The 230686-nt window shown below is 37.7% G+C and carries 245 protein-coding genes (2 of these 245 only partly in view); 126 read left to right on the top strand and 119 right to left on the bottom strand.

Going from position 1 to position 230686, the window contains the following annotated elements; genetic code table 11:
- Positions 1 to 572 carry the 3' portion of a sensor histidine kinase gene (locus EHQ43_RS09710; RefSeq protein WP_135771098.1) on the top strand. 367 nt of this gene lie to the left of the window's left edge, so 572 of the gene's 939 nt are visible here — the last part of the coding sequence; its start codon lies off the left edge, out of view; its stop codon occupies positions 570 to 572.
- On the opposite strand, the gene EHQ43_RS09705 is transcribed toward EHQ43_RS09710, so the two are convergent.
- From EHQ43_RS09705 to EHQ43_RS19720, 3 genes are read right to left on the bottom strand one after another with little or no spacing between them, the layout of a single operon-like run.
- Positions 569 to 1159, bottom strand: coding sequence for an HAD family hydrolase (locus tag EHQ43_RS09705; RefSeq protein WP_135771052.1), 591 nt, complete (start codon positions 1157 to 1159; stop codon positions 569 to 571). The genes EHQ43_RS09710 and EHQ43_RS09705 overlap by 4 nt on opposite strands.
- Positions 1156 to 1899 (bottom strand): putative sulfate/molybdate transporter, encoded by a 744-nt coding sequence (locus EHQ43_RS19725; protein ID WP_244242737.1) that lies wholly within the window; start codon positions 1897 to 1899, stop codon positions 1156 to 1158. Before EHQ43_RS19725 ends, EHQ43_RS09705 begins: the two co-directional genes overlap by 4 nt.
- A 9-nt stretch (positions 1900 to 1908) precedes the next feature.
- Complete coding sequence (locus EHQ43_RS19720; protein WP_244242736.1) at positions 1909 to 2274, bottom strand: putative sulfate/molybdate transporter; 366 nt, start codon at positions 2272 to 2274, stop codon at positions 1909 to 1911.
- A gap of 154 nt (positions 2275 to 2428) precedes the next feature.
- On the opposite strand from EHQ43_RS19720, the gene EHQ43_RS09695 reads away from it, so the two are divergent.
- The gene (locus EHQ43_RS09695) at positions 2429 to 3514 is read left to right on the top strand and encodes a PepSY-associated TM helix domain-containing protein (protein WP_135771050.1); all 1086 of its coding nucleotides are present in this window, start codon (positions 2429 to 2431) and stop codon (positions 3512 to 3514) included.
- Positions 3515 to 3551: 37 nt separating this feature from the next.
- Here the strand turns inward: EHQ43_RS09695 and EHQ43_RS09690 are convergent, their stop codons facing one another.
- From EHQ43_RS09690 to EHQ43_RS09680, 3 genes are all read right to left on the bottom strand, one after another.
- A complete protein-coding gene (locus EHQ43_RS09690; RefSeq protein WP_135740541.1) occupies positions 3552 to 4115 on the bottom strand; it encodes an LIC_11695 family lipoprotein in 564 nt (187 codons plus the stop codon).
- A 15-nt stretch (positions 4116 to 4130) separates the two neighbouring features.
- On the bottom strand, positions 4131 to 6515 hold the full coding sequence (locus EHQ43_RS09685; RefSeq protein WP_135771048.1) for a TonB-dependent receptor: 2385 nt from the start codon (positions 6513 to 6515) through the stop codon (positions 4131 to 4133).
- A gap of 201 nt (positions 6516 to 6716) precedes the next feature.
- On the bottom strand, positions 6717 to 7127 hold the full coding sequence (locus tag EHQ43_RS09680) for a CoA-binding protein (protein WP_135771046.1): 411 nt from the start codon (positions 7125 to 7127) through the stop codon (positions 6717 to 6719).
- Between the two features lie 245 nt (positions 7128 to 7372).
- Between EHQ43_RS09680 and EHQ43_RS09675 the strand changes: the two genes are divergently transcribed.
- Positions 7373 to 7921, top strand: coding sequence for a DUF4334 domain-containing protein (locus EHQ43_RS09675; RefSeq protein WP_135771044.1), 549 nt, complete (start codon positions 7373 to 7375; stop codon positions 7919 to 7921).
- A 6-nt stretch (positions 7922 to 7927) separates the two neighbouring features.
- Here EHQ43_RS09675 and EHQ43_RS09670 read toward each other — a convergent pair whose 3' ends face one another.
- The 5 genes from EHQ43_RS09670 to EHQ43_RS09650 all read right to left on the bottom strand — a co-directional run bounded on the left by EHQ43_RS09670 (position 7928) and on the right by EHQ43_RS09650 (position 14069).
- Entirely contained in the window at positions 7928 to 9079 is a 1152-nt protein-coding gene (locus EHQ43_RS09670) for a YheT family hydrolase (RefSeq protein WP_135771042.1), read from the bottom strand.
- Between the two features lie 9 nt (positions 9080 to 9088).
- On the bottom strand, positions 9089 to 10777 hold the full coding sequence (locus EHQ43_RS09665) for a glycoside hydrolase family 2 protein (RefSeq protein WP_135740546.1): 1689 nt from the start codon (positions 10775 to 10777) through the stop codon (positions 9089 to 9091).
- Between the two features lies 1 nt (position 10778).
- The gene (locus EHQ43_RS09660; RefSeq protein ID WP_135771040.1) at positions 10779 to 12107 is read right to left on the bottom strand and encodes an MFS transporter; all 1329 of its coding nucleotides are present in this window, start codon (positions 12105 to 12107) and stop codon (positions 10779 to 10781) included.
- A gap of 96 nt (positions 12108 to 12203) precedes the next feature.
- Positions 12204 to 13739 (bottom strand): lipid A deacylase LpxR family protein, encoded by a 1536-nt coding sequence (locus EHQ43_RS09655; protein ID WP_135771038.1) that lies wholly within the window; start codon positions 13737 to 13739, stop codon positions 12204 to 12206.
- Positions 13740 to 13742: 3 nt separating this feature from the next.
- Complete coding sequence (locus EHQ43_RS09650; protein WP_135771036.1) at positions 13743 to 14069, bottom strand: DUF3817 domain-containing protein; 327 nt, start codon at positions 14067 to 14069, stop codon at positions 13743 to 13745.
- Positions 14070 to 14289: 220 nt separating this feature from the next.
- On the opposite strand from EHQ43_RS09650, the gene EHQ43_RS09645 reads away from it, so the two are divergent.
- From EHQ43_RS09645 to EHQ43_RS09625, 5 genes are all read left to right on the top strand, one after another.
- Positions 14290 to 16299, top strand: coding sequence for a neutral/alkaline non-lysosomal ceramidase N-terminal domain-containing protein (locus tag EHQ43_RS09645; RefSeq protein ID WP_135740550.1), 2010 nt, complete (start codon positions 14290 to 14292; stop codon positions 16297 to 16299).
- 166 nt (positions 16300 to 16465) lie between these two features.
- Positions 16466 to 17269: an SDR family NAD(P)-dependent oxidoreductase gene (locus EHQ43_RS09640; protein WP_135740551.1), complete on the top strand. Its 804-nt coding sequence runs from the start codon at positions 16466 to 16468 to the stop codon at positions 17267 to 17269.
- Between the two features lie 28 nt (positions 17270 to 17297).
- Positions 17298 to 17705, top strand: coding sequence for a hypothetical protein (locus tag EHQ43_RS09635; protein ID WP_425269624.1), 408 nt, complete (start codon positions 17298 to 17300; stop codon positions 17703 to 17705).
- Positions 17706 to 17714: 9 nt separating this feature from the next.
- Positions 17715 to 20843 carry an HAD-IC family P-type ATPase gene (locus tag EHQ43_RS09630; RefSeq protein WP_135753181.1) on the top strand — a complete coding sequence of 1043 codons (3129 nt, stop codon included), beginning with the start codon at positions 17715 to 17717 and terminating at the stop codon, positions 20841 to 20843.
- A gap of 388 nt (positions 20844 to 21231) precedes the next feature.
- Positions 21232 to 21450 (top strand): histidine kinase, encoded by a 219-nt coding sequence (locus EHQ43_RS09625; RefSeq protein ID WP_135771032.1) that lies wholly within the window; start codon positions 21232 to 21234, stop codon positions 21448 to 21450.
- A gap of 189 nt (positions 21451 to 21639) precedes the next feature.
- On the opposite strand, the gene EHQ43_RS09620 is transcribed toward EHQ43_RS09625, so the two are convergent.
- Positions 21640 to 21972, bottom strand: coding sequence for an STAS domain-containing protein (locus EHQ43_RS09620; protein WP_135740555.1), 333 nt, complete (start codon positions 21970 to 21972; stop codon positions 21640 to 21642).
- Positions 21973 to 22031: 59 nt separating this feature from the next.
- Here EHQ43_RS09620 and EHQ43_RS09615 point away from each other — a divergent pair, with 59 nt between their 5' ends.
- Positions 22032 to 22337, top strand: coding sequence for a hypothetical protein (locus tag EHQ43_RS09615; protein ID WP_135771030.1), 306 nt, complete (start codon positions 22032 to 22034; stop codon positions 22335 to 22337).
- On the opposite strand, the gene EHQ43_RS09610 is transcribed toward EHQ43_RS09615, so the two are convergent.
- Both EHQ43_RS09610 and EHQ43_RS09605 read right to left on the bottom strand, forming a co-directional pair.
- Positions 22334 to 23254, bottom strand: a complete 921-nt coding sequence (locus EHQ43_RS09610) for an eL43 family ribosomal protein (RefSeq protein ID WP_135771028.1) — start codon at positions 23252 to 23254, stop codon at positions 22334 to 22336. The two genes, EHQ43_RS09615 and EHQ43_RS09610, sit on opposite strands and share 4 nt — an antisense overlap.
- A gap of 45 nt (positions 23255 to 23299) precedes the next feature.
- On the bottom strand, positions 23300 to 24727 hold the full coding sequence (locus EHQ43_RS09605) for an LA_3751/LA_3752 family putative glycosyltransferase (RefSeq protein WP_135771026.1): 1428 nt from the start codon (positions 24725 to 24727) through the stop codon (positions 23300 to 23302).
- Here EHQ43_RS09605 and EHQ43_RS09600 point away from each other — a divergent pair.
- A complete protein-coding gene (locus EHQ43_RS09600; RefSeq protein WP_244242735.1) occupies positions 24726 to 25892 on the top strand; it encodes an SGNH/GDSL hydrolase family protein in 1167 nt (388 codons plus the stop codon). The two genes, EHQ43_RS09605 and EHQ43_RS09600, sit on opposite strands and share 2 nt — an antisense overlap.
- Before the next feature lie 5 nt (positions 25893 to 25897).
- Here the strand turns inward: EHQ43_RS09600 and cueR are convergent, their stop codons facing one another.
- Positions 25898 to 26290 (bottom strand): Cu(I)-responsive transcriptional regulator, encoded by a 393-nt coding sequence (gene cueR, locus EHQ43_RS09595; protein ID WP_135771024.1) that lies wholly within the window; start codon positions 26288 to 26290, stop codon positions 25898 to 25900.
- Between the two features lie 129 nt (positions 26291 to 26419).
- Here cueR and EHQ43_RS09590 point away from each other — a divergent pair, with 129 nt between their 5' ends.
- From EHQ43_RS09590 to purT, 6 genes are read left to right on the top strand one after another with little or no spacing between them, the layout of a single operon-like run.
- Entirely contained in the window at positions 26420 to 26845 is a 426-nt protein-coding gene (locus EHQ43_RS09590; RefSeq protein ID WP_135771022.1) for a hypothetical protein, read from the top strand.
- On the top strand, positions 26838 to 27041 hold the full coding sequence (locus EHQ43_RS09585) for a heavy-metal-associated domain-containing protein (RefSeq protein ID WP_135753173.1): 204 nt from the start codon (positions 26838 to 26840) through the stop codon (positions 27039 to 27041). The genes EHQ43_RS09590 and EHQ43_RS09585 overlap by 8 nt, the downstream gene beginning before the upstream one ends.
- A complete protein-coding gene (locus tag EHQ43_RS09580) occupies positions 27025 to 29229 on the top strand; it encodes a heavy metal translocating P-type ATPase (protein WP_135771020.1) in 2205 nt (734 codons plus the stop codon). Before EHQ43_RS09585 ends, EHQ43_RS09580 begins: the two co-directional genes overlap by 17 nt.
- Positions 29230 to 29266: 37 nt before the next feature.
- Positions 29267 to 30079 (top strand): helix-turn-helix domain-containing protein, encoded by an 813-nt coding sequence (locus EHQ43_RS09575; RefSeq protein WP_135771018.1) that lies wholly within the window; start codon positions 29267 to 29269, stop codon positions 30077 to 30079.
- 12 nt (positions 30080 to 30091) lie between these two features.
- Positions 30092 to 30562, top strand: coding sequence for an ankyrin repeat domain-containing protein (locus EHQ43_RS09570; RefSeq protein ID WP_135740564.1), 471 nt, complete (start codon positions 30092 to 30094; stop codon positions 30560 to 30562).
- A gap of 45 nt (positions 30563 to 30607) precedes the next feature.
- The gene (purT, locus tag EHQ43_RS09565) at positions 30608 to 31786 is read left to right on the top strand and encodes a formate-dependent phosphoribosylglycinamide formyltransferase (protein ID WP_135771016.1); all 1179 of its coding nucleotides are present in this window, start codon (positions 30608 to 30610) and stop codon (positions 31784 to 31786) included.
- A gap of 52 nt (positions 31787 to 31838) precedes the next feature.
- Here purT and EHQ43_RS09560 read toward each other — a convergent pair whose 3' ends face one another.
- On the bottom strand, positions 31839 to 32588 hold the full coding sequence (locus tag EHQ43_RS09560; protein ID WP_135753169.1) for an adhesin OmpL37 family surface protein: 750 nt from the start codon (positions 32586 to 32588) through the stop codon (positions 31839 to 31841).
- A 187-nt stretch (positions 32589 to 32775) separates the two neighbouring features.
- Here EHQ43_RS09560 and EHQ43_RS09555 point away from each other — a divergent pair, with 187 nt between their 5' ends.
- The 3 genes from EHQ43_RS09555 to EHQ43_RS09545 are packed head-to-tail and all read left to right on the top strand — an operon-like array spanning position 32776 to position 35953.
- Complete coding sequence (locus tag EHQ43_RS09555) at positions 32776 to 34272, top strand: ABC-F family ATP-binding cassette domain-containing protein (RefSeq protein ID WP_135771014.1); 1497 nt, start codon at positions 32776 to 32778, stop codon at positions 34270 to 34272.
- A complete protein-coding gene (locus EHQ43_RS09550; protein WP_135771012.1) occupies positions 34269 to 35195 on the top strand; it encodes an ABC transporter ATP-binding protein in 927 nt (308 codons plus the stop codon). Before EHQ43_RS09555 ends, EHQ43_RS09550 begins: the two co-directional genes overlap by 4 nt.
- Complete coding sequence (locus EHQ43_RS09545) at positions 35192 to 35953, top strand: ABC transporter permease (RefSeq protein ID WP_135740569.1); 762 nt, start codon at positions 35192 to 35194, stop codon at positions 35951 to 35953. Before EHQ43_RS09550 ends, EHQ43_RS09545 begins: the two co-directional genes overlap by 4 nt.
- A gap of 57 nt (positions 35954 to 36010) precedes the next feature.
- On the opposite strand, the gene EHQ43_RS09540 is transcribed toward EHQ43_RS09545, so the two are convergent.
- The 4 genes from EHQ43_RS09540 to EHQ43_RS09525 form a co-directional block, all read right to left on the bottom strand.
- Entirely contained in the window at positions 36011 to 36715 is a 705-nt protein-coding gene (locus EHQ43_RS09540; RefSeq protein ID WP_135771010.1) for an SCO family protein, read from the bottom strand.
- A gap of 8 nt (positions 36716 to 36723) precedes the next feature.
- Positions 36724 to 37338, bottom strand: a complete 615-nt coding sequence (locus tag EHQ43_RS09535) for a toxin-antitoxin system YwqK family antitoxin (RefSeq protein WP_135771008.1) — start codon at positions 37336 to 37338, stop codon at positions 36724 to 36726.
- Positions 37339 to 37345: 7 nt separating this feature from the next.
- On the bottom strand, positions 37346 to 38263 hold the full coding sequence (locus EHQ43_RS09530; protein WP_135771006.1) for a YHYH protein: 918 nt from the start codon (positions 38261 to 38263) through the stop codon (positions 37346 to 37348).
- 91 nt (positions 38264 to 38354) lie between these two features.
- Positions 38355 to 38744, bottom strand: a complete 390-nt coding sequence (locus tag EHQ43_RS09525; protein WP_135740573.1) for an FKBP-type peptidyl-prolyl cis-trans isomerase — start codon at positions 38742 to 38744, stop codon at positions 38355 to 38357.
- 83 nt (positions 38745 to 38827) lie between these two features.
- On the opposite strand from EHQ43_RS09525, the gene EHQ43_RS09520 reads away from it, so the two are divergent.
- Positions 38828 to 39142 carry a HepT-like ribonuclease domain-containing protein gene (locus tag EHQ43_RS09520; RefSeq protein WP_135771096.1) on the top strand — a complete coding sequence of 105 codons (315 nt, stop codon included), beginning with the start codon at positions 38828 to 38830 and terminating at the stop codon, positions 39140 to 39142.
- 4 nt (positions 39143 to 39146) lie between these two features.
- Here EHQ43_RS09520 and EHQ43_RS09515 read toward each other — a convergent pair whose 3' ends face one another.
- Positions 39147 to 40280 carry a DUF1577 domain-containing protein gene (locus EHQ43_RS09515; RefSeq protein ID WP_135740574.1) on the bottom strand — a complete coding sequence of 378 codons (1134 nt, stop codon included), beginning with the start codon at positions 40278 to 40280 and terminating at the stop codon, positions 39147 to 39149.
- A gap of 100 nt (positions 40281 to 40380) precedes the next feature.
- The gene (locus EHQ43_RS09510) at positions 40381 to 40941 is read right to left on the bottom strand and encodes a hypothetical protein (RefSeq protein ID WP_135753165.1); all 561 of its coding nucleotides are present in this window, start codon (positions 40939 to 40941) and stop codon (positions 40381 to 40383) included.
- 101 nt (positions 40942 to 41042) lie between these two features.
- Here EHQ43_RS09510 and EHQ43_RS09505 point away from each other — a divergent pair, with 101 nt between their 5' ends.
- Entirely contained in the window at positions 41043 to 41987 is a 945-nt protein-coding gene (locus EHQ43_RS09505) for a patatin-like phospholipase family protein (RefSeq protein WP_135753164.1), read from the top strand.
- A gap of 110 nt (positions 41988 to 42097) precedes the next feature.
- Here the strand turns inward: EHQ43_RS09505 and EHQ43_RS09500 are convergent, their stop codons facing one another.
- Positions 42098 to 44392, bottom strand: a complete 2295-nt coding sequence (locus EHQ43_RS09500) for a delta-60 repeat domain-containing protein (protein ID WP_135771004.1) — start codon at positions 44390 to 44392, stop codon at positions 42098 to 42100.
- 80 nt (positions 44393 to 44472) lie between these two features.
- On the opposite strand from EHQ43_RS09500, the gene EHQ43_RS09495 reads away from it, so the two are divergent.
- Both EHQ43_RS09495 and EHQ43_RS09490 read left to right on the top strand, forming a co-directional pair.
- On the top strand, positions 44473 to 44940 hold the full coding sequence (locus tag EHQ43_RS09495; protein WP_135771002.1) for an OmpA family protein: 468 nt from the start codon (positions 44473 to 44475) through the stop codon (positions 44938 to 44940).
- Positions 44941 to 44979: 39 nt separating this feature from the next.
- Positions 44980 to 45375, top strand: coding sequence for an acyl-CoA thioesterase (locus EHQ43_RS09490; RefSeq protein ID WP_135771000.1), 396 nt, complete (start codon positions 44980 to 44982; stop codon positions 45373 to 45375).
- Positions 45376 to 45377: 2 nt separating this feature from the next.
- Here EHQ43_RS09490 and EHQ43_RS09485 read toward each other — a convergent pair whose 3' ends face one another.
- Positions 45378 to 45764 carry an LIC_11502 family protein gene (locus tag EHQ43_RS09485; RefSeq protein WP_135770998.1) on the bottom strand — a complete coding sequence of 129 codons (387 nt, stop codon included), beginning with the start codon at positions 45762 to 45764 and terminating at the stop codon, positions 45378 to 45380.
- Between EHQ43_RS09485 and queG the strand changes: the two genes are divergently transcribed.
- Entirely contained in the window at positions 45763 to 46734 is a 972-nt protein-coding gene (gene queG / locus EHQ43_RS09480; RefSeq protein ID WP_135770996.1) for a tRNA epoxyqueuosine(34) reductase QueG, read from the top strand. The two genes, EHQ43_RS09485 and queG, sit on opposite strands and share 2 nt — an antisense overlap.
- A gap of 122 nt (positions 46735 to 46856) precedes the next feature.
- On the opposite strand, the gene thiE is transcribed toward queG, so the two are convergent.
- The 10 genes from thiE to EHQ43_RS09435 form a co-directional block, all read right to left on the bottom strand.
- On the bottom strand, positions 46857 to 47489 hold the full coding sequence (thiE, locus tag EHQ43_RS09475) for a thiamine phosphate synthase (RefSeq protein ID WP_135770994.1): 633 nt from the start codon (positions 47487 to 47489) through the stop codon (positions 46857 to 46859).
- A complete protein-coding gene (thiM, locus tag EHQ43_RS09470; RefSeq protein WP_135770992.1) occupies positions 47479 to 48282 on the bottom strand; it encodes a hydroxyethylthiazole kinase in 804 nt (267 codons plus the stop codon). The genes thiE and thiM overlap by 11 nt, the downstream gene beginning before the upstream one ends.
- Before the next feature lie 21 nt (positions 48283 to 48303).
- A complete protein-coding gene (locus EHQ43_RS09465; RefSeq protein WP_135740584.1) occupies positions 48304 to 48699 on the bottom strand; it encodes a response regulator in 396 nt (131 codons plus the stop codon).
- Between the two features lie 4 nt (positions 48700 to 48703).
- The gene (locus EHQ43_RS19825; RefSeq protein WP_279631081.1) at positions 48704 to 48835 is read right to left on the bottom strand and encodes a hypothetical protein; all 132 of its coding nucleotides are present in this window, start codon (positions 48833 to 48835) and stop codon (positions 48704 to 48706) included.
- Between the two features lie 58 nt (positions 48836 to 48893).
- Positions 48894 to 49649, bottom strand: a complete 756-nt coding sequence (map, locus tag EHQ43_RS09460) for a type I methionyl aminopeptidase (RefSeq protein WP_135770991.1) — start codon at positions 49647 to 49649, stop codon at positions 48894 to 48896.
- Between the two features lie 3 nt (positions 49650 to 49652).
- Entirely contained in the window at positions 49653 to 49856 is a 204-nt protein-coding gene (locus EHQ43_RS09455) for a hypothetical protein (protein WP_002978419.1), read from the bottom strand.
- An 11-nt stretch (positions 49857 to 49867) separates the two neighbouring features.
- Positions 49868 to 53098 carry a SpiroCoCo family coiled-coil protein gene (locus tag EHQ43_RS09450; protein WP_135770989.1) on the bottom strand — a complete coding sequence of 1077 codons (3231 nt, stop codon included), beginning with the start codon at positions 53096 to 53098 and terminating at the stop codon, positions 49868 to 49870.
- A gap of 83 nt (positions 53099 to 53181) precedes the next feature.
- A complete protein-coding gene (locus tag EHQ43_RS09445) occupies positions 53182 to 53817 on the bottom strand; it encodes a rubrerythrin (protein WP_135740586.1) in 636 nt (211 codons plus the stop codon).
- A gap of 31 nt (positions 53818 to 53848) precedes the next feature.
- Positions 53849 to 54496, bottom strand: a complete 648-nt coding sequence (locus EHQ43_RS09440; protein WP_135770987.1) for a hypothetical protein — start codon at positions 54494 to 54496, stop codon at positions 53849 to 53851.
- On the bottom strand, positions 54497 to 55753 hold the full coding sequence (locus EHQ43_RS09435; RefSeq protein ID WP_135770985.1) for a 1-acyl-sn-glycerol-3-phosphate acyltransferase: 1257 nt from the start codon (positions 55751 to 55753) through the stop codon (positions 54497 to 54499).
- Between the two features lie 47 nt (positions 55754 to 55800).
- Here EHQ43_RS09435 and lmtA point away from each other — a divergent pair, with 47 nt between their 5' ends.
- From lmtA to EHQ43_RS09420, 3 genes are read left to right on the top strand one after another with little or no spacing between them, the layout of a single operon-like run.
- Positions 55801 to 56562: a lipid A Kdo2 1-phosphate O-methyltransferase gene (gene lmtA, locus EHQ43_RS09430; RefSeq protein WP_135770983.1), complete on the top strand. Its 762-nt coding sequence runs from the start codon at positions 55801 to 55803 to the stop codon at positions 56560 to 56562.
- Between the two features lie 6 nt (positions 56563 to 56568).
- Positions 56569 to 56832, top strand: coding sequence for a hypothetical protein (locus tag EHQ43_RS09425; protein ID WP_135740590.1), 264 nt, complete (start codon positions 56569 to 56571; stop codon positions 56830 to 56832).
- Positions 56833 to 56854: 22 nt separating this feature from the next.
- Positions 56855 to 57709: a hypothetical protein gene (locus EHQ43_RS09420; protein ID WP_135770981.1), complete on the top strand. Its 855-nt coding sequence runs from the start codon at positions 56855 to 56857 to the stop codon at positions 57707 to 57709.
- On the opposite strand, the gene EHQ43_RS09415 is transcribed toward EHQ43_RS09420, so the two are convergent.
- The 7 genes from EHQ43_RS09415 to EHQ43_RS09385 form a co-directional block, all read right to left on the bottom strand.
- The gene (locus tag EHQ43_RS09415) at positions 57672 to 58700 is read right to left on the bottom strand and encodes an AAA family ATPase (RefSeq protein ID WP_135770979.1); all 1029 of its coding nucleotides are present in this window, start codon (positions 58698 to 58700) and stop codon (positions 57672 to 57674) included. The genes EHQ43_RS09420 and EHQ43_RS09415 overlap by 38 nt on opposite strands.
- On the bottom strand, positions 58697 to 60049 hold the full coding sequence (locus tag EHQ43_RS09410; RefSeq protein ID WP_244242733.1) for a phenylacetate--CoA ligase family protein: 1353 nt from the start codon (positions 60047 to 60049) through the stop codon (positions 58697 to 58699). Before EHQ43_RS09410 ends, EHQ43_RS09415 begins: the two co-directional genes overlap by 4 nt.
- Before the next feature lie 61 nt (positions 60050 to 60110).
- Positions 60111 to 60662, bottom strand: coding sequence for a hypothetical protein (locus tag EHQ43_RS09405; protein WP_135753152.1), 552 nt, complete (start codon positions 60660 to 60662; stop codon positions 60111 to 60113).
- Positions 60637 to 62283 carry a vWA domain-containing protein gene (locus tag EHQ43_RS09400; RefSeq protein WP_135770975.1) on the bottom strand — a complete coding sequence of 549 codons (1647 nt, stop codon included), beginning with the start codon at positions 62281 to 62283 and terminating at the stop codon, positions 60637 to 60639. The genes EHQ43_RS09405 and EHQ43_RS09400 overlap by 26 nt, the downstream gene beginning before the upstream one ends.
- Complete coding sequence (locus EHQ43_RS09395; protein WP_135770973.1) at positions 62284 to 63225, bottom strand: hypothetical protein; 942 nt, start codon at positions 63223 to 63225, stop codon at positions 62284 to 62286.
- Positions 63222 to 64799: an AAA family ATPase gene (locus EHQ43_RS09390; RefSeq protein WP_135770971.1), complete on the bottom strand. Its 1578-nt coding sequence runs from the start codon at positions 64797 to 64799 to the stop codon at positions 63222 to 63224. Before EHQ43_RS09390 ends, EHQ43_RS09395 begins: the two co-directional genes overlap by 4 nt.
- Complete coding sequence (locus tag EHQ43_RS09385; protein WP_135770969.1) at positions 64796 to 65377, bottom strand: hypothetical protein; 582 nt, start codon at positions 65375 to 65377, stop codon at positions 64796 to 64798. The genes EHQ43_RS09390 and EHQ43_RS09385 overlap by 4 nt, the downstream gene beginning before the upstream one ends.
- Positions 65378 to 65450: 73 nt before the next feature.
- Between EHQ43_RS09385 and EHQ43_RS09380 the strand changes: the two genes are divergently transcribed.
- The 6 genes from EHQ43_RS09380 (at position 65451) to EHQ43_RS09355 (ending at position 70936) form a co-directional block, all read left to right on the top strand.
- Complete coding sequence (locus EHQ43_RS09380; protein ID WP_135753147.1) at positions 65451 to 66365, top strand: TIGR01777 family oxidoreductase; 915 nt, start codon at positions 65451 to 65453, stop codon at positions 66363 to 66365.
- Between the two features lie 63 nt (positions 66366 to 66428).
- Entirely contained in the window at positions 66429 to 66833 is a 405-nt protein-coding gene (locus EHQ43_RS09375) for a c-type cytochrome (RefSeq protein ID WP_135740600.1), read from the top strand.
- 50 nt (positions 66834 to 66883) lie between these two features.
- On the top strand, positions 66884 to 67105 hold the full coding sequence (locus tag EHQ43_RS09370) for a hypothetical protein (RefSeq protein ID WP_135740601.1): 222 nt from the start codon (positions 66884 to 66886) through the stop codon (positions 67103 to 67105).
- Between the two features lie 42 nt (positions 67106 to 67147).
- Positions 67148 to 67498 carry an STAS domain-containing protein gene (locus EHQ43_RS09365; protein WP_167481775.1) on the top strand — a complete coding sequence of 117 codons (351 nt, stop codon included), beginning with the start codon at positions 67148 to 67150 and terminating at the stop codon, positions 67496 to 67498.
- 56 nt (positions 67499 to 67554) lie between these two features.
- The gene (locus EHQ43_RS09360; protein WP_135740602.1) at positions 67555 to 68835 is read left to right on the top strand and encodes a citrate/2-methylcitrate synthase; all 1281 of its coding nucleotides are present in this window, start codon (positions 67555 to 67557) and stop codon (positions 68833 to 68835) included.
- 55 nt (positions 68836 to 68890) lie between these two features.
- Positions 68891 to 70936, top strand: a complete 2046-nt coding sequence (locus EHQ43_RS09355) for a SpoIIE family protein phosphatase (protein ID WP_135771095.1) — start codon at positions 68891 to 68893, stop codon at positions 70934 to 70936.
- A gap of 228 nt (positions 70937 to 71164) precedes the next feature.
- Here the strand turns inward: EHQ43_RS09355 and EHQ43_RS09350 are convergent, their stop codons facing one another.
- Genes EHQ43_RS09350 through EHQ43_RS09335 form a run of 4 tightly spaced genes read right to left on the bottom strand, consistent with a single transcriptional unit; the run spans position 71165 to position 74540 of the window.
- Positions 71165 to 72091 (bottom strand): TPM domain-containing protein, encoded by a 927-nt coding sequence (locus EHQ43_RS09350; protein ID WP_135770967.1) that lies wholly within the window; start codon positions 72089 to 72091, stop codon positions 71165 to 71167.
- On the bottom strand, positions 72091 to 72756 hold the full coding sequence (locus EHQ43_RS09345) for a TPM domain-containing protein (RefSeq protein ID WP_244242731.1): 666 nt from the start codon (positions 72754 to 72756) through the stop codon (positions 72091 to 72093). The genes EHQ43_RS09350 and EHQ43_RS09345 overlap by 1 nt, the downstream gene beginning before the upstream one ends.
- Positions 72757 to 72801: 45 nt before the next feature.
- On the bottom strand, positions 72802 to 73656 hold the full coding sequence (cyoE, locus tag EHQ43_RS09340; RefSeq protein ID WP_135753144.1) for a heme o synthase: 855 nt from the start codon (positions 73654 to 73656) through the stop codon (positions 72802 to 72804).
- The gene (locus EHQ43_RS09335) at positions 73656 to 74540 is read right to left on the bottom strand and encodes a COX15/CtaA family protein (RefSeq protein WP_135770965.1); all 885 of its coding nucleotides are present in this window, start codon (positions 74538 to 74540) and stop codon (positions 73656 to 73658) included. The genes cyoE and EHQ43_RS09335 overlap by 1 nt, the downstream gene beginning before the upstream one ends.
- Before the next feature lie 294 nt (positions 74541 to 74834).
- On the opposite strand from EHQ43_RS09335, the gene EHQ43_RS09330 reads away from it, so the two are divergent.
- From EHQ43_RS09330 to EHQ43_RS09305, 6 genes are all read left to right on the top strand, one after another.
- Positions 74835 to 75671 carry an SCO family protein gene (locus EHQ43_RS09330; RefSeq protein WP_135770963.1) on the top strand — a complete coding sequence of 279 codons (837 nt, stop codon included), beginning with the start codon at positions 74835 to 74837 and terminating at the stop codon, positions 75669 to 75671.
- Complete coding sequence (gene coxB, locus EHQ43_RS09325) at positions 75672 to 76634, top strand: cytochrome c oxidase subunit II (protein ID WP_135770961.1); 963 nt, start codon at positions 75672 to 75674, stop codon at positions 76632 to 76634.
- 9 nt (positions 76635 to 76643) lie between these two features.
- Complete coding sequence (locus EHQ43_RS09320; protein ID WP_135740609.1) at positions 76644 to 78257, top strand: cytochrome c oxidase subunit I; 1614 nt, start codon at positions 76644 to 76646, stop codon at positions 78255 to 78257.
- Positions 78244 to 79017: a cytochrome c oxidase subunit 3 family protein gene (locus tag EHQ43_RS09315; RefSeq protein WP_135770960.1), complete on the top strand. Its 774-nt coding sequence runs from the start codon at positions 78244 to 78246 to the stop codon at positions 79015 to 79017. The genes EHQ43_RS09320 and EHQ43_RS09315 overlap by 14 nt, the downstream gene beginning before the upstream one ends.
- A 13-nt stretch (positions 79018 to 79030) precedes the next feature.
- Positions 79031 to 79627 carry a cytochrome C oxidase subunit IV family protein gene (locus EHQ43_RS09310; RefSeq protein ID WP_135740611.1) on the top strand — a complete coding sequence of 199 codons (597 nt, stop codon included), beginning with the start codon at positions 79031 to 79033 and terminating at the stop codon, positions 79625 to 79627.
- 67 nt (positions 79628 to 79694) lie between these two features.
- Positions 79695 to 81647: a PP2C family protein-serine/threonine phosphatase gene (locus EHQ43_RS09305; protein ID WP_135740612.1), complete on the top strand. Its 1953-nt coding sequence runs from the start codon at positions 79695 to 79697 to the stop codon at positions 81645 to 81647.
- 6 nt (positions 81648 to 81653) lie between these two features.
- On the opposite strand, the gene EHQ43_RS09300 is transcribed toward EHQ43_RS09305, so the two are convergent.
- Both EHQ43_RS09300 and EHQ43_RS09295 read right to left on the bottom strand, forming a co-directional pair.
- Positions 81654 to 82187 (bottom strand): class I SAM-dependent methyltransferase, encoded by a 534-nt coding sequence (locus tag EHQ43_RS09300; RefSeq protein ID WP_244242730.1) that lies wholly within the window; start codon positions 82185 to 82187, stop codon positions 81654 to 81656.
- Positions 82188 to 82394: 207 nt separating this feature from the next.
- Positions 82395 to 83249, bottom strand: coding sequence for an LEPBI_I2678 family protein (locus EHQ43_RS09295; RefSeq protein WP_244242729.1), 855 nt, complete (start codon positions 83247 to 83249; stop codon positions 82395 to 82397).
- A gap of 209 nt (positions 83250 to 83458) precedes the next feature.
- Between EHQ43_RS09295 and EHQ43_RS09290 the strand changes: the two genes are divergently transcribed.
- The 5 genes from EHQ43_RS09290 (at position 83459) to EHQ43_RS09270 (ending at position 89120) form a co-directional block, all read left to right on the top strand.
- On the top strand, positions 83459 to 84076 hold the full coding sequence (locus EHQ43_RS09290) for a hypothetical protein (protein ID WP_135740615.1): 618 nt from the start codon (positions 83459 to 83461) through the stop codon (positions 84074 to 84076).
- An 83-nt stretch (positions 84077 to 84159) separates the two neighbouring features.
- Positions 84160 to 84741, top strand: a complete 582-nt coding sequence (locus tag EHQ43_RS09285; RefSeq protein WP_135740616.1) for a CarD family transcriptional regulator — start codon at positions 84160 to 84162, stop codon at positions 84739 to 84741.
- 40 nt (positions 84742 to 84781) lie between these two features.
- Positions 84782 to 85819: a PIN/TRAM domain-containing protein gene (locus EHQ43_RS09280; protein ID WP_135770954.1), complete on the top strand. Its 1038-nt coding sequence runs from the start codon at positions 84782 to 84784 to the stop codon at positions 85817 to 85819.
- A 24-nt stretch (positions 85820 to 85843) separates the two neighbouring features.
- Positions 85844 to 87613 carry an apolipoprotein N-acyltransferase gene (locus EHQ43_RS09275; protein WP_135770952.1) on the top strand — a complete coding sequence of 590 codons (1770 nt, stop codon included), beginning with the start codon at positions 85844 to 85846 and terminating at the stop codon, positions 87611 to 87613.
- Positions 87594 to 89120 (top strand): hypothetical protein, encoded by a 1527-nt coding sequence (locus EHQ43_RS09270; RefSeq protein ID WP_135770950.1) that lies wholly within the window; start codon positions 87594 to 87596, stop codon positions 89118 to 89120. Before EHQ43_RS09275 ends, EHQ43_RS09270 begins: the two co-directional genes overlap by 20 nt.
- A 6-nt stretch (positions 89121 to 89126) precedes the next feature.
- On the opposite strand, the gene EHQ43_RS09265 is transcribed toward EHQ43_RS09270, so the two are convergent.
- Together EHQ43_RS09265 and EHQ43_RS09260 are read right to left on the bottom strand one after the other, a co-directional pair.
- Positions 89127 to 89576 carry a hypothetical protein gene (locus EHQ43_RS09265; protein ID WP_244242728.1) on the bottom strand — a complete coding sequence of 150 codons (450 nt, stop codon included), beginning with the start codon at positions 89574 to 89576 and terminating at the stop codon, positions 89127 to 89129.
- A gap of 94 nt (positions 89577 to 89670) precedes the next feature.
- Positions 89671 to 90312 carry a flagellar filament outer layer protein FlaA gene (locus EHQ43_RS09260; RefSeq protein WP_135770948.1) on the bottom strand — a complete coding sequence of 214 codons (642 nt, stop codon included), beginning with the start codon at positions 90310 to 90312 and terminating at the stop codon, positions 89671 to 89673.
- Positions 90313 to 90376: 64 nt separating this feature from the next.
- Here EHQ43_RS09260 and ompL47 point away from each other — a divergent pair, with 64 nt between their 5' ends.
- The 5 genes from ompL47 (at position 90377) to EHQ43_RS09235 (ending at position 94397) form a co-directional block, all read left to right on the top strand.
- Positions 90377 to 91459, top strand: a complete 1083-nt coding sequence (gene ompL47, locus EHQ43_RS09255) for a multi-beta-barrel domain surface protein OmpL47 (protein ID WP_135770946.1) — start codon at positions 90377 to 90379, stop codon at positions 91457 to 91459.
- Positions 91460 to 91508: 49 nt separating this feature from the next.
- Complete coding sequence (locus EHQ43_RS09250; RefSeq protein ID WP_135770944.1) at positions 91509 to 92219, top strand: ComF family protein; 711 nt, start codon at positions 91509 to 91511, stop codon at positions 92217 to 92219.
- Positions 92197 to 92547, top strand: a complete 351-nt coding sequence (locus EHQ43_RS09245) for an STAS domain-containing protein (protein WP_135740624.1) — start codon at positions 92197 to 92199, stop codon at positions 92545 to 92547. The genes EHQ43_RS09250 and EHQ43_RS09245 overlap by 23 nt, the downstream gene beginning before the upstream one ends.
- Positions 92544 to 93140 (top strand): RdgB/HAM1 family non-canonical purine NTP pyrophosphatase, encoded by a 597-nt coding sequence (rdgB, locus tag EHQ43_RS09240; protein WP_135740625.1) that lies wholly within the window; start codon positions 92544 to 92546, stop codon positions 93138 to 93140. Before EHQ43_RS09245 ends, rdgB begins: the two co-directional genes overlap by 4 nt.
- Positions 93141 to 93317: 177 nt before the next feature.
- Positions 93318 to 94397, top strand: coding sequence for an Lsa36 family surface (lipo)protein (locus tag EHQ43_RS09235; protein ID WP_135770942.1), 1080 nt, complete (start codon positions 93318 to 93320; stop codon positions 94395 to 94397).
- On the opposite strand, the gene EHQ43_RS09230 is transcribed toward EHQ43_RS09235, so the two are convergent.
- A complete protein-coding gene (locus tag EHQ43_RS09230; RefSeq protein WP_135770940.1) occupies positions 94394 to 96034 on the bottom strand; it encodes an ATP-binding cassette domain-containing protein in 1641 nt (546 codons plus the stop codon). The two genes, EHQ43_RS09235 and EHQ43_RS09230, sit on opposite strands and share 4 nt — an antisense overlap.
- 50 nt (positions 96035 to 96084) lie before the next feature.
- Here EHQ43_RS09230 and EHQ43_RS09225 point away from each other — a divergent pair, with 50 nt between their 5' ends.
- From EHQ43_RS09225 to EHQ43_RS09215, 3 genes are read left to right on the top strand one after another with little or no spacing between them, the layout of a single operon-like run.
- The gene (locus tag EHQ43_RS09225; RefSeq protein WP_135770938.1) at positions 96085 to 97941 is read left to right on the top strand and encodes an OmpA family protein; all 1857 of its coding nucleotides are present in this window, start codon (positions 96085 to 96087) and stop codon (positions 97939 to 97941) included.
- A gap of 4 nt (positions 97942 to 97945) precedes the next feature.
- Positions 97946 to 98674 (top strand): LIC_11485 family protein, encoded by a 729-nt coding sequence (locus EHQ43_RS09220; RefSeq protein ID WP_135740629.1) that lies wholly within the window; start codon positions 97946 to 97948, stop codon positions 98672 to 98674.
- Between the two features lie 59 nt (positions 98675 to 98733).
- Positions 98734 to 99726 carry a tetratricopeptide repeat protein gene (locus EHQ43_RS09215; protein WP_135770937.1) on the top strand — a complete coding sequence of 331 codons (993 nt, stop codon included), beginning with the start codon at positions 98734 to 98736 and terminating at the stop codon, positions 99724 to 99726.
- An 89-nt stretch (positions 99727 to 99815) separates the two neighbouring features.
- Here EHQ43_RS09215 and EHQ43_RS09210 read toward each other — a convergent pair whose 3' ends face one another.
- Positions 99816 to 100280, bottom strand: a complete 465-nt coding sequence (locus EHQ43_RS09210) for a chemotaxis protein CheX (protein ID WP_135740631.1) — start codon at positions 100278 to 100280, stop codon at positions 99816 to 99818.
- Complete coding sequence (locus EHQ43_RS09205) at positions 100280 to 101656, bottom strand: hypothetical protein (RefSeq protein WP_244242725.1); 1377 nt, start codon at positions 101654 to 101656, stop codon at positions 100280 to 100282. Before EHQ43_RS09205 ends, EHQ43_RS09210 begins: the two co-directional genes overlap by 1 nt.
- Between EHQ43_RS09205 and EHQ43_RS09200 the strand changes: the two genes are divergently transcribed.
- Complete coding sequence (locus EHQ43_RS09200; protein ID WP_135770936.1) at positions 101607 to 102254, top strand: LIC_11490 family protein; 648 nt, start codon at positions 101607 to 101609, stop codon at positions 102252 to 102254. The two genes, EHQ43_RS09205 and EHQ43_RS09200, sit on opposite strands and share 50 nt — an antisense overlap.
- Positions 102255 to 102310: 56 nt before the next feature.
- Here the strand turns inward: EHQ43_RS09200 and EHQ43_RS09195 are convergent, their stop codons facing one another.
- The 4 genes from EHQ43_RS09195 to EHQ43_RS09180 are packed head-to-tail and all read right to left on the bottom strand — an operon-like array spanning position 102311 to position 107864.
- A complete protein-coding gene (locus EHQ43_RS09195; RefSeq protein ID WP_135770934.1) occupies positions 102311 to 103624 on the bottom strand; it encodes a DUF389 domain-containing protein in 1314 nt (437 codons plus the stop codon).
- A 43-nt stretch (positions 103625 to 103667) separates the two neighbouring features.
- Positions 103668 to 105113 carry a gamma-aminobutyraldehyde dehydrogenase gene (locus EHQ43_RS09190; RefSeq protein WP_135740635.1) on the bottom strand — a complete coding sequence of 482 codons (1446 nt, stop codon included), beginning with the start codon at positions 105111 to 105113 and terminating at the stop codon, positions 103668 to 103670.
- Between the two features lie 7 nt (positions 105114 to 105120).
- Positions 105121 to 106410, bottom strand: coding sequence for a 4-aminobutyrate--2-oxoglutarate transaminase (gene gabT, locus EHQ43_RS09185; RefSeq protein ID WP_135770932.1), 1290 nt, complete (start codon positions 106408 to 106410; stop codon positions 105121 to 105123).
- Positions 106407 to 107864: an NAD-dependent succinate-semialdehyde dehydrogenase gene (locus tag EHQ43_RS09180; RefSeq protein WP_135770930.1), complete on the bottom strand. Its 1458-nt coding sequence runs from the start codon at positions 107862 to 107864 to the stop codon at positions 106407 to 106409. Before EHQ43_RS09180 ends, gabT begins: the two co-directional genes overlap by 4 nt.
- Positions 107865 to 108002: 138 nt before the next feature.
- Here EHQ43_RS09180 and EHQ43_RS09175 point away from each other — a divergent pair, with 138 nt between their 5' ends.
- The 17 genes from EHQ43_RS09175 to EHQ43_RS09095 all read left to right on the top strand — a co-directional run bounded on the left by EHQ43_RS09175 (position 108003) and on the right by EHQ43_RS09095 (position 127552).
- Complete coding sequence (locus EHQ43_RS09175; RefSeq protein ID WP_135770928.1) at positions 108003 to 109172, top strand: ABC transporter substrate-binding protein; 1170 nt, start codon at positions 108003 to 108005, stop codon at positions 109170 to 109172.
- Between the two features lie 35 nt (positions 109173 to 109207).
- Positions 109208 to 110233, top strand: a complete 1026-nt coding sequence (locus EHQ43_RS09170) for an ABC transporter ATP-binding protein (RefSeq protein ID WP_135770926.1) — start codon at positions 109208 to 109210, stop codon at positions 110231 to 110233.
- A 10-nt stretch (positions 110234 to 110243) separates the two neighbouring features.
- The gene (locus tag EHQ43_RS09165; protein ID WP_135740640.1) at positions 110244 to 111161 is read left to right on the top strand and encodes an ABC transporter permease; all 918 of its coding nucleotides are present in this window, start codon (positions 110244 to 110246) and stop codon (positions 111159 to 111161) included.
- On the top strand, positions 111151 to 111954 hold the full coding sequence (locus tag EHQ43_RS09160) for an ABC transporter permease (RefSeq protein ID WP_135740641.1): 804 nt from the start codon (positions 111151 to 111153) through the stop codon (positions 111952 to 111954). Before EHQ43_RS09165 ends, EHQ43_RS09160 begins: the two co-directional genes overlap by 11 nt.
- Positions 111955 to 112111: 157 nt before the next feature.
- Positions 112112 to 112543, top strand: a complete 432-nt coding sequence (locus EHQ43_RS09155) for a universal stress protein (RefSeq protein ID WP_135740642.1) — start codon at positions 112112 to 112114, stop codon at positions 112541 to 112543.
- A 102-nt stretch (positions 112544 to 112645) separates the two neighbouring features.
- Positions 112646 to 113905 (top strand): AfsA-related hotdog domain-containing protein, encoded by a 1260-nt coding sequence (locus EHQ43_RS09150; RefSeq protein ID WP_135740643.1) that lies wholly within the window; start codon positions 112646 to 112648, stop codon positions 113903 to 113905.
- Positions 113902 to 114666 carry an SDR family NAD(P)-dependent oxidoreductase gene (locus EHQ43_RS09145; RefSeq protein ID WP_135740644.1) on the top strand — a complete coding sequence of 255 codons (765 nt, stop codon included), beginning with the start codon at positions 113902 to 113904 and terminating at the stop codon, positions 114664 to 114666. The genes EHQ43_RS09150 and EHQ43_RS09145 overlap by 4 nt, the downstream gene beginning before the upstream one ends.
- Positions 114667 to 114675: 9 nt before the next feature.
- Positions 114676 to 120390, top strand: a complete 5715-nt coding sequence (locus EHQ43_RS09140) for a protein kinase domain-containing protein (RefSeq protein ID WP_135753123.1) — start codon at positions 114676 to 114678, stop codon at positions 120388 to 120390.
- 8 nt (positions 120391 to 120398) lie between these two features.
- Positions 120399 to 120782 carry a holo-ACP synthase gene (gene acpS / locus EHQ43_RS09135; protein WP_135740646.1) on the top strand — a complete coding sequence of 128 codons (384 nt, stop codon included), beginning with the start codon at positions 120399 to 120401 and terminating at the stop codon, positions 120780 to 120782.
- A complete protein-coding gene (locus tag EHQ43_RS09130) occupies positions 120782 to 121003 on the top strand; it encodes a tetratricopeptide repeat protein (RefSeq protein ID WP_208731001.1) in 222 nt (73 codons plus the stop codon). Before acpS ends, EHQ43_RS09130 begins: the two co-directional genes overlap by 1 nt.
- A 5-nt stretch (positions 121004 to 121008) precedes the next feature.
- Complete coding sequence (locus EHQ43_RS09125) at positions 121009 to 121377, top strand: bactofilin family protein (RefSeq protein WP_135740648.1); 369 nt, start codon at positions 121009 to 121011, stop codon at positions 121375 to 121377.
- Between the two features lies 1 nt (position 121378).
- On the top strand, positions 121379 to 123160 hold the full coding sequence (locus EHQ43_RS09120; protein ID WP_135770924.1) for a sensor histidine kinase: 1782 nt from the start codon (positions 121379 to 121381) through the stop codon (positions 123158 to 123160).
- Positions 123157 to 124014 (top strand): SDR family NAD(P)-dependent oxidoreductase, encoded by an 858-nt coding sequence (locus EHQ43_RS09115; protein ID WP_135770922.1) that lies wholly within the window; start codon positions 123157 to 123159, stop codon positions 124012 to 124014. The genes EHQ43_RS09120 and EHQ43_RS09115 overlap by 4 nt, the downstream gene beginning before the upstream one ends.
- Position 124015: 1 nt before the next feature.
- Positions 124016 to 124378, top strand: coding sequence for a cupin domain-containing protein (locus EHQ43_RS09110; RefSeq protein WP_135770920.1), 363 nt, complete (start codon positions 124016 to 124018; stop codon positions 124376 to 124378).
- Positions 124379 to 124390: 12 nt separating this feature from the next.
- Complete coding sequence (locus tag EHQ43_RS09105; RefSeq protein WP_135740652.1) at positions 124391 to 125635, top strand: PP2C family protein-serine/threonine phosphatase; 1245 nt, start codon at positions 124391 to 124393, stop codon at positions 125633 to 125635.
- 1 nt (position 125636) lies between these two features.
- On the top strand, positions 125637 to 126515 hold the full coding sequence (locus tag EHQ43_RS09100) for an acyltransferase (protein WP_135740653.1): 879 nt from the start codon (positions 125637 to 125639) through the stop codon (positions 126513 to 126515).
- Complete coding sequence (locus EHQ43_RS09095) at positions 126512 to 127552, top strand: SMP-30/gluconolactonase/LRE family protein (RefSeq protein WP_135770918.1); 1041 nt, start codon at positions 126512 to 126514, stop codon at positions 127550 to 127552. The genes EHQ43_RS09100 and EHQ43_RS09095 overlap by 4 nt, the downstream gene beginning before the upstream one ends.
- Before the next feature lie 17 nt (positions 127553 to 127569).
- On the opposite strand, the gene EHQ43_RS09090 is transcribed toward EHQ43_RS09095, so the two are convergent.
- Positions 127570 to 130572, bottom strand: coding sequence for a hypothetical protein (locus EHQ43_RS09090; RefSeq protein WP_341867041.1), 3003 nt, complete (start codon positions 130570 to 130572; stop codon positions 127570 to 127572).
- Positions 130573 to 130746: 174 nt separating this feature from the next.
- Here EHQ43_RS09090 and EHQ43_RS09085 point away from each other — a divergent pair, with 174 nt between their 5' ends.
- Positions 130747 to 131370: a trimeric intracellular cation channel family protein gene (locus EHQ43_RS09085; RefSeq protein ID WP_135740656.1), complete on the top strand. Its 624-nt coding sequence runs from the start codon at positions 130747 to 130749 to the stop codon at positions 131368 to 131370.
- Between the two features lie 192 nt (positions 131371 to 131562).
- Positions 131563 to 133083, top strand: a complete 1521-nt coding sequence (locus EHQ43_RS09080) for an HDOD domain-containing protein (RefSeq protein ID WP_135740657.1) — start codon at positions 131563 to 131565, stop codon at positions 133081 to 133083.
- A gap of 49 nt (positions 133084 to 133132) precedes the next feature.
- Here the strand turns inward: EHQ43_RS09080 and msrA are convergent, their stop codons facing one another.
- From msrA to EHQ43_RS09060, 4 genes are read right to left on the bottom strand one after another with little or no spacing between them, the layout of a single operon-like run.
- Entirely contained in the window at positions 133133 to 133828 is a 696-nt protein-coding gene (gene msrA, locus EHQ43_RS09075) for a peptide-methionine (S)-S-oxide reductase MsrA (protein ID WP_135770914.1), read from the bottom strand.
- A gap of 48 nt (positions 133829 to 133876) precedes the next feature.
- Positions 133877 to 134401, bottom strand: coding sequence for a hypothetical protein (locus EHQ43_RS09070; RefSeq protein WP_244242723.1), 525 nt, complete (start codon positions 134399 to 134401; stop codon positions 133877 to 133879).
- 51 nt (positions 134402 to 134452) lie between these two features.
- Positions 134453 to 134818: a TSUP family transporter gene (locus tag EHQ43_RS09065; RefSeq protein ID WP_135740660.1), complete on the bottom strand. Its 366-nt coding sequence runs from the start codon at positions 134816 to 134818 to the stop codon at positions 134453 to 134455.
- Entirely contained in the window at positions 134815 to 135561 is a 747-nt protein-coding gene (locus tag EHQ43_RS09060; protein ID WP_244242722.1) for an MBL fold metallo-hydrolase, read from the bottom strand. The genes EHQ43_RS09065 and EHQ43_RS09060 overlap by 4 nt, the downstream gene beginning before the upstream one ends.
- A gap of 206 nt (positions 135562 to 135767) precedes the next feature.
- Between EHQ43_RS09060 and EHQ43_RS09055 the strand changes: the two genes are divergently transcribed.
- Positions 135768 to 136037, top strand: a complete 270-nt coding sequence (locus EHQ43_RS09055; protein ID WP_244242721.1) for a rhodanese-like domain-containing protein — start codon at positions 135768 to 135770, stop codon at positions 136035 to 136037.
- 5 nt (positions 136038 to 136042) lie between these two features.
- On the opposite strand, the gene EHQ43_RS09050 is transcribed toward EHQ43_RS09055, so the two are convergent.
- From EHQ43_RS09050 to EHQ43_RS09000, 11 genes are all read right to left on the bottom strand, one after another.
- On the bottom strand, positions 136043 to 137245 hold the full coding sequence (locus tag EHQ43_RS09050; RefSeq protein ID WP_135740661.1) for a diguanylate cyclase: 1203 nt from the start codon (positions 137243 to 137245) through the stop codon (positions 136043 to 136045).
- 113 nt (positions 137246 to 137358) lie between these two features.
- Entirely contained in the window at positions 137359 to 138939 is a 1581-nt protein-coding gene (locus EHQ43_RS09045; protein WP_135753114.1) for a methyl-accepting chemotaxis protein, read from the bottom strand.
- Between the two features lie 249 nt (positions 138940 to 139188).
- Positions 139189 to 140013: an SGNH/GDSL hydrolase family protein gene (locus tag EHQ43_RS09040; RefSeq protein ID WP_135740663.1), complete on the bottom strand. Its 825-nt coding sequence runs from the start codon at positions 140011 to 140013 to the stop codon at positions 139189 to 139191.
- Positions 140014 to 140165: 152 nt separating this feature from the next.
- On the bottom strand, positions 140166 to 141038 hold the full coding sequence (locus EHQ43_RS09035; RefSeq protein WP_135740664.1) for an AraC family transcriptional regulator: 873 nt from the start codon (positions 141036 to 141038) through the stop codon (positions 140166 to 140168).
- Between the two features lie 41 nt (positions 141039 to 141079).
- Positions 141080 to 141472, bottom strand: a complete 393-nt coding sequence (locus EHQ43_RS09030) for a VOC family protein (RefSeq protein ID WP_135770910.1) — start codon at positions 141470 to 141472, stop codon at positions 141080 to 141082.
- 97 nt (positions 141473 to 141569) lie between these two features.
- Complete coding sequence (locus EHQ43_RS09025) at positions 141570 to 143078, bottom strand: LA_3751/LA_3752 family putative glycosyltransferase (RefSeq protein ID WP_135770908.1); 1509 nt, start codon at positions 143076 to 143078, stop codon at positions 141570 to 141572.
- Positions 143079 to 143245: 167 nt separating this feature from the next.
- A complete protein-coding gene (locus EHQ43_RS09020) occupies positions 143246 to 146275 on the bottom strand; it encodes a PAS domain S-box protein (protein WP_135770906.1) in 3030 nt (1009 codons plus the stop codon).
- Between the two features lie 151 nt (positions 146276 to 146426).
- Positions 146427 to 148205, bottom strand: coding sequence for a glycoside hydrolase family 15 protein (locus EHQ43_RS09015; protein WP_135771093.1), 1779 nt, complete (start codon positions 148203 to 148205; stop codon positions 146427 to 146429).
- Positions 148192 to 150378: a bifunctional alpha,alpha-trehalose-phosphate synthase (UDP-forming)/trehalose-phosphatase gene (locus tag EHQ43_RS09010; protein ID WP_135770904.1), complete on the bottom strand. Its 2187-nt coding sequence runs from the start codon at positions 150376 to 150378 to the stop codon at positions 148192 to 148194. The genes EHQ43_RS09015 and EHQ43_RS09010 overlap by 14 nt, the downstream gene beginning before the upstream one ends.
- A gap of 147 nt (positions 150379 to 150525) precedes the next feature.
- Positions 150526 to 151155 (bottom strand): HD domain-containing protein, encoded by a 630-nt coding sequence (locus EHQ43_RS09005; protein ID WP_135753108.1) that lies wholly within the window; start codon positions 151153 to 151155, stop codon positions 150526 to 150528.
- Positions 151156 to 151158: 3 nt separating this feature from the next.
- Positions 151159 to 151755: a hypothetical protein gene (locus tag EHQ43_RS09000; RefSeq protein WP_135753107.1), complete on the bottom strand. Its 597-nt coding sequence runs from the start codon at positions 151753 to 151755 to the stop codon at positions 151159 to 151161.
- 71 nt (positions 151756 to 151826) lie between these two features.
- On the opposite strand from EHQ43_RS09000, the gene EHQ43_RS08995 reads away from it, so the two are divergent.
- The 4 genes from EHQ43_RS08995 to EHQ43_RS08990 all read left to right on the top strand — a co-directional run bounded on the left by EHQ43_RS08995 (position 151827) and on the right by EHQ43_RS08990 (position 153742).
- Complete coding sequence (locus tag EHQ43_RS08995) at positions 151827 to 152804, top strand: GlxA family transcriptional regulator (protein ID WP_135770901.1); 978 nt, start codon at positions 151827 to 151829, stop codon at positions 152802 to 152804.
- 51 nt (positions 152805 to 152855) lie between these two features.
- Positions 152856 to 152990, top strand: a complete 135-nt coding sequence (locus EHQ43_RS19820) for a hypothetical protein (protein ID WP_279631080.1) — start codon at positions 152856 to 152858, stop codon at positions 152988 to 152990.
- Positions 152975 to 153148 carry a DUF6544 family protein gene (locus tag EHQ43_RS19850; RefSeq protein WP_341867040.1) on the top strand — a complete coding sequence of 58 codons (174 nt, stop codon included), beginning with the start codon at positions 152975 to 152977 and terminating at the stop codon, positions 153146 to 153148. The genes EHQ43_RS19820 and EHQ43_RS19850 overlap by 16 nt, the downstream gene beginning before the upstream one ends.
- Positions 153149 to 153280: 132 nt before the next feature.
- A complete protein-coding gene (locus tag EHQ43_RS08990) occupies positions 153281 to 153742 on the top strand; it encodes a hypothetical protein (protein WP_244242720.1) in 462 nt (153 codons plus the stop codon).
- Here the strand turns inward: EHQ43_RS08990 and EHQ43_RS19560 are convergent.
- Complete coding sequence (locus EHQ43_RS19560) at positions 153739 to 153879, bottom strand: hypothetical protein (RefSeq protein ID WP_167481774.1); 141 nt, start codon at positions 153877 to 153879, stop codon at positions 153739 to 153741. The genes EHQ43_RS08990 and EHQ43_RS19560 overlap by 4 nt on opposite strands.
- A gap of 94 nt (positions 153880 to 153973) precedes the next feature.
- On the opposite strand from EHQ43_RS19560, the gene EHQ43_RS08985 reads away from it, so the two are divergent.
- The 15 genes from EHQ43_RS08985 (at position 153974) to EHQ43_RS08915 (ending at position 170354) form a co-directional block, all read left to right on the top strand.
- Positions 153974 to 154207, top strand: coding sequence for a hypothetical protein (locus EHQ43_RS08985; protein ID WP_135740672.1), 234 nt, complete (start codon positions 153974 to 153976; stop codon positions 154205 to 154207).
- A gap of 2 nt (positions 154208 to 154209) precedes the next feature.
- A complete protein-coding gene (rpsB, locus tag EHQ43_RS08980; protein ID WP_135740673.1) occupies positions 154210 to 155100 on the top strand; it encodes a 30S ribosomal protein S2 in 891 nt (296 codons plus the stop codon).
- Positions 155100 to 155696: a translation elongation factor Ts gene (gene tsf / locus EHQ43_RS08975; protein ID WP_015678950.1), complete on the top strand. Its 597-nt coding sequence runs from the start codon at positions 155100 to 155102 to the stop codon at positions 155694 to 155696. The genes rpsB and tsf overlap by 1 nt, the downstream gene beginning before the upstream one ends.
- A complete protein-coding gene (gene pyrH / locus EHQ43_RS08970; protein WP_135740674.1) occupies positions 155686 to 156432 on the top strand; it encodes a UMP kinase in 747 nt (248 codons plus the stop codon). Before tsf ends, pyrH begins: the two co-directional genes overlap by 11 nt.
- Positions 156422 to 156973, top strand: coding sequence for a ribosome recycling factor (gene frr / locus EHQ43_RS08965; RefSeq protein WP_135740675.1), 552 nt, complete (start codon positions 156422 to 156424; stop codon positions 156971 to 156973). The genes pyrH and frr overlap by 11 nt, the downstream gene beginning before the upstream one ends.
- A 6-nt stretch (positions 156974 to 156979) precedes the next feature.
- Complete coding sequence (locus EHQ43_RS08960; RefSeq protein WP_135740676.1) at positions 156980 to 157693, top strand: isoprenyl transferase; 714 nt, start codon at positions 156980 to 156982, stop codon at positions 157691 to 157693.
- Positions 157690 to 158601, top strand: a complete 912-nt coding sequence (locus EHQ43_RS08955; RefSeq protein ID WP_135740677.1) for a phosphatidate cytidylyltransferase — start codon at positions 157690 to 157692, stop codon at positions 158599 to 158601. Before EHQ43_RS08960 ends, EHQ43_RS08955 begins: the two co-directional genes overlap by 4 nt.
- 31 nt (positions 158602 to 158632) lie before the next feature.
- The gene (gene dxr, locus EHQ43_RS08950) at positions 158633 to 159793 is read left to right on the top strand and encodes a 1-deoxy-D-xylulose-5-phosphate reductoisomerase (RefSeq protein WP_135770899.1); all 1161 of its coding nucleotides are present in this window, start codon (positions 158633 to 158635) and stop codon (positions 159791 to 159793) included.
- Positions 159790 to 161496, top strand: coding sequence for a site-2 protease family protein (locus EHQ43_RS08945; protein ID WP_135770897.1), 1707 nt, complete (start codon positions 159790 to 159792; stop codon positions 161494 to 161496). Before dxr ends, EHQ43_RS08945 begins: the two co-directional genes overlap by 4 nt.
- A gap of 49 nt (positions 161497 to 161545) precedes the next feature.
- The gene (locus tag EHQ43_RS08940; RefSeq protein ID WP_135770895.1) at positions 161546 to 163306 is read left to right on the top strand and encodes a proline--tRNA ligase; all 1761 of its coding nucleotides are present in this window, start codon (positions 161546 to 161548) and stop codon (positions 163304 to 163306) included.
- 195 nt (positions 163307 to 163501) lie between these two features.
- Positions 163502 to 164692 carry a tryptophan synthase subunit beta gene (trpB, locus tag EHQ43_RS08935; RefSeq protein WP_135770893.1) on the top strand — a complete coding sequence of 397 codons (1191 nt, stop codon included), beginning with the start codon at positions 163502 to 163504 and terminating at the stop codon, positions 164690 to 164692.
- The gene (gene trpA, locus EHQ43_RS08930; protein ID WP_135753103.1) at positions 164689 to 165489 is read left to right on the top strand and encodes a tryptophan synthase subunit alpha; all 801 of its coding nucleotides are present in this window, start codon (positions 164689 to 164691) and stop codon (positions 165487 to 165489) included. Before trpB ends, trpA begins: the two co-directional genes overlap by 4 nt.
- Before the next feature lie 90 nt (positions 165490 to 165579).
- Positions 165580 to 167907, top strand: coding sequence for an adenylate/guanylate cyclase domain-containing protein (locus tag EHQ43_RS08925; protein WP_135740683.1), 2328 nt, complete (start codon positions 165580 to 165582; stop codon positions 167905 to 167907).
- A gap of 7 nt (positions 167908 to 167914) precedes the next feature.
- On the top strand, positions 167915 to 169804 hold the full coding sequence (gene dxs, locus EHQ43_RS08920) for a 1-deoxy-D-xylulose-5-phosphate synthase (RefSeq protein ID WP_135770891.1): 1890 nt from the start codon (positions 167915 to 167917) through the stop codon (positions 169802 to 169804).
- A 64-nt stretch (positions 169805 to 169868) separates the two neighbouring features.
- Positions 169869 to 170354 carry a tetratricopeptide repeat protein gene (locus tag EHQ43_RS08915; protein ID WP_135618537.1) on the top strand — a complete coding sequence of 162 codons (486 nt, stop codon included), beginning with the start codon at positions 169869 to 169871 and terminating at the stop codon, positions 170352 to 170354.
- Here the strand turns inward: EHQ43_RS08915 and EHQ43_RS08910 are convergent.
- Together EHQ43_RS08910 and EHQ43_RS08905 are read right to left on the bottom strand one after the other, a co-directional pair.
- On the bottom strand, positions 170351 to 170842 hold the full coding sequence (locus EHQ43_RS08910; protein ID WP_135770890.1) for a hypothetical protein: 492 nt from the start codon (positions 170840 to 170842) through the stop codon (positions 170351 to 170353). The genes EHQ43_RS08915 and EHQ43_RS08910 overlap by 4 nt on opposite strands.
- A 3-nt stretch (positions 170843 to 170845) precedes the next feature.
- Positions 170846 to 171250 carry a hypothetical protein gene (locus tag EHQ43_RS08905; RefSeq protein WP_135740686.1) on the bottom strand — a complete coding sequence of 135 codons (405 nt, stop codon included), beginning with the start codon at positions 171248 to 171250 and terminating at the stop codon, positions 170846 to 170848.
- An 83-nt stretch (positions 171251 to 171333) separates the two neighbouring features.
- Between EHQ43_RS08905 and EHQ43_RS08900 the strand changes: the two genes are divergently transcribed.
- On the top strand, positions 171334 to 172020 hold the full coding sequence (locus EHQ43_RS08900; protein ID WP_135635932.1) for a hypothetical protein: 687 nt from the start codon (positions 171334 to 171336) through the stop codon (positions 172018 to 172020).
- On the opposite strand, the gene EHQ43_RS08895 is transcribed toward EHQ43_RS08900, so the two are convergent.
- Positions 172021 to 172923, bottom strand: coding sequence for an NAD(P)/FAD-dependent oxidoreductase (locus EHQ43_RS08895; protein ID WP_135770888.1), 903 nt, complete (start codon positions 172921 to 172923; stop codon positions 172021 to 172023).
- Positions 172924 to 172961: 38 nt separating this feature from the next.
- Entirely contained in the window at positions 172962 to 175499 is a 2538-nt protein-coding gene (locus EHQ43_RS08890; protein ID WP_135740688.1) for a cyclic nucleotide-binding domain-containing protein, read from the bottom strand.
- A gap of 87 nt (positions 175500 to 175586) precedes the next feature.
- Here EHQ43_RS08890 and aroA point away from each other — a divergent pair, with 87 nt between their 5' ends.
- On the top strand, positions 175587 to 176873 hold the full coding sequence (aroA, locus tag EHQ43_RS08885; protein WP_135753096.1) for a 3-phosphoshikimate 1-carboxyvinyltransferase: 1287 nt from the start codon (positions 175587 to 175589) through the stop codon (positions 176871 to 176873).
- Between the two features lie 60 nt (positions 176874 to 176933).
- On the opposite strand, the gene EHQ43_RS08880 is transcribed toward aroA, so the two are convergent.
- Positions 176934 to 177578 (bottom strand): slr1658 superfamily regulator, encoded by a 645-nt coding sequence (locus tag EHQ43_RS08880; protein WP_208730997.1) that lies wholly within the window; start codon positions 177576 to 177578, stop codon positions 176934 to 176936.
- A 256-nt stretch (positions 177579 to 177834) separates the two neighbouring features.
- Between EHQ43_RS08880 and EHQ43_RS08875 the strand changes: the two genes are divergently transcribed.
- The 3 genes from EHQ43_RS08875 to EHQ43_RS08865 all read left to right on the top strand — a co-directional run bounded on the left by EHQ43_RS08875 (position 177835) and on the right by EHQ43_RS08865 (position 181078).
- The gene (locus EHQ43_RS08875) at positions 177835 to 178968 is read left to right on the top strand and encodes an AraC family transcriptional regulator (RefSeq protein WP_135770886.1); all 1134 of its coding nucleotides are present in this window, start codon (positions 177835 to 177837) and stop codon (positions 178966 to 178968) included.
- Between the two features lie 122 nt (positions 178969 to 179090).
- Complete coding sequence (locus EHQ43_RS08870; RefSeq protein WP_135740765.1) at positions 179091 to 179516, top strand: hypothetical protein; 426 nt, start codon at positions 179091 to 179093, stop codon at positions 179514 to 179516.
- 113 nt (positions 179517 to 179629) lie between these two features.
- Positions 179630 to 181078, top strand: coding sequence for a hypothetical protein (locus EHQ43_RS08865; protein WP_135770884.1), 1449 nt, complete (start codon positions 179630 to 179632; stop codon positions 181076 to 181078).
- Here EHQ43_RS08865 and EHQ43_RS08860 read toward each other — a convergent pair.
- From EHQ43_RS08860 to EHQ43_RS08695, 34 genes are all read right to left on the bottom strand, one after another.
- Complete coding sequence (locus EHQ43_RS08860) at positions 181075 to 181617, bottom strand: DUF4376 domain-containing protein (protein ID WP_135770883.1); 543 nt, start codon at positions 181615 to 181617, stop codon at positions 181075 to 181077. The genes EHQ43_RS08865 and EHQ43_RS08860 overlap by 4 nt on opposite strands.
- A 7-nt stretch (positions 181618 to 181624) precedes the next feature.
- A complete protein-coding gene (locus tag EHQ43_RS08855; RefSeq protein WP_135770881.1) occupies positions 181625 to 182764 on the bottom strand; it encodes a hypothetical protein in 1140 nt (379 codons plus the stop codon).
- Between the two features lie 3 nt (positions 182765 to 182767).
- Positions 182768 to 183052, bottom strand: a complete 285-nt coding sequence (locus EHQ43_RS08850; protein WP_135770879.1) for a hypothetical protein — start codon at positions 183050 to 183052, stop codon at positions 182768 to 182770.
- Positions 183052 to 184017, bottom strand: coding sequence for a phage tail protein (locus tag EHQ43_RS08845; RefSeq protein WP_135770878.1), 966 nt, complete (start codon positions 184015 to 184017; stop codon positions 183052 to 183054). The genes EHQ43_RS08850 and EHQ43_RS08845 overlap by 1 nt, the downstream gene beginning before the upstream one ends.
- On the bottom strand, positions 184014 to 185225 hold the full coding sequence (locus tag EHQ43_RS08840) for a baseplate J/gp47 family protein (protein ID WP_135770876.1): 1212 nt from the start codon (positions 185223 to 185225) through the stop codon (positions 184014 to 184016). Before EHQ43_RS08840 ends, EHQ43_RS08845 begins: the two co-directional genes overlap by 4 nt.
- Positions 185225 to 185575 (bottom strand): DUF2634 domain-containing protein, encoded by a 351-nt coding sequence (locus EHQ43_RS08835; RefSeq protein WP_135770874.1) that lies wholly within the window; start codon positions 185573 to 185575, stop codon positions 185225 to 185227. Before EHQ43_RS08835 ends, EHQ43_RS08840 begins: the two co-directional genes overlap by 1 nt.
- A complete protein-coding gene (locus EHQ43_RS08830; protein ID WP_135770871.1) occupies positions 185572 to 186024 on the bottom strand; it encodes a hypothetical protein in 453 nt (150 codons plus the stop codon). The genes EHQ43_RS08835 and EHQ43_RS08830 overlap by 4 nt, the downstream gene beginning before the upstream one ends.
- On the bottom strand, positions 186024 to 186605 hold the full coding sequence (locus EHQ43_RS08825; RefSeq protein ID WP_135770870.1) for a Gp138 family membrane-puncturing spike protein: 582 nt from the start codon (positions 186603 to 186605) through the stop codon (positions 186024 to 186026). The genes EHQ43_RS08830 and EHQ43_RS08825 overlap by 1 nt, the downstream gene beginning before the upstream one ends.
- A gap of 71 nt (positions 186606 to 186676) precedes the next feature.
- Complete coding sequence (locus EHQ43_RS08820; RefSeq protein WP_135770868.1) at positions 186677 to 187489, bottom strand: phage protein; 813 nt, start codon at positions 187487 to 187489, stop codon at positions 186677 to 186679.
- Positions 187482 to 187820 carry a phage baseplate plug family protein gene (locus EHQ43_RS08815; RefSeq protein WP_135770866.1) on the bottom strand — a complete coding sequence of 113 codons (339 nt, stop codon included), beginning with the start codon at positions 187818 to 187820 and terminating at the stop codon, positions 187482 to 187484. Before EHQ43_RS08815 ends, EHQ43_RS08820 begins: the two co-directional genes overlap by 8 nt.
- On the bottom strand, positions 187820 to 188458 hold the full coding sequence (locus EHQ43_RS08810; RefSeq protein ID WP_135770864.1) for a phage baseplate protein: 639 nt from the start codon (positions 188456 to 188458) through the stop codon (positions 187820 to 187822). The genes EHQ43_RS08815 and EHQ43_RS08810 overlap by 1 nt, the downstream gene beginning before the upstream one ends.
- Positions 188458 to 190347, bottom strand: a complete 1890-nt coding sequence (locus tag EHQ43_RS08805; protein ID WP_135770862.1) for an LIC12611 family phage tail protein — start codon at positions 190345 to 190347, stop codon at positions 188458 to 188460. The genes EHQ43_RS08810 and EHQ43_RS08805 overlap by 1 nt, the downstream gene beginning before the upstream one ends.
- 233 nt (positions 190348 to 190580) lie before the next feature.
- Positions 190581 to 190925, bottom strand: coding sequence for a hypothetical protein (locus tag EHQ43_RS08800; protein ID WP_135770860.1), 345 nt, complete (start codon positions 190923 to 190925; stop codon positions 190581 to 190583).
- Positions 190925 to 191332 (bottom strand): phage structural protein, encoded by a 408-nt coding sequence (locus EHQ43_RS08795; protein WP_244242719.1) that lies wholly within the window; start codon positions 191330 to 191332, stop codon positions 190925 to 190927. The genes EHQ43_RS08800 and EHQ43_RS08795 overlap by 1 nt, the downstream gene beginning before the upstream one ends.
- Positions 191333 to 191342: 10 nt before the next feature.
- Positions 191343 to 192701, bottom strand: coding sequence for a DUF3383 family protein (locus tag EHQ43_RS08790; RefSeq protein ID WP_135770858.1), 1359 nt, complete (start codon positions 192699 to 192701; stop codon positions 191343 to 191345).
- Positions 192701 to 193285, bottom strand: a complete 585-nt coding sequence (locus EHQ43_RS08785; RefSeq protein ID WP_135770856.1) for a phage neck terminator protein — start codon at positions 193283 to 193285, stop codon at positions 192701 to 192703. The genes EHQ43_RS08790 and EHQ43_RS08785 overlap by 1 nt, the downstream gene beginning before the upstream one ends.
- A complete protein-coding gene (locus tag EHQ43_RS08780) occupies positions 193285 to 193665 on the bottom strand; it encodes a hypothetical protein (protein ID WP_135770854.1) in 381 nt (126 codons plus the stop codon). Before EHQ43_RS08780 ends, EHQ43_RS08785 begins: the two co-directional genes overlap by 1 nt.
- The gene (locus EHQ43_RS08775) at positions 193662 to 194324 is read right to left on the bottom strand and encodes a hypothetical protein (protein ID WP_135770852.1); all 663 of its coding nucleotides are present in this window, start codon (positions 194322 to 194324) and stop codon (positions 193662 to 193664) included. The genes EHQ43_RS08780 and EHQ43_RS08775 overlap by 4 nt, the downstream gene beginning before the upstream one ends.
- Positions 194324 to 194629, bottom strand: a complete 306-nt coding sequence (locus EHQ43_RS08770) for a DUF4054 domain-containing protein (RefSeq protein ID WP_167481772.1) — start codon at positions 194627 to 194629, stop codon at positions 194324 to 194326. Before EHQ43_RS08770 ends, EHQ43_RS08775 begins: the two co-directional genes overlap by 1 nt.
- Before the next feature lie 78 nt (positions 194630 to 194707).
- The gene (locus EHQ43_RS08765; protein ID WP_135770848.1) at positions 194708 to 195673 is read right to left on the bottom strand and encodes a major capsid family protein; all 966 of its coding nucleotides are present in this window, start codon (positions 195671 to 195673) and stop codon (positions 194708 to 194710) included.
- An 11-nt stretch (positions 195674 to 195684) separates the two neighbouring features.
- Entirely contained in the window at positions 195685 to 196680 is a 996-nt protein-coding gene (locus EHQ43_RS08760; protein WP_135770846.1) for a hypothetical protein, read from the bottom strand.
- Positions 196680 to 197918 (bottom strand): DUF2213 domain-containing protein, encoded by a 1239-nt coding sequence (locus tag EHQ43_RS08755; protein ID WP_135770844.1) that lies wholly within the window; start codon positions 197916 to 197918, stop codon positions 196680 to 196682. Before EHQ43_RS08755 ends, EHQ43_RS08760 begins: the two co-directional genes overlap by 1 nt.
- A gap of 93 nt (positions 197919 to 198011) precedes the next feature.
- On the bottom strand, positions 198012 to 198257 hold the full coding sequence (locus EHQ43_RS08750; RefSeq protein WP_135770842.1) for a hypothetical protein: 246 nt from the start codon (positions 198255 to 198257) through the stop codon (positions 198012 to 198014).
- Positions 198254 to 199846, bottom strand: coding sequence for a phage minor head protein (locus tag EHQ43_RS08745; RefSeq protein WP_135770840.1), 1593 nt, complete (start codon positions 199844 to 199846; stop codon positions 198254 to 198256). The genes EHQ43_RS08750 and EHQ43_RS08745 overlap by 4 nt, the downstream gene beginning before the upstream one ends.
- A gap of 198 nt (positions 199847 to 200044) precedes the next feature.
- On the bottom strand, positions 200045 to 201439 hold the full coding sequence (locus EHQ43_RS08740; RefSeq protein WP_425269622.1) for an anti-CBASS protein Acb1 family protein: 1395 nt from the start codon (positions 201437 to 201439) through the stop codon (positions 200045 to 200047).
- Positions 201433 to 202167: a hypothetical protein gene (locus EHQ43_RS08735; RefSeq protein WP_135770838.1), complete on the bottom strand. Its 735-nt coding sequence runs from the start codon at positions 202165 to 202167 to the stop codon at positions 201433 to 201435. Before EHQ43_RS08735 ends, EHQ43_RS08740 begins: the two co-directional genes overlap by 7 nt.
- Entirely contained in the window at positions 202164 to 202883 is a 720-nt protein-coding gene (locus EHQ43_RS08730) for a terminase large subunit domain-containing protein (RefSeq protein ID WP_135770836.1), read from the bottom strand. The genes EHQ43_RS08735 and EHQ43_RS08730 overlap by 4 nt, the downstream gene beginning before the upstream one ends.
- Entirely contained in the window at positions 202867 to 203430 is a 564-nt protein-coding gene (locus tag EHQ43_RS08725; protein WP_135770834.1) for a hypothetical protein, read from the bottom strand. Before EHQ43_RS08725 ends, EHQ43_RS08730 begins: the two co-directional genes overlap by 17 nt.
- Entirely contained in the window at positions 203430 to 203780 is a 351-nt protein-coding gene (locus tag EHQ43_RS08720) for a hypothetical protein (RefSeq protein ID WP_135770833.1), read from the bottom strand. Before EHQ43_RS08720 ends, EHQ43_RS08725 begins: the two co-directional genes overlap by 1 nt.
- Complete coding sequence (locus EHQ43_RS08715) at positions 203777 to 204061, bottom strand: hypothetical protein (RefSeq protein WP_135770831.1); 285 nt, start codon at positions 204059 to 204061, stop codon at positions 203777 to 203779. Before EHQ43_RS08715 ends, EHQ43_RS08720 begins: the two co-directional genes overlap by 4 nt.
- Positions 204058 to 204747: a hypothetical protein gene (locus EHQ43_RS08710; protein ID WP_135770828.1), complete on the bottom strand. Its 690-nt coding sequence runs from the start codon at positions 204745 to 204747 to the stop codon at positions 204058 to 204060. Before EHQ43_RS08710 ends, EHQ43_RS08715 begins: the two co-directional genes overlap by 4 nt.
- A 1-nt stretch (position 204748) precedes the next feature.
- Complete coding sequence (locus tag EHQ43_RS08705) at positions 204749 to 204973, bottom strand: hypothetical protein (RefSeq protein ID WP_135770826.1); 225 nt, start codon at positions 204971 to 204973, stop codon at positions 204749 to 204751.
- A complete protein-coding gene (locus EHQ43_RS08700) occupies positions 204973 to 205704 on the bottom strand; it encodes an SGNH/GDSL hydrolase family protein (protein ID WP_135770824.1) in 732 nt (243 codons plus the stop codon). The genes EHQ43_RS08705 and EHQ43_RS08700 overlap by 1 nt, the downstream gene beginning before the upstream one ends.
- A gap of 44 nt (positions 205705 to 205748) precedes the next feature.
- Positions 205749 to 206105 (bottom strand): helix-turn-helix domain-containing protein, encoded by a 357-nt coding sequence (locus EHQ43_RS08695; protein ID WP_244242717.1) that lies wholly within the window; start codon positions 206103 to 206105, stop codon positions 205749 to 205751.
- A gap of 72 nt (positions 206106 to 206177) precedes the next feature.
- Between EHQ43_RS08695 and EHQ43_RS08690 the strand changes: the two genes are divergently transcribed.
- The gene (locus EHQ43_RS08690) at positions 206178 to 206948 is read left to right on the top strand and encodes an MORN repeat-containing protein (RefSeq protein ID WP_167481771.1); all 771 of its coding nucleotides are present in this window, start codon (positions 206178 to 206180) and stop codon (positions 206946 to 206948) included.
- Positions 206949 to 207427: 479 nt separating this feature from the next.
- Here the strand turns inward: EHQ43_RS08690 and EHQ43_RS08685 are convergent, their stop codons facing one another.
- From EHQ43_RS08685 to EHQ43_RS08675, 3 genes are all read right to left on the bottom strand, one after another.
- A complete protein-coding gene (locus EHQ43_RS08685) occupies positions 207428 to 207949 on the bottom strand; it encodes a hypothetical protein (RefSeq protein WP_135770820.1) in 522 nt (173 codons plus the stop codon).
- Positions 207950 to 207957: 8 nt separating this feature from the next.
- Positions 207958 to 208164, bottom strand: coding sequence for a hypothetical protein (locus EHQ43_RS08680; protein ID WP_135770819.1), 207 nt, complete (start codon positions 208162 to 208164; stop codon positions 207958 to 207960).
- 196 nt (positions 208165 to 208360) lie between these two features.
- Positions 208361 to 208786 (bottom strand): helix-turn-helix domain-containing protein, encoded by a 426-nt coding sequence (locus EHQ43_RS08675; RefSeq protein ID WP_135770817.1) that lies wholly within the window; start codon positions 208784 to 208786, stop codon positions 208361 to 208363.
- A 123-nt stretch (positions 208787 to 208909) separates the two neighbouring features.
- On the opposite strand from EHQ43_RS08675, the gene EHQ43_RS08670 reads away from it, so the two are divergent.
- The 20 genes from EHQ43_RS08670 to EHQ43_RS19645 all read left to right on the top strand — a co-directional run bounded on the left by EHQ43_RS08670 (position 208910) and on the right by EHQ43_RS19645 (position 218691).
- Positions 208910 to 209119, top strand: coding sequence for a hypothetical protein (locus EHQ43_RS08670; protein ID WP_135770815.1), 210 nt, complete (start codon positions 208910 to 208912; stop codon positions 209117 to 209119).
- Complete coding sequence (locus EHQ43_RS08665; RefSeq protein WP_135770814.1) at positions 209119 to 209439, top strand: hypothetical protein; 321 nt, start codon at positions 209119 to 209121, stop codon at positions 209437 to 209439. The genes EHQ43_RS08670 and EHQ43_RS08665 overlap by 1 nt, the downstream gene beginning before the upstream one ends.
- Positions 209436 to 209672, top strand: coding sequence for a hypothetical protein (locus EHQ43_RS08660; protein ID WP_135770812.1), 237 nt, complete (start codon positions 209436 to 209438; stop codon positions 209670 to 209672). Before EHQ43_RS08665 ends, EHQ43_RS08660 begins: the two co-directional genes overlap by 4 nt.
- Positions 209672 to 209941, top strand: coding sequence for a hypothetical protein (locus tag EHQ43_RS08655; RefSeq protein WP_135770810.1), 270 nt, complete (start codon positions 209672 to 209674; stop codon positions 209939 to 209941). The genes EHQ43_RS08660 and EHQ43_RS08655 overlap by 1 nt, the downstream gene beginning before the upstream one ends.
- Positions 209938 to 210198, top strand: a complete 261-nt coding sequence (locus EHQ43_RS08650; protein ID WP_135770808.1) for a hypothetical protein — start codon at positions 209938 to 209940, stop codon at positions 210196 to 210198. Before EHQ43_RS08655 ends, EHQ43_RS08650 begins: the two co-directional genes overlap by 4 nt.
- The gene (locus EHQ43_RS08645; protein ID WP_135770807.1) at positions 210195 to 210665 is read left to right on the top strand and encodes a hypothetical protein; all 471 of its coding nucleotides are present in this window, start codon (positions 210195 to 210197) and stop codon (positions 210663 to 210665) included. Before EHQ43_RS08650 ends, EHQ43_RS08645 begins: the two co-directional genes overlap by 4 nt.
- A complete protein-coding gene (locus EHQ43_RS08640) occupies positions 210655 to 211038 on the top strand; it encodes a helix-turn-helix domain-containing protein (protein ID WP_244242716.1) in 384 nt (127 codons plus the stop codon). The genes EHQ43_RS08645 and EHQ43_RS08640 overlap by 11 nt, the downstream gene beginning before the upstream one ends.
- Complete coding sequence (locus EHQ43_RS08635; protein WP_135770805.1) at positions 211016 to 211888, top strand: hypothetical protein; 873 nt, start codon at positions 211016 to 211018, stop codon at positions 211886 to 211888. Before EHQ43_RS08640 ends, EHQ43_RS08635 begins: the two co-directional genes overlap by 23 nt.
- Positions 211889 to 213601 carry a DDE-type integrase/transposase/recombinase gene (locus EHQ43_RS08630; RefSeq protein ID WP_135770803.1) on the top strand — a complete coding sequence of 571 codons (1713 nt, stop codon included), beginning with the start codon at positions 211889 to 211891 and terminating at the stop codon, positions 213599 to 213601.
- A complete protein-coding gene (locus tag EHQ43_RS08625; RefSeq protein ID WP_135770801.1) occupies positions 213598 to 214635 on the top strand; it encodes an ATP-binding protein in 1038 nt (345 codons plus the stop codon). The genes EHQ43_RS08630 and EHQ43_RS08625 overlap by 4 nt, the downstream gene beginning before the upstream one ends.
- 37 nt (positions 214636 to 214672) lie before the next feature.
- Complete coding sequence (locus tag EHQ43_RS08620) at positions 214673 to 214963, top strand: hypothetical protein (RefSeq protein WP_135770799.1); 291 nt, start codon at positions 214673 to 214675, stop codon at positions 214961 to 214963.
- Between the two features lie 10 nt (positions 214964 to 214973).
- A complete protein-coding gene (locus tag EHQ43_RS19555) occupies positions 214974 to 215147 on the top strand; it encodes a hypothetical protein (RefSeq protein WP_167481769.1) in 174 nt (57 codons plus the stop codon).
- An 11-nt stretch (positions 215148 to 215158) separates the two neighbouring features.
- Positions 215159 to 215746: a host-nuclease inhibitor Gam family protein gene (locus EHQ43_RS08615; protein ID WP_135770797.1), complete on the top strand. Its 588-nt coding sequence runs from the start codon at positions 215159 to 215161 to the stop codon at positions 215744 to 215746.
- 148 nt (positions 215747 to 215894) lie between these two features.
- The gene (locus EHQ43_RS08610; RefSeq protein ID WP_135770795.1) at positions 215895 to 216161 is read left to right on the top strand and encodes a hypothetical protein; all 267 of its coding nucleotides are present in this window, start codon (positions 215895 to 215897) and stop codon (positions 216159 to 216161) included.
- Positions 216162 to 216164: 3 nt separating this feature from the next.
- Positions 216165 to 216788 (top strand): hypothetical protein, encoded by a 624-nt coding sequence (locus EHQ43_RS08605; RefSeq protein WP_135770793.1) that lies wholly within the window; start codon positions 216165 to 216167, stop codon positions 216786 to 216788.
- Between the two features lie 15 nt (positions 216789 to 216803).
- Entirely contained in the window at positions 216804 to 217130 is a 327-nt protein-coding gene (locus EHQ43_RS08600) for a MazG-like family protein (protein ID WP_135770791.1), read from the top strand.
- Between the two features lie 22 nt (positions 217131 to 217152).
- Complete coding sequence (locus tag EHQ43_RS08595; RefSeq protein WP_135770790.1) at positions 217153 to 217359, top strand: hypothetical protein; 207 nt, start codon at positions 217153 to 217155, stop codon at positions 217357 to 217359.
- A 187-nt stretch (positions 217360 to 217546) separates the two neighbouring features.
- Positions 217547 to 217699, top strand: a complete 153-nt coding sequence (locus EHQ43_RS19550; protein ID WP_167481770.1) for a hypothetical protein — start codon at positions 217547 to 217549, stop codon at positions 217697 to 217699.
- Complete coding sequence (locus tag EHQ43_RS08590) at positions 217696 to 217935, top strand: hypothetical protein (protein ID WP_135770788.1); 240 nt, start codon at positions 217696 to 217698, stop codon at positions 217933 to 217935. Before EHQ43_RS19550 ends, EHQ43_RS08590 begins: the two co-directional genes overlap by 4 nt.
- Positions 217936 to 218526: 591 nt before the next feature.
- On the top strand, positions 218527 to 218691 hold the full coding sequence (locus tag EHQ43_RS19645; RefSeq protein WP_208730995.1) for a hypothetical protein: 165 nt from the start codon (positions 218527 to 218529) through the stop codon (positions 218689 to 218691).
- Positions 218692 to 218700: 9 nt separating this feature from the next.
- Here the strand turns inward: EHQ43_RS19645 and EHQ43_RS08580 are convergent, their stop codons facing one another.
- The gene (locus EHQ43_RS08580; RefSeq protein WP_135753093.1) at positions 218701 to 220224 is read right to left on the bottom strand and encodes a histidine kinase dimerization/phosphoacceptor domain -containing protein; all 1524 of its coding nucleotides are present in this window, start codon (positions 220222 to 220224) and stop codon (positions 218701 to 218703) included.
- Positions 220225 to 220368: 144 nt separating this feature from the next.
- Here EHQ43_RS08580 and cmk point away from each other — a divergent pair, with 144 nt between their 5' ends.
- From cmk to EHQ43_RS08540, 8 genes are all read left to right on the top strand, one after another.
- Entirely contained in the window at positions 220369 to 221121 is a 753-nt protein-coding gene (cmk, locus tag EHQ43_RS08575) for a (d)CMP kinase (RefSeq protein WP_135753092.1), read from the top strand.
- Positions 221122 to 221141: 20 nt separating this feature from the next.
- A complete protein-coding gene (locus EHQ43_RS08570) occupies positions 221142 to 222842 on the top strand; it encodes a 30S ribosomal protein S1 (RefSeq protein WP_015679004.1) in 1701 nt (566 codons plus the stop codon).
- Between the two features lie 4 nt (positions 222843 to 222846).
- A complete protein-coding gene (locus tag EHQ43_RS08565) occupies positions 222847 to 223593 on the top strand; it encodes a tetratricopeptide repeat protein (RefSeq protein ID WP_135740694.1) in 747 nt (248 codons plus the stop codon).
- Positions 223594 to 223596: 3 nt separating this feature from the next.
- Positions 223597 to 224211 (top strand): ATP phosphoribosyltransferase, encoded by a 615-nt coding sequence (hisG, locus tag EHQ43_RS08560; protein ID WP_135740695.1) that lies wholly within the window; start codon positions 223597 to 223599, stop codon positions 224209 to 224211.
- Positions 224212 to 224278: 67 nt separating this feature from the next.
- On the top strand, positions 224279 to 224479 hold the full coding sequence (rpmF, locus tag EHQ43_RS08555) for a 50S ribosomal protein L32 (RefSeq protein ID WP_015679024.1): 201 nt from the start codon (positions 224279 to 224281) through the stop codon (positions 224477 to 224479).
- A 5-nt stretch (positions 224480 to 224484) separates the two neighbouring features.
- Positions 224485 to 225507 carry a phosphate acyltransferase PlsX gene (gene plsX, locus EHQ43_RS08550; protein ID WP_135740696.1) on the top strand — a complete coding sequence of 341 codons (1023 nt, stop codon included), beginning with the start codon at positions 224485 to 224487 and terminating at the stop codon, positions 225505 to 225507.
- Positions 225508 to 225646: 139 nt separating this feature from the next.
- Positions 225647 to 226408 (top strand): 3-oxoacyl-ACP reductase FabG, encoded by a 762-nt coding sequence (gene fabG / locus EHQ43_RS08545; protein ID WP_135740697.1) that lies wholly within the window; start codon positions 225647 to 225649, stop codon positions 226406 to 226408.
- Between the two features lie 108 nt (positions 226409 to 226516).
- Entirely contained in the window at positions 226517 to 227020 is a 504-nt protein-coding gene (locus tag EHQ43_RS08540) for a hypothetical protein (RefSeq protein ID WP_208730993.1), read from the top strand.
- Between the two features lie 59 nt (positions 227021 to 227079).
- Here the strand turns inward: EHQ43_RS08540 and EHQ43_RS08535 are convergent, their stop codons facing one another.
- The 3 genes from EHQ43_RS08535 to EHQ43_RS08525 all read right to left on the bottom strand — a co-directional run.
- Positions 227080 to 228198, bottom strand: a complete 1119-nt coding sequence (locus EHQ43_RS08535) for a hypothetical protein (RefSeq protein WP_135770784.1) — start codon at positions 228196 to 228198, stop codon at positions 227080 to 227082.
- Positions 228199 to 228202: 4 nt separating this feature from the next.
- Complete coding sequence (locus EHQ43_RS08530) at positions 228203 to 230107, bottom strand: DUF1538 domain-containing protein (RefSeq protein WP_135770782.1); 1905 nt, start codon at positions 230105 to 230107, stop codon at positions 228203 to 228205.
- Between the two features lie 108 nt (positions 230108 to 230215).
- Positions 230216 to 230686, bottom strand: partial view of a sulfurtransferase gene (locus EHQ43_RS08525; protein ID WP_135770780.1) — the 3' end only. The gene runs 1020 nt beyond the window's last position; 471 of the gene's 1491 nt are visible here — the last part of the coding sequence; its start codon lies off the right edge, out of view; its stop codon occupies positions 230216 to 230218.

Here is a 230686-nt window from a genome sequence, read left to right as displayed (position 1 = left end):
ATTTACAAATCATTTCTGGATTAATGGACTTACAAATTAATTCCGAAAATGATGAAAAATTAACTTCCTCTTTGAATTTAATTCAAAATCGAATCAAAGCAATCGCTTCCGTTCATAAATTAATATATGGTTCACCTAACTTACTTTTTGTGAATCTAAATCAGATATTTAATTCAATTTTAAGTAATTTAAAAATAACATATTTAAAAGAAAATTCCGAAATCGAATTTCGTGAACTGATAGAGGATGAATTGGAATTAGATTTGGATCGTGCAATTCCGATAGGTTTAATTTTGAATGAACTGGTTTCTAATTGTTTCCGGCATGCATTTAAAAATGGGCAAAAGGGTATCATAGAAGTCAGTTTTGGCAAATTAAGTAACGAGTTCGTATTAGTTGTTCGAGATAATGGTTCAGGAATGGAAGTAGATCTGGATAATAAAGGGATTGGTTTGATGTTAGTGCGAAACTTGGTCAAACAATTACGTGGAAATCTAATGATTAGTATAAAAGAAGGAGTTATTTTTGAAATCAAATTTCCACAGATCAATGCAAATCCGATAGAAATTTAAAGTGAAAAAATATCTTCAAGTTTCGTTATGTGGAAGTTTGCTTCTTTTTTGAATGGAAACAATCCCGAAGGATCTATATAAACAGTTTCTACATTTGCTTTTTTCCCAGCTTCCAAATCAAATACATAGTCTCCAACCATGATTGTTTCTTTAGGTAAAGCATTCCATTGTTTCATCAAATAGAGTATGCCATCAGGATTTGGTTTCGGTTTTGCTTTTTCGCGACACACGATATCTGTATGAGAGAAAAATTTGGAAATACCGGCCGCTGTTAAAGTTTCTATTGAATTTTTATAACTGTTTCTAGTTAAAATACCTAGTTTTGTAGAAAAACTTTGTAATTCTTGTAGGAAATTATAACAACCATGAGATGCTTTAGCCAGTTTTGCTATCTTAAATTCAATTTCATCAAGTTCTAATTGTTTTTGTTCTCTTAAGGTTTGTGGCAATTGGGATAAAGAAGTCAGGATATCTTTTTCTATCGGAATTCCTAATTCAGTTTTGATCGCGATAAAATCATGTTGGGCAATCGTTAAAGTGCCATCCATATCAAAAATCCAATACTTCTTTCTTTGGTGAAGTTTCATCGTTTAAATATATCAAAGTCTTTTTTTGAATTTATGTTTTTCAAAAAAAATTCTTCTTCCTTTGGTAAATTGATTAAGACTGAAGTTTCTTCTAGTGCTTTTATTCTTTTTTGTGAAGAGAATTCAATCGAGTGGTTATGCTGGAATGATAAAATCCATTCCTCTAATGTTGATTGGTTATAAATTGCACAAAATGGTTCTATTCCATTTCCCAAAAACAATCCAGACAGAAGATAAAACAAACCATATAGTAAAACAGAAACACCAGTTCTACCACCAAATGTATAATGCCCTACCATTCCCCCGGCACCGTGACAACAAGGTATTCCACTAAAAAATGGAGAGATTAAGTTCATAATTGAGTAAGATAAACCAATCTTTTTGATCGTGATTGGTTTTTTGTTCGGGAATAAATCATCTGATATTTGTTTAGTCGCTAGGATTGAGTTACCAATAGACAAGGGGATTTGTGGGAGTGTTAATAAAATAAACCCCTTTAAAATAAATTCAAGATTTGGGACATACAGTTTGGGAATATTTACTTCAAATTTTGAAAATGATGAATATGTATCAAAGTGAGAAATTAATGAATAAAGAAATCCAAAAATGATAACTACTAAAGATGCTGGAATTTTTTTATTATCTATGAGTAGAATGATAAACAAAAACGAAATTGCTGACAAAATATAACCATTCGTACTTTCAGATGGGATATATTCTTTGAATGCAAGTATACTCAAACTAATCCCTTATCCAAGTTGTAACCCTCGTACAACCGATTTGGGAACAAGTTTTGCAATTTTTTCAAGTATTCCTGTTGTAGAAAAAAACAACATTAGGATTCCAATACTGAGTCCTCCACCTAACACAATTGGACCTGCAATTTTTCCAGTAATCACAATGGTTGCCATAGCTTTAAGAGGTTGGATCGGCATTGGCCTCTTGTAGATAATGCCTGTTAGTATTTGCATACAACCAAAGACAATGAAAACACTCGGAGCATGAAGACCCGCTGCTAAAACCATTGCAATGAGAATTGGAAAATCCGTTCCAATATCACCGAAGGCACCTGCGATTTCATTCCGATTGAAGGCAAAATCCTTTTGTTTCCACATAGTTATGTGTAGGCTGCCCTGTTCCTAGCAGATCAGAAAGTGTATTTTATTGGTGTTCTAAAAAATTCAGAATGGTAAGGATCGGATGGGAGAAGATACTTGAAAATGAGACCTATTCTCAATAATATGGAAAAATTGGAGAGTAGGAAAAAAATTGAAAGCAAAACGTTGGTACCAAATCCATTTGGTTCTCGGAATTTTGGGATCTGGTTTTTTATTCGTGATAGGGATCACAGGATCCTTACTAGTTTACGGAAAAGAAATCCAATCCTTGTTAACGCCCATACAAATTCCATTGCAAGAGAATAGAATGACTTTTGATGGTCTGTATCAAAAACTTAATCACCAATTGCCTAAAGGGAGTATCGCCGGTTGGTTGGTATCAGACCTTTTAGACCAACCAGACCAAATATGGTTTCATGACACAAACATTCCAAGTAAGGAAGTCGTGTACTTACTTGACCCTTTCAATGGAACGATTATTGGATCATTGAAAGAAGATCGCAGTGATAGTTTTTACGGATTCCTCTTAGTTTTACATTATAGTTTATTCATGGGTGGCGTTGGATACTTCATCACAGGGTGTTTTGCGCTGGTGTATTTGTTGCTCGTATTGACTGGATTAAAATTATATAAACGATTTTGGACTAATTTGTTTCGTCTTCGTTTACGAGAGAGTCTCCAAATCCTTTTTTCCGACTTACATAAATTTGTTGGGATTAATGCTGTTTGGTTCCATTTAATCTTGGCAATCACTGGTGGTTGGTGGAGTATTCGCGATACAATCATTCGGACATATCCCAAAGAGACAGTCGTTCATGGACTTTGGTCAACCAATAAGTCGATTGACTCTTTGATCGAACAAAGTAAGACAAAAATCGAAGGATTTAACTTGGGTTATATTTCATTTCCACATCATACTAAAGATGAACCAATTGGTTTTTATGGAAATCGATACAATTCGAATCGTTTTGAAAGTCGATACGGTTCTTATGTTTTATATGATACAAATAAAAACCAAATATTGAAACTTGTTGATATGTCCAAAGAATCATTTCAAACTCAATTTTTAGATTCTTTCCGACCTCTTCACTTCGGAACATTTGGAAATCATTTTAGTAAAATAATCTGGATACTTTGTGGTTTAACTCCTGCAATTTTATCTGTGAGTGGGATAATGATCTTTTATCAAAAACGGAAAAATAAAAGAAAGGTTCTAAAACAAAAAACCCAATTTTAATCATTGGGTTTTCGTGCATAATTAATTGGCCTTTTGTTTACTGCCAACATTTGTTCGGATCGTAACAAACATAAGTTCCTTTATAACCTTCACAAGCTTCTTTTGCATTTTTTAAATTAGTGATTCCGTAATATATGTAAGCTGGTATTAAATAGTTGTGTTCACCTTCAGTAGAATAGGCATAAGGAATTAAATCATTGATACCATCTACACCATCATAATGGCATGCACTGATTTTATTATTAATCGCACAGGGACCATTAATTCGTTCTACTACAATATCCAGACCAATTGCGTTTCCGATGGTTGTATAGGTTTGTTCTAGATTCAACTCCCATTCTGCTTTTTTTTCCAAATATGCAGTTGAGTATTCTCTACAAAATAAATGTGGCCCATTTTTAACACTAAAACGGTGGCTATAAGCAATTGTGAGACCTAATTTTTGTCCTTCACTCATACTATTTGCATTTAACTGTTGTAATGTGACGATTTCCACCAACTCGTTGTTTGTAATTTTTGATTTTGGATCAAAAAGGTCACATCGGAATAAACTCATTCCAACTATTAGGATTGTTAGTATAGTTTTTAATTTTGTTTTCATATTGTTCTCCAGAAATTATATTTTATAAGTCAACATAAATCCGTATGTTTTGGGTGCACCGGGTACTGCTTGGAAAGTGCCATCAATATAAGAGCTAAAATAATACCGATCGTTGATATTATTCATATAAAGATAAGCTGAAACTTTATCTGTTTCATATCCTACTCTTGCATTTAATACATAGTAAGGATCACTATAAACAGTGTTATCTGCTGCAAAATACATTTGCCCAACTGCCTGGAATTCGCCTCTGAAAAAAATTCCAAAATCATTTCTGTATTGGAGGTAACTGACAACGTCATATTTTGGAATAAAATGGACCCATTTTCCGTTGAAATTTCGATTTAATACTGTGTCTTGAAATTTATTAAATATACCTTCTGTATATCCCGCAGATAACCCAAGTTTGGTGTCTTTTTGAGGTTTTACAAAAGATTCGAGTTCATAACCTCTGATGGTAACCATTTCTGCATTTAGATTTACATACTGGGAAAGGTTGATGGCTCGGATGACATGAAAATCTTGTGTTTCAGTATAAAATTGAGTATACTTAAGTCCAAATTTCCCTTTAAAAAATTCTGACTTTATACCAGCTTCAATTGTATCATTGATTTCTGGTTTAAAACTTGCTCTGGATGGTACATTGACAACTGTGCTGTAACCTGCATTTTTGTAACCCCTACTGACACCAATAAAAAACATAAGATTTTCGATTGGTTTATAATCAAAAATCATTCTAGATACATTATAATTATAACGGTTGTTGATTGTATATGGATCGGATAAGATGAGAGTTTCACCGATTGGATTAAATGGTGAAACACCAACAGCTTTTTCCGTATGGGACAAACGACTTTCTTGTCGTTCTAAACGTGCACCCAAAGTGATAGTGAATTTTTCAAAGAAGGTATAACTATTATGCGTATATAAACTTATATTTCGATCTTGTAATCTTGATAAATTTTTCTCTTGGGTCGGTGCACTTAATCCCGGAAAGTCGTTTATCACATAAAGTTGAGCTCTATGTTCTCTTGCTTGGTCAATGTTTGTTATTTTGTTTGAGGCATAAATTCCGAGTTTAAACTGAAGGGGATCATGTTTATCCTTCGATTCAAAGTAGATATCGTTTAGAAAGGTTGTAGACTTTTCTACATAAATAGAACGATTTTGATCGACCTTTGAAAAATCAGAATCGGCTGTGATTGGATCAATGTCCATCTTTCGAATTGCAGATGCTGTTTTTAAATTGGTAAAAGGTAATTTAGTAGTGGTAGCAAGTGAGTATGTATTTCCAGTTACGTTACTTTTTCCTTCGTAATCCCAATATACCTTTCTATCACCATTCACACGATTGATGTATGTTCCATATAGTTTGGAGCAATTTGAGGGAGCTGCAACACAACCTTGCAAAAGAGCTTTCTCTCTTTCTGATTTTGCTCCTAAATAGTTGACAAGATTCAGAGCACCATCATCAAAACTTTCAGCACTGACTTGTAAATCCGCCTCAAATATTTCGTTGGGAGTGAAGTACAATCTGAATCTTCCCGCTTTTCCTTTCCGTCCATCGGGATGTGTCTTATAAATTTCGACAGGAAGTTCATAAGGGCGATTATTAGGATAATAAAAACCGGTTATATTTGATAGGTATCCTTCTCGTTCTGTAGTTTTTCCTGCGATTCCAAAAAATAGTTTATCATATATAATTGGAGCATTATAATATACCGATGTTTCTTGTTTCTTATAATTTCCAAAATCTAATGTTATTTTTCCTTCTGCTAAATTCGTAGGTTTTTTTGTTTTAATTTCAACAACGCCACCTTGGAAATTTTTTCCAAATAAAGTTGCTTGGCTCCCTCTATAAACTTCAATATTTTCTAAACCGTATAATTCCGTGTTCAGTGCTACGTTGTCATTCAGTGGGATCCCATCCAAAATTAATCCAACAGCAGGTTCGCTGAAAGCAATACTTCGCATTCCACGAATGTTAAAATATGTGAAGTTTCTAGAGCCTGAATCTATAATGGAAAAATTCGGTACTTGTTTATCTATGTCATTGGTTCTATTGATTCCTGCATCTTGAATCTCTTGTTCATTTAATCGACTGATACTATTGGGAGTTCGAAGGATTTCTCTATCTCTTTGGTCTTTTTTGCCTGTAACTCGAATTCCATTTTCTTGTTTCGAAGTCCCTACATCATTTTTTTCTTCGCCGGTACCATTTGGCTTTGGATTGGGTGAAGTAGTTTGTCCCAAGACACCATCTGAATATAATGCCACCAAACAGAAGAAAACGGTTAGTAAAAACTTTAATTTTTGATTTCGGACTTCCCGAAATCTTTGGGTTGGAGTCGGTTTATCAGATGCAAAAATATGAGAATGAATCTCAAGATCGAAATGCATACGGCCATATTTGTTACCGAGGTTGTTTTTTGCAAGATAAAATGAGATGAAGACTCAGAATCAAGATAAATTCGCTGCAAAATTCGAGTGGTTCAGAGACAAGAAAACCAACTATTTTTGACTCCTGTAGGCGACTATGAAGCGTTTTGAGGTAGATCTAGCGAAAAGAGGGTAGATTTCCTCAATTCGCAGGATGATTTGCTAAAAGTTTCGGTTGTACTCGATGATGAGGCAGCGGTTGGAAATAACTTTGATCCCTGCGTTTTCCGCTTTTTTTTCAGCTTCAGGGTGTGAAATTCCAAGTTGTAACCATAATACTTCTGTGCCACCTAACTCTAAAATCTCGTCTACAACTTCAGGGATTTTGTCTGAACTACGAAAGACATCTATGAACTTTCGATCTTCTTTGGGAACATCCTTTAAACTTTTGAATATTTGAAACTCACCTACATTATGTTCTTTTGGATATGTTCCGAGCACTTGCCATCCTTTTTCTCTAATGAAAACTGGAACATAATGACTTGGTTTTATTGGATCACTGCTTAACCCATATACAGTGATGGTTTTGTAAGATTGTAACAAAGTTTTGAAATCAGAATCTGGAACGTTCATACAGAAAGTTTAACATACTTTTTGAAGTGTTCAACTATTGAAATGAATTTTACTTAAGAATCACATTCGACTAATTAAAAACCAAATTTGATTCAAAAAAAAGCAATTTTTTTTAACAATGTATTTATGATGAACGAAAACGAATTCATTTTGTTCTCAATTCATTTTTCAAAAATTAATTTCCAAATTAGATATATATTTCCTAAAAATAGCGCATTGTCAAAACAGGTATAAGTAATTTATTTATGAAAACTCAATCATTAGAAATCAAATTCCAAGAGATGCGATCTAAAAGGAACAATTCCATTGAAGAGTCGTTTGCACTTTTTGATGCATTAGAAGTTGTCAGTACACAAGAGATGTTTGGACGTTGGCGGGGCTCTGGATTTCATACTGGTCACACAATGGATGGTGCGCTAGAAACTTTTAATTGGTATGGAAAAGAGTTCGTAGATGCAGAAAATGTTCATCCACTTGTTTTTAAATCGTTTGGGAAGTCTTTGTTTAAAGTAAATCCTTCATTGATGCCTGTTCGACTTGCCACTCTAATTTCATCAAAAAATCTTTGGCCGCTCAGATATCCATTTTTACTTTTTAAGTTTTTGTTTCAAACTTCAAAATCAAAAGCACGAGTACGACAAATTGAATTTAGAGGTCAAATCACATCTGCGATGATCTACGATAATCTACCAATTCATGATGTCTTTAAGAAAGTGAATCAAAATACGTTGTTTGGGTGTATGGATTTTAAAGGGATGAAACAACCATTCTTTTTTGTTTTAGAACGTGATTAAGAAAGTTTAGTGATTCCCAGTTTGAGAAATTTTGTATTTTGAAAGTAAATTAAATACGGAGAAAAAATATTCCCCAATCAAACGGTCTGACCAAGATTTTGCAAAGAAACCTTCAAAAAATGCAATATGACTTCCCCTTTTGGTATGCACATGAATTGTATTTTTTAAGGTTTCTAACCAATGTAAGTTTTCTAAAACATTTTGGTTCACACAAATTGGATCATCTGCTGCATTTAAAACAAGTAAAGGTGTTTTGATTTGGTTTGCGACCAAGATAGGATTTGATTTTTGGTAATATGATTCTTTATCTTTAAATCCCGAAATGGTGTGAAGTTTATCTTGGAATTCGCCAAGTGATTTAACTTTTAATAATTCCTCTGTACCTTTTACATTTGCAAAACTTTTATAATGCCTTTTGAGAAAGTAACCAATCATTCTTTGACCCATAATTTTGCTATAAACAGGATGCACTCTATGGAAAGCTTTTTCAATATCATAAGCAGGAGATACAGCTACAGCAGCACTGAACATACTTTTTGATCCTGCTTCACCCAAGTATCTAGCAAGTAACCCAGAGCCAGCAGAGATACCAACTCCAAATAATGGTTTGTTTGGGAGCAATTTCCTGATATGATTTAATTGTTCTTTTAAATCTGAAGTAGAACCCATCGTATTAATGATAGGTTTTGTTAAAGGGATATTCCCGTGCCCTCTTCGGATACAAACAACAACGATCCAATTATAAGTTTTTCGGATATGGGATACAATTGATTTGATGTCTTGTTCATCTCCGCTGATCGTATGAAAAACGACAACGATCGGAGTTTTATCTTTTTGGTTCGCTGTGTCCAATCCTGACCAAGCAAGTCCTGTGGTACCTCCGTCTTTCATTTCTAAATATTCTATTTTGTCATAAGGAAAAAGTTTGGATCTTGATTCCCTAAACATCAATAGGAATAACATTAGATGTTGGTTAAAACACCAAAATGTAGGTTTGTAACGATTTGTGAGTCTTGGGGTGTCTGAAATGATGTTCGATGAAAATTCCGAATCATTAAACCTTAATACAGGAAATTCAATTACATCAACTATGTAATATAGAAAAAATCCTATTATCAATACTCCAATTAGGATAAGGTAAATGTTATCTAAAAACATGAAAGTGGATTAATTGAAATTTAGTTTCGAGTTTAGTTCTTTTAGAAAAGGAATGTCAAATTTGACAACCTTTCTATCAAAAGTAACAAGACCATTTATTTCTTCTTCGACATCACTCACTTGGGTGTAGATGGAAGCACTAAGTCCTTTATTGATTAAAGGTAATAGTTCTTCTTCAATTAATTTTTTATATTCCCATTGTAATGTTGTTTTGTCGGGTAGGATTTTATATCCAAATAACTTTTTTTCATCAAAGACATGGCCTTCCATTTTTAATGAATATCCACCAAATTCAGATAATACGATAACTCTTGGCTCATTTTTGGGAACTTTTAACTTTTGATAGTATAGGTGTAAACTTTTTAGATCACTACTGTTTTTTCCTTGGTCATACCAACCACTTACACTATCGATTGTCCTTGTTGGGTCTAAGTGTTTTAATTTCTTGGTGAGTTGGATGCTATCAAATTGGCCCCAACCTTCATTAAACAAAACCCAAACTGCTAAAGAAACTGTATTGTATAGGAGTTTGACCGTTTGATTCATTTCTTCAATGAATTCTTTTTTTCCTTTTTCGTCCGTGCGATTTAGAAATCTGTATTTAGTGTCATCTGTATTCCATCCGATAAAAGGTAAGTAAGCTACTTTCCAAGTTTCGTAAGGGCCACCTCCACAAACAAAATCTTGCCAAACTAACATTCCAATTCGATCACAATGATAATACCAACGTAATGGTTCAATTTTTATATGTTTGCGTAATGTATTAAAACCCATTTCTTTCATCAGGCTAATTTCTTTGATCATGGACTCATCATCAGGTGGTGTTAATAATCCATCTGACCAATACCCTTGGTCCAAGAGGCCATTGTGAAAATATGGTCTGTTGTTTAAATACAATCGTTTGAATTTTCCATCATACCCGATCGAAAACTTTCTCATTCCAAAATAAGATAAAACTTTATCGTTTTTTGTTTGAATAGATATTTCATAAAGTTTTGGATTTTCCGGGCTCCATAGAATCATATTAGAAATTAATAATGTACAATGTTTTTTGGAACCCTCTGCAATGATTTCTTTCCCATCAAATATCTGGATAGAAATGAAATCACTTTCGGTATCAATTTCAATCTCAATTGATTTAGTTTCTATATTGGGAGTCATTTTGACATTTTTTACATAATCTTTTGGAACACTTTCCATCCAAACAGTTTGCCATATTCCTGATTGAGGAGTGTACCAAATCCCACCCCGATTTAATTTCTGTTTTCCTCTAGATTGGTTCCCCGTATCGGTGGGGTCAGTGACAGTCAGTCTGATTTCATTTTTTCCTGGTCGAATTACCTTTGAAACATCAAATGTAAATGGAAGGAATCCACCTTGATGGTATCCTACTTCTTTTCCATTTACATAACAAATGCACGAATAATCGACGGCACCAAAATGTAAAAATGTGATTTCATTTAGAAAATCTGAATCTATTTCAAATTCTTTTTTATAAAATAAGACTTCATCTGGTTTTAAAATAAAATTACCCAAGCCACTTGCTTTTGTTTCAGGTGAGAAGGGGACAATGATTTTGTGTTGGTATTCAATAGGTTCTCCTTGTTTGGAATGACCTAAGAACCATTCCCCGTTTAAATTTAAATAACTGTCTCTTTTAAGTTGAGGCCTAGGGTATTCAATGTGGGGAACTTTCATCTTAATTTAGATTTCCTTTTCTAATCAATGTTAGTGGATAAAATATTAATAAACAAAATACTGCGCCAGTGATAAAAATTTCTGGTGATGGGACATGTGCAATACTTCCATTTGTTGGATCTATGTAGGTCAAATTTGTCGATTCGTTTATTTTTTGACCAATCATTGGTCCAATGAACATAGGTATTAACACAAAGAAAATCATACGGATCCCTTGTAGTTTGCCCGTGTTTTCAATCGGAGTAAAATCTCGGATTTGTGCACCTAACAGAGCTAGTACTAAAACAAAACCAGTGATTAAGATTAAACTTGTGAAACCAACAAATATCATCACAAGGTTTGTATCGTATCCTTTTAGAAATTTTGAGACAATGTATAACGATATCATTCCCAGAATATAGAGGAATGAATATTGAATTAGCAATTTATCTTTGTTTTTTCCATCGAATTGTTTGCCAAGAAATATGGTGATGAAGCTTGCTCCTAGAATCACACACGCAAGTACAATGGAATACTGTATGGCATTAAAACTTAGATATTCTTGCATAAAAATGATCAAGTAAGGCATATAAATTTGGCTAGCAATTCCATAAATACCCATTGCTAAAAAGTACAAATACAATCGTTTGTGATTTAAAATTACCGATAATTTGAATCCATATAATAAATCTCCGATAAAATTTGAATTTTGTTTTGTAAGGTTTGGGTGATCTTGTATGACCCATAACCCAAGTATCCCCGACAAAGACATTAATGTTCCCACTCCAACAAAAAGGCCAGGGTAACCAAAAGCTGTCACTATCATGCCAAATCCACCAGCGACAATTAACATTGCAATGAGTGGCATTGCCGACAAAACACCTTCTGCTAAACTTCTCGCATTACCAGTGTTATCTGTTACAAATGCATTAAAGGCTGCATCGTTGGATGTTGAACCGAAAGCAGTCATAATACAATCTAAAGTGATAACAATTGCGATTGTTAGTGTTATGATTTGTGATTCATCTGATATTCCGAACCAATTGCTTGTATTTTCTTTTGATACAAAAGCAAAGGACAAAGTAAGTAATCCCCAAAATAAATATCCTAATGAGATGAAATACTTCCTGTTACCAAGTTTGTCTGATAAAATCCCCGCAATTAAAGTTGTAAATGTCGCAACAATTCCACTCAATTGAACCATTAATGTGACAGAGGAGGTACTTTTGGAAATTGTATTATAAATGAATAAATTAAAGTAAATGTTTTCAACAGACCATGCGATTTGACCAACAAGTCCAAATAAAATTAAAACAAACCAGAGGCGGCCACCCAAACTGTGATTCTTCATGATCGCACAGTTTTCCGTTACAAGCATTCGTTTGGCGAGTCTTATTTTTGAATTTGGTTCAAAAGTTTTCTTCTGATTGGGTTTATTTTTTGTTCTTTAAAAGACTTTTCCTAATTGGAAACCAATCCATTGGTGTTGTTGGGGGAGTCCCTTTGCCGATTGGAAATCGATTGTTTGGTAATTGTAATGGATGCCAAATAAAAAACCTGCATTCGATACAGAAACGAAACCTGCCCTAACAAAACCTACAGCACGTTTTAAATCCGCAATATAGGTTTTTTCATCTCGGTATTCAACTTCTTCACGTAACAATTGTAACAACGTCTCTCTTTGTTTTGGGTCCAAGATAAATTGAGACAAAACTTCGTACGAATAATATCGTACAATAGGAGGAAGTTTTCCACCTTCTGGTCTGAATATGGAGTAAACAGCCAATGCCCTTGCATTATCAGGAATTTGGTCCCATTGCGCTGCTAAATTGGATAATAAAAAAAGTCTTGTCGTGCGTTCAATTTCTTCGGCACCGTTAAAAATATTATTAAACAACAGATAATTTAATCCAATGTTATATGGGTTATTTGTTCCATTCACCAAAAACTCATTGAAGAGAATGTATCGTTGTAATGTATTTTTCCCATTATCTTCGGATAAAATTCTATATTGTAATTCTCTTTCGCCCACTTCTGGAGTTGGATTGTTTAAAAAACTGTCCCAATTGCTAAACGACGAACTTCTGTTTTGTGATTTATATGCTTTGTCGGTACCCATTTGGCCTTGGATCGTCGCATTGTATGCTTGTAAAGTTCCACCTGGATTGATATAAAAATACCAATACCCGTTTCCTTCTTCATGAAGGATTGGTGACCCTGGTTGGAGAGCAGAACTCCCTGGTCCAGGTGTTTTGTCCACATTTCCAAATCGAAAGATAAGTCCAAAGGATACATCGGTTTGGATATTTCCTAGATTTACATTGTATTGTGTTCCGAAAAACCGGTGATAAAATTTTCTGATGTCTGTTTTTAAAGCAGCCGAGTATGAATCTGGGATTTGTGTATCCCAACCTTGCGGTGTTGGAGATCCAATAAAGTTATGAAAATTGATTTGTGCTGATTTTCCACCAACAGATGGTCCAATCATACCTAATTCAAGTTCGGTTGTGATACTTGTATCTTCTGTGAATGTAGTAAGAGAATTTGTAAAATACCCTCGGCTTGAATAGGGCCTGTCTCCATAAGAAACATCTGCTTTTGTTATGTTTGTTGGAGTATAAAATTCTTGTCCAATGGCAAATCCTTGCAAGTATCTTGTTTTTTCATTTGGTGTAATAAATAAATCATTCCAATAACTGAATATTTTTCTCGTAGGATTTGATTCCCCTGCACTCATATGAAATTCTAAACGAGAACCGTTTGTGTAATACTGATCTGAAAAACCACCAAAAGCATCATTTTCCATAATCAAACGAAGTTGGTATTGATCTGGAGTTTCTGGTTTTGTTTTTTCTACTTCTTTTGGTGTTTCAACTACTGCTTTTACTTGTGTTTGTTTTTTAATCGGTTTACTTTGGCTCGAAACAGAGCTAACTAACAAAAGATTGGCGATCAGTATTGCAGAGAATAAATTAGTTTTCATATCTTAATTCTGGTTTTTTACATCATCTTCAACTGTTTTTAAGTATAAATATTTTTCTGCCCAAAACGTTCCAAAAGGGATCACGGAAGCTAAGGCAGCAAGGAATGTTTTTTTCAGTTTCCATTCCAACTCCACTTTTACTTGGAACAGTTCTATCAAATACAATAGAAACAATAATCCATGGACAAGTCCTACAATTTTATTAGGTTCCGGATTTTGGTAGAGATACTTGAGTGGCATTGTCACAAATAAAATCGTTAAAAATGAAACACCTTCTAAAAATGCCAAAATGCGAAATCGGCCTAATCTGGACTGTAACAATGTAAACATAAAGCTCCTAACTTTTTTTCTTTTTCCAACTTCGGTGTAAGCCAAGATTTCGTCCCTAATTTCTTTGTCCCAATTCTTGGAAGGATCTCTTTGAAAGCGAATCTTGTCAAATTTTGTTCTTTTTTGTCTGGCTCCCATCGGATATGACAATCCCATCTCCGAAATAGTCGACAATTGTTCGGGATTGACAGTTTCGAAGATCGATGGTAAAACGAGTAGGATGAAAATTCGGATCTTACTTTCTCTTTCACTTTTTTTCACTCTCCCTTTGTTCGCTGATGAGACTAGGGAGTTCTCTGCCGGGATGTCCAAAAAGGACATTACGGGTCCACCAATCGGTGTTATGTTTTGGGGTTATGCAAGGGAAGACCAAACTGGTATTGGAATCCAAACAAGACAATTCGCACGAGCATTGGTTATAGAAGATCGAGCTAGCCAAAAATTATTAGCCTATGTCACTGCGGAAGTAGGAGGGATTCCATTTGAAATCCAAAGAGAGGTTGTATCGAAACTACAAACTGAAGTTGATCCAAATTTTCACCTAGGCAATGTTTTGTTAAATGCATCTCATACACACAGTGGTCCTGCGGGACATTTCCATTATTCAGAAGTATCTTTTTATTCCACTCAATTTTATAAAGACTCTTATAATGTGTTACGTGATGGCATTGTTGAAGCAATAAAGGATGCTTATAAAAAAAGAAAACCGGCAGATTTGAAAATTGGTAAAACGATTGTAAAAGATGCCGGAGTGAATCGAAGTTTGTCGGCATATTTGGCAAATCCAGAATCAGAAAGAAAATTATATTCTGATAATATTGATAAAGAGATGGTGCAACTTAATGTATTTGTTGAAGGGAAACCAATTGGATTTGTGAATTGGTATGGTGTTCATCCTACCAACATAACCTTTGATAATCGATTGATATCATCTGATAATAAAGGGATTGCTTCCATTTTATCTGAAAAATTAGCCGAACAAAATGGTGACAAAGGTTTTGTTGCTATTTTTGCACAAGCCAATGAAGGTGATGTTTCCCCAAATTTAAATTTGAACAATACCGGCCCAGGCAAAGATATTTATGATAGTAGTTTTATTATCGGTAAGCGCCAGTTTATTGCAAGCCAAGAGATTTTAACTACAAAAGGGAAATCTTTGAAGGGTGGACTTAGTTTTTCACATCGATTCATTGATATGAGTCAACACCCGGTTAGGAGCGAATTTTCTGGCACAGGCAAAACAGAATATACGTGCCCCTCTGCTTATGGTTATGCTTTTGCAGCCGGATCAACAGAAGAAGGAGGAGGGCATTGGTTATTTCATGAAGGAATGACAGAGAATAATCGAAGATTTTATATCGATTGGATCGCAAAGTTTATGTTGCAGTCTCCTTCTGAACAATTGAGAGAATGCCAAAAACCAAAAGCAGTATTATTTCCTATGGGGGAAACAAAACCAATTCCTAGTTTACCCCAAACATTGCCATATGGACTCGTGTTAGTTGGTGATTTGTCTATTTTAGTTTTACCACATGAAGTAACAACTATGTCCAGTCGTAGATTAAAAAAGGAAGTGAAGTCAGTATTTAAAGATAAAATTTCAGACATTGTCCTTTCGGGTTTAACGAATGATTTTTCAGGTTACATCACTACTCCGGAAGAATACTCAACTCAGAATTATGAAGGTGGACATACACTTCATGGACAACAAAGTTTGAATGCTTTGAGACAAGAATTTTTTGCAATGGCAACAGATCTCGTACAAGGTATCGAATTTTCAAAATCAACCAAACCAGAAAAAATGCCTTTGGATTTATCGGACAGACTTCATCCGTTGAAACTCCCTGAATCAGAAATCGTTTCTAATGAACCCAAACAAGTATTAAAGCCAAATGTTGGATTGTATAAAAAAGGAAACCAAGTTGTGTGCCAAGTGAATGCAGCAAGTCCCAATGTGGGGTATCCAAAAGTCTCTTCCTACTTATGGGTTGAAAAAAAGGAAGAGTCTGGATGGACCAAAGTTCGCTCGGATGCTGACTATGACACGAAATTCGCATACCAAAGCCCAGGTTACTTTAGCAAAGGACTTGGAAAGATGGATCTGATTTGGGAAACAGAAGAATCAATTCAAAACGGCGAATACCGTTTGGTGCATGAAGGATTTTATTTATCGAATGATTCGAAAAAAAGTCCTTATCGAATTGAGTGCCCAATTTTCCAAATCCAATAAATTCATACAAAGAAATTGGTCTGTTCTCTTTTAAGAGCCAGGCCAATATGTTCCTTCTCTTTTTTCATTCTAAAACCACCTTTTTCTGATCACAAAAACAAGTTGTGGAAAATCCTTGATCCTTAGAATTTTCTCTAGTTTCTTTTTTTGTAAACAAGGGGATTTTATGAATGAGTTTTACCAAGATGAATGGGTTTGGATCACCGGTGCCTCTTCCGGAATTGGGAAAGAATTGGTAAAACAAGCATATGCCCAGAAAGCAAAAATCTTACTTGCTTCGCGTAAAACAAAAGATTTAGAACAAATCGCAAAAGAACTTGGATTGGAAAAAGGCAGATATGCAGTTGAAAAACTAGATTTAGAAAACTATAAACTAGTTTCCGATTTTGCCAAACGATCCTTGAAAAAATACGGAATTCCAAAAGTTGTCATCCACAATGGAGGCATTAGCCAAAGATCTCTTACAAAAGAAACGAGTTTGGCGACCATGGAAAAAATTATGAATACCAATTTTTATGGAGCAGCGGAATTAACACGATCGATGTTACCTGAAATACTAGGTAAAAAACCAGTGCATTTTGCTGTGATTTCGAGTGTTGCCGGTAAAATTGGAAGTCCATTACGATCTGCTTACTCTGCATCGAAATTTGCATTAGTTGGTTTCTTTCATGTATTGCGTGCTGAAGAAGAGAAGTCAGGAATTTTTGTGACAATGGTATATCCAGGATTTATACAAACGAACATTTCTAAAAATGCATTGATGGGTGATGGATCATCTACAGGGAAAATGGATTCTGTGATTGAGTCTGGTTTACCTGTTCAACTCTGTGCACATCGGATCCTACATGCTGTAGCCAACAAACAACGTGAAGTTGTCATAGCAGGGATTAAAGAAAAATTTGGTTTGTTTTTGCAAACTTTTTTACCTTCTATATTCTTTAAAATGATTCAAAAAGTAAAAGTTAGATAAGAGGAATACAAACTTGAGCAGTAAATTTATTTATATTTTTATTTCGATATTTATAACCGTAAGTCTGACTTCCCAACAGACAATTCAGAATTATAAAACAAAATCTAAAACAAATGAAGTGGAAAGAACTTATCTACTCGATCTATTACGTGCAAGAATGTCCAATGAATTCAAGCAGGAATTCATTTTTGTTGTCGAACATTTTAAAGTCGCTGGAGATTATGCTTGGTTTCGGGGAACGGCCAAGAGAAAAGATGGGAAAGATATCGAACTTCCCGAAGATATACCTTATGACTGTTGTCATGTTGAAGCATTGTATAAAAAGGTAAATGGCAAATGGCAAATTTCGGAATCTGCTGCATTTAGTACAGATGTTTGGTGGGATGGAATCCAACAACGTTACCCAAAAGCATCGAAAGATATATTTATAGACTAATCTAATTATATGCTTCTTGAATACCTAAACGTAGGTTCCATTCAAATTCTGCATGACGCAAAAAATTGGGATGATGTATACAGTTCGTTAATTAACAAAATCGGTGAACTAGAGTTTCGAGAAGAGATACAATTTCGATTTCATTCTATTCCAAACCAAACATTTGAATCCATAGGGAAAAGTATTCTTATCCCTCATTTTCGATCAAAAAAAATTAAGACACCTGAACTATTTTTGTTCCTTCTCCCAAACGGAATTTTGATTGGTGGACAAACCATTCGATTGGTTTTGTTTCAGATGATTCCTGAAAACCAACCTTCTCTTCATTTGCGTTTGTTACATGGGCTATCTTCACTTTTACCTCAAATTTTTGATGAACTGATGGTCTGCGAGAAGGAAGTAGAAGTATTAAGTATTGTTCAACGCGGCGAAATCAATATGAAGCCGAGTTATAAAAACTTAAATCAATCACAAATAGCCTTCGAATTACAAACAGATTTGAAAAAAGGGCTAACCGGGCAAGAAGCAAAGGTTAGGTTGCAAACATTTGGAAAAAATTTAATCGAAAAAGAAAAATCGGTCCCAATGATTTGGAAATTTTTAAAAAGTTTTTTTAATCTATTCGCAATTTTGTTATGGGTAGCAACCGGACTCTGTTTTGTCCCTGGGGTAGATATGCCAGAGTTAGGTGTGGCAATTTTTATCGTTGTTTTGATTAACGGAATTTTTTCATTTTTTCAAGAATCCAAATCCGATCATGCAGTAGAAGCATTACGAAAGTTACTCGCCAACGAATGCCCTGTGATTCGAGATGGGAGCATTGTTACTGTACCAGCGGATGAAATTGTACCTGGCGATTTAATTGTATTATCAGAAGGTGATATCGTTCCAGCAGATTGCCGAATTATTGAATCCGAAGATGTAGAAGTTGATAATTCTTCTTTAACTGGTGAGTCAACATCAGCAAGACGGTATAAATCAGAGAACGAAATTGTTTTAGAAGGAAAGTTTTTATGGTTGGAAATGCCCAACATTCTTTTTGCAGGAAGTTCCCTAATCAAGGGCAAAACAAAAGCGGTTGTGTTTGGAACAGGCCAGACAACTGAAATTGGACAAATTGCTGGACTCACTTCCAAAATCCAACGAGTTGAGAGTCCTTTACAAATACAATTAAAACAAACAGTCATTTCAATTTCTTTATTTGCATTTAGTGTCGGAGTGATTTTTTTAATCCTCGGGTATTGGGTGGCTGGGCTCAGTTTTGTACAAGCATTCTTGTTTTTTATAGGGATATTTGTTGCTAACGTTCCTGAGGGTTTGTTACCCACAGTGACTTTGTCACTCGCATTAGGTGTGTCTAGAATGGCAAAACGAAATGCAATATTAAAAGATTTGTCAAGTGTTGAGACATTAGGTTGTACGACTGTTATATGCTCTGATAAAACAGGTACTCTTACACAAAATCAAATGCGAGTAGTTGAATTATTTTTTGATTCTAAAAAACTTTCTCCTGATGAAATCACGAACCTGGAAGGAAGCCAATTATTATTAGAGTGTGGTTATTATTGCAATAATGCATCACTCGAACCACAACCACTAGGGGATCCAACGGAACTTGCATTATTGTATCTTGCATCAGGGAGAATTCGTAATACAACAGGGAAAAGAATCCTTACTAATGGCTTCGATTCCATTCGCAAAAGGATGAGTGTGATTGTAGAAAAAGAAAATTTTACAACGGCCTTTGCAAAAGGTGGCCCGGCAGAAATACTAACAATTTGTACGCATGTCTATGAAAATGGTTCTGTTGTTCCATTGGATGAGAAAAAGAGGCATGAATTAAAAATTGCTTCCGATAGCTCAGCAAGTCTTGGAAATCGAATTTTATCATTCTCTTATAAACTATATCCAAATCAATCGGAAACCTTGGGTCAATTGACTCAAACTGATGTAGAATCAGGGATGATTTATTTGGGACATTGTTGTTTAGCTGATCCTATCCGGCCTAAAGTTCCAGATGCTATTAAAAAATGCCACACGGCAGGGATTCGTATCCTTATGATCACTGGAGATCACCCTCTTACTGCAGAATCAGTTGGTATGAGTATAGGCATTGGTGGAGAAAAACCAATTGTCATTACTGGTGTTCAACTTGACCAAATGAATGATGTTAGTTTACGAGAATGGGTAAGAAAAGGGGAACCAATTTTTGCGAGAGTTTCTCCCTCACAAAAATTGCGAATCGTAACAATATTGCAGGAGTTAGGTGAAATTGTAGCAGTCACAGGCGATGGTGTTAATGATGGACCAGCCTTAAAAAAGGCTGATATTGGAATTGCGATGGGGAAAAGAGGCACTGAGGTCGCAAAGGAAGCAGCAAGAATGATCATAGTAGATGATGATTTTGCAACCATTGTCTCAGCGATTGAGGAAGGTAGGGGAGTTTTCGATAATATACGAAAATTTTCATCTTATGTTTTAAATTCAAATCCACAGGAATTAATTCCTTTTTTACTTTGGGCTATGATCCCTGGATTTCCTTTGCTTATGACTGTGATGGGAGTCCTTGCTGTTGATGTTGGAACAGATTTAATCCCTGCCATGGGTCTAGGTTCCGAACCTCCTGAAAAAGGGATTATGAATCGAAAACCAAGGAACCGAGATGAGAAATTGATTTCATTAGGTTTTATACTTAGATCTTACTTTAAAGAAGGCATGATTTTATTTGCCGCCTGTCTCAGTACTTACTTTTACTTTGTATACACTGAATGTGGTGGAGTGATGCCAAGTTCTCCTGAAGGTCTGAATATGACAAAGGCAAGTCCAGAATACTTACAATCGTTAACAGCTTTCTTTTTCCCAACGATCACTGTACAAATTGCAAATGTTTTGAGTAAAAGGTCTAGGATTGAATCTGTATTTCAGATGGATTTATTTTCGAATCGGATCATTTGGATAGGAATTGGATTTTCGATTCTCTTATGTTATTTGTTTTTTTATACTGAACTTAGTTCCATTTATTATTTTGCTCCTCTCCCGTTTCATGTATACGGATTTGCCTTCCACGGAACACTGGTTTTGTTACTGTATTCAGAAATCTTAAAGTACTTTAGAAGGAAAAAACTTAGGAATTCTTGAATTTTTCTTAAAATTAGTTTTTGCATTTCTACTAAGGAGGATGAAATAATAGATAAATTGAAAAGGATTGCCATTTATCGCTTGTTAGGGATCATTAAAAACTCTTGAACCTTATATTGGAATCACATTTCCAATTGTTAATAGTGTTAATGAAATTATTTTCAGTGAACTCAAATTAAACTGTTCTCATTATTTAGTTTCAATCAGAAGGCCAAGTAATAATCAGTGGATCAAAAAGATTATCATAAAGATTTGCCAATTCTCTGTAACGTAATCTATAATCTCAGTCATCATAAAAATAGAGAATGGAACGTTTATATTTGCGTTCGATAAGGAACCTTCACAGAATTTTGATGGCACAAAAGGAATTCCAATCCAAGATGAAAATTTGATTTTTTCGCCTTTTTATCGATTGCCGAAACATATTTTTGAACCGTATGGGACATTGGATTTTGGGTTAGGGTTACGTGATGTTGATCATTGTATCAAAAAACATGATGGAAAAATTTCAATCTTCAATGTAAAAAACCATTTGGATTGGAATGGAACTCTTAAAACAAAAGTAACATTCCAAATTGTTTTACCATTAAAAAACGAACCAAATTAAATTGGTTTGTTTCATTAGATCAGATTCATGGTCTTTTTTGGCACAACCGAAAATAAGTAAAACAGCCAATATTCCAATCCATAAACTTTGCTTCATACAAGAATGGGACGTATAGAATGGAATTCTTGAAACAAAGGAAGTTTCATAATGAAACTAAGGGATTGGATTTAATGCGTATAGGTACTGAATTTAATCTATTAAGTGGAGGATTGTGTCAAGTTTGTTCAAACGAAAAACCGTTCGGATCAGTTTGTTGACTCCTGAGATTTTTAACTGAAGGTTTTGTGATTCAAGTGCTGCATGGTATTTCATTAATTCGCCGATGGTAGCACTATCTAAAGACATTGTGATCTCCGTGAAATCAAGTTGAACGTCTTCTTTGCTGTTTTGGATCGTAGACATAATCCTATCTCGAAATCCACTCAATCCATCGAAGGAAATGTCTTCGTTTTTGATTTTAATCACAACAGCCAATGTTTTCTCTTTTTGATTCGTATAGATATTTTTGAAAGAATTTTTCATATCAAATTTGAAATTCTGTCTTGTTTTTTAGGATTCTTTTCTATGAAATAGATCTTCCTATGTCTGTTAGTGATCGCCAACTGAAATTAATCAAAGAAGCTGCTGAGTTATTGGTGATGGAGCATCGCCTAACAACGGAGGATGCCGTATTTGTGATCTCTTCAGCTTTGAAAAAGGAACTATCTGCAAGGCAAACTAGTTTTGAAAAACTTGAAAAAGGATCAAAGATTGATCGAACAAGTTTTATCAGAAGTGTTGTCAAACATGTACAAATTTCTCTAGAGAACAATCCGTACTGGCGCTCACACAATTTAGATAAATCGATAGAAAATTTTTATCAGGTTTTGCACAAACAATGGAATTAGTTTGCACTTGATTCTTTATTAATCCCATCGGTTTCACAATAATACAATGATGGAAACTCTCTCGTACGATAAAATTCAAAGGAGAAGGGCTGTGTTTCCTTTGGCAAAAAATCTTCCTTTTCTAAAACAAAAGTAGCATAGTCGATCACCTTATTTTCTGCACCGATGATGAGACATTTGATTCTTGTAAAATTAGCTATGGTTGTACCTTCGTTTATGATTTTTCCTGAGAGGATAGTACCTTTGTTTTTGATTTTTTTAAGTTGGATAGAATTTAAACTAAAATTAGGACGTGATAAATCTCCTTGGTAAGTTGTTGCAGAAGCGGTAATTTCATAATGGTCATATTTAGGAATTGCCGACCATAAAACTTCAAAACTTACTGTTTCATCATTTGCGATTATATTTTTTTCTCCATATCCTTCGCTCGAACCTAATGAAGTTCCATCTTCACTTAGCAAGGTGACAGTGAATTTTGGCATGAGTAAGGATGATCCACTTCTATTTGTAAATGTTCCAACGAAATAAGTATTCCCTATGCTATCAGGGAATCCATTTACGTAATAAAACTCACCTTCAGGGTAAATTTCGACAACGTTTAAGTTTGGATCGATGGCAACGGACTGGTTCTCCTCTTCTTGTATGTTTGAAACATTGAGTAGATTGGATTGAAATAAAGCGGTAATAATACTACCAAAAGCCATCCATCCAACGACGACTGCAATGAGTATATATTTATATTTTGTCAGTGAAAATGAATCCGAATTTTGTTTTGTACCGTAAACTTTTGGTGGTGGTGTGTTGTATATAGCAGCTGACGGCAGTTTGTCGAAACAATCGGAGCACCGATAAATAGATGCTGATTCTCGATAAATATTGGTGCTTCCGCAGCTTGGGCATTGATTGGATTGAGTCATATTTTTACCGCTTAAATTGTATTCAGTCTCTTTTGATAAATCAAGTCAGAAATTTGTTTCCGAGTCATTCGAACGACTGTAACTTGTGGTGACGATCGGTAACATTGCATTTGGTAGTGGATCTGTTTTGATACCATTGTATTGGCAATTTGATTTACAATTGGGAATGATTAATGGATTCGGAATTGGGATGGTAGAAGGAGGTAATTCAACGAAAACAAAGGAATGGATTTGGTTCTTGGATAAAAAACTGCTTAATTGTGACTTGTCGGGATTTTTACGGAGTAAAACCAAGTTTTTGTTTTGTTCCAAGAGAGGGAGTGCAACAAAAGAAAAATCTGAATTATTGAATACTAGTGTATCATTTGGGATTTTAGACAAAGCTAATAGTGTATTGGATTGGAACTTGGAAATTTTAATGAGTTCTTTCATTTGGGAATTGAATTGGTAAAGGGAAAACAATATGATCATCGATAAGACAAAGGTCCAAAGTTTTTCTGAAATGTAATTTTCTTTCAGTATCAATTGGATGGAAAACAAATAGAATGGAACTAAAAAATATAGATACCTTGGAGTATTATGGCCGCCTGTGTTAGGCGATAATATCAATATTAAACATGTGATGAACAACAATAGTAAAGAATGGACCGAAACTCTTTTCTCAAACGACCTGAGCAAACACAATAATATAAATAATGTAAAAATGGGAATTTGTTCCAGTAATAAACGAAACAAATACAAAATCACTTCTGGTTTCCAAACAACGGTAGAATTTTTCACTAACCTAAGTGGGAAAACGGTACCAAAAGAAATATAATTCACACATACAAAAGAAATACCAAACAATGCAGACCATAGGAAAAATTGTTTCCAAATTTGTTTCCACTCGAAATAAAAAGGGAATAAACAAAATACAAATACAACTTCTGGTCGTATCCATACCAAACTCACACTCAAAACTGATGCCAAAGGAATGAGTTTTTTATGAAGACAATAGAATATACAGATTTCCAAGAAAAATATTAGAATCGTATCATGCACTAAACCAATGTAAATTGGAATTGAGGAACCAAACAAAAGTAATACGGTTGATAAATGGTCTCGTTTGATTTGGTAAAACATCCAAATGGAAAGGAAAAAAAGAACAAATTGTGTGATCTGAATTCCAATCTTTCCTAGAAGGACATAAATTGGGGAAAATAAGATTGGATATAAATTTGGAAAAGTAGAAGTAATTTTTGTGCCAGATAGATGAAAAAAAACATTAGGGAGGGGATAAAACTCTAAACTTGGGTCTGATTTTAAAAACTGATAAGGAAGTTCTAAAGAACCTTGGATGATTTGTTTGAGTTGCCATTCGAATAAGGCAAAATCAGAAAATGATACGACATTGATTGTTTTAAACAAAAGAAAGGAGAAGGTTAAAAAACCAACTCCATAAAAGAAACCTATTGCTTTTTTTGATTGGATCATGTCTTATATAAACTATCATAGTTTGGATTCATTCCAAACAACATCAATGAAAAAAGTAAGATTCAATTCAAATTGGAGTGTTTTCCAAAAAGTAAGCATTGTCGTATTTATTTTATTTGGTATTTCATTTGTATTAAGGTGGTTGGATCAAAATTATTTCCAGTACAAACTTCCTTATGGTTATTTCCATTACCCGCCAAATCAGACCATCCCTTTTTTTCGCAGTGGTGAACCAGAACCTGGTAAAATAGGGAAATTTGGAATCCGAGAATCCAGTTTAAAAGAAAATGCCTCATGCCATTTTTTGTTATTAGGTGATTCACAAACTTTTGGTTCCGGAATTTTTTGGCAGGATACATTCTCTGAAATTTTAAACAGGGAAACAATTTGTCAGTGGACCAATGTGAGTATGCCAGGTTTTACCATTGATAACGAAATTGCTATCTTCCAAAAAATCAAAGGTGAAATTCCATTTGATCAGGTGTATCTAGTTGTGTATGGGAATGATATCTATGAAATAGGAGATACGCCTGACTATATTCATTTTGTTGACAAACAAAAATGGTACGTTCGTTTACTCTCTTATATTCTTCCAGAGTATACTAGGTTGGATCTTAAAAAAAAATACTTTGATTCTGTCCAATTGCGAATGGAAGAAGAAATTCAAAAGTATGCGAATATAGAATATAACAAACACTTTCCAAAATCTAAAAAGGACGAAGTAGAAGTTGGGAATGAAAACTTCTTAACTTTTCTTACCTTATTTTCCATTAGTCCAAACTACTTTAAACAATCATTGGATGTAAAATCAGTTTCCATTCAAAACTATCTCCGATGGAAACGTGTGTTTGATCAATTGTATGAAGAAGTCTCCAAAAACCAAAAAAAACTTACAATTGTTTATATCCCACTTGATGTAGAATTTGATCCAGCTCGTTATCAAATCTATGAACGAATTGGATTTCCAATGGAGAAACACTGGTTAGAAGGTGATTCAGAATTTGTTTTGGAATTACAATCGATCACAAAAGAATATAATTTAAAGTTCATTGATTTACGCTCTGTTTTTCGGACAGAAAAACAATTGTTGCAAAAAGAAGACATTCATTATAATGAAAAAGCAAACCGATTGGTGGCAGACAAAATCAAAAAGATGTTGGAATAACTTAGTTACGTTTCCGTTTCAAGTTTTTTAAGAATCGGACAATCTGGTCTATGGTCTCCATGACAATTGTGAACCAAATGTTTTAAAGTATCTGCCATATCTTTGATTTGTTTTAATTTTAAATTGAGTTCCTCTAGGTGTTTTTCGGCGAGTTGTTTTACTTGTTTGCTACTCCTCGATTTATTTTTCCAAAGTCCTATCAAACTTTTAATGTCCTCTAGAGAAAATCCAAGCTCCCTTGATCGTTTGATAAATCGTACAAAGTGAACATCGTCTTCCGAATACATCCGATAACCATTTTCATTTCTCCTGGTTTCTGGAATGAGGCCAATACTTTCATAATGACGAATGAGCTTTGCATTGACTCCAGAAGACTTCGAAAGTTCTCCAATATTCAAATCTTTGCCTCCAAAAATTTTTAAAAAAAAACATAAAAAAAGGTAAAAAAAAGAAATCGCCTATTGACCTTCCAATGATTGGAAGGTTTAGACTGGATTTAAGATTAACAAAGGAGTTAATAGAAAACAATGAAAAATTCAATAGGAATCCTAGTTTTTTCGGTATTGCTAAGCATCCAGCCAATACTGGCGCATGGGGAACACAAACCAGGACCGAATGGAGGAGTGATCCGAATGCCGGGAGCATTTCATACGGAAGTGTTGGCTTACAAAGACCAAGGATTTAAGGTGTATCTTTTGGATATCAATTTTGAAAATCCTACTTCCAAAAATTCCAATGTCAGTGCTACCATTGTGAATGCTGGCAAAGAAGTCAGGTTGAAGTGTTCTGGCCATCCAGATCATTTTTATTGTGAATTGCCGAAAGGAGCATCCTTAGAAACTGGAGATTTACTTTTGAAACCAGTTTGGAAAGGACAAAAAGGCGCAGAAGTAAAATACAAATTACCGTTAGGTGAGATGAAAGAAGAAAAAAAGGAGCATCATCATGGTTAATTATGAAATCGAAGGAATGACTTGTACACATTGCAAAAAAACAGTGGAAAAAATTTTTGCAGAGAATGGCAAACAAGCGATAGCCGATGTTGATGCAGAAATGGTGAGTGTGAACGAAACTTTAACGGAAGAAGAGTTGGAAGCACTCAAAAACCGTTTGAGTGAGGATGGATATACCCTTGGAAACGTCAAATAAACTAACGGAACGCACGTTAGATCTTTTTGGAATGACATGTGCCAATTGTGCCCTTCGGATAGAGAAGGGTCTTTCCAAATTAGCTGGTGTTTCAGATGTCCGAGTCAATTTTGCAAGGGAGTCTGTGTTTTTAAGATCTGATGAATCTGTGACAGTTGATTCCTTATTAAATACAGTTGAGTCTCTTGGTTATAGTGCCACTGAACATGATCCTAACAAACAATCAGAAACCGAAAAAAAACAGAAAGATCACATTCGAGTATTAAAAATTCGATTTATCCTTTCTGCATTGTTTTCTCTCCCTTTGTTTTATGGAATGGTGACACATTTCCAATTTTTATCCTTCCTACCCATGCCACATATTCTGATGGACCGATGGGTTCAGATGATCCTTGCAACACCTGTTCAGTTTATAATCGGATTTCCATTTTACCAATCGGCTTACCGAGCCCTTCGCAATGGAACTGCCAATATGGATGTACTTGTGGTAATTGGAACAACAGCGGCTTATGGATACAGTATCTTTGGTAAGGATTTGTATTTTGAAACATCAGCAGTTCTCATTACCTTCATCTTAGGTGGGAAGTGGATTGAACATATGGCAAAAGGGAAAAGTAGTGATGGTATCAAAGCCCTGCTTACACTTCGTCCTGAAACTGCGACCGTACAATCAAATGGGATATGGACAGAAGTTCCCAATGAATACCTAAAACAAGGAGATTTGGTTCTCGTAAAAGCCTTAGAACGATTTCCAATGGATGGAATTGTCACCGAAGGAGAAAGTTTCGCCGATGAATCTATGTTAACTGGTGAAAGTATGCCCGTTGAAAAAAAGATCGGTGATAAAATTCTCGGTGGAACAGTGAATGGGAATGGATCTCTCATCGTAAAAGCGATGAAAGTGGGAAATGATACAACCTTATCTCATATTATCAAATCTGTTGAAGAATCTCTAGGAACCAAAGCTCCAATCCAAAGGATCGCTGACCAAATTTCAGCTTACTTTGTGCCCGTTGTGATAGCCATTAGTGTTTTGGATTTTCTCGTATGGTATTTTTTGTTAGCACCGGGTGAGTTGAATGCTGCCATCGAAACAAGTATCGCGATCCTTGTGATTGCGTGTCCATGTGCGCTTGGCCTTGCCACACCTATCTCTCTCCTTGTGGGCACGGGTAGGGCAGCAAAACGAGGGGTACTCTTTCGCAGTGCAGAAGCCTTAGAATCTGTTTCAAAAATCAATATGGTTTTCTTTGACAAAACAGGGACATTGACAGAAGGGAAACCGAAAGTAACTGATGTTCTGGCGACTGGTATCTCAGATGAAAAAAGAGCCATTGTGTTTGGTCATGTATTGGCAATGGAAGAAACTTCCGATCACCCTTTGGCCAAAGCTATCCTGTCGTTTGGAAAAGAAAATCATTATCACTCAAGTAGTGTTGGGATGGTCAAAACGATTACTTCTCCAGGTGGTGGAATCCAAACAGAACTTGACGGGAATTTTTACATTGCCGGTAAACAATCGTTTGTTGAAGAGAATGGATTTAATGTCCCTGAAACAATTAGAAGTAGTGTTGAAGGTTGGATACTAGAAGGTGTGAGTTTAGTATTTGTTGGAATACGTGGGAACCTAGAAGGGATGATTGTTTTCCGGATTGAAGACCAAATCCGAGAGACTTCTAAAAATGCGATCCAAGAACTAAAAAATATTGGTGTTGAACCAATTTTACTCACAGGAGATAATTCGGTTGTTGCCAACAAAGTCGCAAAACTAGTGGGTATTAGTTCTGTATATTCGAGTTTACAACCTGAGGAAAAATCAAAGATCATCAAACAACTCAAAGGTGAGAGTAGTCATTCTGCGATGGTGGGTGATGGGATTAACGATGCACCTGCCCTTGCATCCGCCGATGTAGGGATTGCGATGGGTGGTGGATCTGATATTGCTATAAGTACTGCCGATGTGGTACTTGTCAATGGTGAGATCCAAAGGATTGTCGACCTTATCCGAATCGGGAAAGATACAGTGCTAAACATCAGACAAAATTTTGGATGGGCGCTTGGATACAACTTACTTGGAATTCCCATTGCCGCTTCAGGGCTACTTGCGCCATGGGTGAGTGGAGCGGCTATGGCGTTTAGTTCGATCTCTGTAGTATTCAATGCTCTTCGGATGAGTCGATGGAAATAAAAAAATGGAAACCGCTTAGGATATAAGAAAACAATCTGTGGACATCTTATTTATAAAACCTCCTACCCAATTTGAATCATATGTAAAAGAATTTTGGATTTGGCGGGAGGTAAATGCTAATGAATTACCTTGGATTATACCATCTTACGAGTGTGAGATGGTATTTCATTTAGGAGATCCACCAGAAGTAGAAACGGAATCAGGAGAAAAATTTTTTTTACCAAAGTCCCATCTAGTTGGACCACAAACTAGGAGGTGGAGGGTTTTCTCCAAATCCAAGCTCAACTTAGTTTCTATTCGGTTTTATGTTGCAGGAATGTTTGCTTTGTTTTCAAAAAACGGTCTGGAAATTAAAAATCGGTTTGTGGAAATTCCGATGAACGAAAGTTTGGAAGAGCTTTTTTGGCATACTCATTTAGAAGAAGGTAAGTTGACAGATGTCCTTACGTATTATTTAAATTCGTTCGAGGGATCACCATCTGAAATTCCAGCATACTTACGATTTGCTTTGTTTGCCCTCACGAACCCAAAAACAACCATCAATCCTTTGGCACAAAAACTTGGTATCTCACGTAAACAATTGGAACGAAAATTCCAAGAAGTTGTTGGTCTTAATCCTTCCGAATACCGTTCAGTGCACCGTCTTTTGACTCTTGTACGCAATCCAGAACATTACCAAACAAATAATCCAGAATTACGTCTGACGGACCTTGCTCAAATTTTTGAGTACACCGATCAGTCTCATTTTAACCATGATTTTAAACGAAATTCGGGTAGTATTCCAAAAGATTGGTTTGCAGAATATGAAAAAATGTCTCATTTTTACAAGCAGAACTCAGATGAAAAATGATAGGATGGTCTCATGATACAAAACATTATCGATTTCGCTCTGAAATCTAAATCTAATATTAGACTTCGCAGTTTGTGTTCCGCGATCACACGTAATGACAAAGATAGTTTTGATCTTTTGTTATCAGATGAGGAACTTAAAAAAAATTGTTTAACTGAGTCCGCTTTACTTTTGGGTATCGCCGTTTCAGAAACATCAGATCTTTATTTTTTAAAAAGGTTATTAGCGTTGGGTTTAAATCCAAATGCTCCAGATAACATGGGTTTGTTTCCACTTCATAAGGCAACAGAAACTGGAAATATCGAAGCAGTGGAAATTTTATTGTATGCAGGTGCTAATCCCAATGCAGCGGACCCAAATGGAGTGACTGCCTTACATATTGCCAATAGTTTTGATGGATTAGGTGAATTGTCTGACTTACTCATTCGAATGGGTGCCAATATTTACCAACGAGACAAATTGGGGAAACGATATCTGATGTAAGGATTCTTTCTTGTCGTACATTGTGGTGTCTCCATCTTTGCGAATATGATAGGAACACCTTTTACAAAACATGCGACAAAACTCCTGCTTTTAGGGTCGGGAGAATTAGGAAAAGAGGTAGCAATTGAAGCAAACCGATTGGGTGTTCATGTCATCGCAGTGGACAGATATCCCAATGCGCCTGCCATGCTTGTGGCACAAGAATCCCGTGTCATCAACATGCTCGATCCAAAAGAACTAGAAGCCACCATACGCGAGTTAAAGCCTGATTTTGTCGTTCCTGAAATTGAAGCCATCCATACAGAGACTCTTGTAACTTTAGAACAAGATGGGTTTAAAATCATACCCAGTGCGAAAGCGGTGAACCTCACCATGAACCGCGAAGGAATTCGTAACTTTGTGGCAAAAGAATTGGGTCTTAAAACTTCCAAATTCCTTTTTGCCGATACAGAAGAAGATTTTATAAAAGCAGTCCAAACCATTGGTTTTCCTTGTGTGGTGAAACCCATTATGAGTTCTTCTGGAAAAGGACAAAGTTTAGTCAAATCGGAAGCCGATACCAAGAATGCTTGGGAATACGGACAAACAGGTGGGCGCACAGGTAAAGGAAAGATGATCATTGAAGAGTTCATCCCTTTTGATTTTGAAATCACCCTGCTTACCATCCGCCACATTGGTGGTACTAGTTTTTTACCACCTATTGGGCATAGACAAGTGAACGGAGATTATGTGGAATCTTGGATGCCACAACCGATGTCAGAAACTGCATTGGAGAAAGCAAAACAAATCGCAGAAAAAGTGACAACAGGACTTGGCGGGTTTGGTATTTTTGGTGTGGAACTATTTGTGAAAGGGGACGAAGTGTACTTTAGCGAAGTATCTCCAAGGCCACATGATACGGGACTTGTGACTCTTATCTCTCAAAATGTATCTGAGTTTTCATTGCATGTCCGTGCTTTACTTGGACTACCGATCCCCGAACTTATTTTCCAAACACCTGCCGCAAGTTCTGCTATCTTACTGGAAGGGAATACAAAATCTCCTGTTTATGTAGGATTAAAGGAAGCTTTATCGACTCCAGGTGTTGACATTCGAATATTTGGGAAACCGGAAGTCGAAGGGAAGCGACGAATGGGCGTTAGTTTGGCTCTCGGAAAATCAATCGAAGAAGCGAAAGAAAAAGCCAATCGTGGTCGCGATTTGATCCAATTAAAAACTTCTTAATGGATTAATATAATCAAAGTCAAATGATTTCTCAAATCTCAATGTGAAACTTTTATTTGAGGGTTTCGTTTTGGTTGATGGTTTGAATTTTAAAGTTTGTCATTTTGTCTTCGTAAATACTCTCTTCACCAAAAGGTAAAAATGCATTGTCATAATGCATTGCGAGTAGTTTTGAATTTTTACCGAAACCACGGATGAGTTCCGATTCAATCGAATCAAAATTATAAAACTCGATAGAATCCATGAATTGGCCATCATGTAACAAATTGAGAAAAATCACGAATTTCCCTGCATGTTTTAAAATTTTAAGTGCAAATAACATTTCTCTTAGTTTCAAAAGATACAAGTAAGGACGCATATTTCTCGCCATCACTAATTTTTGTTCAGCTTCACTCACATCTCGTAGTGCTAATCGCAAAAATGCTTTGGTTTGAGTTTTTTCTTTGTCCCTTGATTTTCTACCGAGTAACTCGAGTTCGCTACGAACTAACGTTATGTTTTTTGTAAGGATTTTATCATAGAGTTGGATGAGTTTGAATTGTGTGGAACGTACGGCTAAGTAAGCATCTCCATATTTTCCTTGGATATGTAAACTTTTGAATTTTAAGTATTCGTCAATGATGTCTCTATATTCTACTTTTTCTTCTGCCGTTCCAAAATGGATCACACTTGCATCAAGGGAACGAACAAGTAAATAGTTTTCTTCAGCACCAAAAGCGACTTGTAAATTACCATTGGAATGTGTACGACTCCCCCAAAATAAACAAAGGCCTCCTAAAACATAAAAAAGAAAAGTTCGCACAGTACAGTTTCGGTTTCGTAGGGGTCGAAAAAAAGTTCATAATCAATGCACTTCATCTCTTTGCAAATTATGTCAAAATTTTCATTAGAATTCCGTCAAAAACTCACTTAGTTCCAATTCTTTCTACTCGTCCTTTCGGAACCTATTTGCATCTTGGTTGTATCTCGACTTTCCCTTCGGAAATTTTATGATCAAAATATCTGGCTTAAACAAACAATTCAACGGCAAAGTTTTATTCGATGACTTACAATTCAGTGTCAACCGTGGTGAAAGAGTGGGCCTTGTAGGCCGTAACGGTCACGGGAAATCAACACTCGTTCAAATCATTTTAGGAAAAACAGAACCTGACTCTGGTAATATCACCATCCCAAAAGGTTACCGCATTGGCCATTTGGAACAACACTTGGTTTTTACAAAACCTACGGTGCTTGAAGAATGTGCTCTTGGATTACCGGAAGGGGATGAATACGAAACTTGGAAAGTAGAGCGGATTTTATTTGGACTTGGATTTTCAGAAGGGGATATGGAACGAAGCCCCAATGAATTTTCTGGTGGTTACCAAATCCGAATGAACTTGGCAAAACTCCTTGTGTCTGCCCCTGACATGCTCATTTTAGATGAGCCAAACAACTATTTGGATATTGTCACCATACGTTGGTTAGAGGAGTTCCTTCGTGAATGGGAAGGGGAAATCATCCTCATCACTCACGATAGAAGTTTTATGGACAGTGTTGTGACACACACTGTTGCCATCCATCGTACCAAAGCCATCAAAGTACAAGGTGATACAGAAAAGTTATACACCCAAATCAACCAAGCGGAAGAAATTTACGAAAAAACGAGATTAAACGAAGCGAAAAAACGAAAACAAGAAGAAATGTTTATCGCAAAGTTCAAAGCGAAAGCAAGTTTTGCAAGCCGGACTCAATCCCGTGTTAAAAAATTAGAAAAACAGGGTGAAATGAAAGCACTTGATACGATTGAAGATATGGAATTGTATTTTAACAGTGCCCCATTCTCCGCCAATCAGATGTTAAGCATAGAAGACGTTTCTTTTTCGTATGATGGAAAGTCTCCCTTTTTATTTGAAAATTTTTCCATCAGTGTCGGACCAGAAGATCGGATTTGTATCATCGGTAAAAACGGAAAAGGAAAATCTACCTTACTCAAACTCATCGCCGGAGAATTAAGTCCCGTTTCAGGTGAGGTGAAGAAACACCCTATCCTAAAAGAAGGATATTTTGGACAAACAAACAAACTGAACATGACAGAAGCAAATACTGTGGTTCAGGAAATCATGAGCGCCGATCCTAATTGTTCCGAAGGAAAAGCGCGTAATATTGCAGGTGGACTGATGTTTTCGGAAGACCTTGCTTTAAAAAAAATCAAAGTCCTTTCGGGGGGAGAAAAAAGTAGGGTTTTACTCGGTAAAATTTTAGTCACACCTTGCCACTTACTTTACTTAGACGAACCGACAAACCACTTGGATATGCAGTCCTGCGACTCACTCATCGAGGCGATTGATAACTTCGATGGTTCTGTCATTATGGTTACCCACAACGAAATGCACTTGCGTGCTGTGGCAACAAAACTAATTGTATTCGATGATGACCGAGTTTTTGTCTACGATGGTGGTTATGACGACTTCCTCTCAGACATTGGCTGGAAGGATGAAACCGTTTGAAACCAATTCTAACTGTAAAACAAGTATCTAAGTCCTATGAAAATGGATTCCAAGCCTTAAACCAAGTGAATTGGGAAGTGAAAGAAGGGGAAATCCACGCCCTTCTTGGACCGAATGGCGCCGGGAAAACAACTCTTATCAATTTAATTTGTGGGATTGTCTCTCCTAGTTCTGGTGAGGTGAAAGTGGATGGATATGACATCATTCATGATTTCAAAAAAACAAGATCCCTCATAGGACTTGTACCTCAAGAGCTCAGTGTCCATGCATTTGAAACAGTTTGGGCGAGTGTTAGTTTTACAAGAGGTTTGTATGGAAAACCAACAAATCCAAGTTATATTGAAGAAGTCTTAAAATCTCTTTCCCTCTGGGACAAAAAAGACCAACGGATCATGACATTGTCTGGTGGAATGAAACGTAGGGTGTTAATCGCCAAAGCATTGTCACACGAGCCAAGAATTTTGTTTTTGGATGAGCCAAGTGCTGGTGTCGACGTAGAACTCAGAAAAGATATGTGGAAAATTGTGGAGTCTCTTCGTAATAAAGGTGTTACCATCATCTTAACCACACATTACATTGAAGAAGCGGAATCCATTGCGGATCGAATCTCTGTAATTCGAAAAGGAGATATTTTCCTTACCGAAAACAAAGACAAACTCATGAAACAATTGGGAACCAAACAATTGCGAATTGAATTGAAAAAATCAATTAAAACAATTCCTAAGTCTTTATCAAAATATAAATTAGAACTAGGTGATAACAATACTTCCTTTGTTTTTACCTACGATCGTTCTGATGATAGTAGTGTGATCACAAAACTACTTGATGATCTTAAAAAAGAAAAAATCCAATTCAGTGATTTGAGTACAAAACAAAGTAGTTTAGAAGAAATTTTTGTTCAATTATTACAGGAGTCCGTATGAATTTTTATGCAATCCAATCGATTTACCGGTTTGAAATGGCTCGTACATTTCGTACCCTTTTACAAAGTATTGCTTCTCCTGTACTTTCTACATCATTGTATTTCATTGTTTTTGGTTCTGCGATTGGATCTCGTATACAAGAAATCGATGGAATCCACTATGGAAGTTTTATAGTTCCTGGACTTGTGATGTTGTCACTACTAACAGAAAGTATCTCCAATGCATCTTTTGGAATTTATTTTCCTAAATTCAATGGAACCATTTACGAAATTCTCTCGGCCCCTGTGACCATGTGGGAAGTTGTGATTGGGTATGTGGGAGCTGCTGCTACTAAATCTTTGATGCTTGGGATTTTGATGTTAATCACTGCATCTTTTTTTGTTCCCATTCGGATCGACCACCCGTTTTTAATGGTATTTTTCCTTGTCTTAACATGTATTAGTTTTAGTTTGTTTGGATTTGTGATTGGGATTTGGGCGGATAGTTTTGAAAAATTACAAATGATCCCTATGCTTGTGATCACACCTCTTGTTTTCCTAGGTGGTAGTTTTTATTCCATCCAAATGTTACCAAGTTTTTGGCAGAAAATTAGTATGTTCAATCCAGTACTTTATTTAGTGAGTGGGTTTCGATACAGCTTTTTTGAACGAGCGGATGTTGCTTTGTCTGTCAGTATCACAATGATTTTGGTATTTTTGTCACTTTGTTTGTTTGTGACATGGCTTATTTTTCGCACTGGATACAAAATCAAAAACTAAGATCCATCTCTTAACCTTTTCCAATTCTCTGATTTTCCTTAGGAAACAAAGCCAAACCTATTTTTTGGTAAGGATCCTAAGGTCAGAGACTAACCTCTGTATATCGCCAGTTCCTTTGGCCCTATAAATCCCTCGTAAATAACGATTCTCATCAAACAAAAAGATATTTTCCGTATGAACAAATTCATATTTGTTTTTTAATAATGAAAAGCCTTCCACTTCCGCTCCACATGTATCTTTCGCAAATGACTCAATCATTTCCACCTCACCTGTATAAAAAGACCAATTGGGATTTTGGATTTTATAAAGTTTACGATAGTTTGTTAGAACGTTTGGTGTATCTTCTTTTGGATTAATAGAGATGGAATGGATTTCTAACTTGGGAAATTCTGCCAAATCAGGTTGGATTTGGATCATATTTTTTGTGATGAGAGGGCAGATCCCCCTGCAAGTCGCATAAAAGAAGACCACCAAACTAATATTTGATGAATTCTCTCTGAGTGAAATGCTGTTTCCTAAATGGTTTGTGAGTTTTAAAGATTCTGGGATTTGTTTTAAACCAGAGATTTTTTTTAGATCTTTCGGCCAGACTGGATCAAAATCTTTTCCCGAAAAATAAGGTAATACATTGGTTTTTGGAATCGAATTTTCCTGTTGGCAAGATATAAAGACAATCACAATTCCAAGGAAGTAAAGGAGTGTTCGTTTTTTTGTGAATGGGAAAAACAAATTGAATACCGAAGTTTGGATGATTGGAAACATAGTTTGCCTTAACGATTCTCAAATGGTGTTTGTTTGGTGGTTGGATTCAAATTATCAGATTTTGTTTGATTGAAACCATTGTCTGGAATCGGTTCGCAGAGTTTACTGCCTGGTCGGCCAAAACTTTCACCCGATTCTAAAAACACATGGTTTAAATAAATTTGCCCACGTTTGTTCCATTTTTTTGCTACCTTGGGTTTGCCCGAAGGAAAAAAGGTTTGGTAGGAAGAAATCTCCCCGTTGTCGAAGTATTCGATGTGTTCCCCGATGGGGATTCCATTATCATATTCAGAAATTTGTCTAAGTTTTCCATTGGGATAATAGAGTGTATGTTTCCCATGTTTTTGCCCATACCTCACAAAACGAGATTCTAATACCATTCCATCATACGATGTGACCGTATAACTACCATGAGGTGCTCCTTTGTAAAATTCAGTTTCATAGGTTTCTTTCAGGATGGGATTTTCTGCGATCAAAATCCCTGTAAATCGTTCCCCATGATAGAGTAGAAAATGGTTTTGGTCTTTAGATAAGTTTTGGTTGCCCAATTCCACCCTTTGTTTGGCACAAGACAAACAAAGGAGGAGGCTAAAACAAAATACAGGGAAAAGGATTCGAACCAAACGAGTTTTAGTTGGAAATCGTTCCTGGTGTCCCGTGGAAAAAAGAACCGATAAGAGTATTGGTAGTCGCAGTGGAATCATACGCATAATGGTAATGGTAAATTCCACTAGGGAATAAAACCGTCGCTGCTGTATGTCCATGGTTGGAATCTAGAGCAGGTGTTCCAGTTCCTGGAGCAGCATCATCACCTGGGGCAACAGTATTTCGATCACAGAGCAATCCATAAACAGGAAATCCATCCAAAAGTATTCCAATCAAATTAGCATTGTCATTCGAGACGTTTAACGGTTGCGAGTGGTGGTGGTACACACCGGTGTTTTGTGGGTGGCCATTGAACTTGTCAAAGGTGGATACTTCTGATGCTAATACATCCCCTGGGGCCGCAGCATTATTAAAAATCGCAAGACCATTGACAGTGATCCCAACCGATACATAACCACTTTGGGTCCCTGTTTTAGATCCAGATTTCTCCGCTGGGTTACTCGGGATGGAATAAACCAAACACTGCGATGAAATTTGGTTAGTGCCAGCTGGAGTTTTACCAGCAGCTAATGTTTCATACATAGGAGAGTTAGAACCAAAGTAGTAACTTTTGTTATTCGGAATATTTTGGGCACGGAATACATAATTACTGCCAGAGACAGAACCAACTGCACATTTAAAATTATTTCGGATCCAAGCAGGTAGGTCAGCGGACATAGATGATGTCATACCAGTGATACAATCTGTATTGGTATCCAAAGTGGCAGTTGAGTTGACAACGGTTGTTCCTGTAAAAGAAGAATTGGCACAAATTCTAGAAGCTGCAGCAGCTAACAAGAGTAAGGTCTCTTCATCTGAATCTGATTTGGGTTTACAGTTGGTTAGTAATAGTACGAATATTGCGAGGAGAGACGTGGACGCTAAAAATTGTTTCCTTTTCATAAAAAGAATAGGGTAGAATGATTCTATTTTGCGTCAAGGAATTTCCCTAAAGAACCTTATCTCTAGTATGCAATCTTTCGAATCTAGTCGTTTAGTATATTTTCAAAAGTTCGACTTCAAAGATCAATGTGGAATCAGGTGGGATGTTCCCAACTTTTTTACTTCCATACCCTAGTTCTGGTGGGATGATGAGTTTTCGTTTGCCACCCACTCGCATCCCTTTGATGCCTTTATCCCAACCCTTCACGACTTCTCCTGCACCTAAGTTAAATTCAAAAGGGCGGTTACGGTCTCTGGAACTATCAAATTTGGTCCCGTTTTTTAATTTTCCAACATAGTGAACCGTGACATAGGAACCAGAAAACGCTTCGTCTCCTTTGCCCACTACGATGTCTATGATTTGGAAATCTTTTTCTGCCGGCGTAACGGGAACACTTACCAAAATGAATAGAAAGAGAAAAATAGGGAGTAAAAACTTCATTCTAAACGAAAGGGTAACCAAAAGGCAAAACTTTGCCAATGAAAAAAACTAGCCGATGGAACTTCCTAAATTATGGTGAACCCATGTTTCATGAATTGGTTTTTTATTGTAAGGAACTAGAATCTTTTATTTTCCGAAATCAAATCCAAGAATTTAAGGAAGGAGAACACGATAGTTTTTTTGCCGAAGAGATGTTAAAAACCATTCAAACTGAATCTCTCAAAATCCCCCAGTCAGAAAAACAAAAGTATCCAAATCTTCCATGGGAAAAAATGGATACAATGTGGCAAAAGGATTTGGCCCGAGCTTACGATTATATCGACTTAAAGATGTTATACTACGTTTGTGCTTATGAAATTCCCAAGTTTTCAAAAACCATAAAATTGGAAATTAGGTAAAAACTTAAGCCGCAGTCCTACCATTGTTTTTGATGATTTCGATGTTTTCTTCAAAACGTACTTTTTCAGCATAAGTTCGTTTTCCGGAAAACTCAACACCAACAAGTAAATCACCTGAATCTTCTTTATGAGACCATGCGATTTTTCCAAAAAATCGAAAAGGGGTTTGAAGTTTGAATACAAGTTCCAGTAAAATCCCTTTTTGTTTTGGTAATGTTTCTATAAGTGTACTATTACTGATTCGGAGTTTTAGTCCTGTAGCTGAAAGATCGATGACTGGGAACTTTTCAACCGTTGTCATTAGGTTTGCGTCTTTAATCCTTTCAATCATCTCTGTAATTTGTGTTTGGTAAAATTTTAGATCATCTTCTGTGATGAATTTATCTTTTGTTTGTAAAAAATAATAACCTATGGGAATGATTTCTTCCAATTCGTTTTTGTACAAAATTGGCATTATGAGTTCGGATTTGATTTTTTTATCTCGAGCAGCAAACGCAAGTTTATCGACGTTATCTTCAATATCGTCTTCGTAGTTGAGAAAACCTTCTTCGTCCATTTTATAACTTTCAGGATTTGTTGCATCTTTAATGAATAGGATTTTTTGAGTTGATTTCACAACATCAAATTTACGTTCCATTCCAGATTTAAAAATATCCATGGTCCCAGCTTCACCTGACCGAACCATCATACGTTTTCGATAGTCTTCAAAATTAACACGTACTAGAGTTGGGATATTAAACATATTGGCTTCAATGATGGTTTTAGAACTGACAATGTTTGTGACATTGACCATTCCTTCTTCTGTGATTGTAAATCTTGGATTGAGCCTTTCTTTTTTTGCGATGAGCACTTTTTCCACTCGCAATTGGACTTTATGAGGTGCGAGTTGTTTGACAAACGTACAATGTAGTTCTAGATAACGTGCGAGTAACTTGGAAAGAACAATGTTCGAACCTTCTGCGAGTACCCAAACCTCAGACCATTGTACGATGATCTCTTCACCACCAGGTACTTCTTGTAAAACGGTTATGGTTTGTACCTGACCGTTCCAATTGGCTTTCATTTCCTGATTCATTAAATAATGTAAGATCACATGGTTTTTTTGTTCTTTGCCTGTGATTTGGTCCATTGGTCGCATAGCTAATTTCCAAGTTCTATTATGTTTCGACGGAAATAAATTTCCATATCTAATGGAAAGTAAAGACTAAGTGCATCTCTTTGGCAAGAAAAAGGATTTTTTAAAGAAGAAGTAAGTGTTTTTTTTCTGTGAATTCATAACAGAAACGAATCCATGAAAAATGATTTTGTAAGTGAGAAAACTCGGGAAGGTACTGAGATAAAAATGATTCACAACGTTTCTCACGTTCATTTTGTTTTTTTTCCATGACAGATGTTAGATCATAAATTGTTTTTTCGTATATGGCTTTATCCATATAACCTTCGAGCATTGCTTGTTTTAAGTGTTCATTTTTTTCTTTCCACTCACTTGGGGAAAGTACTGAAATCGATTGGATCTCTAACCAAAATTCTTTCAAAGCAGATTCAATCTTAGGGATTTCCTTCTTCATCCCTTCACATTTATAAAACAAAGTTCGAAGATGACTCTTTGCATTTTGTTCAATTTCAGAAAGTTTTTCTTCATGAAAAGGTGGGAAAAGTTTTGGAAAGGAAAAGGAATACGTAGGACCTGAATACGGGGCATACATTTCTAATTGGTAGTGGGACTGTGTGGACCATTGTAAGGTGCCTTTCACAGGGATTCCTTCCACTTCAATTTCAATCGTACGAATTCCGAGCATACAAATCAATTACCTTCGTAGCGAAATTTATTGTCTTGTTCACATTTTTTTTTTAATCCTTTTTGCATCGAAATATGGGGTGGAGGACTCTGACACATAAGATGAGCCGGAAACCATTAGAACCCAATTCCCAATCAAAAATTCCGAAAGCGAAAGGGAGTAAACGTGCCCTACTTGTGGAAGGTGGGGGAATGAAAGGTGCGTTTTCCGGCGGAGTTTTGTATGCTTGGAATCGTTTCCTCCGGCCAAATTACTTTGATTTGGTGGTAGGTGTTTCATCTGGAGCCTGCGCAGCTGCATATTATGTTTCCATGCCCAAAGAAGAACCTGTGAAAAGCGAAAAGGCTTTGGCTGTTTGGTACAGGGATTTGTCAGGAAGAAAACTCATTTCTTTTTTCCATCCCTTCCAAGGAAAAACCTTACTCAACCAGGAATATTTAATCGATTTTATCTTTCGAAAAAAAGTTCGTTTAGAATCTGAAACCCTCGATTCTAAAAAATTACCTCATTTTGTCATTGCAGTCAGTAACTTACATACACATTCCATTGAGTACATCAAAGCCACTTCGAGTAATGTTTTTGATTTATTAAAAGCAGCAACATCCCTTCCCATTGCCACTCGCGGAAAACATAAGTTAGATGGAAAATTATATTCCGATGCTGCCATCCTTAATCCTCTTCCTATCCAAGATATAATAGAAGCTGGGTATAAAGAAATTGTTGTGATTATGAATTCTCCGATTCGGCATATCTCAGGCCCACTCACAAGGTTTACGAGTTTACTTGCTTTCCCAAAGCACAGAACTATCCGCAGGATGATGCGGAAGTTCCACCACTTCCATTTTAATTTGGGTCGTGAAATCGCAGTGAAACCACCAAAAGGTGTGAAGATCATCACTGTGGCACCTGACGAACCACTGCCGGTCAAACTCACAACCACCATCCGCACGAAACTGTATAAAACAGCCTTACTTGGTGTGAAAAAAGGAGAAGAGGCGATTCAGTTCATTTTGAAGCGGAAACCAAAACTAAAATCAAAAAACTAATTCTAAATAAAGAAGGAACGCCTTGTGACAATCATTAGGCGGAGAAAGAAACATCTGTTATCAAAAGCTTTCGATCAGTCACTAGTTTGCTCCTAGATTCGTATTTTTTATCACTCAATCAGTCGAGTACGGACTAAACCACCATTGATACGCCTAAGTGCGACGTTAAAGATTCCTCCAAGATAATAACTTCCATTTTTAAACATGGATGTGTAAACTACGTTGTTGATCCCCGCATTCCATGGGGATAAGGAATTGGTATATGTTTGGTATACTCCAAAGGAATTATATCTAGTATCTCCATTTAAATTCACAAAAGATCCACCATAGAAGACATTTCCATCGGGATAGGCAGCAACATAATTAACCATATTTTCTGCGGATACTGGATTGGGTTGCAGATATGTTCTTGAAGTTAGGTCGTAAACGGCTGCAAAATTCACCGTACCAATACCTGTGATGTTTGTAAAAAAACCACCAATGTAGATTCTGGAATTAGCATAGGCAAGGCTGTACAAAAGGCCACCAGGTAAATTGGAAGTACTTGGAATATCCATTTTTGTGCCACTGAGTTTGTCGACTGCTTGGAAATATTGATATCCTCCCACTCCATTCACTTGGGTAAAACTTCCCCCGATGAAAACAAGGTCGTTGACCACAAGGATACTTTCTCCACTGCTCCCAACACCCAAATCTGGATTCCAATTGTTTAGTGAAAGATCACCTAAGTTTAAAGCAAACACACCATTTCTTGTTTGGCCATTCACAGTACCTAAACTGATACCTCCCGCATATACTTTTGATTCATCACTTGTGATAGTACGAATTTCGGGGGAACCTGATAGTATAACATTTGTGGAACTCACTTGGTAATGAGGTAAATCTAATATGGCAAAGGCATTTCTGGATTGTCCACCAACGTTTGTGAAGGAACCTCCAACGAACAAACGATTACCATTTACATGTAATGCTTTGATCGAAAAATCAAAGTTAGGCGTTCCTTCAATTGGAGCACCTGTATACTCATCGATAACAGCAAAATGATTCCTTGGTACAACATTGATCGTTGAACGATCAAATGTAACAAAGACAACTCCATTCCCTGCTGATAAAAAACTAGAACCAGGATTACTGATTGTACCTTCAGGTGTTGGATTAAATCCATTCACTGTTTCATTCGTTAAATCGAGAGCCGCCATAGAAATTCTAGGGTTTCCTTTGACAGTAGTGAATTGACCACTTAGATACAAAGTATTTTCGATGACTTGTAGGGAAGCTACATAAGCATCTAAACCAAAGTTATTGTTGATAATAGTTCCAGTGTTTTGGTTTACGGAAGCCAAATATGAAGTAGGTGTTCCACCATTTAAGGTTGTGAACGACCCTCCCAAATATATTTTGTTTTGGTATTGTTGAACTGAATTGACTTGTGCATTAGGATCTGGTGCCCAACCTGTTGCTGTACCATCTGGGTAAACCGCAAACGCATAATTCCCGCTAGGTGCAGTGAAATCTCCAACAATAAACAGATTTGGGCTTCCTTGTGAATCAGTTCCTAGATACAAATCTAGACAAGTTCCGGTCGAAATTACTGTATTAAAAGACGTGATGACAGCTCCATTTGCGGAAGATATTCTTGCGATCCCTCGTTTGGTGATTCCACCAATTTGCGAAAATTCACCACAAACAAAAACGGAATCAAAATCCGTATCTAAATCAAAAACTGTATTATCAATGTTTTGGACTGTAAATGATGTATCAATATTACCTGTATATCGATTCAATCGAACGAGGTATCTTTGGGTTGTATCTCCCCATAAAGTAAAATTCCCACCAACGTACAGTTTGTCATCTTTCAGTAATAAAGAATAGACTATGCGTGTATTATCTTTGGGAACATTGAATTGATAATCCAATTGGCAACCAGGTAAGATATGAGCCACTCCAAATCTTTCTTGGCCTTGGACGGCAAAAAATTCGCCACCAATGTAAAACCCACCTCCACCATCAGGAATGGCAATGTATGTGTTCCCTACGATTTTTAAATATGGGCAATACCGGCTAGGTACAACTTTTCCATCTCCTGATTGCAAAAAGGCCGCACTCCCAGTTGAAGGGCCTAACAATTGGAAGTTGCCTCCAATGATAATTTGGTCATTATAACTTGTCATGGCATTGACACCAATATCGCCAGACGGGGCTTGGAACACTCCCCAAAGTTCTTGGAAATCGAAAGAAGGTAGGCAAGAGGGTGATCTGTCACCTGTTACAAAACGAATGAGAGATCCATATATAAAACCATCAGTTCTTACATCACAAGTATTCGACAACTCGGCTGGTTTGCATTGGAAAACCAAAGCGAAAAACAAGATGTAGGTTAAGAAATGAGATCGAAACGCACCCATGGAAGGATTTTACCAAGTAGGAGAAAATTGTCTACTGGTTTGTCATTAATTTGTTTCGGTTCAGTTCGTCTAAGGGGAGGATGTTTTGGATTTCCCTAATATTAGTTAGTTTGTTCTTCGTTTTCTACTGGCTTTGGCCAAAAAACGAACTCGGAAACACAGAAAAATATTCAAATGAGTTCAATCCGTACGAAACGCAAACAATTCGCAAAAAAAACGTTACAGTAGAAAAGGTAGTCTACTTTGAGGCAGGGATGTCTAAATTAGTAGACAATGAAATACTGAATTTAAAACGTTGGTTCACACCCGATTCATTACAATCGTTAGATTCTGTGCTCCTCATCGGCTCGGCGGACAGTTCGGGAAATTTGGCAGCCAATCGAAAATTGGTGAAAGAAAGGATCCAAGCGATACGTAAAATTTTGGTTTCGTTTGGGATCACACCTGAAAAAATATCCACCCTCCCACTAGAACCCGTCCATGGCCGGTCGGCAAAAGAAAGAGAGAAATTTCGGTCCGTACAAATCAAATTGAATTTTTTAGGATAAAGATGACAAATCCAATCGGTGTGGAAATTTGTCAGAGAGATGATCCGAACAGAAATCCAAATTCGATTCAATGATATGGACCCCATGCGTAGAGTGAATAACGCAAGTTATTCGGCATATTTGGAGTTAGCACGACTCGATTTTTGTAATCGGTATTTGTCAGTTCAGGAACTAGAAGACATTCCTTTTGTGATGGCTCGTGTGGAAATGGATTTGATTGCTTCTGTTTTACCAGGGGATTCCATTTACATCCACACTTGGGTTTCCAAAATTGGAACTAGTTCTTGGGAATTTTCTTACGAAATCAAAAACCAAAAAACAGATGTTTTGTATGTCAAAGCCAAAACAGTGCAGGTATATTTTGATTACCGTGCCCAAACCAAATTGCCAATCCCAAACGAATTCAGAATTTGTTTAGAAAAGGAAATGGTATGAAACTAAAACAGTTCTTTGGAATCAAAATGTTTCCATTCCCAATGGTAAGCTGATTTATCCCCGAACTGAATGCATTCGTCTAACCAATTGGATTCGATCTCTGGTTGTAATTTTAAATAAGTATCAGAAATTGTGCGGATGAGTTCTTTGTATTCGGGAACAATTTCTGGTAACATTGGATCTGTTTCTCGGTTGAGGAGTCTTACAACCGATTGAATCAATGCAAAATATATTCCTTTTTTTAAAAGTTCTGGTAGGTCCTTTGGCAATGGAACCAGTGTTTCCAGTTTTCGGAAATGCGGGATAAGTTTTGGCAATTGGACTAACAAATGGCTTGGCAATTGGCTCTGGAGTGTTGTAAGGTAAACTTCATTCTCTTTTTCAGACATGGCCACGCAATCCCAATACCAATCTCAAATCAAATCACTTTGTATGAAAGAAGGATTTTCATTTGTTGGGTTTGCAAAAGCAAGTATCCCCGAAAAAGACCTAACGTTTTTAGAAACTTGGATTTTGGAAAAGAAATTTGGGAATATGGACTGGTTTGCCAAAGACCATGCCATTGCCATCCGCAATCGATTTGAAAATTTGGGATTTGCTCCCAAGTCTGCGATCTGTATGGGGTTTGTTTATCGTTCCAGTGAAGGTGAAACTTTGCTTTCTCAAATGGAACGAAAAGTTTCTAGGTACGCACTCGGAACTGATTACCATATCGTATTAAGAAATAAAGGGGATCTGATCTTAAAAGCACTACGCAAACTTTTTCCAACAAATCAATTCCGCCAATCGGTTGATAGTTTGCCCATTGCTGAAAAAATCCTGACTAGGGAATCGGGTGTTGTTTGGCAAGGGAAACACACCAATCTTATCCATCCAAAACTTGGATCCTATTTTTTTCTCTCCATCATCCTCACCGATTTAGAGTTAGGTGAAACACCAAAAGAAGAGATTACCACAGACCATTGTGGGAGTTGTCGGCGATGTTTGGATGTTTGTCCCACAAATGCTTTGGAACCATACCAATTGGATGCTTCCAAATGTATTTCCTACCTTACCATTGAAGATAGAATGGAAAGTGAAGTGACCGAATCTTTTTTGAAGTGGGACAGAAAGGATTGGGTTTATGGTTGTGACTTATGCCAAGAAGTATGTCCCTGGAATGAAGGGATCGCCAAACGGAACCAAGTCGAAACAAATGAACCCAGTTTTTTACCGAGAGAATTTTGGAATGATCCTTCATTTTTATCCAAAGAGTTTTTATCAGAAGAAGAATTTAAAGGATACTTTGAGAAAACTCCCATCGAACGAATTGGTGTCTCCATTTGGAACCGAAACCAAGTGAACAAAAAAAATTCTTAAGGATAGCTCATTTTTTAACGTATAAAAATATTAAGTATACTTTTTTAAAAACTTGGTTGAAGAACGTTTACGAAGTCGTGGTAAACCTGTTTTCTTCAATCGTTTTCGTTTGGTGAAGGGTTTTAAAACAAATTTCGTAAGGAAAGAGTCGCTTCTTTTGGGTCCTTTGCCGAACAAATCGCACTGACAACGGCAATCATATCAGCCCCTGCTTGGATTACTTCTTTCGCATTGCCAATATTGATACCACCAATGGCCACAACAGGTAGTTTTGTATTTTCTTTTAGCCAGCGAACGCCTGCTAGACCTAATGCCTGTTTTGTATTGGTTTTTGTGGGTGTATTGAATACTGGTGAAACTGCCAAATAATCCAAACTTGGATTTGAGTGTTCTCGATTTAAACTTTCCCAGTCTTCTTTTGTTTCAATGGAAAGTCCAATGATGGCGTTTTTGCCAAGCAGTTTTCTTGCCTCTAACCAAGGTAAGTCGGATTGGCCTAAATGGACCCCATCAGCACCAGATGCCAAACAAAGGTCAACTCGATCATTGATGAGGAGAGGGATCTGGAAAGGTGTGAGAATTTTTTTTAAATGGATCGCGAGTGTTAAGAATTCTCGGGAAGAGGTTTCTTTTTCCCTCAGTTGGACAAGGGAAACTCCACCTGAAGCGGACAATCTTACGACTTCTTCTAACTGGTGGTGGAGGCAAAGGGGTCTATCTGTTACCAGATACACCCCGCGGAATTTACTTTGCATTTAACCTTTGTTTGATGGTATCTGCATTCAGTTCGTAGAGGGCATCAAGGAATGCCACTTGGAAACTTCCTGGGCTAGAAGTTTTGGATTTTGCCAATTCACCAGCAATCCCCATCACCGCCATCGCAGAAGTTGCGGCACGGAACTGGTCTTTTTGGACAGCAGCAAAGGCACCACAGAGGGCAGATGCGGTACAACCAAGGCCCGTGACCTTTGTCATGAGAACATCACCATTGGAGATTTGAGCGGAATCTGTACCTTTTAAGATATAATCAGTGGCGCCACTGATCACAACCACTCCACCAGTGACTTTGGATAATGATTTCCCAGTTTCGACTGCGGATTCAGATGAGTCTGTTGCATCCACACCTTTGGTTTTCCCTGATGATGAGAGAGTTGAGAGAATTTCGGAAGCATTCCCACGGACGATGCTTGGGTTTCCCGCATCTAAGATCCGACGAATCGCCGCATTACGGATGTTACTTGCCCCTGCACCCACTGGGTCAAGAACCAAGGGTTTCCCTAATGAAACTGCTTTTTTGGCCGCTTTTTCCATACTTTGGATCCACGGTTCAGACAAAGTTCCAATGTTGATGACCGTTGCCGAACAGATTGTAACCATTTCTTCCACTTCTTCGATGGCATGTGCCATAATGGGGGAGGCACCGATAGCAAGGAGGGCATTGGCTGTGTTGTTCATCACAACGTAGTTAGTAATATTATGAACTAAAGGGACTTTCGAACGTAAAGATTCTAAATCTTCGATTGTATATTTTAAAATAGTTTGAGACATACGGAGGTTTCCTAGGAAAACCTAGGCAATCTTCGTTATTGCGTCTTCTACTTTTTTGATTAAATCCGATTCAGACCAAGGTTTGTTTAAAAAACTATGTAGGTTTACTTCCCCTTTCAATTGGTTAAGGGAATGTTCATCGATATGTCCGGAAATAATTATTTTTTTAATGTTTGGGTAGGTTTTGTGGACTTCACGTAAGAACTCATCACCACGTTGGTTTGGCATAAGCCAATCAGAAATGATGATGAGGATGTTAATACCTTCTTCGGCTAATTCTTCAATGATCGACCATGCCTCTTCCGTATTTTGGGCGGTTTCATATCGATAATCGTTCCCAAAATGTTTTTTCAACTGAGACTTCAAACTCATCAGAATGATTTGTTCGTCATCTACGAAGAGGATGGCTTTGCCCATTGGATTATTTACCGTCGTGTGGGCACTCGATCAATTTGTCATGACCTGGGCAGGAACGTTTTTCCTTTCCTGGGCAAATGGCAAACATAGATGTTGTGAACAAAAATACGCTAAGGATAGCAACAGTAATCTTCATAAGATAACCTCTCTTAGAATTAGACGATAGATACCTTGCGAATGCAAGAACCTTTTCTTCAAACTTTTGTTAGAATTTCATACCCTTTGTCGGTGACAAGGATGGTGTGTTCGAATTGTGCTGATAATTTCCCATCTTTTGTGCGGACAGTCCATTTGTCAGAGCGGTCAAAATTGACTTCCCAAGTTCCCAAATTGACCATTGGTTCCACAGTAAAGATCATCCCTGTTTCCATTTTCGCTAATTTTCGAGGAGAACGAAAATGTGGCACTTGTGGTTCTTCGTGGAAATTTCGTCCAACTCCATGGCCCATCAGGTCTCGTACGATTCCATACCCAAGTGGCGTTAGAAAATCATCGATAGCATTCCCGATGTCGTCAATGCGGTTCCCTGGTTTGATTTGTTCAATCCCCACCCACATGGCTTTTTCGGTATCTGCGACAAGTTTTTCAGCTTCAGGTGTGGTTTTCCCACCCACGATAAAGGTTTTGGAAGTGTCTCCAATGTAACCATCTACAATCGGGGAGACATCTAAATTCACAATGTCACCATCTGCGAGTACGTCTTCTTTTTTAGGAATTCCGTGGCAAACGACTTGGTTGATGGAAGTACAAATGGATTTTGGGAAACCTTTGTAACCGAGCGGGGCAGAACGGTGCCCATTTTTTTTGGTATAAGTTTCCGCAATGTCATTCAGTTCCAAAGTGGAAACACCTGACTTCACAAAGGGTTCCAAATAAACGAGGAGTTCGGCGGCAAATTTTCCCGCCTTCCTCATCTTTTCAATTTCTGATTTGTTTTTGATATAAATCACGGATTAGAAATCAGTCGACCGAACCGTTGTTCTTTTGTTTGCAGAAGTTCTTTCGAGAGCTTTGTCGATCAAACGGTAAATTTCTTCGTTGATACCATCGATGGCATCCCCGGAAGTCATAAAACCCTTACTTTTGATGTATGCTTTCACTTTGGAAGTGACAATAAGGGATTCTTTCGACGTTGTTTCTGTTTGTTCTTCGGACATGGATACCTCGGTTATTTCTTTCTAACTCCGAGGATGGTATCCACAAGGGATTTTTCAATATTTAATTTTTCGCTAATTGCCTCGGAAGACCACTGGTAGTTGTCATGGAGGCTTTGGATTGTGGCTCTTTTTCGCTCGACCAAGGGATTTCCCGAATTTTTGCGGTCCATTTTGGGTGTGGCACTAGGGTTCTGCATCGCTCCTTGCACAATGTCCAAAAATTGGGAGAGTTTTTCGAAGGTTTCGTCTGCTTCGCCGAGGAGGGATTCCAAATCGTCTTTGGTATCCTTTGTGGATTCCTTGAGGTCTTCCAAACGTTTTTGTAGGGTAAGGATTTGGCGGTGGCGGTCAGAAAGATCCCCGAGCAGTTCTTCGATTTTGTCAAATTTACGTTCGACGGAATCAATCTGCGCTTCTCGTTCTACAAGGAAGGAAGTGCGGTTCTCTGCTTGGCGGATGGTCTCTGTGAGTTCTTTTTCTCGTGCTTCCACCACATCGATTTCTCGGTCAAGGATGTCGAGACGGGCTTGGAGTTCCCGTGCATTGTGTTTTTGGCCTTCTAAATTTTCTACCAAGTGGAAAACAGAATCTTGTGACTCTTGGAGAGAGGACAAAAAGGATTCAATTTTTGCCTGTTCTTTCGAGAGATTTGCTACTCGGGATTCGATAGAACTTACTTCAGTTAGGCTCTCTTCAAACCCTTCCATTGTTTCTGATACATGGACCAAGTTGGAAGCAAGGATTTGGACTTGTTTATCGATATCTTCTGATTGGAACTGCGCTTCTTTTAAGGCTTCCAATTCATTTGCAATTTGAGATCTCATTTCACTGAACTCAGAAATTGCGGATTGGACTAGTTCCAAATCCGGTTTGCCTTTTTCAAGAGAGCGGAGTGCTTCCGATATTTCTTCCACTGCCTTATTTGATTCGTCTGCAATCTGTTTGGCGGAAGCGAATAGGTCAGAATGTTCCTTCACGGTTTCTAATTCACTAGAAAGTGTCAGTATTTCTTCTTTCAGGCTACCGATTTCGTTTTGGAAACTAGACAATGTTTCTTCTTTGGTTTCGGTGAGTGATTCCAAACCATTTTGGATTTCAAATTTGAGATCATGGAATCGGTTCAAACTGTCTTTTAAGAAATCTTGGCTTTCTTTCGCGATTTCTTTGAATGATTTTTCGTAATCCCTTTGGTAGGTCTCAATTTGTTTTTTCGACTCGTCTTTGGAACGTTTGATACTTTCTTCTAAGTTGCGACGAACTGTATTTAGGTGGTTCGAAATTTTTTCTTCCAATTGGCCAAGTTGGATATTGCCTTTATCCAGAAGTTTTGTCAATTGGTGAGAGATTTTGGAATCGATGGTTTCGTTCAATCGATCCATTTTTTCTTCTTGTAGGTTAAAGAAAGATTCACCTGATTCTTCTAAGTGTTTGAGAATTCGTTCGACTTCGCTACGAGCTAGTTTCGCTTCGTCTTCCAAACGAGAAATACTTTCTTTTGTTTTCGATTCGGCGACAGATTCCAAATTGGATTTAGCTTTTTGGAATTGGTTTTGGAATTCACCAAGAAGGTCTGCACCTTCCACATGGATTTCTTTTAATCGGTCTTGGAGTTTTTCGATGCTGTAGTTTTGGTCTTCTCGCATCTTACCAAGTTCGTCTTCCCATTTGCTTACAAACTGTTCTAAGTTGGCATTGGCAATGCGGATCTTCTCAGTGACAATTTCTTCGGATTCTTTGGCTTTTTCTTCTGCAGTTTCTAAAATTTCATGAGCAGATTCACGGAGTGCGGACTTTAATTCTTCTACATATTCATCTACATCTTTTGTTTGTGCAGTGATTGTTTCATTCAATTCCTTTACTTGGGACTGGATGGACCCAAGGTCAGATTCCATTTCCTGTTTTTGGATTTTGAAATCAGAATGCATCCTTTCTTCTAATTCTTTTTTAAGTTCAAAAAGAGAAGTTTTGATAACCATTTCTTGGCCAGATCGAACCGTTTCGAGTTCTCGGTCAAATTCCTTTAACTCTTGTAATGCGCTCTTTTTGAGAGTACTTGCTTCTTCTCTCAGTTCTTCAGATATGCGGTGAAATTCTTCAGAGAAGGCTTCAATTTCACGGATCAGTTCTTGTTTGCGGATGTCTGCTTGGCGCAGAAGTTTATTCTCTGCTTCTAAGTATTTTTCTTGGAATTGAATGATGGTTTGGTTGATTCCATCTGCTTGCCTTCTCGTTTCATTGATGATGTCATCACGTTTGGAAAGTGTTTCCAAAGACAAGTCTTCAATTTCACGTTTGATGGCATCTGTTTCTTGGTTAAGACCTTTCATAAAGGAATCTTTTGTATGGCTTACTTGGTCTACGATGGATTCAAAACGTTCTTGGATTTTTTTCTCAAGTAAAGAAACTTTTTCTTCCACTTTGGAAGATGCTCTTTGGTATTTTTCTTCTAATCTCTCATCAAATTTATCAACCTTATCTGAAAGTAAAGAAGATGTGTCTTCAAATTTTGTTAGGCGAACATCCAAGTCACCTTGCGCATATTTCATGGATTCGAGTAATAAATCCATTTCTTTCCGTGCATGGTCTAGACGACCTGCAGTTTCGTTCACCATCACATCGGCGTGAGTTAATAATTTTTCTCTAGCTGTTTCTGCAATTTTGGAAAGCGAATTATCAAGGAAATCAGATTTGGTTTCGAGTAGGCTTTCAAGTTCCACCATCTTTTGGGCAACAGATTGTAAAATTTCATCACTTCGTAAGTTCAATTTGTTTTGGAAAGTATCGAGCATCGAAATGGATTCGTTATGAAGGGCTTCCATATCTTCTGATACTTCACGTAACTCACGTTTGTGGGAGTTGATTTGAGAGAGTCCTTCTTCCATGTATTGTTTTTCTCGGCGGACTTGGTTACTCAAATCTTGGATTTGTTCCATTTCTCCTGAGAGTGATGATAGGTAATCTTTGCTCGCTCTGATTTTTTCGAAGAGGTCCCTCGATTCGGCACTTAAATGTTGGATGTCTTCTGCGACTTTTCTTGATTGTTTGACAAGGATGTCCAAATCGATCCCGGCATCTTTTACCATTTGGATCTTTTGCAGGGCGACACCTTGCATTTCTTCAGTGAGTTTGGAGGCGTAACGTTTCAATTGGGACAATTTGGTATTGGATTTGTCCAAACGACGGAGTCCGATGGTTACGGCTACACTCGCCAAAAAAGGCAATAAAAAGACTTCTAATCCCATTTTCTCAAAGATCCAATAATAGTATTATGTCGCATGAAGATGGTTGAAGGAAACCAAGTTGAGATTTTTTTCGCAAGCCTTTTTTAATTTAGGGAGAATTCACCGATTTGGCGCCAAAAACGGGTGAAAATTTTAGCTTCTTCGGCCTCCAAATGGGAGAGTCTTTCGGAAGCATTTGGGTCCAGGCGGAACATTTCGGCGCTCATCTCGGATAAATGGCCTTCCTCTTCTAGGATGAGGTTGGTTAGGCGGATAGGAGAGCCCGATGCGTCCAAAATTTCATCGTACGCATTGTAAACGACCATGGCTCTTTTTTCGATGACAGTGGTGGTGTACAAATATGCCAGGTAGGTGAAGGTTTTTTCGTCAGGGAAAGCGGAACGAAGGTTTTTACGGACAAGGGCATCTAGTTTTGCGAAATAAATTCTTGCCGCGGTCCCTCTCACAAGAGAGGAGTTTTGGTATCCAGAACGAAACTCAGGTTGGATGGTCCTTGCGGCCTTTTTAAAAAAGAGAGCATGCCTTGCTTCTTCTGTGGCGTGGCGTAAAATCATTTCTGAGGTTTCTTCATTTGATTGGGTGAGGAGGATTTTTCGCGAACCAATGTGTTCGAGTAGGGAGAGAGTGTTTAGCCAAAGTGCATGGTTGGTTTGGTTGCCAACAATTGCTTTTAATACCTTAGGGATGGAATCATTCGAAGAGAGAGTGACACTGCTCATACATCCAAGTTGGAAAACCTGAGATTCTATGCTAGCCTTTCTTTAAGGGAATTGTGAGTTGGGCGATGGTTTCTCCGTCTTCATGGTAAATGCGAAATTGGTCAGTGGGTAAACCTTCACCCTTCAGTAGGATGATACAGAGGGCAATACCAATGCCTTCTCCTTCTGAGTTGTCACCCTTTTCGATATAATATTCCATAATGTCATTGTAGTTTTGTGCATGTAGCAGGGAGTTTCTAATTTTTTGCATTTCCCCTCGCACTAACATCGAATTGTTGCGAATATCAAATTTGATTTGGGATTCGTTATGTTCGATTTTGATTCGGACATATAAATTTTTTTGACGAGCAAGTGATTCGAAAGTATTCCCTCTTCCTGAAAGGATAAGGCTTTTATACATTCTTACACCTAACTCATAGTCGGCGGGAGATTGGATATCTAATAAGTTTTCCTGGAAAAATAGACGTTTGAAATTAGCTTTAAATCCATTTAGGATCAAATCTTTGACAATCGTGAAAAGAATTGCCGAAAGATTTGGAATATTGTATTTCGCCGCTAAAACATCAAGAATACGGACTAAGTTTTCATCTAAATTTTTGGAAGCACCGAAGACCTTCATTTCTAAGGGACTTTTTTTTGATAGCAAATCCTCAATTTCTGATGTTAGTAAAGGTTCCATTTAAAAAATATATTGGCTCGGAAACAGTGCGTTAGATTTGGATTTTTCGTCCACGAGCATTGTTTGTAATTCATTTCTTAGACGTTCTGTAATTGTATCAAGAGTTTTCTTTTTGTCTTCTTTGTATGAACCAAGATAGTCATTGATCTTAAATGGTTCTCCAAGTCTAACAATCGCTTTGTGAGGTCTCGATTTGGTTTCTCCAAAAATTTCGTTTTCATAACGGTATAAAAATTCGTACAATCGTTCTGCACTTGGCAATTCTTTGATGTAAGCAGTTTGGATAGAGATAAAATCATATGCTTTTGTGGCAGCGGTTCTTGCCCATCTCGCCATTTCCAAACTAGGTAATTCTCCATTAGGATCTGGCATACCCACAGAAACCATTTCGAGAACGCTGAGAATTTTTCGGAGTTTTTCAATGGCGTTGGCATCAATGTCCCACTTTGGGATGTTTGCTTTCCGTGCAATATTATCAAGCATGGCATGACGCATCCGGCCCAATCGGTAATCAAAATCATCTACTCTGTTATCTTCGACTGGGACACCGTATTCTTTTTCCTCTCGTTCCATCATGCGTTTCCCAACAGATAAAAATCGATGTACAATGTCCTTACCTGTCTTTGATATGCCTAACCGATGTTCCATTCTCAAAAGACTTTGATCAATGTCTCTTTGCATGGATTGGATGGAGCTTGTCATTCGGTATTTGATAAATGTTGGTAGAACCCATATTGTGGCTTTTGGATCTTTTTTTAATGCATCTTCCAATCCCCAAATTCCCAATTGGGCAACACCTGGTTGGAAAGGGAGTAATGTATCATTCATGCCACTGGTTGGTTCTCCCTCAGGGAAAAGTGCTAATTTCCCAGAAGGGTTTGCTAAGATTGTACGAGATGCTTTTAAGGATTCTCTATCGGGTGCACCAGCTAATACAGAATAGGCGCCAATAGATTGGATAAAATCACCTACGAACCCATACCCCCATTCAAAAACCTCTCTTGCAGCCATATAATGGAATCTTGCTCCCATTTGATTTGCAATATGGAAGGCAACCCCAGGTTCTTTGGTTGTAGGATGGTTGGAAATATAAAGAAGGCGTTCATTTTGAAAGGTTTTTAATGTTTTTTCGTCTTTTTGTGAGATTTCAATCGAATCGATATTATGGACCAATTTATTGAGGAGAGGCAGTGTCAGATCGGTAAACCATAGAGCAGGGAGATTGAACTTTGCAGGAATAAAGGATTTGATTGACATAGGACGAATGCTGTCAGCTTAATCAAAGGAAGCAAGTACGATTTAACATGGCACTTATAGAAGAACTCAACCAACAAGGCAATTTTCTCTTCCGATGGCGCTCCTACATACCAGGAGTCATTCTATTCCTTTCCTTACTGTATTTACCCTTTGTTCCTTATTTCCAAGGGAACTATATGTCCAATTTATATTGGCTTACTGGTGCATTTGTAGTTAGTTTAGCGGGATTATTTGTAAGATGTTTCACCATCGGTTACACTCCCAAGAATACCTCAGGACGTAATACCAAACAACAAGTAGCTGATGTAGTCAACCAATCGGGGATTTATTCTCTTGTTCGCCATCCACTATATGTTGGAAATTTTTTGATGTATTTAGGACCTGTTTTTATCCTACGCGACTTTGCGTTCGCATTGGTTTACATCATGTTCTTTTATCTATATTATGAAAGGATCATATTTGCTGAAGAATATTTCCTACGTGGAAAATTTAAAGATGCATATTTGCAGTGGGCAGACAAAACCCCAGCATTTATCCCACGTTTGTCGGGGTATAAAAAACCAAATTTAGATTTTTCCTTCAGAAATATTTGGAAACGAGAATACCCAAGTTTATTTGGAATCATTGTTGTGTTTACTGTATTTGATCTTATTCAAATTTACTTCCAAGAGCCAAACCTTCGTGTGGTTGACATCACTGGAATTTGGAAACCTTTTCATACTTGGTTTTTTGGGTTTGGACTTATATTTTATGTTGTGACAAGGATTATCGTAAAGACCACCAAACTTTTGGAAGTCGAAGGACGATAATTTTTTATGAGCCGTTTGTCCAATGGTTGGAAAGTTCCAGAATCATTAGAAGATAAAAAAGAACTTCTGGAATCTTACCAAAACACTGTGAACAGTATGGAAAGTGAAAATCCACTTACCATCTTTCGAGAACATATGGACAACGGCCTTTTGTTTAAAGCTGGATTACAAGATGCTATGAATCAACTCACCACTTTTGCCAATTTGTATATGAGCATCATCGAATTAAAAGAAGAGATCAAAAAACAAACCAAAGGTAATGGAGATTGAGATACAATTGTATGGTTAAGGAATGGATATAAAATCCCTTTACGATGGAAAAACTTATTTTGGTAATCTTTGCAAAGAATCTATATCTTATCTAAACACAATTCTCCAGTACATTCAAGACGAGTTTCAAGCAGGTGATCCTTGTTTAATCACTTCTCAGATACCTTATCTCCAATTACAGAATTCGATGGCAAGGATTCGAAGTAAGATTTATGAAAATCATTCCATTCTAAAATTCTTGTTTCCTATCTTAGAAGAGTGGAACGTCGACCCAAACGATGTATATCTAGATCTATTGCGTCTTCGTTGCGTTCCAAATGGATTCCATCTTATGCAAGGGGCGGAATCAGTTCAGTACATCCATCGTGATTCTTGGTATGCCAATCCCGAGAACCAAATCAATCTTTGGATACCAATCACAAAAGTAGAGTTAGGTTCTGGGTTTTCTTTGTATCCATCTTATTTTAAAAAGTCCATTCAAAATAATTCTTCAATGTTTTTGTATGACCATTGGTTGGAAACAGGTGGATTCCAAACAAGTGCCATCCACCCAAGAATCGGCGAAAAAATATTCCCAAAACCGTTGGAACAAGTTTCTGATCCAAATGTTCTTTCGGTATCGGGTGATTTTAGGGATTATTTTCTTTTCGCATCTCACCACTTACATGGAACCAATGATAACACACAAGGGTATTCTCGTTTTAGTTTGGAAGTCCGACTTGTGATCGGTGACCATATCAAAAATCACATCGGGCCAAAAAATTATGATAATGGTTCCAAAGGTTCCACACTATATGAAATGAAACAATTGTTGGAAGGGAAAGTTTTACCAATTGAAGTTATTCAATCTTACGTAAAATCATCTGCTCTTTTGTGAAAGAAGTGGCATTGATTGGCCATTCTTTGATCTTGTTTACATAGTCGATTGCTAATGTTTCTCTTTCTAAAAAATTGCCCTTTATCAAATAAAAATCTCGATTTGCTTCTTCCATCGACTCCAGAAATCGAGTTTTCATTTCCTCTCTTTCTTCACCTAAGTCTCGTAATTTGTCCTTTTCCCAAGGGATGTCGATGTCAAGAAATAACGAAGCATCATATTGCAAACTAAGCGCTCGTTTGGTGAGCCAAGGAATTTCTGACCTATAGTACCTTTCTAAATACACCTTTGTTGTGAGTAAATCTGTATCTAAGAAGAGTATACCGTTAGAAGTTTTGGCGGCTTCTATTTCTGATAAAAGATGGCCTTTGGCGATCGGCAAAAAATCGGATTCTTCCATAGGTGTTGGTTTTTGTTCTAAATATTCTCTTGCAAACTCTGGGATCCAATTGGTTTTAAAATGCTCGGCTAGTTTTTTGGCGAGTGTGGTTTTCCCAACAGATTCACTCCCAGTGAGGACAATCCGTTTTACAAAGTAATGTCGGATTGTTTCCGGGATATAATTCCAGTGATTCAAAGGTGATTCACGGATCTTCGTTGCTGAGATTGGGAATTCTTTTCTTTCAATATCGATCGGAATGTGTTTGCACCCGAGAACAGAAGCTAGTGGGTCACCATAGAGTTCAGATGTGAAAACAATATCGATCGGGTGAATGGAATAAGATTCGATGGTATGTTTCCAAATATTCCAAAAATTTGGATGTTCTTCTGGGTATTGTGGGTTTTCCTCTTGTACCCATACCAATTTTATATTTGGATCTGTGATTAATTCTATCATCCATTCAAAACGTAGAAAACCAGGAATGATCTCTCGTTCCAAAGAACAAATAAGGACTGTTAAGAAGTCACATTGTTTTTTAGCTTCTCGAATGAGATTCAGATGGCCTTTATGAGGTGGGTAAAATTTACCTAGAACAAGTCCATGGTTCATGGATTTACCCCAATTTTGTCTTGGTATGAATTGATATATGCCAATTGTTTTTTTCCATCTAACGGAAAGTTAGTTGAAATAAACACTTTAGAATTTTCACCGAAAAGTGATTCTAATTCCTTTTGTAATAAATCCTTTTCTATTTCCCAATGGGTTTCATTCTTTATGACTTCCGTTTCCAAGGAAAGGCGACAAACCCATTCATTACTTTTGGTTTGTTCCACTTGGAATTGGAAAATAAATGGTTTTTTTCTTAGAATCCTTCCCACATCAATTGGATTAATTGTGTCTCCATTTGGTTTATGGAAATATACAGATTTTCTACCCGATAACAGACGTAAACGTGGAAAATGGTCTCCGCAAGGGCAAGGTCCATATTCGAGATCCCCAATATCACCTGTTTTGTATCGAAGGAGTGGTAAATAGGGATTCCTTCCACCGGTAACCACAATCTCACCGACATTGCCTGTAGGAACAGGAATTTTAGTATCTTTTGTTAACACTTCCACATACAAATCATGTGGGAGGATGTGCATCCATTCAGGATCGAAGGGACAGGAATAGGCGAGAGGTCCTGTTTCATTTAACGAATAAAAGTTGATCACCGGGCATTGAAAATAGTTACTTATTTTTAATCGTAAAGCGGGCGTTAGCTCTAATGCGGTGGAATGGATTGCTTCTGGTCGATATTGGATCCCCATTTTCATTGCAGATTCAAACGCATAAGGATCTCCCGTTAAGATTTGTGGTGAAGATTCTTTTAAGAAATTTTGTAAATCAGATGGCTTTTTCCAGGAATTGGGGTGGATGTTGATTTTGGCAAATTTGGCTCCTCCCGCCAAACTATGGCAAGTTGCATATTCGATAGTTTTCTCTTGATAACATAGTTGTATGGCAAAAGTAGACTTCGGTGAATGGATGGGTTTTACTCCATGCCTTTCTACACTGAATTCAATCAAAGGCACATAACACCCAATTGCCATAGGGTGATTTGGTGCAAGGATGGGTTTTCCTGTTGTACCAGAAGTAGGGTTGATAACCATTTTTGATAAATCCAAATCAGTAGGTATGATTTCTGTGATCTTTGTTTGTAAGTCTTCTCTTTTTGTTAACGGAATGGATTCAAATTCTTCTTTAATATCGAACCCAAACAAACGAGTGCGAAAAAATTCAGACCGATGGCGGTAATATTCGATAAAAGAAATGATGGTTTGTTTGGTTTGGTAGTTAACATTTTTTTTAGCTAGTAAAAATTCCGTTTGGAAGTTTTTCACAAAGTGGAATTCTCCTTCTCCAATTCGGTCGCCAATTCTTGTATTCCAAATTGGTGCGTACTTTGAATGGATCATTGAATTTAATTCTATTTCCCAATCTTCACATAACAGAGGAGTTGTTTTTGAATCCAAAATTTTATTCACGATTGTATTTTGAAGCGGCCTCTTCCTCTTCTTTAAGTTTCATTTGTCTTAATATTTCTTTGGCTCTTTCTTGTGCTTTTTTTGTTTCGTCTAAAATTCGAATACGTTCACGAGAATCAATAGAACGATACCGATCCGCAAAGTACTCTTTAGTTTCTCCTTCGGGGAGTAAATCAAATTTATGGAATAAACTCCTTACCAGTTCTTCGGCACGTTCCGTATCAGTAATCCAAACGTTATAAGGAGACACAATTTCACATAATTTCGGTAAGGTGATTGTTAGATAATCAAACAATAATTCTTTAGAGAATTCAGGAATTTTTGTTTCCTTACCATACAAAAGATTGGATAGGATTATGTGGGTAGCCTTAAGATTATCATCCGAAATGGTATCAAATGATTTTGGAAACATTGAGGACTTCCCGTCGTTTGTTCGAAAGAATAATACATCAAACCACAAAGCATCAAGAGATACAGATGTTAAATCCACCGCATGGAACGCCGTGTTTAGAACTTGTTTAACGTAGTATCTGATTCCTAACATAATTCCTTTCCACAAAATCCTTACTAAATTGGATTAAGTCAGTCCAAGTTTTGATCGGATAAATCTCCCAACCACTTTTTTGTAGCTCATTGACAACAGAATTATTATTTGGTTCGTAAAGTTGTAAGACCATTGATCCTCCACCATTTGCCTTTTCTAGGGCATTTTTGACAATGGAACGTGCGTTACGTGGATAATTTTGTGTGAACATGGTATCAATTCCATCATCGGAGATTACAAGGATGTGCCGTTTTCGTTTGGGTTCTTCTTTATACTCATCTTCCAAAAGTTCCAAAGGGAAACATGTCCCGCCACCAAAATAACCTGTAAGCACTTTTAAAATCTCTTTTTCATTTTTGATAAAACCATCAGTAACTAAAAATTCTTTTACTCCTGACCATAAAGTTACTCGTACAGAGCTTCCTGTTTTTAATGCGGATAAAGCAATGATAGCTCCAGCTAAAGTTAAGTATGACAAATCGTTTTGTGGATTCGGCATCGATCCTGAACAATCAACAAACAAATCTAAATCGATTGGATTCAATTTGATTTCATTGGAAGTTGTTTCACCATATACATCTTCTACTGTTGTGTACCCTGGAATGATAACTGGACTTTTGATGGTAGATTCGAGCCAATTGATTTTATCTATAGGGGAACCTGGGTCCCATAAATCATTTCCTTCTAAAATTTCTTCTTTTGCACCGGGTGTGATTAAATTTGGGAAAGGAACTAGGTAAGGTAAAGCTTTGTCTTTGTAGTATCGATATGTAATTTCAGAAATATCAGCATCAATTCCCATACTTTTACAAATGGTTGAATACTCGGCAGGTGAGAGCGAACGTTTTGAGCCTGTGATCCCTTCTGTTGGGAAAAGGTCGGATGATATTTCCACATCAGTGATTCCAGAAGGAGGAGTCATCCCTTTCCCTGCATCCAATGTATCTAAAAGAGAATGGATGGGATTGGTTACTGTTTGGTTATTTAATTCAAAAAAATAAGGAAAGCAGATACTTGCAAAATCAAACATTCCCTTTGTCCAATCGTTTGGGTAATTGCGAATCATTCGAGAGACAAGTGAAGCATCTGATTGGATTTGATCACTTAACGCACCTTCTGTGAGTGTGCCTGATGGAAGAGCCCATAATAATTCGTAGGTTCTCATATAAAAATTCCAAAAAGGATCTTCTTGTTTCCCTAATCTTTTATACACCTCATCCATTCTTAAATTGTTTTGTCGTTTGAGATGGTCGTTGATGAATAAATCTTCGTATATGTTGACTATCATTGGAGTGAGATGATTTAACCTAGGCATCGCTAAGTTTGTGATATAAATCAATTTAGCCTGATCAGCCAAATCACCAGGGCAGAACACATGATGACCAATTTCGTGGCCTAAGATTTCCAATGAGAAATCTTCAAGTTTATAATGTTGGATTTGATTCACAGACAATAGGACTCGGTGGTCTTTTAAGCGAATCGCAGCAAAAGATGTTGTTAATCCTTCTGCTTTTTCTTCAGATGCAGTGAACAAAAACTTTGCTGGAGTTAGTTTTACGTAATCACTCCAAAGTTTAAGTGCATCATTCCATTTTGATTCCCAATCTTTTACAAAATCCACCTATGTTCTCCCAGTGTAAAACAAATACAATTGGTAAGAATTTTTTAATGTTAAAACCACAAATGAATCGGTTTCGATGGAAGAAGAAATGGAGTTTGTTTCCAATTTTTGACTGACAATTTGTTTCCAAATAGAAGATTTAATGGAATTGTTAATCTTCACTGGTGATTTTATCGGCTCCATTGTATGGAGGCTCGTACCAAATTCATCGATGAAGAGTTCATACCAACTTTTGCCTGATTGGATGGCTATCGACCCGCCGTTCTGGTATAGAATTGGCAAATGTGAAAAACTTCCGCCAAACAATGTATATCCGGGGATGAAACGAAAGTGGAAAGATGCTTTTGATTTTTGATTTGGATCAAAAGTGATAAAAGCAGTTCGGATTGAATTTTCATCGATTCCAAACAAACGTTTGATCTCTTTTTTTAAACTTTCGTTTAAAGTATGAAACGCTAATTGTAAACTTTCTCTATATTCTGGTTTACCACTTGCCCAGAATAGTAAACTGATTACGAGTTTAAATTCAGATATTGTTTGGATCCAAAGTAAGACTGACTGGAGTCGTTTGAGAAAAATTTCCTTTTTCTCATCTTCCAGTTTTGATATGACATTTACAATATAGGTGATGAGTAGAATGGGGTCTTTTTTAAGATCAGGTTGGATTTCTAAAATGATTTGAAAAAATAAAGAATCCAATGCCTCGATACGTTGGAAAAATTGTTTGGAAATTAAAATAACGAAGGTTTCAAATAATGATAATACGGTTTTCTCTTCAAAAAGGATAGAGTGATTGGAAGTTACGGCATTAAAGAAAGGCTCCATGTGGTTTGCCAATTCTTCTTCTGAAAATTTGGAATTGGTTCGTTTTACGGTGAGGACAAGTTGGTTACAATATTCCTTTTCTTTGAGTAAGATTTCTTTCCAAGGAGAGGAATTCATACATTTGATTCCACCCATTTTAAATAATTAGTATAACGTTGGTGTAAATATTTTAAATTGAGTAAGTCATCAAACATATGGCCATATAACTTACGTTGTTTGGATATAGATTCAATTTCTTTTTCGATCTCAACTAATCTTTGTTTTGTTTCTTTTGCGGATAACCCTTCCAGGCCTGTTTCAAATTTTTCAGAAAGTTTTGCAACAGTATCATTTTTATCAAGTCCTAATCGTTCATATTCGCTTAAGGACAAGGTGAATAGTTTTCGAATCCAACTCACTCGATCGCTACGATAAATTTTGTTTTCTGCTTCTTCAAAAAAAGGGGAATCGATGTTTTGTACTAATTTATCATGTAAAACAAAAGGGAGTATATGGCTTAGGTCTTCCAAACTAACTTCTGTTAATCCGCGAAAGTATGCAAGTGCCTTTGCATAATTAATACAAGTAAAAATGGCGCGGACACTTAATCCATTTTTAGTTTGGGAACCAATGTCCTTAACCTTGTCTTTGCCAGTTTCCAGTGCGGCAAGGGAAGAAAAATCGGTGACACTTAATTTTGCAGTGTCTTTGGTTTTGTATTCTAATTGTTCGCCTGCATATTCCATGAACTCAAACTGAGAAGCAAAAAATTCCATCCGACGGCGAAGACCAGGTGGGAAGTGGATTTGTTTGATTTGTTCACTCATTCGTTTCAACTCATCCTCGGAAAAAATGATTTCTTTTGGAACAAGAGATTCTGGTTTGTATCCTTCTTCGACTCTTTGGATTAAATCTTTGATAAAACGTGTATTAAAGTGTGGTGCTTTGACTACCACATCAATTCGATCGCGAAGTGCTTCGATGACTTGATAAGTTCCTCCGCCTGCATCGTCATTGGCTGTTAAATACCAAGCTGCCTCTGGGCATTCAAAAATTTGGTCATAAATTTCTGCATAATTATCTCCCATAATGGTGAGTAGTGCTGATTGTGTCCGAGTGGGAATCCGATTGTATTCATCGATAATTTTTACTTGCATCCCAAGCCATTTCCGCCATGCAATTTTGATTTCATCCATAGATTTGGCTTGCATCATATCACTTGGCAAAGGATTCCCAAGTAAATCGGTGATAGTCATCTGTGGTTGGCCATGTTGGATGGCTCTTTTGATTTCTTTAATAGAATATCCTGATAAAATTCCCATAAGGATGGCTGATGCTGTTTTGCCACGGCCTGGTCCACCAACTAACAAACATTTTCCTTTGACGATCAATGATAATAGAGGTAATAATACAAAACTTGAATAACTTTGAGCGGTAGGAAGTGTGATGGTTGATTTAGAATCCCCTATCGAAAACTTTAAAGGAGGAGTGTCATTGTATTCAATATCATAAAAAGGATTGATGATTGCAAAATTGGTAATCCAAAAATAAGCTTTCCTTAATTTTTCATCTAGATCTTGAGAGATATCAGATTCTTTTTTTAATGGAAGTGGCCCATCTTCTAGGAGACTAGTGATATCAAATTTTTTCTCCTTACCTTTGTTTTGTGGTAAAGTTGGTGAAGCAGAAAGTTTATTCGGAGTGTTTGTCATAATACTTCCCTTAATTTTACTTCTGCAAGGCACCCTGTTTCTGATTGAATTTTGAATTCAGGAGTTAAAATATAAATATTTTTGGGATATTCCGTTTCTTTTTGGAAATGAGGGAGTTGGTCTAAAGGAATGGAGATTTGTTTTTTTCCCAATTCTTTTGATTGGAACACAAAAGATATTTTATCCTTGGGCATTCTCAGTTCTTTGTCTACATTGATGCTCTCTCGTAGCAAAAATCGTAAGGTAAAAGGAGGGATTGTTTCTCCAGGGCATGCTTCGATGAGAAGGCTTTCGAATTTTCTTGGCTTAAAAAGGTTTCCATCCCAAACATGTGAGAGTTGCATTTCCAAGAAAAAGTCAAAATCCACTTGTGAGTTTCGAATCTTTCTCCAAACTGTGGATGGATTTTTGTCTAATAGATGCGAAAGTCCGGTAGATGCGGTTGCATCTTCAATGCGAAATGGTGGGTTTTCTTTGTATCGTTCGATCTTTTTGTTGGTTCCGGAAAATAGAAAGTAGTTTCCAAATAGTACCAAAACAAGGGCAAAGAAAATCGGCAAAACGATTACAGGTCTCATAGAAAGAAAAACTTATGCTGAATGCGAAAATGGGCTACTTCTTTTTTTATTCACACCATCCTTTGGAGACTTTATGAAAATTGGAATTTTAGGTGGCACAGGCCTTATTGGAAAGTCCTTTATCACAACTGCAGTGGAAAGAGGGCATAGATTTCGAGTATTTTCAAGACAAAAATCCTTACCCAAATCTCTTTCATCCATTTCTGATATCGAATTTGTCTCTTGTATATTGCCCCAATCATCAGATTTAGAAGGTTTAGATGCCATCATGAATTTGGTAGGTGAACCAATTGCAGGTGTTAGGTGGACAGAAGAACGTAAAAAATTAATTAGTACTTCTCGCATTGAATTCACAAGAGGACTTGTCGCACGTATCCAAGATTTAAAACACCCACCAAAAGTTTTTTTGAATGCAAGTGCGGTTGGTTATTACGGCATGTCAGAGAATTTACACCCTTCTTTTACAGAATCCTCCCCTCCGGGTGATGATTTTTTAGCACAACTTTGTGTGGAATGGGAGAACCAAACAAAACCACTCGCACAAAATGGTATCCGTACCATTTTACTCCGTACAGGCATAGTCCTCTCTCCCAATGGAGGGGCTTTAGAAAAAATGATCCCTCCATTTCTAATGGGAGTCGGTGGTGCAATTGCATCAGGGAACCAAGGGATGAGTTGGATTCACATTTTAGATTTTGTGGATGCAACAATTCATTTGATGGAATCAGAAAAGGCAAGTGGAGCCTATAATTTGGTTTCTCCCAATCCAACGAACAATGCGGAATTTTCAAAACAATTGGCAAAGGTCCTAAAACGACCCAATTTATTTAAAGTTCCAAGTTTCGCTATACAAGCGTTATTTGGTGAAGGTAGTGTTGTTGTGACAAAGGGACAATATGTTGTTCCTGAACGTTTATTACAATCAGGATATGAGTTTCAGTTTCAAAATTTAAATGATGCTCTCTCAAATCTTTTGGAAAAAAACTGAATTCTTCTTTTCAAAAGACAAGAAGCATAGGAGACTGGAGTCATCCTTATCTCGGAGTAAGAAATGAACTCAAAAAAAGTATTAGTCTCTCTACTCGCTGTCTCCTTCGCATTTGTGATGGTGGCTTGTGGCGACTCCAAACCAAAAGAAGAAGCACCTGCAGTGCAAGAATCTAGTGCAAGTGCCGACCCTGACTTAGTCAAGGGAGAAGAATTATACCTCCAAAATTGTTCTTCTTGTCATGGTGAAAAAGGAGCTGGTGACGGAGCTGCAGCGGCTGCACTCAACCCAAAACCACGTAACTACAAATCCCCTGCATCTGAGTGGAAAAATGGAAACACAATTGCTGGAATCACTAAAACTTTGAAAGAAGGAATCAAAGGATCTCCAATGGTAGCTTATGGCCATTTAGGTGATGATAACATCAAAATCCTTGCTAAATACGTAGAACACCTTTCTAAAAATTAAATTGCCTAATTTCGGTTCCGTTTTTTTGGCGGAACCGAAACCCTTCCTTTATGAACCAAATCATTAAAAAAGCTGACCGACCCACTTGTGATTGTGGAACCACAAGGGAAGATGAGAACGCCCGTAAGGTTGTCAAATACTCTACTTGGGGGATGATTGCCATGGGGCTTGTCGGGATATCTGCTACACCAATTGATATCTACTATGTCTGCAAAAAATGCAAACAACCCTTTGGCCGATTCACAAAAGAAGAAAGAAAATCGAAATCCTAATTTTTGTTGACCCGCCTTCTTGGTGGAATTCCCTGGAGGCTAATGATGGAAGAGTTTAAGATTCGATTGGGATTTGAGAATGGGGGAAACCTCCCTGTGATCCATATTTCTGGCGAAATCACATCCGAAGCGGAAGAAGAAATAGTACAATCCTACGAATCAATTCCTGGGGACAAACGGTCACGTGTGATCCTCAACTTTTCAGAAACATCGTACATCAACTCAGCAGGCATTGCCACCCTGATCAGCCTCATCACAAAATCATCTGAGAACCAAGGCAAAATTGAATTTGCCGGACTCAACACTCACTTTCGCAAAGTGATGGATATTGTTGGACTGACTGATTTTGTTCTGATTCACGATTCTCTTCATTCTGCACTCGCCCAAGTGTAAATTCTTCTAGATTCCTAACTTACGTTTGCTAAGATAGGAGGTAGAGAGGTCTTTTCATGAGTGAAGTGGAAATCCACATCAAAGGTAAAACATACAAACTTCCTGTCATCACTGGTACGGATGGAAAAGAAGGTATCGACCTTACTGATTTTTACCGCAAAACAGGGCTTGTAACAGTTGACCCTGGTTTATTTAATACTGCCCTAGGTTTATCAAAAGTTTCCAGAAGAGATCCTGAAAAAGGAGAACTTACGTATCGTGGTTATGACCTAAAAGAATTGGCTTACCAATCTACTTTTGTTGAAACATCATTTTTATTAATTTATGGTAATCTTCCCACAAAACAAGAGTTAAGTGATTTCTCGAGTCGCCTCTCAAAACACTCTATGATCCACGAAGATATGTTAAATCTTTTTGATGGTTTCCCTGGTGTGGCAAATCCACTTGCAGTTTTATCAGTGATGGTTACATCACTATCTAGTTATTATTTAGAAGAGTATGAAGAAAAGTTGGATATGGGCGTAGACTTAATTGCAAGATTACTCGCAAAAATTCGCACCATCGCTGCTTTCACTTATAAACATGCAGTAGGCCATCCTTTCGTTTACCCTCTCGACAAAAATCCTTACTGCACGAATTTTTTGTATATGATGCATAAACTTCCTGCGGACAACTATGTTGTCCCTGAAGAGTTTGATCGTATCCTAAACCAAATGTGGATCCTACATGCAGACCACGAACAAAATGTATCCAATACAGCTGTACAAGTTGTAGGTTCTACCCAAGCGAATTTGTTTGCATCCATTTCTGCGGGGATCATGGCACAATGGGGCGCACGAGAAGGTGGTAGACCCACAGCTGCGATTGGCCTCATCGAAGACATCATCAAAACAAAAACACCTGTAAAAGATTATTTCGAACGTTTCAAACGTGGAGGGCTCACCATCCGAACCAACGGATTTGGGCAAAAGGCATATGACGTGGTAAGTCCAAGAGCCCAAGTCGCGCGAGAAATCATCAAAGACTTCTATAAAAATCGAAAGCTCAGTGCCGTGGAAGACATCGCTCTCCAAATTGATGAAGTTGTTTGGAATGATTCTTACTTTATGGAAAATCTATTGTACCCGAATTTAGAGTACTATTCCGGACTTGTTTTCCATACGTTAGGAATTCCCAAAAATATGTTTTCGGTCATGCAAGTGATTGGAAGACTTCCTGGTTGGCTTGCCCATTGGAGAGAACAAAGGATGAAGGGAGATTTCTCAAAAGTTCGTCCAAAACAAATATATGTGGGCGAAAATCAAAGAAAATACATTCCAATCGCTAACCGTCTCTAGAGGAAACGAGGGACTCGTGACACTAAATCTCCGTTGGATTACATTCCTTTGGAGTATGGTACTTTTGTCATGTTCTGTGACAGAAGTACCTCCTGTTGCCGAGAAGGGTCAATTAATCGCCGTTAACTACCTAAAAATATCCAATCATGTGATTCAATTATCTGGTGATTGGGAATATTACCCAGGTCTTTTGTTCACACCCTCAGAATTGCCTGAAATCAAATCCATCCGGGAACCACATTACTTCAAATTTCCAGGAATATGGACAAAATCCTTTTTGGACAAAGGTTTTTTAGCAGGAGATGGATATGCAACCTTTCATTTAGAGTTGAACCATGGATTAAAAGGGATTCCACTTTCAATCAAAGTACCTGAGATGGAATCCGCCTATTCGTTATTTGTTGATGGTGAAAAACTTTCATCCAATGGAGTTGTTTCGGCTTCCTACCAAACGGGAATCCCAGAATACCGACCTCAAATCATCGATTTTATACCAAAGGAAAATCAAACTAACTTTTTATTACAAATATCCAACTACCATCATAGAAAAGGTGGACCTGCTCAATTGATCACCTTGGGTCGAACCTCTGATATCCATAAACAATATGAATTTCAAATCCTCCGAGATATGTTACTTGTTGGAAGTATTCTTTTTATGGGATTGTATCATATATTCCTCTATTGGAATCGTAAAAAAGATCCATTTACCTATTGGTTTGCTCTGACTTGTATTTTTGTCGCATTACGAGTGTTCATTACTGGAAACAAATATCTGGTGCAATTGTATCCAAATCTTCCTTGGGAGCTCCACTTAAAACTCAGTTACCTAAGTTTTTTCTTTATCACACCCATTTTTGCAAGGTATGTGTTTCTGTTATTTAAACCATATTTTTCCAGAAGGGTTTATGAATTACTTAAATATGTCGGGTATGCTTCCTGCTTTATCGTACTTGTGACTAGATCATCGTTTTACACATATTTGATGGTCCCATTCCAGATTTTTACACTTTTTGGTGCTTTATATACACTGGTAGTTTTGATAAGAGCAATTCGTGATGTCCAAGCTGATTCAATAATATTTCTTATCAGTTTTGTTGTTTTTGTGGCAAGTTTTGTAAACGATATCCTAGTCAATAACCTCATCATCAATTCTCCACTGACCATTCATTTCGGAATCTTTATGATGTTTTTTGTGCAATCAATTTACATCGCACGAAATTTCTCGAAAGGGTTTGTGGAAGCAGAAAATCTTGCCATTGAACTCTCTGAAAAAAACCAAACCCTTCAAAAAGTTCAAAATCAAATTACGATTTTAAATGAACGACTCGAAACAAGGGTCAAAGAAAAAACAATCGAACTTCAAAGTAAATTGGATCAAATCACAAAGGATATGAAACTTGCGAAGTCTATTATCCAAAGTGTAACCAAAGTTCCTGAAATGGAACCATATTTAAATGTGGATATTTTATACAAACCAACTGCTGATGTCGGTGGTGATATCTTTTTTGTCAAAAGGATCCAAGACTTTTATTATCGATTCTTTTTGGGAGATGCAACTGGTCACGGTTTGCAAGCAGCTTTGTATTCCATGATGATCCAATCAGAATTTGAAAGGGTTTCTGCAGTGGCAATGCGGCCAAATGATCTTTTGTTTTATATGAACCAACATTTTTATGATAAAAATGCTGATTTACAGATCTATTTTCCTGCACTTGTTATGGATTTTGATTTTCATCAAAATATACTCCGTTATGCGGGTGGTGGTGTGCAAAATCAAATCATAATGAAAAAAAATAGTGAGCCAACTATTTTAGAAAATACAGGGCCAATCATTGGGATACTGGAACACTATCGATATGGGATCTTTGAAACCAAAGTAGAATCGGGTGATCGAATTTTTCTTTTTACTGACGGACTATTCGAAGAATTGAATGAAGAAGATGGAATGCAAGCGTGGGATGAATTATTGTCTGTGATCCGAAGTACAAACGAATTATCGTTTCAAGAAATCATTCCTTCCGTGCAAACGATGTTATTCCAAAAAATGAATAAAATCAGTTGGAAAGACGATTCCACATTAATTGTCATTGAAGTTGTATAAACAAAGGCAATTGATTTAGTGTAAAATCTTTCTTCCTATTTTACTCTGCTCCAAAACAAAAGCCTTCAATTGATTTCGTTATCTCATTTGCATTTCAATTCAAACTAGCGAAATAGTAAAATCGGAAATATTCACACACACATATGAAAGATAGAAATACCTTTTTATCTGAAAGGAAACGAAGATAAGTATCGTTTCCTTTTTCAGTTGGTTTTATTGGGAATCCAATTACCAGTCACCAGATGATCCGCCACCCGCAGAGTCTCCACCACCTCCAGACCAACTATCACTGGAATCACTCGAAGACCAAGAGTCACTTCCAGAAGACCAGCCGCCATAAAACCCACCCCCATCTGATCCACTGCCTCCGCCTCCCTGGCCAAGTCCCAGTTTCCGTTTTAGGAACATGATGATGACAAATAATAGGATGGCTGCAATGAGTCCAAAGGTGCCTCCAAAGAGAAAGGTGAAGAGCGGTAAGATGACAATGAGGCCAATGATGGTAAAGATGACTCCACCAAAGGAGGGTATGAACAAAGAAATAAATGTGAAAATCCCACCTACAATTCCGGAAGGGATCACATCTCCTAAGGTATCTCGGCCTGTGGTTTGTACATCGTCTTCGGAAGGAGCATATTCTCCGCGTATCGTCGCCATGATGGCGTTTACCCCAGCAGTCACTCCTCCATCCATATCACCGGATTTAAAACTAGGACGAAGTTCGTTACGAATAATTTGTTTTGCTTGTATATCGGTCAGTGCACCTTCTAATCCACGTCCAACAGCAATTCTCATCTTTCTTTCGTTAGGTGCAATGATCAGCAAAACGCCATTGTTTTTAGATTTTTGTCCTAATTTCCATTCATCGAAAATTTCTATTGCAACATCTTCAATGGTTTCATCATGCAAACTAGGAGTCGTATACACAGCTATTTGGTTACTTGTTTCTGCTTCAAATTGTTTTAAATTTGCTTCAATTTGTTCGACCGTACTTTGAGATAAAATCCCCGCATGATCCATGACCCTTCTTTCCAATTTAGGAACAGGGTATCCTGAAAGAGAAGATTGTACACTGATCACCGCAACTAGAAGAAAACAGAATATAGATTGAGTGTGAGAGGATTTCGAAACTTGTTTTGATGATTTGATTTCCATCACATCAATTTCCCACCATCTCGAATTTCATTTGAGATCTCGTTTTTATCATCCTTTTCAACATGGATATTGTATTGTTTGAGTAAGTCCCCGCAGAATAGGATGCTTGCTACGATCCCTTCTTTTTTTTTGCCAGACTTCATTCCATCGACAATTAACCTGACTGCTTCATTCCATTCCGATTTAGGCACCACGCGTGCAATTTCTTTATCCGGATAGACTCTGACAAAATGTTCAAAGAGTGAAATATAAATTAAAATACCAGTTCGGTTTTTGGTTCGGAAGACTTCCTCCTCTAAAAACGCTTCTTTCGCCCTAAGTTCGACAAAGTATTGTCTGGCATTTCTCGGAACAAGTTGGATCCTCAGTTTTGGAAATAATGTAAAGATTCCAAGTCCAAAAATGGCTCCAATCCATACGGAGAGAACTGCAAATAAAGATTCATTTCCCCAGACAAGTCCGTACACATTTTGAGCTGTATAAAAACTAATCCCCGTTAGGCCTCCCATTAAAAAAGCACCAAACCATGCCCATTCCCGGTAGTGATGGGAAGATTCTGCAAAAAAAGGGACAATTTCAGCCGACGTTTTGGACTCAGCTTCCCCGACGGCCGATTTGATCTCATCTAAATCAGATTTTGTAAAATAACGCGATAGTACACTCATGGGCAAAAGGAAAACAGATTCCTTAGCCCAAATCAATCAAAAAACCTAAATTTTGGAATCGATGACGATGGCAATGCTCACAAGGAATAAGTGTAAAATACTAAAAAAGAAAAACCGTTTCGCAAGCACTTTGTCCATAGAAAGTTTTAAACGGTAAGCAAAACTGAGGATGAGGATCGTGAGGACGATGGCAGAAAGTAAAAACAAATACCCCATACGATCATCAACAAAATAAAATCCAATCACAGACAAAGAATAAGCAATGGCATATAGAAAAATTTGGTTCACGGTTTTTTTGATCCCGGAAACCACAGGCATCATTGGAATCCCTGCAAATTCATAATCATCTTTTAAAAAGATGGCAAGGGCCCAAAAATGTGCAGGTGTCCAAAGGAAAATCATAAGGAACATGATCCAAGCCTGGACTGGAAGAGCATTCGCCATTGCAGCATAACCGATGAGAGGACCAATACAACCAGAGATTCCACCAATCACAATATTTTGTTCTGTTCTTGGTTTTAACCATATCGTGTATAAAAAAACGTAGAGAAGTAGTGCCGATAAAGCACAAACAGCTGTTAATAAGTTGATATAATAAGTTAAGATAACAAATGCAAGGATAGCAACGATAACTCCAAGTGCCAATGCTTTCGGCGGTGAAATTTCACCGGCGGGGATTGGCCGTTGTTTGGTTCTGTACATCACAGCATCTCTTTCTCTCTCAATGTATTGGTTGAGAATAAAAGAAGCTGAACTCATTAAATACGTTCCAAATAATGTGATGGAGATCGCATACAAACTGGGATACCCACTAGTCCCGAGATACATCCCAGGCATAACTGTCGCGAGTACGAGCACTGTTACCCTAGGTTTTGTGAGTTGGTTCCACAATCGGAACATCAGTGTGCCTCTTGTTTGTTTGTACGGAAATGATAGAAAGCGGCCATATAACAAAATAAAAATACTAAAACTCCGTTCAATGTATGTAGGCCTGTAATGAGTTTTGGTAAATGGTACAAAACATTCATCGCTCCCAAAAAGATTTGGAATGAGATTAAGTATGATGCGATTTTTAAGTATTGTTTTACCTTTTTGTTTCTTAAGGTAAGGATTGCATAGGCAGATAAAGATAAAACAAGTAGGGCAGTGAGGTAACCAAATAGCCTGTGTTCCATATGGAATCGTATCGTTCCAACCATCTGTGGAAACCATTCACCATGGCAAGTTGGGAAATCGGGACAAGCAAGTCCTGCATAGTGGGAACTGACTTTACCACCTAAGAATAATTGGTACAATACGGAAACTAGAACGATTACAAAATAATATTTTCCCGTTTGGTTCCATTGAAATTCGGATAAAGAAGAGTCTTCTGATAATGACAGACGAATTGTGATACACGCCGATAATAATAATACGGCATTGAGTAAATGTAAGTTAACAGTTGTCGGATGGAGAAGTTTTGTAACAGTTAAACCACCGAGAATCACTTGAGAAATGAGAAACAATATGGATAAAGTTGCTGCCACTCCCAAAGATTTTCTTGTTTCAGGATTTTTTATGATCCAAACGAACCCAATCCCTACAAGGATCCCAATTATCCCTGAATAATAACGATGTCCAACCTCCATAAAAATTTGAAAGGTAAACTCAGGCACAAACTTCCCATGACATAATGGCCAATCCGGGCATGCAAGGCCCGAATCTGTGGCCCGTACCAGTGGACCATAGAGAAGATTGATTAGGATCATAACGGAAAGGATGGTGTAAAAACGTTTGAGTGTCATACGTCTGTCTGTTTCCTCCAGGTTTTGTGATCTGGGTTTGGGGAAAATAAAATTAATCTTGCATCTTTTAAAAATTGTTGGATAAAAAGAGCAGTTTTTCGTATAGACTATATCAGGTAAGATTATGCAAAACACAGACCTTTACAACAAGGGTGGCTATTGGACTTTCCTTGTCACACTCGCACTCAACATACTTTTCTTCGCGTACATTTCCTTTGTGCATCCGGGGACTCCGGAAAACCCAGGAATGGAAACTCCTAGCGTTCAGTCCAAATAGGGTAACAACCAAATTACGTGAACATCCGCATTTTCATTTGTTTTTGTTTGATCTTTGTTTTTGAGTCTGTGTCTGCGTATGACCCACACTCCAACTTAACAAGAGAAAACAAACTTCCCAAGGAATTGGAAAACATTGGATTTTCAGATGTCACGGGCAAAACATTGCGACTCGATATTCCCTTTCGAGATGAATCTGGAAAAGAAGTTCTTTTTTCCGATTTCCTTTCCCAAGGGAAACCCATCCTACTTTCTCCTGTTTACTTCAAATGCCCAACCCTTTGTAACTTTCACCTCAATGGTGTTTTTAAAAGTTTGAAAGACCTCGATTGGTCTTTAGGGAAAGAATACCAATATATTGCAGTATCGATTGACCCTAAAGAAAACGAATCGATCTCGTTTCCAAAGAAAGGTGCATACTTGAAGGATTATGGAAGAGTGGGAGGAGAGTTGGGTCTCCATTTACTCACAGGCACACAAGAATCCATTGATGCATTGACTAAACAATTGGATTTTCGTTACGCCTGGGATAAGGAAGCGAAACAATACATCCATGCAAGTGGTGTGTATGTTTTGACTCCTGATGGGAGAGTGTCTCGGATCTTCCAAGGCATCCAACTCGAACCTAGAGATTTAAAATTTGCCTTTCTTGAGGCATCTTCTGGTAAGATTGGGAGTTTTGTGGACAAGTTTGCTTTATTTTGCTTTCAATTTGATCCAAGAAAAAATAAATATACGATATACGCATACAGGATGATGCAATTCGGGGGGGCGGTCACCTTACTCCTTCTCGGTGCGTTTTTATACATAAACTGGCGAAAAATAACAAATAACAACCGTCAAGGAGTCACATAGATGTCTTGGAGCAGTCTCATTCCAGCGACCTCGTTCATGCCTATTCAGGCCACTGAAATCGCAAAAGAAGTCGATCTTCTCTATGCATTTCTGATCATAGCAAGCCTTGTTTCGTTTGTCATCTTGATTGGTGGAATGACATGGTTCCTCATCAAGTTCAAACGTACAAGTTTAGACCAGAAATCCGCATACATTACTCACAATAATTTTGCAGAGTTTCTTTGGTCCTTTATCCCTCTCGTCATCATGATGGGAATTTTTTATTGGGGTATGGTCATTTTTGAAAAACTCAGAACTCCACCAGAAGATGTGGCGGCAGAAATTCATGTCACTGCAGAGCAGTGGGCATGGACATACCGTTATGCAAACGGAAAAGAGTTTTATAGTTCTGCAAATGACCCAATGATCATTCCAGCAGGTAAAGCGACAAAACTCATCCTCACATCCAAAGACGTCATCCATAGTTTTTATGTTCCAGCGTTTAGAACCAAACAAGATGCGGTTCCAGGCAAACTCACTCAACTTTGGTTTGAACCAAAACAACCAGGCGAATACATCGTATTTTGTACGGAATACTGTGGGACCAAACACTCAGGCATGATGATCAAGATCAAAGCGATCCCTTCTGAAGAGTATGCTGCTTGGTACCATGCTGAGAAAAAAGGCGCAGACACTCCTGCTGATTTAGGAAAAACTTTATTTGCTCAAAAAGCTTGTGCTTCTTGCCATTCTATTGATGGATCAAGAGTAGTCGGACCTACGATGAAAGGTCTTTTTGGATCTGAACGTAAGTTCACTGATGGAACGAAAACAAAAGCGGATGAAAACTATCTTCGCGAATCCATCCTTGTTTCTTCTGCAAAAATCGTAGAAACTTACCCTGCTGCGATGCCGTTATTCCAAGGCCAATTGTCTGATGAAGACGTTGCCAACTTAATTGAATATATCAAATCCATTAAATAAGGAAGAGAGATGAGTTCAGCACATACAAAAACCGAACATGGTCACGCAGACCATAATTACCTGAACCACGGATCTGGAATCTGGTCTTGGATGACCACTCTAGACCACAAACGTATTGGACTTATGTACTTTGCAACGGTTGCTACCCTTTTCTTAATTGGTGGTTTCTTTGCATTGGGAATCCGTCTGCACTTAGCAAAATTTGGCGCAGAACCACTCCTTGATCCAGACACTTACAACAAGTTTATGACCTTCCATGGTGCCATTATGGTATTTATGGTGATCATTCCCGGAATTCCAGCTTTCCTTGGCAACTTTGTCCTACCGATCCAATTGGGAGCCAAAGATGTTGCGTTCCCAAGGCTCAACCTTGCGTCCTACTACATTTTCATTGCGGGAGCTGCGATTGCTGCTTCTTCCATGATCTTCAACCAAGTGGATACAGGATGGACTTTTTATACTCCTTACTCGACTGCAAAAACATCCAATGGGGTGATTTTACTCGTTTTGGGTGCCTTCACGATGGGTTTTTCTTCCATCTTAACGGGACTTAACTTCATCGTAACTACCCATAAACTCCGAGCACCGGGAATGACAATGGACAGGATCCCACTGATGATTTGGGCTCTTTATTCCACTTCCATCATCCAAATCCTTGCCACGCCAATCCTTGCGATCACTCTCCTTCTCATTGGAGCTGAAAAAACTCTAGGTGTAGGAATTTTTGATCCAGACCTCGGTGGAGACCCAGTTCTTTTCCAACACTTCTTCTGGTTCTATTCACACCCTGCTGTATACATCATGATCCTCCCTGCAATGGGTGTGATTTCTGAACTCATCACAGCGTTTTCCAAAAAAACAATTTTTGGTTATCGTGCGATTGCTTACTCATCGGTAGCGATTGCGGCTGTATCCTTTCTTGTTTGGGGACACCATATGTTCGTGTCGGGTCAGTCTACAATCGCTGGGATTGTGTTCTCCATTATCACTATGTTTGTTGGGGTACCAACTGCCATCAAACTCTTCAACTGGATCTCCACAATGTACCGCGGAACGGTTACCTTCGAAGCGCCTATGCTTTTTGCACTTGGTTTTATGTTCCTCTTTACCATTGGTGGTTTGACAGGAGTTTTCCTTGCATCCACTGGTATGGACGTTCATTTCCATGATACATACTTTGTTGTCGCCCACTTTCACTACGTGATGGTAGGGGGAACTCTTATGGCACTGATGGGTGGAATCCTTTACTGGTTCCCAAAGATGTTTGGAAGGATGACTTCTGATCTTGGCGGACGAATTTCTTGGGTTCTCATCTTCACTGGATTTAACGTAACTTTTTTCCCTCAATTTGTACTCGGTGCGATGGGAATGCCAAGACGTTATTTTGATTACCTCCCAGAATACACAAACCTCAACCAAATCTCAACAGTGGGTTCTTGGCTGATTGGTCTTGGATTTTTGGTAGGACTCATCACAATCATTCATGGAATTTTTAAAGGTGAAAAAGCAACGGACAACCCTTGGGGTGCAAAAACACTCGAATGGCAAACGTCTTCTCCTCCTCCACACGAAAACTTTATCAATACTCCAACAGTAACTGCAGGGCCATATGACTTCCGTTAGTTCTTCAAGTGAATTTCAACACCAACACCATTTTAAGAGTGCAGAACACCAATATGCCTCTTCCAAACAAGGAATCTGGTTATTCCTTTGCACTGAAATTTTGATGTTCGGTGGCCTCTTCGTAGGTTACCTCATCTACCATTCTTTGTATCCAACTGTTTTTAAAAACGGTTCTGAAACATTGGATTGGAAAATGGGTGCAGTCAACACGGTTGTGCTCCTTGTCAGTTCCTTCACAATGGCTGCTGCCATCAATTATGTGCAACGTGGTCTGCATAAAATCGCAGCCATCATGCTTGCTCTCACGATCGCATGTGCTGGTGCCTTCATGGTCATCAAATACTTCGAATATAGCCACAAGTTCCATGTAGGAACTGTTCCCGGCAAATTCTCGTTAGTTGACCCTACTTGTGGTGCCGGTGGGAAACGAGCAGAGTGTGAATCAAAAATTTCAGCTCTCTTAAAAAACCCTGTTGAACTTGAGAAGAACCATGTGAGTGCAGAAGAAGTCACTCGCTTAAAAGCTGTGATCTCTCAACCAAAATGGGAAATGTTCTATGGATTTTACTTTGTGATGACTGGACTTCACGGGATTCACGTTGTGGCCGGAGCACTCCTCATCTTCTGGATTTTCATCAAAACATTGAGAAGGAAAGTGGGACCTGAATACTACACTCCTGTAGAAGGTGTGGGTTTATTTTGGCACGTTGTGGACTTGGTATGGATTTACCTTTTCCCACTTCTTTACTTGGTAGGATAAAAGGGAATATAAAATGGAATACGTAATCAATTACGGACTATACTTCATTGCACTTGTGGCAGTTTTTACACCTGTTCTTGGGTTTGGAATTTTTGCGCCAGGAATTGCAACTGCTACCATCCTTGGTTTTATTGTAAACTGGTTTGGACAATTTTTCCAAACCAATCGTTTTGCAAATTTCGCATCTGAAAACAAAGACAACAAATTGTTGAAATTTGTTTTAGGGGACGAAGACCACAAAGAGGACCACGCTTCTGCTTCTATGTGGGTGGAAGACGGTGAAGAGGAAGAGGAACACGAGCATCACGTGATTTCGATCAAAACATACGTGTATGTATTGCTCGCACTTTTCTTTGGAACATTTGTGACCGTTTGGGTTGCACAATATGACTTAGGAAAATGGAACATGATTGTAGCGATGGCCGTGGCAACGGGTAAGGCTTTCTTCGTATTAGCTTACTTCATGCACTTAAAGTATGACAATATGTTAAACCGAGTCATTTTCCTTTCGGCATTTGCTTTCCTTGCATTATTATTTGCCTTCTCATTTGGCGATATCATCTCCCGAATCGCACCTACACTTGAGTTCCCGGCAAAACCACATTTCTAAAAAAAAATAGAATGTAGACCTTTGAGAAACCCGCCCTCGTGCGGGTTTTTTCGTCTAATGAAACATCGTGTATAGGCATTTACAAACGATCGTTTCTAATTTTCTAGATTTAATCCCCGAAAGGAAAATTTATAATTTAGAATATTGTAAAGAGTTAGACCGCCAAGCTCGCATCATCCAATTTCCGGGCAGTTTGATTGGAAGTATCGCTTTACTTGGCTTTGCTTTTGATACTGATGCAAAACTCCATCCAGAATTTCCCGATATGTTTTTATTTCGGATTGGTTTTACATCACTCTGTGTTTTTTATACCATTTTTATTTTAATCAATCACTCCAAAAAAATCGAATCTCGTATAGAAGGACTAACTTGGGGTTACGTTGTATACGGTTATGTATTGTTCACAACATCCTATTTTACAGGTAGGATTGCTGATGATGCTCCTTATGTTTCAGGTCTTCAGATGGTGGTGATCATTCTTTCATTTTTACCCCTTCCTAGAAAAACCTTATTTTTTTATTATCCAATTTCCATCTTTTTATTTTTAACAGCAGTCTTCATTTATAAACCAAATCTAAATTCACCTGCTTCTGAATATTCCATGCAGAACCTGGTATTAAGTTATGTGTTAGGTGTTTTTAGTGGACTTATCATAGAGAGGTATCGTTTCCATTCATTTTTAAACCATCTGCGAATCACAAAAAAAAATGAAGAAGTCACAAAAGCAGTACAAGATCTACAGACTCTAAAATCACAACAAGATGGGGACTATTTTCTAACAACACTACTGTTTGACCCATTAATTGGAAAAGAAACAGATGGGACAGCTGTAACGATCAAAACCTTACTCAGCCAATATAAAAAATTCAATTTCCGCAATAAGGAATACCAATTAGGCGGAGATTACCTATCTGTTTATAATTTGATTTTGCAAGGCAAACGTTATAAGGCTTTTATCAATGGCGATGCCATGGGAAAATCAATACAAGGTGCCGGTGGTGCTATTGTACTCGGTGCTGTTTATAATTCGATTGTCATTCGTTCGAAAATGGACCCAACTTCTTCCAATCGGTCTCCAGAAAGGTGGTTGCACGATTGTTATTTGGATCTGCAAAAAATATTTGAAACCTTTGATGGAGCCATGCTCGTTTCTGCTGTTCTTGGTCTCCTTGAGGAATCCACAGGAACTTTATACTTCATCAATTTAGAACATCCATCGATTATCTTATATCGTGATGGTAAAGCTAGTTTTATTGAAGATGAAATTCATTATTACAAGTTAGGAGTGATGGAAGTCCCAACGAATCGTTTTATTTCCGTTTTTCAGATGCAGAAAGGTGATAAAATATTTTGTGGTTCCGATGGAAAAGATGATTTGGTAATTTCTGAATCGGGTCGATTTCGCGAAATCAATGAAAATCATAATTTGATTTTGGATTGTATTGAAGAATCTAAAGGGGATATCGAAACATTAGTTCCTGCCTTACAATCAAAAGGTAAATTTTCGGATGATTTTAGCATCATTTCACTTGAATATAATCTTGGATTGTATTCAAAACCTGGTATATATTGGCAAGATGCGAAAAAACTGATAAAGGAAAAAGAACACAGCAAAGCATTGGATGTACTTTTGTCCTATAATTCTGCCTTAGATATCTCCATTAAAGAATTAAAATATATCACAAAGTTATATGAAAAAGAGGGGGTATTGTTAAAGGCAATGGAATATGCTAGTTTAGCACTAGAAAATTATCCATCCGATACTAGTTGGATGTTCCATACCTCAGTTTTATACAAACGATTGTATTCTATGTATAAATCACAATCGTTCCTTCTAGAATCACAAGAATTAAGTGAAAGGGTGAGGCTTCGCCAACCAAACAATATTCGGAATTTAATCCATTTAGCGGATGTTTGTCGTTTAATTGGGGATAAAGATAGAACCAATTATTTAGTTCAAATTTTAAAACAAATGACCCCTGAAAATAAAAAACTTCAGGAATTGATCAGTTTATTGTAACAAAAATTATTTTTGAAAGATGATGATTCGATTGTTAAATTCCATCGTTTGGAAATTATAAAATTCTTTGATCAAATAAAAAGCTTCTTTTGTATAAAAGAAGGTATGAGTTTGGTCGTTTTTGTAATACCATCGATCGAAGGATATGGAATCATCGTAAGGGTGGGTTAAGATATACAACCTTCCATTTTCATTCAGTAAAGAATGAAGTTTCTGAAATTCTAACTTCGGGTGATGAAAGTGTTCTACCACCTCTGTTAAAATGATATAATCATATTGTTTTGTTAAATTTTCTTCAATTGGATGAAAGAATGGATCAAATAAATTGATTTGGTATCCTTTCTGTTTGAGTAAATATTCAACAACAGGGCCAGGTCCTGCTCCATAATCTAAACCGAGATCCTTAGGATTTTGTTGGATCAGGATTTTTTCAACAATTGGTTTCACGAAATTTTGGTAATTAACATCTAGGATATCATTATTATGTTCAAGATACCTTTTTTTCTCTTCTTCTCGTGTCGGTAAAAATGTTCTTTCCATGAAAATTGATAAACAAAGTGTGCATCGATTATATGATCTGAATTTGTTTTGATAAAAGGGAGAAGAAGGAGAATTACAAAGGGGGCAATTCATAAGAAACTAACTCCAGTTTCTTATGAATCATTTATCTTTCAATGAATATAAAATTGAAATGAATCGGAGTGGATGCATACACTTGGCACTCTGAAATCATTTCATAGTTCTAGATTATGGATTTACCTTTTCTAAGAAAATTGATTTTGGGCAATACCTTGTAATATCAAATGATCTTAAGATTGTATCCGAAGCCAAATATGGGTTTGGTTTTCCTGATGGTATCAAAGTATGTGTCGTTGTATTTTTGGCATTGTCATAATCTGTACAAACAGCAATTGACGTTGCAGGTTGCAAAGTTAGTTTACTTGTGATTGGGGTTTTTGCAGTGTAAGTATGTTGGTAACTTCCTTTTTTGAAAGTAGTATAAAACTTCGATTGTACTTCAAAATTCCCAGGCATAAACAAAAAAGGAGCTGATTTGATATCGTATTGATTTCCATCACTATCCTTTACGAGGACTCCTGTGACATGTGCATTGAATACAATCAATCCTTTTGTGTTTTTTAGTTTTGCACGTTCAGATTCAAACTGTTTGTATGTAGAAGTATCAGTTTTTTCTTTGTATTTTTCATTTACTTCAAGTTTGATGTTTTCTTCAGGCCATTTATAAACAAAAAGTGCATCATTTGAATGATCGATTAAAAACAAAATTGGAGAAAATAGAAAAGTTAAAAGATTTAAATATGCGAATTTGTTAAATTTCTTTTCAACGACAAATGATTTAGGTTCAAATCCATTTTTTTCCACTCTGTAATTGAATTTTTTATCAGACTTTTCTGGATATTCTATCAGGTGAAAGGATTCACTTACTTTTTCGTCATCTAAGTATATACTTGATTCCAACTGATCTGCATACACTTGAATTGGTCTATGTGTTGTAGGTTTGAACATTGTGGCACAACCTATTGTGAGTAAGGTTGTGGTGAATAATGCTAGTTTAGCGGTTGATACGAATAACTGTTTCATTTTGATCGATAGGACAATCATCTATGGAATTTGAAAAGCGATTTTTGAGACTCATGAATTTTGCAGAATTGAGTAAAATTGGATACAGATAGGAACTTAATGGTGCATTATTTTCAAGTGATTTCCTCTCAGTATAAAAGCCAAAAAAACCATTCTATTTTTTCAGTTTTGTTTCCGACAATGGTAGTAATAGAGAAATCGGAACGCCCATGCAAAATATAGATTATTCCAGAAAGCTTAGGTCAGGCCGACCCTTAGAAGGGGACATGCAGTCGTATGTTTCCTTTCCCCAATCCAATTCTTCTCTCGGGATGGGAACAAAACCGAAATCCGCCTTCATCCTCCTCATTGGAGGCATTTTGCTCTTTACTTCTGGAATGGTGGTTGGCATCCAATTGGGCCAAAAAGAAAGCAAATTCAAAGAAAAATCAGAAACATCGTTTTCGAATGTGGGAATAAAATCACAACCACTTCCAAAACTCTCTGAAAGTGATGAGGATTCATACCAAACCAAAGAAACAGAGAGAACAACTGCCGATCCGAATTCAAATTCTCCGTTCCCTGCGACCTTAAAATTCCCTCCGAAGAATGATCAAATCAATTATATGGTCCAAATTGGTGATTTTAGTCCTGAAGAAGCTATTTCTGTTGGAAAACAATTGATCGAGTCACAACCCAACTTAAGGGGAAGAATTTTTCGAACTTCGACTGGCAAATTGTTTGCTGGATACTTCTATCGCCTTGATGATGCGAAAGATACATTAGATGCTGTGAAAGCAAAACTCCCTCAATTGACTGGTGCAGAAGTAAAAACCATTCGATTCTGAACTATTTTTGCCAACTTCCTTGACATTCGCCATTTTTCAGGTATACTCATGGTAAGAGTATTTACGGAAGTTATTATACTTACTTGGCTACAAAAAAACTAAACGAAAAAACTAAAGAGCCTAAATTCAAGGTGGGGGACTACGTTGTATACCCGATCCATGGAGTAGGTGAAGTCACAGAAGTTGCTAAAAAACTGATTCTGGGAAAGAAGAAGGACTGTTACAGTTTGGAAATTCAAGGTTCCAAAATGAAGGTCTCTATTCCTGTGGATCGAGCAATTGATGTGGGTATCCGGTCGATCATTGATAAAAAAGAGATCAAAAAAGTTCTCACTCTCCTAAAAAAGGATGAGGTCGACACGGAAGAGGACTGGAAAGTCCGTTACCAGAACAATATGAACAAGATCAAATCTGGTTCTATTTTTGAAGTGGCTGATGTTTGCCGTAATCTTTACAGACGTGCCTATGGCAAAGAACTCTCCATAATGGAGAGAAAGCTCTATGAGAGCGCCTATAATTTAGTAAAGATGGAAATTGCGCTGAGCAAGGGTGTACCCCAAGAAGAAGCTGGGAATATCGTGTCTGATGTACTAGCAGCTTCAGTGCAAGGCATAACACCACCACCACCTCCAAAAGAATTGGATGATGATCTAGATTTAGAATAAACTTCCGTTTTTGCTCAAACTCTTTTATAAGGATTGAGTTATGAAACATTTACTTTCAGCCTTTGGGACGCTCCTCGTCACTTCGGTATCGTTTTTCTTTATACATTCGGAATCGCAAAACATCGTTTTGGCGGGAGTCTTTGCTGGCGTTGTATTGCTTTACTCTTTGGTATTAATTCTCGGTGAGAGAAAACTATTCCCAGAAATCAAAGCAGATGTTATATTGTGTGCAAGCATTGGTGCTCTTTTAGGATTATCGATTGCCGCTTTCCCAGTTAGCTTACTCAATGATTATGGATATAAATCTGTATCCATTTTTATTGCGATTCTCTTTTTCCTAACAGGGATCAAAACTGGTGTCGTATTTTCCAAAAAACCTGGTCTTGTTATCTTTGGTGGTGGCAGTGGAGCTTCAGGTTCTGCTTTTTCGATCCCAGGACTTGAGGGAACAAACTCGCACATTCGAGACAAAATTCTTGATACATCAGTGGTGATCGACGGTAGGATTTTGGACATTGCTGATACACATTTCCTCGATGGTCCACTCATCCTTCCAAACTTTGTTTTACGTGAAATCCAATTGATTTCAGACTCTTCTGATCCAATCAAACGGGCTCGCGGACGCCGTGGACTTGAGATGTTGAACAAACTCCAAAGAAAGGGTTCGATAGAAGTTAAAATCACTTATACAGATTATTCTGATACTCGTGAAGTGGATGCAAAACTTGTTAAACTCGCTCGCGATACAGGGGGAGCCGTTGTAACAAACGACTTCAATCTTAACAAAGTAGCAGAGTTACAAGGTGTTCGTGTTCTTAATCTAAACAATCTTGCCAATGCTTTGAAACCAGTTGTGTTACCTGGAGAAGAATTCCAAATTTCAGTCATCAAAGAAGGAAAGGATGAAAACCAAGGAATTGGTTATCTAGAAGATGGAACAATGGTTGTGATCGAAAATGGTGGCCATTTGGTTGGAAAAGATGTGCGAGTGGTTGTCACAAGTATCATCCAAACCGCAGCAGGTAAGATGATATTTACAAAAGTACAAAACGGTAACAATAACTACAACAAATCGTAATTTAATTTTTGTAGTCTAACGGATATGAAACTAGCTCGTTTTATAATTTCACGCGAAGGGTTCATATCCGTTTTTTGTTATACGCTAACGGCTGTATTTTCTTTCCTTTCTTTTTCTCCAATTAACCTACCATTTTTTGTTTGGTTTGCTCCTTTTGGTCTCTTTATCATTGAAAAATCAAATCGAGGTGAGTGGAAAAAACTCATTTATCATGGATTCGGTTTTGCCATTATATTTTATTTAGTTTCCTTCCATTGGATCTACTATATGACAACCGTTTTTGGTGGGTTTGAATGGTATTTGGCGGTTCCCATTTTTATAGGTTCTGCAATTCTCTTAAATTTCAAATTCCCTGTTTACCTTCTCCTATTCTCATTTTTAGCAACGAGAGTCAGACGATTTTTTCCACTCATTGCTTCTTTTGCGATTCTTTTTGCGGAATTTTTTACTCCACAAGTATTCCCTTGGTATTTTGGGAATGTCGTCGCAGAGAATCATATCCTTGCACAAAACGCCGAGTATACGAGTGCTTATGGGTTATCCGCATTTTTGTTTTTTGTATCGTACTTTCTATTTTATTTGCGAAAACCAAAACAGATTCAAAAACTTTTACAAAAATATTTACCAAGACATAAAAAAACTACCAAAAGAGTGTTAGTTGGTGTTTTGGTTTTTTTCTTAGTGTTAGTGGTCTTTTTTGGGAATGGATATTATCTCTTTCAAAAATGGGAAAATGTAAAACCTATTGCGGAGCGAGATGTTCTCATCATCCAGCCGAATGCTCCTTTGGAATTTCGAGATGGTAGAAATCCTGCAGAAGAAATTCGAAATTTAATGACTCGTATCGATCGAATGGTCGAAAAAGAATTAAAAGACAAACCTGCCGATTTAGTTGTTTTGCCAGAATCTGGAGTTCCATTTTTTACTACTCATGACTCGGAAGTCACTCGCGCCATTCGCATTTATTGGCACCAATTTGAATCACTGATGGCAATCATCAGTTTACGACACGGAACGAATTTGTTTTTTAATGAATTAGATGCTGATATTCCAGCGGAGAAACTATCTGGAAGAATCATCCGAAATGATATTCGTACATACAATTCATCTGTTGTGATGAATCCAAATGGTGAACGAAAGAATAGTTACCAGAAAGTATTTTTATTAATATTTGGGGAGTACATGCCATTCGAATGGATGTATGCACTCTCTGGGCAAACCGGACAATTTGCACCAGGTACTAAATTAGATTTAATTCCTTATTATGAAGTGAGAAAAACTCCCAATTTAGCTGCAGACCAGAAAGACCTACATTGGGAAGACACATTTGTGATGAGTCCAAATTCCGTTAGAGACCATTACAAAGGAAACCGAATTGAAGAAAAGGTGATCGGAAGTTTTTTGCCCCTGATCTGTTATGAAGTGATCATATCTGAATTTGTTCGTAAATTTATTGGTGACCCAGATTTTATTGTGAATGTAACAAATGATAAGTGGTATGGTAATTCTGTTGAATCCTTCCAACACCATACATTAGGTAGGTTACGTTCAATAGAATTCAGGAAATGGATGGTTCGATCTACAAATTCTGGAACATCCGTTTTTACTGACCATTTAGGTAGAAATATAGACAATGAATTCACACCCATCGAAAGTACTGCAACAATTCGAAAAAAAGTATCGGTAATCCCCGGAGAGATGACTTTTTATCGTTTATACGGAAACTTACTTTCATACTTGTATATGGGAATTGTAGGAATTGTGTTTTTGATCTATGTTAAAAAGAATTCGTAATGTTTTCTTTGAGAATCGTTTTTATATTGCATTCTATATTTCTGTTGTCTCTCACATAACATTTATTATATATTCTTTTAATCATTCTGATTCGATCTACCAAAAAACCTTATGTGGTCCGGCTTGGATTTATGCATTGGAAGATGAAAAACAACTTTCATTTGAAATGAGTTTTGGAAAAAATCTAGGTGAATCGGGTTCTTCTGATCCGAATGAGGAATCTGGTGAAGATAAAGAAGAAAGTGAAGGGGAAGGAAAAGATGGTTTTTCCAAAGGTAAGTACAAAGGTAGCCAATGGGAAGATTTAGTCAAAAATCTTGAAGGGACCTCCGAACTTCGAAAACAATTTCGAAATGATTATGATCAAATCAACGAAAATTCTGGAGTTGCTGAATCCTATATCAAAAGGCAAAGAGATTTCGAAGATATCATTATAAAAGATGTCCTTCCTACTTTAAAAAATATCCGCGATCCGTTTAAGGTAGATCTAGATTCAGCAGAGGATAATTTATACCTACATAAAGAAAGGAATCGTATCATCGAAGAATTTAGGAAGGGAGAAGAATCCACCCAACCAATCACGATGAAAATTTCAAACGAAGGTGATCTCCCACCTAAGTCTCCATTGTCGATGTCAAAAGAAGATCGCACAAAGTACTTAGATCGTACACTAAAACAAAAAAAAGAAAAACAATTAGATGAGTTTATTTCAAGATTTATGGGGTATGATCCCAACAAAGGTGATTTGAATTTATTTGTTCGAGACTTGTATTATGAAAATCTGCAAAGGTTAGCATATCCTTTCAGCAATGATATGAGTTATTTTGCGATTGATTACTTTCAGGAAAATTTAAACAAAGAAGATTTTTTGCGCCAAATGATGGCTGCATTATCCGCACAATTGGGAACAAATACTGGTACAGAAATTTTATTTACAATCGAGAATATTTACTACATTCAAGGCAAAGCATTAGAACAATACTTTCGTGTGAGAGATTATCTTAGGAATTCTACACCAGAGCAAAAACAAACTTTACGTTACGAAACCCTTCGCCAAGTGGAATTGAAGTACAAAAAACTTCTGCAAGAGAAAAAGATTCTGAATGTTTTAGATGCCGAAGATGCCTATGTGAAAAAAAGAATTGATATCCTAGATACGCTGATTAAAAACACACCTAATTTTTATCGAACAAAAGATGGAATTTTTGAAAAAGCAAAAATCCTCTGGGAGTATGGCCAGTGGAAACAAGATCCTAAAATACAATCTGATGCGTTAAAACTCTTCTACCAAATTCCTAAAATTCCAAACAATGGAGATTTTTTAAATAAAGATACATTTGAGTCCATCCAACTTTTGTTACGTGATGCTGGTGATCCGATAGAATCAACAGTTTTATCAGCGCAAACAAAGGATCAAATTGAATATACACTTAGGATGAGAAATGACGAGGCAATGACGAAGAAAAAATTAAGAGAAGATCGATTACTATGGCCTAAATCTAAGTAATATTTGTTAGGTTTTGATATTTTCTAACCCATTTTCATGGAATTCGGTAGCCCATCTGTCATGGAAAGGAGTTTCTTTTTCGATCCTTTCTTCGATAGCCATTTGGGAGATTGCTGTTTCGCCGAAATGGCGTAAAAAATCTCTGTGAGCCAACCTTTCTATGAGAGCTTGCCAAAACACTTCGTCTTCATAATCTTCCAAGATATCAACAAGACCACTTTCTTCTTCAAACTCTCTTGTGAGGTAAGGTTCTCCATTGTTTTGGTCAATCTGGACAATATTGCCAAGACCCGCATGTTCCGCTTGGGAAAAAACATGGCGGACAACATCTGCATACCGGGAATCAGAATCTGGTTCATCTTCTGATCTGTCTTTGGCTTGTAATGTGGAAATGACCCAATCTCCCATATAAACTAATTTGAGAAGGGTTTCGTATTGTTCTAGGGAGAGTTCCATTTCCATTTAGGATCAGGTTTGGGCATGAGGTTGGGAAGAAAAGAGTTTTTTCAGTGGGATTTTATGGGAAAGTTTAGGAAAACGTGTTAAATCTTCAGTCTTCGAGTAGGATTTCTTTGTTTCGGAGAGGTCTATATTTGTCTCGCACAATGGCAGTTATATCATCGATGGCTATGAGTACCTCTTGGTTCGGGTCATTGTTTTCATATGGTAGATAAAAAAATCCTAAAATACGAATAGAGCTTTTTTGCATAAAAACTCGATCGTTTTGGTCAAAATTTTTTGAGATGGATACCGTGATCGTTTTCCATCCACGAAAGTTAAGTGACGTGAGATTGAGTTGTTTCACATCGGCATCTTGAGTTTCTATGATGAGTGTTAGGTTCCCACTTGATTGTGAAGAATAGATGGGAATTGAAATTTCTTTGATGAATGCATTCACTTCGATTGGCTTAGGAAAGTATAAAGAAAATGGCAAATTCGCATCCTTTGGGATCCGAAGCACGAGTGCCTGTTTTGAACCTGGGATGGGAGCAGTAAAATTGTTTGAAAGTGAGATTTCTGGAAGTTTTGTACCTTTTTCTAGTTTTGTGCGTAAATTCTCTGCATTAAAATTCGAAAGTTCGAAATTTTCCAGGAGGATTTCCCTCCAAATGCCAGTCTCACCGACGATTTGTGATCCAATGTGACAAAAGAGAAAAAGTATCAGGATTATTGTGTTTCTCAAAGCAATCATGTTGACAATATTTCCTTAGAAAGAGGATATATATGTTTTATCTGTAAAAAGGAGACATATACAAATGCAGGCGCACAAATACCTTTTGGCCATCTTAACAATTTTTTTCGCAGGCCAAATCACAGCACAGGTTGCTGACCCCAAAGCCACTACTTCCACAAAAGACAAGGCGATCCAAAAAACGGAATCTACCTCTACAAAAGCCAAAGACGGTGTCGATAAAGCTGAGACAACTGTAAATGACATTTTGGGAGACAAAAAAGAAGCAGGTGCTTCTACTTCAGATGCAGCTGCATTATTTATCACTAGTAAAACTTCCTTTTCCTTAGACGCAAAAGATGATTCTTCTACAATTGATTTCATTGAATGGAAACCAAAAAACGGCGAATACAGAAGATTCACTCAACCAATCCGAATTTCAGAAGAAGGTCTCACTGAGATATACTATCGTTCTGTTGATAAAGTTGGAAACGCTGAAACTCCTAAAATCCTAGTTGTGAATGTAGACAACACTGCTCCAAGAGTGAGCCTTGTTCCACAAGAACAACTGTTCGTATTAGATGGAGTTCCTTTCGCATCAAAAAACAATACATATACGATTGTTGCTGAAGACCGCCAAACAGGTGTTGAAAAAGTTCAATTTAGCATCAACCAAGAAGCAGCAAAAGGTTACACTGATCCAATCAAATTGGAAAACGGTGGAGCAAACGTAATCAAATATTCTGCAACTGATAGATCTGGTAATTCTTCCCCTGAGTCATCTATGATCATCACTGTAGACGATGTAAAACCTACAATTGAAATCGTTCCTTCTTATCCACTCGTTGATATCAATGGAAAAAATTTCCAAAGAAAAGGTAACGTTTTCTACGTGAACGCAACTGATAAAGAATCAGGTGTGAAAAAAATCTTAGTGAAAGTTGACGAAGAAGAATTCAAACCTTATGTTGAAGCAATATCAATCGAAACACAAGGTGATCACGTAATCAAAGCGATGGCAGTTGATAATGTTGGAAACCAATCTGATGTAGTGGAAGTGAAACTCACTGTAGACCTTACTCCTCCTACTTCTACAATTCAAAAATCAACAGAGGAACCAAAAGTAGAGGCGGCACCAGCTCCACAATCTTCTACTCCCGCTAAGTAGATGTTTTAAAAAAGTAAGACCAATTCTTACTTCAGAAACCCCTTTCATTATGAGAGGGGTTTTTTTTTCGATTCTGTCTTTTTTATTTCCTAAGTATTGTATTCGCTGTGGTAGGAATGATTTTTTTTCTGAACTATTGGGTTTATGTAAAACTTGTACAAAATCGGAAACCTTTCAGGCTGAGAAAAAGAAAGGTCCTTTTCTGATTCCAAAACCGAAGGATCGATTTATATTCTATGATGAAGCCTATTCCTTAGTGCTTAGAGATTCCCCAAAGAAGGAACTATTTCTTTCCTTAAAATTCCAAAATGAAAAACAGATCGCCAGATATTTTAGTTTCGGTTGGAAAAAACTCCTTACACTTTGGAGGCCGGATCCACCGAGTTTATTTGTGCTCGTACCGTCCAAGGCAAAATCCGGTCCCAGACCCTACCACGCGGCCTGGTACTTGCGAAATCGTCTTGTAAACCTTCAGAAATTAAGGGAAGATACGAGTCTTCGTAAGATTTCAAAGGACAAACAGTCGGAGAAACGATTCGAAGATCGATTTTTTCATGCAAAAAAGGCATTTGGATTCACAAAAAGTGATAGAATCATAGAAGGACTTCATGTTCTACTCGTAGATGATATATTTACGACAGGGGCTTCCTTGAACGAAATCGCTCGGTTATACAAACTGAGAGGTGCAAGGAAAGTTACATGCGTAGTTTTCATGTTAAGTGGGGTGATTGAATCGAATGGATGTTCAAGTCAAGGATGACATAAGGATTATCAAATTTTCGGGTGCCATTTTAAAAGTGGATTCGGATGAAATTGAAAAAGAACTATCAAAACTCACCCAAGGTTCCGTTAAAAAAATTATTTTAGACCTAACCAAAGTGCATCATATTTGTTCTACTGCTTTGGGGATTTTTGTTGCCACTAAGCGTAAGTTAAAGCCGATGAATGGCGACATTAAAGTGATTGTGGTTGATGAAGATTTGATTCAATTGTTTGAAATCACGATGTTAGATAAAGTTTTCGAAATTTTCCCTGATCTTTCTTCTGCAATGGAAGGATTCCAACTAGACGAGGAAGATTCCCACTGACAAAAAAAACATTAGCATTTGCATCAGGCAGTGATCACAAAAAAAAAGAAATGCAAATGTTACTTTCGCCCTTTGGGTATGAAGTAGTCACACCAAAATCTCTAGGGATACCATTCGCTCCTGAAGAAACCGAAACCACTTTCGTAGGGAATTCTTTCATCAAATCTAAAGAACTCTTTCAACTCACTGGAATTCCATCTTTCGCAGATGATTCTGGTATCTCAGTAGATGCGTTAGGTGGGGAGCCAGGAGTCTTTTCAGCAAGGTATGGAGGACCCGGTCTTTCAGATAAGGAAAGGGCATTACATTTACTGAATCAATTGGGAGAAAATCCTAATCGACAGGCACATTACAGTTGTGTGGTGACTTTTGTCGATTCCATCCACCAAGTTTCTTTTGAGGGAAAAGTTGAAGGTCTAATCATGTTAGATTACGATACGATTGGACCATATGGATTTGGTTACGATCCTATATTCTTTTATCCAGAATTTGGGAAAAGATTTTCAGAAGTATCAGAGGAAGAAAAAAACAAAGTATCACACCGAAAAAAAGCGATGGAACTTTTTTTGAATTGGTTTCAATCTATCCAGTAACAAAAGTTACATTAGATTTCATTAAATTATGATTCATCTATTTCCTTGTTTGGAATTGTTTTTAAGTGTTCCAAAACGAAATTTAACATTACGGTTTCCTTTATAGTATTCGAAATCAATTAAAATGGATGGTGATCCTTCTTTGTATTGAATCAAAAAAGAGATAATAACTTGAAAATGATACTCGTTTTTTTATTACATAAATTTTCTCAAATGAAATTGATTCGAACTTTTCTCGTTATCATTCTAATTCAAATAATTTTCCCAATGTTTTTTCCGGAGCGATTTACCTTAAAAGCACAAGTATTATGTTTGGGAGGTGAGTGTTCCAATATCCCTTTTGAATACCAGGTATTAGGAAATTTTGCAGGACCGGCATTGGACAAAATTTATACGAATGGTTTTTTACGTTCAATGGGAGAAAATGCTGTCTTACAAAATATCAATTCGAACCAAGCAGGGGGGCAAAATGTTCCTTCTTACCGAATGGGTTTAGGTTATACGATTTCACGTGGTCAATCAAAAGCACGAGATTTTTATTACGAAAATTCAGAGTTACGCAATTTACCAAAACAAGGGGTCGCAGCATCTCCCTCAATCAGTTTCACAGCAAATTTAGGGGAGTGGATACCATCTGCATATGCAAAACGATGGAATGCAACCACTCACTTTTTCCCTTATGAATTTAGTGAGGCAAACATTCCTTTTGTTAAAATTCGGAATACGGAAGTTAGGGGAAAAATACAAAACTATGGTGTGGTGTTTCGATACTATCCAGAAACATCTGGTTTTTCTTATGGATTTGGTTTTTTACAAACCAATCAAGATTTGTATTTGAGTTCATATGACCGCAGACCAACACAATTTAGAATTGATGGTGATAAACGAAGATGGTTAGGCGTAAATGATTTGTTTTATCAGTCTCGGATCACTTCGTTTTCTTTTGACATGAAATACAATTGGACCATTGGATTTTTATCAATCGTACCTGGGATTGGTTATGTATACAACCAAGGATTTACCTCACTACAAGTGAGTCGGTATGCACTTATTTCGACAAGGGTGAATCCAGACGACTTTTCGTCCGATCCTAGCGTACTCGGAATCCGGCTAGCCACGAGGTATGATCATGTTTCAAGCTTTGGATATGGTAGTTTAGGTTTTCGTTTGGGGCAGGGGAATTTTAGTCTGACAACGGAATTTTTGGCAGGGAAAGAAATGCAGTCGGCAAATCTCTCCCTGAACTATCAGTTTTAAGTACTAAGGATGGCTCCGCCAGTTAGACGTTTGTAAAAATCATTTCCTTCACGTTCCAAAAATTCTTCGTAATTCCCTTTGAAATCGTTGATTCCTTCAGGAGTTACTTCTATGATCCGTGTACAAAGTGAAGAGATAAACTCCCTATCATGAGATACAAGAATGACAGTGCCATCAAACAATGATAAAGCGTAGTTTAATGCTTCAATCGTTTCTAAATCTAAGTGGTTTGTCGGTTCGTCGAGTGCAATCACATTGTCACAAGCAAGGATCATTTTCCCAATAATCATTCTCGATTTTTCACCACCTGATAATACTTTTGTGGATTTGTTTGCCATATCACCAGAAAATAACATCCTTCCAAGGATGGCGCGAATCTCTTGAACTTCCGTTCCTGGTGGTGAATTGCGGAGTAACCATTCTACTAGAGTATCCGCATCTGGTTCCATCGCCTCACGGTGGTCTTGTGGAAAAAAGGAAGTTTCCACTGAATCTCCCCATTTCACTTGTCCAGAATCTGGTTCTAATTTTTTTAATAACATTTTCAGCAATGTTGTTTTACCAACACCATTTGTTCCAACAATCCCTACTTTTTCACCTTTGGTGATTGTCGTACTAAAATCTTTGATGACCGGTTTACCATCATAGGATTTCGAAATGTTGATTGCTTCAAACACATCTTTTCCTAATACGCGTTTTGCTTTAAAACGAATGTATGGTGCAACTCGCGAGGAAGGTTTTACTTCCACCATCTCTGCCTTGATTTTTTCGATCATTTTTTGACGAGAAGTTGCTTGTTTGGATTTGCTGGCATTGGCAGAAAATCTAGAAACAAACTCTTGTAAGTCGGCGATTTTCTCTTTCGCACGTTTACTATCACTCATTAGTTGTTCACGTGATTGTTCAGCGGCGATCATAAAGTCGTCATAATTCCCAGGGAAAACTCTGATTGTATTATAATCTAAATCTGCGATATGAGTGGCCACTGAGTTGATAAAGTGACGGTCGTGGGAAATCACAATGACTACACCTTCGTAATTTGTGAGAAGTTCTTCTAACCAGTGGATGGTTTTGATATCTAAGTGGTTTGTAGGTTCGTCGAGGAGGAGAACATCTGGTTTCAGAAATAAAACTTGGGCAAGAAGGACTCGTAATTTAAATCCACCCGTTAGAAAGTTAAGAGGGCGGCTGTGTGCCGATGTCGGAATCCCAAGGCCTTCCAAAAGTTCCCCGGCAACTGATTCGGCTTCGTACCCACCTAAATCGGCAAATTGTTCTTCGATTTCTGAGATGCGGATCCCTTCCTCATCCGTCATGTCTTCTTTGGCATAAATGGCATCACGTTCCGCCATTAGGTTCCAAAGTTCAGGATTTCCACGTAAGACTGTCCCTAGAACGGTCTCATTTTCGTATTCGTAGTGGTCCTGCTTCAAATAGCCGACCTTAACGTCCTTATCAATGACAACAGAGCCGGATGAAGGTTGCAAGATGCCTGCCAGGACCTTCATAAAGGTCGATTTACCTGAACCATTGGCTCCAATCAGCCCATAACGGCACTCCGGTTTGAATTTGATGGAGACGTTTTCGAAAAGAGGTTTTTTCCCGAAGGAGACTGTAATGCCGCTAGCTTGGATCATAGGTCAATTTTCTAAGGGAATCGGAGGTTTCAACCGACATTTCGTATGGTATGGCACGGATTCTACTCATCATTTTCTTCCTTTTTGGGAGCGGGCTCACAAGTTCGCAAAGTATTAAAAATGGAATCCAGGTTTTGGAGGGAGACCTTTTAAATACCGGCCATCTACTACGGACTGAGAAACAAGTTTTCCGCATTTCGAGTACAGCATTGCAGGAAGAACTGGCGTACTTAGGTGGGAAAAAGGTACGAATGTTATGCGATATCCAAGGAGAAGTGTGTTCGCCTATCCGATATGAGATGGAACCTTTCGAAATTGGCAAAACTCCTGATTGGACACTTAAAAAAATTCCAAGATATGTAACCCAAGGGTTTTTCTCTTTTAACCCTCAATGTACACCCGATGGCAAAATACTCTTCTGGACGGCACTGGTTCGAGAAGGTGGACGTTCGACACAAAAAGTATGGGCATCCAAAAGAGACCAATATGGGTTTTGGATGGCGGGTGAACAATTGCCGTCACCACTAAACAATCGTTATCCTTCAGCGGTGATTTCTGCGTTACCAGGTGGAAATGAATTATTTGTATTTGGGAACTTTGGGGAAGATGAGTTACTCGATAATCTCAAAAGAGAAATGACTCAAAAATCGCAAATGGCAACTCGTGAAGCAGCTAATGCAAAAGAATTTCATATTATTCTGACAAAGTTAGAAAATGAATATAAAGAAAGGTCTGAAAAAATTCAAAACCGTGCTCCCTTATATAAAACTCGCAGAACAGAAACGGGATGGTCTATGCCAAACCCAATTTCATTTCCTAGTTTTTATAACTGGTATAAAAAAGCGGATAATCCCAACCAACAAGTATTTGGTGGATCTGCTTTATCTTCAAGTGGGCGAACTCTCATATATTCAGCACAACAAAAGAAAAATTATGGTAAATTGGATTTGTATGCGAGCATCCAAAATGATTCGGGAATATTTGAAGAAGGAATCAATTTAGGAAACACTCTAAATACTGGGGAAGAGGAAATGGCTCCTTTCCTTGGTCCTGACGATCGCACTTTGTATTTTTCATCTTCCGGACGAAAAGAAGGCATCTCTATTTTTATAACAAGACGAAGTGGCGATTCTTGGACCACTTGGTCTGAACCGCAAGAGTTATCTCAAAACCTAAGAGGTGTTAACTTTTTCAGTATTCCAGCTGTTGGCAATTGGGCTTACGTTTCAAGAGATGGTGAACTTTTTATGGCTGCCATCCCTCATCATTTCCAACCAGATCCAGTTGTTGTGATCAAAGGCAAAGTTGTCGATGAGGAAGGGAAAGCACTATCTGCCTTTGTCCAATATGAATCACTCCATAAGAAAAAAACCATTGGATCAACCATTAGTGATCCTACAACAGGTGAGTTCAGTATCATATTACCTTACGAAGAGAATTACGGATTTTATGGAGAAAAAGATGGATACCTTCCTGTATCACAGAACCTAAATTTGGTGGGAAAAGAAAAGGAAGATAAAGAAAAAACAGTTCTCCTTGTATTACCAAAACTAAAAAAGGGAAACCAAATTGTGATGAACAATTTGTTCTTTGCTTTTAGATCCTCTGAGTTTGCCAAAGAATCGGAACCAGAACTTGACAGATTGGCAGGAATTTTGAAAAAAACTGGCAATTTAAAGGTACTCATTGAAGGCCATACGGATAATGTTGGTACAAAGACAGCCAATCAAAAATTATCTTTAGAACGAGCAAATTCAGTTGCCTTGTATCTAAAGTCTAAACATAAAATAGAAGACACAAGGATTTCAGTGGTGGGACTTGGTCCAACAAATCCCATTGCAGACAATGGTTCAGATGAAGGTCGGGCTGCCAATCGACGGGTAGTTTTTAAAATATTGGAAGAGTAATTCGATGGATATCAAAAATATCAATATACCCAAAGTCAATGTAGACACACAAAAAATGATGGGGGCGGTGGATGGTCTCGTAGACAAAATCCCTCCGCAAGTCCAAGATTTACTCAAAAAAATTGCCATCGCTCTTTTCGTTTTTTTTCTAATTATGGCAATTTACATTGGTTGGTCCAATGGATGGGAAAATGCAAAACCACAAGGCCAACAATTAGCACAAGACACCCGTAGTTTGTTTATTATGGAAATCGAAAGAGATTACAATCGTAAACGAAAAGATGTGCGAATGTCAGACCCAGAAGATTTAAAGTATGAATCAAATCGTAAGATGCAATTTGATTTTCTAAGTGAAAGAGAATCCAACGGTTATACACACGATACCATACCCGAAGAACAGGAGTTCTTGGGAAAAGAATATGATTTTCGAAATCGGAAAACTGAAGATACTTCCGTTCCTCCCATATATACTCCATCAGGTGATGGCCTGATCCCTGCACCTATTGATGTCCAACCTGTCTCTCCAAAAGAAAGTATTGATTCTTCCAATGTTTCTGATGATGAAATTCGTATGCAAAAGATGTTATCTCGTGTTTCTGAATTAGAGAAAAAAGTGAAGGAAAAAAACGAAGAGAAAAATTTGGAAACTTTAAAACTCCCGAAACCTTCTGAATCTAAAGAGGGGATGGGAAAACCTCGAAGTTTAGAACGGATTCCAAAAGAATTACGATGAAATTTTGTTTTTGGAAATTTATTTCACGATCAAACTTGAGAAACATATTAAAATCCAGTTTGAAACCTACTCAAAACATTCATATATTCGTGATATACTTGTTTCTGATTTTGTCTTTGTTTTCTGAAATATTTGCTGAGACCTCAGAAATATTTTTGCCATTCCCTGAAACATGGAATGAATCCAATCAGAAGGAGACAGCACAAGGAGACAGCTCGAAAGTTTTTAAAAATGGAACTAAACAAAGTTCTAATGATTTTGGTTCTAAAGATTTAAATGAAACTACCATTCCAATCATAAGTAATGGGAATCTTTCATCCTCAAAAGATGAATCTTTACCTTCAAAAACTAATCCAGCAAAATCAGAAAGTAGTCTTACTCTTTCAAAACCCGATTCCAAAAAGAAAAAAAAGAAAGAAGTCATCGATCCTTCTAAAGCATCTTTTCAAAAAGGGAAAGCATACCTTTCACGAGATCAAAAAAAAGCAGCTGAACAAGAGTTTGCTGATTCTTATGGGAAAGAAGGTGAGGTGGCAAAATTTTCTCGTGTAGAGAACTCAAATTTATATGGATTAGATGGTAAAGAGAAAGAGTCTTCTGGCCTCGTAGAAAAACAAGAAGACCCCGATTTGAAAATCAAAACCCAATTTGAACTCGCAAGGTCTTTGGATCGAATTGGAAATCCTGAATCTGAAGAAAAAGCTTATAAAGAATATTTAAAACTTGTGACTGAGTTTCCAAAACACCCTGAATTAACACCTAGAGCCCATTATGCGATTGCCACTCTACTTGTTCGAAAAAAGGAATTTAGATCTGCAGCTCACCAACTTGTAAATATAATCAAAAACTTTAAAGAGGCAGAAGAGTTTTTACCTGCGCATTATTATTTAGGGAAAATTTATGAAAGTAGTTGGGACGAACGTGATTTAGAACGTTCGCTTAAGTATTACCAATTGTATCTAAATGGTGTGGAAGGGAAAAATCCAAAACCAGGATATGACTTCCGCAAGGAAACCCGCGAACGATTGCGAGTCCTTGGTTCAGCCATTTGAAATTGATTTCATCAGAGAGACTAAATTCACTTAAACTCTGTTAAAGCGGAATGAATTAGCGTTTTCTTTTCTTTGGAAATTGATTGCCATCAAGCGATAGCAACGTTCACTTCAATCCTTCCAAACTTAGAATATAAGTTGATGGAAAGGGTTGGCTTTTTGTTGAACCTAACAGATGTACTTTGTGTTTCTTGGATGTTTGGCGTTGTGATCTCAACCGATTGTCCAGCAGAAGTAAAGATATTCATTGCATTACCAGTGGTCATGTTGGCAATCTCACCTAGGATATCTTTGTATTCGTTTTTGACATCATCGTCGGATAATCCGGGGACGAGTTTGCGTGAAATTTTGTAGGCAGCATCATAGTTCATACTATAAACAACTTCACCACTAAAAGATCCAACGACTCCAATCACAATGGCAATCTCATGGCTTGGAGCGGGTGAATCTTTGATCCCAATTTTTCCACGGATCAGGTCCTGTTGTAAAACATCGCGAAAAACGATGGTGGCAGCTTCCAGGAATGGGTTGATGAAGTCGGCTTTGATTTGCATTATTCTAAAGAGAGAAGGCCTTTTTTCTCTACGTTGTATTCTGCTGCTAAGGACTGGTTTATTTCAAGAAAAAAGCTAAGAAGTTGCCTTTGTTTCAAAAAATCTGCAGCTTGGTCTTTTGGTGCGGCAGCTGTGGGTTGTCCGTATGTTAGGGCACTAAATTCCACATAAACTTGTTTGTCGTTGTCCGAAAAAGGACCAACTACCGTTTTTTTGCTAAATGGATCGTTTGCCAATGTTTCCCAAAACTGGCTCGAGTTTGCCAAACGGTAACTATTCCCACGGTTTGATGTCACGAGTTTTAAGTCAGACAACGAAACAGCCGTCACAGTTTCAATGGGTTGTCCTGATTCCTTTGCAATCGCATCCAAGGCATTTGGTTCAGAAATTTTTTGACTGATACGACCTTTCCAAATCTCTGCTTCTTTTCGTTTGCGGTCAAATTTGAGTTTGGACAATAGTAAAGGTTTTCTCACCTCGAAACTTACAAAGTTTCCAGATGGATCCTTGGAAAGTGTTCCTTCCGCTTTTTCCTTTTGGTATTCTTTTTGTAATTCCTCATCCGTGATATTGATTTTGGACTCTACTGCGTTCATTAAATTGACTTCGGAGATTGCCACCAATCGGAACGAAATTTTGGCACGTTTGGCTTCACTTTCTAACTCCACTTCATTTTCCGAAGGTGTGAGAGGTTGGTCTAGGAAATTAGGGAATAACGCATAACCTGTGGCGGAATCGATACGGTAGTACATCGGGGCAGATCGGTAAATTTGTTGGTAAATTTCTGTCAGGGATCTTGAATCTTCTTCTCCATACCCTGCTTGTGATACCGATTCCTTGTGTATTTCTCGGGCTTGTTTGGACATTTCCCGTTTGATGCTGATTTCGGAAACTTGGAACCCGACTGCAGCGGCGATGTCATTGGCTATGTACATCTCACGGACAGTGGAATAAGCGCATGAATTCAAGAGTTCTGCATTTTGAGCTGTTTCTCTGCCGTATTGTTGGTAACGGTAGTAACAGTCACGTTTTGCCGCGTTAAAATAATCAACCGGGATACTTCGCCCTGCGACAGAGCCTGCTTTTGTCGAATTTTGACCAGTAATGGCTCCAATGAGGCTTTGTTCTGCATCACCTGGTAAAAAAGTGATGATAAGTGTTCCTACCAATATGAATAAAAAGAGAGCAATGATGGTACGATATATTTTTTCTTTGAGTGTAGAGGGTTCATCTTCGAACATAAAGGAAAGGTTTCCGTTTCTAAAACCCTTGTAAAGAAAAAATGTAATCAAGGGATTTCTACTTTGGCAAGATAATATAGCTAGTATGTTGTTTGCCGCATTCGCAATGATCCTTGTGGGAGTATTATGCTTCATTTACGTCGCACTTTCCCCGCAGAAACCGAAACAACCGGCATACCAATCTCGTAAACCACAAACCCAGGGGCAATTCCGGATGCCCCAAACACCTTCCGTCTCGCCGCAGCTAGAGGAAAGGATTCGTAGGGAACGTTCGATCCCAGATGACCGTCACCTTTCCTATTCTTACCCTGAGGAGCTTACTCCTTCAGTGGTTCAAAAGTCAGAAGTGCTTAGACCAACAGATTCAGGGAATTTGGAGTTAGAACCAACTCCACCTGCTAAAAGCCATTTTGCCATTGATGGAACTTTGTATTTGGATCATTCTGGTAAACTATTGTTTGGTGAAGATTCAAACGATTTAGACCTTATGGAAGATGGTCTCCGCAATTTCAAACGTGTCGGAAATGGCAATTTACGAGAAGAAAAAGGAAAGTTTTTGTTCCATTCAGGAAATGTCACTTACACATACACACCAGAAGAACTCGAACAAGTCGTCCTTCATAACCAAGGAATTGTCTTTTTGTTGAAAGATGTGAAATCCCCAAGACCTGTTTTTTTCACAAAAGAAATTGATACCTTTAAAGAATTTCTAAAACAAGCAGCTCTCACGTAATTTTTTAACTTCACATTTCAGCTGGTATGAATTAAGAATTCCATCTTTTCATACAACTATTGTTTGGTTTTGGATTGTAATCTTGTGATGAGTTCGATTTCAGATTCACCTGACCTCAATCGGATGTAAGCTTCTAATTTCAAACTTTCTTCTTGTGTTGGTAGTTTTTTCCATTCGGAATCAAATAGATTGGTTTCACGATATAAATTTTCATTCATATCAAACTTTTTTGTTTTGGCAAAACTTGCTGATACCAAATTAGGAAAAAAAATCTGTAGTTCTTTTGCGATCATCTCAGTATTCCATGTTCCCAAATCCAATTGGTTTTGATAAAGTTCAGAAAGGATTTCGAATTTTAACTTATCCAAATTGGTAGTGGAAAGGTCTTGGTGTAGAACAAGATCGGCCCCTTCCATTGAATAATACTTAAGTTTGTTTTTCAGCTCAACTTCTTGTATGGTATCAATTTTTGTACCGAGGAGAGTTATTTCAATTTTAGGTTTTCTACCGTACACAATGTTTTTTTCCAATACCCTTCTACCATCCGTAACAATTTCTTTCTTTATGAACTCTTCTGCTTTCCCTTTAAAATAGGAGGAACGAACAATTTGAATTGCTGTAAACACAGATGGAATTAGCACGATGATAGCAAATAGAGATAAATAAAGTTTTACTTTAGTTTCCTTTTCTTTATAAAGTCCCCAATTCACTTTAGGAAAGTCCATATAACGCACAAAAATGAAAGTAGCGATTGCAATAAAGATGGAGTTGATGAGATATAAATAAATTGCACCAAAAAAGAATTGCCAATTCCCCTGTGAGAGACCAAAGCCAGCCGTACATAGTGGAGGCATAAGAGCTGTTGCAATGGCAACCCCTGCAATGGCCGTCCCTTTTTCTTTTCTGGTATTGGCAATGATCCCTGTGGCTCCACCAAAAAGAGCAATCAAAGCATCATAAATGGTAGGTGTTGTGCGTGCTAAGAGTTCGGATTGTGCTTCACTAATCGGTGAGAGAGAAAAATAAATAAACGAAGTGGTGATACTTGCAATTGTTGCCACAAAAAGTGTTCGTAAAAAACGTTTGAGTTGATCGAAGTCATTTGTCGCTGCTGCAAAACCAATACCCACGATGGGACCCATGAGAGGTGAGATGAGCATAGCTCCAATGATGACAGCAGTAGAATTGACATTGAGGCCAATGCTTGCAATGAAGATGGCAAAGATCAGCGTCCAAAGATTGGAACCAACGAGTTCACCACCTTTTTGGACCGATTCAATGGTGCCAGGTTTGTCTAAATCATCTAGTAAGTGGAAACGTGGAGTTAACCATTGGAAAAAAGAGACAATGGGATTTTCTTTGGATGCCATGGTATATTAGACACCCAAAGAATTCTAATATGTAAATGAGATTTTAAACCCCACCGACCATCACATGTTTTGTGATGAGGTAATCACCCACCGATTCAATCGATAGATCCTTACCAAATCCTGATTGTTTGAAACCACCATGTGGTGTTTCTGATGCAAGTGGAAGATGGTCATTTACCCAAACTGTTCCAAATTCCAGTTGTTTTGCAACTCGCATAGCACGTGCTACATCCTTTGTCCAAATTGAAGAAGCGAGTCCATAGTTGACATCATTGGCAAGTTTTACTGCTTCTTCTTCTTTGTCATAAGATTGGATGGTAAGAACGGGACCAAAAATTTCGTTTTGCACAATGTCGAAGTTTTGTTTGACATCAGTCACAACTGTTGGTTCAAAAAAGTATCCTTTATCGAATCCTTTTGGAATTCCTCCACCCGTTAGGATTTTGGCTCCTTGTTTTTTGGCTCGGTCCATAAAACCGATGACTCGCTCTCTGTGGATTTGAGAGATGAGTGGTCCCATATCTGTTTTATCGTTGAAAGGATCACCTACCTTTACTGCTTTCATAGCATCCACCACAGCATCGGTGATCTTTTTTTGTAATGATTTTGGTACGATGATTCTTGTTGCTGCAGTACAGTCCTGACCTGAATTACAAGTGGCACCAAACGCCGCTTTTGTGGCAAACAAATTGATATCAACATCATCAAAGACAACAAGTGGTGCCTTCCCACCTAATTCTAAATGCACTCGTTTCAAAGAATCCGATGCCGATTTCATGATATTTTTTCCAGTGCCTGTGGAACCCGTGAGAGATACCATTCGAACCAGAGGATGGTCCACAATGGCTTGTCCTGTGGCATTACCACCTGTGACAATATTGATGACTCCATCAGGGATACCTGCTTTTTTGGTGAGTTCCGCTAACATGAGTGTGGTGATAGGGGTTCCTGGTGCAGGTTTTAAGATGATAGTACAACCGGCAGCAAGGGCAGGTCCAAATTTCCATACTGCCATGAGTAGGGGGTAGTTCCAAGGGGCGATTTGGCCAACAACACCAACTGGTTCTCTTCGTAAGATGGATGTGTATCCTGGTTGGTATTCGTTTGCACGGCTTCCATGAACATCACGTGCAGCTGTTGCAAAAAAACGAATGTTATCGATGGCAAACGGAATGTCTCCCGCCAAACTTAAGTTTTTGTAAGGTTTCCCCGCATTGAGAGATTCCCATTTTGCAAATTCCTTTGTTTTTTCTTCGAGTAGGTCTGCTAATTTCCAAATGGCTTTGGAACGTTCGCTAGGTGTGAGTCCGGACCACCGGCCATCATAAAAAGCTTTGTGTGCCGCTTTGGCTGCTTTGTCGACGTCAGCAGCGCTTGCATCAACTACCTTTGCAATTTGTTTGCCTGTAGCTGGGTCTTCGATACCCATCGTTTTTCCGCCGGAAGTATTTGTCCATTTCCCATCAATCCAAAGTGTATACTGTTTCATATTTAGATTAGATTTCCTTTAATGATTTTGCTATGATGTTAAGGCCTTCTTTTACGATGGATTCCTCGGCAGTGATGGGAACGAGGATTCTGATCACGTTACCATACACACCACAAGAGAGTAAAACAAGTCCATGTTCTAATGCTTTTGTCGTTAATTTTTTTGCCATGTCGGCAGAAGGTTTGTGAGGGTCCCCATTTTCTACGAGTTCAAAGGCAACCATTCCACCTAATCCGCGTATTTCGCCGATATTGGAATTGGTTTTTTTGATTTCATTCAGTTCTTTTATGAGAAGATTTCCTAAGTTCACTGATTTTTGAAGGATCCCTTCCTCTTCGATAAGGTCCATCACCGCAATTCCTGCTGCACAGGCCACTGGGTTTCCTGCATAGGTTCCGCCAAGCCCACCCGGTTCCACAGAATCCATGATGGATGTTTTGCCTATCACAGCAGATAGAGGCATACCAGCTGCAAGTGATTTTGCTGTGGTGATGAGGTCTGGTTTCACTCCAGAGTGTTCGATGGCAAAAAGTTTACCAGTCCTTGCAAATCCAGATTGTACTTCATCTGCAATGAGTAAAATTCCATGTTCATCACAAATGGCTCTCAGTTTTTTTAAGAAACTTGGAGAGGCAATATAAAATCCTCCTTCACCTTGCACGGGTTCGATGGCTATTGCTGCGACTCGAGTTGGATCAATATCAGCTTTGAATAAGTTGCCCAGCGCTTTTAAAGAATCTTCTTCTGTTACCCCATGATATTCCATTGGGAAAGGGATGTGGTAAACATCACTGGAAAACGGCCCAAATCCTTTTTTATAAGGAATTACCTTTCCCGTTAAGGCAAGTGCCATCATCGTACGACCATGGAATCCACCAAGGAAACTAATAATCCCTGGCCTTCCTGTTGCTGCCCTTGCAATTTTCACTGCATTCTCAAGTGCTTCTGCACCAGAAGAAAATAAAATGGTTTTGGCATCCCCATCAATTAGTGCTTTTGCATTTAATTTTTCGCAGAGATCAATGTATGGTTCATATGGCATGATTTGGAAGGCAGTATGGAGCACCTTGTCCACTTGTTTGTGGATAGCAGCGACTACTTTCGGATGGCAGTGACCCGTATTTTGAACGCCAATCCCACCACCAAAATCAATGAATCTTTTGCCTTCGATATCCCAAATCTCTGCATTGGTGGCTTTTTCGGCAAACACCGGATAGGCGGTCGTGACCCCTCTTGGAACATTTTTTAATCTTCTTTCCCAGAGAGTTTTGTTGGTTTGTTTTTGATTGCCCGTCATTTGATTCCTCCAAGGCAGAGATATTTGGTTACTGTATAATCATCGAGACCGTATTTGGAGCCTTCGCGTCCCATACCTGAAAATTTGACTCCACCAAAAGGGACTTGTTCGGAAGAAATAATCCCTTCGTTAATGCCTACCATCCCATATTCCAGCTGTTCTGCGACTCTAAAAATACGTGCCATGTCTTTAGTGTAAAAATAAGAGGCAAGACCAAAGTCAGTATCGTTTGCAAGTTGGATCGCTTCTTCTTCCGTTTGGAAGGTTTGGATACAAGATACAGGTCCAAATGTTTCTTCCTTTGTTACGATCATAGATGAATTTACTGGATACAAAACTGTTGGTTCGAAGAAATTTCCACCTAAATGGTGTGTGTTGCCTCCAATTAAAATCTTGGCTCCTTTTCCTACTGCATCTTGGATATGGGCCTTGACTTTCTCCACTGCAGCCTCATTGATTAAAGGTCCTTGGCTGGCACTAGGTTCCATTCCATTAGCGACCACAAGTTCTTTGGTTTTTTCAGCGAGTTTTTTGGCAAAAGACTCAGCTACATTTGTATGAACAAGAAATCGGTTCACACAAACACAGGTTTGTCCCGTGTTTCTGTATTTCGATAACATCGCACCTTTGACTGCTTCGTCTAAATCAGCATCTTCAAATACGATAAAAGGTGCATTGCCACCTAGTTCAAGGGAAAGTTTCTTTAAGGTATGTGCTGATTTTTCCATCAAATATATTCCTGTTTTTGTGGAACCTGTGAAACTGAGTTTACGAACATCTTTACTTTCCAAAATCGCTTTCCCGATGGCAATTGGGTCACCAACTAACACATTCCAGACGCCTTTGGGAAGCCCTGCGCGTTCCGCAAGAACTGCCATTGCAAGGGCAGAATATGGAGTGAGTTCTGCCGGTTTAGAAACCACAGTGCAACCTGCCGCAAGTGCAGGAGCCACTTTACGAGCAAGCATCGCTGCTGGGAAATTCCAAGGAGTGATGGTTCCCACAACTCCAACAGGTTCTTTTAAAACAAGGATTCGTGTATCCTTTCTATGGGAAGGGATGATATCTCCATAATGGCGTTTGGCTTCTTCTCCAAACCATTCAATGTAGGAAGCTGCATAAGCGATTTCCCCCCTAGCTTCTGTTAGTGGCTTGCCTTGTTCCTGGGTCATGATGAGAGCTAGGTCTTCTTGGTTTTCCATCATGAGTTGGAACCATTTACGAAGGATCCCTGCTCGTTCTTTGGCAGGTCGAGATTTCCAATCATCGAATGCCACTTTGGCTGAACGAATGGCGACCAATGTATCTTTTTCAGTGGAATGGGGAATGTTCCCAATCGTTTCCCCTGTGGCAGGGTTTTGTACTAAAATTTCTTTTTTGTTTTCTGCAGGGCACCAAACCCCACCAATGAAATTTTCCTGGCGAAAAAGGTCTTTGTCTTTGATGTATTTCATACGAAACCTGTGCTTTCACTGAAACCTTGCCTCCTAAAAATTCCTACCTTTTTTTTGAAAACTCCAGAATTGGTTGCTTAATTTTGATTTTTTGGTATCTAATGCCTGACATAAGTAAAACCAGGAGCACATAGGTTTATGAAATTCGATTCATACAAACGAGTGGTTTTTTTTACGGCAGTACTTTCGATCGCATTAGCGGTAAACTGCGGTAAAAAAGAAACAAAGGTTTCCGAAATTGGACAAGGCGAGGGAGAAGTATCCATCGTTGCTTGGCCAGGTTACATAGAACGTGGTGAAACAGACAAAGGGTATGACTGGGTCACCGAATTTGAAAAAAATACAGGCTGTAAAGTAAATGTAAAAACTGCCGCTACATCAGATGAGATGGTAGCACTTATGAATGAAGGTGGCTTTGACTTAGTCACAGCTTCGGGAGATGCATCCCTCCGTTTGGTTGCAGGTAACAAAGTCCAAGAGATCAATACGGAGCTTATTCCAAGTTGGAAAAACATTGACTCTCGATTACAAAATGCTCCATGGCACACTGTTGATGGAAAACATTATGGTGTTCCTTACCAATGGGGTCCAAACGTACTCATGTACAACACAAAAGTTTTCAAAAAAGCACCGACTAGTTGGAATGTTGTATTTGAAGAACAAGTACTCCCTGATGGTAAATCAAACAAAGGAAGAGTACAGGCTTTTGACGGACCAATTTACATCGCTGATGCTGCATTGTATCTCAAAGTCGCAAAACCTGAGTTAGGGATCCAAGATCCATATGAACTTGATGAAAAACAATATAATGCTGTGATCGAAGTATTAAAGAAACAAAGACAACTTGTTCCGAAATACTGGCATGATGCAATGGTGCAAGTTGACGACTTTAAAAAAGAAGGTTTAGTTGCTTCTTCTACTTGGCCATTCCAAGTTAACTTACTCGTGAGCGAAAAACAACCTGTTGCTTCAATTGTTCCTGTGGAAGGAGCGACTGGATGGGCAGATAGCACAATGTTACACAAAGATTCTAAACATGTTAACTGTGCTTACAAATGGTTGGAACACTCTCTTTCTCCGAAAGTGCAAGGTGACTTAGCATCTTGGTTTGGTTCTGTTCCTTCTGTTCCTGCTGCTTGTAAAGGAAATGCTTTACTAGGGGACACTGGTTGTGCTGTAAACGGTTTCAACAACTTTGAAAAAATCTCATTTTGGAGAACTCCGAAAGAAGATTGTTCCGGTGGAAGAAAATGTATACCTTACAAAAAATGGGCAGAAGATTATATTTCCATCATTGGAAGTAAGTAAAATCCTAACATCATAAGAATTCTAAAGGAGATAGAATGGACCAAATTTACGATGTCGAATTTCAAAATGTTACAAGGAAATTCGACCAATTTATAGCGGTGGATGATGTCTCCTTTGGGATAAAAAAAGGTGAGTTCTTTTCGATGTTAGGCCCTTCCGGGTCTGGTAAAACAACTTGCCTCCGAATGGTGGCTGGTTTCCAAGATACAAGTTCAGGAAGGGTTCTTTTGGAAGGAGTTGATGTCACTGGTATCCCTCCTTACAAAAGAAATGTAAACACAGTATTCCAAGATTATGCCCTTTTTCCCCATATGTCTGTTGCAGAAAACGTGGGTTATGGTTTGAAAATCAAAAAACTTCCAAATACTGAAATCAATAAACGTGTTTCTGAAATGCTTTCGATGGTACGTCTCCCTGATGTTGGGAAGAGGAAACCATCGGAATTATCAGGTGGGCAAAGGCAAAGGATAGCTCTTGCTAGAGCACTCATTAATCGGCCCGGTGTACTTCTGTTAGATGAGCCATTGGGTGCACTTGATTTAAAACTTAGGGAAGAAATGCAACTCGAACTTAAGGCCATCCAAAAAGAAGTAGGGATCACATTTATATTTGTGACCCATGACCAAGAAGAAGCACTTTCCATGTCTGACCGCATTGCGGTGTTTAATAAAGGAAAGGTAGAGCAAATTGCAACACCAGAAGAATTGTACAACCGACCCAAAACAGAGTTTGTTGCCAACTTCGTCGGCACTTCTAATATCTTAAGTGTAGAAGAAACAAAACGCCTTACCGGTCGTGATGGCAAACTAATGGTTCGTCCAGAAAGGGTTCATGTTTTTGCCAACGCCAAAGAAGACAACCATTCAACAGGTTATAGAACCTTTAAAGCCATTTTAAAAAGCCAGGTATATTCAGGTGCGACTTCTAAAATGCATTTTGAAACACCAAATGGTTCTCGTATCATTGCATCCACTCAAAACTTAAAAATATCTGCGGATCATATTGCAGTTGGATCTGAAGTCCTCGTCGGCTGGAAAGACTCCGACGTACACTTGTTATAAGGTAATTCCCATGACTAGTACCTTTGATAAGTTTTTTACCTTCTTGTTTTACAGAAAAAGTTTGGCGCTTTTTTTGCTTTTGGCACCACTTCTCATCTGGCTTGGAGTCGTATATTTAGGTTCGTTGTTTACGCTACTCATCCAAAGTTTTTTCTCCATTGATTCCTTCTCAGGTGTGATCAAACGCGAGTTTACATTAGAATCCTATTATGATTTGTTTCGTCAAAGTACGAATTGGGATATCATCATCCGTACAACAACGATGGCGTTTACCGTGACGGTTGTGAGTGCGATCATTGCATTCCCCATCGCCTATTTTATGGCGATGAATGCAGGTCCAACTCTCAAACCAATTCTATATTTGGGTGTGATGTTACCATTGTGGTCCAGTTATTTAGTCAAAGTATATTCTTGGAAACTGATCATGGCAAAAGAAGGGATTTTGACATGGTGCCTTGATCAGCTTGGTCTCTTACATTTGTTGGATGTGGTTCTTGCCATCCCTGTGATTGGAGGTAGTTCCTTATCATTTTCATATATTGGGATGTTTCTTGTTTTCGTATATATATGGTTACCTTACATGATTTTACCGATCCAAGCATCACTGGAAAGAATTCCAAAATCCCTTTTGGAAGCATCTTCAGATCTAGGTGGTGGGCCTTCGCAAACCTTTCGTAAGGTGATATTACCTTTGGCTTTCCCAGGAGTTGTCGCAGGTTCTATTTTTACATTTTCCTTAACTCTTGGTGATTATATCATTCCTACCATCATAGGTAATTCGAGTTATTTTATTGGAATGGCTGTTTATACACACCAAGGGACGGCAGGGAACATTCCACTTGCTGCTGCATTTTCAGTCGTTCCCATCATCATCATGATGGTATATCTATCGATTGCAAAACGATTAGGAGCATTTGATGCGCTCTAAATGGAACTTAGGATCTATCGGTTTAAGAACTGCAACTTTATTCGGTTTTTTATTCATCCACATTCCCATTCTACTCATCATCATGTATGCTTTTTCTACCGATGAAAAAACATTTCAATTCCCACTTCCTGGTTTTACAACTAAGTGGTTTGGGGTGGCATGGGATCGCAATGATATATGGGAGGCCATCATTCTTTCTTCACAGGTTGCATTGATTTCAACCTTCATTGCTATTTTTTTAGGAACACTTGCCTGCCTTGCTGTTTATCGAAGTCAGTTTTTTGGAAAGGAAATTATATCCTTTCTTGTAATTTTACCCATTGCACTTCCGGGAATTGTAACAGGGATTTCACTTCGGTCTGCGATGTCCTTGTTTGGGATTCCTTTTAGTACATGGACCATCGTCATAGCACATGCAACATTTTGTATCGTAACTGTTTATAATAATGTCCTGGCAAGGTTACGAAGAAGTTCTCATTCAATGGTGGAAGCTTCGATGGATTTAGGAGCCAATCCTTGGCAAACATTTCGCTTTGTCATATTGCCAAATATCGCCACAGCATTGTTAGCTGGTGGAATGTTGTCTTTTGCTTTGTCATTTGATGAAGTGATTGTCACAACTTTTACGGCAGGCCAACAATCCACAGTTCCCATTTGGATGTTAACAGAATTTATTCGTCCTAGACAAAGGCCTGTGACAAACGTTGTTGCTGTATTTGTAATTCTTGTCACAACCATTCCCATTTTGGTGGCATACTACCTCACAAAAGAAGATGATGGTAGAAAAAAATAATAGACTTACTAATTTGAATTCCAAGGTTTTTCCAGGATAAAAGTTTCGATTTGATTTCTTTAAGATAAGAGATTTTTGGGAAGCCGTTCGGAATCTTTTGATAATTGTCAATGGAAATTCACTTTCACAATCCAAAGGAGCATGGTAGTATCTTTCTATGGAAAAATTAATTCAAAAACTGATCATTCCAATTGATGGTTCACCCAGTTCAGCAAAAGCCTTGGAATTTGGATTGGCAATAGCAAAAGCAAGTAAAGCAATTTGTTACGTTGTAGAAGTCATTGAAGATTTTGGTCCGCTTCCTGGTTATTATGATGCCGCTCCTCCTGGAAAAGACAGAGTCAAGTGGATTTCTGAACAAAGGTTTGAAAAGATTCATCCTATCTTAGATGAAACATCAGTGAAATGGGAACGTGTGGTTTTGGAAGGATATCCTGCTGAAGAAATATGCAAGTTGGCAGAAAAAGAAAAGGCCGATTTGATCGTGATTGGAAGCCGAGGGCATGGAATTTTAGGAAGATTCATCATGGGTAGTGTATCAGATCGTGTTGTACACTATGCACCATGCTCAGTAACTGTTGTTAGGTGAAATTAACTTAATTTTGTCAAATCGATGTTAAATTACTTGCGCTGAAACCTATCCCATTGGAATCTACGGACTAATCCTAGAGTAGATTCCTGGTTGATACAAATGAAGGTTTCCGAAAAAGAAGATCTCCCTACCGTTTTACCCCTTGATAAACGATACACTCGCACATACTACCAAGATGATAGTTTTGTTTCGAATATAAGAAGAGCACTGCCTCGATTGATTTTGGCTGATATCATGGAACATGATGTTTTACCAAAACTGAACAATCAAGACAGAGAATTCCTTCTATTCTACTATTATAAAAGGACTGATCAAACGGGTAGTTATTATCAATTAAAAACAATTCCTTCTCGAATTCGAAAAGAATCTGCAGATAGAATTTTGAATGAAGCAAATATTGATGATTCTGGGAAAGAGTTTCTGAGTCAATTTTATCACTTTGATCAAGAAATCGAGCAGTATGTCTTAAATGATTTGGTGACAGAAGCAGATGAGATAAAAATTTTACAACTTGTCAAACGTAGAGATTATTATGTAGGAAATGTTGAAAAATCGATGCTTTCTGAAATCTTTGAAAGGTTCCCAGAGATTCCGAAACGAGATACTTTTTTTGCGAATTTATACATTCCACCTACTCACAAATTTTTTTCACCACCCAATTTAAAACATATATCTGGAATGCAAATTGTAGAAGCAGCAAGGCAATTTGGAATCGCATGTAATCATATGTTTGGAAAAGTTCCGTTTGAAGATGTCACCTTCTTATTGTTATATTTGAATTCAGAATTTTTTCAATATGCTAAAATGAATATGCCCATCAAACTTAGGGCAAAGGCAAAAGAGGTGAAATTCAGCAAAGCTGGTTATTGGAACTATTCGAAGCTTGCTATCACGGCGTACCAAGAAAATCAAGAGATCACCAAGATAGAAATGGCAGCAAGTATTTTGCCTTTAAAAGTCTACAAACGCTTAAAAAGCACACAAGAAGAAGTGTATGAAATCGATCCAAGGTTTCGAATTTTGGATCGATTTAAAAATAATATTTCAATCCGTGAAAATGGACGTAATATCGTTTCTACCATTGAAAATATCTCAAATTCAGGGTTTATGGTGCGGTGCTCAGGAATCCACCCAGGCAGTTTGTCTACGAAACAACAGCTAGAATTTTTTATGCATTTTGATATTGTTGGTTTCGTACATGGAACTTGTATTTTATTATGGGTAAAAGAAGACGATAATAATGAAGATACCTTTTTTGCAGGATTTCGTTTTGAAGAAATTTCGGAATTGGATCGGGCAAATGTAAAGGAAGCAATCAATCGATATGGAAGATTGATAGAAGATAGGGAAATCCAATGAAAGAGAAAAAAGTCGCTTTAGTTACGGGTGGAACATCTGGCTTAGGTAGATCAATTGTATTAGAGTATGCTAATGCGGGTTATGTGGTCGGATTTTGCGGCCGCAGAAAACAAGAAGGTGAGGAAACTCTTTCTCTCTTAAAAAAACAAGGTGGGGAGGGACTATATTTCAAATGTGATGTCACACAATCGGAAGCAGTTCGTAATTTTGTAGAAACCATCATAGAAAAGTATGGTCGTATCGATGTTGCGGTCAACAATGCAGGGATCTCTGGTGTATTAAAAACGACTGCGGATTATCCTTTGGATATTTTTGATTCAGTAATGGATGTAAACTTAAAAGGTACATTTTTATCCATGCAATTTGAATTGAAACAGTTTCTGAAACAAGGTGATGGTGGTGTAATTATTAATGTATCTTCAGCTTTGGGTCTCCGTGGAAAAGAAAAGGCAGGTCCTTACTCAATGTCAAAACATGGAATCATTGGACTTACAAAATCAGCAGCATTAGAATATGGAGCAAATGGGATAAGAGTTATTGCACTTTGCCCTGGTGGGATCCAAACAGAAATGGATGATGTATTTTATGCGAATGTACCAAATCCTGAAGAAGTGAAAAAAGAAAGAATGAAATCGTATGCACTAGGAAGAATGGCAACCCCAGAAGAAGTTGCTAAAACATGTGTTTGGTTGTCTGGAGAGGGTGCGGCATTCATTACAGGTGCTGTGATTCCTGTCGACGGTGGAAAAACGGCAAGATAAGGAATTCTTTTGTTTACGATTGGAAAATATAAAGTAACAAAAGAGCTCCATTTGGGGAAACGAAGCTCTGTTTACATTGGGGAAGACGATAAAAAAACTCCGGTAGTCGTAAAACTCCTAAATCGGGACTATCCAGATAATCATGAGATTACCAGATTTAAAAATGAATTTGAAATTCTAAAAACTATTGATTCTCCCTATACATTAAAACCCCTTGGGTTTGAGTCATACCAAAATACAGTTGCTATTGTTTTTCCTCACATTGAATATTTCGATCTCGCAAAACTTCAGTTAAGTGGCAAATATAGCAATTTACAGACATTTTTAAATATATCTATCGAAATATGTAAGGCTCTTAGTGATATTCATAAAGCAAAAGTTGTACATAATGATATTAAAGCACAAAATATCATCTTTCATCCTGAAACTGGTAATTTAAAAATCATTGATTTTGGATCAGCCACTTTGCTGACACATAGAAGTTTTTATCTCCCGATGAACCAAAATTTAACGGGAACGTTGGCTCATATATCGCCAGAACAGACTGGTCGCATGAATCGTACGGTTGATTATCGTACGGACTTCTATTCATTGGGTGTTACTTTATACCAATTGATCACAGGTGAACTTCCATTTTTATACACAGATAGTTTGGAGATGGTTCACGCTCATCTTGCGCGAATCCCTTTATCTCCAAAAGAAAGAAGTCATGCTCCAAAAATATTGTCTGATTTAATCATGAAACTTTTGGAAAAGAATCCGGAAGATCGTTACCAAACTGCAACTGGATTACTCTCTGATTTGATCACAATCCAATCTGTATTATTGGAAAATGGTAAAGAAGAACTTGATTCCTTCCATATGGAATTAGCAAAAAATGATAAGTCTTCTCGTTTTCAAATTCCAAAGAAATTATATGGAAGGGAAACTCAGTTACAAACTTTTGAGGAAAAATTCTTAAATGCTACCGAAGGTAAAATTGAAACCTTTTTAATTTCGGGACGTTCAGGGATTGGAAAATCTGCTCTCATTAACGAAATACAAAAACCTGTTACCATTGAAAGGGCATATTTTACATCTGGTAAATTTGATTTATATAAAAAATCAATTCCATACCGTGCCATCAATTTAGCATTGCAAGGGTTAGTAAAGCAGCTGTTATCTGAAAATGAAACATCTGTTAAGGAATGGAAAACAATACTTTCCCAGGCTCTAGGTACTAATGCCAAACTTATTATCGATGTAGTCCCTGAGTTATCCCAACTTTTGGGTAATGTTCCGATCCCTCCAGAACTTGATACGGTAGAAACTGAAAATCGATTTCATTTAGTATTTCGCAAATTTTTGCGAACAGTTTGTACTAAAGAACATCCAGTTGTTATGTTTTTGGATGATTTACAATGGGCCGATTCCTCAAGTATTCTATTGCTAAAAGAGGTCATCACCGATCCTGAATTATTTTATTTTTTTATAATTCTTTCTTATCGAGACAACGAAGTGTATCCTACTGATCCATTTTTTCGTATGTTGGAGGAACTGAGGGAAACAAAAACATCTATCACCGAAATTCAATTAGATCCGTTGAGGGAAAGTGATATTTCATTATTAGTATCCGAAACCCTATCTTTGCCAGAGTCGGAAATCACTGGAATATCGGAAATTATTTGGAAAAAAACAAAAGGGAATCCGTTTCATGTCAACGAAATGTTTAAGAATCTTTATGAAAGATCTTATATACAATTCATTGAAAATCGTTGGGTTTGGGATAAAGAAAAAATCAATTCGGTTAATATTTCTGAAAATGTCATTGATTTGATTATTGATAAAATTAATCTTCAACCACCTAACTTAATTGAGACTTTAAAATTAACTGCGTGTATTGGAAACTGGTTTCGACATGATATATATGCAACCATAGCAGAAAGACCATTTCATCTTGCATCTATGGATTTAGTTGCATTAGCTAACGAAGAATTTTTAATTTTAGGTTTGGACGATGCCAACTTCACGCACGATAAAATTCGCGAAGCAATTTATAAAATCATATCCCCAGAAGAAAAGTCTAAGTTACATTATAAAATTGGTAAAACTTATTTATCGATTCTTTATAAATACAAACTTGATGATCATTTGTTTACAATTGTAAACCAACTCAATTTAGGCGCTTCTCAAATTACGAAAGACCAAGAATTGGTTCAATTGAGGACTTTAAATGAAAGGGCAGGATTTAAAGCATTAAATTCATCCGCTTACGACGCTGCGTTTACTTTTTTTGAACGTATGGTCGGGTTGATGAAAGATGAAGAATGGGAAACTCATTACGATAACACATTGAAGTTGCACCTAGCTTATGCAAGGTCAGCGTATTTATCTAAGAACTTTGAAAAAGCTGAAAAAAGTTTTAATTATATTCTAAAAAAAACCAAAACAGATTTAGAAAAGATTTTAGTGTATGAGCTCCAATCTTCTATGCTTGTGACCCAAAACAAAATGAAGGAAGTTTTGGTAACACTGAAACAAGCTCTTAAACTTTTAGGAGTCCGATTACCAAAAAATGCCACTACATTGTCGCCTTTACCGGAAATTATTAAATTTAAACTTAGGTTGGGTTCAAAAAAAATAGAGGAATTAGGAAATTTACCTCTCTCAAGTGATCCTAAGTATTTGGCGATTATGCGTTTGCTAAATGCTTGTATTGCACCTTCTTTTTTAGCAGAGCCAAATTTATTCCCTGTGATCGTACTCAAAATGGTTAACTATAGTTTGGTGAATGGCCTTTGTGAGTTGAGTGCTTTTGGATTTTGCGCCATGGGTATGATCCAAGGTTCAGGTCTAGGAGATTATGAATCTGGATTAAAATTTGGTAAATTGGGTGTCAAATTACTTGATTTATTTGAATCAAAAACATTCAAATGTAGAACAATTTTTATGTATACCTGTATGATTTCGCCTTGGAAAAATCATGCACGTGAAGGTAAAAATTTGTTTTGGGAAAGTTTCCTCGTTGGAATGGAAACTGGTGATTTACAATATGCATCATATTCTTTAAATAATATTCATTTTCAAGGTTTGATGTATAGAGAGAACTTAGATGACCTCTATAAAAGCCAACTTCGTTATGATTCATCTCTTCTGAGTTTACGCCAACACCATGCCTACCAAGTGCATCGATTGAATATGCAAATGGTTGAAAATATGCGAGCTGAATCTTCTGACCCACTCAGTTTGGAAGGTAGATATTTTTCAGAATCCGAAATTGTAAAAGAATGGGAATCGGCAGGGAATTCGAATGCACTTTTTGATTATTATTTATGTACTCTTAGGTTGGAATATTTCTTAGGTGATATCAATAAAGCATACCAAGCATCATTAAAGTTGGATGAGTTGGAGGGTGCTGTGTTTGGAATGATGTTTGTTCCTGAACATGTATTTTTTGGCTCTTTAGTAGTTTATGAATTATTATCGAATGCTTCTGCCTCTAATGAAATTTCAAATAAGTATTTATTGAAACGATTAAAATCGTTTTCAAAAAGGCTTAAGGTTTGGGCCAATAACTCTCCTGACAATTTTGGTCATAAATATGAAATTGTTTCAGCAATTGAGTTATATATCTCAAATCAAAAATCAGAGGCTGTGATCGCTTGTAAATCGGCCATTACTTCAGCAAGAGAATCTGGATATATATTAGAAGAAGCCATTGCAAACGAAATTCTGGTTAGAATGTGGAGAGAAACAGGTTTCGATCAGTATAGTAACTTACACCTTGTAGAAGCTCATTATCGTTATGGCAAATATGGTTTTATTTCCAAGGTGAAACAATTAGAAGCGGAACATATCTCTCTCAAAAAATATATAGGTAGGAATTTTAGAACCGATTCAACAGATAATGTTTCCTTATTGAGTACAACAAAAGATATATTTGGAGACGTTGGTTCAAACTTAGATATCAATACAGTCATCAAAGCATCTCAAACAATTTCCGGTGAAATCCAACTCAATCGACTTTTGGAAAAAATGATGAAAATCATACTCGAGAATGCCGGTGCTGAACGTGGTTATTTCATATTAAACTTAGATTCAAAATGGCAGGTGATTGCCGAGTCGAATTTGGAAACAGAAACTGTATCTGTATATGCAGATTCACCCTTTGAATTAGACTTCACAAACCAAATTTCAACAATTAACCAAAATAAAATTCCAACTCAGATTATCGCGTATGTTGTGAGAACAGGATTGGTTGTGATTTGTGGAGATGCGGCAAGAGAAGGTGATTTTAAAAACGATCCATATGTAAAAACATATTTTCCAAAATCATTATTGTGTTATCCAATTTTGAGTCATGGAACAGTTGTTGGGATCGTGTATTTGGAAAATAACCTAACGACAGATGCATTTACTCCAGGCAGAGTTGAAATTCTTAAGATTTTATCTTCGCAAATTGCTGTGTCGATTGAAAACTCACTATTATATTCAAACTTGGAACAAAAAGTAGATGAAAGGACCAAGGAATTAAATTCTGCATTGACGGAAGTGCAAGGACTCAAAGAACAGCAGGACGGTGATTATTTTTTAGCATCATTATTGATTGAACCACTCACACAAAATCATGCCCGATCATCGAATATGAATATTCAGTTCTTAACGGAACAAAAGAAAAAATTTTCATACAAACAATGGAATTCAGAAATCGGAGGAGATTTATGTGTTTCGTCTTCCATTCAATTACAAAACAAAAAATACATTGTAGTATTGAATGGAGATGCAATGGGAAAATCGATGCAAGGTGCTAGTGGTGCACTTGTGATTGGATCGGTTTTTGAAGCTATTATCAAACGAAATGGCCAGTCAGAGGATGTAAGAGACATCACTCCTGAAAGATGGGTGAGTAATGCATATTTTGAATTACACAACACACTTGTAACATTTGACGGATCCATGTTGATCTCAATGTTTCTTTGTTTGATCGATGATGAAACTGGATTTTTTTATTTTTTGAATGCGGAACACCCTCGGCCCGTCATATACCGTAACGGAAAAACATTTTTCCTACCACATAACTATGTGTGTGCGAAATTGGGACTCTTGGCATCCAAGAAAAGTCTGCAAATTAATACATTCCAAATGGAACAGGGAGATGTTTTACTAATTGGTTCGGATGGGAGAGATGATATCCTAATTGGTTCCGAGCAGGAAATGGAAGTGAATGAAGATGACGAATTATTTTTGAAAACCGCGCTTGAGGGAATGGGTGATCTAAATTTGATTCGTGACGCAATCAAAAGACAAGGGGATTTGATTGATGATCTTTCTTTGATTCGGGTAGAATACACGGGAATAGGCTCCGAAATAATCATTCCGAAGACACATCCGAAACACATAATCTACTTAAGGGCTCTCACATTGTACAAACAAAAACATTGGGCAGAGGTTGAAAAAATGATTTCATCTCATTTCCCAGATATCAACGAAGCCCCCCTTTCTTTTCAAAAGATATACCTTTACACGGAACATAGAATGTCTGTTTTCCCATTACAGTTTGCCGTTTCATACATTCAAAAAAATCCTTCAGACAGTTTGACTTTGTTTTATATTGCAGAGGCACTCTTTTCCAATGGGGATATTGCTGCTGCGTTTGATTATTCGGAACGAGTGAAATTAAGACGGCCATACCATAAAGAAAACAACCGATTATTTGCTCGACTCACAGAACTTCGACGTAAATAAATCTACTTATGTTATCAGTCGGGAACGACATTGTCGAAAACGAACGAATTCGAGATTTATTACAAAAACATGGTGATCGGTTTTTGAAGCGGGTTTTCACCGACGATGAAGTGGAATACTGTCACAAACACAAAGATCCTGTACCTTTTTTAGCAGGTCGTTTTGCTTGTAAAGAAGCGGTCATCAAAGCCCTCGATTTAGAACCTGGACAGGTTGCCGATATGCGCGAGATTGAACTAGCTGGCACTAATTTTGGGAAAAAAACGCTAGTCATCCATGGGAAAACTGAGAAGTTTTTCCGTGAGAAAGGATTTACGGGTAGTTCAGTGTCGATTAGCCACGCAGACCACTATTCAACCGCCGTTGTCGTATTCTTTAAGGAGCCCAAATGATCGTAAGTGAGAAAATGAAGGCAGTGTTAGTCCATTATAACCAGGCACTTACATTGTACAAATCCCGAAAATTTGTCGAAGCAAAAGAAGAATTCAAAAAAGGATTGGCCATCCATCCTGAAGACGGTCCTTCCAAACTTTACATTGAACGTTGTGACGATTATATCGCAGATCCTCCTCCTGAAGATTGGGATGGAGTTTATAACATGAAAACAAAATAGGAACTATGTCAAAAAAAGAAATGCAACCAACTATCACCGAACACGGAGTAATCGCGACTATCCTTGGAAAAGAAACTGCTTTCAGTGGAACATTGGCTTTTAAAAAACCTCTTCAAATTTCAGGGGACTTTACTGGCGAAATTATTTCAGACGGATATTTGGTGATCAGCGAAGGTGCTCGAGTCAAAGCAAATATCAAAGCAGGAACCGTTGTGGTTGGTGGAACAATTGTCGGAAATGTAACGGCAACACAAAGGTTAGAAATGTTATCAACTGGTAAAGTACAAGGCAACATTCGCACAGCTAAATTACAAATCGCGGATGGCGTTGTCTTTGATGGTAACTGCGAGATGTTAAGTAGCGACGAGCCTTAGTTTGTGGCAATACCATCCATATAGTGTTTTACTCTTTTTAGCATTTAGCTTCAATCTAGGATTGGGGCTATTTGTTCTTAAATCCTTTCGACTCAATTTAGTTAAATATTTATTGATTCTAGTTTTTGGTTCCATGCTTTGGACCGGATTCTATGGAATTGACTTTCTATACATTAATACTCATTTACACCGAACATTTATTAGTTTGCTATATATAGGGGTTTCAATTGCCAACGTTGGTATGGTGCTTGTCTCTATCGAATTTACAAACAACCGCCATTTATTAACCAAACGATTTTGGGTGTTACTTTTTCTTCAGCCTTTGTTCACATTAGCGGTTTGTGTATTAGATCCATTATTTAAGACCTTAACATTGGATACATATCTGGTGAATGTCAACGGAAGGACCCAGTGGATACAAGAAACAAATATTGGTGGGTTTATCGCGTCTTACCTTCTGTCATTTTTTTGGTCAGTGTTTGTTGCGATTCTTCTATTTCGCGGAATATTAAAAACGAAGTCAACGGAAAGGAACCGTTATCTTCTTATTTTGTTATCATTTTTGTTTATATGGGTAGCTGCAATATTACATAAATTAGGTATTAGGCCACTTCCTGGTATGAATATAACCGCTGTTATGTGTACAATGCAGGCAATAATGATCTTTTTTGCCATTGGATACTATCGCATGTTTGATTTAGTTCCACTTGTGCGAAGTGAAATTGTTGATGAACTCGACGAAGCAGTAGTAATACTCGATTTTAATCATAGAGTCGTTGATTGGAATATTTCTGCAGAGAACTTATTCTCAGTGAAAGATAAAAATGTTTCCCTCTTACCTCATAATGTTTTTTTCCACCATACACCAGAGTTGATTTCTAAACTAGACCATTTATCAGAGAAAAAAACGTTCTCTAAATGGTCATGGGAAAAAGACAAAAAATTTTGGGAAGTCACAGCAAAACAAATCCGAGACTCTAATCGTAAAAAAATTGGGATGGTATTGGTATTTCGAGATAATACTGAACAAAGAAATCTTGAGAAACAAATGGCAAATGTGAATAGAGAACTACTCGTTGCCAATGGAACCAAGGATCGATTCTTATCGATCATCTCACATGATTTACGTGGTCCGCTTGCCGGGATCAAAATGTTACTCAAAGTTCTAAATGAAGACATGAAAAAGAAGGAAGATGCATTGGCAGGAATGACCCAATCCTTGGTAGATGCTACAGAATCTGTTTTTTCTTTATTGGAAAATTTATTAGAATGGTCTAAGTTACAACGAGGACAAGAGGAATTTAGACCAAATTATTATCGTTTGGACTCAATTGTTTTGGAATGCATTGAACTATTCAATTTGAGCGCAAAAAACAAGGGAATACATTTCGAAAATAAAATCCCAAATCATGCGATGGTGTATTGTGACGATCGTATGATCATTACAGTGATTCGAAATTTAATCTCTAATGCATTGAAGTTTAGCCATCAAAATGGGAAAATTGAAATTTCAGCAATTGATACAGGGTATCACTGGTTAGTTTCTGTTCGTGATTTTGGCGTTGGTATGTCCAAAACTACGATTGATAAGTTGTTTAAAGCAGGTGAGGTCATTAAGTCTATTGGAACCCTTGGAGAAACCGGTAATGGAATTGGATTGTTGTTATGTTCTGAATTTGTGACGGTTAATGGTGGAACCCTTTCTGCAGATAGCGATGGAACTTCAGGTTCTATATTTCAATTCAGTATCCCTAAAAAACAAAACGAGGAATTTACATCATGAATCAAATAATCTTAATCACAGGTGCAACAGATGGAATTGGTAGAGTGTGTGCACATTCATTTGCAAAATCAAATCATGAGTTGATACTAGTTGGCAGAAATCCAGATAAACTTTCTGCGTTAGTCTATAGTTTACAAGTCCATGGTGTGAAAGTACATTCGTACGTTGCTGACTTGTCCATTGCAAAAGAGACATTTTCTTTAACAGAAAAAATTCGGAGCAACCATCCAAAAATTGACGTACTATTGAATAATGCAGGAGCTTATTTTGACAAACGCGTTATCACAAGCGAAGGAATAGAATCAACATTTGCTTTGAACCACTTAAATTATTTCATTATGGCTCTCGGATTATTACCATCTTTAAAGAATTCGAATCAAGGTAGAATCATCAATGTTGCTTCTCGTGCACATGAAGGTGTTGCATTGGATTTCAAGGATATGATGGGTGAATCCAATTACTCTGGTTGGAAACAATACCAACGATCAAAATTGATGAATATCTATTTCACATATGAATTAGCGGAAAGACTCAATCAAACAAAAATAACAGTAAACTGTTTACACCCTGGGTTCGTAAAAACTAAATTTGGACAAAACAATGATGGTTTGGCAAAAGTAGTATTAACTTTTGCACAAAACATTTTTGCTATCTCTGAAGACAAAGGTGCGGAAACATCTATATATTTGGCAACAGAGCCTGGTTTGAATCAAATTTCTGGAAAATATTTTGTAAAAAAGAAAGAACGAAATAGTTCACCTATATCGTATGATAAATCAGCAAGAAGGAATTTATGGGCATATACAGAAGACCTTCTCAAACATAAGTTTTCCTTCAGATTCCCAGGTAATTAACATGGGTTATATCCACCAAAATAATCCAACCATCATTCCTGTCCCAGGGAATAAAACCATCGAAGAACACTTTGGTATTCCTAGCACAAACACAAATGATATTTCGATTGCCCATATGATTGCTCCACCTGGTTGGGGTGAACCATTTCAAACACCAAATTTTGACGAGTGGACTTTGATGGTACGTGGTAAAAAACAAATTGAAGTGGATGGAGAAACATTGATTCTTTCAGCAGGTGAATCGATACTTATCAAAAAAGGATCAAGGGTTCGGTATTCCAATCCATTCACAGAGGATGCAGAATATTGGTCACTTTGTAAACCAGCATATACATTAGAAGCAGTCAACCGCGAAGGCGATTGAAATACCTATCCGATGGGACTTGAAGATAAACCAACTGTTGATTTAAGTTTCCTTATTAAGGAAATGAAAAAAGTTGAATTTGATTCAGGTTCTTTGGTAATCGAACAATATACGTTAGGTGACTCTTTTTATTTTATTGATAAGGGTTCAGTAGAAGTTTGGAAATATCTTGATGAAACCAAACAAGAAATACTCGTGATCGGAGATTTAGTATCAGGTGATTATTTTGGAGAAATATCTTTAATTGATTCCGCTCCAAGAACTGTGAATATCACAACGAAAGAAAAGTCTATCTTGTATAAATTAACGAGAGAAGATTTTCATCGTTTAATCCAAACAAGTCCAGAGATGACTTTGACTTTATTAAAGTTGTTAACCGCAAGAATTAGAAATGCAGAACAACGAGAAAACCAAGTCCTCATTCAGAAAAACAAAGAGTTACGATTACAGAATGAAACTTTGGAAGTGATGGTTAAAGAAAGAACCGCAAAACTCACACAATCTTTAAAAATCATCCAAGAAGATTTGGAAACGGCTAAAACCATACAAAGGAATATTTTACCACTTGGATTAAAACACATTGCGCATTTGGATTTTGCATCAAAGTTCGAACCCATGGCAGAAGTAGGGGGGGATATCTTCGATGTGATTCGTTTAGAGAAGTCGAAAATTCGCCTGTTTTTAGCGGATGCCATAGGTCATGGTGTTCAGGCAGCTCTCATCACAATGGCAATCAAAGCAGAGTATGATCATTTAAAACACAACGCGCAAAATCCATCTGACGTATTATATGCATTGAATCAGATTTTTATTGATAGGTATGGTAAAAAGTCCAATCAATTCACTGCTGTGATCGTGGATTTAAAAATGGAAGAAAATTTACTTGTTTATGCTTCCGCTGGTCATAATGAACCATATGTATTGAACAAATCAGAAATTGTGCCATTAAATGAGTCGGGTCTCATGTTGGGTCTTGAGAAAGATGTGGAGTATTCTGATAGTATAGTGCCATTTGGTCTTGGAGATCGATTGTTTATGATCTCTGATGGGTATTTGGAGCAGGAAAATGAGAAAGGAAATTTACTTGGTGAATCCAAATTGCTTTCCAGTTTTCACTCTGCCAGGAGTTTAGGATTTAGTTTAGCCGATACCGTTCAGTATCTTATGGAAGAGTTCCATTCCTTTCGGGGAAATGCCCCGATGATGGATGATGTCACCATCTTAGGAATCGGAACTTCATACGAATTAGGAGTTTAATTTGGGTTTAGTTATTGCTTATATATTATTTCTTTTGAATTTAGTTTGGATCATACCAACAATGTACCCGTTGTATATATGGAAACTTTTGACAACAGGATCTGTTAGAAGATTGGGTGATCGATTACTTGTGAAAGTTGGTGAAGCTTGGATTCAAAATAATTATAGAATTTCTCGATTTTTATACGGTGTCCAATTTGAAGTCATTGGTGAAAATTTTAAAAATTTAAAGCCAAATGGTAGTTATATGATTATTAGTAACCACCAATCTTGGTCAGATATTTATATCATCCAATCGGTATTGAACCGAAAAATTCCACTAATTCGTTTTTTTATCAAAGATTCCTTGAAGTATGTACCAGTGCTTGGTCATGCATGGCTTGCTTTAGATTTCCCTTTCGTTAAACGAAGTAGCCGTGAACAATTGAAAAAAAATCCTGAACTTGCTACGAAGGATTTGGAAAACGTTAAAAAAGTATGTGAAAAATTTAATGGAATGCCATTTTCTATTTTGAATTTTTTAGAAGGGCATAGACGTACTCCTGAGCGAATGAAAAAATTAATTAAGAAAAATCCCTACAAACATTTGCTTCGTCCACATAGTGGAGGGATATCTGTTGTGTCGACTTCCCTTCGAAATTCGCTTGATGCTTTTATTGATTTAACTATTGTTTATCCAACCGAAAATCCTAGTTTCTTAGATTTGATGTCAGGTAAAATTCGAAAACTGAAAGTTTTTGTCGATGTGATCCCAAGGGACCAAGTCCCAATCGAAGATAACGAACAGTTTGCACCTATGTCCAAAAAAATGAAACGTTGGGTGGATGAACGATGGGCCGTCAAGGATGCATTGATCGAAAAGGAGATGAGTTCTATATGAAACAAATACTATTTAATATCTTAATCGTTATCGGCTTATTCTCATGCCGATCCTTTTCGCCGGTTGCTTATGAACCTCCAATCAAACCGGAACCCGTTGGGATTTTTGAACCAAACACAGAATTACAAAAAGCCATTCTACTTGCGATCGGGAAAGTTAAGGGTTTGGAATCACTTGATGTCGATAGCGAGGGTAACATCTATGGTGGAGACAAAGATGGTCGCATCATCCGCATCACCCTTAAAGGTGAAATCAAATCAATCGCCAAAACTTCAGGAAGACCACTTGGCGTTCAGTTTGATAAGTCAGGAAACCTAATCATTGCCGATGCATATAAAGGTTTACTTTCAATGGATAAATCTGGCAAAATCACCACATTAGTTTCTGAATACAAAGGGATTCCATTAAAGTTTACTGATGATTTGGATATAGCACAAGATGGAAAAATTTATTTTTCAGATGCATCTATATATGAACAAAATGAGTATCTTTATGATTTGTTAGAAGCAAGACCATATGGACGAGTCTTTGTTTACGATCCTAAAACAAAAGAAACTCAACTTTTACTCGACAATTTGTATTTTGCTAATGGAATTGCATTATCCAAAAATGAAGACTTCCTTTTAATCAATGAAACCTATCGTTACCGAATCACAAAACTTTGGTTAAAAGGTTCGAAAAAAGGAAGTTCTGAAATTGTGATCGATAATCTTCCTGGTTTCCCAGACAATATCACTCGCAATGAAAATGGAGACTTCTGGGTGGCTCTATTCACTGTTAGAAACGACAGAATGGATCATATGCACCCATCTCCTGTTGTGAAAAAAATGATTTATTTTTTACCAAAGTTTTTCTGGCCCAAAGCACAACCCTATGGTTATGCTTTGAAAATGGATGGAAATGGAAAGGTTCTTATGACTGTCCAAGACCCGACAGGTGAACATTTAAAGGACATTACAAGTGTCATAGAGAAAAAACGCCAGCTTTACATTGGTAGTTTGTATAATGATCGCATAGGAATTTACGTTTTACCTTAAATCCTTTTCAACAATCATTAAGGTGTGCATGGCAAATTGTATTCTATGGCTCCAAGGGATACACCACCATCCACACCTGGCCTTGTCCCAAGTCCATTATAACTATCGGCCATGATGGTATTGGTTGATCTTGTGATTAGGCAGGAAGATGCAGCCGTAGGGATATAAGAGTAAACACCGATTAAACTGACCAAATTTGGATTGAGATTCAAATTGTTCCCATAGTTTGCAGCAAGGCCTAGCGGAGTCACACATGCCAAACTCCCAGGCACTCCACCAGCACAGATGTCCGTATAATTGAGAGCTGTTTGGAAGACTAGATTTGTACAATTGTGAAAGACATTGTATCGAGTAGCACCGCTCGTGCCATTTACATTATAAATACACGCATTTCCTGCGACATCCGAATTCAAATAAAAAATATTATTCTCAATGAGTAAAGAATTGGAGAACCCACTCAGATAAATAGCAGCATCATTGCCTGGTGTATCGGGACCACTACTGACTGTATTGTGAAAGACTCGCATTGCACTTGTGATTTGGTATAAATTAATCCCTCTTGCATTCCGATTACTTGTGCCATTTTGGATCCAATTATTCGAAACAAGCATGGCACCAGAAGTTGAGATGCTGATCCCTGTTACAACTGAAGTACCTCCACCATTGGCTGTTCCCAGTCGGATGTGGTTTCTGCTAATGGAAGATCCTGGTCCAAATGCGGTTGCGGATATCCCAATCAATTGGGCAGTAGAAAAGTTAGTTGGATCAGTCGCACTCCCACCAGTGATCGTATTATTTTCAATGATGGAAGTATTGTTCAAACCGGATGTGAATACAATTCCCGCAGTTGTATTGAATGCGTTGCTTCTGTCTGTGGTACCTAGATTGATAAAATTCCGACGGACAATGTTATTGGAATTTAATATATTGATTCCTATGTTTTCAAAACGAGCATTCGCACTACCGTTGATCACGTTTCCTTGTGTCGTTGAACCAATTTGAATGTTCGTTGCCCCTTGGAGTCGTATGCCGTAGGAACCATATGCTGCTCCATGATTGAACTGATTTCCCACTAAGATGCCGGTGGAAGATGCTGCAGGAGTACCAATATCAAAAGCAACTGATATTGTGGTTGCTCCAGGATCATTATTCTGCAGACCCAATGAAGTAATGATGTTTTGGCGAATATTTGTTACATCGATTCCAAAGGTCCCAGAATAACGAATGCCAGCGGATGTCGCTCCGGTCAAAATTCCAGGTGCATTTCCACCAAGGATTACATTTCCAAAAATCACCGGAGCAATTAGTACTCCTGAAGACATCAAAACACCTATCGAGTGACAACTATTTGTTGTACACGTCCCCCCTTCGATACGATTGAGGACAAGATAAGGATTACTGTTTGTGGAAAAAACACCTGCCGAGCCACTTGTACTTGTGCCAGCTTTGATAACGTTATCTATGAGTCTGACATTGGCAGTGGAATCGAGGAATACTCCGGCCATAAACGGAGCAGAACTACCTGACTCAATTTGGAATCCTGAAATCACAACAGGTGATGTAACTGAAACATCTGCAGCGATAGAAGCACAAGGATTTGTCGCAGTAGCCAAAGCGCAACTAGCAGGGACAGTATCCATAAAAATGGTAGAATCTTTGTCTTCTGGCCGCCATGTCGCAAAACCTGGCTCATAACTTCCGAAAAGTGAAATCCCTGAAACTAATTGAATACGGTCACTGACTGCGGCAGGGTCATACGACCCTTGCGAAACTAGGACAGCACAATCATTTGTTGGACAAGCCCCAAAACTATCAATGGCTGATTGGAGATTTCGTTTAGGAGTTCCAGGAGTGAGTCCGTCATTACCATCGTTCCCTCCGACATCGGCTACATAACGCAGGTTTGACGGTATCATGTAAAGTAACGAAATACTTGTGGATAAAGGATGGGCTCCAACATTTGTTTGGCAATTAAGGTTTAGTGTACGGTGCCCTGATAACCAACTATCAGTTGGTGCGGGGGATACAATAAGTGTATCATTGGCAAAATTTGTTGTCGCCAAAGTGAAGTTAATTGCCAAACTTAATGTTGTATCTAAGGTCCCCGCAGAACCAGCACAACTTCCTGTGTTCACTTCAGCAGAAAATACTAACCGCAAGGATTCTGTTGGTAACAAGATCCCACCATTTCGAGGTGTATAAGCCAAAACACTAAAACAATTTGCTAATATAGAAACTGTTCCGGCAATTGTACCAGAAGTGGAACTTAATACACATTGGTGCCCTGGTGGTGATGATACAATTTGTACATTATAGGTGCTGGATGGTGGTAGATTGGTTGGGAAACGATGTAATCCATCTGTGGCAATCGGAAGTGTTTCAGATCCATTATTGCTTAAAGTTAATGTCCCCGACCCAATACCCACTGCTGTGATCTCAATTGGGTATGCGGTAGATGTACAATTGATAGAAATCGTTGTGACATCCATTGCAGCAAATGTATTGGATCCGTTTGTGATGAGACAATCCTGCACAGGGTGATTTGGTTGAACGGATACGGTAACATTGTAAGGAGTTCCCGCTTCATAGGTTTGCGTAAACGCAAATGTTCCAGCTGCAACCGCAACTGCTAATGTAGAACCATCATAGGAATTGATAAGTGTGAATCCTATTCCATCAAGACCCGTAATTGTTCCACCTAACGAGTAACGTAATGGATCGCAGTTGACGATGATGGAATTGATATTTCCAAATCCTACAACTCCAGTTCCACCATTGACAGTACAAGTTTGGGCTGGTAAAACAGGTAGGTTTGTAATCGTGACATTAAAATCTTGGCCACTGACTAGAGTAGAGCTAAATTGGTATACTCCATTTGTATTGATTGTGAGAGACGATAATCCAGAATTTAAATTGAGAGTGAGCCCCGAACCAACAAGGCCAGAAACTGTGACTGAGATTTGATAGGGACCCGTATTGACCAAACTTCTGAGTTGTAAGAAGTCAGAAACAGATTGCATCAAACTTTTAGAAATTGTAGGAATGCAGGCACCAAGGAAAATAAAAACGAAAATGATTGTAGTCCTTAGGAATCTGTTGAACATAATATTGTGTCTCTATACTATACAACAAATGAGAGAGTGGTGAAATGTCATTTTTATTCCGTCTAAAAGGTAAAAATTAGACAAAAACAGATGGATTTTAGCTTTTCTTATTACATTGGACTTGCTGGTATCATGGTATTTGCGATTTCAGGGGCTGTAGCCGCATTGGAACACAAAGAACACCACCATGACGTTTTTAGCGTTTTTTTTACTGGATTCATCACTGCCATTGGAGGCGGAACCTTACGTGACATTACTTTAGGTAACTATCCCGTATCTTGGGTGAAAGATGAGAATCTTCTCTGGGCTATTTTTCTTGGTTTTTTACTTGTCATTTTTTTTCCAAAATTGCTGACAAAACTTCGCAATGAATTGTTCTTATTCGATACCTTGGGAATTGGAATTTACACAGTGCTTGGGACAAGAATTGCTCTCGATCATGGAGTGAATTTTTTTGCTTCAGCCTTACTTGGGATGATCTCCGCCATCTTTGGTGGTGTGATCCGAGATACACTTATGAATGAAGTTCCCTTTATCTTTCGCAAGGAAATATATGCTACTGCGTGTTTGGCGGGAGCTGTTTTGTATTTGGTATTGTATTCTTTTTCTTGTGATGGAAACATTAACTTGGTTGTTTCAGCGAGTTTGGTAGTGATCATCAGAATTGTAGCAGTGAAGTACAATTTGGGATTACCAAAAATAAAAATATTTTAAATCTTTGTTCAATATTGTAGCAAATTTAGTGAAGAAACGAATTGTTTTTTCAGTACTTGTCACAAAATTTCACTCGCCATCTTTTTCCTGTTAAACGCTTGCTTTTCTAAATTTATTGCATTCGATGGAGCGTAGGTGTACTCCTTACAATAAGATTAGGGGATTCCCCGCACTCCTTCCTTAAGAGGTATTATGGCTAGTCCAAAGGCTATTGCATTAGAATTCAAACGAGAATTAGGCCTTCACACTAATATTGAAAATATCAATCATCCCATTGTGGAAAATGCTCCTTTTCATTTTAAGTTTTTTCAAATCACAGATGAAGTAGAAAATACACTATTTCAAATTTTAGACCGGTTTCTTTTACAACTTGACCTAATCATTGTTAGAGATTCTGTGCTTGCGGCAATGAAAGAAACTGTGACCAATGCAATCAAAGCTAATGCAAAACGAGTATTTTATAAAAACAATGCGACGGATATTACAAATGATAAGGAATATGAATCAATTATCAGCAAATTCAAGTCCACGTATCTTGAAAATCGTGAGGAGATAGAAGAGTCCTTACAAAAAAATAACTATGGAGTATTTGTTTCCTTCATACATAATAGAAGTTTAATGCGAATTCGCATTATGAATAATGTACAATTAACTCCGATCGAAGCACAAAGAATTAAAGCACGAATCTCAAAAGCAAAGGATTATAACGATTTGGCTGATGCTTTTATGGATATGTCCAATGACCAAGAAGGTGCAGGTTTAGGACTCATCATGACTCTTATGATGTTAAAAAATGATGGTCTTGGTGAATCCGCTTTTAAGTTCGAATCTGGTGAAAACAAAACTGTCTTTATGATTGATATTCCAGCCAAGGTTTCAAAGGAAAACCAACAGCTTGAAAAAATAGACCATATTATTTCTCAAATTGATAATCTCCCAACTTTCCCAAAATCTATCAAAGATATTCAGGATGCGATTGATAAACCCAATTCGAGTATTGGAACCATTGCTGAAATGATCAAACGTGATATTGCATTGTCAGCGAATATCTTAAAACTCTCAAACTCTGCTGCGTTTCGACGAGGAGGCAAAGTTGAAAGTTTAGACCGAGCCATCCAATTGATTGGTTTAAAAGAATTACAAACTCTTTTGTATAGTTTAGCTACCAAACAAATGTTAGAGGATAAATTCCCTGCATTTGCAGCTATTTGGGAAAAGTCAAACGAGTCGGCGTTTTATTGTAAGGCAATAGGACAAAGGATGGAATTAAACAAATCGGATCTCAGTAATTTGATCGCAGCTTCCCTGCTTCATGATATTGGTGAAATTTTATTATTGTCTTTTGACAAAGACCACATGAAAAAAATTAAAACATTTTCTACCACAAGAGAAATTGCTTCTACAATTAGTTTAGAGGAATCTGCCATTGGGATCACACACTCGAAATTAGGTGCAATGGTAGGAGAGAAGTGGGGTTTCCCAATTCTTTATACTAAGGCGATGGAATACCATCATCGACCATTACTTGCAGATGAAGTATATTCTGATATCATCTATCCTATTTATATAAGTGATATGATGATAGCAATCAACGCAAAAGAGGCAAAATCATCTGAAATACCAATGGAAATTTTAAAAGTTTGTAAATTTCAATCCAAAGCGGAATTTGATTCGTTTAGAACAAAGATCAAAGAACAGTTTTCTGCATTTTAATGTTTAGAAAAGTTTAATTGGAAGTCCCAGTCACAGAGAAGAATTTGGTTTATTTGTTCCCTTGATTACCTTTTAGTACCTCGTTATAAGTTTTATATCGAGTTTTAAAATCGTTGTATCTTGGAATTGATACTGCTAAAACATAAGATTGTGTGGGATTCTTTTGAATGAAGTTTTGGTGGTATCCTTCCGCTTGATAAAAATGTCTTAATGTTTGGAATTCGGTAACAATTTTACCATTCCATACTTTTTTAGATTGGATTTCTTCCTTGATTTGGTTCGCAATTTTAAATTCCAGTTCGTCCGAGTAAAATAAGATAGAACGATAAGAAGATCCAATATCAGGTCCTTGTCTGTCTTTGGTTGTCGGATCATGAGAAAGGAAAAATATTCTACAAAGTTCCGCATAACTAATTTTAGATGGATCGTAAACGATATACACTGATTCGGCGTGCCCAGTTGTTTCAGTATTCACTGAATCATAAGTCGGATTTTCAGTATGCCCACCCGCATAACCAGAGATTACATCAATCACACCAGGAATGGATTCAAAAATATGCTCTGAACACCAAAAACAACCTTCAGCAAATACAGCAATTTTTTGCCCTGGTTTTGGGAGCAGAGGTAATGAATCCGTTTTAGAAAGAAGTGTAACCGGTCCGCAGACAAAAAAATGAAAAAGCAAGAAACTTATGATGAAAGATCGACTTAAATTTTTGGTGGAAACAAATGCAAAACCGTACATACCAATTAGATGGTCTCAATCTAGATCTGGTTGGGAAATTGTGATTTTTTAAGGAGGAGTGACGTCTTTCTCTCTGGGAAAATCGATCGAATCAGATTTTGAGTTTCGCACCCCATTCTGGTAGAATAAAATCCGTTGGTTCCCTGTAAATTGTGCCATGGGTTTGTGGAATTTTTGTTTGAAGAAATACCCAAATAGGATTAGCGATAGCCAAAGGTAGAGAGTTTCCACTTTGGTTACTTTTCCATATACAAATTGATAGGAACCGAGCAAAATAGAAGTTTGGCTCAATAGCCAAATCATGGTTCGGTTTTTTAGAAATGAAACCCATCCCACCTCCGCCACTTGGTTTCGTATCCCTTGCACAAAAATTCCAATGACAGGGATACGAAGTAAAACCCCCAAAAAACCAATAATGACCACAAAAATGAGAGAAATCCAAAGTGAAGTGAAAACTAAGTTCCAACAAAACAGGAAGGTGATTGGAGGTAATAGGACTTCTGGAAATGAAATTCTGTAAAAAACAAAACGAGATAAAAACCAAAAAAGTGCAAAATAAAAACCGAACACCATTGAATGGAAAAAGGACTCGGATGTTACGGCAAACAAATTTTTTTTCGAAATTTATTTTGGAAAGAATACCATTTTGAGCCCTACGATCACAGTGAAAATTCCAAAAAACCTAGAAAGTACAGTTGTATCAATTTTGGAAGCTGCACCTGCACCAAAAATACTGCCTAAAATAAATCCAACGCTAATGAGTGCCGCCGCAAATAGGTTGGTTTCGCCTCGCGTATAATAGATGTAAGCTGCGACTATCCCGATTGGTGGAACCATGGCAGCAAGTGTTGTGCCTTGAGCTAATTTTTGATTAAAATCAAAAAAATATACAAGAGCAGGGACAAGTAAGATCCCTCCACCGATACCAACAAGGCCACCTAAGATTCCTGCACCGATTCCTAATAATAAAAATAAAATTCCTACTGTCATATCATTTTCCCGCAGGCTCGATTTGCTGGCACTGCTTCATGGATTTTTTTTGGCTCTGGTAAATTTAAATTGTCCATGATGGATTTAAAGTCCTCCAGCGTTCGATTGGCGATTCGTGGATTCCACTGTTTCTCTTCGCCAATGGTGGAAGAAACAAATCCTTTGTAATCATGACCTGGAAAAACGATTGTATCGTCTGGTAACGAAAAAAGTTTTTTTGTGATCGAATGGTATAATGATTCTGCACTCCCACCTTGGAAATCAGTTCTCCCACACCCTCTTACAAATAATGTATCACCTGTGAAAACATACATCTCATTTAAAACTAAAGAGATGGAACAAGGTGTATGCCCTGGAGTATGTAATATTTTTAAATTAAGTTCTCCAATAGAGATTGTGTCGTTTTCTTTCAAAAAATGGGTTGCACACGAAGCTCCAGAAAGATGGGGAGCATACGAATTACATCCGGTTTTATCTCTCAATACACCTGCCGCTGTAATATGATCTGCATGCATATGTGTCTCAATTGTTGCTACTAATTTGTATTCCATAGTTTCAATTAATTGAAGATCTCGGTCTAAGTTTTCAATCACAGGATCGATGAGTACTGCTTGTTTTGATTTTATATCTAAAAGTAAGTAAGTCCACGTCCCCGACTCAAAGTCATATAGAGGTTTGATCTGAATTCCAATCTTTGTATCCGTAGTCACCATCATTGATTTATCCTTTTCTTGTATTACCATACAACCCCATTTTTTAAAGGGAGTGTGTTTTAGGGTGGTTTACTATACTATACCCCCTATTGTATTATGTTTTTCTTGACTTTACTCTTTGCAAGGAAAAAATGGAAAAAAAGAGGTAAATATGAAAACATTTTTAATTGTAGGAGTGATCATTGGATTCCTCTTTGTTTTCGTAAAAAAAAATTCAATCAAAAGGCGATAAACAAATGGTAGCAGAATGGATAGAAAATGGAGCTGTTGTTGTAGATGTTCGAACTAAGTCTGAATTTGCAGATGGTCATTTCCCGGGTTCGATCAATATACCAGTCGATGTTTTACCAAATGAGCTTGGTTTACTCAAAAACAAACAATCAAAAATTATTGTATATTGCCGTTCCGGCGCAAGGAGTGAAAGGGCAAAACAAATTTTATCCGCAAGTGGCTACTCATTTGTGATCAATGCGGGAGGATTGAGTGATATGCCTAACGCTCGTTAAGCAAACTAAACAACTACACCAATAGGAGTTTTTGCCTTGAATTGGTGTAGTAAATACAAATCAGCTAATTTGGTTTTTGAATCATGTGATAACTCAACAAATTCCGCACCTACACTATATATTTTTTCACCAATTTTTTCTTTCCGCACCACTTTGATTTTAGCGTTGATTTCGTGGTTGGAATCTGATTCGCGTAGCAAAACTGGAATCGAATCGTTTAATGCCAAATCATCTTCTGTTTCAAAAGCAATTCCAGTGATTGAAATATTTTTCGAAATAGAACGAATTGTTTTGTTAGGGAGAACGCAGAACAATTCTAAATTTGTCTCAAAACGTAAACTGCTTCTTTTTTCGTTTGAATAAATCACAATTTGATTTTTGCCTGAATCCTTTGCCGTGTATAAAGCTCGATCAGCCAAATCATACATGTCTTCACAACGTTTTACTTTTTCTGGATACGAAACAAGTCCTCCACTAATGGTGACTGGTTTTCCACTGATTTGAATGGAGCGACAAGCTTCCAATAATTTTTCCGCCGCTTTAAAAGCTTGTGATTCGTTTGACTGAGGGAAAATGATCGCAAACTCTTCTCCTCCAATCCTACATGCTGTATCTTCCATCCTTAGACTGGTTGAAATTTTGTTTGCAACTTGTTTTAAAATTTCATCTCCCATCAAGTGGCCATAAGTATCGTTGATTTTTTTGAAATCGTCGATATCGATCACAAGGAGAGAAAGGTTTAAATTATAACGAGTGGATTGTTTGAATTCACGAACAAGTGCTGTATCAAAATGCCTACGGTTATATAACCTTGTAAGTTCATCCACTAAGATAAGTTTTTCAGTTTCCGAGAACAATTGAAGTTCGATGATCTTTGGGTTTTTGATTTTTTGATTGTGGTAGATCAAATAATCGAGTAAGGCAACTCGAAATCCAACTGGTCTTTTTAAACATGAAGAGAGTTTGTTTTGATTTTCTAAAACACTGTCCCAAATTTCTTTTGCCTCTGATTCTTTAAAATCAAGGGAAGTTAGTACTTTGAGAATCGATGAATAAATTTGAGATTTATCTCGGTTGAAGGAATGACTTGTTTCTAATTTTGAAATGAGAAGTTCTTCGTTGTTTGGATCCTCTTCTAATAGATCCATAATGGTATCTTCAATGCGGCGGCCATTCGTGGGCCTAGGAGGAAGTTGGGATTTGATCATTGCCGATTTCACTTATAATAGAAATAAATTGCCAATATCCCAAAAATCTAGAAGGATTCTCAGTTGTAAAGACAGGTTTTAGGTAAAAACTGAATTCAGTCTCATCTAAATCCCTAAACTAAATTGAGTTGTTTCGCTTGGTTGTGGATTTCGCTGATTTCTTCGTAAAGGAGTTGGACTGAATCAGCTAATTTTTGAGTGGTTTCGTCAATGACTGTGACAGCACGATTGATCTCACTACTTCCAGACATTTGTTCTTGTGCTATGATTCCAATTTGTTCCGAAAGTATATGGAGTTCGGAAAAAGTATCTCTTAATTTTTGGTTTAAAACTTCCTGTTCATTGACATGTTCTTCTAATCCTAAGATTTCACTTTCAATTCTTAATAATTCATTATTTTGATTTTCCACTTGGGACTTAACTTCTTTGGAATAACGTGTTCCCTCATTGATTTTTAAACCAGCATCCTTCACAATTTTTGCGATTGTACCAGCATTTGATTGCGAACGATCTGCTAATTTTGCGACTTCTTGTGCAACCACGGCAAAACCTCTTCCATGTTCACCTGCGCGCGCTGCTTCAATAGAAGCATTTAATGCTAGTAAGTTGGTTTGGTCGGCAATTTCTGACATCATTTGGTTGATTTCTTCAACTTTGGAAAAAGCCTGGTTGAGTTCCGAATAAATACCATTTAATTCGTCTGACGAATTTTTGACTTTTCGACTGAAATCGGCAGAATGGCTCACATCTTTTGCAATTTGAGTTGTTTTCGATTTAACACTTTCACTTAAGTGCTGAAGTGATAAAAAGTTTTGGTCTACGATTTTCACTCGAGTGACTTGGTCTTCTACTAAATTGGCCGAACTTGTTGCCGATGAAGAAAGTTCTTCGACGGATGCGGAAATTTCTTCCACAGATGCAGCTTGGTTTTGGGATTGGTTGTGAAGTTCGTCAGACATCAATTGTAATTTTTCAACTGACATAGCAAGCGTGTTTGCTGATTTTTCAAGTTGGGAAGATTTATTTACGATGAAATTTTGTTTTTGAAAAGTCTCAATCAGTTTTGCCTTTAAATCATTTTGCATTTCTCTCATAAGCGAAACTACAAATCGTAAGCTAAAAATCACTCCCGAGTAGAAGATAACTTTTTGAATTTCGGTTGTTACTATTATATGATTGGCGCGGATCATTTCAGGGAAAGGTTTTGGAATAAAAATGGCTCCTAATTTGTGGGTTAAATAAATTCCTCCAACATATAATAAAATTGCGGTGATTCCTACTGCCATTACCAATTTTGTTTCAAATAAAAAACTAGAGTATATGGCGATAAAGATAAAAATGATATAAAATATCCCAGTACTTAATGTATTGCTAGCATCACCTTTAGTATAATTATTATAGATATCTAAGTAAAAAAAACATAAAATAATCAGCAAGTCGATAAAGATTATGGCAACCGCTAATGTTTTCGAAATTTCTTTTTCTTTTTTCAAAAAATAACCCGGGACCACACCATTGAGAATAAATATTAATGAACCAATTAAGTTAGGGATAAAACTTTTTGTGGCATAGTTAGAAGCCACACCCAAAAGGAAAATGATACCTAATCCATACTTTGTAAAAACAATTAACGAAACACCTTTTCGGAATAATGTACGTTCAAACTTTTGGATTTCATCCGTTTCTAATTCCATTTCTCTCCCTCACTTTACTTGACGAAAATAAACTTGGATTTTCGAAAGAACTATTGTGTACCAAAAGAAATCAAAAATGTCGAATCAGAAAATCGATGAAACACTCAATTGATGAGTAGTTCTCCTGAATTGAATCTTTCAAAATTCAATTTTTTGAATGTATCATTCGTTTCGACTAGGGATTCCCTCCTTATTTCCCAATCAATGGGTTAGAAGAGAATCCGTATGTGAAAGAATCAGTGAAAGTAATTATAATGTTTCTAAAATCATTTTTTCCAAGATTTGACCACTTCTTTCGTTCAAATGGATTCCATCAGTCAAAAAATAATATCCGTTAGATGTTCCTAAATCATTCCATGAATCAGTTGTAGAATAATACTTTAAGATAGTCCAATACATACTCCAAGTGTTTTGAACATATGCTTTTTTTGGAAGATCAGAGTGGAGTGATAATTCATATGATAAAGTTTCATGGAGTGGCAAATAATTAACTTTTTGTTTGGTTGCGACTACTTTTGTCAACTCAGCAAATCGTTTTGAACGTAAATATGGAATTGAATTTGGATCTTCACCTAAAATAGGAGGAGAGGAAACTATGATTTTGGCTTTTGTACTTTTTTGGATCCGTTCTAATATCAAAGATAAATTTTGAATAAAACTATCTTCAGTTACAGGATCCTTTAATTTCCATAAACTTGCATATCGATCATATTCTTCCTTTGATAATGTTGCCTTTAGATCATTCGTACCGATGAGTATAAAAATATAGTCTGGTTGAAAACGAATCACTGAATCTAATTGTTCTAAAATTTGAACTGTTAATCTACTGTTAATCCCTTCATTCACTACCAATGCATTTTGAAATTTCGGATGATTCCGTATTGATTCAACATAATCATAACTTACACGACCATGGGTGATACTATCTCCTAAAAATACAATTTTTGGAGATTTGTTCGTATCACCGGATAATGTTTTTTGTAAATTATTCGAAGGAACTTTTGTCGCTTGGAATACCACGCAAGATTGGAAAGAGAAGAGAAACAAAATTGTAAATACCAGAAATCTTTTCATACTTGGAAGTATAATTGATTTTTTGGATTTGAAAACGGAAAAATTTAGAGGAGAATGATTATTTCTTCATACATTCTTTTATTTTCCAATTTAATTTATAGTTGGGAGCATTTTGTTTTATACCGAAGCAAAACATCCATTTGATTTGTGGCTTAAGTTTCTAAAGGTATATAAATGTCAGTGATTCTTTTTTTTGGATCTTTTTCGAAGGGATTCAAGTAACACTCCCAAGGTGGTTTGTTTTTTAATTTAAGTTTTGAAGCGATACAATAGTGATTGAGAATCCAATTGTAAATATTGGGCAAATTTTCATAAACTCCAGTATAACGAACTTGTAGATATGTACCTCCTAATATAGTTTGTTTGCCAAATTCATTCGGTAGATCTGGATGGCTTTCTCCAATGGTAAAACCGAGATCAAAACGAATTTTCTGATTAGGTGTTACTTCTGGGTCATCTTGAGAGATTCCAATCCATTTATGATCATTATTTAGTTCATTCCATTTTTTGAGCAAGGATGTAAGTTGAATCATCTCTTTGCTATTTGGCAATGGACCTGGTAACAAATCATACCCACCAATATGGCGAATATATAATATAGAAAATGATGAAATTTTTTTCTTTTGGAAGCTGAATTTTGTTAATCCGATTGGAAGGTCAAGTTTGGATAAGTTAACATTTGAAATCTTTTTTTGGTGTTTTTTTCGAAATTCAGAGGGTGTGCAGCCGATCACACGTTTGAATGCCTTAGTGAAAGCTTCATGGGATGCAAATCCTGCTTCCATGCCAATTTCTAAAATCGGGAAATTTGTAATCTTTAATTCATACGCTGCTTTTTCTAAGCGTAGTCTTTTGATGTATGACTTTATGTTTTCTTTTTGAATAGTTTTAAAAAAACGATGGAAGTGCCAATCACTATACCCTGTTAGAAAAGCAATTTGATTGAGTCCAAATTCTTTATCTAATTGTTCCTCTATTTGTTTCCAGACAGGATATAGATTTGGTTTTGGTTTCACAAATACCATTTACTCTCCTAAAAATTAGGAAATCAAATGGTAATTTTTAGTTAATTCATATTTCTTTCTTGGACAATATCAATCCCAATGCCATTTGGATCCACGAGAGTAAAATGGACATCACCCCAATCTTCTTCGGTTAATTGTAAATCGATCGGGGCATTTTTTTCTTTCATTAATCTGTATTCTTCTTTTACATCTTTTGTCTCAAAGATAAACCACATACCCGCATTTTGATACGGCCTTTGAAAGTAAGATTTTCTCACCTGTGGTTGGTTTGGCGCCATTATCGCAAGTTCGATTTCAGGTCGATTTTTTAAACATAGTAAAATAAACCATTCTGTTTCGAATTTTATTTCTAAACCTAACCAGGTTTGATAAAAATCCTTTGTTTCAATTAATTTTTCAGTGATAATTCCAGTTTGGATATTTTGGAATGCCATTTTGCTCTCCTTATCCTAAATAAGATACAGGATAAGGAGATTTAGATTGGATCGTTTTTGCTATTTTTACATCAATGTTATAATAAAATTTAAAAAATTATTTTGTTTTTATCTTTTTGCATTGGAGACTCATGATTTTCCCAACTTTGATTTCATTCTGACATTGGTATCCATATTGGGATGAAGACTTTGATAACTCGTTAAAAATATCTTGTTCGTTTGCAATATATTTAGTCACTTTTGCTACCGTTACTATCTGGAATTCATTTTCTGATGTTACTTTTAATTTCTCATAAAAATAAGGAACTAAATCTTTGTTTCTTACACAAATCACCTTTTTTTCAATTAATGATAATCCAAAAGCACTAGATATAAATTCGTTAGTAGCGACAACAATCGGTGATTCAATTTTTTTCACTTCGGCTTGAATTTTTCTTAATTCTACACTTGTAAAATAAAAAATTACTAAGACAATCAAACTTGTTAACAAATTCCAAGTGATTAAAATATAAGAGAATACTTTTTTTGCTTTTAAGTTTTCAAATTGTTCGTGTAAAATGAAGGCAAATGGTGTTATTGATAAAAGAAAGTATCTTCCAGTTAACGTTATACCATCATTTGGTGATGTTATTCCCACCAATAGAATAAAAAAACTAACAACCATTGTATGAAATTCGATCTTTCGATTTTGGAAGCTAACTTTTATGGAATTGATTAAAGCAAAAAATAGGATTGGACTTAGGAGGAAAAAACCAAATGAATATCCGTTTTCACGCGGATAAGTGAAGATCATTGATAAAAATAATTGCAACTGAGTTAGGAATGATTTACCGGAATTGGAGTAAGTTGCTAAGTAACGAGTTCCCAATGGGTGGGAATAACTGTATTGATTCCACAATAGAAATAGAATTAAGATGAAAAGGAAAATAATATATCGTTCGAATCTCAGGAGTTTAGTAAATTTAAATTCTTTCTGACAAAATTCAATGATCAAGATAGTGAATTGAATTGTGGCGAAAAAAAGAATTCCTTCTAGCCGAAACCACAACGAAGCTCCTAAAAAGATATTGCCAAGTATCCAATGTTTTTTCTCATTATGGATGTGAGCCTTCCATAAATTTACATATCCATAACTCCCTAACACAAGAAATATTCCATTCTCAGAAAAGTCGAGTAGGAGTGGAAAAACAATAGTGCCCAATATGATGTAGATAATGGTAATAGTGTTGATTTTATTTTTGTTCAATAGGTGGATAAAAAGAAAAAGAAAAAGAACGTTTAAATATGGTAAGTATTGAAAAGAGATAAAACCAAATAAGGAATACAAAAAAGTAAAGGCGATGGGATAATTTCCAATGAGACGATCGTTATTTTTAAAAATAAAACCGTCATTAAAAGGACTAAGTAGGAAATCTGGATCGAAAGAAAATGCAGGGTATATGATACCTTCTGTTGTCCAATTGTTATCCCATAATGATATTACTTGAATCATCTTGATTAAGGGATCCGATACATAAAAAGTATTAATATTGATTATAAATTGGAATAAAACTAAGAACACCAATACTAACAATAATTTGTATTTTGACCAAGCTAGGTTTTTCATATGTGCTTATTTAAATTTCATTAAAAAAAATTGCAATAATGAAAATCATCTTTGATAGGGTATGGGCCTAATTTTCGTATCAATCAGAGAGTGTTTATTTTGATGAAAATCAAATGATTGGATTTACTTAGTTAGCGACCACACATTATCATGAGAATCGTATAAAGTTAGATTGGCAAAGAAATGGTAAAGACAGTTCTTCCTGGTTGTGATTCTACTTCGATCTTTCCCTCATGTTTATGGACAACACGTTTTACGATATCCAAACCCAAGCCACTTCCTTCACCTAATTCTTTTGTCGTAAAAAAAGGTTCAAAAATTTTATCTTTGATTTCTTCTTTGATCCCACATCCGTTGTCTTCAATAAGAATTTGAACCCATTTTTTCCTTTGTGTATCTTCCGGCGGATGTTTGACAGATATGGTTAAGATGCCTTTATAATTCATGGCTTGGATAGCATTGAAAATTAAATTGGTCCAAACTTGAATCAAATCGTCTGGAAAACAAGGGATGATAACCGGTATTTCTGGAAAGTTTCTAATGATTTTGATACCGGTTTTAATTTGACTGTTATAGAGTATTAAAACTGTTTCAATATTGGAGATTAGGTCTGTTTGCATTTTTGCTCCAATTTTATCAAAATGAGAAAAGTTTTTAAGTGCATATAATATCTTAGATACACGTTGTATGGATTCTAATATGGAATTTAAGTTTTGAGTTGTGCGTATGTACTCCATTCCATAGTTAAATAAATCTACAAAATCATTTTCATTGCACATGTGTTCAATCATAGGTAAACAATCTTGTACACCCATATCTACAACTTCTTCCGAAATATATTCAGATTCTTTGCAGCCAAAGATTTCTAGTTTTTCGCGAATGGATTTTTTTTGCTTTCGGGCCTCCGATCCATGTAGTTGGTTTCTTTTGGTAGAGGAATTAACCATCCAATGAAAATATAATTCACGTTTCTTCTTATTGATAGTTGAGAGAAGTTGAATGATTTTATCCTGGTGAAGGATTTGATTTTTAAAATTTTCAAGAATGAGTTGACTTGATGCTTGGATTGCTCCCATTGGGTTGTTGATTTCATGCGCAATGCCTGCAATCAGTTGGCCTAAAGATGCCATTTTTTCATTTTGAATCAATTGTGATTGGGTTAACTTGAGTTCGTCGATAGTTTTTTCAAGTTCTAGTTTTTGTGAAACGATAAGATTGTTTTTATCCTTGATTTCTTTTAATGCCTCTCTGATTGACTCAGCTTCATTGATCAAAGTTAAATCGATGAAAGATAAAATAAATTTTCCTTCTTCGAATTCCTTTTTGTTTACTTGGATTGGGATGAGTGTACCATCTTTTTTAATTCCCTCTAAAGAAAAACTTTTATCCTTCGTATCTAACCCGTTCCAAAGTGGATCTGCGATAATTTCACTTACCAAAACCTTGTGTACATGTTCATAACCAAAGAGTTTTCTAAATGCAAGATTTGCATCTAAAATCAAATCACCTTCGGTGATGATAATTGCTTCGCTTGCAAAATTATAAAAATTACGAAATCTTTCTTCTTTGCTTTGAAGTTTTGATTCAAATTCAAATTTTGCAGATACGTTTTCTAAAACCCCCACTTGTCTTGGGGCAGTGGAAATATCGGTCGTGATAAACGTTCCTCGGTCTTCAATCGGAATGTATACATTATCTTTGCTGCGAATTCGATAGAAAGCATGATAAGGACTTCTTGTACCAATCGCATCAGCTAATAGTTCTTTTGTGAACATCCGATCGTCGGGATGGATCAGATTGAGCCAACCTTCAATATCTAAATGATTGAATTCTTCGATTTCGTAACCTAATACTGATTTGATAGCTCCGTCCCATGTGATTTTATCAAGTTTGATGTCATAATCATAAATGATGAACCCTGTTTGATTTGCTACTTGATGGAAACGTGCTTCGTTTTCTAATAGTGCGATCCTTTTTTTTCTAGTTTCATCAATATCTTCGATACTCCCAATGATGATATTTTCATTCGAATTGGATTGGATTGATTTTCCTTGGATACGTACCCAGAAATTTGGGCTCCCTGTGATTTCTAATTCTAAATCAAAGGGAATAAATTCCTTTGCTGCTTTAGAAAGGGCTTCAATTAAAAAAATTTGGCTATCTTGAGTAAAAAAACGAGTAAAGGTTTGGATTGTGGGTGTGAATAGATCTGGATTTACATTTAGTAAATAAAATAAAGCAGGAGTCCAAAACAATTGGTTCGTATTGGTGTTCCACTCCCAAACTCCTGATTTGGAAATTTTTCTAATTTCTTCGCTAAGATCATTTTGTTTTTTTAAATCGATTTCAATTTTTTTAGTAGTGGTTATATCTTGAGCTATACCTAGGACTTCCGTAGGAATTCCGTCTTTGTTGAATGAGAAGTTCGTTTCCCATACGCGAAACCAAAGTATATTCCCGTTTTTATGAAAGACACGAAAGTCTAACACATATATATCTGTGTTTTTTTCAGAAAACATTTTTTTTGCATGGTCATCGATCAAATGTAGATCTTCTGGATGAAGTATGTGTTTGATTAAATATTCATAAGTAACAATTGGTTCTACCTCAAAACCTAAAAAACTTTCGATACTATTATTCAAATATAAAAATTCATTAGTTGAAAGATCTTGGATATAAATGATGGCAGGCAACGTTTTTGTTACTTTCGATAGAAGTTTTTCTTTTTCTTCAAGTTTCTTTTGTAATTCGAGCAGTTGGTCTTTTTTTTGAATGACACCTCTTGCAAATCGTTTTCCGTCTTCTCTGATATAATTGAAAAGTTTTACTTCACAAAAAACTTCTTCTCCTTTAACATTTAAATGTACCCAGTCGAATTTTACATTTCCGTACTTAAAACCATCTTCAATGTATTTACCTGCCAATACATCTGATGGTTGTCCGTTCGGTTGAAATTTTGGGCTAATATCATAGACAGAAAGTGTTAAAAATTTTTCTTTTGAGAATCCAAGAATGCTGGTTAACTTAGCATTGCAGTCAATGAAAAGTTGACTCTCTAAATCAAAAACGACAACTGCATCTTCGTCTTGATCAAAAAAAGTTTTGTATGTAGTTTGGTCCTTCTCCCTAAGGAGGTTTTCCAGATAGGAAATTTTTTCTTTTGCCTCTTCTAGAGTGATGCTTTCATTTTCTTCCATTTTATCCAAAGAACATTAGAATTCCATGAAATGTAAATTTATCAAGACAAAATTTATGACCCAATATTTACATTTTTAGAGATAAAACAATCTAAATGAAAACTTTCTAAATGCTCATAAACTACTAAACAATGATAATCTGAATCCTATATTACCAAAAAAGGCTTTTATTGATTTTGGATGCAATTTTATGGGAAGCATTGACAAGGCCAACATGGCTATAAGTTTGGGGAAAGTTGCCCCATTGGTTTCCAGTATTTGATTCAATGTCTTCGCTGAATAAACCTAAATGATTTGCATGTTCACAAACAAAATCAAATAACTGGATTGCTTCTTCGGTTCGGTCCATAAACGCAAGGGCTTCAATGTACCAGAATGTACAAACTAAAAAGGTTGTTTCTGGTTTTCCGAAATCGTCTTTATGAAGATAACGATAAATAAACCCTTCTTTTGTTTTTAATTGTTTTTCGATTGCGATTAAATGAGATTTTGCTTTTTCAGATTTTGGATCTAAGTAACCGAGTGTTATGAGTTGTAATAGACTTGCATCTAAATCCTTTTTACCTTCCGCTTGTGTATAACATCCGAGTTCATAATCAAAACATTTCTCTATATTGATTGTTGCCTTAGACATTAATAGTTCCGCTTTTTTAACAAGATCATTTTTTTCGAGTTTAAAAGCGATTTCCTTTGCAGCTTTTGCGCCTACCCAATGGAATAAAAACGTATAACAATGTTTTTGTGAAAAATTGCGAAATTCCCAAAGCCCTGCATCTGGTTCATTCATTGTATTTTCTATTTGATCCAAGATGTTTTGTATCAGATTTAAATTATGAAATCTATTTTTTTCTGGGATTCGTTCATCTAAATATAATGGTAAAAGAGATAAAAGTATTTGTCCATATGCATCGTTTTGTTTGTGAGTATATGCTGAATTTCCTACACGAACTGGTTTGTTCATTTTATATCCATTCAAATCAAGTATAGTTTCGTCTAGAATCGTTTCGCCGAAAATACTATACAAAGGTTGGAATCTTCCATCACTTGCTGGTGTTAGGTTGCTTATGAATTGTGAATAATGCTCTAGTTCTTCAAATTGTCCTAAATTGGTTAATGCTAAAAGTGTATAAAATCCATCGCGTAACCAACAATAACGATAATCCCAATTTCTACCTGAATTTGGTGATTCCGGTAAACTAGTTGTGGAGGCAGCAATGATAGCTCCTGTTTCTTGGAATTGGTGGAGTTTTAAACATAAAGCAGAACGAATTTGTTGTTTTTGGGCAAAATTTGGAATGGTGCAATGTTTTACCCAGTTCTGCCAGTATTGTTTTGTTTTTGAAAGTTCCTCTTCTACCAATTGTTGGATGGGGATAAGGTTGCTTTCTGATTCAAGTAAAGCAAGATAAATGGTTTGGTTTAGATGAAACTGCTTTTCTTTTATAATTTGATTTGGAGAAACATTTGCTTGTATGAAAAAATTGAGCCCATCAAATTCATATTTAATCTTATCGGAAATAACATTAGGATCTAAGTTATGTTTTCCATATTGGTAAGATGGATTGATTTTGATTTGAATTTTTATATCACCAGTTAACGGTATGACTTTTCTATATAAATTTCTATGGCATTGTAGATTTCCATTTTGATAATATCTAGGAGCAAAATCAAGAACAGCGTAAGATCCAGTTTCAGTCTGAACTTCTGTTCTTAATATATTCGTATTTTCTAAATACATCTGAGAGGTAGAGACGATTTTAGAGGTAGGTAAAATTGAGAAGTTTCCACATCTATCATCAATCAACTTACCAAAAATAGGGGAGCTATCAAAATAAGGCCAACACAACCAAAGAATCTCTGCATGAGTATCGATATGAGCAATGAAACTACCATTTCCTATGATCCCAGTTTTGTATTTATGTTGTTCCATCATTAACCTTCTTTAAATAATTGATTAAATTTTGAATCCAAACGTGGACTTCATCTGTATGTTGAAATCGATATTTAGCAATGGTTTCTGATTTCCCAATTTTTATGCTAATTGTTTGATTTGGTAATTCTCGAAACATATCTTCATCAGTTGTATCATCTCCAAAGACATAGGTTTCCGTTGTTATGTTTGGTAGAATTTTTATCGCAGCTTTGCCTTTTCCTGTTCCATATTCTCGAACTTCGATGATTTTGTTTCCTCTTTGCACAAAAAAGCCACTATTGGAGGATATTTGAGATAACTCGTCTAACATTTCTTTTGCGGCATTTAGTCCGATATCAGGATCTGCATTTCTATAATGCCAAACTAAAGAATATTCTTTTTCCTCTGTGAACGATCCTGGCACTCGTTTGGTAAATTCTTCCAAATGTGTTTTGATTTCTTTTTTCCATTCAAGATTTGAATAAAATAAGGAATCCCATTCTGTTTGGTTAGGAGCCTTGTGCCAGGCACCATGTTCTGCTACTAAATGGAATGGAAGGTTTCCAAAAATAGATTCTAAAAATTTTCTATCTCGGCCACTGATGATAGCAACCGAGACAGTTTTAAATTGGGAAAGAATTGTCAAAGAATTGAAGAGTTCACGTGATGGAACTGCAAGATGTGGGAACGAATGAAACGGAACAAGTGTTCCATCATAATCAAAGATTATAAAAACTGGTAAATTTGATTTTGGAAGCAACAAGTTGGATGTTGGAGATATGGATTTTGTTTGAAAATTTAAATTTTGATTTGTAGTTTCTTCGGTTTCATCAAATATTTTTTTTGCCCATTCCATCACGGAATTTTCTTTTAATCGATTGATCATTAAGGTGTTACGTGATAGTATTTCTTTTTCATCCATCTCAATGGCTTCTTTAATCGCATCGGCCATACCATTCAAATCGTTTGGGTTGACTAGGATTGCTTCTGGTAATTCTGCTGCTGCGCCTGCCATTTCACTGAGAACGAGCATTCCCTTTTTTTGTGAAACTAAAAATTCCTTTGCAACTAAGTTCATACCATCGCGATAAGGTGTGACTAACATAACATGAGTGTTTTTGTATAAAGGTACCAACTCTTCAAATGGGAATCCTTTGTATTGATACAAAATAGGTGTCCAATCTAAGGTACCGTAACTTCCATTGATAGAACCGATTTTTTCATCGATTGCTCGTTTCATGGATTGATAAGAAGAGACGTCTGTTCTTGATGGAACTAGTACTAGCACAAGTTTGCATTTTTTAATCCAATCTGGATATTGTTTGAGAAACAATTCAAATGCATTTAACCTTTGTAAAACTCCTTTTGTATAATCCAATCGATCGACAGATAAAATTTGTTTTAAATTTTTATGGTTTACATTGATTTGATTTGCTATTTGTTCACATTCGTTTGAGTTTGCGTACGTAACAAATTGTTCAACATTGATCCCCATAGGAAAAGATGCCGCTTTAGTAATGTGGTTTTGGTAGTAAATATTTCCTCTTTCATTTTCTATACCTAGACAGCGGAGAAGGGATCTTAAAAAATATTGAGTATAACTTTGTGTATGAAATCCAATTAAATCTGCACCTAATATTCCTTTTAATAATCTGCTTCGAATTCGCTCAGGGAGTAGGCGAAAAATTTCAAAAGTTGGAAAAGGTATATGTAAGAAAAACGACAATCGTATATTAGGAAATGTATTTCTTAGAATACCTGGTAATAAAAACAAATGGTAATCATGCACCCATACCCAATCCCCCGGTTGGTAAATTTCTTTGACAGTTTTCGCAAATTCTTCGTTTGCTTCTTCATAAGAAGAAAACGTGATATCAGAAAACTCACAATGGGAAGTGAAATAATGGAAAAGTGGCCAAATCGTTTTATTACAAAAGCCATTGTAAAATGAATCGGCTAACTTTTGTTTGAGAAATACGGGGATGGTTCCATGTTCCTCCATCATTTTTTTGGAATAGGTTTTTTGTTCTTTTTCCGGTATGGATTTTCCAGGCCAACCTACCCATACCACTTCATTTCCTAAAGTTTTCCAATGAGAAAGAAAACTGGCAAGGCCTGTCGCAAGTCCACCAACATTGGGGGTTCCATCCCATTGGACTGGTAACCTGTTTGATACTAGGATCAGTCTCATACTTTCATACAATCAGAAGGAAATGAGATGACAAGGGATTTTCGTAAAAAAACAATCTATTGTTTACTAACTTTTTTAATACATAAACAAGTTAGACTATAAGTAAATACAAAAGTTCAAATGTAATTTGATTACCTTAGTATATTTTTATTCTGGGAATGGTGCTTCTTCAATTAATTTAACAAAGTTGGGACAATTTGTTTCAGGGGATTTTCTGATTGCGACTTCAGATAAAATTGTACCTGTAACCGTTTTTGGATTCTGTTGGATGTAAGAGACCATGTCAGTGACTAAATTATTTTTTAAATTGACTCTTGGATAGATTGTAAGTATTTTTTCCAAATTTGTTTTTCCTATGATTCTAAGTTGAGGCCCGCCTATCACATCGAACATGATACCAGATGCTGCGTTGGCAATTTCGGGTTGTTTTCGAAGTGCTATTTCGAATGAAGTGTGCAATGCTATTCCATCCCAAACTATATCACATTTATTTTTTTCAAAACCATTTTGAGATAAAAAATCTACCGCAATGTCTGCGCCTAGCACTTCGAATCTACTCTTTTGTTTTCCGTGTTGGCATAACCCCAAATCATGTAATGCAGTTGTGCAAAATAAAACTTCACGATCTATTTTTTCTTTTATGGTTTCTGAAAGTAGTGTTGCAAACGCATGGCTTCTTAGGCAATGATTGGTTAAATATTCAGGTTGAACATCATATAGATATTCTATAACACGGTTGCAAATACTAGAATCTGGGATATAGGGATGAGGTTTCATTATTTAGTCCTTTATAGTTAATAGGTATGGATTTTTTCGCAACATAGGCAAACCTGAAAAAGGAGATTTTAAAAACTGTTTGATTGTCTCCCACCAAACAATGATTCTAAAATTCATGTATGGATACTCAATTCTTAGCTGTTTTAAGAAATAGGGATCGATTCCGTGTCGTCGAATACCTGGAAAATCGATTAAGTCTGCCTTTCTAAATGATTCTACGACGCGAAAATGTGGCCCTCGGTAAACCTTCATTAAATGGTGATTCATCAAACAAAGTGATGCAAGATTTGATTGGTGAGAGAGTCCTATGGACTCTAAATAATTTTTCAATTTGATGTTACTTGGTTCGAGATAATCCCAATTTCTATAGATAAAATATTCACTATCATGAAACGCCGAAGTGATTGCCAAAATGCGAAATAATTCCTGATCATTTGATTCATTAATATTTGCAAGTTTTAGGCATAAATTCCAAACACGATAGACATGAAATTTATAATCGATTAAGTTTCTCTTTGATTCTTTTTCCCAATCTTGAAATAAAGTTTCAATATCTTCTTGGAAGTTGTATATTCTTGCTTCAGTTTTGTTTGTTTTCACAATTTGATAATATCAAGTGTTGCAAAAAAAACAATTGTCATAAATGACACTAATTTGGTAAAAAATGACAAATGAAAGAATTGATTCATGTTCAGATTTTTTTGTACGATCATTTTTTACTTACATCCGCTGCTTCCTTTTATGACACGTTTATGATGGCAAATCGAATCTCAGAAGTTGCTTTTCGAGGCAGATGGAAATGGAAAGTGGATTTTATTTCCGTAAAAGGGGGTAAAATCCAATCTTCTTCCGGGATTCAAGTAGTGACCAAAAGGTACCAAAGATACAAACAAAAATCGATCATTTTGATACCTGGGCTTGATCATTTAAATGTTGATGAGATCATAGCCTTGCTCCCCGAGCTATCGTCTGAGATTCAATTTTTTAAAAATTTGCAAGAACCAATTTATGCAAGTTGTTCTGCGGGATATTTATTGGCGGAATCTGGGAAATTAAATTCTTGTAGTATTGCATCAAGTTGGTGGTTACATTCTGATTTTTCTTATCGTTATCCTAAAGTCCAATTGCAAATGGATAAGTTGATTGTAAGGAATCAAAATATCACAACTTCAGGTGGAGCGTTTAGCTCGATTGACTTAGCGTTACGTTCGCTTACGGATACATCCAAAGAGATCCTATCAAAATCGGTTGCGAATATATTAGCTGTGGATCCGAAGAGAGAACTTCAATCTCCTTATAAGCAATGGCTTCATAATTCTCAGGCCACTTGGATTTTGAAGTTGGAACGGAAATTATTAAGTGATTTAAGTTACCCTTGGCAAATTGAAGATTTAGCAGAGATTACCAATTTACATCCAAGGACTTTGTTTCGGAAGATGAAACAAGAATTGAACCTAACTCCAAAAAAATATTTAGAGAAGTTGCGTATCCAGAAAGCAAAACAAATGTTAGCGAATGAAAATCTTAGAATTTCAGATTTGTGTTATCATTGTGGTTATGAAGATCTATCTCACTTTCAAAAGGTTTTTAAAAAAACAGTAGGAATGAGCCCTGGTGAGTATAGAGACAGATTTATAAAAAAAAGATAACCTTCTATTAGAAAAAAAGAATTAAAAATAAGAACATTGAGATACCAAAAGATGAAAACGAATCTTCGTATCGAGTTTCGTGAACTCATGGACAGAGCTTCCAATGCGGATCCAATGGAATCATCTTCCGAACAATATAATTTTTATTCGAGGCGAGAAAGATTTTTTATATGCAGGCAAGCATGAAAGGGATTCCTTTTCGTGTGTACCATTCTTATGCTAAAGAAAATGCCACCATAAAAGTAAAGATTCTGTCTTTATTTGATATTGTGGATATAAAGTATGTTTACGTTAGACGATCATTAGCAATGATTGATGTTAATCATCTAGTAACTAGTCAATAAATCTTTTGAAATATAATGTCACAGAAATGTTTTCTATATTAAAAATGTTCAAAATTTAATTCAATTAGAATATAAAAATTCAATTGTTTCTTTTGCCAGAATCTAACAGAGTTTAAATTCTTAGGGGTTCCGGTGAAGAATCAATCTTTCCAGAAATTTATTTTTTTAACCATTTTATTGTTTATGTTCACTCATTGTGTTGGGGATTTATACTTTGATACAAAAAATGAACTAGACTCATCAAAAGTAACGCGTGACGAAGCTGTGAGGAAGTTCAGTGCCACATTAATCCTTAAAAGGTCAATTTGTCCCGAAGCATCGGATTTTTTACTTTTATCTGCTGGCTATTTTACGACAAGGCGTGCGATTGGTTGTACAGGTTCTAAAACGACCGAAAAGTCTCAAAAAACACTTCAGAGTTGTGCTTCTCTGTCGGATTATGTGGAAAAAAAAGCTTTGGATGTTTGCCTCGGTGAAGTGCTTTTTTTCCCTTGTGAGCAGTTCGTTCGAAACAAACCAACAATTTTCCAATTGAACTTCCCCGTCTGCCGTGGATTATTTGGGCCGGGTGGATCTTTAGGGACTGTGATTTAGATGGTTTTCGCGGCAGGGATCGTAGTGGAAATCGAAGATTGGAACGGAGAGCCCGGTCCCAATCCAATGGGATCTGGAGGCCAAAACGATTCGGAGCCGCCCACTTTTACCGTTTCTGATGCAGAAATTCGAATCATGAATTCTCTTTTCGAAGCCCTACGATTCCTTTCCCCTTGACAATCTGCCCAAATTCCAAATTCTGACAGGAAAGCTTTAGAAAGGTGCTTTTGGATGAACAAAACCCAGATAGGGAACCTACTTTTGGTGCTTTTTTTGGGACTAATGGCGGGAGCTGTGGCTGGAGTTGTCTTAGATAGGCTCTTTGGCACAAACACTCTTTCACGGTTTTTGTTCGATTCACCGGTATCTTTTGAGCTTTATATAATTAAAGTCGAGTTCCAGCTAACCCCTGCAAGTATCGTTGGTCTTGTAGCGTCTGGATATCTCGCACTAAAAAAGGGGTAAGTATGTCAGTAATTTCCATGAAAAGTCTGCTAGAAGCAGGCGTACACTTCGGTCACCAAACACGTCGTTGGAACCCAAAAATGAGTCCGTATGTTTATACAGCTCGTAACGGGATCCACATCATCGACCTCCAAAAGACAGTTCAAAAAACAAAAGAAGCTTATGATGCTTTGAAAAAGTTAACTGGCCAAGGAAAAAAAGTTCTCTTCGTTGGAACTAAAAAACAAGCTCGTGGTGCCATTGAAAGAGCAGCACAAGCGTGCAGTATGTACTATGTATCTAACCGTTGGTTAGGTGGACTTTTAACAAACTGGAACACTGTAAAGAAGTCAATTGCTCGTTTAAAACGACTTGAGCAAATGGAAGAGAACAACTCTTTCGAACAAGAAGCTAGAACTAAAAAAGAAGCTCTTTCCCTCAAACGTGAATTAGAGAAACTCCGCCAAACTCTTGGTGGAATTAAAGATATGGCAGTGGTTCCTGAAATTCTTTTTGTGATTGATCCTAAAAAAGAAGAAATCGCAGTGAAAGAAGCAAAAAAACTTGGTTTAAAAGTATTTGCTGTGATTGATACAAACTGTGATCCAGAGCCAATCGATTACCCAATTCCAGGTAACGATGATGCGATCCGTGCAATTTCCTTATTCCTTGATACTATGGCAAATGCTGTTCTTGAAGGAACAGGTGGAGAAGTCATCCAAACTAATTTTGCAGAAGATATGGACGCAGAACAACTTGCTCTTGAATACCAAGGTGAGTATGATGAGTCCGGAAAATTCATTATGGACGATGAACTCCCGCCAGTAGCAAAAGACATCCCAGTGGATGCAGAAGCTGCAAAAAAAGTAGCTGAAGTAGTCACAGAAGAAAAACCAGCAGAAGGTAAAGAGTAATGGCTGTTAGCTCCGAACAAATCAAAGACCTCCGCGAACGTACAGGCGCGGGGATGATGGACTGCAAAAAAGCCCTTGAAGAAAAGGGTGGTGATATTGAGAAAGCAGTTACCTATTTAAGAGAAAAAGGATTAGCGAAGGCAGCAAAACGAGCTGGTCGCGAAACTGGTGAAGGTAAGGTCATCGCTTACGTTCACGGAACAGGGAAAACAGGAGTTCTCGTCGAACTCAATTGTGAAACTGATTTCGTAGCAAATAACGAAGCGTTTGAAGCTCTTGGAAAAGAGATCGCATTACAAATCACAGCTATGAGCCCTCTTTATGTAAGTGAAGAGTCTATTCCTAAGTCTGAAATTGAGAACGAAATGAACGTGCAAAAAGCTCTTCTAGAAAAAGAAGGGAAAAAAGCAGATCAAATCGAAAAAATCCTTCCAGGTAAAATGAAAAAATACTACGAAGAGATTTGTCTCATCCACCAAAAATCAATCCGTGACAACTCCAAAACCATCAATGACCTCCTCCAAGAAGCCATTGCAAAATTTGGAGAGAACATTACTGTTGGTAGGTTCTCGAGGTTCCAAGTAGGTGGGAACTAGTCCGCGTTTCAAACGCATCCTAATTAAAATCTCCGGCGAAGCACTCGCCGGTGAGGGTGAACTTGGTATTGATACCAACAAAACATTCTCACTTGCCGGACAAATCAAAGAAGTTCATGACTTAGGTCTCGAAGTGGCTGTGGTTGTTGGCGGTGGGAATATGATCCGCGGCGAAACCTTAGCAAAATCAGGAATGGACCGTGCCACTGCCGATTATATGGGAATGCTCGGAACCATCATGAATGGACTCGCCTTACAAGATGCATGCGAAAAACAAGGGATGTTTACCCGAGTTCTTTCTGCCATCGAAATGAAATCCGTTGCCGAACCTTATATTCGAAGGCGAGCAGTCCGCCACTTAGAAAAAAATCGTGTGATTATTTTTGCAGGTGGAACAGGAAACCCTTACTTTACAACAGATACCACTGCATCTTTACGCGCAGTTGAAGTTGGATGTGAAGTGATACTGAAAGCAACCAAAGTGGACGGTGTGTACACGGCTGATCCAAAAAAAGACCCAAGTGCAAAACGATACTTACAAGTTTCATTTATGGAGTCCATCAAACATCGTTTAAAGGTAATGGATTCAACAGCACTTAGTTTATGTATGGATAATAATATGCCCATCATAGTCTTTGATATTTTTAAAGCTGGTAATTTGAGAAAACTAATCGATGGGGAAACGATCGGTACATTGATTTCCAATTCGGAGGAAGTGATTCTAGATGGTAGATGAAATTATAAAATCAATGCAGTCCAAAATGGACAAAACAGTTGATGCCTTAAAAAAAGATTTTGGTACAATTCGTACAGGAAAAGCAAATCCTATGATGGTGGAAGACGTAAGAGTTGATTATTATGGAACTCTCACTCCACTTAACCAACTAGGTAAAATTGCATGCCCTGAACCACGTGTGATTCTCATCACTCCTTTCGAAAAAGGAATGTTGAAGGATATTGAAAAAGCAATTTTTGCTGCAAGCCTTGGTCTTACACCTAACAACGATGGTTCTAGCATTCGGATCAATATCCCTGAGCTAACAGGCGAAAGACGAAAAGAATTGGCAAAAGTGGTCAAACAAAAAGCAGAAGAAAAAAAAGTTGCAATTCGTAATATACGCCGTGATGCCAATGATGAATTGAAAAAACACCAATCCGAAATGTCCCAAGATGAAATGAAAGGTCACCAAGATAAAATCCAAAAAATTACGGATTCTTATATTGCCAAATTGGGAGATTTAGAAAAGGAAAAAGAAAAAGAGATCACTACTCTTTAATTTCCTATGAAGTTGCATACCATCCCTTCCCACATTGCTGTCATCATGGACGGAAATGGTAGGTGGGCGGAAAACCAAGGGAAAAAAAGAACAGAAGGTCATAGAGAAGGGGCAAACGCAATTGATCGCCTCTTGGATGTGGCCTTAGAATATAAAATCCCAAATATCTCCCTTTATGCTTTTTCCACGGAAAACTGGAAACGCCCGATCACCGAAATCCAAGCAATCTTTGGTCTGTTAGTTGAATTTATAGAAACACGCCTTGATACCATTCACAAAAAAGGCATTCGGATACATCATAGTGGGGCACGGAATAAACTTTCGAAGACCGTTCTTTCTAAAATTGATCATGCTATGTTTGTGACAAAAAAAAACAAAAGGCTCACAGCTAACTTTTGTTTGAACTACGGTGGACATGAAGAAATCCTAAGTAGTTTTTCCCGAGTGATGGCGGCACGTAAGGCTAAAAAAGAATCTTTAGACAAAGCTATTTCCCCTAAAGAATTTGAAAAATATTTGTATACATCCCCTTTGCCACCCGTAGATTTATTGATCAGAACTGCGGGCGAACAAAGGATTTCTAACTTTCTATTATGGCAAAGTGCATATGCAGAAATGTATTTTACGAGTACACTTTGGCCGGACTTTGGAAGGACCTCACTTGAGGAAGCTCTTCTTTTTTTTGATTCCCGAAAACGAAAATTTGGTGGTTTGTTATGAGTGAGACAACACTCCGTATCCTATCTGCAATTGTATTAACTTTTGTATATGTGTTTATGATCTTTCACAGTTCCTGGTATTATTTGGAATTTTATGCCTTTGGTGTTGTTTTAATTTACCTCGGTCTCAAAGAATTATATGCGTTCTGCAAAACAGAGGAATCCAAACCTTTTTTTGGAACAGGCTTACTCTTTTCCCTTTTGATTTTTACTGTGTATTACATCCAATTTTTGGGATTACAATTTGAAGTGACCCCTCCTGGTTTTGTGTTGGAACTTTCCAAAATCCTGAGAGAAGGTTTCCACCCGATTCCCTTTTTACTTGTGGCTTTATCCATCACGGTTTGGATTTTACAAATTTTGAAACGACCGTTAGACGGAGCATTATTCTCCGTTGGTGGAACGATGCTTGGTCCCATTTACATTGCGATACCAATTGGTCATTTTTTATTACTACTTGCCCTTCCATTTGGAACTTACTATATATTTCTTGTCTCTGTGATTACGTTTATGAGTGATGCGGGTGCTTATTTTGGAGGTCGTTGGTTTGGAAAACACCCAGCTGGCCTCAAAATCTCCCCGAAAAAAACTTGGGAAGGGTATGTGACAGGAAACCTAACAGCTGTCATTGGAGCTCAAATTCTCAATGTGACTTGGGAACATTATAGTGGCGTAAAGTTACCTGTTGGAATTTTAGAAACCATCATTTTATCCTTTGTGATCTCTGTCATTTCAGTGATGGGTGATTTAGCAGAGTCTGCCATGAAACGAGATGCCAAAATCAAAGATTCAGGGAGCCTGATCCCAGGGCATGGGGGGATTCTCGATTTGGCAGATGCACTTCTATTTACCGTGCCTGCGATTTATTATTATTTTCTTTTCAAAGGTTTCCTTGGGTTCCCTGTCTGAATATTAAGACTCGAAACTGTCTAAGCTATATATGGTAGGTGTCTCGGTATTAGGAATTTCAGGTTCTGTTGGGTCTTCCACGGTAAAAGTCCTTCGCCAATTCCGAGACCAATTTTCTTTACGTAGTTTTTCGGTTCACTCCAATTGGGAGGTTGCCAAAACTTTGATTGGTGAGTTTTCACCAGAATTGGTATGCGTCACCGATCCCAAGTTAGTGGGGAAATTTGGTGACTCTTTTGGATCCACAAAAATTTTGTATGGCGATGAGTATCTTACTGAATTAGTAAAATTGCCGACAGTTGGTGTGGTTGTCACAGCTGTGGTTGGGGCAAGGGGAGTCCTTCCTACCATTGCTGCCATAGAAGCTGGCAAAAAAATTGCAATCGCAAATAAGGAAACACTTGTTACCTTCGGGCCACTGATCAATCGTTTGGTGGCAAAATACAAGACTTTGATGGTTCCTGTAGATTCCGAACACAATGCACTTTTTCAACTGATTGAAAAAGAAAAAAGATCCAATATTCGAGCAATTACGCTCACTGCCTCGGGGGGAAGCTTTAGAACTCTTCCCTTAGAAGAATTGGAACATGTATCCGTGAAACAAGCATTAAATCACCCAACTTGGTCCATGGGTCCAAAAATTACTGTGGACTCTGCAGGTCTCATCAATAAGGGACTTGAGGTGATTGAAGCTCATTTTCTCTTTGGGTTATCGTATGACGAGATTGAGGTGGTGATCCATCCACAGTCACTGACGCATGGTATCATTGAAACCATCGATGGTGCATGTTTGCAATACACAAGCCATCCCGATATGGTGTATCCCATTGCTCATTCATTATTTTATCCAAATCCAACACCACAAATGCTTATTGAACGCAAACCATCCACTTGGAAAACATTGGAATTTTTTCCACCTGATACAAAACGTTACCCTGGACTGACTCTTGCGTACCAAGCAGGAAAAGCAGGTGGAGTGGCACCTTGTATATTTAATGCAGCGAATGAAGAAGCAGTGGCACTTTTTTTAGATGAAAAAATTTCTTTTACTACGATTCCTAGGCTCATTGAGTCTGCCTTAAACCAAGTCAAAAATGAATTTCCAGAGAACCTTGAAGGTTATTTGGAAAAAGACAAAGAAACACGTAATTTGATCCAATCTGAATTTTTAAAAGGGGGAGTGACTACATGATCGTATTAATACTCGGCGCTGTATTCATGTTAGCTGTATCGATTTTTATCCATGAATTGGGGCACCTCTTGTGTGGGAAATTGGTAGGTGTGGAAGCACGTATCTTTTCGTTAGGTTATGGGAAAGGGATTTGGAAAAAAAGGATTGGGAAAACCATCTACCAAATCACCGCCATCCCTGTGGGTGGTTATGTATTGTTTCGCGGAGATGATTACAGTAAAAACAAAAAACCAAAACAAGGTGATTTACTTGCGACACCTCCACTCCGAAGGATGATTCCTGTACTTGGTGGTCCTTTCGCCAATTTAGTATTAGGTTTTTTATTGCTTTTTATTTTGGAACTTTCAGGGGATAGTCCTTCTTCCAATCGCATTTTTATTGAAGACGCAAACAAAGTTTCAAGCCCTGCGTATAATGCAGGTCTTCGTACTGGTGACTTAATCCTTTCCATCAATGGAAAACCTACAGAAAGTTTTGAAGACATCTTTACCAATGTGAGTTTAACGTCTGGTGACCCCATTCAAGTTACATTCCAGCGTAATGAGATAACAAAAACTGTTGAAATTGTTCCTAATTTATATTCTGCCGGGGGACACCCAACGATTGGTGTGATGCCGTATGGGGAAAGGAGGGTCGTTGCGACCTTTACTTATGGGGAACAAATCAGCCATTTCATGGCAAATATTTTGGATAAAGAAGATAAATCTTCGGCCTACTTTCAGGAGAAAATCGAAGAACGGAAAGAACAAATTCCTGAAGAACTCCTCAAACAACATGAAGTCGCAGAAAGGGAAAAGTCACTCAGGCGCCGTGCTCTTTCTTTTTTGAAGGATGGAGACATGATCCTAACTGTTGCGGGTGTTGATGTACATACGGTTCCTGAATTACAAACAGAACTGGGAAAACACCAAGGGAAAACGATCCCTGTGGAAGTGGAACGTAAAACATACCCACTACTGACTCCATGGGCAACAGAAAAAGTAACAATCCAAATTCCTGTGTTAGGCGCAAATGTATTTGAATTTTGGAACATCGAACATCCAAAATTTCCAGAATTAGCAATCCCTTATTTTCGATTGGATAGTTATGATGCGGAAATTGAAAATCGACTTTCGAATTTAAAAATCCAAAACCAATCGTTTGAAACAGCTGATGCTTTCACCTCCTATTTGAAAACCAATGCAGGTAAAAAAGAAATTTGGATTGGGAATATGAAATATTTCGCTGATGTGAATTTAAAACCCATTGGTCTTCTTGGGTTTCGAGCTTCTATGAAATTTGAAGCAGAAAAAATACAAAAGCAATCAACCGTTTATTCATCGTTTGTTGGTGCTGGAAATAAAGTGTATGAAAACGTTTCTACAACTTTAAAAGGGATTGGGATGCTCTTTTCAGGGTTATTGTCTCCGAAGGAAAATTTATCTGGCCCGATTGGGATTGTACAAATTGCAGGGATTAGTTTGGAATATGGCTGGGTGACTTACCTTGACTTTGTTGCCAAAATTTCACTCGCCCTAATGGTGATGAATCTACTCCCAATTCCAATGGCAGACGGTGGACATATTGTTCTATATGCATATGAAGCGATTACAGGAAGACCACTTCCTAGAAAGGCAATTGAAGCTATCTTCCGATTGGGATTTTTCTTTCTCATTGGACTTGGGCTCTATGTTTCCTTTAATGATGTGATGCGTATTTTTTAAAAATCAAACTTAGAATTGTTAGATCGAAAATAAAAATGAGAAAAGAGAAATGAAAGCTAGTTCCTATTTAATTCCTACTGCTAAAGAAGACCCACAAGATGCGGTAGTAGCCTCACATAAATTGATGATGCGTGCGGGTCTTATTCGTAAGTCTGCAGCAGGACTATACTCATACTTACCACTTGGTTTAAGGGTGCTACGTAAGATTGAAGGCATTGTGAGAAAGGAAATGGATGCAGCAGGCGCATTGGAATTCCAACTTCCCATCTTAACACCAAGTGAAATTTGGAAAGAGTCGGGTCGTTGGGATAAAATGGGAAAAGAAATGTTTCGCTTAAAAGACCGGCATGACAATGAAAGTTGTCTTGGTCCTACACATGAAGAATCTTTTTGTGTGCTTGTGAAACCGATGGTTCGTTCTTATAAAGATTTACCTATTAATGTCTACCAAATCCACACAAAATTTCGAGATGAAATTCGCCCACGTTTTGGGGTGATCAGATCTCGTGAATTTACAATGAAGGATGCTTATTCCTTTCATTTGGATGATGAATCCTTAGATAAAACTTACCAAACCATGCGTAAAACTTATCGCAGGATTTTTGCAGGGATGGGACTAACGACGATTCCTGTGCAAGCCGATTCTGGCAATATGGGTGGTTCCGCATCTGAAGAGTTTATGGTAGTGTCACCCATTGGAGAGGAAACATTAACGATTTGTCCATCATGTCATTATTCTGGCAATATTGAAAAAACTCCTGTCATCGCAAAAAAGAACAACGAAAAACAGTCGTTTGTTGGTAAAGACAAACTTCACACTCCTGCTAAAAAATCGATTGCAGAAGTCGCCGAATTTCTAAATACGAAAGAAGAGAATCTTTTGAAAGCAGTGGTACTCGTTGCTGATGGACAATATGTCCTTGTTTTTTTGGAAGGTGACCGTGAGCTCAACGAAAATAAACTAAAAAATCATTTAGGTTGTAATGAACTAAGACCTATGGGTCCTGCAGAAATGGAGAAACTTGGCCTTGTTCCAGGTTTTATTGGGCCAGGGTTTCCTAAATCAGAATCACTCAAAATTTACATTGATACCTTACTTGACTGGAATTTTTCCTATATAGCAGGGGCAAATGAATTAGATAACCACATAGCGGGTGTACAACTATCTTCATATTTTAAAGAAGATGAAGTAATTAAAATTGATGTCTCTCAAGCAAAAGTAGGAGACCCATGTCCATCGTGTGGGTCAGGGCTAATTGCGGAAAAGGGAATTGAAGTAGGGCATATTTTCAAACTAGGCCAAAAATATTCCAAAGCATTTGACATCACGGTTCTCAATGATAAAGGAAAAGCTACGACGACGACTATGGGTTGTTATGGGATTGGTGTGAACCGATGTATGGCTACAGTGATAGAACAATGTAATGATGAAAAAGGAATTTATTGGCCCGTCTCCATTGCTCCATTTACTGTTTGTTTGGTGAGCATCGCAAAAAATCCGGAAGATATTGCAAAAATCGAATCGATATACAAAGCACTTGTGACAGCTGGCATTGAAGTGCTTTGGGATGACCGTGACCTTGGCCCTGGGTTTAAATTTAAGGATTCAGAACTCATTGGATTTCCCATTCGAATCACCTTAGGGAAAGGGTTTTTAGAAAAAAATGAAATCACGATTCTCGACCGTAAGTCCATGGTGGAAGAAACAGTTCCATTTATGTCAAATGAAAATTTGGTATCCAATCTAAAATCGAGAATCTCCCAACTGGAAGAGACGATCCAAAAAGATGTTTTGAGTGCGGGAACATGAACTTTGTTTCAGAATTTTTTTTAAGTTCATAAGAACTAGTAGATAAAATCAAGTGATGTGATAAACAGAGGTCATTGGGTGGCGGGTGGATAACCCCACCCAGTTCGATACGGGCGGGGAAATCTACCAAAAAATCCCCCACTTTCCCCACAAGAAGCAGTTTTCATATTCGCCTATCTCTCTATCTTGGGACATATGGGCAAAAACCAACCTGGATATTTTGGAGAATTTGGTGGCAGATACTCACCAGAAATTCTAACCGAGGCTCTAGAAGAGCTTGAATCCACCTATCAAAAGTTAAAGAAAAGTAAAAAGTTCAAAAAAGAATTAGAGTTTTACTTACAAAACTATGTCGGAAGACCTAGTCCTTTAACATATGCAGAACGTCTCACCAAACATTGGGGAGGTGCTCGAATTTGGCTCAAAAGAGAAGATTTAAATCATACAGGTGCACATAAAATCAATAATGCCATCGGACAGGCATTAATTGCTAAGTTTATGGGCAAAAAAAGAATTATTGCTGAAACTGGTGCAGGTCAACATGGACTCGCCACTGCGACCGTTGGTGCTATGTTTGGAATGGAAACCGTTGTTTATATGGGAGCGGTGGATGTTGAAAGACAAAATCTCAATGCTAAAAAAATAGAGATGTTAGGTGCCAAAATTTTACCAGTTACTGCCGGTGAAGCCACACTCAAAGAAGCAACAAGTGAAGCTATGCGAGATTGGGCATTGAATGTTTCCACAACTCATTATATCGTCGGATCTGCTATTGGACCTCATCCTTTCCCGACAATCGTGAGAGATTTACAATCTATCATTGGTAAGGAAGCAAAGTCTCAATTCAAAAAACAAAATCATAAACTCCCCCATGCAATCGTTGCCTGTGTGGGTGGTGGATCGAATGCAATTGGGATGTTTCATGCATTTTTGAAAGACAAACATGTTGCTATATATGGTGCGGAAGCAGGTGGGCTTGGTCCAAAACCAGGTGAACACTCTGCGACGTTAACATATGGGAAAACTGGATTTTTACATGGAACTAAAACTCTCATCATTCAAGATGAAGGAGGGCAAATTGTCCCAGCACATTCTGTATCAGCAGGGCTTGATTACCCAGGTGTTGGTCCAGAACACGCATTCCTCTCTCAAACCAAAAGAGTTGATTATCGTATGGTGACCGATGAACAAGCATTAGACTCCTTTTTAGAAGTCACACGTATAGAAGGAATCATCCCTGCATTGGAAACCGCACATGCATTTCATGTAGCAAGAGAAGTGGCCAAAGATTTAGGGAAAAAGAAAGATCTTATTATCTGTTTGTCGGGTCGTGGTGACAAAGATGTTACTGAAGTATTGCGATTGTTAGGTGAAAGAAGTAAATGAGCAAAATAAAAGATCTTTTTAACAGTGGGAAATTTAAGTCTGCATTTATTCCTTATTTCACTTTAGGGGATCCAAACTACAATGATTCCATTGAATTTGGAAAAACCATCTTAGATAATGGGGCTGACATTTTAGAATTAGGAATCCCTTTTTCGGACCCAGTGGCAGATGGACCTGTGATCCAAAGAGCAGTGGCACGTTCATTAAAAAACAAATTCTCTTTTGATGAAATCTTTCGTGTCACAAAAGAGATCCATTTGCACAAACAAGAAACTCCACTTGTGTATCTTACATATTTTAATCCCATTTACCATTGTGGAATCCAAACATTTTTAGATCGGGCAAAGGAAGCGGGTGTTGTGGGTCTTGTGATCCCTGATTTACCATTTGATACGAAGGAAAGTGAAACTCTTTTCCATGAATTAAGAAAGAGGGACATGGATTTGATTCATTTGGTAACTCCAGCTTCGACCAAAAAACGCATCGAATCTTTGAAGAAAACTTCAACTGGTTTCATTTACTATGTTACATCGTTTGGTGTGACTGGGGAACGCCGTGAATTTTCTGTGGACTTAAAGGAAAGGATTCGATTCTTAAAAGATACCATCCAATTACCCATCTGTGCTGGATTTGGCATCTCAACCCCTGAGCAGGCAAACCAAATTGCAGGGTATGCTGATGGAATCATCATTGGATCAGCCATCCAACGAGTCATAGAAGAGAATGGGCAAAACTCCCCCAAAACAAAAGATGTTTTGGCAGATTACATTTCAAAAATTCGGGCATCAATTACTTAAATTTTTTTCCCGAATCACTCAAAAACATTTGAGTCTCTTTAAAAAATCCGAGAGAATGGTCGGAAATTCCTAAACGAATAAAGAGGCTCTATGTCCGACAAAGAATCAAAATCGCTTTCGATTTTAGATTACCTCAGTGTTGCCGTCGCCACCCTAGGATCACTTGGTGTGATCGTTTCTGTTCTGATGACAGGATGGGTATACGAGTATTCCTTCCTAATCGGTGGGATGTTACTCCTTCTCGCTTCATCCTACTTTGTATACAAAATCATTGAAAAGGTTTCGAAAGACAAACAAAAGTCAGGTGCTATTTGGTTATCATATGTGATCGCAATTTTTATGTACACAATGGTAAACACATTCCAACCTCTTAAAGAGTTGGAAGAAAATTCCATTTCGTTTAGGTTTCAATTTTTAAGAGGTACAAATACTAAAACAGAGAGCGAAGGTGATACAGGTAGGATCGAGTATATCCAATACCAACCTCCAGCCAAAGCGCGAAAAGATATCAATATCATTGGTATCACAACTGAATCATTAGAAAAACTACAAGGTACTTGGCCACTCCCATGGAGTTATTACGCTGACATCATTGAAACGTTTAAAGAATCGAACAACATTCTGATGTTCGATATTTTCTTCGTAGATTATAAACCTGGCCAAACAGAAGAGATGGTCGCTGCATTGCAAAAAAATCGCAATGTTTTATTTGACTACCCTATGGAAGTCAGTGCGGAATCGAAAGAAGCTGTTCTCAATTTAGAGAAACGAATTGATATCCTTAGAAAGTTCCAAATTAAAAATGTCATCGATGAAAATGATGCTGGGATTTCTTGGGTGAAATTCCCCCAACCACCAATTGAGCCAATTGGCGAACTATCAGCTGGTCTTGGTTTTGCGAACGTAAAAAAAGATGAATCAGGCCTCAACAGAAAAATGCCACTTGTTGTTAAGGTTTATAATTCTGGACGAGATAGAGAAACGGAATACTTCCCTTCAATCGATTTACTCATTGTTTGCCAGTATTATGGAATCAATGTTCAAACCGATGTTGAAGTCAACATGGGCCATTATGTAAAACTCAAGAACATCCCAAACAAAATTATTCGAGAATTCAATGTTAAGGCACGTAAATTTGAAGAACGTGATGTCATGCATGTCCCGAATGAAAATAGGGAAGTGGTCATTCCTATTGATTGGGAAGGCCAAATGGAAATCAATTTTGTGGGTGGAAGGTATTCATTCAAACAAAATGAAATCTTCGAAGTAACCAATGATTGGAATCAAGAATTACTCGAAGCCAATCAAATTAATAACAAAATATTTCTTGTTGCCATGTATTATGCAACAGGTCGTGGAGCTTCGAAAGACTCCCACTTATCTCCGTTTGGTGACATGTCTGGGATTGAACACCACGCACATGCAGTTAATACGATTCTAAACCAAGACTTTTTATCCACAGTCCCAAACTGGGGAATTTTTCTCATTTATGTTGGACTTGGTGTGATGATCGGATTTTTGCAACCAAGAGTGAAAACACATATTGGATTTGCGATCATGTTAACTCAGTTATTACTCTATGTAATCGCAGCACTTTATATTTTCCAATCTTTCAACTTGATCACGGTATTACCTTCCGTAACCATCGAACAAATCGTCGTATTTGTGGCCATCATTGGTTTTAGGATTTTAACGGAAGAAGAAAACGTAAAATACATCCGCCAGACTTTCTCCAAATTCGTTTCAAAGGATGTTGTGGATGAACTCCTCAAACACCCTGACAATCTTGCGCTTGGTGGTTCCAAACGAGAAATTACCATCTTTTTCTCTGACGTTCGCGGGTTCACAACCATCTCTGAACAATTGGGTCCAGAGGATCTTGTGAAGTTACTCAACGAATACCTTTCAGCGATGACAGACATCATCATTGAATATAAGGGAACCATTGATAAGTACATGGGTGATGCCATCATGGCTTTCTGGGGTGCACCTGTACCTTTGGAAGACCATGCTTATTATGCATGCGTAGCTGCCCTTGCCCAACTAGATCATTTAAAAGTACTCCAACAAAAATGGGCAGAACGAAACGTTCCAGTGATCGACATTGGTTGCGGACTCAACTCTGGTCCAGCTGTTGTTGGGAACATGGGTTCCTCTCATAGGATGGAATACACATGTATGGGTGATACGATCAACCTAGGCTCCCGATTGGAAGGTTCGAATAAAATGTACACCACAAATATCATCATCTCAGAATACACGTATGAAAAAGTGAAAGACAGAGTGGTGACAAGAGAACTCGATTTGGTGCGCGTAAAAGGAAAAACCCAACCTGTTCGGATTTACGAATTGCTTGGAATCACAAACCCAGAAGATATGGAGAAAATGAAGCGGCCACTCCAAAAGGCGGCAACATGAAGTTTCAATGCCATCGTATCCATATCTCGACAAAATCAATTTCCCAGAAGACCTTAGAACCCTAAAGGAAACCGACCTCCCTGCCGTCTGCCATGACGTCAGGGAATACATCATCGACACCCTCTCGGATGTGGGGGGGCATTTTGCAAGTAACCTCGGAGTTGTGGAACTCACAGTAGCCCTCCACTATGTCTTCCAAACCCCAAAAGATAAAATCATTTGGGACGTTGGTCACCAAACTTACCCACATAAGATCCTTACAGGTCGCAAAAAAGAACTACCTACTGTGCGCAAATGGTTAGGCCTCTCTGGGTTTCCCAAACGCGAAGAATCCAAATATGATTTATACAACACAGGACACGCAGGCACTTCCATCTCCCAAGCCTTAGGAGAAGCATGCGCCAGAGATTTAATGGGGGAAACTTACAAAGTCGCTGCTGTCATCGGTGACGCATCCATTGCCACTGGTATGGCGTTGGAAGCCATGAACCATGGTGGGCATATCAAACCGAATATGCTTGTCATCTTAAATGACAACTACATGTCGATCTCCAAAAATGTCGGCTCCATTTCCAATTATCTCAATCGAATCATATCTTCTCAAGTGTACAATAAAGGAAAAACCGCCTTTTATAGTTTTTTAAAATGGATTCCTTTGATTGGGCCCGCCTTGCAGGCATTAGCCCATAATATGGAAACTTCTTTTAAACATTTTATGATGCGTCCAGGTGGACTCTTTGAGGATTTGGGATTTACATACTTTGGACCGATTGATGGGCACGATGTGAACCGAGTTGTGCATATGTTGCAAAACCTCTCTAAAATTCAGGGCCCAGTCCTTCTACATGTTCTCACACAAAAAGGGAAAGGATACAAACCCGCAGAAGCAGATCCAATTAAATACCATGGAGTCACGCCGTTTAACAAAGAATCTGGTAAAATGGCATCTGCCGATGCCAATAAAATTGGTCTTTCAAAAATTGTCGGAAAAACTCTGATTGATTTAACTAACAAAGATAAACGCATTGCAGTCATCACACCCGCTATGATTGAAGGTTCAGGTTTACGTGATTACCACGAAACTTACCCAAACCATACTTTTGATGTGGGTATCGCCGAACAACACTCAGTTGCCTTTGCTGGTGCCATGACAAACGGCGGCGCCATTCCTTATATGTGCATCTATTCTACCTTTCTAACAAGAGCACTTGACCAGTTGGTAGAAGACGTTTCCCTTATGAACTTACCTGTTAGATTTGTTATCGATCGGGCAGGGATTGTGGGACCCGATGGAGAAACCCACCAAGGATTATCAGATTTAGGGTATCTTGCTGGTCTTCCCAATATGGACATTTTAGTACCAAGTTCAGCACAAGACATCATCGATTGCCTCCATTTTATGAAAGATTATACGGATCATCCCATTGCGATTCGTTTTCCAAAAGATAATGGCGACTTACGAGAGTTAAAGTTCGAAACTCCAAACCAAGTCACAAAAGCAAAGGCAAGGGTGATTTCCGAGGGAAACGATTTATTGATACTTTCTATTGGTTTTATGTTACCCATAGCCAAACAGGTTGCTGAGATTTTAAAAACAAAAGGGATTTCTGTATCCGTGATTGATTTGTTTTGGTTAAGACCTTACGACAAAGATCTTGTACATTCCTACATCACAAAAACCAAACAATTTGTAATTTTAGACGAGAGTTACCTTCACGCAGGAGCTTCTGGTTACCTTTTGAACGAAATTCCAAATTCTCTTATTGGTAAGTTTTTAAAGACATTTGCCCTTCCTTTGGAACCCATCCACCATGGAGAAAGAAACCAAATTTTAGAACACTACCGTTTGAGTGCGTCTCAAATTGCTGAGGATTTACATTCACTTTTGCAAAAATAAAAAATAAGTTTTCAAGGAGATTTTTAAGACATCCGAAAATGAAAGAAAACAGGTGAGGATCTCTTTGTCTTCAAGTTCTTTCCAACTTTCTTTAGATTTAGCAAAAGACCATTTTAAAATCGGTGATTTAGACCGTGCCGAATTCCACCTTCGTTCCAGTTTAGAATTGGAAGAATCAGAGGAAGCATATTTTTACTTGGGACTTGTCCAAAACGCACTCGGTTTGTGGAGTGATGCTTTGGCTTCGTATTACAAAGCCGTTAGTTTGGATCATGAATATGGCAATCCATGTAACGAAATCGGTGTTTTACTGCTTAGAATGGGTAATGACAAAGAAGCTGTGTATTGGTTAAAAAAATCAGTACGTTGTGAGAGAAACGATGCCCCTCATATTTCCTATTTCAACTTAGCAACTCTGTACAAACTTTGGAACCGCCCGGAAAGGTCCTTACAATACCTTCACAAAGCACTTTCCTTAAAAAAAGATTTTATGGAAGCGAATGAACTTTGGCGGGAACTAAAAGCCGATGAGGAAGCTCCTTCCAATTAACTGTAGTCAGTGGGGAGAGGAACAACTACCTCTCCTGTATATTTAGGGATCTCCATTTTCACACCCTTCCAATCCAAATACGTAATTCCATCCTCGTCTGTCAAAAGATCTGACAATTCTTTTGCTGCATTCCAAGTGAATCGGTATTTGATTTTTTCCTCCGAAGAACGAAGACCTAAAATTCCGCCGTCTTTTGTTTCGTAGATCTCAAATTCCCCAAACGGATAACTACGACCATCATCTGTGAGGAAGATAATCTCACTTTCAGAAACTTCTATATGTAATACATGGCATGGAAATCCATCGATTTTGATGTAACCATGCTCGGAAAGTTCACCGAAAGTATTTTCAATATAGACTCCTTTTTCATTTCCGTGTAAGTTATTGCGAAAATATGTGAGGATTTCTTCTTTTTCAATGGGATTCCCTCGGAAGATCCACTCATCATTAGGGGAGATATAAATTTCAGAATCGAATTTTCGTGGCATAGTTTATTTATAACGAAATGCATATCCTTTCCAATAAGGAAGGTTTGATTGTTGCAGAAAGGAATTTGTAGTCCTTCCTTTTTGGTCCATGGTATGAACAGAAAGATTGTCAATCGTGGATTGGTTTTTTTCCGTCATCCAAACTCCATCAATTTTACGCTGAAACATTTCTTTTTTCAGCCTTGGTTCGTACTCTTCCCAAGTGAGATCCTCTGTATTCCGTATAATGATCTCTCCAACGATTTTAAAGAGTTTTTTGGGCCTTTCTCTCAGAATTTCCACATCTTGCCAAGATTGCACCCTATAACGATGATCATTTGGGCGAAAATCAGGTTCTGGAATAAAATCGACGGAGGAACAACCAAATAAAAACGAGTAGAACAGGAGTGGGTAAAATTTGAACCGCATTTTATACCTTAGACAAAAATATGCTATACATTGGCTGAATTGCCATAGGATAAGCAATACAAAGATTTAGGCACCAAGCTTTCATGGAAGAAACAGACATCGGCAAAAGAAAACGGGAAAATGTACTCAAAATTGGCTACTCAACTCTAGATGAAATTGAGGAAAAAGTAAAGGCCTTTCGAGTCATGAACCAAAATGCCGTAAAAAAGCGGTATCTCATTACCCGAGATCCCATATTGGATCCGCAAGGGAAGGTACTATTGGCGAAAGCGCAAGAAATCGATGTTTCTGCCGCCAAACTCCTCCGACGGCACTTTAAAGGTGCTGATATGTTCAAAGTGTTCCAACCAGACGAAGGGCTTGTGATCATTTCCGATATGTCAACGATGGAAGGGGTTTCCTTTTCCATGGACATTGTGACACAAATCATGAACCTTGGGGGTGGTGCCTATGAAGGTTTTATCGACCGAGTGGATAGTTTTGAAGACTTCATTGGCCTACTCAAAAAAAACCTATTCCCACGTATGATCATCGTGGGATACCTCCCAAAAGAAAAAATCCAAACAGAAATCATCAATTTTGTGAAAGTGAAACGATTGGACAATTACCTCAGGGCATTGGAACTCACCCATACCGTATTCAAACCAACTGCTTATTTTCCAAAAATCAAACAAGTGAACATCTCACAAGAAGACCCAAAATCCTGGGGACGATTTGTGGTAGAGATCGTCCGCGAATATACAAGACCGTACTTTGTAGAAGAAGTGTAATTAAGACAATATCATTGTTCTGTTGAGCTTTGAGGCTGCCAAATTCCCTGAGTGTACGGCATGTGCTACGGAGCGAAACATGGATGCCATGTCTCCCACGGCATAGACATCCGAAATACTTGTTTCATAAAATGGAGACACATCAATAAGTCCACTTGGCAGAAGTTTACATCCAAGTTCTTCCGGTAATTTTGAATGTTGAACAATCGGTATTTTTGAATATAATGTTTGGAGTGGGAAATTTTTCCCTGATTGGAATAACAATCCTGAAATTTTCCCATCCTTTTGGATTAGTTCCATGACTGGTTCGGTTTGAATCGCAATTCCTTCTGATTCAATTTTGTTTACCTCTTCCGTGGAAAATTGCACTGGGCCATTTGTAAAAATGGTAATTTCTTTTGACCAGTGTTTTAGAAATTTAGCATGTTCGTATACTCCTTCTTCATTCATCCATAATCCAGTTTGATTCCCTACATATTCATATCCGTGGCAATAAGGACAGTGGATGACAGTTTTCCCCCAAGCTTGTGCAAAACCAGGTATCTCTGGTAATAAATCTTTGACACCAGTCGCAAAAATGATTTTATCAGTTTGGATTTCATTCAATCCATTCCCTTTGATTAAATATCCAGAACCTTTTTTTTGAATCGAAGTAGCTTCACCTAATTGTAGTTTGAAGGTTTTGTATTCATTTAAATCTGATAATGCTTTTTGTCTTATTTCACTCGGTTTGATCCCATCGTGTGTAATGAAATTATGTGAGAAAGGTGTGTTTTGATTACATGGCCTTTCGGAATCAATAACGAGAACATTTCGTAAAGATCGAACAAGGGTAAGTGCAGCAGAAAGTCCTGAATAACTTCCACCAATGATTGTAATATCTGCTTTTTGAAGGGAATCCATGGATGCAATTGTGTTGCATCTACGGAGGTTGGCAAGGATTAAACTTCGTAAAAAGTTAAATTTTCATACAATTCTTTTGGTAAATTTCCACTGGCATCCATGTACTTTTTATACTTATTCTCAAATTCTTTATGTTGTCGTGTGCGAATGTTTTTGAACCGGTTGTGTAGTTCTGCATACGCCGGTTGTGTTGATACTTTTTCCCTGATATTTTTGTGGAATGGTATGTGCCTGTAGAAGATAGAACGTACCACTCGGTTGACACGTTGTACTCCTTCAGCTTCGTATCGTATCCACAAAGAATAGTCGTAAGCAAATTTATCGCGGTCAGTTCGGAATCGTTTGAATTCAGAAGAAATTTTTTCTTTGAGTTCTGGCGAAAGATCCTTACTTTTTTTATAAAATTGCACATAATCCGTGTAATCTGCTGTGATGGATGGAATTCCCACATTGTTCCAATCCGGTCCAAGGATGTTTTTACATAATTCCCAACGGAACGCTGCGATAGCTTCCAACATAAATGTTTTGAGATCTCCCGTTACAAAATGAGGGATACAAATTCTACCTCTAGACTCTTTGGAACCAGCTCCGCGAAAGATTGAAAGGTCTTGCCACATCATAATTTTAGGTCCAATTGATGGGACTAAGATAAAATCTGGAATGATCGACCTTTGGATGAATTCATTTTTGATTCCAATATCTTCGTTTCTGTAGATCACTTCTCGATTGAATGCTGTATAATCAATACCCAAAATATATTGTAGAGCTTTCTCAACATCATCTTTGGAAACAAAACATTTCTCAAGTGGAATTGTGATATGGTATTTTGTTAAGATAGGAAAGTGGCTTGCAATATTTCCTGACGTCAATCTTACGTTTGGTTCGTACATGGATGTTATTTCAGATCCAAGCCTTGCTTCTCCTGTATCGTAATCTGGTGGAATGTCTTTTTCCGATTTGATTCCAGAATCTTTTAGGTCCATTTTCAATTTTTCAAAAAATGTTTGCCCTAATTCGTCCACGGACGTTGGCACTTCTCGTGAATAAATTTTTTCTAACCAATCTGTTCCATGGTGGATTGGTGCACTTGGATTCCCTCCAGGTTGGTACAACCTTCCTACTAGCTCTACGATATGTCCATCATCAAGTAAGGATTCATCAAAATAACCGTAACGTAACATAAGTTCAACGGCTTTCGGTGCTTGTTTGCCAGATTGTAACCATTTTGTGAAAGATTTTTTATACACATCCCAATACGTTTTGGCAATGGTTCTTCTGATTTTACGATTGTCTGGTTCCGGATCTAATGGATTTTTGAAAGACTTAAGCTTCACCATGAGAGTCGAAAACTCTTTTACTGATTCTGGGTCTGCTTGGGAATAGTTTAAAATTTGGCTAGCTGAGTTTAATAATTCAACTTTTAAAGCCTTGGTATCAATACCTGCCCGGATTGGATCGTTACCTTGGGCAATCGCTTCCTCTTTGTTTTTTTGTGCATTTAATTCATGACCAAACTTGGATGTTAGTTCGGATTGTTTTGATTCTAGTTTCTCTAAACAATTTCCTGTTGATGCATAATTGGTTCCAAATATTTGTTTGTATTCATCGAGAAGAGATTTTGATTTTTTCAGAGCCCATTCTGTAATTGGAAGTAAAACAGTAGAAGGAATTGTCGAATAACCCGTATTAAATAAATCTAGGGTAAGATTGAATTTTTCTAATAAACCATTTTCGCCTACAAACATAGAATTCATTGTTTCCGATAATTCATAGGTTTCCTTGCTGAGTAATTCAAATAATTCACGATATGTTTTTACATAACTTTCAGCAGCACTTTGTAGTAAACTTGGATCTGCTTCGAATAAAGCTTGTGAAATTTTGGGATTCACAGAAAGGATTTTTCTTATGAAATGAAATTCTGCATCATTCCATTCGATCGCTTCACTATAATCCTTTTCGAAAAATTCACCATGGTCTTCCTCTAAAAAATGAACCGTTGGTTTTTCAGGCAAAATTCCACCATGTTCTTGGAAACCTGCAAGATTGTTTCGAATGAGTTTCATCACAGGATCGATGATGTTTTCGTCTCGAGTAATTTTTGCGCCAGGAGTCACATCAGAAAAAATAGAAGGGTTTAAAATATAATACACTGCACCCAAGTTATCCATCGTTTGATCAAATTTGGAAGCGAGTCCTTTGATGGATAATACTCGTTTGTAAAGTTCTCCAATTTCCTTGAGTAAGGTGCGAACTGCCATAACCCCAACTGATACCTTTGTTGTGAGAGTTTTTTTTGCATTGGGTTGGTTCATCACATATGTTGATACAACACATGATGTTTTTGCCCGAATTGTATAAGGGTAGGGCGTTCCTTCTAAGAGTGCAAAGATACCTGGAGTAAGGTTTGCACCTTCCAAACTATAGAGAACTATGCTTGTATCACCGAGGGTAGTCTCAACTCGAACCGAACCCTCATGGAGTATGTTCATCGACGTTGCGGCTTTACCACCAATGAAAAGGACTTCACCTGGATTGACTGGGATCTTTTGGTTATTTTTACTGGTATCTAGAGGCATTTGGTTGTTCGTAAATGAAACTTAGGTTTCCGACAAACGCTAATAAAGAAGCGCCAAATTGCAAAATACTTTTTAGAAAAATACAACATGTTGCAGCCACAAATCAAATTAAATGCAAAAAAAGAAATTTATGTCCCTGGAGATAAGTCCATCTCACATAGGACCGTGCTTTTTTGTGCACTCTCCCAAGGGAAATCCGAAATCCATGGCTTTTTAGAAGGGGAAGACCCCCTCCATACCTTGCATTGTTTTGAATCAATGGGTCTTTCTGTCAGTTCTCTCGGGAAAGGAAGTTATTCAGTCGAAAGCCCAGGCAAAAAAAATCTGAAATCTCCGATTGGTGTCTTGGATTTTGGAAATGCTGGAACAGGAATTCGTCTGTCTGCAGGGTTATTGGCGGGACTCCCTCAGATTCGCGCTACCCTTACAGGAGATGCTTCCCTTTGCAAACGACCTATGGCAAGAATCATGAACCCTTTAAAAGAGATGGGAGCTGAGATTCTATCTGTCGATGGCAACGACAGAGCGCCACTCCGTATCCATGGGAAACAATTAAAAGATTATACCTACCAAAGTCCAATTGCTTCTGCACAAATCAAAAGTGCTTTAGTCCTTGCCGCCTTGTCTTCAGACATCTCCATTGACTACAAAGAATCTGAAGTATCGAGAGACCATACTGAAAATATGATTCGGTTTCTTGGTGGAAACATCGTCCATCATTCTCCAGTGCATTTTACAGTAAATCCTCCTTACAATTTTGAAGGAACTAAGTATGTGATCCCAGGTGATATTTCTAGCGCAGCCTTTTATATTGTATTTGGGCTTTGTGTTGGAGGATCCGAACCACTCCTCATCAAAAACATTGGACTCAATCCTTCGCGGATTGGGATTCTGACTGTCTTACAAAAAATGGGTGGAAAAATTGAGATAATCGCCAAACGCATCGAATGCGGTGAAGAAATTGGAGACTTACTTGTTTACCCTTCCAAATTGAAACGAACTGTTATCACAGAAGATTTAATCCCTTCTATTATTGATGAAATTCCTATCTTAACCATAGCAGGACTTTTTTCAGAAGGTGGATTTCAAATTTCTCATGCAGAAGAACTGAGAGCCAAAGAATCAGACAGAATTTTGTCAATGGTATCCAATTTAGAAAAATTAGGTGTCAAGGTAAATGAAATGAAGGATGGATATGAATTTGGTGAAATAGGATCCATCAATAAAGCAAAAATTGAAACCTTTATGGACCATCGGATTGCCATGAGTTTTGCTATATTGTCTAAATTATCAGGCATCGAACTGACGTTTGATGATACAAGTTGGGTGGACACAAGTTTCCCTGGATTCTTCGACATCCTCAAATCCATGTGATAAATCATGACATTTGCGAAACTTGTGTGTTATCAAAAATGAGTTACCTTAAACAAAAGTTTAGAGAGTTTCGTTTTCAGAGATGAGAATATGAGCTCTCATAGTGATTTCAAATACATTCCCTTCTAGTTTTGTAAACTCATAAGCAATTGGAAGTTGGTAATCTTTGAGCAATCGAAGTAATCCAATGCCAAAGTTCGCATTTCCTCTGTTATTTGCCTCAAGTGCTTCAAAATACAAATCATTGATGGGATTGGTTTGTAAGGTAAGAATTTTGTTTTCAAAAATTGCCTTCATCCAGGGAGTAATTTTATTTTTCACTTCAATTCTTAATTGGTTCCCGAGGTCTTTAATTTCTATTGTGATTTTGTTATTTTCCTTGTCAGAATGTTTTGCTGCATTTTCCACTAGTTCATTGATGACCGTTGAAATTGTATTTTTATCAAGTTGTTTCGATTCGTAAGAGTGAAAGTAAAATTGTGAAATAAAATTTGCTAAAACATCGCAACGTTTCCAGTAAAATGCCATATCAGCTGCAGATACTGAAATGGAAAGTTGGCTATGGTAAAAAATGTTCCCTTGTAATAATAAATTTTTCTCATTTTCCGTTTGAATGGATTTTGATTGGGATCCCATACGTATGGGAGAGAAATCAGTCTCAACCTTGGTCTGAAGTAATGGATTGGATAAACTAACAAAAGACATAAAGCACCTCTTTATGTTCTAATGATAGAACAATCCAATGTATCAGTCGTCAAAGTGGATCAATTCAAACTCATTTCTACCTCCGTTTCGATCGAATCGGACTAATTGTGTTGAAAAGTTGCCAATTCTTTCTCTCAAATTTAAGAGAAATGCCTTGTTTCTTTAGCAAAAAGGAATGGTCACATCAGATGTCACTCTTGTTTCTTGAGTCTAAAGGTCACAATTTCTTAAGTGAAATTTGACAGTTGGTATTTGAATGGATTTATTTTTTCAGACTCATTTTGAATCTTTGAATTTCTTTTTATTATTCTCAACGATTCTTGCCTTTCTCTATGCAGTAGGAGAATTCTTTAGTTACCATAAAAATCGAAAACAGATTTTGCTTGGGGTTATCTTTTTAGGAACAAGTTACCATTTGTTCAATTTATATCTAGTTTCTTCAGGTCATATTCGTTCCTTTTATCCATTGTATCTAACAAATTTACCCATGATTGCTTGTTTAGGTGTTTTGTTAGATGAGTACTTCCTCATTGTTCTGGAAGGGAAGTTTCGTTCCTTCCGACGATTATCATACCGCATCGTTCCCATTTTACTTACCTTTCTTATCATTCTTTTATGGAATCTATGGAACCATTCAAATGACTTGGTAAAAGAAGCCAATGGGGTGAATCCATACTTAGAAAAACCGATTGTTTTGGTCTTAATTACCATTTTCATCTATTTCTGGTGTATGATTCGGATTGTATGGCGAATTTCTAAGAAAATTCGATGGAGTACGTTTCGCAAAAACTACACTCTCCGCATTGGAACCACAATTGTCGGTTTTTGTTTTGCATTGTCATTATACGGACTTAAATCAATCGCCACTGGAGATCACACTTCGTTTCAAATTTCTGGGCTCGCAATTGGTATTTTTTTATGCATTTTGTATGTGATTCGTCAGAGTTATCCGGATTTCTTCTTGGAAGTCCGGAAGATTGTTGAAGACGAAAAAAAAGCAAAAATCTCTCAAATCTCTAAATTAGATCATAATCTCATCCGTGAAAATCTAAAACAATTATTTGAAATTCAAATGATTTACCGAGATGAAACACTTAGCCTTCGTGATTTAGCAGAAGAATTGAACTTAAGTTCACACCAGCTGTCAGAATTTTTAAATTCTGAGATGAAAAAAAGTTTTTATCAGTTCACAAATTCTTATAGAATCAATGAAGCCAAAGACCGGATCATAAAAGAACCAGAAAGATCACTTCTCGCCATTGCCTATGATGTTGGTTTTGGATCCAAATCTACGTTTAATGAAGCTTTTAAAAAAGAAACGGGAACCACTCCAAGAGAATACAGAGAAAAAATTCTAAAAAAACATCCTATTCGATCCAACCGGACGTAGTTTTCCAACCAATCCGATCCAATCAGACGATTTGGCGAACCATTCCCTGTATGATTGGAGTCAAGTTTGTGAGAGCCGTTTTGAAAACACTCTCAAAACAAATTTGTTACGAGGACAAAGCCATGAAAAAGAAAATTAGTTTATTGATAGCGATCGTGTTTGCTTCGCAAGTTACTTTTGCATCTCCTGCAAACCAAATCAAAGTAAAAGAAGCAGCAAATCTTTTAGTCACAAATGGTATGACTAACAAAGAAGCTCATGACTATTTAAAAGCTCACATAACTCCGAGTGAATTTGTAAGAATCAAAAGAGCGATCAAAAACGCTGAATTTGCTGGAACACTCGACCAAGATTTGGACAGCATAGCTTCATCCATTCAATTGAAAGAAGCTACTGGAAATTACTTACACGGAAATAATTTCAAAATCATGGAGAATGTTTTAGCGTCAGTTACAGTTGTCGCTATCGTTGGGATTTTAGTGCATGCCGGTGGATTCGGAACAGTAGTGACTGGTGGGATGTATGACTCTGTTGGACTTGGGATCTAATTGATTCAAAACATTAGTTTCATTTAAAAATCTAAATCTTGCTTTTCTAAATGTTAAAATAATGGAGAAGCGAGATTGTTTTTTTAACAACGAATATCTATCGGAGGAAATCCATGAAGTTGAATCGAATGAAAAAGAGAATTTTTGGTTTCTCTTCAGTGTTCTTATTTTTGATTACTACAAACTTAATTGGGGTCTCCCAGGTGGATGATCAGGTATTGGATTGGGAACCCTTACAAAAACAATTTGTTCCAAAAAAAATAACAAGAGAGGAACTAAACCTCAAGTCAACTTCACATTATGTATTGGAGAATTTTTCCATCCATTCCCAGTTCGAAAAAGATCCTATCCTTTTAGAACAAGTTTATGGAAATCAGAAATTACTCACTTTGGGTTACCAACTCCAAAAAATTGAATCGAGATTTAATCAAATTTATAAACAAGCTGGATTCAAAAATGTTACAACAACTCCAAAACAAAAAATCATCATTCGAGTGGATGCTCCATATGTTTATTCACCATTGTTGTATTATGATCCAAAAGTAAAATTAAAGAATACTGCGCTTACCATTCCTCCATCCGAAATACAAGGAAAATGGAATAACGAAATGTGGTTTGCTCCTAAATGGGATTTTCCAATCGTAGATCGATTTGTTTTTGATCGGATAATTGACACAGCCGCATGCCCCGATTCCATTTACCATGAATACACTCATCTCATCACTGGAAAATATTTAGGGAATAATGCGATTGGTCGTTCTCTTGCGGAAGGGATCTCCGATTATTATGCAGCTTCTATGATTGATTATCCTGAGTTGTATTCTCATAAAACTTGTGAAGGAGTGAAGCGGCAGTTATTAGTCAGTTCGTTTCGTTTGGATCGTGAAATTGGGTTTTATGATTCCATTACGGAAAGTGATTTTAAAAAGAATTTTACATTCATTCCTTCTATTTTGTGGAAGTACAGATCTTTGGTTGGAAAAGAGTTGGCTGACCTAACGATTTTCCAGGCGATTACAAAAACAAATGTTGGTGATCGATTTTTTCCAGAATTTACCAATACACTTTCCAATTCATTGTATTTGGAATCAAAAAAACAGTTAGGTGAGGCAAAAGCAAAAGAGTTAGTAAACCAAGTCGAGACTGAAATTTGGATTCCACGTGGAATATTTTCTAGTTTCGGCTATCAGAAATCTGTATTTTCAATATTTCCAAGGAAGAATCTTCGGCAAACAAATGCAGATTCTAAAACCTTCGAATTTTGTCAGAATCAAAACGAATTCGAATTTTTTTGGCAAGATGTGAACGTAAATGATCCAACATTGCGTTTTTATTGGAAATGTAACCAAGTGAAACTACCACTTATGATCCAATTTGATCAGACAGACTCGCGCAATTATTTGATTTCATCAAATTTGCTTTCATTGAATGGTAAAATGAAGTTTGCAAGTCCTAATGCGTGTAATCCGAAAGTGAAACGAATTGGAATAGATGAAAAATTATATTCGCGCGCAAGACTGAATATTCAATTACGCACCAAAAATGCAACTAAACGATATTAAGCAATTTGGTTCCATTCTTGGTTTATATTATAACTTGAAAGCTGAGATTTGCTTTTCGAAGGCAATTCATCGATTAGAGTTCTCGATTTACGAAAACAGGTTTCCCAAAAATTTCCAGCTGTAAGCGCAAGCTCACCTAATTGCTCAACTGTGACCGCTCTCCATTGATTTACATTGTCTCTCCAATATCCAGACCAAGTCCCACCCAATTCGATTTTTTTCAGAGCAAGGGACATTCTAATTAGATCCTCTTCTCTTGCTTGAAAATTAAAACTTTGGAATTGAACTCCTTGTTCAAGTTTATTGTAGCAAAATGATAGGATTTCCGATTTCAAAATATTACGACGATCTTCCAAACTGATCTCACCATCTTCTGTTTTCTCGGATATAGATTTCTCAATCCATTCACCATTTGCAAACTTCTTCCCTGCCGGGGGCCAAGAATCGAATATCATCATTCCACTCTCGATTACCAATTCGAGATCTAATTTGTTTTCAGATTGGTCTATAAGTGAATCGTTTTGAACTAAATAATACATTTTAACCTCATGCAATGTAAATTACGCCATTTCCATATAGGTATTCAACACCTGACCGAATCCTAACACTTGGACCATTTCTCGGATTTCCTCCCAAAGGGTCAGAAACAATATCTCTGACATTATTAAGTTGTGAAACATACGAACTTACATCTGTAGCACCTAGCAAAGTCGCAGTATCTGGTCCCGATGTAGAAGTCGAGCCACCACCTCTATAGGCTTGGTGCCAGTGAAGTTGTCCTCTATCTCTCACTCTTGCATTTGCAGGAACTTCGACAAGATCAGTTCCGGAATAAAAAACAGCACCTGGAGTCATTAATCCAGACTCAGGCATTTTTCTCCACCTAGCGCTGCTCGTATTAGGAGTTCCGCCCGATGCAATTCGATAAGGATAAATTTCAATTGTTCCGGTGCCTGTTGTGGCAAGCGAGGAGGTGTCTTTATCGATGCAAATATATCGATTTGAAACTGATAGTGTATTTGCTAGGGATGTTAAATATCGGATTCTAAATTCTTGTCCAAGTTTAGGTGCATTGTCTCCTGTTCCGATATCAGAAGCGATTCTTACAATGAAAGCCCAAGCAGAAAATTCTGTATCACTATCCGTTCCATCTGCGTTAGTTGAAGCAGTATAAGATTTCGAATAATGATAATCTTCCAGTAACGCACGAACGACATTTCGTGCCGTAAGAGTGTCCTCCAACTGCAAACGTGTGACTGATCCAGTTGCAAATCCGGTGACATTGAAAACAGAAGCGGCACCAAATTCCCATTTAATGTTTCGCAATGGATTGATTAAGAGAGGCCAGTTCTCAACGTCGAAAGTATGATCTAAATCTTTTCGGAACCAGGGCTCTTCCGGAGATGGACTAAATTTTCTAGAGCTCCATTTTGTATCTAAAAGTCCAAAAACTCTCTGATAAACTAACCCGTTTTCAGCTTGATTGACTAGAGGAATTTGCCCAACTTTCCCGGAGAATGAACTCGGAGTATTATTTAGTTGTTGGAATCCTAGTGAAGGATTATCTTGTGCATCTTTCAAGTGATTGAGGTTAGCATAAATCCTTAGAATTTCAGGATTAATCAAATCACCATCAGCTGGAGTGATTCGATTCCAAGTTCTTGTTGGAGTAACTATAAATACCATTTCTTATTCCCCCAACTCTTGCTCAAAAATCACAAATTGTTCAGTAATTTTTAAAGGAGTTTGGATTTTGAAAAAATCTTTGAGTCCATTCTTCACGGAAGATAAATCGGATGTTCTTACAAAAATAGAATCAGTACCGTTTCCAGAAATACGCGACAAACCCATTTGATCACAATGCAAAAAGAGTTTTTCAATTGTAGCATTTGAAACCAGAGGCAATCTATCGATGCAACGTTTCCCAACCTCTGGTAATTCGACATGTGTTTCTCTGATTAGAATGAAAATCATTATAAGCCCTCTCGTATTACAAATTCATAATTAATATAACCATCTTTCGGTTTTCCTGGAAAAGAAAAGAGAGCGAAAGGCTCACCTGATTCTCGAAATATTCCTATTTCATTTATAGAGTCTCCAATGGCTTCACCGGTTTTAATTTTCATAGAAAACTCTTGTAAACCTTCACTCGTTCTTCTAATTGCACACAGCTTCCGTAAAACTTCGGTTTGGAGGCCAGTGTCTTCAAATTCAGGTTCTCTTAAATTCCCTCCGGGTTCCGCTCCAGTTCCGACGGCAATTTCAAACGGAATTATTTCAACGCGATCACCACTAAATAAAGAGGATCCATCAAGAGGCCAAGAACCATCAAATTCAATGTTACGAAAATTGAATTTCAACATTTCAGATAAATAGATTTCAAATCGATAAGAGATGATTGCTTCGACACCACCGGCTCTTATATCGGCAATTGCTTGATTGAATTCTGAAATGACTTTTAAATCATTGATTCTTCCATTCAAAACAATCTCTATTGTTGCTGGCTGCTTGAGTGAGCCAGATAATGGAACTTCACCATTGAGAAGAATGGATCCATCAAGAAAACGAGTTCCCTCCAAATAACAAAGCTCACGAATTTCAAATAGATTTCCAGAACCTGCTACGATACGATTTCCTATTTCATTGAGAGAATAGATATCACCCTTTGATTGTCTTTTCGAATTGGCGATGGATAAAAAGATTTTGAATTTTTCGTCATCAAGTCCGTTTCTTTTTTGACGAACATTTTGTCCGATCAAATCAAGGATTCGACCTGATTGTCTTGAAAAATCTTTTAGAAAGTAAAGGGTTTCAATAGCAGCATTTATCTCTTGGAATTCAGGAGCAATAATCTGCCATCTTTTTCCAGTATCTGAATCTTCATTTTGATTCAAATAAGAAGAAGGATAGTTTTTTATGATCTCCATTACAGGTGTCATACGAAGGCAACCTCAATGTTTTCTGTGATAAGTTTGAGTCTTTGTCTACCTGTCGCGTTTACAAAAGTTTCTTCCGGAGGCTCAGTAATTCCTATTTCAATTTCGATATTTTTGATCCCGGCCACCTTATCAGTTTTGAATTCATCAACTCCCAATTGCGAAGCTTCAAGTTCCCAAGAGGCAAGTGATTCACCTAAGCCTTTCCCAGAATATACAGTTGAAATAGGTCCTATTGTATCGGTTCCGCCGACAATTTTTATACAGTTTGTTTTTACCACTTGCTCGGATCCTTCGATCCATTTGTCCGTAGTTTCGATTGTGATCTTAACATAAATTTGAACATCGGTTGGTCTGGAGTATTTATAAGTTCTCGGAATGTTTTCATTGTCGATGATTGTTATAGATTCGTCACCAAATGCTTCAATCCCACCTGGCCAATTTTTGATAAAAATGTTTCCAATCAGTTCTGGACTTCCACCTTCAATGACCGCTTCCATGCTGCTAGGTGGTCGGCCATCAGCATCCGGAAGCTTTGTTGCATTCTCGTAAACTTTAGCAGTAACTATACTTTGTTCATTCTTCAATAGATTTTGAATTTGTACTGCTGAGCTTCCACCGGAAGTTCCTCTTTCTTTATATCTGGAGATCAATTCAGGATCTGTTTCTCGGATCCTTCCTTGGGTAGCACTTTCTGGATTTGTTACGGATAGGATACCGTTCTTTGGCGTATTGATTTCTGTTATAGTGTCCGCATCAACGTTTCCAATCACTCCAAATTGGATTGCTTGTGCCAATACTGTTCCAAAACCATCTCCAAGTATGACACCAGATTCGATTGTTATGAATTGAATACCTTGAGGTGTTTGCGAAATTATTCCAACTTCAATTGGAGAATCAGGAACTCCCTCGAACTTAAGAGATACAATTGATCTTTTTGGTTTGGCTCTTTCCACTCCACCTTCTGCTACGACACGATCCAAAGATACTCCAGAGGAAGTTTCCAAAAAATTGGCATAAAAAACATCTTCGATTTTTTGCCAAACTTCATCCAATAGATCAGCTTGCATCAATATACGAAGACCATCTTCCGATGATTCTGATAAATCTGTATCGGGACCAAGGAGACTCAATGATCTATCCTTCATATCCCTTATGATTTCACTTTTTGTTTTTCGAATGAATCCTTGTTCCGTAACTCCGTAGGACATTATAAATCCTCAATAAGAGTTAGATTTCCGTAAATGCTTATTAATTTGAATTTCACAGACAGTTTCCTATTATCTCTGTTAAACTCAACAATTTCAAGGCTTGTAACTGCTACTGTTTCAGAATCTTTTAAAATAACTTTTCTTAACTCACTTAGGATTCGATCCTGAGATACTTTTTCTGAAAATATTTGAACCCAATTGATCCCTACATTTCTTGCATAAACATTCTCTTGGAAATTTGTTTTGATAGCTATAAGTATTCTTTGTTTGTAATAATCAATTCCATCTATAACTACTAATCTTCCATTTTCTCGAACGGTATCATTATTGCGAATCAGAAGTCCTCTCATGATAAAGAAACCTCAAGGCTAGTAGTAATGTTTAATACTTTCCAAGTTCTTAACCAGGTATCCATCAAATCGGTTCTTAGATCACATTCTTTTTCATGAGTCAACCCGGGCGGAATCAATTCCTGAAATTGACCAACGTGTGGAACGAGAGTGTGGCCTACGATTCCATTACATAAGGTTTCAGCAAACGCATCACATGCGAGTTTAAATACTAAGCCTGTCGGATCCAGATTCATTGCATATGCCGCCCCTTCAAAAGCTAATTTTGCCGCATTGGCAGTAGTAGACGGAGGTGTTACGGCCTTCGCCATTTCATACCATGCTTCTGACCAAGAATCAATAGCTCTCTCATTGGCTTGTTCCTTTGATGTAGAATCTCCAAGATAATCAATAAACGATGGATCCATAAATTTACGAAGTTTCGGCAACGCAGAATCTTTATCTAACATTAGGCTTCTCCAATTGGAATTTTGGATATCGAAGAACCTGCTGAAGTTACGTGTCCGTGCTTGATTCCAGAAATTCTTCTGATTTTTGATTCAACAATTACATCTTTTTCAGTTTCGATATCTTTATTAGATTCAAGTTTATCATCGGTCATTGTCATCTTATGCCCGCTATCCCCTCCGACTTGGAAGATGATTTCATCTTTCTTGATATTGATATAAGAATCCCCATCTTCATGTCCCAAAACAATTCCATCCTTTCCTAACAATTGCAAAAGTTTAGGTTTAATATTCTTTTTGGTTTTGTATGCACCTACAACAAAAGCATCATGAATATTAAACGCAGACTCAGATGTTTCATCTGATTGACCGAGCATTGCGTTTTGAATAGAATGAGTGGCAAAGTTCACCCAAACAATGTCACCAGACTTATATTCAGGTTTCATAAAAAATCCTCCTGAGTAATAGATGTTAACCGGTATATCTGAAAGAACAGGAAAAGGAAGAAACTTAAAACCTTCTTTCTTTTTGAGAAGAAGTTTGATTGAGACAGTGGCTTCTTGCTTATTGAAAGATTGAACCATAGCCGGGCATCCTATTAAAATTTCTGACAATCTATTTTTTAAAAGATCATCTAGTAATTTTGCAAACTCATTCATATCTCTATGCCCTCGATGTCCGAGTAAGCTTCGTTGGAATGAGTTGAGAATTTGCTTTTCCCCTTTATGATTTTAATCTGCGAATCTAAATCGCCACCTTTGACTTTGATAGCCTGATTGAATCTAAATTCATGTCGAAATAAACTTCGTATCTTCCATCGTTTTTTCTCAAGCTTTTCAGGTCTGCCAATGAGCCCCGATGTGTAATCCAGATAAATTTGAGATGGTTGAGGCGAACTTGTTTTTGCAACGATATAAATCTTTCCTTCGTCAAAATAGAATTCCGAGCCTGTGTTATTGCAAATATCGTCAATGGCTTTTCGAAGTGATGTTGCTCCGTATGACAAGAGTTTATTTTCTCCAAGTGAAATTTTTCCAATTTGAATGTTGGAACTTTCGCAAATATCGGAAAGGATTATATTGGCAGGAGTTTTCTTATATGATTTAAGTATATTTGTTTCTGACCAAATCCCTGCTTTCTCTGATATTGAAAGTTCAAGAATTTTATCAGTTCCGGAATTTGCGACTTTGCTTTGAAAGATTTTTCCACCACATACAATCCCACTTAAATCTTCGTAACCAGCTGTTAAAACCAAATCGGCATATTGAAATGAGGATCCAACTTTTACTGGATCACAAGCTTCTATTGTATTTTTGTTTGGATTGTATAATCTGATTTTTGTAGAAGCAAATCTATCAAAATCTGTTTCAAAGTCGATTCGAAAAGGTGGATAAATAAATGTCTTCGCAAGGCCACTGACAGGAATGAGATCAATGGAAGCAATTCGTTTGAAAAGTTTCTTATTCACTGATTTTTCCTAAATAGATTTTCACTCGGCCAATTGAATTTTTGTCGAAAGTATATTCTCGAATTTCTTCTGAATAAACATCGTTTAAATCGAGAGGAAGAATCGAAACATCGAATGGAAAACCATCAACGATGCAATGATTTGCGTTGACACCATACAAAAGTTTTGTGGAATAAATGATTTGATCATCAGGATTTCGGACTACCATCGTAAAGAAATTCCCTATTGAGTTATAATGAAATTCTATAGGGAAATCAATACCGCCAAAATTATAAGTTTTCGATACTGGCAACTCTTCGAAATCAATTTCTAAATATTCAAATTCTGCCATTAGAATAACGACTTAGCCCAAGAAGTTTTTTTGGCAGTCGCTGGCTCAGAAGTTTTTTCATCTTTCTTTTTTGTGGCTTTGCCTTTGTTTGGAACTCTTGCGACTGCTCTCGATTTTGCTTCAACTATAATGGATGGATACAAAGATAAAGTTCCGGAGACATCGTTTCCCGTTTCAGATGATTCACTAAAATTAACTGGTCCTAGAAGAAGGTTTGGTATTTCATCGAGTGACCTTCCAATGTATCGTTCCATTTCATCATCAGGTTCGACATATTGAAAAATCGAAGGTAAAAAGGATAATACCTTAGCCAATACTCCATTTGTTGAATAACCGAGAAGCGTTAGGATCTGACCTTTTGATTGCCAGACAACGAGCTGTTTCATTTTAGCATCAACCGTCATTCGTTTGAGAGTAAAAATTTCAGTGGAAGAGGAGAGAACGAAATTCAAATTGATTGCACGTTCACCTAGTAAAACATGATCAGCAATCGTTTGTTTAAATCCATCTTCTCTTTCAATCGGATGTTTAGTAACTTCGGCAGGGTATGCATAATCGATATTAGTTGAAACATTTAATTCAACTTCCTCTTCTCCTCCCTTCAAAGCAAGGGTCTCTCGTCCGAAAAGAATTCCCATCAGTACTCTACCTCTGGAATTCCAAGTAACTTTCTGAGTTTTGGAGCAAGCTTTTCATCCATGAGGGATTCAATCATCTCTAGAAATTTGTAAGCATCTTCCTGAACACTTCCATTCCCAAGAATTACTTTTTCGATTTCGATTTTAAAATTGATTCCACCTACTTGGCCTCGCGCAGATCCTTTTGTAGAAGATGAATCAGATCCACCACTTGCACCAGGTAAACTTTTGAAAGCATATAGATTATCATCGGGGTGGGTGTGGATCACTTTGCCATCTTTTGTTATGATGGCATCGTTTACTCGTTCTGAGTTAGATCCCAAATCGATACCTATTGATTTCAAACCGGAGATAAAGGATTCTGGCAAAATATCTTTTAATAATGATTTGATTTTATCTTTCATTGAACTAAAGAATCCAACGATCTTGTCTGGAATTCCAGAAATGAAAGCAACTATCTCATCCCAAAAGAAAAATAGAGCAGAAACGGGAAACATAGCAATAATGATCCATTTACCATAAGTCCTTACTAAGTTTAAAACTCGATCTAACATACCTTTGAAGAGTTTGGCTAAATCAAAATCCTTAAATGGACCAAGAAAATCTCCTATGATTGACTCTCCTCCATCCATCCATTCTATTAAATCTTGAACTACAAATACAACAGCTGCAATAGCGGCACCTACTGCTAAAGCAATGGCTATGAATGGTAGGAAAGGTGCCATTGCGGTCCATGCAGCAACAGCCATTGCTTTCAAGGCAGCAACCATTATAGTTCCAATCACTGGAGCAAGAACGAGTAAGGCAAATCCAACTCTTGCAGTTCCTTTTTCTGCATCAGTAAAGTAATTTAGAATGGGAATTATTGCTACTTGGAAAGGAGCTATAGCATTGTTGATTAATTCGCCAATCGTTTCTTTAAGATCTCCCATTCTTTGTGAAAATACTTGAGCTCGTGCACCGGCAGTTTGCATATGCTTTCCATACTGTTCCGTTAAAGCTGTATTTTCTGATAGGGCTTTGGTCACTAATGCTTCTCGCAATTTAATGGATGTTTGGTCAGCCCCCGTACCTATGGCTTTGAACTGTTCCCGATATTGTGAAAAAATTGCACCATTTTCTTTGAACAATTTCGCAGATCCTGTAAGGATTGCACTTTGCGCTTGTTCCATCATACCGCCAAGTGAACCACCAGTGACTGCTGCCGCTTGTTGCATACCAGAAAGCGAATTAGAAACAAAATCAACAGAAGCTCCCATTTTCAATGCGGCGTTTGCGGCCTCCTTTAATGATCCTTCTGATTCGAGTCCACCGGATGCGGCCATTGCTTTATTGATTGAGTTTTCTAATTTGGGATATTGATCCTCTGCTAAATTGACTAGCATCGTTCTTTCTTTTTCGAGTGCAGTGTATGCATCGAGAGAAGAACTTGCGAAGCTCGACATAAAGGCAATAGCACCTGTAGCGGCAACTGCTTTGAGTAAACTTCCGACTCCATTTGCAGATTCTTTAGTCTTACCAAGTGTTTGATTTAATTTTGCAAATTCTTTATCCGATAGTCCAGCTGCTTTTGCTGCATTCATCAAATCTTCATCTAGCTTTAAATCATTTTTTGTTTGTGAAATAAGTTTGGCGACTTCGGTTTCGGTCTTTCCTAATAGCCGAGCCATTTCTGCAATTTGTGGATTGGATTTATTTGCGATATTATCAGCAATTGAGGATCCGAAATCTTCAATAGAATTTGCGGCTTCAATACTAAATAAGTCTACTCTATCTATTAGATCTCCGAATTGATCTTTTATCTCTGCGACTCTCTCATCTAATGCAGACATTTCTTCACCTGCATCGCCGGCTAGATTGATTTCAATGTTGAGAGATCGCAGTGACAAATTAAACTCCTAATCGCATTGATTCTAACTTTTTGTTTTCGTATTCCATTCTTTCCGACAATGCTTCTAAAAAAACTCGATGCCATAAATTTGGCATCGAATCGATTTCAGATTGTGAAAAGGAACTTACTCCTAATATGAACGGTTGCCAGTAAGAACGATTCTTCTTGTACAACTCATAAACATATTTTTGAAATTTCTCTGGACTTGGGCTTCGATCAAATAACGAAAACTTATCGGTCCAACTTCCCACCAAGAAACCGATGGGCCGTCTTAGACCAAACCTCCGACGCATAAGGATGAAGTGAATCGAAGTTTGGTTTGCTATGTGTTCCCATTGGGAAAACACAATACTCAAAGAAGTTATCCATCAAATCTCCATTGGAGATTTTTTCAGTCAAACTTACACCTCGCCATTCATCGGCTTTCCGATTGCCTGGATGTTCCAATCGATAATCAAGACCATCGATGAAAGTGATTTCCGCTTTGCGACCGTCGGGTGTGATTTTTTTCAGAATCGGATTTTTAGGAAAAGCTTTTTCATTTTTCTCTTCTGTTGTAGTTTTTTGATCGCTCATTATGTGTATGCTCCGTTGTAATCTAATGCTAGAAATACCCAAGTTTTATCTTTGTATTCCTTTCCTCTTTCTGAAACCGCCGGTGTCATCACATAACATTTTTCAGAAAATCCAATCTCACCACCATCTGACTTGTCCTTCCATAAAATAGGGAATGGAATCCCTGCTTTTGCGAGTAAGTCAAACTTTGCATTGGAAGGTGAATCTCCGAGAAGAACGATTGTTATCTTCGCTCTATTGTCATAGAATTTCGATACGTTTGCTTCCCCTTTGACACCAGACTGAGAAGAAATAAGATCAGCAGTCATACGTTCAACTTTGTAATGATTGTCTGTCGCAAATCCAACAACTTCATTTAAAGCAACTGATACCGAATGTTTTTTTGGGTCCCATAATCCGTTTGGCATTTAATTCTCCTTAAGTAAATACGCCGTCGATATCCATTTCATTGATAGCACCAACCAATCTGGCACTAAACTTGATGGAAGGAAAGATGCGGTTGTTTCTTTCGTTATCTGGTATTTCCGCGATTGATTCTGGAAGGAATATCTTGTATTGATAGGCTCCCATGTCTGACCTTACTAGATCTGCTTCACTTTCGACTGGTGCGATTTTGCCTTGTTTGGCGGCAGAATCCATTCTCGTTCTCATTGTGGATTCAACTTTGTCTACATCGGTCAAAGTGTATCCAATTCGTCTGTTGTTTAAGAAAACAGCAGATACATCTTCTTGCAAACGAGCCTCTAACCAATCTTTCAAATCGATTATATCAGCCCATGAACCACCAGTTGTTTTGCCTTTCCAAAAAACTTGAAAGCCACTGAACATAGCGATCACATTTCCACGATCCTCAAGGATCGAAGAGACTTGTGAATTGGTAAATCCGGAATTGGTCACGCCGGACAATCGAAGATACGCATAGTTGAAAGTTCCTGGCTCAAGTGCAACTGTAGCACCTAGCAAACGTGCATCGGCATGATTGTTCAAATCCGTATGAAGAATCAAAAGTTCACGATCCTGATTTCTTCCAACGAGGATTGTTAAGTCATTAGTCAAACCGAAGTATCGTTTGCGAATCGAAGCCATATAATTCGAATTCAAAATGATTTCTGATTTTGTATTCGTAGTCCCGATCACCTTGTACCAAGAATTTTTACCTGAATTCCTGAGAGCTGCAATTTCGGTTTCGATAGCAGACCAAGCTGTGAGCAAATAGACTGCCAATTTTCCTGGAGCATCCGGCTGTTCAAAAAACGCCTGTGCTTTTTTGTAAGCGACATCTGAACTTAAAAATCCAAGTGCCAAAAGATCATCGGCCTCTAGGATTTCCATGTAACGTTCATAAGTAAGAGGCGTAGAAGCTACGGCAACAAGTGCCGTGTTACCACTTGTTCCTTCCAGTTGAATAGTTACTAGTGCCGCAACCTCTGCGACCGCCTCTGCCGCAGTCTTTACTGCCGAAGCCGTTGAAGTTGCTGTTCCAGATCCATTGGTTGCCAGGTTGACTGTGATTATGTGTGGAGCTTCCGACGTGCCTGAGCCTGTCAAAGCCACTGAGAGAGCAGTGTTATTTCCAGAAACTACGTAAACAACATTGATGAAAACGGGTCCACCAGTCTTTGCTTTCCAAATCAGTCCCGACTCACCGCTCAGGAGCTTTGCGAAATACAATGGAGCTTTGGTGTCCAAAAGTAAGGCCAAATCAAAGTTTGCTTGTGCGACGGCCGTGTTCGCCAAACTGATATTTACTACAATTGGTTCAATGACTGATTGCATTAAGTTTCCTCATCCTGAATTTGAATAGAATCGCTATTAGGTGGTTGCATCAGAGGTATTTCTGATTCTTTGGTTCTATAAAAACTGAAGTTCAAATCGAACCCAGCTTTGTAATCGTATCGAGCATTATCGAAAACAACGGTGCGATCTTCAACGGCATCGCTGATTAATGTCGGAGTGATTCCTTTGGATTCACAGAAGGCCATACCTTCTTCTGAATCAAAGTATTCCATGGCAAAATCTGCGAGAGCGATTGCAGTAGCCAAAGATTTTTCATGTAAAATAGAAAAGGAAATGAATGCAGAGGCTCGCTTCTTCTCTGTTCGTTTGAATTTTTCAGAATCAATTTCTCCACCGACTACGATGTCTTCATCCAAATGGAATGAACTTTTTGTTGGCATCCTTTTGATGCTTCCGAGTCGATAGGTTCCGTATGGATACGATGGTCGATCTGCAACCTGATCCACTCGATCAATGGCAAGGCTCACGGCTTCCTCAACAGGTGTTCCCTTAATTCGTGCAAACTCCTTCCCGAGTTCGGTGCCTAGATGCGTAAATATTTCTGTGATCTCTTTGGTAATCATTAGGAAGTCCTTGGTGGAGTTTGAGGGATTTTCTTTTTGCAAACATAGCGAAGATAACCGGCTTCTTCGGTCATATCCTTTATGTCTTTCACAACAAAGTAAGTGGTTTTGTACAAGAACTCATCGCCTTGCTTTATATCGAACAAAGATTCTTCTGTTATTAGTTGGAAGAAGTTTCTATCTTCTGTCGTATAATCTCCATCAGCCGACAATTGAAACTGTCTTGATGATACGCTGGTTGTTGGCCAAATTAAATCATGTCGAACGGCAATGCTATCATGCCATTCTCCATTGTCATCTTTCGCTTTAGGTCCTTTTACAAAAAGGGAAACATTCTTTCTATGTGGAAGAAGTGATTGTGCAAGTGAAGAGAGGATCATGCGATACCACCTGACACGGAATAGATTTCTCCATCAATGGAATAGGATATGGCTTGAAAGAGCCGAAGTGAATCACGAAGAGGCCCCGAACCTTTCTTGAGCTTGAGAGTCAGAGGTGAGTTGGGTGCCAAAGCAGGATCGTTGTCTACAATCCGATTTCTAATTTCCGCAACCATTCGAAGTCCGATTCGATGGAGAATTTGGATTGCTTCAATTTTTCCTGCAAAATAATCTTCAATCGCAAATTGAGCTTCTTCTCGAATAGCATCCAATACAGATGTCTGTTCGAATGTTTCTCGTAGGAAACTTCTCTCTGGAATGATTACTTGTTTCACGAGAGCAAAGATTGGTTCAATGTTTGTTCCAGCGACTCGCGCGAGAACACCACCGGCTTCGCCTTTAGATCCTTTTTTTCGGATTAACTTTAAATCTCCGAAGGCTTTTGGCGATTTTCCCTTTGCTTCCGGAACAAGTGGAATCGCTAAGAACTTTCCTTTTTTAGGTTTGATGATCGCTCCAAATTCATTGGCGGCTGCTATCTTAATAAAGTCAGAATCCACGTTCCCAAGGATTCCAACATACACTGATTTGGTTTCGACCATTCGAAGTCCATTTATCAAATCAGATATGCTTCCAATGTCTTTCACGTTGCCTGGCATTAGCATATCCTTCCTTTGAATCCATTTACTTCGTGTAGTTTACGTTTATATAGATCCAAGTAGGTTTCCTTGGATCCTGGAATGAATGCAGTATCAAATGATCTTGAAATACCATCAGCTGATTCTGATGTTACTGCCTTTGGAATGATTCCCATTGTTTCAAGTAGGTGCGCTGTGAAGTATCTTTGCAATTCTGCAAATCTTGCGTGAGTAACAGAAACACCACCGGAGAATACCGAACCTTCTGCATCATCAAGATAAATCTGCAAAGTTTCATCACTTACACTTTGCACTTTTTCTTTCAAGAAAGCTCTTAGATGTCCTACGGTTGATATCCCCACGATGGTGTTTCCTAAAACCTATTTACTTTAAATTTGGTTCGCTTAAACGGCCTTAGACGAGCCAGTTCTTATCACGATTCCTTTTGGTTGGTAAACATAGATACCACCAACTTTTTCGTGACATTTGATTTTCATCTCACCACGATATTCATCCCAAGGTGTTTGAACTACTTCGAGATCACGAGCGATCATAAGTTCAGCTACATCAGCAGAATCATCGAAAAGACAAAATCCACCTACCTTCGTACTGCCATCTAAGAATCCAGAATTTTGAGGTGTGATATCTTGAGAGCGAATGAAACCCTTTGGGAAAACCAATTCTTGGTGAGTCAATAACCACTGCATAATAGTGATGGTTGTCGATTCAGAATAAGGATTTAAAAGATGGAGAAAATCTTCATCAGAGATGAGAATCCCTGCGGCCTTAAATTTTCCCGTGCCTTCCAATTGTTTCTTAGCATCGATGATATCCTTTAGGATTGCCTGCGGAGTTTTGGTTGCAAAAAGTCTTGCATCTGTATTCGCGCCAGCTACAGGTTCTTTTGCGACACCAGGCCAATTCAATAACCCTGGTTGAATTACTTTACCTGCCTTTACAAATCCTTTGATTCCAAGTTTATTCTCCGATTCCGCAATGAACCTACGTGCAGCATCGAGCCTTTTTTCTTGCACTGGATATTCAGAGCCTTTCCCTGATTGGCGACGGGCATCTGCCGCTTCCAAATCATCCTCTGTGATTCGAATCGCATCTCGAATTTTAAATAGAACTCCTTTCTGTGAACCTACTGATTCACCTACGAAAGGAATGTTATCTGAATCAGCACCTGATTCTACAATTTGAGCAGACCCAGTATCTTGAACATTCTCAACTTCAAAAGTATGAGCATATGTGGGAGTCTCGTTGTTGATTGAGAAGATACTTCTTAGCACCAATTCGTTCTTACGTGGAGTAAGAATTCGTTTTTGGATGTAATTAAAATCTTCTTTTCTAAATAATGCTCTTGCCATTTTCTTTTTCCTTATACGTCGAGTGTGAGTTCGTAGAAACCAGAGGATAAGTCTAGTTCCGCGGCACCTGTTTCTTGCTGAGAACCGAATTTGACTCCCTTGATAACGGCAGTCACATTTGGAATTGCAGTTTTTCTAAATTGACCTGCAATGTTTGCCCCATCAGTAACAAGGCGAATGCGAACTGTATCAAGTTCCTTAGTTGCTTCTTCACAAGGGACAAAAACGTTTCCCTTATTTATGAAGGTTGCGAGTTGGGAATCGAGATAAGCACCATTCTCCAAGTCACCTGCGGCACTGGATTGAGCGGCAACACCATCGAATCTCAAGTCAGCAATGCTTTTAGTTAAAGGAGCTTCGGCTTGTGCAACGACTGCATTTGCACCCGTTCCCAAAAGTTCTACAGCGATGATTGCGTTTATTTCAGCATTAGCCTCTAAAGCAGTTTTAACGAGAGAAGCTGTAGATGTGATTTGTGCAGATTCGTTTGTTGCCGTACTAACAGTGATCACGTAAGGATCATCTTGTGTTCCTTCACCTTCTAAAGTAAGGGCGAGAGATGCGTTATTTGTTCCAGGATTGACAATGGCAAACCTTACCCAAGTAGCGATTGCTTTAGTTATCAACCGTAAGCCAGCGTTACCAGATCCGGATTCTAATTTATCAGGGACAGCATCAGCACCTACAACGGAGATGCCCTCACCATCTGCAACGAGAGCGACACCAAATCCAAAAGGAACTCGACCGATAGCAACTTTGCCACCTACTCGATATAAGCTTGCAGAGTCTCTCGCAACTGTTCCAAATAGTCCGGCTTTCTCATTGTATAGTCCGCCGTCTGGCATCACTCCACTGATTGCAAGAGTAACTCCTGAAAACAAGCCTACTAAATCGCTTTTTTGAAACGGTATATATTGACCAAGACTTTCAGGTGCAATATAAAAACACGAAATTCCAATCAATGAACAGATAAGAATTGAAATTAGAAAAATGAGATTTCGTTTCATTAAACTTTCTCCCTTGTGTGAGATAATTGAAGGCGATCTTGTTTGATTTTAGCAATCTCTTGATCGGCATCGAGATTCGCTTGCGTTTGATTACCAGACGTTTTTATTCCGGTTCTCAATGCGGCGTTTGTTCGCGCCAATTCCATGGCTGCTTGAAAGTGAGCATCTAGTTTTACATCATCAAAGGAATCAAGTTTGACTCCTTCCGCAGGAGGTAGAATCTTTGTTACTACGAGAAGTTTCAATTCTCTTTCAGATAAAGAATCCGTCTTTGCTTCCGGATCAACAGAGCGAACCGAATCAATGAGAGAAAGTCTTCGACGTGCAATGGAATCTTGCGTGGCAGGAGAAAGAGCCTGTTCCAAGATTGCTCTTGTTGCATTCAAAGTTTCTTCTAAAAGTTTTACTTGATCTTGCAGGGCTTTGATAAGAACACTATCGTTGTTCATCGGAGCAGCAGTGGGAGCAGGAGGAATTTCATCCTTCTTTGGTTCCTGCGGAGTTGGAACAGCCGGCTCTTGCGTTTGTTTTGTGGGATCTTCGGTAGCACCATCGGCACTATCCAATTTCACGCCAACACTCTTTAAGAAAGCTTCGGCCTTAGCCAAAAATTCTGGTTTCTTCATTCGTTGGTTTTCCTTATCGTTTGAATCGATACGTATGGCAATGTTAAGGTCTGGATTTGCATGATCTAGATAGGCTCTCACCTCTGAACCTGCACGTCCTTTCGTAACATGGGCCACATGGTTAAATCGAATATTCGTTTGGCGAACATCATACGGCTGTCCCTTATACTCTCCGGGTGTATCGTCGATTTTACATCGAGAACCTACACTGACTTCGAGCTTCTCACCCCTGAGAAGTGAAGCTTTCAACTCCTCATCCCAAACTGTTTCGTTGCCCCAAAGGATTTCTCCTTCGCCGACTTCGATAGAATCACCTAGCGCACCTTTTGCAAAACGAGTCGCATTGGCAGTGGTTAGGAGTCCTTGGTTTTCAGTTACTGGAGGGTGATCATCTGTGGCAGGAATGCCGCGAGCAGAAGCAATGGCTTCCTCAGAAAATAAATCTTCCGGGAGTTTCGCTTCACGTCTGATGGATCCGTTCAGATGGTAATAAGGAAAAACACCAGCGCGAGCGAAAGCAACGCGGAACCTGAGAAATTGCTCTTTCTCAGTGGAGCTAACGAGCTCTATCGTGGCACTATCATATCGAATCGCATCTGGTGATGTTCTCATCTAAATCAATTCTACAATTGATTCGATTTAGAACCAAGGCTTGCTTAGGCTAAGATGAGAGTAGGTTTCGAGTCAGGAAAAATTTTGGAAAAATCAAAGGTTAGAAGTATTGGAATTTTCAGAATTAATTTTGTTTCGAATTTCAAGATCAACTTCCATTTGTCCAAGCTCTGCGAGATTCCAATCGACAAATTCGGCGGCTTCGGTCTCTCCCATTTTCATCATGAACATGATCGATGCGATCATCTGGTTACGGGAAATTTCGGACTCTCCAAATTTATGATAGATCCGACGTAACTCATCGTCAGTTAATGATTCTTTAATTTCAGTAGGACTCATTTTAGAATTCCATGTTCATTAAATATTTTATCCAAAACTTGTTCAACCTTTTTAAAATCGTCATCATCCCAATAATGCGAAACAAAATTCATTTTTTCTTTTTTGCGAATTTGGCGAAGTAGCTCACTTGATCCCAATTTTCGAGCAATATACATTTCGTGAGATCTAGCAAAAAATTCTTCAGTGCTCAGGAGGTAAGGAATTTTATCTCTCAATGCCTTTGACAATTCTATAATTTCGCCATCACGCATAATCATTCCAGTTCTGTATGCCATTTTCAATCGATCATAAAGTTTGGTTCCTACTACTGCCGTTTTGAAACTCGCAAGTGCCGCAGATTGAGAACCATAGACACCGATTGGACCCATCAATTGATAGTCTATCAAATGGCCAAACTCATGGAGGAATGTTGATTGAATTACGTCTCCAAAATTTGAAGAAGGATTCAAAGCAATCACCGAACTTTCTGGATCGTAGTAGCCCACGACATTCTTCTTTTGGAATTTCGGAGCCATTGTATTTACTTTGAATGGAGTAAGAGAGGAAGGCACTTTATAAATTGCTGAAAGATCATTTATGGATTGATTTACTTTCGGAACGAAGAGTTCTTTCGAATTGACTTGTACTTTTGCAACAAGTGAATCAGAAAGGTTTGGTTCTCTGGATTGAACTTGTATCGAAGGTTGAGAAGCATTATTTACTTTGTTTTCTTTTGGACCACGTGCCGGCTCAGCCCAACAGCGACAACCCCATTCATCACCTGGTTTTGTTCTCACAAGACCCAAACCTTTTCGATTTAAAAAAGGTAGTTCATCCCAAGTGAAATATTTATCTTGAAGGTCTGAATGAGTATCTCGGACTCTAGAATCTTTTTGTGTTTTCCAATAAAATCCTGGAAAGCCTGCGGAAGTTTGGCGGATCTTTGTTTGTTCTGCAAAGAAGTTTTTCGCCTGATCCTTTGCCCAAAACTCTGCTCTCGACTGAGAGACATCTGTTGTCTCAGAAATTTTCTTAGCAATGTCTTGGTAAGAAGTTCCGTTTCGAATTCCCTCTTCAATTTGCGATTGCACATCAGCAAAATGGGATTTGAATGCACTCGATGCAATCTTCCGATTCTTGTTGATTGTTTCGTTCACCCGGTTCCATATCACAGGCGACTCATTTGTTGGTAAACTCACCGCCGGAACTCGAAATTGGGAGCGATCACCACCACTCACTCCAGCTCTCGGCGGACTTCCCATCAATTCGTTTTGACTTTGGATGAGCGCACCTGTTTTGTCACGAGTCCAAGCATCGATTTGGTGGATGTTCCGTTTGATTTGGGATTCAAATTTTGGTCTCGGAGGGAAATCTCCATACTCATCTCGAAGTTCAAAAAGAGATTTAAGTAAATCAGAGACGTCATGTTTCACTTCAGTCTGATTTTGTCCCTGAGAAGCGATAGTATCGAGACGTGGATCGGTGTTTGGGTTCTCGCGAATGTATTTTTTAGCAATGCTGAGGAACTTTCGATTCAACTCGGAGGCAAAAATGGCAAATTCTTCCCGAAATAACTCTCCATATTGCTGTTCCAATGCCAACGGATACATGAATTTACCCTTTTTTTGTTGTTTCGAGACATAATGGTCTTAAATGGATATCCCGAATGCCTCTAAAAACCCAGGAAAGGTGTTTAGTTTTGTTTAGTAATTCAAAACCCATACCTTTGCTACCCCCCAACCTTAAAACGGCGGAAAAGGGCATTTCCTGCGTTTTTTGAAAATCTCGAAAACGGCCATTTTTCATTGTTAAACGGTTTGTGAGGGTTCAGGAGTTCCAAACTGAAGTCCGTTGTTACTTTCGGAAGTGTAATCAGAGAATTTTTCCATCTGTGGGAACCTCATTTGTTTCGTTGAGTCAGCACCTAGCACGCCTGTCGTGATATAAATCTGATCAGCTTGCGCATTTTTCAAATAAGTGTCGGCCTCAGAGTTTGGAGTCGCTTTGTACAGAGGTTTAAATTTGAATTCCCAATCGAGTGCCTTGTAGTTTCCACCGAGAAGTTGATAAATTTCACCTTGTGTGGATCGAATTTCTAATTCTATGAATCTGTTGATGATTGGTCGAACCTCAAGTTCACGAAACGTATGGACCATCTCATTGTAACTGATATCATCTCCATCTGATCCTCCGCCAATGTTGATGACCGATTGAGTTTTTCCTAAAATTTTTGATTTTGGAATTTTCGAAAGACCGGATAATACTTCGAAAACGAAATTGAGAAGGCTATCCAAATTGGAATCGGAGATACCAGTGTTGCCAAGCCTCTCAAGAGATTCTTTTTCTCCTAACATCGCTGTTGATTGAGTTGAAAGAGTCCTTCGCATCAATCGAAGGTAGTCCATCATCTGCTGTGGAGAGGAATCAATTTTATCTGTTTTCAAAACTTTGACTGCGAGTTCGAATAACACCGACGTGACAGACCAGAGAGCGGTATCGATAGCCATGATACCGTCATAGATTTTTTCCAAAACGGATACACCGCGCATGTTATCCCATACCCAACTGTTTACAAGCCAATGAAATCTTGTTGGATCAAGCGTGGTTCCACCGATGGAAATGGATGGTTCATGCCAGAGACTGGAAAGAGGATCATAGGATAGCCTGTTCACAGAATATCGATCCGGTTCAATGACATTTATGAATTGTAATTTTCGAATCGTATCAGGCATTTTTAACGCAAGCTGAGAATCTGTTTGCGGAAGATCAGCAAGGATTCCCCAAAACAAAAGGGAACCATTGGAATGAAGTCTTGAGTTTCGAATATGCTCTCGAACTCGACTCATGAGTTTCATTTCTTCCATTCGGTTTAGAAGGATCCGTGAGATTCCTAATGTCTTTTCACCAGTCGCCAAATTATCTTTATCACGATTGGTTTGTAGGTCGATTCCTTCGCGAGTGGCATCATCTGCCACAGAGTCGATGATGTTTGCAATGAAACCGTTGGACTCATAATACTTCCGAGCTTCCGATGGAAAAAATCTTGTAGGATTGGGTGCCGTGTCTCGGAGTTTATCCCTTCCTAAAATTCCTTTCCCTGTCCCAGTATGAATGAGAGTGTCAAGTCTAGATTCCATCTCACTGGTGGATAAAGAAACACCTGCTTCCCGATTTTGTTTTTTGTTTTTAGATCTTCTCACCAATCACCTCCGAGAAGTAAGTCGAAAAAGTTCATTCTGTTTTTCATGGATTTTGCTTTGATTCCAAAGCCGAGAATCTTTATGAGACATGCCAATGTATCCGGCGCATCATCATGTTTTACGAGTTCAGTATATCTTAGAATCTGTTTGATAAATTCCGAACTTACGGAATGACTGAATCTGATTTTCGGCCAATTCAACTTCACATAGTTTTCTATTCGAAATTCTTTTGAATCAGAAGAGTAATGCGGCTTCACTCGGAGTCCACGATTCTCCAATTCAATGATCAGTGCATCTTGGCCTTGGTTGATTTCCACATGAAGAAGTTCAATCCCAGATTGATGGTAGAGTTTTTCCACTCGATCATAAGTAGAGCGAAGATCCGATCTCCATATCTCTCCTTTCTTTAAAAAGAAAAGATCTTCGTGAACATTGCCTGCACCAAAGCCATTGAAGTCCTTCTTCTTGGATTCCTTTTTGAATGCCGGGTCCCACCAACCAATCATTTTAAGATCATCAGGTGGCTCGGAGAAAAATGGATCAACAAACCAAGTTCCAACGGTGTCCATCGGGATTTGTTGGTAAATTCCGCTAAACCGTTTCTCGTTGTACAGCGCTCGAATTTTTTGCAGTCTTTCAATTGGATATCTTTCTGGCCAAAGAGCATTCCCTTGCTCATCTATGGCAGGCAATCGTAAAACTTTCCAATCACCAAACGTTTCGAGTTTCATTCTTCGTCCTTATCCTCTCCGAGGAGTCGGCCTGTTAGATCGTTTCGTGTCCAACGAGTGTGAACGATTAAAACTCTTGCATCAGGAGCCAAACGAGCTTCCGCAACACTGAGATAATTCTCCCAGATTTTTTCGTTCATCGTTTCCGATGTTGCTTCTTCCATGTTTTTGTATGGATCATCAATGATAAGAAGGCCTGCACCTTCTCCTGTTAGTCCACCAGAGAGACCGGCACCAATCACAACACCACCGGCAGTAGTTTGCCAATCACTCCTGGCCCTGACATCATCTCGAACAGCTACATCAGGGAAGACTGCGGAAAATGCAGGAGCCTCAATTCGGTCACGAATCCAACCCGTAAATCGTTCTGCTTTTTTATTGGAATAAGATGCGATGATGACTTCCGTTTCAGGATGTTTTCCTAAATACCAAGTTGGAAAAATACGAGTGCAAATTTGTGACTTACCATGTCTCGGTGGCAAATTTAAGATCGCTCGAAGGATCTTTCCTTTTTCCATATCTTCTAACAAGTCGATGATCGTTTTAATATGCTTAGGCGATTGGAAATTAGGATCTATATATCTGGCAAATGCGAGTAAAGATTTTTGCCCAAACTCTTTTCCATAATGAATCCGATCCTCTTTTTTGATTTTAGAGAATCGTTTTGTTCCTTCTTCCGAAAGCTGTTGGTAGATATTTTTATCTATCGGTAACATTTTTTATCGTTGGAGTGTTAGCGGAGGAAACGTTGATAAAATCATCTCGAATGATTTTGTTTATTTCATCCCAATGTTTTTCGATGACAACTGACACAGGTTTGCATTTCATAAGGGCGTTGAAAAAAGATTGGATCAACATCATCGGAGAAACTTTCGAATCTTCCATATCCGAAAGTTTGGTTTCGAATTCTGCCAATGTCTTAAAAGCATAGGCGGCACCTTCGAGAGTCTTGATACCCGGAGCATTCGCCGAAATCATCGATTCATAAATTGTATCGATGATTTTTTTGGTTCGTGACCTTATCTCAACCAAACGATTTTCAGCAACCACCTCGATATGACTCTCTGCTTTCTGAGTTACAACCTTCCTTCGATCTTCCCAAGTCATTCCAATGGAGTCTTTTTTTGTAGCCCAAGTTTGAACTGACTTAGCTGTTGTGCGTGTTCCAAATTCAGATCGCAATGTTATAGCAATCGAATTGAAAGATTCGCCTCCAATAAGATAAAGAAAGAACGCTCTCTCTCGAATGATTTCTGGTGTCATCAATACCTCTTCAAAAGCAAGGGACCAACAAAATACAAAAGAGCTCCGAAAATAATAATGCCAACTAACCAATGAAAAAAATCAATCTGTCCTGCTTTATAACTCAAGTCCTGAATAACTTCTTGGCTCTCGCCTGATTGTTTTCCTGTGACTTGGATCAAGTCAGCGGCTCTTTCCAATTCATTCGCAGTTTCAATTTCTTCTTTCGAAGCATTAGGTTTTTCTCGAATCGATTTTGCTTTTTCTTTTAAGGAATCTGCATAGGCTTTAGTAGCAGGCTCCGAGATCGGAAGACTGCTACATCTAATCGAAACAAATAACAAAATCAAAATAGAATATACGATCTTCATTCTTGGATTTGATCTTGGAATTTTTTGGCTTTTTTATTGTCTAGCCAACGATTGATAAGTGGAATGAAAATGAATCCAGCAAGACCTGCCAAAATGATTTCATTTGTTTTTCCGAGAAAGCTTCCTTGGAAAAGTGCAAATGTAGTTTCAAACTTTGGATAATGTTGGCCTGCAAATATCATAACGACAGACAGGAGCCTCCAAAAATCATTTTTAGAAACCATGGGCCGTTTGAGTTTTTCAATCTCTGCTTTTAATCTTGAAATTTCTTCTTCGCTCATGTTACTTTTTTCCTCACGTAGCCAAATAATCGCGGTTTATCGTCTGGAGAATTCATCATCATCTTCCAATTGTTCATGTCGTATCGAACATTGTGTCCATCGTGGTTGATATACTTCGTCAAACAGTCTCCAAAGGGATCATCGCAGATCCATGCAATGACTTTGCCTTCATCGTTTAAAACGTATCCCTTGATGATGATAAGGTGGCCCCGGCCCGATGGATACCAAGAGCGAATCCAGATGGAACAAATGACAACGAAGCCTGCATCAATTTGTTCTTTAATTTTTTGTTCATTATTTTTTGCTTTCTGATAAACGAATTCATATTCTGAATCTTTCAGATAGAATTCATTGAAGACTCGCTTGTGAGCTTCCCAAAAAAAACGAGTTTCGTTTGTTTTAAGGTGATCGATGACATTGATTTTATAAGTCAGTTCATCGATGACGGTGGAAATGATTCCTGCATTTTTTAGGCAACCTGCAAACATGGAACCAGATGAAATGAAACATTCTGTAACTCGGTCAAAAAGTTCCTGTTCTCGTTCGTCCATCTCAGAAACAGGAAAGAGTTTTTTCTTTGTTTCGTAATTCCACACCCAGCCATCAATCACTTGGATTGCGAGTGCGTTGTCCCTTTGGGTTAAATAGTCGGAAGCATGTTTCGCAGTAAGCAATTTTGGAATCATTTTAGTGTCCTTCTTGCTTCCTTTGCAAAAGTGTTTTAACATCCAGGCGGACTTCTTCCATGACCTTACCCAAAGCAAACATTTGGGTTTCGAGTACTACGATTCTAACTTCGTGATCTCGATACATCGTTAAGTATTGAAAAACAAAAGAGATTCCAAGACTCATCACATAAAGAAAATCCTTCACACTGAAATCCTTCGAAAGGGATTTTACAATTTCAGTCATTACAGTAAAACCCCACATTGATTCCAAATCAGGTTCTTTATGCAGAAGGCAGGTCCTTGGTTTGGATGGATTGTATCTAACATTTCTGATGCGAGAAGAGGATTGGAAAAGCAAGGATCTGGATCGATCCAACAAGCATCGGGAGAGTGAGCTCGCATTTGATATGCGATTGACTTACGTTCTGCGTTTGCATAGTCAACGAAGGTTCGGTGAACTTCTACATATGTAATTTTTGAATGGGGAAAATGTGATTTGAGTGAGTTATGAAAATCTACAAACGTTTCTATGATCAGAGCATTTGAAACTTTTTTTAAGATGTCGTTACCTCCGGCTGTGGAGATGACAATGTTTTCCGGAATGGATCTAATTGATTTTTTGAAACGTGATCTGTAATCGCAAAGCGTATCACCTGGAGTTGCATTGTTCTGAGTCGTTTTCGGATCTATGAAGTTTGGAAACTCAGAATAAAAGGAGGCTGTAGAGTCGCCCAAGAAAACATTTTTGTAGGGCTTTAAATCTGTGATGAACCTTTCTGCAAATCCGCCACTGACATAGACTTGATTGAGTTGGTAGGAGGTTTGGCAAGAGGCAAATTCGTAAACTGAATCGTTCTGGAACAGGATGATTCCAAGAATAAGAAGATCGTTTTCTTTATTTTTATCTGAGGGAGTCGAGCAAAGGCTGAATAAAAATACTAGGAGAAAAAATGAAAATAATTTAGCTAGTCTCATAAGAAACTAGCTTATCAAATGTTAAAGTTTAATCCTAGACCGTCTCAAGCGGATTTACGTTTGAGTTTCGAAACCTTCTTAGATGATTCCTTAGCATCAAGCTCGGCATCATAATTTTCGTAAAAACACTTCTGAAAAAATTCATTCACCCCTTTTCGAGAGTACAAAATATTAGTTTTCGTTAGCATCCAATATTTACCTAACTTTCCTTCACGCCGGTAAGTAGTCACGGTCCGATCAGCGCACTTTAAAAGTTCCGCAACTTGTGCACAGGTCATAGTTTCTTCGGGATCAATAGGAATCGCATCATTAGAGCTTTGAGGATCCTTTTCTTTTTTTACCAATCGAAGTGGTTCCTTTGCAAACAAAGAACCTTCAAATGTATGTCCAGATTTTTCCATGGGGACATACATTTTTATAGTTTTACGCTTGTCAAGTGGGAAAGCAAAACGAACTTTTTGGTAGAGGTTTGTATGATTGAAATTATAAGAAAAAGTTTGTTGGTTTCCGTTTTCATTTTAGTGTACGGAACTATACATGGAGACGAATCGAAAGGCAGTTGCTTAGAAGGAGATTGTAAATCAGGTAAAGGAAAATTTGGAACCACTGAGCATTACATTGAAGGTACTTTTAAAAATGGAAAACTAGATCGAACAAAAGAAATTAAAGAAACTTTCGATGATGGATCAATTTATGAAGGTTTTTACAATGCCGAGGCAGAGAAGCACGGAAAAGGAAAATACATTTACATTCCAGATCGAGGCGAATCCTTCTGTACTTTCATTGGAACATTCAAAAATGATAAATTTCATGGGAATGGTTCAGTGAAATGTGAAAACGGATTCGAATATTCGGGTAATTGGAAAGATGGAAAAAAAGATTATACCGTTACTCCAGATTTTATCGCAAGATCACTCAAGAAGCCAGAAAAATGGAGAGAGGCAAAAACCAGCGGAACATTCTGGCTAAAACAATTGCGTGAAGAAAACGAACTTATTCAGAAAATAGCTGAATGGGATGAAGAAATTGATTTTGAAAACTTTTTTGTGGCAGAAGTTCTGTTCGACAAAAAGGAGTTTCTTGGAACTAGATTTTTTCTTATCATTCCAAAGTCTCTTGAATCAAAATTTGACAAAATAGCCCAGAATCAAAAGCCCATTTTATCGATTTCAGGTGTAGCACTCGGAGTAGCGGTAGAAGGAAGCGATTCTTATCCTCTGATTCAAGTTGAAAGTTTGAAATAACTCTCAAAGTCTCAAAAACTCAAAATTTTTTCGAACTCCATTACTAATATAATATAGAGCCTTTGCTTTCTCGAAAGAGAAAAAACCAACCAAAGGCAATGGAGTTTCAAATGAATAAGAAGATTCTTTTCTCAGCTCGTTTGCGATTTTTGTTTCGGATCCAATTTAGATTTATTGCATCCCAATCCAAAAAAAAGTTTAAAATGAAATAAAATCTCTGCCTGGAGTCCGGAATTCAGGCAGAAGAATTTTAGAATAAGCTACTTTTTAATCGCCAAATTTGTCCCATTCTTAATATACTATACAGATGACGGTATATATAAAAATCGGAGAAATACATGGATGTTGTGGATTACGAAGATCTTGAAAATTTGATCTTTGAATATAAAGTGAAAGAGAAGCTAAGATGGTTTTTGAAAGATTATCGAGAAGGTAAGGAACCGATGGAAATCTTAATCCATCGGTATTCGCAGGAGATTTTAAATTGTTCCAGTAGGTGAAAGGAATGACTTATATTTCAGAAGATATTGCTCTTCCATTCGATACAAATCTAGTGAAAACGTCTTTGGTGTCCACTCTCCTTGATTTAAAGTCGAGAGCATTTGAAGAATTTCTCTCTCAGGAAAATCAAATATTTTCAGTTTATCCTCGTGTTCTGAAAACACTCTGGAAAAGGCTATACGTATCGCGAAAAATCCGTTGGCAACAGTTTCAAAAGGATTTGTCTCTACACCTTCTAATATTATTAAGGGCTTTTTTTCCATAATAGCCAGTGCGGTGTTTGCACCAACTTTGTGACGGTCTGCTCTTTTTTTTTCCTCTTGAGAAACCCATCTACTAGCATGCCACGAGTCAATTCTTGCAAAATGAAGATCTAAAGTGCTTTCCAGTAGCTGGCTGTCTAATGAAATTACATCTCTTCGAAATCTGCCGATCTCGTAAAATCTCTCAAGCTCTTGCTCTATAAAAAGTTTTCTATTTCTTCTCTGAAAATCAGTCACCAGAAAATTTACTTTTTACCTCGATATCCATCATTTAACGACTGAATAGCTCTGGCAAATGAATCATCAAATTTTCCCTCTAACGCACGCATTGCCTTAGACCATTTTTCATGAGATGTTTCTGACTCAGAATTTTTGTCTTCGTATGTATTTAACGCTTCAAGTATATGGGATCGATTGAATTTCTTCTCGTTCCAATTTGTAGATACAGTCAAGTGGCTTCTCCGATTTGTTCTTCCCGAACATAGTCTTAACTTTCAATTTTCGCTTAGGGTGCCGAAAAGGATTCAGCCAGTGATCGGCCAAGATTCACACTTACGACCAAGTTTTATGCACTGCCAATTTATTCGTCAATTTTTTAAAATTACACGACACAAAAATGTAAGCTAACCCGTCAAACTCTTTCCAATCCTACTTCCCCATTCCTTCCAGATACGCCTCCAAACGCTCCAGATCCTTCGTGGAGAGGCCTAGAAGCTTCCCCAGTAAACTCTTTACCTTCCCGTGGGTTTTGCGAGGCTCCTGTTTCAAATTCTGAATAAATTCAAAAACATCCATGTTCTGATGCAGGTAAACGTTAACTTGCCTAAATTCTTCCGATTCCTTTTCATCCAAAATCGTCGATTCATGTTTGAACATTTCCCCTTCACCCGTAAGTAGCCATAGAGGATTCACATTACCATTTTTTGCAAGGTTTGTAAGGAAATCTGATCCTGGAGTAGCACCTCCCAGAATTCTACTGACCGATGCCTGTGTTATATTGCCTAATTCTGCAACCTTCGTTTGATTCCAATTTGCAATTTCCATTAGTTTATTAAGGCGTTCAGGGATACTCATTTTTTTATACGTTTACGAATATTTTTATTTGACAGAATATACGTAAACGTATATGGTCATTCTTACTGTGATTTAACCTACGGAGAGCATCGGCTCTCTGTTCTAGTAAATCAAGGAGAAAAAATGATTCTTGCAAATGCAGATGAATGCAAAAAGAGCATTCGGAAACTCGGTTTCAACTTCAAAGAATTTAGTGAAGAAGCTGGCATCGAATATCCTTACCTAATCAAAGCTTTGAATGGTGACTTCGTACCTCCAACAGTTCGAAGTGCATTTGATAAATTCAAAATTCCTTACAAAGCAAAACCTCACAACAAGAGAAACGCTGCGTGATGGAAACTTCCGTACAAGACGTAGCAAAGCTACCGCCGAAACTCTTTACAATTTTGGAGCCGGAGACTCGATCCGAAATTGATCAGGCTATCCACTACTGCGAGAGCAATCAATGGAAACCTACAGTTAAAGTTGAGCATAACAGGCTCATCGCATTAGAAGCAATGGGTATGCTTTCGGGATCGAAAGAGCCCTATTTGAAAATTACTCTAACGGGGCATCCTGATAAATTTTTGTTTGCTCATTTTTGGGTCGTTCGTTTCCACCTCGATCGAGTGGAGCTTGCGATCAAATATCTTGCTCGGAGCATCCAACAATGACTCGTGGCGAAGAGCTTGAATTGAAAACGGAAGATCTCGCAAAACGACTGTGTATCGGAGATTCAATCAAACGAATCCCGTTTATCCACAAGCTCATTGTTCGCATTGCATTCTATGAACTCTATCTCGAATCCGAAGAGCTCGATGCAAGGTTCAAGCTTTGGATCAGCAAACGACATGATGAAGACCGTAGAGACCGCGGTCTTCCAAAAGCAAGATTGGAGTGGAGATAATGAGAAGAAGCAAACAAGACTTAGTCAAATCACAATTCATTGTCGATATGGTTGCGACTCAAAAGTATAAAGCCAATCGATTGGCAGAAGCCTTTGAGAGATGTTGGGCGAAGGTTCCGGAAGGTCTTCGAAAAAAGCTCAACTCATCTGAGTTAGCAGGTTATATCAAAACCCATGTAGTTCCCTCTGTCTCTATGCCAGTAATTGAAGTGGCAAAAGAATACGGGATCAGAATAAAAAACACCCACACAAAGGAATTTCACGCATGAAAAAGTCATCCATTGATCACGATTTTGGGCTTTCTCCTTCCCTGCGGGAGGAGAAAGATCTCCCGCAGGATTTTTTTCCCTGCATCCATGCCCAAATTGTACTTTCGTTTATGAATTCAGGACTTAGTGACGCAAGCCTAGCGGATGATTTCCGATGCCACAAAACAACGGATACATTCCAACTCGGACTTTGCAAACCTTGCGCAACGAAGTATGTGCAAAAATCCATTCCACTCATTGATGGGGTGCGGCAATGACGATTTTGGAAGTTATAAAATTTTTTCTAAAATACTCTGACCTTAGTTTCCGTCCGGCCCATGTCGCAAATCTCCTAGTGAAACCTGAGAAAACGATTTATCGGTGTTTGGGAATCCTTTCTAGGGAAAGCATCCTTTGCGAAAGCCACGGTCTGTACTGGCTTCACCAGTCAGCTACGGTCAAACCAGGCATTCCACCAAAGAAAGGTTGCCCAATCATCCTTGCCATTCTTCTAACCCTTCTCACAGGACAGGCGTTTAACGAATCAGAACTCGAAGCCCTTTTCCAAAGGAAACTGACAAGAGCAATTAACAAATTAGGAAAAGCCAATTTGATCAACCGAACAAGTCCGGAGCCGTTATTTCCAAACACTCCAAAATCGATTTGGCTTGAAGTAAACTACAGCCTCCCGATCGGCAGGTCTCAATTTTCAAGAAATAGAATGGGGGAATTGTATGGAAAATAACAAAGATTCTCACATCTGTCCGAACTGTGGACACTCTTGGTATAATAAAGACAATTCTTTATTATACCAAGCGAAGCTTGCCCGTGGCAGAAGGCTTCCGTCCGAACTTATTAGAAGAGCCAAAATTAAAGAAGGCAAAAATACTCTTCGGGCAATAGCGAAAGCTTACGGAATACACCAGAGTCATCTATCGGCAGTGATTTCAGGAAAAAGGAACACCAAACACCTAATAGAAATTCTTGAATCCGAATACAGAATGTCGATCAGCGAACTCAGAGAAATAGTCTCTGAGAAAAACAAAACCCTAGATGAAGCGGTTGCAATTTATAAAAATCAAAAAGAGGAATTAGATGAAAGTCAAATCAGAATTTAACGAATACGAAAAAGAGTTAGGTGAAACGGCACCTGCAATCATCGAAACTGAACAAGCGGTTTTAGATGAGAATTTCGATGCATCAAACTTAACCAAAGAGCAAAGAGTCCAATTAGCTACGCTCTATGCGACTCAAATCAAAATAAGTACGTTCCAAATGGCACTTGCCTTAGCATCCATCAGACGAATGGAACTATATAAAGAGCTTGGCTTTGAATCCTTTTTTGAATTTGCAAAAGTTGAATGCAATATTTCAAAGGATCGTGCTCTTGAGTTAGTTGATGCAATTTCTGAGTTTGGCGCTGGCGATAAAATCAAACAATTGATGGATGCGTCACCAAGCAAGTTTCTCCAAGTTTCCAAAGAGATTCGTAAAAAGAAATTGAACGGAGAGGTGCTAGTCCTCTCGACAGGTGAAGAGATTTCTGCAACCGAATATTTGGAAGAGAGAATTTCCGAAGAACTTGCAGAGCTACGCAAGAAAAACAAAGCCCTAAACCGTGAATTGGAAAATACCAAATCGGATGTGGCGAATTCTGATAAACAAATCAAAACTCTAAAAGATCGAATCAAAGCGAAAGATAATGATTTAGAAAATCTTAAACAAGCCAAAGGCCTCGATCCGCTTAAAATCCAATCGATCAAAGAGCAAAGAGAAATAGAGCGTTTGATTGATGATCAAAACAATTCGATAGTCACTGCTCTCAAAAACCTAACCGAAATTCCAGAGGAAGTAAGAAACAATTCTCTTGGAATTTATGTGATGCGTTCTATTGCCACATTGGAAGTTTCACTCAAAGCATTGAAAGTTGATTGGGGTGGTCACATCATAAATGAGGTTGCGCAGTAGATGGCTCGTTCCTTCAACAAAGACTTGTTTCACGAATCCTATCTCGCTTGGAAGTTAGCAACTTCCAAGCGCATGAAAGGTGAAATGATTAAATCTATGATGAAAATCTTTGGCCTAAGTAAGGACGCTTTGTATCGTAGAATCAATCGATATGAATCAGGAGAAGATTTATCGGTTATCTCTGGAGAAACAAAAAAGAAAACCGCCTCAAAACTAACAGACTCTAGGTTGCAAGGAAGATTGAAAGATATCAATATTATTGCCGCAAATAAATTTGCAAATCTCTCAGGAAAAAACCCAAGACCTATTCCGACAGAACTTGCCATTCAAATTGCAAAAAACAAAGGCGAAATTGATTACCATTGGACAGTATCAACAGCAGATCGATGGCTAAAACGCATAGGATGCACTGCTGTTGAGATGAACGCACCTACCGCGGCTTTAAAATGGAAAGAGCCTTATTCGAATAGCACATGGATGTTCGATGCTTCAGTATTCAACAGATATTATTTGAATCCAGCAGAAGGAAAAATCAAAAAACGCGCTTTCCTCGATATCAAAGACGAAGAGTCAGGTATGGAGAAAGACAAGCTCGTAAAGATTTGGTTATACGCCTGTGTTGATGTTTATTCCAAAGTCTTTTTTTTGAAAGCTTACGGAGGACAACCAATCACATCCGGCGCAAAACATAGAGGTGAGAATGCGACTGATTATCTAGATTTTTTCAAGTATTGCTTCTTAGAAAAGGAAGATCTACGAATGCCAGTCTTTGGAATTCCCGAACTCGTTTATAGCGATAAAGGTTCAGGGATCATGGCGACAAAAAATGTATTACTCCGACTCGGTGTGCAGAATGTAAAAACTCACTTACCAGGAAATCCGAGAGCAAAAGGTGCAGTGGAAAGAAGAATCGGGGTATTCAAAACTAACATTGAACCTGCATTAGATGGAATCCAATTCGAAACCATTGATGATCTCAATGAATTCTTACATGAATACTGCGTTCACCAAAATCAAGTATCTGGTCGATATGATCTTTGGATAGAAGGCACAAACTTAAAACCAGTTAAAATCATCAGCGAACAAAACTTCTATGATGCAATGGTTTCATTTGACACGCGAGTCGTTGATAACTATGGATGTGTCTCTTATAGAGGTCGTCAATATGGTGTAGCAATGGATCTTTGCGGACAAAAAGTTACTCTTTTTCGTGATAGCTCTGGCGAGATTGTAGCCGAAGACTCATTGGGTAACACGTATATTTGCGATTCTCGTGGTGCCCGTGAAATCTCTGGTGCTACGGGATATACTATTCAAAATCCAAGCGATGCGTTTAAAAAAACAGATCGGATGCGAAGTAGAGAAGAAGTTAGAGAACAAGCAAAAGAAGCCAAAAAAACTAAAACAATTCAGGATATCCTAAATTATTCAACTAACCTCCGTTATTTTCCTGCCAGATCTGTTCCTGTTGAAGTACGACCAACGATTGCTCCAAAAGAAATTCCTTCCGCAGAGGAAGCATGGAGCTTTATTGAACGTCGATTATTGATCAATAGACTTGATCTTCCAAAGGAAATGAAGGAAGCGATTGATAGTGTCTTCAATTTGAAAGTTAAGGTTCGTGGCTTCATCCCTGACACAGAAGTATATGAAATGCATAATATAATTAATAAATATTTGCAAACAAAAGAATTAGAAGAAGGAATCCAATGAACCCAAATTTCGTAGATACAAACTACACCAATCGAGTGATCAGATCCGTTCGTGAATCAGTAAATGAAAATGCCTGGCTCGCTGTTATTGGGCAAGTCGGTGCAGGAAAAACAACTCTCTTTGAAAAGTTAAAACACTTCTACAAAGACCATCCATCAAAATTTACTGTGATTGATTTACAACGTTCCTTTGAATCGTTCTCAATTTCGATCAATTTCATTATGAAAATGATGATCCAAGAATTGGCACCAGATGCTTCCATCCCCGGAAATGCTCATGCAAAACTGGCGATTTTAAAAGAGCTTCTTTTATCAGAATCTGCAAAAAGAAAGAAGATCATTTTGATGTTAGATGAAGCGCAAGTTCTAAAACTGTCTCTTCTCCGGGACTTAAAAAAGATCCATGAGATCAGTTCACCTACACAATCCAATTTGTTTTCGATCATAATGTTCGGAAAAAATGAAGGCCCTTGGATAAAATCACTCCGTGGTAACGAAATTGGCCTTCGAGTTCGAAAGACTATGCTCGAAACTTTGAAACGTTCCGAGGTATTGGACTTTGCCAATCGAGCATTTAGCCTAGTTTGGGAGTCCGGAGATAAAGGAGAAAAGGCAAAGCAAATTTTCCTTAAGCACGTCGGAGACAATTCGCCTCTTGTTATACGTGATCAAATTTCTAAGCTCAAAAGAAATCCAATATATGCTGAAACAATCACTCGCTCCAATCCAAATGGTGTAATCACATACGAACTTTCTAAATCGGTTTTCCCTCAATCGATAAGTGACATCACAAAGAAAAACGGTATAACACTGTCGATGGTTGGTAGGCGTTTCCAAGAGATGACAGGAAAGCCTATTTCGAAAACGACCATTTCCAACGTTTTAACAGGAGATGCGAACGCAAGCAAGATCGATAGCACTACATCATCTACCATTTTAGATGCGACACTTGAAATCATTCGAGAAAGAGGAAAATCCGAAACCGATTTCAGTTCAGCGCAAAGCTTAGTCCACGACTTAGCGATGGGCCAATAAACAATGCGATTTTTTTAAAACTAAAACAGGAGTAAAAATGAAAATCGAATCACCAGAACAGAAACAAGAAGCCATTCAAAGAGTACGAGAGATCAACAAAGAATTGTCAGACTCACAAATCGACAATCTTACCGATGAGCTTACACTCTTAGAAGAGGAGAAAGCAGAAAAGATCAAGGAAATTGAAGTAAAAATCAATTCTATCAAAGAAGAAATCAAGGCCTTGAAGGATGCAAGGAAAGGAAAGGAAAAGGAATTGAAAAGCGAACTTGCAAAGATCCAAGCCGGGCTTGGTGAATATGCGGTGAAAGAAGCTTTAGTAGCTTAAGGAAAAATCAATGGTCGCAAAAAAGAAACCAACGAAAAAGGCGGCAAAAAAAGCGCCTAAGAAAAAGGTAACAGCTAAGAAACAAAAAAAGGCTTCTAACACTGTTGTTCCACCGGCAAAAATCCTTCCATCTAACACTGGAGTTGTTGCCGATATTTCTGACACTCGTCCTCCGGCGGCATAAGGATTTAGATCATGGCAAAAGCAAAAACGCAGAAACCTGTCTTAACCGATCTGCCAAATAATGTTTACAACGATAGAAACGACCTCACCAATGCGGTGGGGTTACTCGGTGACTTACGTAGTGAACGCGATAAATATGCAGGAGAGGCGCAGATAAAGATCACAAAAATCCAAGAGGAACTCCAAGATAAAATTGGTCCCTTGGATGCGAAAATCTCCCACATAACGGCAGGTATCGTTCACTTCGTTAAGAATCAGAAGGCTAATCTTTTTCCTGATCCAGAATATAAGACTCACAAACTTACAACTGGATCATTGCAAATTAGAAAAGTTCCTGCAAGTGTGAAAACAAGGACCTCGACAGCATTTTTGGAAAAGATTTTAGATAAGGCTGGTTTACTAAAAGCGTTTACCAGTCTATCGGAAAAACTCTCTAAGAATTTTCTTCGAATCAAATTGGAATTAAACAAGGATGCCATCCTTGCAGATCCAATCAATGCAAAGTCAAGGATTGGAATTGAATTCAATGAAGAATCAGAACGACTTTATATTCGTCCCGATTCTATTGACGTTGAAATCGATACGGAGGCAGCTGCTTGAGCGATTCGAAAGAAAACTCATCCGCTAAAATTGAAAGATACCGGAAGGCCTTGGAAGAGATCCAAGACCTTGCCGCATCCGATAACCACGGCGATAATGCTGATGAAATTCATCAGCTATCTGTAGATGCTTTGGAGTCCGATTGAAAATGGAACAAGTGAATGAAAGCAATTCTCTGGAGAAAAAGGAAGTTCTCCCCGAGCGAATACTTGCAAACCATGCAAGGTTTATGGCCGCCCTTATAAATGAGAAACCGGAAGCGCATTTATTAAAAATCATTAAGCGATCATATAAACTGAGTTCGGACTTAAATCTAAAATTTGAAAATTTTCAAGAAGAGTTTAAAACGCAAAAACTTAAAGAAGCTTTGGAATGGATAAGTAAAAATCCACCTAAGAAAAGAACAAAGGTATAGCAATTGATTCCCTTAGATCTAAAATTGAAAATTGAATCAGCTAAAATTTTTTACTCAAACTTTTCAATTGAGGAGCGAGCTTCTTTTTATTCCAAAGCATTCCCAAAATTTCCACCACTTCGAATCTGGAACGGGAGGATCGAAGACCTTTGGTTTCTAGGAAATGATTACACAAACAAATCTTCATATTACGGCAGTTATCCAAACAATTATTTAAAAAGAATGGAAATACTTTTCCCGGATTGCCATCCAAGATTACATCTTTTTTCAGGCGCATTGCCTCCTGGAAATTATATCCGATTCGATAGAAGATCAGATTTGAAACCGGATATCCTTGGAGATGCAAATCATCTTTCTGAGTTCTTCGGTAATTGGGAATTTGGATCTATCTTTGCGGATCCACCTTATTCACAAGAAGATGCTCTCCACTATGGATGCACATTAATCAATCGAAATACAGTTATTGATGAGTGTTGGAAAGTTTTACACAAAGACGGTTTCTTAATTTGGCTGGACCAAGTTTGGCCCCAATATAGCAAACAAAAATGGAAGCTCTATGGCAAGATCGGCATTGAGATATCTACAAATCACAGAAGCCGATCAGTTACAATTTTACAGAAGGTTTAAGGAGCAAAAGTCATTATGGAAAATCCATCGAATGAGACTATTTTGGTTTTAGAAGAAGTAAAAAAGGAACGGGAACGCCAAGACTTAAAATGGGGAAAGAATAGAACACATACTCCTCAAGAATGGTTGATGATATTAGGTGAGGAAGTCGGCGAGGTTAACAGGGCCGCCTTGCAATCCTATTTCAACTATCCTTTGCCAGGTGAGGGAATAGATATTGATGACTTGGTATCATCGACAGAGCGAAGACAAGCTCGATGGAACATGGAATACCGGAAAGAGCTTATCCAAGTGGCCGCGGTGGCAGTTGCAATGATTGAATCTCTTGATCAATCAACATAAAATTCAGGAAAACTGTGATTCAATGGATAAAGCACTTGTAAATCAACTTGATTTTGTAATCTCAAATGCCACATCAGCATTCATTGAAGCTTTAGGAATGCATTGGACAAATGTTGAGCGCCAACAAAACGGGCATTCCGCTGCATATGATGAGAGTTCGTTTAATAAGCTTATCGAACAATATGAACTTGGATATAATTCTATAGTGAATCGGAGCCTTGCAAAATGATCTTAACCCTGGTATATTCACATGAGCTAGAACTAAAACTAGAGGAAAGAATTAACCAAGTTGGAAACTCTATTTCTCGTAAAGACTTTCTTTCAAAGTCCGAGAAAGCCATTGCTAAAAAAAGACGTTTTGATCGATTAATAAAACTCTATTCTTCAATGCAAAAATTCAAAGAAAAGGAGATATTATGAGTGAATGCACAGCAATCGAAAGGAGATTTTTAGATCTGCTTTATGTAACTGGCTCATTAACATTGTCTGGTGATATTTCCATAGGCGAAGAAAGTTTAATTACTCAAGAAGATATCCAGATGAATCTTAAGGAATTTTGGCCGCGATGAAATCAAAAAGTAATTATAGATTCAGTGGCCGTTTGTCTTTTCTACACGACGGAATTTTATGGGATGTTGGTTTCTATGAATCAGGGTCATTGAATCAAATTTTATCTAAGCTTAAAGAGTTCTATAAAATCTCTGATGCGCAAATCGTGAGTATAACTATGCGAGATCGAAAAGCGATCAAAGCTCAAAAAGAAGAGGCCTTAAGAAACTACAATTTAAGCCGAGGGAATCGATGACATCGTTAAAGCAACTATGGACTCTCAAGTCAAATGCTGGAATGAGCAATGAAGAATTCCGGAGCTTATGTTTTTCTTTTTCCCAGAAGGAGAGCACAAAGGATCTGAGTCCGTTTCAGAGAGATAAGGTGAAAGCTGAGATGTTTCGAATGTATCCTCACCTAAAAACAAACACCTCTAAGCCTGTTGCGAGAAAGAGATCCTTAACAAAGAAGGTGGATGGATTATTTGTTTTTCCTTCTCATCGACAGAAAGAACATGCGAAAGATCTTCTCTATTCCTTGCTAAAATTATCTCCTTCTGGAATAACTTTGGACACTCAAGCCTACAGAATGTACAAGAAATCATTCCAAAAACTCTCCAGATTTGAAGTTCAAGGCATCATCGAATCCTTAAAAGGCATGATCATACGACTTGAAATGGCTTCTCCATCCTCTTCCAAACCCTCCATTTCCTAAGAAAATATTCTCAAGTTTTGTTTATTTTGAATTAAAAAGAATAATTTTTAGGTATTTTTTATTACTTTTCAGTATTATTTTTAATGATTATTTATTGGTTTAGTATTGAGGGGGGATAAAATTATATTTACAAATGTGTAATTATGTCCATGAAAATTATTTTTATCGTAAATCGATGGAAAAAGAGATTCGATTGTCTTGGGTTGATCAGGCCGAATCTGATGCAAATAAGAAGTTTGTATTAGAGTTTGCTTATTTAGGGAATGACAAAAATAAATTCAAATTTCAGTTTGAATGAAAGTTGTATTTATATCTGAATGGGGAATTTGATTTTATATTCGGTACGATTGTCACCATTAAATGAAAGATCTCCATGGATTTGTTTTATTAACATAGTGACCAAACTCAAACCAAATCCTTGGTTTTCAGCATTTGCTAATTCAAAATTAAATCCATTTCCATTATCGCTAATTAGCAGGTAAAAATAATCTTTTTCTTGCCATACTTTGATCTGAATTTCGAGTTTGTTCTCTGCATTCCTTGAATATTTTAAACTATTGGTTAACAATTCATTTGTGATGATACCAATGGCGCGGAGTTGGTCAGAAGTTAATTTGAAATCGCTGATACTTAGGTTTAAATGAACTGGATATGGAAATATGGAAATGATTTCTTTTGCAAGTGGCTCTAAGTATTCGTTTATTTGTAATCCATTTGCGTCCTTTCTCGTGTAAAGTTTATCATACAAAACGGACATTGTTTTAATTCGACTAGTTGCTTCTTTTAAGCAATTTCTCACTTCTTCGTTTTCATTTGAACTTGCTTGTAATTGTAAAAGATTATTCAGAATCGTCATGTTGTTTTTGATTCTATGATGGACTTCATGTAGGATCATTTCCTTTTCAGAGAGAAGCGCGTTTACTTTTTCTTCTGCTATTTTCCTTTCTGTCACATCATGAATGATAGAAAAAAGAAGAGGGCGGCTGTTACTTTCGATAGGAGTTGAATATACCTCTACTTGTTTGGTTTCTCCATTTGCGAGTTTATGTGTGAATGTAAAAAAACTTTTGTTTTCATTCAAAACCAACATCCTTTCTGTTTTCGAATCATCATGATTCATTACATTGATATCTTCTATATTCATCTGTATGATGGTATCATGTGGATAACCATAGAATGAAACAGCGGATTCATTTGCGTTTATGATGTTACCTGTTGATGGTTCGATGATAAGAATGACTGACGAGTTCTTTTCGAAAAAATCCCGAAATCTACTTTCGCTTTCTGTTAGTTTGGAAGATGTAATAGATTTTTCAATGGCAATGCTCACCAGATCTGCAGTTTCCGAAATGATAAAGATATCAAATTCGCTTGGACTTGCGATCTCTCTGTGGTAAATTGCAAAGGTCCCAACCACAAGTTCATCATGGGTTCGGATGGGTTCTGACCAACATGAAAGTAAACCAACTTTCAGTGCGATTTCTTTGTAGTTTCTCCAAAGTGGACTTTTGTCAATGTCAGAGACAATCACCCTTTTCCCAGTATAGGCAGCCGTACCACAAGAACCAACCTCAGGACCAATGCTCACTCCTTCGATCGCATCATTGTATTCTTTAGGAAGAGTGGGGGCAGCTCCGATTTTGATTTTTGAATCTTGGATGAGAATAATGGAACAAATCATTGCTTGGTTGAGAGTTTGGATTCCCAAAACAATTTCGTTGAGGACGTTTTGTAAGGGTGAATTTTTGACCATGAGTTCCAAAATTCCACTTCGGAAACTTTCAAAGTCAGCAATGCGTTCTGGATCCAGATTACGATTTCGAACTTTCACGAAAACCCCACCATTTGCCCATGATCTTTGCGACGAAAAAAAACATGTCAATATGAATACATCTACCTCCGGTTAGCTTATGCATCGACAGAAGAATTCCTCTCGACGAATTCAATTCCATTCGAGTATTTTGGTCATCTAGTTATGAGTTTACAATTGATTGAAAACGTAATCGCCATTGATGGACCGGCCGGTTCAGGAAAAAGTACCCTTGCCCGTATGATTGCCCATAAACTTGGGTTTCATTATTTGGATTCAGGTGCTTTTTACCGTGCTCTAACCTTTGCCATATGGGAAAAATTTTTAGAAACGAAAGACGACGAATCCAAATTTCCTTTTTATACCGAAAAACTTGCCGATGCCACCCTTCTCGAGAAGGACGAAGCAGAATTTGGATTTTCTGTCGCAAAGATCCCCGTACATTGCGAACTTTCTTCCCAAGGAGAGAATCTTATGTTCCTCGGAACAAGAGACATAAGTCATGAAATCCGAGACCCAGAAATCACTAAAAAAATTCGTTACATCGCTCCGAAGCGTGCCTTCCGAGAAATCCTTAATCGCCACATCCGAGAATTTGCCAAAACCCACAAACTAGTCATGGATGGGCGTGACATTGGGACCGAAGTTTTCCCGAAGTCGAAATTTAAATTTTTTCTCACTGCATCTGTGGAAGTCCGTGCGAAACGCCGATATGATGAATTAGTTGCCAAAGGCTTCAAAGCTGACCTGAATCACATCAAAGAGGAAATTGTGGCTCGGGATGAAAGTGACACCACCCGTACTGTGGCCCCACTCAAACAAGCTTCGGACGCATTCCTGATTGACACGAGCACCCTCGACACAGAAACTGTCCTAAATACTATCCTGTCCAAGGTTTCACCCTCTGGGCAAATCTAAGTTTTGTATCCCGGTAACCATTGAATTCAACCAACCCATCCTCCCCCAAAAATGAGACCACTTCCTTCGGCGAATTATTAGAGAAGTGGGAATCGCAGTCACAAGCACAAGAACAAGAGAACTCCGCAGGAAAAGGCACCCTGATTGAAGGGACTGTAGTCGATGTCATCGGTGACACTGTTTTCCTTGATATTGGAGAAAAATTAGAAGCTCGTGTTTCTCGTGAAGACTTCTCTGAAACACCAAAACGTGGAGAGAAAGTCAGTGCGATCATCAAAAAGCGGGTAGACGGGTATTGTGTCCTCTCCAAAAAAGAAGCGGACCAAAGAGTTGGTTGGGAAACCATAAAAGATGCAAGCCAAAACGGTTACCCACTTTCGGGTAAAATCGTTGGAGAAGTGAAAAACAAGGGATACCTTGTGGAAAGCGAAGGCATTCAACTTTTCCTTCCTGCATCTCATGTGGGAGTTCGTTTTAAAGAATCCACAGAAGGTGGAAAAGAGTTTTCATTCAAAATCATTGAACTCAATGAAAAAACAAGAACCGGTGTGGTTTCTCGTAAAACCCTTCTCGACGAAATCAACGGTGAGAAATGGGAAGAACTCCTCGGCAAAGTCAAAGTAGGGGACAAAGTAACTGGAAAGGTTGTAAAAATCGCCAACTTTGGTGTTTTCCTTTCTGTTTACGAAGTGGTGGGACTGCTCCGCCAAAATGATATTTCTTATAAAAAATTTGCTCCTTTCAAACAATACTTTAACATCGGCGCTGAAGTTGAAGTCATCGTACTCGAAGTTGATAAGGAAAATAACAAACTATCTCTCGGCATCAAACAGTTGTATGAAGATCCTTGGGCTTGGGCGAAGAAGGAACTTGAAAAAGGAATGGTTGTGCGAGGAATCGTGACTTCCCTTACCAACTTCGGAGCCTTCGTAGAACTCAAGGAAGGTTTGGAAGGCCTCATCCATACAACCGAACTTTCTTGGGCTAAAAAACCACCTCATCCAAAAGATGTTTTGAAAAAAGGCCAAGAAGTTGACTCTGAAATTTTAGACATTGATTTCGAAGCAAGACGTTTGTCACTCGGACTCAAACAACTCCTACCTAACCCTTGGGAAGCACTTTCTGCGAATGTTCGTGCAGGAAACGTTCTTGAAGGTAAAATCACTGGGATCACTAAATACGGTGCATTTGTTGAAGTAGAAAGTGGAATTGAAGGACTCATTCACATCTCTGATATCACTTGGGATGAAAAAGAAAAGAATCCATTAAACCTTCTCAAAAAAGGCCAATCGGTTCAGTACAAAATCCTCGATGTGAACTTAGATGCGCAACGTATCAGCTGTGGATTGAAACAACTTTCCGAGCACCCATACGAAGCACTCCGCAAAAAATACCCACCGGGTACCCTTGTTGAAGGCCGTGTGAAGTCGATCGTTAGTTTTGGTGTTTTCGTAGAAGTAGAACCAGGTTACGAAGGTCTTGTTCATATTTCTGAAATCCCAGATGGTCGTAACATTAAACTAGAAGATCTTTATAAAGTAGGGGATTCTGTTCGCACAGTGGTTGTGAAAATTGAACCTAACAATAAAAAGATTTCTCTCTCTATCAAAGACTTTGATAAAGCGGTAGAAAGAGAAGAGATGGCAAAATACATGAAGGAAGATAACCAACCTTCACGTGAATCCATCGGATCTTTTATGAATTTAAACCAAAACCGATAGGTCTATGGATAAGTTTCACAAAAAGAACATCATCGAACAAAAAAAACAAGCCGAACTCATCCAAAAGGATGAGTTCGCTGACTTTGAAGGTTCGAAAGCAGAACTTTTGTTTTTAAAGTTCACTCATTTTTTAGCTAAAAATCGAAAGGCAGTTTTTATCTCTCTTGCTTCCGCTATTATTGTGTTAGCTTGTGTCATTGGTTTTTTTGAATATAGACAATACTTATTTGAAAAAGAAACCGTAACATTAGAAGATCTCAAACTCACCCACCAAAAAGCAAATGTTAGTTTGGATGCACAAATCCAAAGTTTGGAAGTGTTTTTACAAAACCAAAGTACCGGTCGAATGGAACTTAGAGTTTGGAAGGATCTTTCGAAATTGTATGCTGAAAAAGGTGATTTCGGGAAGGCAGCTACTTACCTAGAAGATGCAGCAAAAAAAATCGACACACCAAAAGAAATCAAAGCACTTTATTTTTACATTGCGGGCAATTACCGTGAACGTGAAAAAAATAATACTAAGTCTTTAGAAAATTATAAAATTGCAGCCTCTGTGATTGAACCTGCTCGTGAATTAAATGGGTTCAAAGCATGGTCTTACTACCAAGCTGGACGTTTGTCTTATCTTACCGGAGACAAACCTTCTGCGAAACAATACCTTGAAAAAGCTGTCAAACTTGATGGTGCTGAATCTGGGGAAGATGTAAAACTCCTTAGTAGTTATTTACTCCTCAAACTCGGTAAAAACTAACCAATGTTAACTTTGGCTCTTCCGAAAGGTAGGCTTGCCGAAGAAACCGCACTCCTTTTGTTATCCAAAGGATGGCTAAAAACTTTGCCATCCGAGGGTTCCAAAGAACTTACTTTTGTTTCAGAAGACAAACGGATTCGACTTTTATTTGTTAGATCCCAAGATGTTTGTACGTATGTGGAAGAAGCGGCAGCCGATGCAGGTATTGTTGGTTGGGACATCATAAGAGAAGGGGGATTTGACCTCATAGCCCCTGTGGATCTAAAACTTGGTGCCTGCAGACTTTCTCTCGCTTCGTTTCCTGACTTTGATCTATTTGCCAAACGATCCAAAGTTCGTGTGGCTACCAAATACCCAAATCTAACCCGAGAGTATTTTTTTTCCAAAGGCATTTCTTGTGAAATCATCAAACTTTATGGTTCCATTGAACTGGCACCCATTGTGGGGCTTTCGGATTGTATCGTGGACTTAGTTTCGACTGGTGGAACCCTAAAAGCCAATGGACTGAAAGAATTTGAGTCGATTTTGTATAGTACAGCCCGTTTAGTCAGCAATCGCTCCTCTTTTTATCACAAACACGCCGAATTACGGTCTCTTATCGAGAGCCTAGAAAATTAAAATATTGTTTTCACATCGGATTTCCAAAACATAGTAAAAACCAGTTATAATTCCATAGAGGATAGCCATGGCAGTCCCAAAGAGACGTAAATCAAAATCGAAAGTTAGAACAAAAAGAGCCCATCATGCGATTGGCAAACCTAACTTAAACCCGTGTTCCAATTGTGGATCATTTGTTCTGTCCCACCGTGTTTGCCCTTATTGCGGTTTTTATAAGGGAAAACTCGTAGTCGCTCAAAAAGTTAAAAAAACAACCGAAGATAACTAACCGTTATGTGGGTCGCCGTGGACGCGATGAGCGGAGATTACGGCCCTGAAGCAATCGTCGAGGGCGCGGTACTGGCAGTACGAGAATTCGGACTGTCTGTTTCGCTTGTTGGCGATGAACAAGAGTTACTTGATATCCTGTTAAAATTCGATTATGACACAGAGAAAATCCGTGTCGTACATTCTACCGAGATCATCGGTATGAATGATTCTCCTTCGATAGCAGTCCGTGCTATGGAGGATTCTTCCGTAGTCAAAGCAGTTCGTTTGGTAGCAGACAAAGAATGTATCGGTGTGTTTTCACCTGGAAACACTGGCGCTACTATGGCCGCTGCATTATTACATCTTGGTCGACTACCAGGTGTTTTGCGACCTCCTATTGCTGCACCAATTCCAAGAGAAGAAGGACCACCTGTTATTTTGTTAGATGCTGGTGCCAATGTAGACTGCAAACCAGAATACTTAGCGCAGTTTGCCATCATGGGTGAAATTTATTCACGTGAACTCTTTGGTGTTAAAAATCCAAAGGTAGGTATTCTTTCGAATGGGGAAGAAGACAAAAAAGGAAATACCGTTTCTGTCAAAACCTTTGATCTCTTAAAAAAAATTCCATTTAACTTTGTTGGGAATGTAGAAGGCCGTGATTTATATGGAAGTGGTCGCGAAGTTGATGTTGTTGTATGTGATGGTTTTATAGGAAACATTGTTTTAAAAGCAACAGAAGGACTTGCTAAATCTATTTTTAACGTTTTAAGAAATTCCATTCGGCAATCGAGTCTTGCTCAAACGGGAGCCTTATTATTAAAATCTACATTTACCGCAGTAAAAAAACGTTTAGATTATGCTGAATATGGCGGCGCACTTCTATTAGGTGTGGAAGGCATTTGTATGATTGGACATGGGTCTTCCAATGCGTTAGCTGTCAAAAATGCAGTGAGAGTGATTTCAGAATGTGCCAAACATCAGATCAATGAAAGAATACGCGAAAGACTCGGTGAATACAAAACCATATTAGGAGATTCCAATTAGCCGTGTTTTGTTTTTTTCGAATAACGTTTGTTTTGCTTATTTATTCTTGGTAAACACATAGTTGGGATATTTTTAATTTATTTGTTTAGGATTTCGTTAAGTAAATTGTTTAGGAATTAGAAAAAAAGAGGAAACAAAAATGATCAGTTTATCAGGTAAAACGGCCATCGTAACTGGTGGTGCAAGAGGAATTGGAAAGGCAACATGTTTGAAACTTGCATCACTTGGTGCAAACATCGTTGTAGCGGACATGAACCCAGAAGCAACCAATGCAACTGCAGAAGAACTTAAATCTAAAGGTTATAAAGCAATTGCTGTTGTAGCAAACGTTTCGGTCGAAGAAGATGCTCAAAAACTAATTGATTCCGCCAAAAAAGAATTTGGATCAGTTGATATCCTTGTGAATAACGCTGGTATCACTCGCGACACTCTCCTTATGAGAATGAAAAAAGAGCAGTGGGATGCAGTCATTGCTGTAAACCTAACTGGAACTTACCTCTGTACACAAGCAGCAATCAAAGTGATGATGAAACAAGAAAATGGTGGATCCATCATCAACTTATCTTCTATCTCTGGTGAAAACGGAAACATAGGACAAACAAACTATTCTGCTTCAAAAGCGGGTGTGATTGGTTTCACAAAAGCTGTGGCACTTGAAATGGCATCTAGAAAGGTTCGTTGTAATGCAATTGCTCCAGGTTTTATCGCAACAGAAATGACAGAAGCAATCCCTGAAAACATCAGACATGGTATGGTGCAAGCGATCCCGTTAAAACGTGCTGGTCTTCCTGAAGACATCGCAAACGGAATTGCCTTCTTAGCATCTGACGCATCTTCTTTTATCACAGGTCATATCCTTGATATCAATGGCGGTGGATTTTTACCAGGTGGCGGTCACTAAAATTTGGATCATTCCTTCCACTTGGGGTAATGAATTCTCAAGTGGAGGATTTTGTCATAAAATGTGGAACCAAGAGCGCATTATTTCTCCTATATCAAAGAGAAATCAATGCGTACCCAACCAAAACTATATCAAATTCTAGAAAAAGCCCACATCGATACGAAAATCGCGGTTGCAATCCAAGACTGGATCGTTGATACTATTGAAGCGAAACGAGACCAAGGTTTGACCAACATGCAAGAAACAAAGATTCTTCCCATGCACCAGGAAGTGAGAACTGGATTCGATTCCATTCGCTATGAGATGAACCAAAGGTCAGAATCTTTGCGAAATGAGATGAATCTTAGATTCGAATCTTTTCAAACAAATATGGATGCTCGTTTTGAATCTATGCAATCAACGATAGATGCTCGTTTTGAATCCATGCAATCGACAATGGATGCTCGTTTTGAATCCATGCAATCGACAATGGATGCTCGTTTTGAATCCATTGAAAAAAGATTGGATGCCATCAACTTTACCATACGAATTTTAGGGATCCCAATTGTGGGGGCAACGATCGGTGGTTTAGGTGTGATTTTTTTGCAAATTTATGAGCGTTTGATTCGATAATCGATTCAAATTGAAATAGAATTCCTTTGATCCCATTTTTTTAATCCTACATTTCTGCTCTATTTGGATTTCGATTTCTTCGATTGGTAAGAGAAGGCTCTGGGAATTTCCATTGTATAGGCAATGCCTTCGAAACTTGATGAAAAAAAATGGATCTCGTTTAAAACTTCGATCACTTCTGTGAGATTTTTTTTTGGGATGAGGACTGTCGCCACTTCTCTTGCAGGTGTAAAAACACTATCTGTAATTCCTGTATGGAAAAGTCGGTTGAGTGAAATGGTGGAACTTGTCACACCGACTTTACGTAAGGCACTTGTTACAAATTCCATCATCTCTTCTTTACAGTTAAGGACTAAATTCACTCCTTCAAAATAATTCCTATGCCTCGTAGAAATTCTAAATTGGTTAGATTTTTTCCTCCAATCCATATTTCCATATAACTGATCTAAGGCGGATATAATTTGGTCCATGCTTGCGGCCTGTTTGGGTCCTTCCAAACTCACTTTTGTATTGAGAAGGCCTTTCCCAACGGGGAATTCAAAAATAAAACCTCTACCTGGTAAATCCAATCGACCCACTTCAATCATAAAATCGAGTACATGTTCACTGTCTGAAGAATGAACCACAAGTTTTAGGATTTCTTTTTCTTTGGGGATTGTAATCCTTAATAGTCCCAATCGATCTCGAAGGCCAGTCCCTGTTCCAAAACTTATGGTAGGAACAGCAATTCCATTTTGTAACACCAAACGAGCGATTGGTTCAGCAGAACCCCTCGGTAACACACAAAAAATTCCAGTAAGACCCGTAAATCCAATTGGTTCCCTTTTTTCTTTGGATGTAAATGTGTACCCAATCGGTGTTTCTCCTACGGAATTGATGGATTCTGAATAGACACTTCCATGCCCTGGTACATTGAGCTCTGCAGAATCGCGGATGAGGGAGAGTAAAAAATTTTCTGACTTCTCTTCACATAGGATTTCAAATATAGAAACGGGAGTATCGATAATGGATTGGTTTTGGTAAAAATCCAAAAACCATACTCCTCTTTTGGCAAGAACCGGATACCTTCCTTGTTCTAAATGGTAATACAGAATTCCGTTTTTTTTGAAAGCGGAAATCACTGATTCTGTTAGGTCTCGATGGACAATGGCAGTGATCCTAGACATTTTCTGTTTCATAAGGTTACTTTTGTTTTTGTTCCGAATCGTCTAACGAAAGTTTACGAGAATTTTCGACAAGGATCCCCATGACTAAAACTGTGAGAATAGGAAATGCTGAAGCGCATGCCAAAATTCCAAATCCATCCGTTGTTCCCAATTGGTTTCCGATCCCAAGTCCCATGGCAATCACAAGGGGGACGGTGATGGGGCCTGTGGTCACACCCGCACTATCCCAAGCAATTTCGATGAACTCAGGTTTACTCAATCGATTTAAAATTAATAAAAATAAATATACCGGGACTAAAATCCAAACGATAGGAATCTCCAAAATGATTTTTAAAATACCAATCAATGTCCCAAACCCAACTCCAATAGCAACGGATTGGATGAGAAGTGATTTTCGAAATGTTCCAACAGTGGTTTCCTCCACAGCATTACCAAGAGCAGATAACGCTGGTTCGGCTAATGTGGCAGAGTATCCTAATACAAAAGCAAAAACCAATACAATACCATAACCAAGTAAGTTGTCTTCTTTTCCAAAAATTGGTCCATGGATGGGAGTGAATTCATAAACTTTTTTAGATTGGTCCCAATTTTCTTCTCTGTAGGGAATTTCTGTGTAGGATTTTCGTTCCTTTAGGTAAAAGAATTTCTCTTCCTTTCCTTCTTCGTTCAGGGCAGTAAAAACTGCTTTGGGATTAAAGTTTTGAATGTACTTCGTAGAGTCAGTGAGTTCGATGGAACGAAACGTGGAAGGAAGTTTCCATCCCACTTGGTCTCCTAATTGGTTCAGTCCAAACATGATTCCAAAATTGAAGATCGTGAGTCCAATCACCGAAAATAGAATGCCAAGCCTTACCTCTTCTGGATACGGAATTTTTTCTTTTAATACCAAATACAATACAACGATCAAAAAAATGGACAAAGGTAAAATGGCTCGAAGGGCAATCATAAATGCATCGAAGATATGATTTCCTATCCCTTTTGGAATCTTTTTACGGGTATTTGGTACGGAGCTTGTTTTTTGATTCGTTTCGAATTCCTTTGTTTTTCCACCTAACAAAAATTTACCTTTCGTTGAATGGATTTCTTTTTGGAAAAATTCTCCTTCTAACATTGGCTTGGGAACTTGCATTGAAAAGTAAATCCCTACCATAAAAACTGATAGGATGGGGAATAATGAGGCAAGGGTTACCACCCCATAGGCACTACTTTGTTCATTTTTTTCTGATACTTTTGAAATTCCAATTCCTAATGCTACAACGAGGGGAACCGTTACAGGTCCCGTTGTTACAGCACCTGAATCCCAAGCAAGTCCGGATATGTATTTTAGATTTTCATCGAAGTAGGCAAAAATACTCACACCTAACAATAAAAGAATCGAAGGGATTAAAACTTTGGACAATGAAAATCCATATAAAAAACGTAACATCCCTAAAAGCACTGAAATCCCAACGCCTGTTGCGATAGAGATATAAAGGGTATCAGAACCTTCGTTTAACAAATAATAGAGTAAAGGTGCTTCCCATGGTGTGACTTTACTGCCACAAGCTTTTAAGATGGCAATCGCAGGTTCCGCTAATGTTGCACCCATTCCCAGTAAGATGGAAAATACCATGATGCTTACGATGCCTAATTTTTGTGGAAGTTTAAGTCCTAAAGCTTCCCCAAGTGGCATGAGACCGATGAATAAACCTTCCAAAAAAAAACTAAGCCCGATGATCACAGAAACAATTCCTAAAGTGATAAGACCTGCCTCTTTGATAGGCACACGTAACACAAGGAGTTGGAAGAGAGTGAGGTAAAGGACAATCCAAATCACAGAACGAAACTGGATCCAAATTTTCTTTCGAAAGTAAGGTAAAATTAATGCCAATGCTTCTCGAAATCCAATTTGAATGGACTCTTCTTTTTCATTCCTTGCCATAGAGACAAAATAGGAAGGAAAACTAAAATTGAAAAGGGAAATTCGAAAAGGATGTCCCCTGGCGTTAACCAGGAGACGAGTGCGGGTAAACTGGGAAAAGATTCAGAACTATTTGTAAGCTTTGTCTTCTTGGATGAATTTTTTTGTTGTGGTTGCTGTGAGATTAACCGCTGGGCGCACGACGTGAGTTGCATTGTTATACCAAAGGAAGTTTGATACACTCGAGTCATCTGTTCTCCATTTAAAATCAGTTGGTATTTGGTTGACGGAAACTGTCCCATGGCCTGCGACAAGTGCTGTCCATTCCACAAGAGAACCATCATAATAGACCGTTGGATATCCAAGGATATTCAAAGAGGCAAATCCATTCACTTGCGCCTCAAAATTAGTTCGGCATTGGCTAACAATTGTCGTTCCTGGAGTGTAAACAGCTCTAGTTGTATTAAATAATGTTTTCAATGCAGCTTTATCCAGAAATTCATATCCATCTGCGTTATCTCTTAATAGATCAGACCAAGGAAATGTTTTTGAGGATTTGATACTTCCTTCGAACGGAACAAATGTTTGGTTCCCCGCTGA

Source organism: Leptospira bouyouniensis (genome assembly GCF_004769525.1).
GTDB lineage: Bacteria > Spirochaetota > Leptospiria > Leptospirales > Leptospiraceae > Leptospira_A > Leptospira_A bouyouniensis.
The sequence above is the reverse complement of the archived record's forward strand: the minus strand, read 5'-3'. Positions and strand labels throughout refer to the sequence as shown.

What these genes read in the sequence shown, in the direction of transcription:
- EHQ43_RS09275 (WP_135770952.1), top strand. Translation starts at nt 85,844, where the DNA reads ATGAAACTAGCTCGTTTTATAATTTCACGCGAAGGGTTCATATCCGTT.
- EHQ43_RS08775 (WP_135770852.1), bottom strand. Translation starts at nt 194,324, where the DNA reads ATGCCAGGCAACGTGAAAGACATTGGAAGCATATCTGATTTGATAAAT.
- EHQ43_RS08730 (WP_135770836.1), bottom strand. Translation starts at nt 202,883, where the DNA reads ATGTTACCGATAGATAAAAATATCTACCAACAGCTTTCGGAAGAAGGA.
- EHQ43_RS09585 (WP_135753173.1), top strand. Translation starts at nt 26,838, where the DNA reads ATGGTTAATTATGAAATCGAAGGAATGACTTGTACACATTGCAAAAAA.
- EHQ43_RS09290 (WP_135740615.1), top strand. Translation starts at nt 83,459, where the DNA reads ATGCAAAATATAGATTATTCCAGAAAGCTTAGGTCAGGCCGACCCTTA.
- EHQ43_RS09515 (WP_135740574.1), bottom strand. Translation starts at nt 40,280, where the DNA reads ATGCGACCAATGGACCAAATCACAGGCAAAGAACAAAAAAACCATGTG.
- EHQ43_RS09465 (WP_135740584.1), bottom strand. Translation starts at nt 48,699, where the DNA reads ATGGGCAAAGCCATCCTCTTCGTAGATGACGAACAAATCATTCTGATG.
- EHQ43_RS08985 (WP_135740672.1), top strand. Translation starts at nt 153,974, where the DNA reads ATGAACAAAACCCAGATAGGGAACCTACTTTTGGTGCTTTTTTTGGGA.
- EHQ43_RS09230 (WP_135770940.1), bottom strand. Translation starts at nt 96,034, where the DNA reads ATGATCCAAGCTAGCGGCATTACAGTCTCCTTCGGGAAAAAACCTCTT.
- hisG (WP_135740695.1), top strand. Translation starts at nt 223,597, where the DNA reads ATGTTAACTTTGGCTCTTCCGAAAGGTAGGCTTGCCGAAGAAACCGCA.
- EHQ43_RS09005 (WP_135753108.1), bottom strand. Translation starts at nt 151,155, where the DNA reads ATGAAACCTCATCCCTATATCCCAGATTCTAGTATTTGCAACCGTGTT.
- EHQ43_RS09090 (WP_341867041.1), bottom strand. Translation starts at nt 130,572, where the DNA reads ATGCAATCTGTTTCTGACTTCTTACAACTCAGAAGTTTGGTCAATACG.
- EHQ43_RS08790 (WP_135770858.1), bottom strand. Translation starts at nt 192,701, where the DNA reads ATGCAATCAGTCATTGAACCAATTGTAGTAAATATCAGTTTGGCGAAC.
- thiE (WP_135770994.1), bottom strand. Translation starts at nt 47,489, where the DNA reads ATGCAAAGTAAATTCCGCGGGGTGTATCTGGTAACAGATAGACCCCTT.
- EHQ43_RS19820 (WP_279631080.1), top strand. Translation starts at nt 152,856, where the DNA reads ATGAAAACGAATCTTCGTATCGAGTTTCGTGAACTCATGGACAGAGCT.
- dxs (WP_135770891.1), top strand. Translation starts at nt 167,915, where the DNA reads ATGCCATCGTATCCATATCTCGACAAAATCAATTTCCCAGAAGACCTT.
- EHQ43_RS09085 (WP_135740656.1), top strand. Translation starts at nt 130,747, where the DNA reads ATGGATTTTAGCTTTTCTTATTACATTGGACTTGCTGGTATCATGGTA.
- rpmF (WP_015679024.1), top strand. Translation starts at nt 224,279, where the DNA reads ATGGCAGTCCCAAAGAGACGTAAATCAAAATCGAAAGTTAGAACAAAA.
- EHQ43_RS09065 (WP_135740660.1), bottom strand. Translation starts at nt 134,818, where the DNA reads ATGACAGTAGGAATTTTATTTTTATTATTAGGAATCGGTGCAGGAATC.
- EHQ43_RS08565 (WP_135740694.1), top strand. Translation starts at nt 222,847, where the DNA reads ATGGATAAGTTTCACAAAAAGAACATCATCGAACAAAAAAAACAAGCC.
- EHQ43_RS08690 (WP_167481771.1), top strand. Translation starts at nt 206,178, where the DNA reads ATGATTGAAATTATAAGAAAAAGTTTGTTGGTTTCCGTTTTCATTTTA.
- EHQ43_RS08600 (WP_135770791.1), top strand. Translation starts at nt 216,804, where the DNA reads ATGGAAAATCCATCGAATGAGACTATTTTGGTTTTAGAAGAAGTAAAA.
- EHQ43_RS09640 (WP_135740551.1), top strand. Translation starts at nt 16,466, where the DNA reads ATGAATGAGTTTTACCAAGATGAATGGGTTTGGATCACCGGTGCCTCT.
- EHQ43_RS09225 (WP_135770938.1), top strand. Translation starts at nt 96,085, where the DNA reads ATGGCACGGATTCTACTCATCATTTTCTTCCTTTTTGGGAGCGGGCTC.
- EHQ43_RS09335 (WP_135770965.1), bottom strand. Translation starts at nt 74,540, where the DNA reads ATGACACTCAAACGTTTTTACACCATCCTTTCCGTTATGATCCTAATC.
- EHQ43_RS08945 (WP_135770897.1), top strand. Translation starts at nt 159,790, where the DNA reads ATGATCGTATTAATACTCGGCGCTGTATTCATGTTAGCTGTATCGATT.
- EHQ43_RS08650 (WP_135770808.1), top strand. Translation starts at nt 209,938, where the DNA reads ATGAAAAAGTCATCCATTGATCACGATTTTGGGCTTTCTCCTTCCCTG.
- EHQ43_RS09355 (WP_135771095.1), top strand. Translation starts at nt 68,891, where the DNA reads ATGGTACTTTTGTCATGTTCTGTGACAGAAGTACCTCCTGTTGCCGAG.
- EHQ43_RS09270 (WP_135770950.1), top strand. Translation starts at nt 87,594, where the DNA reads ATGTTAAAAAGAATTCGTAATGTTTTCTTTGAGAATCGTTTTTATATT.
- EHQ43_RS08765 (WP_135770848.1), bottom strand. Translation starts at nt 195,673, where the DNA reads ATGGCAAGAGCATTATTTAGAAAAGAAGATTTTAATTACATCCAAAAA.
- EHQ43_RS08870 (WP_135740765.1), top strand. Translation starts at nt 179,091, where the DNA reads ATGAAAAAGAAAATTAGTTTATTGATAGCGATCGTGTTTGCTTCGCAA.
- EHQ43_RS08590 (WP_135770788.1), top strand. Translation starts at nt 217,696, where the DNA reads ATGAAATCAAAAAGTAATTATAGATTCAGTGGCCGTTTGTCTTTTCTA.
- EHQ43_RS09030 (WP_135770910.1), bottom strand. Translation starts at nt 141,472, where the DNA reads ATGGCATTCCAAAATATCCAAACTGGAATTATCACTGAAAAATTAATT.
- EHQ43_RS09260 (WP_135770948.1), bottom strand. Translation starts at nt 90,312, where the DNA reads ATGATTGCTTTGAGAAACACAATAATCCTGATACTTTTTCTCTTTTGT.
- EHQ43_RS08840 (WP_135770876.1), bottom strand. Translation starts at nt 185,225, where the DNA reads ATGTCCTACGGAGTTACGGAACAAGGATTCATTCGAAAAACAAAAAGT.
- EHQ43_RS08925 (WP_135740683.1), top strand. Translation starts at nt 165,580, where the DNA reads ATGTCCGACAAAGAATCAAAATCGCTTTCGATTTTAGATTACCTCAGT.
- EHQ43_RS09670 (WP_135771042.1), bottom strand. Translation starts at nt 9,079, where the DNA reads ATGTTTTTAGATAACATTTACCTTATCCTAATTGGAGTATTGATAATA.
- EHQ43_RS09525 (WP_135740573.1), bottom strand. Translation starts at nt 38,744, where the DNA reads ATGAAGTTTTTACTCCCTATTTTTCTCTTTCTATTCATTTTGGTAAGT.
- EHQ43_RS08900 (WP_135635932.1), top strand. Translation starts at nt 171,334, where the DNA reads ATGGAAGAAACAGACATCGGCAAAAGAAAACGGGAAAATGTACTCAAA.
- acpS (WP_135740646.1), top strand. Translation starts at nt 120,399, where the DNA reads ATGTTATCAGTCGGGAACGACATTGTCGAAAACGAACGAATTCGAGAT.
- EHQ43_RS08675 (WP_135770817.1), bottom strand. Translation starts at nt 208,786, where the DNA reads ATGAGTATCCCTGAACGCCTTAATAAACTAATGGAAATTGCAAATTGG.
- EHQ43_RS09180 (WP_135770930.1), bottom strand. Translation starts at nt 107,864, where the DNA reads ATGAAATACATCAAAGACAAAGACCTTTTTCGCCAGGAAAATTTCATT.
- EHQ43_RS09540 (WP_135771010.1), bottom strand. Translation starts at nt 36,715, where the DNA reads ATGTTTCCAATCATCCAAACTTCGGTATTCAATTTGTTTTTCCCATTC.
- EHQ43_RS09500 (WP_135771004.1), bottom strand. Translation starts at nt 44,392, where the DNA reads ATGGGTGCGTTTCGATCTCATTTCTTAACCTACATCTTGTTTTTCGCT.
- EHQ43_RS09350 (WP_135770967.1), bottom strand. Translation starts at nt 72,091, where the DNA reads ATGGAAATCAAATCATCAAAACAAGTTTCGAAATCCTCTCACACTCAA.
- EHQ43_RS08800 (WP_135770860.1), bottom strand. Translation starts at nt 190,925, where the DNA reads ATGAGCGATCAAAAAACTACAACAGAAGAGAAAAATGAAAAAGCTTTT.
- EHQ43_RS08725 (WP_135770834.1), bottom strand. Translation starts at nt 203,430, where the DNA reads ATGACACCAGAAATCATTCGAGAGAGAGCGTTCTTTCTTTATCTTATT.
- EHQ43_RS09645 (WP_135740550.1), top strand. Translation starts at nt 14,290, where the DNA reads ATGAAAATTCGGATCTTACTTTCTCTTTCACTTTTTTTCACTCTCCCT.
- EHQ43_RS09315 (WP_135770960.1), top strand. Translation starts at nt 78,244, where the DNA reads ATGACTTCCGTTAGTTCTTCAAGTGAATTTCAACACCAACACCATTTT.
- EHQ43_RS08655 (WP_135770810.1), top strand. Translation starts at nt 209,672, where the DNA reads ATGAGAAGAAGCAAACAAGACTTAGTCAAATCACAATTCATTGTCGAT.
- EHQ43_RS09510 (WP_135753165.1), bottom strand. Translation starts at nt 40,941, where the DNA reads ATGCTCGGAATTCGTACGATTGAAATTGAAGTGGAAGGAATCCCTGTG.
- EHQ43_RS09105 (WP_135740652.1), top strand. Translation starts at nt 124,391, where the DNA reads ATGGGACTTGAAGATAAACCAACTGTTGATTTAAGTTTCCTTATTAAG.
- EHQ43_RS08595 (WP_135770790.1), top strand. Translation starts at nt 217,153, where the DNA reads ATGGATAAAGCACTTGTAAATCAACTTGATTTTGTAATCTCAAATGCC.
- ompL47 (WP_135770946.1), top strand. Translation starts at nt 90,377, where the DNA reads ATGCAGGCGCACAAATACCTTTTGGCCATCTTAACAATTTTTTTCGCA.
- gabT (WP_135770932.1), bottom strand. Translation starts at nt 106,410, where the DNA reads ATGACGGGCAATCAAAAACAAACCAACAAAACTCTCTGGGAAAGAAGA.
- EHQ43_RS08635 (WP_135770805.1), top strand. Translation starts at nt 211,016, where the DNA reads ATGAAAGTCAAATCAGAATTTAACGAATACGAAAAAGAGTTAGGTGAA.
- EHQ43_RS09045 (WP_135753114.1), bottom strand. Translation starts at nt 138,939, where the DNA reads ATGGAATTAGAAACGGATGAAATCCAAAAGTTTGAACGTACATTATTC.
- EHQ43_RS09190 (WP_135740635.1), bottom strand. Translation starts at nt 105,113, where the DNA reads ATGAAACAGTATACACTTTGGATTGATGGGAAATGGACAAATACTTCC.
- EHQ43_RS09600 (WP_244242735.1), top strand. Translation starts at nt 24,726, where the DNA reads ATGTCTTATATAAACTATCATAGTTTGGATTCATTCCAAACAACATCA.
- trpB (WP_135770893.1), top strand. Translation starts at nt 163,502, where the DNA reads ATGGGCAAAAACCAACCTGGATATTTTGGAGAATTTGGTGGCAGATAC.
- purT (WP_135771016.1), top strand. Translation starts at nt 30,608, where the DNA reads ATGATAGGAACACCTTTTACAAAACATGCGACAAAACTCCTGCTTTTA.
- EHQ43_RS19550 (WP_167481770.1), top strand. Translation starts at nt 217,547, where the DNA reads ATGAGTGAATGCACAGCAATCGAAAGGAGATTTTTAGATCTGCTTTAT.
- EHQ43_RS08955 (WP_135740677.1), top strand. Translation starts at nt 157,690, where the DNA reads ATGAGTGAGACAACACTCCGTATCCTATCTGCAATTGTATTAACTTTT.
- EHQ43_RS09170 (WP_135770926.1), top strand. Translation starts at nt 109,208, where the DNA reads ATGGACCAAATTTACGATGTCGAATTTCAAAATGTTACAAGGAAATTC.
- tsf (WP_015678950.1), top strand. Translation starts at nt 155,100, where the DNA reads ATGGCTGTTAGCTCCGAACAAATCAAAGACCTCCGCGAACGTACAGGC.
- EHQ43_RS09650 (WP_135771036.1), bottom strand. Translation starts at nt 14,069, where the DNA reads ATGTTTACATTGTTACAGTCCAGATTAGGCCGATTTCGCATTTTGGCA.
- EHQ43_RS08670 (WP_135770815.1), top strand. Translation starts at nt 208,910, where the DNA reads ATGATTCTTGCAAATGCAGATGAATGCAAAAAGAGCATTCGGAAACTC.
- EHQ43_RS09150 (WP_135740643.1), top strand. Translation starts at nt 112,646, where the DNA reads ATGAAGGTTTCCGAAAAAGAAGATCTCCCTACCGTTTTACCCCTTGAT.
- EHQ43_RS09010 (WP_135770904.1), bottom strand. Translation starts at nt 150,378, where the DNA reads ATGAGACTGATCCTAGTATCAAACAGGTTACCAGTCCAATGGGATGGA.
- EHQ43_RS09390 (WP_135770971.1), bottom strand. Translation starts at nt 64,799, where the DNA reads ATGACAAACACTCCGAATAAACTTTCTGCTTCACCAACTTTACCACAA.
- EHQ43_RS09345 (WP_244242731.1), bottom strand. Translation starts at nt 72,756, where the DNA reads ATGAGTGTACTATCGCGTTATTTTACAAAATCTGATTTAGATGAGATC.
- rpsB (WP_135740673.1), top strand. Translation starts at nt 154,210, where the DNA reads ATGTCAGTAATTTCCATGAAAAGTCTGCTAGAAGCAGGCGTACACTTC.
- EHQ43_RS09520 (WP_135771096.1), top strand. Translation starts at nt 38,828, where the DNA reads ATGTTTCATGAATTGGTTTTTTATTGTAAGGAACTAGAATCTTTTATT.
- EHQ43_RS09680 (WP_135771046.1), bottom strand. Translation starts at nt 7,127, where the DNA reads ATGAACGTTCCAGATTCTGATTTCAAAACTTTGTTACAATCTTACAAA.
- EHQ43_RS08750 (WP_135770842.1), bottom strand. Translation starts at nt 198,257, where the DNA reads ATGAGTCCTACTGAAATTAAAGAATCATTAACTGACGATGAGTTACGT.
- EHQ43_RS09035 (WP_135740664.1), bottom strand. Translation starts at nt 141,038, where the DNA reads ATGGTATTTGTGAAACCAAAACCAAATCTATATCCTGTCTGGAAACAA.
- EHQ43_RS09310 (WP_135740611.1), top strand. Translation starts at nt 79,031, where the DNA reads ATGGAATACGTAATCAATTACGGACTATACTTCATTGCACTTGTGGCA.
- EHQ43_RS09610 (WP_135771028.1), bottom strand. Translation starts at nt 23,254, where the DNA reads ATGACTCAATCCAATCAATGCCCAAGCTGCGGAAGCACCAATATTTAT.
- cyoE (WP_135753144.1), bottom strand. Translation starts at nt 73,656, where the DNA reads ATGTTCCGATTGTGGAACCAACTCACAAAACCTAGGGTAACAGTGCTC.
- EHQ43_RS08530 (WP_135770782.1), bottom strand. Translation starts at nt 230,107, where the DNA reads ATGGCAAGGAATGAAAAAGAAGAGTCCATTCAAATTGGATTTCGAGAA.
- plsX (WP_135740696.1), top strand. Translation starts at nt 224,485, where the DNA reads ATGTGGGTCGCCGTGGACGCGATGAGCGGAGATTACGGCCCTGAAGCA.
- EHQ43_RS09300 (WP_244242730.1), bottom strand. Translation starts at nt 82,187, where the DNA reads ATGGAAAGAACATTTTTACCGACACGAGAAGAAGAGAAAAAAAGGTAT.
- EHQ43_RS08660 (WP_135770812.1), top strand. Translation starts at nt 209,436, where the DNA reads ATGACTCGTGGCGAAGAGCTTGAATTGAAAACGGAAGATCTCGCAAAA.
- EHQ43_RS09615 (WP_135771030.1), top strand. Translation starts at nt 22,032, where the DNA reads ATGTCTGTTAGTGATCGCCAACTGAAATTAATCAAAGAAGCTGCTGAG.
- EHQ43_RS09250 (WP_135770944.1), top strand. Translation starts at nt 91,509, where the DNA reads ATGAGAGGGGTTTTTTTTTCGATTCTGTCTTTTTTATTTCCTAAGTAT.
- EHQ43_RS09545 (WP_135740569.1), top strand. Translation starts at nt 35,192, where the DNA reads ATGAATTTTTATGCAATCCAATCGATTTACCGGTTTGAAATGGCTCGT.
- EHQ43_RS09155 (WP_135740642.1), top strand. Translation starts at nt 112,112, where the DNA reads ATGGAAAAATTAATTCAAAAACTGATCATTCCAATTGATGGTTCACCC.
- EHQ43_RS08780 (WP_135770854.1), bottom strand. Translation starts at nt 193,665, where the DNA reads ATGATCCTCTCTTCACTTGCACAATCACTTCTTCCACATAGAAAGAAT.
- EHQ43_RS08835 (WP_135770874.1), bottom strand. Translation starts at nt 185,575, where the DNA reads ATGAGAGGACTTCTGATTCGCAATAATGATACCGTTCGAGAAAATGGA.
- EHQ43_RS19825 (WP_279631081.1), bottom strand. Translation starts at nt 48,835, where the DNA reads ATGAAGATTACTGTTGCTATCCTTAGCGTATTTTTGTTCACAACATCT.
- trpA (WP_135753103.1), top strand. Translation starts at nt 164,689, where the DNA reads ATGAGCAAAATAAAAGATCTTTTTAACAGTGGGAAATTTAAGTCTGCA.
- EHQ43_RS09450 (WP_135770989.1), bottom strand. Translation starts at nt 53,098, where the DNA reads ATGGGATTAGAAGTCTTTTTATTGCCTTTTTTGGCGAGTGTAGCCGTA.
- EHQ43_RS19645 (WP_208730995.1), top strand. Translation starts at nt 218,527, where the DNA reads ATGTGTAATTATGTCCATGAAAATTATTTTTATCGTAAATCGATGGAA.
- EHQ43_RS08795 (WP_244242719.1), bottom strand. Translation starts at nt 191,332, where the DNA reads ATGCCAAACGGATTATGGGACCCAAAAAAACATTCGGTATCAGTTGCT.
- EHQ43_RS09235 (WP_135770942.1), top strand. Translation starts at nt 93,318, where the DNA reads ATGATACTCGTTTTTTTATTACATAAATTTTCTCAAATGAAATTGATT.
- EHQ43_RS09070 (WP_244242723.1), bottom strand. Translation starts at nt 134,401, where the DNA reads ATGGTGTTCGGTTTTTATTTTGCACTTTTTTGGTTTTTATCTCGTTTT.
- EHQ43_RS08630 (WP_135770803.1), top strand. Translation starts at nt 211,889, where the DNA reads ATGGCTCGTTCCTTCAACAAAGACTTGTTTCACGAATCCTATCTCGCT.
- EHQ43_RS08720 (WP_135770833.1), bottom strand. Translation starts at nt 203,780, where the DNA reads ATGAAGATCGTATATTCTATTTTGATTTTGTTATTTGTTTCGATTAGA.
- EHQ43_RS08695 (WP_244242717.1), bottom strand. Translation starts at nt 206,105, where the DNA reads ATGGAAAAATCTGGACATACATTTGAAGGTTCTTTGTTTGCAAAGGAA.
- EHQ43_RS09165 (WP_135740640.1), top strand. Translation starts at nt 110,244, where the DNA reads ATGACTAGTACCTTTGATAAGTTTTTTACCTTCTTGTTTTACAGAAAA.
- EHQ43_RS09280 (WP_135770954.1), top strand. Translation starts at nt 84,782, where the DNA reads ATGAAACATTTACTTTCAGCCTTTGGGACGCTCCTCGTCACTTCGGTA.
- EHQ43_RS09530 (WP_135771006.1), bottom strand. Translation starts at nt 38,263, where the DNA reads ATGAAAAGGAAACAATTTTTAGCGTCCACGTCTCTCCTCGCAATATTC.
- EHQ43_RS08845 (WP_135770878.1), bottom strand. Translation starts at nt 184,017, where the DNA reads ATGACACCTGTAATGGAGATCATAAAAAACTATCCTTCTTCTTATTTG.
- EHQ43_RS08815 (WP_135770866.1), bottom strand. Translation starts at nt 187,820, where the DNA reads ATGGCAGAATTTGAATATTTAGAAATTGATTTCGAAGAGTTGCCAGTA.
- EHQ43_RS19850 (WP_341867040.1), top strand. Translation starts at nt 152,975, where the DNA reads ATGCAGGCAAGCATGAAAGGGATTCCTTTTCGTGTGTACCATTCTTAT.
- EHQ43_RS08830 (WP_135770871.1), bottom strand. Translation starts at nt 186,024, where the DNA reads ATGTTAGATAAAGATTCTGCGTTGCCGAAACTTCGTAAATTTATGGAT.
- EHQ43_RS08895 (WP_135770888.1), bottom strand. Translation starts at nt 172,923, where the DNA reads ATGGATTCCCTTCAAAAAGCAGATATTACAATCATTGGTGGAAGTTAT.
- EHQ43_RS09385 (WP_135770969.1), bottom strand. Translation starts at nt 65,377, where the DNA reads ATGAGACCTGTAATCGTTTTGCCGATTTTCTTTGCCCTTGTTTTGGTA.
- EHQ43_RS09320 (WP_135740609.1), top strand. Translation starts at nt 76,644, where the DNA reads ATGAGTTCAGCACATACAAAAACCGAACATGGTCACGCAGACCATAAT.
- EHQ43_RS08785 (WP_135770856.1), bottom strand. Translation starts at nt 193,285, where the DNA reads ATGATTACCAAAGAGATCACAGAAATATTTACGCATCTAGGCACCGAA.
- EHQ43_RS09570 (WP_135740564.1), top strand. Translation starts at nt 30,092, where the DNA reads ATGATACAAAACATTATCGATTTCGCTCTGAAATCTAAATCTAATATT.
- EHQ43_RS09200 (WP_135770936.1), top strand. Translation starts at nt 101,607, where the DNA reads ATGTTGTTTGCCGCATTCGCAATGATCCTTGTGGGAGTATTATGCTTC.
- EHQ43_RS09620 (WP_135740555.1), bottom strand. Translation starts at nt 21,972, where the DNA reads ATGAAAAATTCTTTCAAAAATATCTATACGAATCAAAAAGAGAAAACA.
- EHQ43_RS09125 (WP_135740648.1), top strand. Translation starts at nt 121,009, where the DNA reads ATGTCAAAAAAAGAAATGCAACCAACTATCACCGAACACGGAGTAATC.
- EHQ43_RS08865 (WP_135770884.1), top strand. Translation starts at nt 179,630, where the DNA reads ATGAAGTTGAATCGAATGAAAAAGAGAATTTTTGGTTTCTCTTCAGTG.
- EHQ43_RS09220 (WP_135740629.1), top strand. Translation starts at nt 97,946, where the DNA reads ATGGATATCAAAAATATCAATATACCCAAAGTCAATGTAGACACACAA.
- EHQ43_RS09145 (WP_135740644.1), top strand. Translation starts at nt 113,902, where the DNA reads ATGAAAGAGAAAAAAGTCGCTTTAGTTACGGGTGGAACATCTGGCTTA.
- EHQ43_RS09175 (WP_135770928.1), top strand. Translation starts at nt 108,003, where the DNA reads ATGAAATTCGATTCATACAAACGAGTGGTTTTTTTTACGGCAGTACTT.
- EHQ43_RS08880 (WP_208730997.1), bottom strand. Translation starts at nt 177,578, where the DNA reads ATGTCTTTTGTTAGTTTATCCAATCCATTACTTCAGACCAAGGTTGAG.
- EHQ43_RS08810 (WP_135770864.1), bottom strand. Translation starts at nt 188,458, where the DNA reads ATGGGAATTCTTTTCGGACGAGAGACCCTTGCTTTGAAGGGAGGAGAA.
- dxr (WP_135770899.1), top strand. Translation starts at nt 158,633, where the DNA reads ATGGTAGGTGTCTCGGTATTAGGAATTTCAGGTTCTGTTGGGTCTTCC.
- EHQ43_RS08715 (WP_135770831.1), bottom strand. Translation starts at nt 204,061, where the DNA reads ATGAGCGAAGAAGAAATTTCAAGATTAAAAGCAGAGATTGAAAAACTC.
- EHQ43_RS09665 (WP_135740546.1), bottom strand. Translation starts at nt 10,777, where the DNA reads ATGAAAGTTCCCCACATTGAATACCCTAGGCCTCAACTTAAAAGAGAC.
- EHQ43_RS08760 (WP_135770846.1), bottom strand. Translation starts at nt 196,680, where the DNA reads ATGAAACGAAATCTCATTTTTCTAATTTCAATTCTTATCTGTTCATTG.
- EHQ43_RS08705 (WP_135770826.1), bottom strand. Translation starts at nt 204,973, where the DNA reads ATGACTGAAATTGTAAAATCCCTTTCGAAGGATTTCAGTGTGAAGGAT.
- EHQ43_RS09050 (WP_135740661.1), bottom strand. Translation starts at nt 137,245, where the DNA reads ATGATCAAATCCCAACTTCCTCCTAGGCCCACGAATGGCCGCCGCATT.
- EHQ43_RS09095 (WP_135770918.1), top strand. Translation starts at nt 126,512, where the DNA reads ATGAAACAAATACTATTTAATATCTTAATCGTTATCGGCTTATTCTCA.
- EHQ43_RS09705 (WP_135771052.1), bottom strand. Translation starts at nt 1,159, where the DNA reads ATGAAACTTCACCAAAGAAAGAAGTATTGGATTTTTGATATGGATGGC.
- EHQ43_RS09080 (WP_135740657.1), top strand. Translation starts at nt 131,563, where the DNA reads ATGGCTAGTCCAAAGGCTATTGCATTAGAATTCAAACGAGAATTAGGC.
- EHQ43_RS09060 (WP_244242722.1), bottom strand. Translation starts at nt 135,561, where the DNA reads ATGGTAATACAAGAAAAGGATAAATCAATGATGGTGACTACGGATACA.
- EHQ43_RS09660 (WP_135771040.1), bottom strand. Translation starts at nt 12,107, where the DNA reads ATGAAGAATCACAGTTTGGGTGGCCGCCTCTGGTTTGTTTTAATTTTA.
- EHQ43_RS09020 (WP_135770906.1), bottom strand. Translation starts at nt 146,275, where the DNA reads ATGGAAGAAAATGAAAGCATCACTCTAGAAGAGGCAAAAGAAAAAATT.
- EHQ43_RS08875 (WP_135770886.1), top strand. Translation starts at nt 177,835, where the DNA reads ATGGATTTATTTTTTCAGACTCATTTTGAATCTTTGAATTTCTTTTTA.
- EHQ43_RS09015 (WP_135771093.1), bottom strand. Translation starts at nt 148,205, where the DNA reads ATGGAACAACATAAATACAAAACTGGGATCATAGGAAATGGTAGTTTC.
- EHQ43_RS09630 (WP_135753181.1), top strand. Translation starts at nt 17,715, where the DNA reads ATGCTTCTTGAATACCTAAACGTAGGTTCCATTCAAATTCTGCATGAC.
- cmk (WP_135753092.1), top strand. Translation starts at nt 220,369, where the DNA reads ATGAGTTTACAATTGATTGAAAACGTAATCGCCATTGATGGACCGGCC.
- EHQ43_RS08665 (WP_135770814.1), top strand. Translation starts at nt 209,119, where the DNA reads ATGGAAACTTCCGTACAAGACGTAGCAAAGCTACCGCCGAAACTCTTT.
- EHQ43_RS09505 (WP_135753164.1), top strand. Translation starts at nt 41,043, where the DNA reads ATGAGCCGGAAACCATTAGAACCCAATTCCCAATCAAAAATTCCGAAA.
- EHQ43_RS08995 (WP_135770901.1), top strand. Translation starts at nt 151,827, where the DNA reads ATGAAAGAATTGATTCATGTTCAGATTTTTTTGTACGATCATTTTTTA.
- EHQ43_RS19555 (WP_167481769.1), top strand. Translation starts at nt 214,974, where the DNA reads ATGGTCGCAAAAAAGAAACCAACGAAAAAGGCGGCAAAAAAAGCGCCT.
- EHQ43_RS09395 (WP_135770973.1), bottom strand. Translation starts at nt 63,225, where the DNA reads ATGAATTCCTCTCCTTGGAAAGAAATCTTACTCAAAGAAAAGGAATAT.
- EHQ43_RS09365 (WP_167481775.1), top strand. Translation starts at nt 67,148, where the DNA reads ATGATGGAAGAGTTTAAGATTCGATTGGGATTTGAGAATGGGGGAAAC.
- coxB (WP_135770961.1), top strand. Translation starts at nt 75,672, where the DNA reads ATGTCTTGGAGCAGTCTCATTCCAGCGACCTCGTTCATGCCTATTCAG.
- EHQ43_RS09415 (WP_135770979.1), bottom strand. Translation starts at nt 58,700, where the DNA reads ATGAACCATGGACTTGTTCTAGGTAAATTTTACCCACCTCATAAAGGC.
- EHQ43_RS08710 (WP_135770828.1), bottom strand. Translation starts at nt 204,747, where the DNA reads ATGATTCCAAAATTGCTTACTGCGAAACATGCTTCCGACTATTTAACC.
- EHQ43_RS09440 (WP_135770987.1), bottom strand. Translation starts at nt 54,496, where the DNA reads ATGGAACCTTTACTAACATCAGAAATTGAGGATTTGCTATCAAAAAAA.
- EHQ43_RS08825 (WP_135770870.1), bottom strand. Translation starts at nt 186,605, where the DNA reads ATGGTTCAATCTTTCAATAAGCAAGAAGCCACTGTCTCAATCAAACTT.
- EHQ43_RS08745 (WP_135770840.1), bottom strand. Translation starts at nt 199,846, where the DNA reads ATGTATCCGTTGGCATTGGAACAGCAATATGGAGAGTTATTTCGGGAA.
- EHQ43_RS09040 (WP_135740663.1), bottom strand. Translation starts at nt 140,013, where the DNA reads ATGAAAAGATTTCTGGTATTTACAATTTTGTTTCTCTTCTCTTTCCAA.
- EHQ43_RS08735 (WP_135770838.1), bottom strand. Translation starts at nt 202,167, where the DNA reads ATGAAACTCGAAACGTTTGGTGATTGGAAAGTTTTACGATTGCCTGCC.
- EHQ43_RS08540 (WP_208730993.1), top strand. Translation starts at nt 226,517, where the DNA reads ATGCGTACCCAACCAAAACTATATCAAATTCTAGAAAAAGCCCACATC.
- EHQ43_RS09435 (WP_135770985.1), bottom strand. Translation starts at nt 55,753, where the DNA reads ATGTCAATCAAATCCTTTATTCCTGCAAAGTTCAATCTCCCTGCTCTA.
- EHQ43_RS08940 (WP_135770895.1), top strand. Translation starts at nt 161,546, where the DNA reads ATGAAAGCTAGTTCCTATTTAATTCCTACTGCTAAAGAAGACCCACAA.
- EHQ43_RS09195 (WP_135770934.1), bottom strand. Translation starts at nt 103,624, where the DNA reads ATGGCATCCAAAGAAAATCCCATTGTCTCTTTTTTCCAATGGTTAACT.
- frr (WP_135740675.1), top strand. Translation starts at nt 156,422, where the DNA reads ATGGTAGATGAAATTATAAAATCAATGCAGTCCAAAATGGACAAAACA.
- EHQ43_RS08855 (WP_135770881.1), bottom strand. Translation starts at nt 182,764, where the DNA reads ATGGTATTTATAGTTACTCCAACAAGAACTTGGAATCGAATCACTCCA.
- EHQ43_RS08910 (WP_135770890.1), bottom strand. Translation starts at nt 170,842, where the DNA reads ATGCCACGAAAATTCGATTCTGAAATTTATATCTCCCCTAATGATGAG.
- EHQ43_RS08610 (WP_135770795.1), top strand. Translation starts at nt 215,895, where the DNA reads ATGGAACAAGTGAATGAAAGCAATTCTCTGGAGAAAAAGGAAGTTCTC.
- EHQ43_RS08700 (WP_135770824.1), bottom strand. Translation starts at nt 205,704, where the DNA reads ATGAGACTAGCTAAATTATTTTCATTTTTTCTCCTAGTATTTTTATTC.
- EHQ43_RS09495 (WP_135771002.1), top strand. Translation starts at nt 44,473, where the DNA reads ATGTTTTGGATTTCCCTAATATTAGTTAGTTTGTTCTTCGTTTTCTAC.
- EHQ43_RS08905 (WP_135740686.1), bottom strand. Translation starts at nt 171,250, where the DNA reads ATGCGGTTCAAATTTTACCCACTCCTGTTCTACTCGTTTTTATTTGGT.
- EHQ43_RS09110 (WP_135770920.1), top strand. Translation starts at nt 124,016, where the DNA reads ATGGGTTATATCCACCAAAATAATCCAACCATCATTCCTGTCCCAGGG.
- EHQ43_RS09025 (WP_135770908.1), bottom strand. Translation starts at nt 143,078, where the DNA reads ATGAAAAACCTAGCTTGGTCAAAATACAAATTATTGTTAGTATTGGTG.
- EHQ43_RS09210 (WP_135740631.1), bottom strand. Translation starts at nt 100,280, where the DNA reads ATGCAAATCAAAGCCGACTTCATCAACCCATTCCTGGAAGCTGCCACC.
- EHQ43_RS09690 (WP_135740541.1), bottom strand. Translation starts at nt 4,115, where the DNA reads ATGAAAACAAAATTAAAAACTATACTAACAATCCTAATAGTTGGAATG.
- EHQ43_RS09590 (WP_135771022.1), top strand. Translation starts at nt 26,420, where the DNA reads ATGAAAAATTCAATAGGAATCCTAGTTTTTTCGGTATTGCTAAGCATC.
- EHQ43_RS09485 (WP_135770998.1), bottom strand. Translation starts at nt 45,764, where the DNA reads ATGTCTGAAAAAGAGAATGAAGTTTACCTTACAACACTCCAGAGCCAA.
- EHQ43_RS08850 (WP_135770879.1), bottom strand. Translation starts at nt 183,052, where the DNA reads ATGATTTTCATTCTAATCAGAGAAACACATGTCGAATTACCAGAGGTT.
- EHQ43_RS09245 (WP_135740624.1), top strand. Translation starts at nt 92,197, where the DNA reads ATGGATGTTCAAGTCAAGGATGACATAAGGATTATCAAATTTTCGGGT.
- EHQ43_RS08645 (WP_135770807.1), top strand. Translation starts at nt 210,195, where the DNA reads ATGACGATTTTGGAAGTTATAAAATTTTTTCTAAAATACTCTGACCTT.
- EHQ43_RS09405 (WP_135753152.1), bottom strand. Translation starts at nt 60,662, where the DNA reads ATGTTAGGAATCAGATACTACGTTAAACAAGTTCTAAACACGGCGTTC.
- EHQ43_RS09055 (WP_244242721.1), top strand. Translation starts at nt 135,768, where the DNA reads ATGGTAGCAGAATGGATAGAAAATGGAGCTGTTGTTGTAGATGTTCGA.
- EHQ43_RS08890 (WP_135740688.1), bottom strand. Translation starts at nt 175,499, where the DNA reads ATGCCTCTAGATACCAGTAAAAATAACCAAAAGATCCCAGTCAATCCA.
- EHQ43_RS08860 (WP_135770883.1), bottom strand. Translation starts at nt 181,617, where the DNA reads ATGTATTATTTAGTTCAAAACGATTCACTTATAGACCAATCTGAAAAC.
- EHQ43_RS09555 (WP_135771014.1), top strand. Translation starts at nt 32,776, where the DNA reads ATGATCAAAATATCTGGCTTAAACAAACAATTCAACGGCAAAGTTTTA.
- EHQ43_RS08755 (WP_135770844.1), bottom strand. Translation starts at nt 197,918, where the DNA reads ATGAGAACATCACCAGATGCGATTCGATATGATAGTGCCACGATAGAG.
- EHQ43_RS08625 (WP_135770801.1), top strand. Translation starts at nt 213,598, where the DNA reads ATGAACCCAAATTTCGTAGATACAAACTACACCAATCGAGTGATCAGA.
- EHQ43_RS09675 (WP_135771044.1), top strand. Translation starts at nt 7,373, where the DNA reads ATGAAAACTCAATCATTAGAAATCAAATTCCAAGAGATGCGATCTAAA.
- EHQ43_RS09490 (WP_135771000.1), top strand. Translation starts at nt 44,980, where the DNA reads ATGATCCGAACAGAAATCCAAATTCGATTCAATGATATGGACCCCATG.
- EHQ43_RS09455 (WP_002978419.1), bottom strand. Translation starts at nt 49,856, where the DNA reads ATGTCCGAAGAACAAACAGAAACAACGTCGAAAGAATCCCTTATTGTC.
- EHQ43_RS08640 (WP_244242716.1), top strand. Translation starts at nt 210,655, where the DNA reads ATGGAAAATAACAAAGATTCTCACATCTGTCCGAACTGTGGACACTCT.
- fabG (WP_135740697.1), top strand. Translation starts at nt 225,647, where the DNA reads ATGATCAGTTTATCAGGTAAAACGGCCATCGTAACTGGTGGTGCAAGA.
- EHQ43_RS09115 (WP_135770922.1), top strand. Translation starts at nt 123,157, where the DNA reads ATGAATCAAATAATCTTAATCACAGGTGCAACAGATGGAATTGGTAGA.
- EHQ43_RS08960 (WP_135740676.1), top strand. Translation starts at nt 156,980, where the DNA reads ATGAAGTTGCATACCATCCCTTCCCACATTGCTGTCATCATGGACGGA.
- EHQ43_RS09380 (WP_135753147.1), top strand. Translation starts at nt 65,451, where the DNA reads ATGAAAATTGGAATTTTAGGTGGCACAGGCCTTATTGGAAAGTCCTTT.
- aroA (WP_135753096.1), top strand. Translation starts at nt 175,587, where the DNA reads ATGTTGCAGCCACAAATCAAATTAAATGCAAAAAAAGAAATTTATGTC.
- EHQ43_RS09425 (WP_135740590.1), top strand. Translation starts at nt 56,569, where the DNA reads ATGAGCCGTTTGTCCAATGGTTGGAAAGTTCCAGAATCATTAGAAGAT.
- EHQ43_RS09655 (WP_135771038.1), bottom strand. Translation starts at nt 13,739, where the DNA reads ATGAAAACTAATTTATTCTCTGCAATACTGATCGCCAATCTTTTGTTA.
- EHQ43_RS09295 (WP_244242729.1), bottom strand. Translation starts at nt 83,249, where the DNA reads ATGAAACAGTTATTCGTATCAACCGCTAAACTAGCATTATTCACCACA.
- EHQ43_RS09445 (WP_135740586.1), bottom strand. Translation starts at nt 53,817, where the DNA reads ATGAGCAGTGTCACTCTCTCTTCGAATGATTCCATCCCTAAGGTATTA.
- EHQ43_RS08620 (WP_135770799.1), top strand. Translation starts at nt 214,673, where the DNA reads ATGAAAATCGAATCACCAGAACAGAAACAAGAAGCCATTCAAAGAGTA.
- EHQ43_RS09375 (WP_135740600.1), top strand. Translation starts at nt 66,429, where the DNA reads ATGAACTCAAAAAAAGTATTAGTCTCTCTACTCGCTGTCTCCTTCGCA.
- EHQ43_RS08615 (WP_135770797.1), top strand. Translation starts at nt 215,159, where the DNA reads ATGGCAAAAGCAAAAACGCAGAAACCTGTCTTAACCGATCTGCCAAAT.
- EHQ43_RS08535 (WP_135770784.1), bottom strand. Translation starts at nt 228,198, where the DNA reads ATGAAACAGAAAATGTCTAGGATCACTGCCATTGTCCATCGAGACCTA.
- EHQ43_RS09685 (WP_135771048.1), bottom strand. Translation starts at nt 6,515, where the DNA reads ATGCATTTCGATCTTGAGATTCATTCTCATATTTTTGCATCTGATAAA.
- queG (WP_135770996.1), top strand. Translation starts at nt 45,763, where the DNA reads ATGGCCACGCAATCCCAATACCAATCTCAAATCAAATCACTTTGTATG.
- EHQ43_RS09370 (WP_135740601.1), top strand. Translation starts at nt 66,884, where the DNA reads ATGAACCAAATCATTAAAAAAGCTGACCGACCCACTTGTGATTGTGGA.
- EHQ43_RS09605 (WP_135771026.1), bottom strand. Translation starts at nt 24,727, where the DNA reads ATGATCCAATCAAAAAAAGCAATAGGTTTCTTTTATGGAGTTGGTTTT.
- lmtA (WP_135770983.1), top strand. Translation starts at nt 55,801, where the DNA reads ATGGCACTTATAGAAGAACTCAACCAACAAGGCAATTTTCTCTTCCGA.
- EHQ43_RS09420 (WP_135770981.1), top strand. Translation starts at nt 56,855, where the DNA reads ATGGATATAAAATCCCTTTACGATGGAAAAACTTATTTTGGTAATCTT.
- EHQ43_RS19560 (WP_167481774.1), bottom strand. Translation starts at nt 153,879, where the DNA reads ATGATTCGAATTTCTGCATCAGAAACGGTAAAAGTGGGCGGCTCCGAA.
- EHQ43_RS19720 (WP_244242736.1), bottom strand. Translation starts at nt 2,274, where the DNA reads ATGTGGAAACAAAAGGATTTTGCCTTCAATCGGAATGAAATCGCAGGT.
- msrA (WP_135770914.1), bottom strand. Translation starts at nt 133,828, where the DNA reads ATGTACGGTTTTGCATTTGTTTCCACCAAAAATTTAAGTCGATCTTTC.
- EHQ43_RS09160 (WP_135740641.1), top strand. Translation starts at nt 111,151, where the DNA reads ATGCGCTCTAAATGGAACTTAGGATCTATCGGTTTAAGAACTGCAACT.
- EHQ43_RS09410 (WP_244242733.1), bottom strand. Translation starts at nt 60,049, where the DNA reads ATGATCCATTCAAAGTACGCACCAATTTGGAATACAAGAATTGGCGAC.
- thiM (WP_135770992.1), bottom strand. Translation starts at nt 48,282, where the DNA reads ATGTCTCAAACTATTTTAAAATATACAATCGAAGATTTAGAATCTTTA.
- EHQ43_RS09205 (WP_244242725.1), bottom strand. Translation starts at nt 101,656, where the DNA reads ATGAAGCATAATACTCCCACAAGGATCATTGCGAATGCGGCAAACAAC.
- EHQ43_RS09265 (WP_244242728.1), bottom strand. Translation starts at nt 89,576, where the DNA reads ATGGAACTCTCCCTAGAACAATACGAAACCCTTCTCAAATTAGTTTAT.
- EHQ43_RS09360 (WP_135740602.1), top strand. Translation starts at nt 67,555, where the DNA reads ATGAGTGAAGTGGAAATCCACATCAAAGGTAAAACATACAAACTTCCT.